Annotated in this window: 192 protein-coding genes, 1 pseudogene and 1 riboswitch (1 of these 194 running past the window's edge); of the genes and pseudogenes, 144 read left to right on the forward strand and 49 right to left on the reverse strand. The window is 43.6% G+C overall.

The genetic code is table 11. From position 1 onward, the window contains the following. The 7 genes from MHH92_RS15290 to MHH92_RS15320 all read left to right on the forward strand — a co-directional run. On the forward strand, positions 1-2,403 hold the 3' portion of the coding sequence (locus tag MHH92_RS15290) for a GH39 family glycosyl hydrolase (RefSeq protein WP_340904673.1). Its footprint begins 57 nt before the window's first position; the window shows 2,403 of its 2,460 coding nt (coding positions 58-2,460); its start codon lies off the left edge, out of view; the stop codon is at positions 2,401-2,403. A 201-nt stretch (positions 2,404-2,604) separates the two neighbouring features. Then, positions 2,605-3,453 carry a PTS transporter subunit EIIC gene (locus MHH92_RS15295; RefSeq protein ID WP_340904674.1) on the forward strand — a complete coding sequence of 283 codons (849 nt, stop codon included), beginning with the start codon at positions 2,605-2,607 and terminating at the stop codon, positions 3,451-3,453. Continuing rightward, the gene (locus tag MHH92_RS15300; protein ID WP_340904675.1) at positions 3,444-3,836 is read left to right on the forward strand and encodes a PTS transporter subunit EIIC; all 393 of its coding nucleotides are present in this window, start codon (positions 3,444-3,446) and stop codon (positions 3,834-3,836) included. The genes MHH92_RS15295 and MHH92_RS15300 overlap by 10 nt, the downstream gene beginning before the upstream one ends. Before the next feature lie 19 nt (positions 3,837-3,855). Beyond that, a complete protein-coding gene (locus tag MHH92_RS15305) occupies positions 3,856-6,129 on the forward strand; it encodes a beta-glucosidase (protein ID WP_340904676.1) in 2,274 nt (757 codons plus the stop codon). Positions 6,130-6,319: 190 nt separating this feature from the next. Beyond that, on the forward strand, positions 6,320-7,402 hold the full coding sequence (locus tag MHH92_RS15310) for an ABC transporter substrate-binding protein (protein ID WP_340904677.1): 1,083 nt from the start codon (positions 6,320-6,322) through the stop codon (positions 7,400-7,402). A gap of 212 nt (positions 7,403-7,614) precedes the next feature. Next, positions 7,615-8,274: a TetR/AcrR family transcriptional regulator gene (locus tag MHH92_RS15315; protein ID WP_340904678.1), complete on the forward strand. Its 660-nt coding sequence runs from the start codon at positions 7,615-7,617 to the stop codon at positions 8,272-8,274. Further along, positions 8,271-9,407, forward strand: coding sequence for an alpha/beta hydrolase (locus tag MHH92_RS15320; protein WP_340904679.1), 1,137 nt, complete (start codon positions 8,271-8,273; stop codon positions 9,405-9,407). The genes MHH92_RS15315 and MHH92_RS15320 overlap by 4 nt, the downstream gene beginning before the upstream one ends. Positions 9,408-9,538: 131 nt before the next feature. On the opposite strand, the gene MHH92_RS15325 is transcribed toward MHH92_RS15320, so the two are convergent. Together MHH92_RS15325 and MHH92_RS15330 are read right to left on the reverse strand one after the other, a co-directional pair. Beyond that, positions 9,539-9,877: a cupin domain-containing protein gene (locus tag MHH92_RS15325; protein WP_047843047.1), complete on the reverse strand. Its 339-nt coding sequence runs from the start codon at positions 9,875-9,877 to the stop codon at positions 9,539-9,541. A 79-nt stretch (positions 9,878-9,956) separates the two neighbouring features. Next, a complete protein-coding gene (locus MHH92_RS15330; protein ID WP_340904680.1) occupies positions 9,957-10,784 on the reverse strand; it encodes a helix-turn-helix transcriptional regulator in 828 nt (275 codons plus the stop codon). Positions 10,785-10,988: 204 nt separating this feature from the next. Between MHH92_RS15330 and MHH92_RS15335 the strand changes: the two genes are divergently transcribed. The 6 genes from MHH92_RS15335 to MHH92_RS15360 all read left to right on the forward strand — a co-directional run bounded on the left by MHH92_RS15335 (position 10,989) and on the right by MHH92_RS15360 (position 18,400). After that, positions 10,989-12,458, forward strand: coding sequence for a sensor histidine kinase (locus tag MHH92_RS15335; RefSeq protein WP_340904682.1), 1,470 nt, complete (start codon positions 10,989-10,991; stop codon positions 12,456-12,458). Positions 12,459-12,464: 6 nt separating this feature from the next. Then, the gene (locus MHH92_RS15340) at positions 12,465-13,157 is read left to right on the forward strand and encodes a response regulator transcription factor (RefSeq protein WP_237175289.1); all 693 of its coding nucleotides are present in this window, start codon (positions 12,465-12,467) and stop codon (positions 13,155-13,157) included. A gap of 119 nt (positions 13,158-13,276) precedes the next feature. Further along, complete coding sequence (locus tag MHH92_RS15345) at positions 13,277-14,785, forward strand: S-layer homology domain-containing protein (protein ID WP_340904684.1); 1,509 nt, start codon at positions 13,277-13,279, stop codon at positions 14,783-14,785. 10 nt (positions 14,786-14,795) lie between these two features. Beyond that, a complete protein-coding gene (locus tag MHH92_RS15350) occupies positions 14,796-15,500 on the forward strand; it encodes an ankyrin repeat domain-containing protein (RefSeq protein ID WP_340904685.1) in 705 nt (234 codons plus the stop codon). Positions 15,501-15,812: 312 nt separating this feature from the next. Beyond that, positions 15,813-16,526 carry a beta-glucanase gene (gene bglS, locus MHH92_RS15355; protein ID WP_036615630.1) on the forward strand — a complete coding sequence of 238 codons (714 nt, stop codon included), beginning with the start codon at positions 15,813-15,815 and terminating at the stop codon, positions 16,524-16,526. A 227-nt stretch (positions 16,527-16,753) separates the two neighbouring features. Beyond that, on the forward strand, positions 16,754-18,400 hold the full coding sequence (locus tag MHH92_RS15360; protein ID WP_051447411.1) for an extracellular solute-binding protein: 1,647 nt from the start codon (positions 16,754-16,756) through the stop codon (positions 18,398-18,400). A gap of 153 nt (positions 18,401-18,553) precedes the next feature. Here the strand turns inward: MHH92_RS15360 and MHH92_RS15365 are convergent, their stop codons facing one another. Next, positions 18,554-20,194: a response regulator gene (locus tag MHH92_RS15365; RefSeq protein ID WP_017688357.1), complete on the reverse strand. Its 1,641-nt coding sequence runs from the start codon at positions 20,192-20,194 to the stop codon at positions 18,554-18,556. 11 nt (positions 20,195-20,205) lie between these two features. Continuing rightward, entirely contained in the window at positions 20,206-21,915 is a 1,710-nt protein-coding gene (locus tag MHH92_RS15370; RefSeq protein ID WP_340904688.1) for a sensor histidine kinase, read from the reverse strand. Positions 21,916-22,061: 146 nt separating this feature from the next. Between MHH92_RS15370 and MHH92_RS15375 the strand changes: the two genes are divergently transcribed. The 9 genes from MHH92_RS15375 to MHH92_RS15415 all read left to right on the forward strand — a co-directional run bounded on the left by MHH92_RS15375 (position 22,062) and on the right by MHH92_RS15415 (position 34,050). Continuing rightward, positions 22,062-23,012: an ABC transporter permease gene (locus MHH92_RS15375; RefSeq protein WP_445744671.1), complete on the forward strand. Its 951-nt coding sequence runs from the start codon at positions 22,062-22,064 to the stop codon at positions 23,010-23,012. Positions 23,013-23,027: 15 nt separating this feature from the next. Next, entirely contained in the window at positions 23,028-23,906 is an 879-nt protein-coding gene (locus MHH92_RS15380) for a carbohydrate ABC transporter permease (protein ID WP_017688354.1), read from the forward strand. Between the two features lie 43 nt (positions 23,907-23,949). Continuing rightward, positions 23,950-28,407: a carbohydrate binding domain-containing protein gene (locus tag MHH92_RS15385; protein ID WP_340904691.1), complete on the forward strand. Its 4,458-nt coding sequence runs from the start codon at positions 23,950-23,952 to the stop codon at positions 28,405-28,407. A gap of 135 nt (positions 28,408-28,542) precedes the next feature. After that, on the forward strand, positions 28,543-28,671 hold the full coding sequence (locus tag MHH92_RS15390; protein WP_219845137.1) for a DUF6254 family protein: 129 nt from the start codon (positions 28,543-28,545) through the stop codon (positions 28,669-28,671). A gap of 364 nt (positions 28,672-29,035) precedes the next feature. Continuing rightward, complete coding sequence (locus MHH92_RS15395) at positions 29,036-30,334, forward strand: NCS2 family permease (protein WP_017688352.1); 1,299 nt, start codon at positions 29,036-29,038, stop codon at positions 30,332-30,334. 165 nt (positions 30,335-30,499) lie between these two features. Next, entirely contained in the window at positions 30,500-31,477 is a 978-nt protein-coding gene (locus MHH92_RS15400) for an alpha/beta hydrolase (protein ID WP_340904696.1), read from the forward strand. Between the two features lie 142 nt (positions 31,478-31,619). Next, positions 31,620-32,384 (forward strand): MerR family transcriptional regulator, encoded by a 765-nt coding sequence (locus tag MHH92_RS15405; protein ID WP_340904697.1) that lies wholly within the window; start codon positions 31,620-31,622, stop codon positions 32,382-32,384. Between the two features lie 12 nt (positions 32,385-32,396). Beyond that, positions 32,397-33,041, forward strand: a complete 645-nt coding sequence (locus MHH92_RS15410) for a GNAT family N-acetyltransferase (protein WP_338706052.1) — start codon at positions 32,397-32,399, stop codon at positions 33,039-33,041. Continuing rightward, on the forward strand, positions 33,034-34,050 hold the full coding sequence (locus MHH92_RS15415; RefSeq protein ID WP_339187190.1) for an alpha/beta hydrolase family protein: 1,017 nt from the start codon (positions 33,034-33,036) through the stop codon (positions 34,048-34,050). Before MHH92_RS15410 ends, MHH92_RS15415 begins: the two co-directional genes overlap by 8 nt. Positions 34,051-34,160: 110 nt before the next feature. Here the strand turns inward: MHH92_RS15415 and MHH92_RS15420 are convergent, their stop codons facing one another. Beyond that, positions 34,161-35,513, reverse strand: coding sequence for an MATE family efflux transporter (locus MHH92_RS15420; protein WP_036615611.1), 1,353 nt, complete (start codon positions 35,511-35,513; stop codon positions 34,161-34,163). 136 nt (positions 35,514-35,649) lie between these two features. Here MHH92_RS15420 and MHH92_RS15425 point away from each other — a divergent pair, with 136 nt between their 5' ends. Further along, positions 35,650-36,333, forward strand: a complete 684-nt coding sequence (locus tag MHH92_RS15425; protein WP_340904700.1) for a TetR/AcrR family transcriptional regulator C-terminal domain-containing protein — start codon at positions 35,650-35,652, stop codon at positions 36,331-36,333. A gap of 46 nt (positions 36,334-36,379) precedes the next feature. Here MHH92_RS15425 and MHH92_RS15430 read toward each other — a convergent pair whose 3' ends face one another. After that, complete coding sequence (locus MHH92_RS15430) at positions 36,380-37,267, reverse strand: LysR family transcriptional regulator (RefSeq protein WP_036615607.1); 888 nt, start codon at positions 37,265-37,267, stop codon at positions 36,380-36,382. 157 nt (positions 37,268-37,424) lie between these two features. On the opposite strand from MHH92_RS15430, the gene MHH92_RS15435 reads away from it, so the two are divergent. After that, positions 37,425-37,775, forward strand: a complete 351-nt coding sequence (locus tag MHH92_RS15435; protein ID WP_340904702.1) for an SDR family NAD(P)-dependent oxidoreductase — start codon at positions 37,425-37,427, stop codon at positions 37,773-37,775. Further along, positions 37,765-38,943: an MFS transporter gene (locus tag MHH92_RS15440; RefSeq protein WP_340904704.1), complete on the forward strand. Its 1,179-nt coding sequence runs from the start codon at positions 37,765-37,767 to the stop codon at positions 38,941-38,943. The genes MHH92_RS15435 and MHH92_RS15440 overlap by 11 nt, the downstream gene beginning before the upstream one ends. A gap of 29 nt (positions 38,944-38,972) precedes the next feature. Here MHH92_RS15440 and MHH92_RS15445 read toward each other — a convergent pair whose 3' ends face one another. Next, the gene (locus MHH92_RS15445) at positions 38,973-39,374 is read right to left on the reverse strand and encodes a VOC family protein (protein WP_340904707.1); all 402 of its coding nucleotides are present in this window, start codon (positions 39,372-39,374) and stop codon (positions 38,973-38,975) included. Positions 39,375-39,574: 200 nt separating this feature from the next. Continuing rightward, entirely contained in the window at positions 39,575-40,234 is a 660-nt protein-coding gene (locus MHH92_RS15450; protein ID WP_076317830.1) for a helix-turn-helix transcriptional regulator, read from the reverse strand. Between the two features lie 165 nt (positions 40,235-40,399). Between MHH92_RS15450 and MHH92_RS15455 the strand changes: the two genes are divergently transcribed. From MHH92_RS15455 to MHH92_RS15480, 7 genes are all read left to right on the forward strand, one after another. Continuing rightward, positions 40,400-41,758 carry an MFS transporter gene (locus tag MHH92_RS15455; RefSeq protein WP_076253134.1) on the forward strand — a complete coding sequence of 453 codons (1,359 nt, stop codon included), beginning with the start codon at positions 40,400-40,402 and terminating at the stop codon, positions 41,756-41,758. 12 nt (positions 41,759-41,770) lie between these two features. Further along, a complete protein-coding gene (locus MHH92_RS30590) occupies positions 41,771-42,118 on the forward strand; it encodes a winged helix-turn-helix transcriptional regulator (protein ID WP_354437414.1) in 348 nt (115 codons plus the stop codon). Then, the gene (locus tag MHH92_RS15460) at positions 42,108-42,467 is read left to right on the forward strand and encodes a HesB/IscA family protein (RefSeq protein ID WP_017688344.1); all 360 of its coding nucleotides are present in this window, start codon (positions 42,108-42,110) and stop codon (positions 42,465-42,467) included. The genes MHH92_RS30590 and MHH92_RS15460 overlap by 11 nt, the downstream gene beginning before the upstream one ends. A gap of 21 nt (positions 42,468-42,488) precedes the next feature. Continuing rightward, positions 42,489-42,776 carry a HesB/YadR/YfhF family protein gene (locus MHH92_RS15465; RefSeq protein WP_339176703.1) on the forward strand — a complete coding sequence of 96 codons (288 nt, stop codon included), beginning with the start codon at positions 42,489-42,491 and terminating at the stop codon, positions 42,774-42,776. Between the two features lie 198 nt (positions 42,777-42,974). Continuing rightward, the gene (locus MHH92_RS15470) at positions 42,975-44,339 is read left to right on the forward strand and encodes an MFS transporter (protein ID WP_340904711.1); all 1,365 of its coding nucleotides are present in this window, start codon (positions 42,975-42,977) and stop codon (positions 44,337-44,339) included. 70 nt (positions 44,340-44,409) lie between these two features. Further along, positions 44,410-45,633, forward strand: a complete 1,224-nt coding sequence (locus MHH92_RS15475; protein ID WP_036671332.1) for a macrolide family glycosyltransferase — start codon at positions 44,410-44,412, stop codon at positions 45,631-45,633. Between the two features lie 138 nt (positions 45,634-45,771). Next, entirely contained in the window at positions 45,772-47,001 is a 1,230-nt protein-coding gene (locus MHH92_RS15480) for a multidrug effflux MFS transporter (RefSeq protein WP_076253136.1), read from the forward strand. Positions 47,002-47,168: 167 nt separating this feature from the next. Here the strand turns inward: MHH92_RS15480 and MHH92_RS15485 are convergent, their stop codons facing one another. Beyond that, positions 47,169-48,143 carry a helix-turn-helix transcriptional regulator gene (locus tag MHH92_RS15485; RefSeq protein WP_340904714.1) on the reverse strand — a complete coding sequence of 325 codons (975 nt, stop codon included), beginning with the start codon at positions 48,141-48,143 and terminating at the stop codon, positions 47,169-47,171. 106 nt (positions 48,144-48,249) lie between these two features. Here MHH92_RS15485 and MHH92_RS15490 point away from each other — a divergent pair, with 106 nt between their 5' ends. Both MHH92_RS15490 and cls read left to right on the forward strand, forming a co-directional pair. Next, positions 48,250-48,729 carry a GyrI-like domain-containing protein gene (locus MHH92_RS15490; RefSeq protein ID WP_127548714.1) on the forward strand — a complete coding sequence of 160 codons (480 nt, stop codon included), beginning with the start codon at positions 48,250-48,252 and terminating at the stop codon, positions 48,727-48,729. Positions 48,730-48,944: 215 nt separating this feature from the next. Next, on the forward strand, positions 48,945-50,384 hold the full coding sequence (gene cls / locus MHH92_RS15495; RefSeq protein ID WP_340904717.1) for a cardiolipin synthase: 1,440 nt from the start codon (positions 48,945-48,947) through the stop codon (positions 50,382-50,384). A gap of 164 nt (positions 50,385-50,548) precedes the next feature. Here the strand turns inward: cls and MHH92_RS15500 are convergent, their stop codons facing one another. The 3 genes from MHH92_RS15500 to MHH92_RS15510 are packed head-to-tail and all read right to left on the reverse strand — an operon-like array spanning position 50,549 to position 54,211. Further along, complete coding sequence (locus tag MHH92_RS15500) at positions 50,549-51,670, reverse strand: Ger(x)C family spore germination protein (protein WP_036671338.1); 1,122 nt, start codon at positions 51,668-51,670, stop codon at positions 50,549-50,551. After that, complete coding sequence (locus tag MHH92_RS15505; RefSeq protein WP_127548720.1) at positions 51,667-52,755, reverse strand: GerAB/ArcD/ProY family transporter; 1,089 nt, start codon at positions 52,753-52,755, stop codon at positions 51,667-51,669. Before MHH92_RS15505 ends, MHH92_RS15500 begins: the two co-directional genes overlap by 4 nt. After that, positions 52,748-54,211: a spore germination protein gene (locus MHH92_RS15510; RefSeq protein ID WP_047843073.1), complete on the reverse strand. Its 1,464-nt coding sequence runs from the start codon at positions 54,209-54,211 to the stop codon at positions 52,748-52,750. The genes MHH92_RS15505 and MHH92_RS15510 overlap by 8 nt, the downstream gene beginning before the upstream one ends. Positions 54,212-54,443: 232 nt before the next feature. On the opposite strand from MHH92_RS15510, the gene MHH92_RS15515 reads away from it, so the two are divergent. The 12 genes from MHH92_RS15515 to MHH92_RS15570 all read left to right on the forward strand — a co-directional run bounded on the left by MHH92_RS15515 (position 54,444) and on the right by MHH92_RS15570 (position 77,110). Then, positions 54,444-56,741 carry a copper amine oxidase N-terminal domain-containing protein gene (locus MHH92_RS15515; protein ID WP_340904720.1) on the forward strand — a complete coding sequence of 766 codons (2,298 nt, stop codon included), beginning with the start codon at positions 54,444-54,446 and terminating at the stop codon, positions 56,739-56,741. Positions 56,742-56,857: 116 nt separating this feature from the next. Continuing rightward, entirely contained in the window at positions 56,858-59,143 is a 2,286-nt protein-coding gene (locus MHH92_RS15520) for a preprotein translocase subunit SecA (protein WP_340904721.1), read from the forward strand. 20 nt (positions 59,144-59,163) lie between these two features. Beyond that, the gene (locus MHH92_RS15525; protein ID WP_340904722.1) at positions 59,164-59,919 is read left to right on the forward strand and encodes a class I SAM-dependent methyltransferase; all 756 of its coding nucleotides are present in this window, start codon (positions 59,164-59,166) and stop codon (positions 59,917-59,919) included. Positions 59,920-60,118: 199 nt separating this feature from the next. Then, complete coding sequence (locus tag MHH92_RS15530) at positions 60,119-61,066, forward strand: ABC transporter permease (protein ID WP_340904723.1); 948 nt, start codon at positions 60,119-60,121, stop codon at positions 61,064-61,066. A gap of 13 nt (positions 61,067-61,079) precedes the next feature. Then, complete coding sequence (locus MHH92_RS15535) at positions 61,080-61,949, forward strand: carbohydrate ABC transporter permease (protein WP_036615551.1); 870 nt, start codon at positions 61,080-61,082, stop codon at positions 61,947-61,949. Between the two features lie 65 nt (positions 61,950-62,014). Beyond that, the gene (locus tag MHH92_RS15540; RefSeq protein ID WP_340904724.1) at positions 62,015-63,592 is read left to right on the forward strand and encodes an extracellular solute-binding protein; all 1,578 of its coding nucleotides are present in this window, start codon (positions 62,015-62,017) and stop codon (positions 63,590-63,592) included. A 93-nt stretch (positions 63,593-63,685) separates the two neighbouring features. Continuing rightward, complete coding sequence (locus tag MHH92_RS15545) at positions 63,686-65,425, forward strand: sensor histidine kinase (RefSeq protein ID WP_340904726.1); 1,740 nt, start codon at positions 63,686-63,688, stop codon at positions 65,423-65,425. After that, the gene (locus MHH92_RS15550) at positions 65,425-67,035 is read left to right on the forward strand and encodes a response regulator (RefSeq protein WP_340904727.1); all 1,611 of its coding nucleotides are present in this window, start codon (positions 65,425-65,427) and stop codon (positions 67,033-67,035) included. Before MHH92_RS15545 ends, MHH92_RS15550 begins: the two co-directional genes overlap by 1 nt. A 97-nt stretch (positions 67,036-67,132) precedes the next feature. Beyond that, positions 67,133-69,364: an FAD-dependent oxidoreductase gene (locus MHH92_RS15555; RefSeq protein ID WP_340904729.1), complete on the forward strand. Its 2,232-nt coding sequence runs from the start codon at positions 67,133-67,135 to the stop codon at positions 69,362-69,364. Between the two features lie 17 nt (positions 69,365-69,381). Continuing rightward, positions 69,382-70,590: a GDSL-type esterase/lipase family protein gene (locus tag MHH92_RS15560; protein ID WP_340904730.1), complete on the forward strand. Its 1,209-nt coding sequence runs from the start codon at positions 69,382-69,384 to the stop codon at positions 70,588-70,590. Between the two features lie 230 nt (positions 70,591-70,820). Beyond that, on the forward strand, positions 70,821-75,884 hold the full coding sequence (locus MHH92_RS15565; RefSeq protein ID WP_340904731.1) for a golvesin C-terminal-like domain-containing protein: 5,064 nt from the start codon (positions 70,821-70,823) through the stop codon (positions 75,882-75,884). Between the two features lie 338 nt (positions 75,885-76,222). Beyond that, positions 76,223-77,110: a cation diffusion facilitator family transporter gene (locus MHH92_RS15570; RefSeq protein ID WP_340904732.1), complete on the forward strand. Its 888-nt coding sequence runs from the start codon at positions 76,223-76,225 to the stop codon at positions 77,108-77,110. Between the two features lie 128 nt (positions 77,111-77,238). Here the strand turns inward: MHH92_RS15570 and MHH92_RS15575 are convergent, their stop codons facing one another. The 3 genes from MHH92_RS15575 to MHH92_RS15585 form a co-directional block, all read right to left on the reverse strand. Then, positions 77,239-77,709, reverse strand: a complete 471-nt coding sequence (locus MHH92_RS15575) for a ferritin-like domain-containing protein (RefSeq protein ID WP_036671366.1) — start codon at positions 77,707-77,709, stop codon at positions 77,239-77,241. A gap of 106 nt (positions 77,710-77,815) precedes the next feature. Further along, positions 77,816-78,256 (reverse strand): CBO0543 family protein, encoded by a 441-nt coding sequence (locus MHH92_RS15580; RefSeq protein ID WP_339187150.1) that lies wholly within the window; start codon positions 78,254-78,256, stop codon positions 77,816-77,818. Between the two features lie 336 nt (positions 78,257-78,592). Then, positions 78,593-79,954, reverse strand: coding sequence for an alkaline phosphatase (locus MHH92_RS15585; protein WP_340907689.1), 1,362 nt, complete (start codon positions 79,952-79,954; stop codon positions 78,593-78,595). Positions 79,955-80,310: 356 nt separating this feature from the next. On the opposite strand from MHH92_RS15585, the gene MHH92_RS15590 reads away from it, so the two are divergent. The 8 genes from MHH92_RS15590 to MHH92_RS15625 all read left to right on the forward strand — a co-directional run bounded on the left by MHH92_RS15590 (position 80,311) and on the right by MHH92_RS15625 (position 89,700). Then, positions 80,311-82,125, forward strand: coding sequence for a family 43 glycosylhydrolase (locus tag MHH92_RS15590; protein WP_340904735.1), 1,815 nt, complete (start codon positions 80,311-80,313; stop codon positions 82,123-82,125). A 232-nt stretch (positions 82,126-82,357) separates the two neighbouring features. Beyond that, positions 82,358-82,672: an ArsR/SmtB family transcription factor gene (locus MHH92_RS15595; protein ID WP_036615511.1), complete on the forward strand. Its 315-nt coding sequence runs from the start codon at positions 82,358-82,360 to the stop codon at positions 82,670-82,672. Next, positions 82,669-85,137, forward strand: a complete 2,469-nt coding sequence (locus MHH92_RS15600; protein ID WP_340904738.1) for an FAD-dependent oxidoreductase — start codon at positions 82,669-82,671, stop codon at positions 85,135-85,137. Before MHH92_RS15595 ends, MHH92_RS15600 begins: the two co-directional genes overlap by 4 nt. A 142-nt stretch (positions 85,138-85,279) precedes the next feature. Then, the gene (locus MHH92_RS15605) at positions 85,280-85,606 is read left to right on the forward strand and encodes an ArsR/SmtB family transcription factor (RefSeq protein WP_253508665.1); all 327 of its coding nucleotides are present in this window, start codon (positions 85,280-85,282) and stop codon (positions 85,604-85,606) included. A gap of 67 nt (positions 85,607-85,673) precedes the next feature. Then, positions 85,674-86,975: an arsenic transporter gene (locus tag MHH92_RS15610; protein WP_340904741.1), complete on the forward strand. Its 1,302-nt coding sequence runs from the start codon at positions 85,674-85,676 to the stop codon at positions 86,973-86,975. A 38-nt stretch (positions 86,976-87,013) separates the two neighbouring features. Further along, positions 87,014-87,433, forward strand: a complete 420-nt coding sequence (gene arsC / locus MHH92_RS15615; RefSeq protein ID WP_047843093.1) for an arsenate reductase (thioredoxin) — start codon at positions 87,014-87,016, stop codon at positions 87,431-87,433. A gap of 251 nt (positions 87,434-87,684) precedes the next feature. Continuing rightward, positions 87,685-88,503 (forward strand): MerR family transcriptional regulator, encoded by an 819-nt coding sequence (locus tag MHH92_RS15620; RefSeq protein WP_339199987.1) that lies wholly within the window; start codon positions 87,685-87,687, stop codon positions 88,501-88,503. Between the two features lie 24 nt (positions 88,504-88,527). Then, complete coding sequence (locus MHH92_RS15625; protein WP_340904743.1) at positions 88,528-89,700, forward strand: MFS transporter; 1,173 nt, start codon at positions 88,528-88,530, stop codon at positions 89,698-89,700. A 314-nt stretch (positions 89,701-90,014) separates the two neighbouring features. Here MHH92_RS15625 and MHH92_RS15630 read toward each other — a convergent pair whose 3' ends face one another. Continuing rightward, complete coding sequence (locus MHH92_RS15630) at positions 90,015-90,824, reverse strand: helix-turn-helix transcriptional regulator (protein WP_340029367.1); 810 nt, start codon at positions 90,822-90,824, stop codon at positions 90,015-90,017. Between the two features lie 135 nt (positions 90,825-90,959). Between MHH92_RS15630 and MHH92_RS15635 the strand changes: the two genes are divergently transcribed. After that, on the forward strand, positions 90,960-92,381 hold the full coding sequence (locus tag MHH92_RS15635; RefSeq protein WP_340904745.1) for a family 43 glycosylhydrolase: 1,422 nt from the start codon (positions 90,960-90,962) through the stop codon (positions 92,379-92,381). 122 nt (positions 92,382-92,503) lie between these two features. Here MHH92_RS15635 and MHH92_RS15640 read toward each other — a convergent pair whose 3' ends face one another. After that, complete coding sequence (locus MHH92_RS15640) at positions 92,504-93,418, reverse strand: AraC family transcriptional regulator (protein ID WP_340904747.1); 915 nt, start codon at positions 93,416-93,418, stop codon at positions 92,504-92,506. Between the two features lie 216 nt (positions 93,419-93,634). Between MHH92_RS15640 and MHH92_RS15645 the strand changes: the two genes are divergently transcribed. The 5 genes from MHH92_RS15645 (at position 93,635) to MHH92_RS15665 (ending at position 100,244) form a co-directional block, all read left to right on the forward strand. Next, on the forward strand, positions 93,635-94,510 hold the full coding sequence (locus tag MHH92_RS15645) for a fumarylacetoacetate hydrolase family protein (RefSeq protein ID WP_340904748.1): 876 nt from the start codon (positions 93,635-93,637) through the stop codon (positions 94,508-94,510). A 21-nt stretch (positions 94,511-94,531) separates the two neighbouring features. After that, positions 94,532-95,998: an alpha-ketoglutaric semialdehyde dehydrogenase GucD gene (gene gucD, locus MHH92_RS15650; protein ID WP_340904749.1), complete on the forward strand. Its 1,467-nt coding sequence runs from the start codon at positions 94,532-94,534 to the stop codon at positions 95,996-95,998. A 16-nt stretch (positions 95,999-96,014) separates the two neighbouring features. Further along, on the forward strand, positions 96,015-97,991 hold the full coding sequence (locus tag MHH92_RS15655; protein ID WP_340904750.1) for a YjhG/YagF family D-xylonate dehydratase: 1,977 nt from the start codon (positions 96,015-96,017) through the stop codon (positions 97,989-97,991). A 62-nt stretch (positions 97,992-98,053) separates the two neighbouring features. Continuing rightward, positions 98,054-99,703 carry a glycoside hydrolase family 43 protein gene (locus tag MHH92_RS15660; RefSeq protein WP_340904752.1) on the forward strand — a complete coding sequence of 550 codons (1,650 nt, stop codon included), beginning with the start codon at positions 98,054-98,056 and terminating at the stop codon, positions 99,701-99,703. A gap of 187 nt (positions 99,704-99,890) precedes the next feature. Then, positions 99,891-100,244 carry an SH3 domain-containing protein gene (locus MHH92_RS15665; protein WP_340904754.1) on the forward strand — a complete coding sequence of 118 codons (354 nt, stop codon included), beginning with the start codon at positions 99,891-99,893 and terminating at the stop codon, positions 100,242-100,244. A gap of 285 nt (positions 100,245-100,529) precedes the next feature. Here the strand turns inward: MHH92_RS15665 and MHH92_RS15670 are convergent, their stop codons facing one another. Then, complete coding sequence (locus MHH92_RS15670; protein ID WP_036671432.1) at positions 100,530-101,144, reverse strand: TetR/AcrR family transcriptional regulator; 615 nt, start codon at positions 101,142-101,144, stop codon at positions 100,530-100,532. A gap of 176 nt (positions 101,145-101,320) precedes the next feature. Here MHH92_RS15670 and MHH92_RS15675 point away from each other — a divergent pair, with 176 nt between their 5' ends. Continuing rightward, positions 101,321-102,058: an SDR family NAD(P)-dependent oxidoreductase gene (locus MHH92_RS15675; RefSeq protein WP_076210575.1), complete on the forward strand. Its 738-nt coding sequence runs from the start codon at positions 101,321-101,323 to the stop codon at positions 102,056-102,058. Positions 102,059-102,186: 128 nt separating this feature from the next. Here MHH92_RS15675 and MHH92_RS15680 read toward each other — a convergent pair whose 3' ends face one another. Then, positions 102,187-103,059: a helix-turn-helix transcriptional regulator gene (locus tag MHH92_RS15680; RefSeq protein WP_036671442.1), complete on the reverse strand. Its 873-nt coding sequence runs from the start codon at positions 103,057-103,059 to the stop codon at positions 102,187-102,189. Between the two features lie 208 nt (positions 103,060-103,267). Between MHH92_RS15680 and MHH92_RS15685 the strand changes: the two genes are divergently transcribed. The 8 genes from MHH92_RS15685 (at position 103,268) to MHH92_RS15720 (ending at position 120,293) form a co-directional block, all read left to right on the forward strand. Further along, the gene (locus MHH92_RS15685) at positions 103,268-109,651 is read left to right on the forward strand and encodes a rhamnogalacturonan lyase family protein (protein ID WP_340904758.1); all 6,384 of its coding nucleotides are present in this window, start codon (positions 103,268-103,270) and stop codon (positions 109,649-109,651) included. Between the two features lie 284 nt (positions 109,652-109,935). Then, positions 109,936-111,648, forward strand: coding sequence for a sensor histidine kinase (locus MHH92_RS15690; protein WP_340904760.1), 1,713 nt, complete (start codon positions 109,936-109,938; stop codon positions 111,646-111,648). Further along, positions 111,645-113,051 carry a response regulator transcription factor gene (locus tag MHH92_RS15695; RefSeq protein ID WP_340904761.1) on the forward strand — a complete coding sequence of 469 codons (1,407 nt, stop codon included), beginning with the start codon at positions 111,645-111,647 and terminating at the stop codon, positions 113,049-113,051. Before MHH92_RS15690 ends, MHH92_RS15695 begins: the two co-directional genes overlap by 4 nt. Positions 113,052-113,302: 251 nt before the next feature. Then, on the forward strand, positions 113,303-115,039 hold the full coding sequence (locus MHH92_RS15700; protein ID WP_340904762.1) for a sugar ABC transporter substrate-binding protein: 1,737 nt from the start codon (positions 113,303-113,305) through the stop codon (positions 115,037-115,039). 61 nt (positions 115,040-115,100) lie between these two features. Further along, positions 115,101-116,015, forward strand: a complete 915-nt coding sequence (locus MHH92_RS15705) for an ABC transporter permease (RefSeq protein ID WP_047843154.1) — start codon at positions 115,101-115,103, stop codon at positions 116,013-116,015. Between the two features lie 13 nt (positions 116,016-116,028). Continuing rightward, on the forward strand, positions 116,029-116,922 hold the full coding sequence (locus tag MHH92_RS15710; RefSeq protein ID WP_340904764.1) for a carbohydrate ABC transporter permease: 894 nt from the start codon (positions 116,029-116,031) through the stop codon (positions 116,920-116,922). 22 nt (positions 116,923-116,944) lie between these two features. Then, positions 116,945-118,573: a glycoside hydrolase family 13 protein gene (locus MHH92_RS15715; protein ID WP_340904765.1), complete on the forward strand. Its 1,629-nt coding sequence runs from the start codon at positions 116,945-116,947 to the stop codon at positions 118,571-118,573. 52 nt (positions 118,574-118,625) lie between these two features. Further along, on the forward strand, positions 118,626-120,293 hold the full coding sequence (locus tag MHH92_RS15720) for a glycoside hydrolase family 13 protein (RefSeq protein ID WP_340904768.1): 1,668 nt from the start codon (positions 118,626-118,628) through the stop codon (positions 120,291-120,293). A 103-nt stretch (positions 120,294-120,396) separates the two neighbouring features. Here MHH92_RS15720 and MHH92_RS15725 read toward each other — a convergent pair whose 3' ends face one another. From MHH92_RS15725 to MHH92_RS15740, 4 genes are all read right to left on the reverse strand, one after another. Next, positions 120,397-120,678 (reverse strand): GNAT family N-acetyltransferase, encoded by a 282-nt coding sequence (locus tag MHH92_RS15725; RefSeq protein WP_036615433.1) that lies wholly within the window; start codon positions 120,676-120,678, stop codon positions 120,397-120,399. After that, positions 120,671-120,922: a (4Fe-4S)-binding protein gene (locus tag MHH92_RS15730; protein WP_036616061.1), complete on the reverse strand. Its 252-nt coding sequence runs from the start codon at positions 120,920-120,922 to the stop codon at positions 120,671-120,673. Before MHH92_RS15730 ends, MHH92_RS15725 begins: the two co-directional genes overlap by 8 nt. A gap of 268 nt (positions 120,923-121,190) precedes the next feature. Next, on the reverse strand, positions 121,191-122,945 hold the full coding sequence (locus MHH92_RS15735) for a methyl-accepting chemotaxis protein (RefSeq protein WP_340904772.1): 1,755 nt from the start codon (positions 122,943-122,945) through the stop codon (positions 121,191-121,193). 241 nt (positions 122,946-123,186) lie between these two features. Continuing rightward, a complete protein-coding gene (locus MHH92_RS15740) occupies positions 123,187-124,026 on the reverse strand; it encodes an alpha/beta fold hydrolase (RefSeq protein WP_340904773.1) in 840 nt (279 codons plus the stop codon). 151 nt (positions 124,027-124,177) lie between these two features. Between MHH92_RS15740 and MHH92_RS15745 the strand changes: the two genes are divergently transcribed. Further along, entirely contained in the window at positions 124,178-125,041 is an 864-nt protein-coding gene (locus MHH92_RS15745) for a LysR family transcriptional regulator (protein WP_083657022.1), read from the forward strand. Between the two features lie 16 nt (positions 125,042-125,057). On the opposite strand, the gene MHH92_RS15750 is transcribed toward MHH92_RS15745, so the two are convergent. Then, a complete protein-coding gene (locus MHH92_RS15750) occupies positions 125,058-125,462 on the reverse strand; it encodes a VOC family protein (protein ID WP_340904776.1) in 405 nt (134 codons plus the stop codon). Between the two features lie 306 nt (positions 125,463-125,768). Between MHH92_RS15750 and MHH92_RS15755 the strand changes: the two genes are divergently transcribed. Then, positions 125,769-127,508, forward strand: a complete 1,740-nt coding sequence (locus MHH92_RS15755) for an ABC-F family ATP-binding cassette domain-containing protein (protein WP_340904779.1) — start codon at positions 125,769-125,771, stop codon at positions 127,506-127,508. 70 nt (positions 127,509-127,578) lie between these two features. On the opposite strand, the gene MHH92_RS15760 is transcribed toward MHH92_RS15755, so the two are convergent. Then, positions 127,579-127,962: a transporter gene (locus tag MHH92_RS15760; RefSeq protein WP_076327506.1), complete on the reverse strand. Its 384-nt coding sequence runs from the start codon at positions 127,960-127,962 to the stop codon at positions 127,579-127,581. A 240-nt stretch (positions 127,963-128,202) separates the two neighbouring features. On the opposite strand from MHH92_RS15760, the gene MHH92_RS15765 reads away from it, so the two are divergent. Then, positions 128,203-130,875, forward strand: a complete 2,673-nt coding sequence (locus MHH92_RS15765) for an endo-1,4-beta-xylanase (protein ID WP_340904780.1) — start codon at positions 128,203-128,205, stop codon at positions 130,873-130,875. Between the two features lie 206 nt (positions 130,876-131,081). Next, a riboswitch (TPP riboswitch) is annotated at positions 131,082-131,179 on the forward strand. A gap of 114 nt (positions 131,180-131,293) precedes the next feature. Continuing rightward, positions 131,294-131,956, forward strand: coding sequence for a thiaminase II (gene tenA / locus MHH92_RS15770; protein ID WP_340904782.1), 663 nt, complete (start codon positions 131,294-131,296; stop codon positions 131,954-131,956). A 202-nt stretch (positions 131,957-132,158) separates the two neighbouring features. Here the strand turns inward: tenA and MHH92_RS15775 are convergent, their stop codons facing one another. The 5 genes from MHH92_RS15775 to MHH92_RS15795 are packed head-to-tail and all read right to left on the reverse strand — an operon-like array spanning position 132,159 to position 134,471. After that, positions 132,159-132,455, reverse strand: coding sequence for a spore coat protein (locus MHH92_RS15775; protein ID WP_047843175.1), 297 nt, complete (start codon positions 132,453-132,455; stop codon positions 132,159-132,161). Between the two features lie 10 nt (positions 132,456-132,465). Then, the gene (locus MHH92_RS15780; RefSeq protein WP_076253188.1) at positions 132,466-132,666 is read right to left on the reverse strand and encodes a hypothetical protein; all 201 of its coding nucleotides are present in this window, start codon (positions 132,664-132,666) and stop codon (positions 132,466-132,468) included. 31 nt (positions 132,667-132,697) lie between these two features. After that, positions 132,698-133,834, reverse strand: a complete 1,137-nt coding sequence (locus tag MHH92_RS15785) for a zinc-dependent alcohol dehydrogenase (protein WP_340904786.1) — start codon at positions 133,832-133,834, stop codon at positions 132,698-132,700. Continuing rightward, entirely contained in the window at positions 133,831-134,217 is a 387-nt protein-coding gene (locus tag MHH92_RS15790; RefSeq protein ID WP_047843178.1) for a spore coat protein, read from the reverse strand. Before MHH92_RS15790 ends, MHH92_RS15785 begins: the two co-directional genes overlap by 4 nt. 11 nt (positions 134,218-134,228) lie before the next feature. Then, positions 134,229-134,471, reverse strand: a complete 243-nt coding sequence (locus MHH92_RS15795) for a hypothetical protein (protein ID WP_036615405.1) — start codon at positions 134,469-134,471, stop codon at positions 134,229-134,231. Between the two features lie 187 nt (positions 134,472-134,658). Between MHH92_RS15795 and MHH92_RS15800 the strand changes: the two genes are divergently transcribed. The 5 genes from MHH92_RS15800 (at position 134,659) to MHH92_RS15820 (ending at position 140,297) form a co-directional block, all read left to right on the forward strand. After that, complete coding sequence (locus tag MHH92_RS15800; RefSeq protein WP_076210511.1) at positions 134,659-134,943, forward strand: hypothetical protein; 285 nt, start codon at positions 134,659-134,661, stop codon at positions 134,941-134,943. A gap of 252 nt (positions 134,944-135,195) precedes the next feature. Continuing rightward, positions 135,196-136,281 carry an L-dopachrome tautomerase-related protein gene (locus MHH92_RS15805; RefSeq protein ID WP_340904789.1) on the forward strand — a complete coding sequence of 362 codons (1,086 nt, stop codon included), beginning with the start codon at positions 135,196-135,198 and terminating at the stop codon, positions 136,279-136,281. A gap of 346 nt (positions 136,282-136,627) precedes the next feature. After that, positions 136,628-138,088 (forward strand): spore germination protein, encoded by a 1,461-nt coding sequence (locus MHH92_RS15810; RefSeq protein ID WP_076253193.1) that lies wholly within the window; start codon positions 136,628-136,630, stop codon positions 138,086-138,088. Continuing rightward, entirely contained in the window at positions 138,085-139,200 is a 1,116-nt protein-coding gene (locus MHH92_RS15815) for a GerAB/ArcD/ProY family transporter (RefSeq protein WP_076253194.1), read from the forward strand. Before MHH92_RS15810 ends, MHH92_RS15815 begins: the two co-directional genes overlap by 4 nt. Positions 139,201-139,202: 2 nt before the next feature. Next, positions 139,203-140,297, forward strand: coding sequence for a Ger(x)C family spore germination protein (locus tag MHH92_RS15820; protein WP_076253195.1), 1,095 nt, complete (start codon positions 139,203-139,205; stop codon positions 140,295-140,297). A gap of 118 nt (positions 140,298-140,415) precedes the next feature. Here MHH92_RS15820 and MHH92_RS15825 read toward each other — a convergent pair whose 3' ends face one another. Both MHH92_RS15825 and MHH92_RS15830 read right to left on the reverse strand, forming a co-directional pair. Next, positions 140,416-140,757 carry a nuclear transport factor 2 family protein gene (locus tag MHH92_RS15825; protein ID WP_340904790.1) on the reverse strand — a complete coding sequence of 114 codons (342 nt, stop codon included), beginning with the start codon at positions 140,755-140,757 and terminating at the stop codon, positions 140,416-140,418. Positions 140,758-140,785: 28 nt separating this feature from the next. Further along, a complete protein-coding gene (locus tag MHH92_RS15830) occupies positions 140,786-141,580 on the reverse strand; it encodes an SDR family oxidoreductase (RefSeq protein ID WP_036615385.1) in 795 nt (264 codons plus the stop codon). 176 nt (positions 141,581-141,756) lie between these two features. Between MHH92_RS15830 and MHH92_RS15835 the strand changes: the two genes are divergently transcribed. From MHH92_RS15835 to MHH92_RS15850, 4 genes are all read left to right on the forward strand, one after another. Then, positions 141,757-142,638, forward strand: a complete 882-nt coding sequence (locus MHH92_RS15835; protein WP_076253196.1) for a LysR family transcriptional regulator — start codon at positions 141,757-141,759, stop codon at positions 142,636-142,638. Between the two features lie 228 nt (positions 142,639-142,866). Then, positions 142,867-143,016, forward strand: coding sequence for a hypothetical protein (locus MHH92_RS15840; protein ID WP_164783315.1), 150 nt, complete (start codon positions 142,867-142,869; stop codon positions 143,014-143,016). 397 nt (positions 143,017-143,413) lie between these two features. Continuing rightward, on the forward strand, positions 143,414-145,006 hold the full coding sequence (locus MHH92_RS15845; RefSeq protein WP_340904793.1) for a glycoside hydrolase family 32 protein: 1,593 nt from the start codon (positions 143,414-143,416) through the stop codon (positions 145,004-145,006). Between the two features lie 66 nt (positions 145,007-145,072). Beyond that, positions 145,073-148,876, forward strand: a complete 3,804-nt coding sequence (locus MHH92_RS15850) for a GH32 C-terminal domain-containing protein (RefSeq protein WP_340904794.1) — start codon at positions 145,073-145,075, stop codon at positions 148,874-148,876. A 104-nt stretch (positions 148,877-148,980) separates the two neighbouring features. Here the strand turns inward: MHH92_RS15850 and MHH92_RS15855 are convergent, their stop codons facing one another. Then, entirely contained in the window at positions 148,981-150,642 is a 1,662-nt protein-coding gene (locus MHH92_RS15855; RefSeq protein ID WP_340904796.1) for a PucR family transcriptional regulator, read from the reverse strand. 202 nt (positions 150,643-150,844) lie between these two features. On the opposite strand from MHH92_RS15855, the gene MHH92_RS15860 reads away from it, so the two are divergent. From MHH92_RS15860 to MHH92_RS15885, 6 genes are all read left to right on the forward strand, one after another. Next, on the forward strand, positions 150,845-152,104 hold the full coding sequence (locus MHH92_RS15860; protein ID WP_340904798.1) for an amidohydrolase family protein: 1,260 nt from the start codon (positions 150,845-150,847) through the stop codon (positions 152,102-152,104). 23 nt (positions 152,105-152,127) lie between these two features. After that, positions 152,128-153,348, forward strand: a complete 1,221-nt coding sequence (locus MHH92_RS15865) for an amidohydrolase family protein (protein ID WP_340904799.1) — start codon at positions 152,128-152,130, stop codon at positions 153,346-153,348. Between the two features lie 333 nt (positions 153,349-153,681). Then, positions 153,682-154,614 carry an ABC transporter permease gene (locus MHH92_RS15870; protein WP_340904800.1) on the forward strand — a complete coding sequence of 311 codons (933 nt, stop codon included), beginning with the start codon at positions 153,682-153,684 and terminating at the stop codon, positions 154,612-154,614. 17 nt (positions 154,615-154,631) lie between these two features. Beyond that, the gene (locus MHH92_RS15875) at positions 154,632-155,513 is read left to right on the forward strand and encodes a carbohydrate ABC transporter permease (protein ID WP_100527567.1); all 882 of its coding nucleotides are present in this window, start codon (positions 154,632-154,634) and stop codon (positions 155,511-155,513) included. Positions 155,514-155,569: 56 nt separating this feature from the next. Further along, complete coding sequence (locus MHH92_RS15880) at positions 155,570-157,063, forward strand: ABC transporter substrate-binding protein (RefSeq protein WP_340904806.1); 1,494 nt, start codon at positions 155,570-155,572, stop codon at positions 157,061-157,063. A gap of 16 nt (positions 157,064-157,079) precedes the next feature. Further along, on the forward strand, positions 157,080-158,042 hold the full coding sequence (locus tag MHH92_RS15885; protein ID WP_036615371.1) for an amidohydrolase family protein: 963 nt from the start codon (positions 157,080-157,082) through the stop codon (positions 158,040-158,042). Between the two features lie 84 nt (positions 158,043-158,126). On the opposite strand, the gene arr is transcribed toward MHH92_RS15885, so the two are convergent. After that, a complete protein-coding gene (arr, locus tag MHH92_RS15890; protein ID WP_340904809.1) occupies positions 158,127-158,528 on the reverse strand; it encodes an NAD(+)--rifampin ADP-ribosyltransferase in 402 nt (133 codons plus the stop codon). 399 nt (positions 158,529-158,927) lie between these two features. Here arr and MHH92_RS15895 point away from each other — a divergent pair, with 399 nt between their 5' ends. From MHH92_RS15895 to MHH92_RS15910, 4 genes are all read left to right on the forward strand, one after another. Continuing rightward, entirely contained in the window at positions 158,928-159,410 is a 483-nt protein-coding gene (locus tag MHH92_RS15895) for a MarR family transcriptional regulator (RefSeq protein WP_340904810.1), read from the forward strand. 20 nt (positions 159,411-159,430) lie between these two features. Further along, on the forward strand, positions 159,431-160,006 hold the full coding sequence (locus tag MHH92_RS15900) for a nitroreductase family protein (RefSeq protein ID WP_340904811.1): 576 nt from the start codon (positions 159,431-159,433) through the stop codon (positions 160,004-160,006). Positions 160,007-160,023: 17 nt separating this feature from the next. After that, positions 160,024-160,509 carry a nitroreductase family protein gene (locus tag MHH92_RS15905; protein WP_340904812.1) on the forward strand — a complete coding sequence of 162 codons (486 nt, stop codon included), beginning with the start codon at positions 160,024-160,026 and terminating at the stop codon, positions 160,507-160,509. 185 nt (positions 160,510-160,694) lie between these two features. Then, the gene (locus MHH92_RS15910) at positions 160,695-160,841 is read left to right on the forward strand and encodes a hypothetical protein (protein ID WP_179087923.1); all 147 of its coding nucleotides are present in this window, start codon (positions 160,695-160,697) and stop codon (positions 160,839-160,841) included. A 622-nt stretch (positions 160,842-161,463) separates the two neighbouring features. Here the strand turns inward: MHH92_RS15910 and MHH92_RS15915 are convergent. Then, positions 161,464-162,408 carry an NAD(P)-dependent oxidoreductase gene (locus MHH92_RS15915; protein WP_340904813.1) on the reverse strand — a complete coding sequence of 315 codons (945 nt, stop codon included), beginning with the start codon at positions 162,406-162,408 and terminating at the stop codon, positions 161,464-161,466. Between the two features lie 180 nt (positions 162,409-162,588). On the opposite strand from MHH92_RS15915, the gene MHH92_RS15920 reads away from it, so the two are divergent. Next, complete coding sequence (locus MHH92_RS15920) at positions 162,589-163,149, forward strand: helix-turn-helix domain-containing protein (RefSeq protein WP_340904814.1); 561 nt, start codon at positions 162,589-162,591, stop codon at positions 163,147-163,149. A gap of 217 nt (positions 163,150-163,366) precedes the next feature. After that, complete coding sequence (locus MHH92_RS15925) at positions 163,367-164,575, forward strand: CynX/NimT family MFS transporter (RefSeq protein ID WP_340904815.1); 1,209 nt, start codon at positions 163,367-163,369, stop codon at positions 164,573-164,575. A 52-nt stretch (positions 164,576-164,627) separates the two neighbouring features. On the opposite strand, the gene MHH92_RS15930 is transcribed toward MHH92_RS15925, so the two are convergent. From MHH92_RS15930 to MHH92_RS15940, 3 genes are all read right to left on the reverse strand, one after another. After that, the gene (locus tag MHH92_RS15930; protein ID WP_076253202.1) at positions 164,628-166,184 is read right to left on the reverse strand and encodes a glycine betaine uptake BCCT transporter; all 1,557 of its coding nucleotides are present in this window, start codon (positions 166,182-166,184) and stop codon (positions 164,628-164,630) included. A gap of 261 nt (positions 166,185-166,445) precedes the next feature. After that, positions 166,446-166,871: a MarR family winged helix-turn-helix transcriptional regulator gene (locus MHH92_RS15935; RefSeq protein WP_036615356.1), complete on the reverse strand. Its 426-nt coding sequence runs from the start codon at positions 166,869-166,871 to the stop codon at positions 166,446-166,448. 132 nt (positions 166,872-167,003) lie between these two features. Further along, complete coding sequence (locus MHH92_RS15940; protein ID WP_036615355.1) at positions 167,004-167,642, reverse strand: nitroreductase family protein; 639 nt, start codon at positions 167,640-167,642, stop codon at positions 167,004-167,006. Positions 167,643-167,929: 287 nt separating this feature from the next. On the opposite strand from MHH92_RS15940, the gene MHH92_RS15945 reads away from it, so the two are divergent. The 8 genes from MHH92_RS15945 to MHH92_RS15980 all read left to right on the forward strand — a co-directional run bounded on the left by MHH92_RS15945 (position 167,930) and on the right by MHH92_RS15980 (position 175,873). Beyond that, on the forward strand, positions 167,930-168,865 hold the full coding sequence (locus tag MHH92_RS15945; RefSeq protein WP_340904816.1) for an NADP-dependent oxidoreductase: 936 nt from the start codon (positions 167,930-167,932) through the stop codon (positions 168,863-168,865). A gap of 424 nt (positions 168,866-169,289) precedes the next feature. Beyond that, positions 169,290-169,415 carry a hypothetical protein gene (locus tag MHH92_RS15950; RefSeq protein WP_340904817.1) on the forward strand — a complete coding sequence of 42 codons (126 nt, stop codon included), beginning with the start codon at positions 169,290-169,292 and terminating at the stop codon, positions 169,413-169,415. Further along, complete coding sequence (locus tag MHH92_RS15955; protein WP_340904818.1) at positions 169,408-169,941, forward strand: DUF1572 family protein; 534 nt, start codon at positions 169,408-169,410, stop codon at positions 169,939-169,941. Before MHH92_RS15950 ends, MHH92_RS15955 begins: the two co-directional genes overlap by 8 nt. Then, complete coding sequence (locus MHH92_RS15960) at positions 169,919-170,221, forward strand: ATP-binding protein (RefSeq protein WP_340904819.1); 303 nt, start codon at positions 169,919-169,921, stop codon at positions 170,219-170,221. The genes MHH92_RS15955 and MHH92_RS15960 overlap by 23 nt, the downstream gene beginning before the upstream one ends. A gap of 180 nt (positions 170,222-170,401) precedes the next feature. Continuing rightward, positions 170,402-172,399, forward strand: a complete 1,998-nt coding sequence (locus MHH92_RS15965; RefSeq protein ID WP_340904820.1) for a beta strand repeat-containing protein — start codon at positions 170,402-170,404, stop codon at positions 172,397-172,399. Between the two features lie 108 nt (positions 172,400-172,507). Beyond that, complete coding sequence (locus MHH92_RS15970) at positions 172,508-174,202, forward strand: collagen-like triple helix repeat-containing protein (protein WP_340904821.1); 1,695 nt, start codon at positions 172,508-172,510, stop codon at positions 174,200-174,202. A gap of 57 nt (positions 174,203-174,259) precedes the next feature. Beyond that, positions 174,260-175,468, forward strand: a complete 1,209-nt coding sequence (locus MHH92_RS15975; protein ID WP_340904822.1) for a hypothetical protein — start codon at positions 174,260-174,262, stop codon at positions 175,466-175,468. A 51-nt stretch (positions 175,469-175,519) separates the two neighbouring features. Next, positions 175,520-175,873, forward strand: a complete 354-nt coding sequence (locus MHH92_RS15980; RefSeq protein WP_340904823.1) for a hypothetical protein — start codon at positions 175,520-175,522, stop codon at positions 175,871-175,873. A 269-nt stretch (positions 175,874-176,142) separates the two neighbouring features. On the opposite strand, the gene MHH92_RS15985 is transcribed toward MHH92_RS15980, so the two are convergent. After that, complete coding sequence (locus MHH92_RS15985; RefSeq protein WP_024630063.1) at positions 176,143-176,400, reverse strand: GlsB/YeaQ/YmgE family stress response membrane protein; 258 nt, start codon at positions 176,398-176,400, stop codon at positions 176,143-176,145. 157 nt (positions 176,401-176,557) lie between these two features. Between MHH92_RS15985 and MHH92_RS15990 the strand changes: the two genes are divergently transcribed. The 3 genes from MHH92_RS15990 to MHH92_RS16000 all read left to right on the forward strand — a co-directional run bounded on the left by MHH92_RS15990 (position 176,558) and on the right by MHH92_RS16000 (position 179,507). Beyond that, positions 176,558-177,265, forward strand: a complete 708-nt coding sequence (locus tag MHH92_RS15990; protein ID WP_253508798.1) for a response regulator transcription factor — start codon at positions 176,558-176,560, stop codon at positions 177,263-177,265. A gap of 71 nt (positions 177,266-177,336) precedes the next feature. After that, complete coding sequence (locus MHH92_RS15995; RefSeq protein WP_340904831.1) at positions 177,337-178,701, forward strand: sensor histidine kinase; 1,365 nt, start codon at positions 177,337-177,339, stop codon at positions 178,699-178,701. 101 nt (positions 178,702-178,802) lie between these two features. Next, positions 178,803-179,507, forward strand: a complete 705-nt coding sequence (locus MHH92_RS16000; RefSeq protein ID WP_340904833.1) for a hypothetical protein — start codon at positions 178,803-178,805, stop codon at positions 179,505-179,507. 123 nt (positions 179,508-179,630) lie between these two features. Here the strand turns inward: MHH92_RS16000 and MHH92_RS16005 are convergent, their stop codons facing one another. From MHH92_RS16005 to MHH92_RS16020, 4 genes are all read right to left on the reverse strand, one after another. Further along, positions 179,631-180,938 carry a sensor histidine kinase gene (locus MHH92_RS16005; protein ID WP_340904835.1) on the reverse strand — a complete coding sequence of 436 codons (1,308 nt, stop codon included), beginning with the start codon at positions 180,936-180,938 and terminating at the stop codon, positions 179,631-179,633. Next, positions 180,913-181,611, reverse strand: a complete 699-nt coding sequence (locus MHH92_RS16010) for a response regulator transcription factor (RefSeq protein ID WP_036613934.1) — start codon at positions 181,609-181,611, stop codon at positions 180,913-180,915. The genes MHH92_RS16005 and MHH92_RS16010 overlap by 26 nt, the downstream gene beginning before the upstream one ends. Next, complete coding sequence (locus MHH92_RS16015) at positions 181,598-182,560, reverse strand: phosphatidylinositol-specific phospholipase C/glycerophosphodiester phosphodiesterase family protein (RefSeq protein WP_340904837.1); 963 nt, start codon at positions 182,558-182,560, stop codon at positions 181,598-181,600. The genes MHH92_RS16010 and MHH92_RS16015 overlap by 14 nt, the downstream gene beginning before the upstream one ends. Before the next feature lie 891 nt (positions 182,561-183,451). Further along, positions 183,452-184,537, reverse strand: a complete 1,086-nt coding sequence (locus tag MHH92_RS16020) for a DUF1648 domain-containing protein (RefSeq protein ID WP_340904840.1) — start codon at positions 184,535-184,537, stop codon at positions 183,452-183,454. Positions 184,538-184,975: 438 nt separating this feature from the next. Between MHH92_RS16020 and MHH92_RS16025 the strand changes: the two genes are divergently transcribed. The 5 genes from MHH92_RS16025 to MHH92_RS16045 all read left to right on the forward strand — a co-directional run bounded on the left by MHH92_RS16025 (position 184,976) and on the right by MHH92_RS16045 (position 189,028). Beyond that, positions 184,976-185,326, forward strand: a complete 351-nt coding sequence (locus MHH92_RS16025) for a hypothetical protein (RefSeq protein WP_340904842.1) — start codon at positions 184,976-184,978, stop codon at positions 185,324-185,326. A 507-nt stretch (positions 185,327-185,833) separates the two neighbouring features. Beyond that, positions 185,834-186,079: a hypothetical protein gene (locus tag MHH92_RS16030; protein WP_076327461.1), complete on the forward strand. Its 246-nt coding sequence runs from the start codon at positions 185,834-185,836 to the stop codon at positions 186,077-186,079. A 381-nt stretch (positions 186,080-186,460) separates the two neighbouring features. Next, on the forward strand, positions 186,461-187,024 hold the full coding sequence (locus MHH92_RS16035; protein ID WP_047843200.1) for a GNAT family N-acetyltransferase: 564 nt from the start codon (positions 186,461-186,463) through the stop codon (positions 187,022-187,024). A 182-nt stretch (positions 187,025-187,206) separates the two neighbouring features. After that, positions 187,207-187,782, forward strand: a complete 576-nt coding sequence (locus MHH92_RS16040) for a TetR/AcrR family transcriptional regulator (RefSeq protein WP_340904845.1) — start codon at positions 187,207-187,209, stop codon at positions 187,780-187,782. 205 nt (positions 187,783-187,987) lie between these two features. Continuing rightward, a complete protein-coding gene (locus MHH92_RS16045; protein WP_340904846.1) occupies positions 187,988-189,028 on the forward strand; it encodes an NADH:flavin oxidoreductase in 1,041 nt (346 codons plus the stop codon). Positions 189,029-189,320: 292 nt separating this feature from the next. On the opposite strand, the gene MHH92_RS16050 is transcribed toward MHH92_RS16045, so the two are convergent. Further along, on the reverse strand, positions 189,321-190,340 hold the full coding sequence (locus MHH92_RS16050) for an alpha/beta fold hydrolase (RefSeq protein WP_340904848.1): 1,020 nt from the start codon (positions 190,338-190,340) through the stop codon (positions 189,321-189,323). Positions 190,341-190,485: 145 nt separating this feature from the next. Between MHH92_RS16050 and MHH92_RS16055 the strand changes: the two genes are divergently transcribed. The 18 genes from MHH92_RS16055 to MHH92_RS16140 all read left to right on the forward strand — a co-directional run bounded on the left by MHH92_RS16055 (position 190,486) and on the right by MHH92_RS16140 (position 209,092). Continuing rightward, positions 190,486-191,394 (forward strand): LysR family transcriptional regulator, encoded by a 909-nt coding sequence (locus MHH92_RS16055; protein WP_340904849.1) that lies wholly within the window; start codon positions 190,486-190,488, stop codon positions 191,392-191,394. 66 nt (positions 191,395-191,460) lie between these two features. After that, positions 191,461-192,177 carry a class I SAM-dependent methyltransferase gene (locus MHH92_RS16060; RefSeq protein ID WP_340904850.1) on the forward strand — a complete coding sequence of 239 codons (717 nt, stop codon included), beginning with the start codon at positions 191,461-191,463 and terminating at the stop codon, positions 192,175-192,177. 255 nt (positions 192,178-192,432) lie between these two features. Next, complete coding sequence (locus MHH92_RS16065) at positions 192,433-194,364, forward strand: fructose-bisphosphatase class III (protein ID WP_047843205.1); 1,932 nt, start codon at positions 192,433-192,435, stop codon at positions 194,362-194,364. Between the two features lie 192 nt (positions 194,365-194,556). Next, complete coding sequence (locus MHH92_RS16070; RefSeq protein WP_340904851.1) at positions 194,557-195,444, forward strand: RCC1 domain-containing protein; 888 nt, start codon at positions 194,557-194,559, stop codon at positions 195,442-195,444. A gap of 354 nt (positions 195,445-195,798) precedes the next feature. Then, entirely contained in the window at positions 195,799-195,999 is a 201-nt protein-coding gene (locus MHH92_RS16075; protein WP_047843207.1) for a cation transporter, read from the forward strand. 80 nt (positions 196,000-196,079) lie between these two features. Continuing rightward, positions 196,080-198,467, forward strand: coding sequence for a heavy metal translocating P-type ATPase (locus MHH92_RS16080; protein ID WP_445744708.1), 2,388 nt, complete (start codon positions 196,080-196,082; stop codon positions 198,465-198,467). Between the two features lie 27 nt (positions 198,468-198,494). Next, entirely contained in the window at positions 198,495-199,373 is an 879-nt protein-coding gene (locus tag MHH92_RS16085; protein WP_340904855.1) for a hypothetical protein, read from the forward strand. 16 nt (positions 199,374-199,389) lie between these two features. Next, the gene (locus tag MHH92_RS16090) at positions 199,390-200,019 is read left to right on the forward strand and encodes a nitrite reductase (RefSeq protein WP_282321244.1); all 630 of its coding nucleotides are present in this window, start codon (positions 199,390-199,392) and stop codon (positions 200,017-200,019) included. Positions 200,020-200,024: 5 nt separating this feature from the next. Beyond that, entirely contained in the window at positions 200,025-200,228 is a 204-nt protein-coding gene (locus tag MHH92_RS16095; RefSeq protein WP_047843210.1) for a heavy-metal-associated domain-containing protein, read from the forward strand. Positions 200,229-200,261: 33 nt separating this feature from the next. Further along, a complete protein-coding gene (locus MHH92_RS16100; RefSeq protein ID WP_047843211.1) occupies positions 200,262-200,501 on the forward strand; it encodes a glutaredoxin family protein in 240 nt (79 codons plus the stop codon). 239 nt (positions 200,502-200,740) lie between these two features. Next, the gene (locus tag MHH92_RS16105) at positions 200,741-201,070 is read left to right on the forward strand and encodes a metal-sensitive transcriptional regulator (RefSeq protein WP_047843212.1); all 330 of its coding nucleotides are present in this window, start codon (positions 200,741-200,743) and stop codon (positions 201,068-201,070) included. A gap of 259 nt (positions 201,071-201,329) precedes the next feature. After that, complete coding sequence (licT, locus tag MHH92_RS16110; RefSeq protein WP_076250546.1) at positions 201,330-202,169, forward strand: BglG family transcription antiterminator LicT; 840 nt, start codon at positions 201,330-201,332, stop codon at positions 202,167-202,169. 146 nt (positions 202,170-202,315) lie between these two features. Further along, positions 202,316-204,181 carry a beta-glucoside-specific PTS transporter subunit IIABC gene (locus MHH92_RS16115; protein WP_340904865.1) on the forward strand — a complete coding sequence of 622 codons (1,866 nt, stop codon included), beginning with the start codon at positions 202,316-202,318 and terminating at the stop codon, positions 204,179-204,181. Positions 204,182-204,194: 13 nt separating this feature from the next. Next, a complete protein-coding gene (locus MHH92_RS16120; protein ID WP_340386413.1) occupies positions 204,195-205,655 on the forward strand; it encodes a glycoside hydrolase family 1 protein in 1,461 nt (486 codons plus the stop codon). Positions 205,656-205,962: 307 nt separating this feature from the next. Continuing rightward, complete coding sequence (locus MHH92_RS16125) at positions 205,963-207,180, forward strand: DNA polymerase IV (RefSeq protein WP_435303316.1); 1,218 nt, start codon at positions 205,963-205,965, stop codon at positions 207,178-207,180. Next, entirely contained in the window at positions 207,177-207,524 is a 348-nt protein-coding gene (locus MHH92_RS16130; protein WP_339187004.1) for a YolD-like family protein, read from the forward strand. The genes MHH92_RS16125 and MHH92_RS16130 overlap by 4 nt, the downstream gene beginning before the upstream one ends. 1 nt (position 207,525) lies before the next feature. Then, complete coding sequence (locus tag MHH92_RS16135; RefSeq protein ID WP_036613922.1) at positions 207,526-207,894, forward strand: hypothetical protein; 369 nt, start codon at positions 207,526-207,528, stop codon at positions 207,892-207,894. A gap of 364 nt (positions 207,895-208,258) precedes the next feature. Next, entirely contained in the window at positions 208,259-209,092 is an 834-nt protein-coding gene (locus tag MHH92_RS16140; protein ID WP_076250537.1) for an SPL family radical SAM protein, read from the forward strand. Between the two features lie 196 nt (positions 209,093-209,288). On the opposite strand, the gene MHH92_RS16145 is transcribed toward MHH92_RS16140, so the two are convergent. Further along, a complete protein-coding gene (locus MHH92_RS16145; RefSeq protein ID WP_340386417.1) occupies positions 209,289-209,645 on the reverse strand; it encodes a winged helix-turn-helix transcriptional regulator in 357 nt (118 codons plus the stop codon). A gap of 157 nt (positions 209,646-209,802) precedes the next feature. Here MHH92_RS16145 and MHH92_RS16150 point away from each other — a divergent pair. Further along, positions 209,803-210,194: pseudogene (locus MHH92_RS16150) on the forward strand (ester cyclase). An 83-nt stretch (positions 210,195-210,277) separates the two neighbouring features. Here the strand turns inward: MHH92_RS16150 and MHH92_RS16155 are convergent. Next, entirely contained in the window at positions 210,278-211,588 is a 1,311-nt protein-coding gene (locus MHH92_RS16155; protein ID WP_340907690.1) for an amidohydrolase family protein, read from the reverse strand. Positions 211,589-211,754: 166 nt separating this feature from the next. On the opposite strand from MHH92_RS16155, the gene MHH92_RS16160 reads away from it, so the two are divergent. The 3 genes from MHH92_RS16160 to MHH92_RS16170 all read left to right on the forward strand — a co-directional run bounded on the left by MHH92_RS16160 (position 211,755) and on the right by MHH92_RS16170 (position 213,991). Beyond that, positions 211,755-212,183: a MarR family winged helix-turn-helix transcriptional regulator gene (locus MHH92_RS16160; protein WP_036613915.1), complete on the forward strand. Its 429-nt coding sequence runs from the start codon at positions 211,755-211,757 to the stop codon at positions 212,181-212,183. 163 nt (positions 212,184-212,346) lie between these two features. Beyond that, positions 212,347-212,793 carry a GNAT family N-acetyltransferase gene (locus MHH92_RS16165; RefSeq protein ID WP_036673639.1) on the forward strand — a complete coding sequence of 149 codons (447 nt, stop codon included), beginning with the start codon at positions 212,347-212,349 and terminating at the stop codon, positions 212,791-212,793. A gap of 406 nt (positions 212,794-213,199) precedes the next feature. Continuing rightward, entirely contained in the window at positions 213,200-213,991 is a 792-nt protein-coding gene (locus MHH92_RS16170) for an SDR family oxidoreductase (protein ID WP_340904878.1), read from the forward strand. Positions 213,992-214,150: 159 nt separating this feature from the next. On the opposite strand, the gene MHH92_RS16175 is transcribed toward MHH92_RS16170, so the two are convergent. Then, positions 214,151-214,408 (reverse strand): GlsB/YeaQ/YmgE family stress response membrane protein, encoded by a 258-nt coding sequence (locus MHH92_RS16175; RefSeq protein WP_036613911.1) that lies wholly within the window; start codon positions 214,406-214,408, stop codon positions 214,151-214,153. A gap of 198 nt (positions 214,409-214,606) precedes the next feature. On the opposite strand from MHH92_RS16175, the gene MHH92_RS16180 reads away from it, so the two are divergent. From MHH92_RS16180 to MHH92_RS16220, 9 genes are all read left to right on the forward strand, one after another. Then, positions 214,607-216,259 carry an extracellular solute-binding protein gene (locus MHH92_RS16180; protein ID WP_340907692.1) on the forward strand — a complete coding sequence of 551 codons (1,653 nt, stop codon included), beginning with the start codon at positions 214,607-214,609 and terminating at the stop codon, positions 216,257-216,259. Positions 216,260-216,332: 73 nt separating this feature from the next. After that, positions 216,333-218,171, forward strand: a complete 1,839-nt coding sequence (locus MHH92_RS16185; protein ID WP_340904880.1) for a sensor histidine kinase — start codon at positions 216,333-216,335, stop codon at positions 218,169-218,171. Between the two features lie 3 nt (positions 218,172-218,174). Beyond that, positions 218,175-219,716 carry a response regulator gene (locus MHH92_RS16190; RefSeq protein WP_340904882.1) on the forward strand — a complete coding sequence of 514 codons (1,542 nt, stop codon included), beginning with the start codon at positions 218,175-218,177 and terminating at the stop codon, positions 219,714-219,716. Between the two features lie 153 nt (positions 219,717-219,869). Next, positions 219,870-221,918: a glycoside hydrolase family 16 protein gene (locus MHH92_RS16195; protein WP_340904883.1), complete on the forward strand. Its 2,049-nt coding sequence runs from the start codon at positions 219,870-219,872 to the stop codon at positions 221,916-221,918. Between the two features lie 199 nt (positions 221,919-222,117). Next, entirely contained in the window at positions 222,118-222,492 is a 375-nt protein-coding gene (locus tag MHH92_RS16200; protein WP_127549260.1) for a DUF2750 domain-containing protein, read from the forward strand. Positions 222,493-222,524: 32 nt separating this feature from the next. Continuing rightward, entirely contained in the window at positions 222,525-222,962 is a 438-nt protein-coding gene (locus MHH92_RS16205) for an Imm26 family immunity protein (RefSeq protein ID WP_253508844.1), read from the forward strand. Positions 222,963-223,285: 323 nt separating this feature from the next. Beyond that, on the forward strand, positions 223,286-223,492 hold the full coding sequence (locus MHH92_RS16210; RefSeq protein WP_036613900.1) for a helix-turn-helix transcriptional regulator: 207 nt from the start codon (positions 223,286-223,288) through the stop codon (positions 223,490-223,492). Beyond that, on the forward strand, positions 223,493-223,933 hold the full coding sequence (locus MHH92_RS16215; RefSeq protein ID WP_340904891.1) for a hypothetical protein: 441 nt from the start codon (positions 223,493-223,495) through the stop codon (positions 223,931-223,933). A 188-nt stretch (positions 223,934-224,121) separates the two neighbouring features. Then, complete coding sequence (locus tag MHH92_RS16220) at positions 224,122-224,874, forward strand: AAA family ATPase (protein WP_445254866.1); 753 nt, start codon at positions 224,122-224,124, stop codon at positions 224,872-224,874. Positions 224,875-225,547: 673 nt separating this feature from the next. Here MHH92_RS16220 and MHH92_RS16225 read toward each other — a convergent pair. After that, on the reverse strand, positions 225,548-225,748 hold the full coding sequence (locus tag MHH92_RS16225; protein ID WP_237175103.1) for a hypothetical protein: 201 nt from the start codon (positions 225,746-225,748) through the stop codon (positions 225,548-225,550). Positions 225,749-226,049: 301 nt separating this feature from the next. On the opposite strand from MHH92_RS16225, the gene MHH92_RS16230 reads away from it, so the two are divergent. Next, positions 226,050-227,240 carry a glycine C-acetyltransferase gene (locus tag MHH92_RS16230; RefSeq protein WP_340029291.1) on the forward strand — a complete coding sequence of 397 codons (1,191 nt, stop codon included), beginning with the start codon at positions 226,050-226,052 and terminating at the stop codon, positions 227,238-227,240. A 36-nt stretch (positions 227,241-227,276) separates the two neighbouring features. Continuing rightward, positions 227,277-228,236 (forward strand): L-threonine 3-dehydrogenase, encoded by a 960-nt coding sequence (locus MHH92_RS16235; protein WP_340904896.1) that lies wholly within the window; start codon positions 227,277-227,279, stop codon positions 228,234-228,236. A 667-nt stretch (positions 228,237-228,903) separates the two neighbouring features. Here the strand turns inward: MHH92_RS16235 and MHH92_RS16240 are convergent. Continuing rightward, positions 228,904-229,488 carry a TetR/AcrR family transcriptional regulator gene (locus tag MHH92_RS16240; RefSeq protein WP_051447337.1) on the reverse strand — a complete coding sequence of 195 codons (585 nt, stop codon included), beginning with the start codon at positions 229,486-229,488 and terminating at the stop codon, positions 228,904-228,906. Positions 229,489-229,645: 157 nt separating this feature from the next. On the opposite strand from MHH92_RS16240, the gene MHH92_RS16245 reads away from it, so the two are divergent. Further along, on the forward strand, positions 229,646-230,335 hold the full coding sequence (locus MHH92_RS16245; RefSeq protein WP_338706170.1) for an SDR family NAD(P)-dependent oxidoreductase: 690 nt from the start codon (positions 229,646-229,648) through the stop codon (positions 230,333-230,335). The last annotated feature ends 351 nt before the right edge of the window (positions 230,336-230,686 follow it).

Below are 230,686 nucleotides of genomic sequence, written 5' to 3' on the forward strand. Positions count from 1 at the left end.
GAAGTTGTATATGTTCTCCACGGTTCAATCATCATGTATCTGGACCAGCAGCAATATACACTGCATGAAGATGATGTGATCGTGGTTAACAGTATGTCCGTCCACAAGATCGAACGAACCAATCAGGACAATGTGTTATTAACATTGCAGTTCGGTCCCGAGTTGATGAACAATAATGCGTTTATCTCCTGTAACTCTGCTATGAACGTGGAACAAAACGCTCCTCGCCTGCAAAGTATTAAACAATATCTTGCGCAGATGGTATGGGAGATCAACAAAAAAACGCCGGGTTATCAAAATTTCACCATGGGCAGATTACAGATGTTATGCGGATGCCTGCAGAGGTATTTTTCCAGTGGAACGAATTTCGCATTGGAAGACGGTAGCAGGGATTATGACTATAAAAGACTGAACAGGGTCCTCACATATATTGATTTACACTACAATGAGAAGATTACACTGCAGGATATGGCGGATTCCGAACATTTAAGTTTGCATTATTTCTCCCACTTCTTCACCGACAAAATCGGGATACCTTTCCAAAAGTATTTGACGCTCATTCGCTTGGAGAAGGCTCAGGCTCAGCTGGCAGCAAACGATAAAAATATTTCGGAGATCGCGCTGGATTGCGGATTTGCCAATGTGAAGCTGTTTAACAAATACTTCAAGGAAAAGTACGGCTGTACGCCCGGTTCCTATCGGGAAGCTTCTCGTACACCGGAACTCCATCAGTTGAATGTGAACCGCAAACCCAAAACATATGAGGAGTCTTCAAGCGGAGATTATTACGAGATGGAAACGCTGAATGCGATTGGTTTACTGTATCGATATCTGGATGTTAAGGTTAACGCCGATCAGGACACACTTCCTGTACCGTCTGTACATCTGTCAGACCAAACTTATATTGAAATTCGTGCGGATCAGACGTCGTCTGTCTACGAAAAGCACTGGAATATGACCATGACGGCAGGGAGAGCCATTGAAGGTTTGCGTGAAGATTGGCGGAAGCAGCTCTCCGCGCTGAAAGGAAAAGTGCCTTTTCAATATATTCGATTTCACGGCATCTTTAATGACGAGATGATGGTGTACAGCGAGAATGAGCAGGGCACTCCCCTCTATAATTGGTCTTATGTGGACAAATTATATGATTTCCTGCTGGATCAGGGCGTTCGGCCATTTGTGGAATTAAGTTTTATGCCGAGCCAGCTGGCGAGATCCAAAGAAACGCTGTTTTGGTGGAGGGGGAATATTAGCCCGCCATCCGACCCTGCCAAGTGGCAGGCGCTTTGTGGCGAATTCGTTCGCCATTGTTTGAATCGTTATGGTGCGGAAGAAGTTAGGCAGTGGTATTTCGAAGTATGGAACGAGCCTGACCTGGCTGGTGTTTGTTGGGCAGGAAGCAAGGAAGAATACTTTGCGTTTTACGAATCGACCGTTCATGCCATCAAATCGATTATGCCAGAACTGAAGGTGGGGGGGCCAGCTATGGGTTACGGGTCTCTCTGGAACGATACCTGGGCTGAGGAATTTTTGTCTTATTGCCGCAAGCGGGAAGTGGCTCTCGACTTTTATTCGTTTCACATCTATTCGGAGTATCCCAAGCTAAAAGTTGAAGACGATCGTTTAACACAAATCATGCCGCCTGCTTTCTATAAAGAGAGTATTGCGCTTATGCGGCAAAAAATGAATACGTCATCGTACGGTCATGTTGAACTTCATGTCACCGAGTGGAACTTTTCGCTGTATGACCGGAACTTACTGCACGATACCATGTTCATGGCTCCGTTTGTCATTTACCACACCATGAACACACTTGGTGACGTGAAAGCGATGGCTTTCTGGTCCTTTACCGATGTATTCGAAGAAAGTATCGTTCCCGCTTCTCCTTTCTACGGAGGTTTTGGCCTGATTAACCGCGATGGGCTGAAGAAACCCAGCTATTATGCATTTGAGCTTATGCAAAAGCTTGGGGATGAGCTGATGGTCAAGGGAGACGGTTATGTCGGAACCCGAAAAAGGGATGGAAACATGCAATTTTTGTTCTATCACTATGTTCACGTAGACCAGCTGTTTGCAAGTGGAGATTGGTCGGAATTATCCAGCTCAACCCGCTATGATGTATTTGAGGAAAAAGGCAGCAAAGCTTATGAACTTACCCTGAGGAATCTCGAGGGACCTTATAAATGCACCAGTTATCAACTGGATCGGGAGCATGGCTCGGTATTTGATGAGTGGACCCGCATGGGATCGCCCTATTCCCTGACGGAAGAAGAAATCGCCTATCTAAACGGCAGGAGTGGACCCGTGATGGGGACAGAGATGGTAAGAGATGAAAGTTGGCGCAGAGAGATTTTGCTTCCACCACATGGGGTAATGCTGCTCATTTTGGATAGACAATATTAAAAAAAGTGCTCTTAAGACATCCCTTCAGTTTGAAGGGATGTTTTTTGTTGTTTATTTCTTGTTCAGGCTGGCAAGCTAGAACTATAGCGATGGATTGGGCAAAAAACGAACCATGATGCGGCAAGTTCCAACAAGAAAGCGTTAACACAAATCGATATACTATGGTTGTGGCAGCTTAGAGGAAGACAGGGGGAGTTTTGGATGAAGCGTTTCATGAAATGGATGACAGATTCGTTTGCGCCAAGATTGGAGGCGTTTACGAATAATATTTGGGTTTCTTCGATTCAAGAAGCCATCATGGTCGCCATTCCGATGATTTTCATCGGTTCGATTATTACATTGATTTCGATTTTGCAGGATTTCATTCCGGGAATGCCGGACCTGACACCTATCACGACATTCAGTTTCGGTTTGCTGGGGTTGTTTATTGCTTTTCTGACACCTTATGTCGTGATGGAAAAAAGAGAACGACACAAAATCAAGTTGCTGGCGGGAATGACGGGGATATCTCTGTTCGTCATGCTGCTTAACCCGACGGTAAACGAAGACGGTACCATTCAGTTTATCCTTGAACGATTTGGACCCTCGGGGATGATAACAGCACTCCTGGTAGGTGTATTTGTCGCTCTTGTAATGATCATGTGTAACAAATTTTCGTTTTTCAAAAAGGGGTCTTCACTTCCCGAATTCATTATGGACTGGTTCGATTTCCTTGTCCCGATCGCCCTGGTATTAACAACAGGATGGTTACTTGTATATCAGCTTCATTTTGATATTTTTGGACTGATCGTAAACGTATTTGAGCCGATCAATGCCGTAGGGCAGAGTTTGACCGGATTTTTATTGTTCAATTTCATTGGTGTTGTACTGTATTCTTTCGGCGTAAGCCCGTGGGTCATGACACCGATCTGGTACGCGATCTGGATACCTGCAATCGAAGAAAATGCAGCTCTTGTGGCAGCGGGACAAGATCCCGTCAATATCAACACGTTTGAAACTTTTTCTCCGGATGGCTGGGTATTGGCGGTATGGGTGCGACCTTGCCGTTAGTTGTTTGGTTCCTGATGGCACGTTCGAAAAAGCTCAAATCTGTCGGCAAGGCGACTATTATCCCGTCCTTGTTCAACATTAATGAACCTGTCGTGTACGGAGCACCGATTGCCTTTAATCCGTTACTCATGGTGCCGATGTGGATTAACTCACTTATCACGCCGGTGATTGTGTATTTGGCTCTCGACTGGGGTTGGGTGCGGATTCCGAGCCAGATCTTCCAGCTATGGTACACACCGATCGGCCTGTCCACCTATATTATGTCCGGACTCAATGGGCTTATCTTGCTGGCAGTCGTCCTGGTGATTGTATTTATTGTCTGGTTTCCGTTTTTCAAACTGTATGATGCACAGGAACTGAAGAAAGAACAGGAACAAAATTGATATCAGAAGGGTGAGTACTATGGATAAATCAATCAATGAATTGTTGTCGGCACTAACGCTGGCCGAGAAAGCTTCACTCTGCGCAGGATTGAATATGTGGATGACAAAAGGAATCGAGCGGTTAAACATTCCGCCAGTTCATATGTACGATGGGACAAACGGCATCCGTAAAACAAACAGCGATGAAGAAATGGGGATTACAACGGAAAATGTACCCGCAACTTGTTACCCTACGGGTTCAGCCATCGGTTCTTCGTGGAATACGGAATTGTTGTATGAAGTCGGTGTGGCACTGGGACGTGAATCAAAAACCATGGACGTTGAGCTGCTGCTTGGACCGGGTGTCAATATGAAAAGAACACCGCTTGGCGGAAGAAACTTCGAATACTACTCGGAAGACCCATACTTGACGGGGGAACTTGGGGCGGCGTTTATAAACGGGATTCAAAGCGAAGGCGTGGGCGCTTCTGTCAAACACTTTGCAGGAAATAACCAGGAGTTTGAAAAGATGGTAACCAGTTCGGAAATCGACGAGCGAACGCTTCGCGAGATTTACCTGAGCGCCTTTGAACGTATTATTAAGAAATCCGACCCTTGGACGGTTATGTGTTCTTATAATTTATTGAATGGAACGTATACGAGTGAAAACGAACATTTGCTGTATGACATTTTGAGAGAAGAGTGGGGTTATGAAGGTGTTGTTCTATCCGACTGGACAGCTGTTAATGATCGCATACGCGGTCTGAAGGCTGGGCTTGATCTGGAGATGCCGGGTCCCGCCAATTACAATGCCAAAGCGATCATTGAAGCGGTTCAGAACGGAAGCCTTTCCGAAGAACAGTTGGATCGCAGCGTGGGTCGTATTTTGAAGCTGGTTGAGCGGGTAACGGGCAAGAAAGACATGGATTCTTCTACAGATTCGGACTATCATGCACTCGCACGTAAAGCGGCGGCCGAAAGTATTGTGCTTCTGAAAAATGAGAACGCGATTCTCCCGCTAGTGCAGGAGTCCATTTCGTCGATTGCCGTGATCGGACGGTTTGCCAAAAAACCGAGAATTCAGGGAGCGGGCAGTGCGAAGGTAACGCCTACTAATGTCGATATTCCATGGGATGAGATAAAAAATCTGGCTGGCGATGCCATGACCATGAATTATGCAGAAGGCTACCCGGAGGATGACTCCATCAATGATGAACTAATCAAGGAAAGCGTCTCATTAGCGATGAATTCCGATGTTGCTGTATTGTTTGTTGGCCAACCGGAATATGCGGAATCGGAGATGCATGATTTGCAAGGCATTGATCTTCCCGAGCATCAAGTGAAATTGATTCTCGCGGTAGCCGCAGTTCAACCCAAGTGTATTGTTGTAACGAGTAGCGGCTCCGCACTGGCGATGCGCCCATGGGTACAGCATGTACCTGGTGTGATTCATTCTTGGTTGTCGGGTCAAGGCATGGGTAAAGTGATTGCAGATGTATTATTCGGACAGACGAATCCTTCGGGCAAACTGTCTGAGACATTCCCTGTCAAACTGTCGGACAACCCTTCACATATGCGAATTCGCGGAGAGAACGGCAAGCTGTATTATCGCGAAGGCCTATTCGTGGGTTATCGATATTATGACCGGAAAGAACTGGCACCTCAATTCCCGTTTGGACACGGATTGTCTTACACATCGTTCTCCTATACGGATCTGGAAGTGTCTCAGACCCACACCGGTGTTACGGTGTCCTTCCAATTGAAAAATACCGGAAAGCGCACGGGGAAAGAAGTTGTTCAATTGTATGTTCACGATGAAGAGTGCACATGGACCCGTCCTGAGAAAGAATTAAAAGCTTTTGCCAAAGTTGAACTGGAGCCGGGTGAAGAACGCAAGATTACTTTTGAACTGGAAGAGAGAGATTTTTCATACTACAACACCAAGTATAACCGTTGGGTGGCAGAGACCGGGTTTTTCCAAATTTCACTTGGCAGCTCGTCCAAAGATCTCCGAATTACGGAACGTCTGCATTGTGACTTTGGTAAGGAAGAAATCACGTTCCAAAAATTCAGTCTGCTCAGTGAGTGGATGAGTGATCCTGCAGCGAAAAAGGAATTGGAGCATTGCCTGAATGAAATGAACGAGCACGTTACGGACAAGGTATATCTTAACGAGGAGTTTGTAGGATTCTGGGCAGATTTCCCGATGATCAAAGTATTCCAAATGTTCGGTCAACAATGGATGAATGAGCGGTCACCTGATGAAATTATTAATGAACTTATCGCCAAGGTTAATCAGGCACGTAATGAATAGTTAAGTAAAAGAGGAACCAAGTTCAATCCCGTACAGGGGAGATGAACTTGGTTTCTTTTTATTCATCAGACGAATGATATTGATTATTGTTCTCATTTACACGCTTCGACATTTACTGTATACTGACAATAGTTATTTTACATATTGGCATAAAAGACAAGAGAGAATTGAAAAGGGAGAGATTATTTACATGTTGGTATCCGTTAAAAAAGGAATTTTTCTTTGTTTGATTACTGCAATGATCCTGGTGCTCGCAGCGTGTTCAAGCAGCAATGGTGGCAGCGAAGATGCAAATGGCAGTTCACAGCAAGCTGCGGAGAGCAGCACCACGAATGCAACAACAAATGGGGAACAAACCGACGCTGACGCTTCAGCACCTGCCGAAACAACTTACCCGGTAACCGTTTCAAACTATACAACAGAGAACGGCACATGGGTGAAGAAGGATCAAACGTTTGACAAGGCACCTGAACGAGTAGTTGCCAATACCCAAGGTGCAGCCGAGCTGATGATTCGCCTTGGTTTGACAGACAAACTTGTAGGTGTAGCTGCGTTGTTTGGTAGTGTACCTGAAGATATTGCGGACGAGTTTAAACAAATTCCTGTGCTAGCTGAAGGCTATGTAGGCAAGGAAGTGACAATAGGGGCTACGCCTGACCTGGTTGTTGGTCGTGGTGGATTGTTTGAGGATGCGGACTGGGGTGTTGGTACAGTAAGCAGCTTGAATGATATGGGGATCAAAACATATGTACAAAGCACCAGTGTTCCTGACGCATCGTTAGATAGTCTGTATCAGGATATTACTGAATTAGGTGAGATATTCAACGTACAAGCCAATGCAGCGGCATATATTGAGACGCTTAAAGCACGCGAGAATGCCTTGTCGGCCCGAGCTAGCGCTGAGACGATCAATTATGCATCATTTTCGGATAATGGTGATGGAACCATTGGAATTTACAACGGAAATGGAGATACGTTTATTGAAAGTGCAATGTCATTAATCAATATGCATAATATGCTGATTAATGAAACTGGCACACTCAGTCTGGAGAAGTTAATCGAGATTAATCCAGATGCAATGATTATTTCGAGGTATGCAGGTGGTATTGATCCTGAGCAGACGATTGAAAAGCTGCTTGCCAACAAACAGGTACAAAACATTAACGCAGTTAAAAACAAAAAAATCTACATTATTGATTTCAACAACTTCTGGGGTTACGGGGATTCCATCTTCACAGGTGTTGAAGGACTCGCTGATGATCTCGAGTTGTAATGAAGCCAAGGACAAAAACATAGTACCATTAAAAGTCGCTATTTTAGCGGCTTTTTTTGTTATCAGGGACCAAATTCCTGTCTAAAGCTGTTCCCGGTCAGCCTGAATGATAGCGAGAATGGAGTGAACACTCTATTTTAATACGATTTGACTTGTGAATGTATTATCGGTATAGTGTGAATCAGTTCACAGTTCAAATTAAGGAGTAATCTATGCCAAAAAATACTTTCTTTCGTTTAGACGAAGCAAGGCGCGAGGAAATATCGAATAGCGCTATGCATCTTTTTGTTGATAATCTTTACGAGGATATAACTATGAAGATGGTTTTGGATAGTTTGTCCATGCACCCTGGAACATTTTATCGGTATTTTGAAGACAAAGATGACCTTTATTGTCACTTAATACGTAATGTGACCCAGAAAAGAGCTGCATACTTCAGTAACAGTAATGAAGATTCCCTTTACAGCTATTTCCTTACTGGCTTATTTGGTAACGTTAATGGCATGGTGACCGAGCCACTGAATGAGTTGGAAATCAAACTGACTAAAACATTTTCATATATTCCTGAGGACATTTTGCTGAAAGTATATGTGAATGTGTTAAAGGGCGAGTCATTCCCCATGATCAAGGACATTTTACGCCGAATGAGGGTTGATGGATATCTCCGACCGGATGTTGACGACGACCTGATTTCTTTTATGTTTGAGTCAATGCAGCTTAATTTAATCTTGTTTTTTAGGGAATTCGATATTAAGGACTCTAATCTACAACATAAGATCAGCAAGTACTTTGCTGAATTTATGGGTCATGGGCTGCTTGAAGATCATAAATATTCTGAAATGGTTAGCGATCTTAAGGGGGAAAGAAAATGAAAACCTATGACGTATTTCCAGAACCAATTGGCGGCTATACTGTCGGTCGAACCCAGATGGATTTTGAGTACACGGCATCAGATTACTCCAAAAGAGAACTGACCGCTTTTGTGTACTATCCGTCTGACAGTAGCGAAGGTAAGACTACATCAACGTACATGTTTCCTGAAGTCTACGAGATGTTTAATGAGCAGCCACTTGTCACTGCGTTGAAGGATGTTTTCTCTATAGATATCAAGACCCAGTGTTACGACGACCTTGCTCTCTCCGGAAAGGAAAAGCGCTATCCAGTGTTATTCTATGTGTGCGGTGGAGGCGGTTCTCCAGAATGGGGTACAGTGCTCTGTACAGACTTGGCAAGCATGGGGTATGTTGTGGTAAGCATCGGCCATCAGAATAGCACGATGTATAAACGTAAAGATGGGCGCCTGTTTAATGTATCAAAGGACTTTTCGGATGTCATTACAGCCTTTGGTAAAGATCCGGAGATGCTGGCGTTGGCTGGTAAGATGGAGATGCGGCCTGATGATGAAACTGCCATTGAGATGTGCTGTAACGTGCTTGCACTACCGATACTTTCCAAGATAACAGAGTATAGTGAATCACAGGCAGAAGATGTAAGGTATGTAGCCGATTATCTTTACAAACTGGACTCTGGAGAGCTGAATTCCATCTTTAAGGGCAGATTACTGCTTGACATCGGCATGGGTATAGTCGGACATTCTTATGGAGGGCCTACGACGGCGATGGTTTGCCGGGATGACGACCGGTTCACCTGCGGGATTGGCTTGGATAGCGGTGCGTTTGGCCTTCTTGACAGCGATCTTAAGAAACCCTTCTTGTTCCTGTTTTGTGAACCTAACTATAATATGAATGCGATTATTGGCGCTAACAATAGCATGGAAACCTATTATTTCTCAGTTGATCGTGTTGCACATTTGGATTACTGTGACATCGTGTTTACCAGTGTTAATGAGGAACTCAGAGGTGAACGGGATGTTATGGAGATGCGAAATCTTGTTACAGACTATGCGAAGAACTTTTTTGATCAATACATACTGCAGAAGGCAACAAGTGTGGAAAGTCTGGCATACGATGGTGTGGAATTGATCAAGAAGACCAGCAACAAATGACATAACCGAGAGATTGCTGATTAATGCATGTCAAAAAGCTAGCCGTACAGACGCAGAGCCGATAACCCCTATTACGCGGTTATCGGCTCTCTGATATTACAAATTGACATCCTGGTTCCAATAACTGACGCTTATTCCGCCTTAGTCCCGCCAGTGTTTACTTCGCTTCCAGGCTCCATCAACATGATATGACATTCCTTTTCAGCGGAAGGTTTGATCTCGACTCCTTTAGGCACAATATACATCTCGCCCTTGGAAATCTTCACTTGGCCATCACGAAAATCAATTATCATTTCCCCCTCGAGCACAAAAAATAACTTGTCGGTCTCCTCATGAACATGCCACTCAAAATCTCCAGCAATCTTAACGATCTTAAATTGATAGTCATTCATTTCACCAATAAGTTTCGGAGACCAAAGATCGTTTAATTTCGAAAATTCCTCATTCAATTGAATAGCTTGATAGTGCATCGTCATTCCTCCTGTGTATTAATCCTATATGTTCAGTATACTGATCTAAGCACTGGTATAACATGGATGCCTATTGAAATCAGGATGGATTATTGATGAACTTCAGACGATACTCCGTAGGAGAAATACCATATTGTTTCTTAAACACTCTGCTAAAATAAAAGGGGTCAGCAATGCCAACGGTCTCGGCAATCTGTTGTACAGACGCATCACTTGCCAATAACATTTGTTGTGCCATGTTTATACGATATTTCAATACATATTCTGCTGGACCCATACCTGCATGTCTTCTAAACACGTAGGAAAGTCGATTTCGATTAACATTATTTTGTTCTGCAAGTGATGCGACAGTCAGACTTTGATCATAGTATTCTTGGATATAGGTAGAGACCCGTTCGAATAAAACATCTGATTCACAACTATTTTGCCTATGATCAACACATATTAAAGTCTCATTCAGTACATCGCGAAATAGCATCTCGGTCTGAAACTTTGAAATACCTCCACGCTGGTTATACACATGCCAAAGACGCGTGATTAATTCGATCAGACGTGGAGACTGACCCGTTGATAATTCAAAATGCTGATTGGAAAAGCTTGTCTCTTCGAGGTCCGAACTACATATCCGGTATAAAACGAGGATATATTCCCAGTCCGTTCTATGAAACACGGTTTGATCCAGTTTCATTTTCGCGCCCCCATGTACAACTTTTCCTGGTGAAAAGATATAGGGCGTACCATCAAATTGAAATTGTATTTTTCCTGTAAGAGGAAATACAAATCCAGGAAAAGAATCGGTATAGTCAGCCTGGGGAACCCCTGGATTTCTAGCATATCGATATACGCCTTCTACTTGAAAAGGAATGTGTGCAAAATGCGCTGCTAACTGATTAACGTCTACTTTCACATTACGTACCTCATTTCAAAAGTGTTTGCCGGTCATTCTAAGATAAATCGTTGTGCACCTAACTCCAACATTATTGATAACGATTATCACTGTCAACATATATAATGAAAAAGAAAGCTCTTTTTTTACATATGGGCAATAGAATCCATCTTGTGTTAACATGTGCACTAACTAATCCAATTGTTTGCTTGAGAAGGGGAACCCATGTCAATTCGAATAAAAATGCTGCTGTCCTTCACGGGCATGCTTGTTATAAGTCTACTGTTCATCCTGCTTACGGCAAGTCTGTATACGATTGCGGCTACAGGGGATCTACAGAGTTTCCGTGATATATACAAGGTACATTATCAGATCAACCCCTTGACTGAACAGGGAGAATCGATCTTTCAAGAGATGAAGTTTCTGGCCAAAAATGACCCGGATGACCTGCAGAACAAGGTTTTGCTGCGTGAATATGATATGAAGCTTCGAGCTGAGAAGTCAGGGCTCTACATCAGACGAGAGAATAGTCAGATCTTCGAATCACTGACCTTCAACCAGCCAGAACTGAAGCAAGCACTGCCTGCCTATGATCTTAACAATTATCAGATTCGGAGCACCTTCAATATTGGTGAGCGATTTTATGCGTATGCAAAATTTGATTTTCAATATTCAGATGGGGAACGGGGGAGTATCTTTGTCATTCGCGAGAGAAGCCCCTTTGCGGAGCTTACTCGCAAGTTGCTGCCTGTGATGTCATTCCTGCTTATTGGTGTCCTCATCATTGCAAATCTGCTCTTGTTCCGCTGGATCACGCGCAGCTTCATTAAACCCTTGAATCAACTACGAAGTTCAGCCGAACATATCAAGGATGGTAATCTATCCTTTAAACTTCAGCTAAACTCTAATGACGAGGTTGGTCAACTCAGCGAAGCGTTTGAGAGCATGCGGAATCAATTACAGCTCTCCTATGCGTTACGTCAGCAGGACGAAGTGAACCGCAAAGAGCTTATCTCCAACATTTCGCATGATCTCCGTACGCCGATTACTAATATCAAAGGGTATATTGAGGGTATTCGTGACGGCGTGGCTAATACTCCGGAGAAAATGGAGAGTTATGTTAATATCATTCACTCCAAAGCAGTTAGCATGGATAAGCTGGTGGATGAACTGTTTTTGTATTCCAAGCTCGACTTGAACCAAGAGCCTTTCCTGTTCAAGACAGTTGATCTCGCTGATTTCCTTGAAGATAGCATTGAAGAGCTGAGATATGATCTGGAGGATAAAGGTGTTGCCCTGGATTGGATTAACCAGGTGTCTGGTCCCGCCATGGCTGCTGTGGATCCGGAGAAGTTAAAACGTACCGTTGTCAATGTGGTGGATAATGCACTCAAATACATGGAGAATGAACACAAACGATTCGAGATTACACTTCAAGCTGATGAGAAATGGATTACGATGGGCTTTAAAGATAATGGCAGGGGAATACCTGAAGAGGCACTGCCTTATATATTTGAACGCTTCTATCGTGCAGAACAATCCCGGAATTCCTCAACGGGCGGAAGTGGGCTCGGGCTAGCAATTGCCCGCCAAATCATTGATGGACATGGGGGCTTTATCTGGGCAGAAAGCCAGCCCAATGATGGCACGAGCATATATATCAAGCTGAAACGGCTGAATGAAGAGAGGAACTAATAAGTAATGGCAAACATTTTGATCATTGAAGACGAAACAACGATTGCGGAACTGGAACGGGATTATTTTGAGCTCAACGGATTTTCCGTGGATCTCTGCCATACTGGAGATGAAGGTCTGAAGCAGGCACTGGAGGGGGACTATCATCTGATCATTGTTGATCTGATGCTTCCGGGACTTGACGGATTCGAATGTTGCAGGCGCATTCGCGAGGTAAAAGAGGTTCCTATCCTTGTTGTCTCCGCGAAAAAGGAAGAAATCGATAAGATCAGGACATTTAATCTGGGAGTGGATGATTTTATTACAAAACCGTTCAGCCCAAGTGAATTGGTTGCACGAGCAAAGGCTCATTTGACCCGATACGAGAGACTACTTGGCAAAAACAAACCAGCTGAGCAGGATGAAATCCACATTCGCGGGCTTCACATTGATAAAGGATCACGCCGCGTTTTTGTTAATGGAGAAGAGGTGGCGATTACAACCAAGGAGTTCGAGTTACTTGTATTTCTTGCGAGTCATCCCAACCGTGTATTTAGCAAATCCGATCTGTTCGAGCGGATCTGGGGCATGGATTCCACCGGAGACATTGCAACGGTTACTGTCCATATTCGCAAACTGCGCGGCAAGCTGGAGACAGACCCCAAAAATCCGGAGTATATTGAAACCGTCTGGGGTGCAGGCTACCGGTTTACTGCATAAGTTTCGTGAAAATTTAGAGCCAGTTTATATTTTGTTAATAACTTTAGCCTTGGGAGTTTCTTTTTGTCCTCTATTCTATAGATACAGGCAACTACAACCTATAGAGGAGGAATTCAACCATGAATTCTACAACCCGCAAAATCGCTACATTTCTAACCATAACTGCATTAGGTACAGCAGTGTTCCCGTTAACTGCGAATCAAGTACATGCAGCTACATACGTTACTAACATTGCGGCAACAACCACACAGCTTAACCAACAACAGATTGAAGCTGCTATCAAGGATCTGAATAGCTTGGGGATCATGAACGGATATGCAGATCAATCTATGGGTGAACATCGAGCAATTACCCGTGCGGAGTTAGCTTCATTGGTTTTCAAAACGTTTAATTTGGAGAGCAAGACGGGAGAAACCGTAGAATTAACGGATGTCAATTCCAATGCATGGTATGCGCCATATGCGTCAAAGCTTGTTGAACTTGGCATCATGCAGGCTAACGATGGACAATTCAATCCGCAAACTCAAGTGTCGGATGCTGAACTCGAACAGGTCGTATCCAAAGCGATGCAACGTGATGTAAAGTCCGTTCACCATTGGATGAGCGAGTTCTACTCCGAGAACGGTACAGCAACGCGCGGCGAAACAGCAGTGCTGTTGCAAACTGCACACCAAGCTATTCCTTCGGAGCAAGCTCAAATCAAGAGCGTTAGATCACTGAATGCCATTACGTTAATTGTAACTTTTGACAAGCCGCTGACAGCAGCGAATGAAGCTTTTGCCAAGGCACAAACGGACTTTGCGTTTAGTGGCGGGTTGACGTTAACCAATATGCCCCGTTTGAAAACAGGTTCAATTGCGACTTACATCGTTCCAACGTCCGTACAAGATGATGGTGAAGTGTACAACCTGACTTACAAAGGCCAAGACGCTGGTTCCTTTGAAGGCACTGGTACGAAAATAAACATGACAACGGTTAGTCAAGTAACGAATGATACATTCGAGATTGAAGCATTGCAAGTCAACAGTGTCGTGGATTATGGTTACATCATTTCGGCTTACAGCGGTGGTCGAGGAGCTAATGCATTTGTGCTGAATGATCAAGAGCAAGCAGGAGGCAAAACGTATCAAATCATCTCTTCCATGCAGGCAAGACAAGTTGTAATTACGCCAGAAGGTGGCGAGCCTATCGTTGCCAGATATGTCCCGTTCACGCAATCCACAGATGGTAAACAAGAACCGAAGTTCCGTTTGCCTGAGGGACAAACGCTGAAATCAGGTGTCACATATACGGTTTCTTCGGATTGGGCCAACATCGAAAATGCTTCATTTACGGCGAAATCGTTTGATGCACTAGTGGTTGCAAGTGCTCAAGCAGTGAGTGAAACCTCCATTGAAGTTACACTTGACCAGGAACCTGGGGATGAACTGTTCTCTGGTCGAAGTGTAACGTTAACTTCACCTAGCGGGGATGTTCTGACGGCCACTTATAAATATTCAAGTCGAAAAGGTGCGACGGGTGTATTCGACCTAACAAATGATGGGAAGTTGACTCCGGGTACTACGTATACAATAAACCCAGTTGGAGATTGGAGTATCGCTTCTTCGGTCACCTTGACACTGGAGTAAAGGAGGCAGTATGAGTAAATCTCTGATCATCGTTGTCCTGATAAGCAGTATGTTGATCGTTCAAGGTTGCGTGCCTGAAATGAGAAACGACTCCAACGTGGAGGAAAAGGCCATGACTTCAGCAGATGAACAGCTGTTCAAGGCAGTAGAGGACAGCGATACTGAACGCATCGATCAAATGATTCAAGCAGGTGCCAATATCAATGCTCAAGATCAGAGTGGACGAACCGCTACAATGATTGCAACCTACAATAATGATCCAACATCGGCTAAAGTGTTAATTAAAGCGGGGGCAGATGTGAATATACAGGACGATATGAAAAATACCCCGTTTCTGTATGCTGGCGCTGAAGGATACTTGGATATTTTGAAGCTGACAATCGAGGCGGGAGCGGACCCAGCGATAACGAATCGATATGGAGGGACAGCACTTATTCCAGCTTCGGAGCATGGATATGTGGATGTAGTGCAAGAACTACTGACTCAAACTTCGGTGGATGTGGACCATGTGAATCAATTGGGATGGACAGCACTACTCGAAGCGATCATTCTTAACGATGGCAATGCTCGGCAGCAGGAGACGATACAATTACTCATTGACCACGGAGCAGACGTAAACATATCGGACCGTGATGGGGTGTCACCACTCAGTCATGCGAAGAATAATGGCTTCAAAGAAATTGAAGACATTTTGGTACGAGCTGGTGCGAAATAGAACCCTTTTAGGGTGAATAAAGAAACAAACATGTTGAGATATATGTAAAAATGGTTTTCATGGAGCGCCTGATTCCTTCTAAGCTGAAGGGCAGGCGCTTCATTCAATCCATCTTACGTGTATGAAACTGGCATAGTCTTAACATAACATGATTAGATACAAGAACGAAGATCTTAAAAATTGAATATCTCTGCTTTAAAGTTTGCTATAGTTTACCACCATGCTTCCGGATAAAATGGAAATACCAACCATGTAAGCGCTATCTATTATTGCGCTGATTATACATGTTGGAATCATTCATGGAGGTGTATGATGAAGAGGAAGTCTTGGTATACTTTGGCGGTAACTGGTGTCATCTCTTTGTTTTTTTCGGTAAGCGCTTTCGCGGGTTATGTGTTCTGGGAACCTCTAACCTATTTTAACGCAAGTACGTGGCAAAAAGCGGATGGGTATTCCAATGGGAACATGTTTAACTGTACGTGGAGGGCTAACAATGTTAATTTTACAAGTGACGGCAAGCTTAAGCTTGGTTTGACCAGCTCTGCACAGAACAAGTTTGATTGCGGAGAGTATCGTACCACGAATACGTATGGGTACGGCTTGTATGAAGTCAGTATGAAACCTGCCAAGAACACAGGTGTAGTTTCCTCATTTTTCACATACACAGGCCCTGCACATGGCACCCAATGGGATGAGATTGATATCGAATTTTTAGGAAAAGACACAACCAAAGTGCAGTTCAATTATTATACCAATGGGGTTGGTAATCATGAGAAGATTATCAATCTAGGGTTTGATGCATCCCAGGGCTTCCATACGTACGCATTTGACTGGCAGCCGGGACATATCAAATGGTATGTTGATGGTGTATTGAAACATACGGCAACCAGCAATATTCCTAAAACACCCGGAAAAATCATGATGAACCTGTGGAATGGAACAGGAGTAGATAGCTGGCTCGGTCCTTACAACGGGGCCAATCCGCTCTATGCAGAGTACGATTGGGTCAAATATACGAGTAATTAAGCAGACTGAAGCAGCCGTTAGCGGCTGCTTTTTTCTATATTCTGGCATTGTATTTATTCAATATATGTATTCAATATCCAATATCCTAAATTAATGCAATAAATGTTGCAATATTAGTATGGGCATAAATAACAAAAATTCATTATGATTAACTTGTAAGCAACATTACATAGACTGGGGGAACGAAGTTGGACACAAGTAAAAAGAGACGAGTAGGCAGTTTGGTCATGATCGGTGTATTGGCCCTATCTGCAGCCCTGAGTGGGTGTAGTAACGGGAGCGACAAGAAAACAGAATCGAGTACACCAGCGACAACGTTGGAGCTCAAAAATGGGAAGTACGATCCACCAGTATCCATTACGTATTTACGACCATGGGGTCCAGACGTGAAGTTTAAGTCAGGCGAGGATCAGGATAACAACGTCCATACAAAATGGGCCAAGGAGAAACTCGGAATTGAGTTGAAAAACCAGTGGATATCTCCTTCTACCAATAATGCATTTGAGACGAAACTGCGCCTGTCACTAGCTTCCAATGCGGACATGCCAGACATTATTTCGTATCGCGGCGAATTCAATCTGGTGCGTGAATTGATTGAGTCCGGAAAATTTGTCGATGCGGGCGAGTTGTTTGACAAATATGCCAGCGACACATGGAAAGCAGCCGTAAACGAAGATCCTTCCGTATGGTATCCATACATGCAAGATGGCAAAAAGATCGGTATTCCGATTCTGGACTATTCCTATAATGGTGATCCTGTCATGTGGATCCGTGAAGACTGGATGAAGAAATTCAATCTGGAAGCACCTAAAACTATAGATGATCTTGAAGTCATTATGGAAACGTTTACGAATCAAGATCCGGATGGTAATGGGAAGCAGGACACTTACGGACTCACCATTGGCTTCAAGAACTGGCTGAACACATGGATGTCTGAAGCTGGGTGGGTATTTGGCGCTTATGGTACAATGCCAAACCAATGGAATCTGACGGCAGACGGAAAACTTGAATACGGTTCCGTTACACCTGGTGCAAAACAGGCTTTGGCCAAATTACAGAGCTGGATGAGCAAAGGGTATATCCCGGAAGAAGCCGGCGTGTATGACGAGACAAAAGCAGCTGAAGAATTTACTGCCGGAAAAGCAGGTATTGTGGTTGGTCCTCACTGGATGCCATCCTGGCCGCTGGAGGATGTGAAGAAAAACAATCCTGAGGCTGAATACAAGGCGTATCCAATTCCTTCTGGTCCAAATGGTCAAGCAGGCAGACATGGTACGTCAAACGGAAATGGCGTAGTTCTAATTAACAAAGACATGAAAAATCCGGAAGCCTTTTTCACCTATCAGAACTATCTCTTTGATCACTATGCAAATCCTAAAGAGGGCGATGAGTTTGAGCATGGATTTGCGGAAGGATACGATTGGGTTATGGTAGATGGGAAACCATCAACCGATGCAAGTCTTACGGGTGGTTATGCTCCAGAGAAGTACACCTTAACGTTTGATGGAGCGCGTATTCCAAATCTAAGCATGACAACACTTGCCAAGCTCGCGAGCGGTGAAGAAGCAACTACACCATTTGAGAAGAAAATCAAATCAGGTGTACCAGTACCTATGCTTGATGCAGCCAAGATTGTTTTGGATCAAAAGGATATCGTGTTCAATCAAATGTTTACTGGTGCACCTTCAATGACGATGCAGATGAACAATGACATTTTGACAAAGATGGAGAAAGACACCTTCTCTCAAATTGTGTATGGCAAAACCTCTGTGGACGCGTTCGACTCATTTGTTGAGAAGTGGAAGTCTTCAGGCGGAGATCAGATTACGAAAGAAGTTAACGAGTGGTATGATTCCGTGAAAAGCGGAAAATAGGATGACAAAGGGCTGGCTGAAATGATTCATCCCGGCCACATAAGCACCAAAAAGGCATTGCAGGAGAAAATCTCCGGCAATGCCTTTTTGTAATTGATATAGAGTAGAGGAAACCGGAGAGATTACTAGAACGTCAAGTCTGGCCTGAGTATCTTAAACCGGCAGATTTTCCCGATATTCTTGCGGTGTAAGATCATAAAATTTCTTGAAAACTCGAATGAAATATGCGGTATTGTTGTAACCGACAAGTTCTGCAATCTCAAACACTTTGGCGGTTGATGTTCGCAAATGATAGGCTGCTTTCTCCATTCTTAACCGGTAAACATAGGCAGTAAGTGCTTCACCTGTCTCCGCCTTGTATACCTTGGACAAGTAGACTGGGTGCAGATGCACATGGTCGGCAATTGCAGGCAGTGATACATCTCCAGCCAGATGAAGGTCGACAAAACTTTTGACGCTGCGCACAATGGTGCTGTGATTGTCTCTAAGCTCTTGTTCAGCATCATCTCGTATGTAATGAAGTGTACGCACGGACCAGTCCTGTAGCTGCTGCGCAGTGGAATAGCTGGGAGCTTGAAAGTAACGATAGGACTCTGCTGGTATCAAAGAAGAGATTTGTTTGCCATTTTTATGAATGATGTACGCAAACGCGCCCGCAATAGCAAAATACACCTCAAAAGTTGACTCAGCAATATCATGATGTTCATTGGAATGCAGCAGTTCCTCAAAAATGTGCTCGATTTTCTGTTCCACATCCTCAAAGCGACCAGCTTCGAGCAGGCTAATCAACGTTGGTGGCTGATACAGCGACCTGATCGTATGTAGAGGGTTGGCATCCGTTTCATCGGAAGCGGTGACAAACAAACCTTGCACCTGACCCATCCGTTTACGCATGGACATAACCGTTCGCTCATAGAGTTCTCCAATTTCGTGGGGAAACTTGCCCCAACTGGAGACGGAAATGGAGATTGCACCTTTCAGGTATAACTGAACATTGGTTTGAATCTGGGCAGCATACTGCTCAAGCAATGTCTGAGGCGTCTCACTCCTGCTATAACTCATCGTTGTGGAATGTTTCATGCTTACCAGAACAACAATGTAATCATGAACGTCTCGTGTGTGCCAGATATGAAAATGATTATGCATCACTTCACTTATGATATTACATATCGCATATTCCATTAGGGCCAGGTCGCCGTGTGCCATATCGGATAGATGTTTCTCCATACGGATAATCAACATGCCGAGATCTTCTCCTACGGAGTAGGGAAGCTCCAGCAGATCAAGCTTGTCTGCCAGCGTCTTCTGATCATAGACTTTTCCAGTCAGCAACTCATGCAGCATCGTGGATTGAAGCAATGGCAGATGATCCTGAAAGGCGTGTAAGGCTCTTTGATGAGATGCTGCGGTTTCCCACTTTTCTTTAATTCGATGAACAAGACGTTGCACGGATTCGATCAGATCTTCATCGCTAACAGGTTTCAGCAAGTAATCAAAGCTTTCCTGCGCAATGGCCTGTTTCGCATATTCAAAGTCGGCGTGACCTGATAAAAGAATTGTCTGCACATGAGGCCACTTTTCATGAATCGCTGTAATCAGTGCAATGCCTGACATTTCGGGCATACGTATATCCGTAATTACAATGTCAATGTCGTGGTTGTCCATAATTTCCAGCGCTACTGCACCGGATAAGGCTTCATGAACTGTACCGATCCCGCAGCTTTCCCACGGAATGGTCTCTGCCAGCGTTTCCACGACGGAACGTTCATCGTCAACTAATAATATTTGCAGCATGGGTCGTTCACCTACTTGTCTGTATTGTCGTGCCATGTGATGTTAACTTTAATCCCACCCATTGAAGAATGATCATAAGATAGCCCAGATCCTTCACCGTACAGAAAAGACAAACGCTGATGGACATTCCATGTACCACATCCCATATTCTCATCCAGCGGTTTAAGAAGATTATCTCTCAGATGATCAAGTTGTTTCTCAGACATGCCGAGCCCACTGTCCTCCACGGTAATCGTGTACACATCATCCTCGCAGTCCGCATAGATTTTAATCTCACCATCTACCGATTTGGGCTCCAGACCATGAATAATAGCGTTCTCAATAATAGGCTGGAGGGTTAGTCTGGGAACTGTTTTATCTAAAATATCATGGGGCACGTCGATTGTAAAATGCATTCGTTCCAGACGAAGTGACTGGATTTCCAAATAATTTTTGACCATCGTCAGCTCTTCACGAAGCGTGGCTTGATCCTTTTCGGACCTGGTTATGTATCGGTAATACTCCCCCAGATTCAGTGCCATGGCTACCACGGCCTTTTCATTTTTCATTCGGGCCATGTTCTTGATATAGAACAGACAGTTATATAGAAAATGCGGATTAATCTGCGATTGCAACTGTTTGAGCGTGGCTTCCCGACTTCTTAATTTCTCCTCATATACATTCTCGATTAATTCTTGAATTCGTTGAGCCATGATGTTGAAACGTGCAAATAACAGGCTGAACTCATTGCGTGCAGAATGATGAAGCCGAACGGAAAAGTCCCCGGTGGACAAGCGATTTGTCCCCTTAACCAACTGTAAAAGTGGAAGCTGCACACTTCGGTAGAGTGTATATAATACAACAACGCTCATCACGATCAGAACGGCAATTGAAGCGTAAAAGAGATTCCGGCTGCTCGTAATCGGTTTCAAAATTTGCTGCATAGGCACATAGTCAACATAATACCAGCCGAGGCTCTTGGATTGAATATAAGAGACGTAATATTCCGTTTTGTTCAACGTTGTACTGAATCCACCGCTGGCCTGCAGTTTTGCTTCTTTCAGGGAAGGCAGGATTGCGTTCAAGGTTTCCTTTCCAGAACTATTGCTAATTAATCCATAATCGGGATGGAACATGAACGGGTCACCTTTATTATTTAACTTGTTTTGATTAAGAAGTGCAGTTAAGTGATGAACTGGAAAACTGATTTGGGTAATCAATCTGGCTTTGCCAGGTCTCGCCATCGCTGTCGTTGGATCGGTGGTGTACCAGATAAACTGATTGTCGGCATAGGTCCAGGATTGCGAGAGAGGCTCCTTAAATTCATCATCCATGTACGGAATGTAAGCATAATAATCCGTTGATATCACTTTTTGCATCCTTGGGAAGTATAGTGTGATGGTCGAATGCCATTTGCTTGCTGCGTTGTACAGATTCATTTTCTCCAGAATGGCGCTTCCAACTTTCACACGTTCATAGGGAATGTCCTTGTAGTCGGGACGTTGATATTCCTGAATACTCGAATCTTGCCCAATAGACATCCCATACAATGACAGTTGGTAAATATTGGATTCTACTGAATCAGCAAATGTCGAGAGATGATTCATCGTATTGTTCTGAATCTCGTGTTCGATAACACGCACGCTTTCCCGGTTCGAGTATGTATAGAGAAACAGCACCAGAATAAGCAGCATCACAAACAACAGTGTAATTTTGGTAAAGACATTCAAGCGTGTGAACAAAGTCCAACCTCCTTAATCTTATTAAAATATTGATATCGTTGTTGCAATATTAGGATATAGATCACAAATTTCCATTGCTATAATTTTAATATACAAGTTCACGATGACTTGTAAAATACAAAATTTAGAACATGGGGGATGCAGGAGTGAAGGAACATACGTTAGAAACGCCGCATAAACGGCGCTCCACCAGGGTTAAACAGCGCTGGAATATGCAACGGAACTGGACCTTGCATATGATGCTCATTCCAGCTGTATTGCTGGCACTGGTGTTTCAGTACATACCGATGGGTGGCATTGTAATTGCTTTTCAGGATTTCAAACCATACTTGGGATTTTCTGAATCCAAATGGGTGGGTTGGGACAACTTCCGATATTTATTCTTATATCCGGACGTAGGTCAGGTGATCTGGAATACGCTGGTCATTGCATTTTTCAAAATCATCGCAGGACTGTTCGCTCCATTCCTGTTTGCCATTTTGCTCAATGAAATGCGCTTGACGGCATTCAAGAGAGTAAGTCAAACGCTTGTGTATCTACCGCATTTCCTATCTTGGGTTATTCTCGGTGGTATTCTGCTCGATATCCTGTCTCCTCAGGGCGGCATGGTCAACCAGCTTGTCGTAGCATTTGGAGGAGAACCGATCTTCTTCCTGGGAGACGGTACATGGTTCCGAATAACGCTGATCCTCAGTGATGTGTGGAAAGAATTTGGTTTTGGTACGATCGTATTTCTGGCTTCTCTCTCAGGAATTAATCCTGCACTCTACGAGGCTGCCGAGGTGGATGGGGCCAACCGATTTAAACAGACGCTGCACATTACGATTCCGGCATTAATGCCGATTACAATCGTACTGATGACACTCTCTATCGGCAATATCCTGAACGCCGGTTTTGATCAGGTATTCAACTTGTACAATCCGCTTGTGTATGACAAAGGCGACATCATTGACACCTTTGTATATCGACTCGGGATTCTGAACGGGAAGATGAGTTTTGCCACAGCAGTAGGGTTGTTCAAATCTGTGGTTGCTACCATTTTGATTGTTATATCTTACAGAATGGCTTACAAACTAGCTAATTATCGAGTTTTCTAGAGAGGAGAAAAGGGCTTGTATTATAAAACAAAAGGATACCGCATATTCAGCATTGCCAATTATACTTTTCTTGGGATATTATCGATACTCTGCATTTTACCAATTATTCATATATTGGCTGTTTCATTCAGCAGTATGGCGCCAGCATCATCAAACCTGGTTACCTTCTGGCCCATCGGGTTCACAACCGACGCATATGTAAAAACATTCGGGAATTCAAACTTCATCAACTCCTTGATCGTGTCACTTAAGAGAACTGTAATTGCGACGATCATCGGTATGGTCATCATGCTCTTAACCGCATTTCCGTTGTCGAAGGAAGATATCAGTTTTAAAGGTCGCTCCTTATATACGTGGTTTTTCGTATTTACCATTTTGTTCAGCGGCGGTTTGATTCCAAGTTACATTCTGATCCAGAAGCTTGGCTTGATGAATACAATCTGGGCGCTTATTCTGCCTGGCGCACTGTCCGTGTGGAACGTTATTCTCATGATGAACTTCTTCCGCGGTCTGCCCAAAGAACTTGAGGAAGCAGCTTATTTGGATGGAGCAGGTCATATTAAAACGTTGATTCTGGTCTACGTACCGCTTTCACTTCCAGCTATCGCAACCTTGTCCTTATTTACGATGGTGTATCAGTGGAACTCCTGGTTCGACGGCATGATCTATATGTCTGATATTAAAAATTATCCACTTGCTTCTCTATTACAGACCATTATTGTTCAGCAAGATCTCAGCAAAATCAACGTCGATCCTTCCATGTTGGAGAATATCTCGCAGCGAACCGTACGCGCAGCACAGATCTTTATCGGCGCGCTTCCGATCCTGATGGTATACCCGTTTTTACAACGTTTCTTCGTTAAGGGGATCGTTATTGGAGCAGTTAAGGAATAGGCTATGCAAATGCAAGGATAACTGAGCTGAGGGAGGAAGAAGGATGAGAAAAGGACTGGCATGTATGGTGGCATGGAGTTTAATGGCTTCTCTCGTTTATCCAGCAACTGCTGGAGCAGAAAGTGTACAGGGTCAAGCGGAGGTGGGAAATGTGCAGGCAAAAAGCCTGCACTTCTCTGTTCCCTATACAGACCTGACGGGGCATTGGTCACAATCTGCAGTTACACGGTTGCAAGACTTGAATTTATTGAAAGGTTATACGGACGGTACGTTCAAGCCCAGTCAGGTCATTAGCCGAGCTGAATTCGTCATGATTCTGGATCGGGCCTTTGGTTTCACCAGTAATGCGGCGACTGGTTCATATGCGGATATGACTTCAGACGATTGGTACTATGACGTGATGGTACGAGCGAATGGTTCTGGCATCATCGAAGGGACAGACCGTGAACATCTGTCACCACAACAACCGATTACCCGCCAAGATGCAGCGGTTATGGTAGATCGAGCTTTTCAACTTTCAGCGGTTACAAATGAAGATAGTGAACAATTGAAATTTCAGGATGCAGATGATATTTCTAGTTATGCAAAGAAAGCGCTTACCTATCTGGTGAACGAAAATATTCTTAAAGGTTTCCAAGGCAAATTAAATCCCAAAGCCCCGATTACACGAGCGGAGACGGCAGAGTTACTGTCAGCGATGATTGCAGATGTAAAAAGCACTCCTGGAACATATGAGTCCCGGGTAGATGGCAACTTGATTATTAAATCGACGGATGTCACGTTGAAAAATATGATTGTTAATGGAAATCTGCTGCTGGCAGAAGGCATAGGCGAGGGATCTGTTGTTCTTCAGGGCGTAACAGTTACAGGAAGTGTCATCATTAAAGGCGGAGGCAGTCATTCCATCAACATTAACAACTCCAAGCTGAAGCGAGTAGTCGTTGACAAACGTGGGGAACCCGTCAGAATTGCCATTACGGAAGAAAGCAACATTCAGGAGATGCATGTAAAGCAGAAATCCATTCTGGAGATCTCTTCAAACAGCCTGATTGATTCCATGAATATTCATGCAGAAGCGAGTCAGACTCGAATGGATACCAAAGGTACGATCCAAAAATTGAGTGTAGATGCCGATGATGTTGTGATCAACGGAGAGAAAGTAAAACAAGGATTGCGCACATCCATGGTGGGTGAAGCCCAACAACCTGCTTCATCGCAGCCTGGTGGTTCAACAAGTGTGACAAGTACACCCACACCATCTTCTCCAGACGGGCAATCACCGTCTACACCATCAACACCAAGCAATCCGGCTGGCGAAAAACCGGTTCCAGCAACAACGATTCCGCATGATCAATGGGAGCTGGTCTGGAATGATGAGTTTAACGGGCCTTCGATTGATTCTTCCAAATGGACCGTGCAGGATACAGGACTCGTTTATAACAATGAAATGCAATATTACAGCCCCGATAACACTCGCATTACAAAAGATCAGAATCGAAGCGTGTTGCAGATTGAAGCAAAAAAGGGTCCGAAAAACGGAAAGGATTACAGCTCTGGCAAACTGATCTCCATGGGAAAAGGAGACTGGACCTACGGTAAAGTAGTTGTACGTGCAAAGCTTCCGATTGAAAAAGGCATGTGGCCTGCCATATGGATGATGCCAACAGATGAAGCACATTATGGTGGATGGCCTGCCTCTGGTGAAATCGATATTATGGAGTTAATTGGTGGCAAAGAGAGTAATAACAAGGTATATAGCACATTGCATTATGACAGTGTGAAGCCTGACGGCTCCCATGGACATGATCAGGGAAGTCTTACTCTTCCGAAGGGAGAAACTTTCGCTGACGATTATCATGATTTCCAGGTGGAATGGTTGCCGGGTATGATTCGTTTCTATGTGGATGGAAAGTTGCATCATGAAGTGACCAACTGGCAAACGAAGGCCGCCGGCCAACCCGAGTATTATACGTTCCCTGCACCATTTGATCGTCCATTCTATCTGATTCTGAATCTGGCAGTTGGAGGAGACTGGCCGGGGGCACCTGAAAGCAACTTCACTTCTGAAAAGATGAATGTTGACTTTGTGCGAGTATATTCTTACAAAAATCTAGACTCATGGCCTGATGTAACAACAAATCCCATCGAGCCTGCGCAACAGCGTGACCCACAAACCGATGGCAATCAAATCTACAATGATCGTTTTGCGGAAGGGTCTGCAGACAATGGAGTGCCTCTTCAGTGGAAATTCATCACAAATGCTGATGGAGCTGGCAGTGTCAAAGTTGTAACGGATGAGCAGAAAGGGAAAGCAGCAGAAGTTACCATTGATGCATCGGGTACTGAGAACTACTCGGTTCAACTCACTCAGATGCCGATGTACATCAAGAAAAACAAAAAGTACAAGATACAATTTGATGCGAAAGCATCTGCTAACCGTACAATCATGTCCAAACTGAACCAATTTGAAAAAAGCTGGACCAATTATTCGGGTGATAACACCTTTGCACTCACGACAGATTGGCAATCCTATGATTATACCTTCAATATGCGGGATGGCACGGATAACAGTGCCAGATTCGAATTTAATCTGGGGTTGGATGATACAACCGTTTGGTTTGCCAATGTCAGACTGATCGAGGTGGGTGAAGCTGATCCGTTAACTGTCGAACGAAACGCGCTACCTGATGGCAACTTTATTTACAATGGCACATTCGATCAAGGCAAGGAGCGTCTGGGATTCTGGTCAAGCAGCATTCACGGCAGTGCGGCAGCCAATATAAGTGTAAATAACTTTTCGAAATTCCCAATTATGGAGCGTCAACTGGTTGTTGATGTTACTCAAACGAATAATGACCCACAACAAGTTTCGGTGAACCAACCGGATTTGAAACTGGAAGCGAATACAACGTATGGTTTCTCCTTAGATGCCAAGGCAGACACACCGCGAAGTATCGACATTGATGTTGTCAGCAGTAATGGGCATACGGTACAGGTTCATCAAGGACAAAACCTCTCCTTGAACCAAGAAATGAAAACATTCACCGGAGAAATCATCATTGGAGATGGAGCATCAATCGCACAATCCGAGCTAAAACTGTTATTCGGCAGTTCTAAAGGTAAGGTATATGTGGACAATGTTCGTCTGACGAAACGCGGCAAACCTCTGTCAGTGAATGGCTACGCACATGTTCCTGCAACCGAAGCCTGGATGATGCAGGGCTTACAACTGGAGGACTCCGTAGAAGGAGGAAAACATGTCAGTTACATGGATCAGGGAGATCTGCTGCAATATAAAATCGATGTAGCTCACGACGGAGTATATGTTCTGTCTGCCCGAATGGCCAGTGGAAAAAGTGATTCCAAGGTTCAGTTCAGCATTCAGGATGAACAAGGTACAACCGTTGCACAATCAGACCTGAGTCTCGGAGACACGGGTGGATGGCAAGCATATAAAACTGTGTATTTTCCAGGGGTCAACTTGACAGCAGGCAAACCCTATTATGTGAATTTTGAAGGAGCAGATTATAATACACGTTGGGTGGATATTTCACAAAACAAAATTCAGAACAGTGAGCTAACAGCTGATCTGAATCATTGGGAGCTAACTCCTAATGATCTGACAGCCTCACATGAAGAGGGCGCAGGATTAACGATTAAATTGCCTGGTACAAGTGAACATTGGTGGGATGCTTTGTTGCAACAAGGTCAGATCAAACTGGATGCAAACAAAACGTACCGACTTACCTTCGAGGCATCTGCTTCAAGTCCTAAATCCATGCAAGCGGTTCTTTCTCAGAATGCAGGCGATTTTGTGAAGTATTTTGAAGAAGAAGTGGAATTAACTGCGGATCAAAAGTCGTATACTTACACCTTCACTATGGGGGATACCTCCGATTCGGCAGCCATGCTTGCATTTGGATTAGGATATCCGCTATCTACAGGTGAACACTCGATTCACATCAATAACGTGCAATTATATGAAGTTAATCCGAATGCAGATCAAGGAGGTCAGCCAGCTCATGTTAACCTTATTCCTAATGGAGACTTCTCCAAAGGTAAGGAAGGTTGGTTTACCCACGCGGATGGTAATGCAGCGGACCTTGAGATGCAAGTTAGCAATCAACAGCTTCAAGCCAAGATTGGTCATGCAGGACAGCATCCATGGGATCGTCAAGTCATCAATGAAGGATTCGGCATACAGCAAGGTTTTAAATATAAATTAACGTTTAAAGCGAAAGCGGAGAAGTCCAGGAAATTGGGTTTGGGGATTGGATGGGTCGATGCAACTGCCAACTATGAATGGCATGGTTTTTTTGGGGCACGAGTTGATTTGACTCCAGAAGAACAGGAGTTCACGTTTACTTTTGATGCAACAGAAGACAGCTATGCGAATACTCGAATTTCATTTGATCTGGGTAACATTGATGGTGAGCAAGATGGCAACACAACCGTCTCATTATCCGAGGTCAGCTTGATTAATCTGGGTCCTGCCAATTAACTTCTGAATTCTCTATAATTTGTCTTATATGCTTGCCTAATTCTCTTATTACCTATGCATGCAGAATAAAGTTGTCCAGAAATGACATCATAAAGAAGTAGTATACATCTCAGTTTCCAGAGGAGGATATCTTGTATGGCTGACCAGAAGAAAAGAAAAGAAGCTGCCTGGAAGTCACGAAAGCAAGAACAGCATCCCCATGGCAAAATCAAATCGCTTAAAGAATTATCCAGCGAATATGAAGAGAAACCTACTACGAATTAAGCAAGAGACTGTCAGTGAACATTGCTGGCAGTCTTTTCTTCATATATTGCAGACATTGAGCGATACGTACTTACTCTATTCTAAAAACGAATGAATGCAAGATATAATGCCTGTATAGTTCGTAAATAACTGTGAACAAATCGTTAATTCATTGACATTGCATGTAATTTTAATTAGAATACGAAATGGACTTCAGGTTGAAAACAGATATGAGTATCTTTATGTTTAGTTTAGAGCTTAGCTGTTGAATCTTTAAATCCTAACAACGAATATAGGAGCGACAATATTACAATCCTATATGAAGATTAGGATTTTTTGTTTTTAGCTTTGGAGTATAATTTGAAAGTTGGAGGCTGGCTTTACCATGGACAAATGGTTCAAACTTAAAGAACGAGGCACGACCATCCCCACAGAAATTATCGCAGGGGTTACAACATTTTTCACAATGGTATACATAGTTATCGTAAACCCAGGAATACTCAGCAGCACAGGCATGGACTTTAACGGAGTATTCATAGCAACGGTACTTGCAAGTATTGTGGGAACTCTGATTATGGGAATATGGTCCAATTATCCAATCGTCATTGCGCCGGGTATGGGCCTGAATGCATTCTTTGCCTATAGCGTAGTTGCCGGGTATGGCGTATCTTGGCAGGTTGCACTGGGAGCCGTATTTATAGCAGGGATTTTGTTTATTATTTTATCACTGACTTCATTCCGTTACATGTTGCTAGATGCAATTCCTGCTAGCTTAAAACATGCCATAACCGCAGGGATCGGATTGTTTATTACAACGGTAGGTTTGCAAAATGCCGGGATTATTGCCGATTCAGAATCGAATTTGATTACGATCGGAAACTTGGCTGAGCCAATGGCTTATCTGACCATTATCGGATTGATTATTACCGTTGTGCTGATGGCTTATAATGTGAAAGGTTACCTGTTCATCGGAATGGTGGTAACAGCGATACTTGCCTGGATCATGGGACTATTCCAAATGCCGGAATCGATTGTATCCATGCCGCAAGGCCTCGCGTCAACGGCTTTGCAACTGGATCTGGCAGGTGTATTCTCGAATGGTTTATATACAATCATATTTACCTTCTTGTTGATCACGCTGTTTGATACGACAGGCACGATGCTCGGCGTTGCTGAACAAGCAGGATTGCTTAAGGATGGTAAATTCCCACGCTCGCGTGGCGCATTATTGGCAGATGCCGTAGGAACAACCTCAGGTGCTTTGCTCGGAACAAGTCCAACATCGGCTTACATCGAATCCAGCACAGGGGTAGCTGCAGGAGGAAGAACGGGACTGACAGCGGTAACGGTAAGTGTACTGCTTGCGCTGACCTTGTTCTTCACACCGATCGTAAGTGTAATATCAAGTATTCCGGCGATCACTTCACCGGCACTGATTATTGTTGGGTACTTTATGATTAACGTCATTAGCAAAATCAAATGGGATGATCTCGAAGAAGCATTTCCTGCCTTCCTGATTATCATCCTTACTCCGTTGACGCATAGTATTGCGACAGGAATCGGCGTAGGTTTCATCTTTTATCCGGTACTCAAGCTGCTTCGTGGAAAAGGTAAAGATGTTCATCCAATCTTCTACATTTTTGCGGTATTGTTCTTCATTCAACTTGTGTTCCTGGACCACTAAAACTGTCTTATCCTATGGAGAACTGCTCTCAACAAGCAGCTCTCTTTTTTTATGTAGTTCATACTCCGTTCATATTCCCGTCACGAAGGGGACATCTTTCATGGTTACACTATACCTATGTCGCAAGAGCGGCTCTACAGATATAAACGACAGGAGAAGATGGAAATGGCAGAAGCAGTGGATGTAACAACAACGGGGACTAAGGGCCGTAAAAAACGGTACTTATGGTTGAAAATAATAGGTGGTATTGTCGGCGCGCTGGTGCTGTTCATGGGCATCACGTTTGTCGTTCATACGATAAGTAATGGGGCAGAGAAAAAGAAAATCGAATCGTACGGCCAATATGTCAATGTTGATGGGAAGAATATGAATGTATCCATTCAAGGTAGCGGCGAACAAACCATCGTGTTACTTCCCGGACAAGGAACACCGTCACCAGTACTTGACTTCAAATTGTTAATCGATGAATTAACTTCTGATTACAAAGTTGTGGCGATTGAGCCTTTCGGTTATGGGTTAAGCGACCAAACCGAAAAGGAGAGAACCACCGAGAATATTGTTAGTGAAATTCATGAAGCTGTACAGCAGCTCGGTATAGATCGTTATATTCTGATGGGGCATTCCATCACGGGACTGTACGCGGCGACTTATGTGAACACGTATCCGGATGAAGTCTCTGCTTTTGTCGGGATCGATAGCAGTGTTCCGAATCAACCTGGCATGGATGTTAAATTACCTTTAAACTTAATGAAATTCCTTCAAAAATCAGGCTTAATGAGAGTACTCAATAAAGTGAGTGGTGATTCATATGCATCACTTGACTATGATGAACATACCAAAGAACAGATGAAGTTGATTTCGAATCAAGTCTCGACAAATCCGACATTAGTAAATGAGCTTAAACATCTGGGTTCCAATTTCAAAAATGGAGAAAAACTCACGTATCCTAGTGATCTGCCAGTGCTTCTCTTTGTTCTTTCCAATAACGAGAAAAACCCGCAGTGGATTCCGCTACATGAAGCACAAGCCAAACAATCCGCGCAGGGCAAAATGATCCCAATGGAAGGTTCACATTACCTGCATCATACGAAATATAAAGAAATTGCCGAGGAATTCAAATCTTACATGAAACAAATCCAATAGGATGATTGATTAATAAACTGCGGTACCGAATCTGGTGCCGTGGTTTTTTTGTTATCAGGAGAGGCTAAAATAAAAACTTGACCTTAGGTCAGACCTAAGGTTTATGCTTGTAATATGAAAAACAGCAAAGGTGGTGAATTGGTTGAGTGATGAAATTACGATTAGTGAGCTGGCAAAGCTGATGAAAGTCTCTGTACATCAAATTCGATACTTCGAAGAAAAAGAGGTGTTGGCCCCTGCTTATATTGCAGAAAACCAATACAGGATGTATGGGGTAGATGAAATTTACCGTCTATCTCATATTTTGTTGCTTCGCAAAATGGGACTGTCTGTTCAAATGATCAAGGAATGTTTGAGTAATCTGACAACCGTTCAAATCACATCATTATTTCGCCAAGCGTTGGCAGACACGGAAGCAGCCATCACTCAGCTTCAGCAAACAAAGCACCTTATCAGCAAGTTGTTGCATGAGCAAGAGCATATTCCGCTTGAGGATCAAGTGACTTATTATATTGATACTCGTGAGGAGATTCACTTATCCCTGTGGTTCCATATGGAAGCGCAAGAGTACTTGCAAGCAAGACAACTGATCCAACTTAAAGAAAACATTCCCAATTTATTTGAAGCCGACATCCATTATGCGTACGATGAGACGGACACCGTAGGAATTTATACACAAAAGGAGGGAGCGAACGATTTAGTTTTGCCTAGAGGAAAATACCTTTCTCGTCATGTATATGTACAAATTGAAGCTGAACTCAAAGAACATATCAACGAATTTTATGCTTACGCAGAAGATCAGGGCTATCCCTATCACGGTCCACTTATTATGGTAGAAAAATCTTATTTATCTTTATTCACACCAGAAAAGCTTCATTATGAGCTGTTGTTACAAATGATCGATTAGGGGAGACACACAGTGACAACTTCCATTCAGATAGAACCCGTTTGTCCCCAGTTTCATCAAGCTGTTGCTGAACTCATGGCTTATGGTTTTGGACACAAATTTCAAAAGATCACTTCATTGTCCATAACTGATCTGGCTTACGTATTTGAACAGTTGCTCAATCATCCGCCCATGGAACAAAGTACTCTTCGTATCATTGCTCGTGAAAATGAGGAGATTGTTGGCACCATGTGCTTGAAATGGAAGGAAGCAGATAACAGAGCAGCAATAACAAGCGTTCGTGCCAATCCTCATTGGTGGAGCCACTGCAATAGAGTTGGCATGTGGAAACTGCTTCAGTTAATAACTGGTTTACATCTGCTGAAGCATACTCCTACATTAGGCGAATGTTATGTGGAAGATCTGGTTGTACATCCACAGCACCAAGGCAAGGGAATTGGTACGCAGTTGCTTCAATGGGCACAGAAATATATGTTGCAATCCAAATCAATGTCATCTCTTAGCTTGCATGTGGCAAGTCAGAATCATCAAGCGATACAGTTATATGAACGCTATCAATTTCGCAAGCAGTATAGCACAAACAGCTTTCTGACCGGCCTGCTCTTAGGCGAAAACCAATGGCATTACATGATTTACAAAGGAGATAGTTATGTTTAATTGGAAAAAACGATACATCTCAGTTATTGTGGCAATCTTACTGATGGTTGGTGCAGGACTGTACATAGTCGATCAAAGTGATTTTGACATGGAGGAACAAACCATTGAAATTCAATCTCCACAGGGTAAGTTAACAGGTACGCTCACGTTACCCAGAAACCATTCAGGCAAGTTAGGTCTAGTACTGTTTATTCATGGTGACGGTCCGATAGACTCTACTCATGGTGAGGGATACAAACCGTTATGGGAGCGACTGGCATCGATTGGGTATGCATCCTTGTCGCTAGATAAACGAGGAATTGGGGGTTCAGAGGGAAACTGGCTAGATCAAAGCATGGATGATCGTGTTGTGGAGGCACAACACGCAATTGCATGGGCGAAAGAACAATCCATCATTGATGATTCCAAAATAGGCGTATGGGGTGCCAGCCAAGCAGGCTGGGTGATTCCTAAGCTTGCTGGGAAAGAACATCTCGCCTTCAGTATCTTGGTATCACCAGCGATAAACTGGTTGGAACAGGGAGAATACAACACACGTAGCCAAATGGCGAAAGACGGTCATTCCACGGAGGAGATTCAAAATCAGGTCGATTATGAAAACCAGATTAAAGAGATTTTAAAGAAACATGGCACATATGAAGAGTACACCAAGATTGCTCGAGAGCATGATCTGATTTCCAAAGAACGCTGGAACTTCATAAAGAAAAATTTTGCTTCAGATGCCACGGCGGATTTGCATCATTTCAAAACCCCTGTACTCCTTCTGCTTGGAGAAGATGATGTGAATGTGGACATTGTTGATACAGAGCAAGCATACCGTAAAGGAATTCAGCCATCTTCCTTGCTTCATGTGAAAATCTTCTCTAATACAGAACATTCGATGTTACCAACCTCTATTGCAGGCTCGGAATGGAAACAATTACTACGATTTCTGTTTGCTCCGAGAAGCATTACAGTGGATGGGTATATGGATGAAATAGAACATATGTTGACCGCTTTTTCCTTATAACAGAGGGTTTACGATCTCTTCGTATCACCAGATAGATAATTGTCATTTCGAAATGAAAGAGCAGGGTCAGGGAGCGCCCTTATCCTGCCTTTTTGCGTGTTATACGTTAACTACTGTGCCAAATGTTCCAGATCCGGCTGCAATTTGGTCCGCAAAACATATAACATAATGGCCCCAACTAGGAAAGCCACGGCATCCGCAATAACGAGCGACCAGATCACTCCATGAAAGCCATTCATTTGATTAGCGATATACAATATAGGAATTAGTGTAATCCCTTGAATTATGGACATAACAAACGCGGCGGTTCCTTGGGCTGTTGCTTGGAAGATCCCCATAAACAAAGAAGTCATTCCTGTAATAAACAAGGATAAGAAGGTTACATGCAGAATGTAGCTACCCATTTCAATTAATTGCGGGTCAGTCGTAAATAAACCAATCAAGTGGTCAGAGATTAGATAAACGATAACACCAAACAGGACGGCTAAGCCCAAAATAGCTTTGATCGTGAATCCAATCGTTTGTTTCATACGTAATTTGTTCGCTGTGAATGAGAAGGCAATCAACGGCACAACTCCCTCGCACAAGCCCATCAGAATAAATTCAGGAAATTGCAGTAAACGTGATGATATTCCATACCCCGCAACGGCCTGATCCCCATATTCGACAAGAAAAAGGTTAAGAATAAGCGACATTGCACCCAAGAAGACACTCATAACAAAGACGGGAACACCGATTTTGAACACATTGCTCAGGATGTCCTTGGTCACCTTGAACCATTTCAGGGAGACGGTTAAGAATTGGCTCTTATAACTCATATGGTAAGCGTAAAATGCACTCGCAACCAAGTTGGAGATGACGGTAGCAGATGCAACGCCAATCACACCCCAATGGAAGACAAAAATGAATAATGCATCAAGGATAATATTTATAACAACACTGAGAATCATACCGGTCATAGAAGTCATTGCTGAACCTTCTGAGCGCACGATATTCTCCAGGGTGAAGAATAAGATGACGAAGGGTGAACCCATAAGCATAATCGTGACATACTCTTTCGTAAATCCGAAGGACTCTGGCGTTGCCCCCAGCCCATGAACGATTGGTTCAATCAGCGGGAGCCCAACGGCCATCACAATAATTCCGAGAACTAAACTGCTGTAAAAGGCAAATGAAGATACATGCTTCAGATCATCTACTTTTTTCTCTCCCAGCAAACGGGAGATGAATGTGCCGCTGCCTATACCAATTAAATTACCAAGGGCCATGATAACCGCGAATAAAGGTAAAGTTAATGCGAGTGCGGTTAACATTGCCGTATTACCCAGTGTGCCAAGGAAATAGGCATTCAAGATGGAGTAAATAACACTCATTGACGTGCCTAGCATCATTGGGACAGCAAAATGAGCTACGGCTTTGGCGATTGGTGCTTTTTCAAAGTAATGGAGGTTTTCTGCATCCATGTGGGTCACTACTTTCTTCGTTAATATTGATCTAATCTAACACCGTTAGATTGAACCTTACAGTGTTAGATGTTATCATGAACTTATGAACCTGTAAAGCATAAACTTACACTGTTAGATAAAAGGGCGGATATCGATGAAAAAACAACAGCCTCAGATTTCGGAAGATAAGATTTTGGAAATTTCGTGGGAGCTTCTCGGGGAAGAGGGCATCGAGAAATTCAGCATGAGACGCTTGGCAGACAAGCTGGGGATTCAGGCTCCATCTCTATACTGGTACTTCAAGAGCAAGCAGACGCTCTACCAGCGTCTGGCCAACCAGATATCGAAAATTATTCTGGACGAGTTCCATACTGAAGGGAACTGGAAGGAGCAGATGGAGGGGCTTGCGGTGACGGTACGGAGTGTGCTCAGCAGATACCCGTGCTCCACACAGCTCATGATGATGACGTTGCCCCATGAACCGGACATGATCCGCTTCACCAACCGCATGTTGCTCTGCATGGAATCAACACCGCTAGAGCAAGAGCAGAAATTACAGGCCGTTCTTACACTGGTCAACTATGTATTCTATTTCGTACTCGACGATTATCAGCATCAGCGCAATATCTCTGCTGTTATTAAGGACCAGGAAGCACTTCAGGGTGAAGAGATGATACATCTTCTGGATTCTATGAGTGAGAAGGAAGCTGGACTCTTTAGCAGGATGTATAAGAACGGTCTGTTTGAGGTGATGGGAACCGACGGAGCTTTCGAGTTCGGCTTGAAGCTTATTTTGCTCGGGATTGAACAAGTCATAAAGAAACCCACCGAGAATTAAGCTCCGGTGGGTTTCTTCTTATACTAACGTTAATCCCTTTATCAGTCTAAAATTTAGCCTGAATTTCTTTTAAAAACAAATCCGCAGCAGTCGAAAAGACCTGATGTTTTTTCCAAACGATATTTAACCCAGATTCAAGTCTTGGCTCTAGAGGTCTGAAACAAAGATCGCTTTCACTGGACGTATTCACTATTTTATCAAGTGTTAATGCATAACCAATGCCTTCTTCAACCATAATGGCAGCATTATATGCAAGATTGTATGTAGTAACGACGTTTAATTTGTCAAAATCTTCGCCAAACCAATCCGCAAACTCATTTTTTGAAAATGTCTGCTTCATTGACTGTCGTGAACAGATCAGTGGAACATGTAATAAATCTGTAGATCGAATCGTATCTTTGGAGGCGAGTGGACTTTCTTTTCTCATGACCACTCCCCAAACATCCTTGTCGGAGAAATTGATATAGTTATATTTGGAGACATCCGCTGGCTGGATTAGAATACCGAAGTCAAGGAGCCCCTTGTCGAGCCGCTCAGTTACATCATCTTCGTTGCCGCTGTATAGGTGATAGCGTATATTGGGATATTTATTCTGAACTTCTTTTGCCACTCTTGCAATCTGTTTCATGGCTTCCGTTTCTCCACCGCCTATATAAATATCTCCACTTATGGTTTCTTCCATGGATTCAAATTCTGCCTCTAATTTATCAACCATACCTACAATTTCTTCAGCTCTATTTCTTAAAAGCATACCTTCATCTGTGAGAATAATACTGTAACTACTGCGAATAAATAATTTCTTTCCCAACTCTTGTTCAAGGTCTTTCAATTGTCTGGACAAGGTGGGCTGCGTAACATGCAAGAAATCAGCAGCGCGTGTAATGCTTCCTTCTCTGGCGACCGTAAGAAAATAACGCAATACTCTAATCTCCATCGTAACTCCTCCTTTATCCCTTATATTCTACAATAAACCTTACAGAAATGCCTTTCAAGCATAACTTGTTATAAGATATGAGTATTTGCTATGTGGTGTATAAACGCTAAACTAAAAAGCAAGGCAACTGGAGAAGAAATTGAAAGGAATGAATGATATGGATAAGACAAAAGTATGGTTTATCACTGGCGCTGGTCGAGGTATGGGCACAACTATTGCGAAGGCTGCTTTAACTGCTGGACACAAGGTTGTTGCTACCGGCCGGAATCCCGATGCAGTGGTTCGCGCGATTGGTGATTCCGAGAATGTAATGGTTGTCCCATTAGATGTTTGCGAGAATGCTGATGCACATGCCGCAGTAAAGGCGGCAATTGACGAGGCCCAACCGCCGCAACGCTTTATTGCAGGAGCCGACGCGATAGACATTGCAGAGCAGAAAATTGCCAACCTTCAGACAGAGATCAATGCTTACCGGCATCTCTCTAAATCCATGGCATATGACAACTAAACGCAATCACCTGCTTGTATTCATTCTGACCTTTGGTGTATTCAGTATTTTAAATACGGAGATGGGCGTAATCGGAATCTTGCCTTTGATTGCAGAAAATTACGAGGTCAGTATCTCAACCGCTGGTTTGATCGTGAGTCTTTTTGCGCTTGCGGTTGCTATATCTGGCCCCATTTTGCCCTTATTATTTTCGGGCATGAACCGCAAGCATGTCATGTTGTTTGTACTTGGCATTTTTATTGTGGGCAGCCTGGTCTCCGCCATCACATCAAACTTTACGGTATTGGTCATTGCACGTGTCGTTCCGGCTTTTTTCCATCCTGTCTATTGCTCATTGGCATTTACGGTCGCAGCGGCGTCAGTCCCCAAGGAAGAAGCGCCGAAGGCAGTGGCTAAAGTATTTGTAGGCGTGTCGGCAGGCATGGTACTTGGAGTACCCCTTTCGAGCTTGATTGCCACCAGCACATCGTTGTTCTATGCGATGTTGTTCTTTGCCGCCGTAACAATCGTCGCATTTGTAGCAACACTTCTTTTTGTGCCCTCAATGCCAGTTACTAAAAGAATCTCTATGGGTACTCATCTGTATGTATTGAGAAGATCCGTGATGTGGCTATCCATTGCTGGTGTGATTTTCATGAACGGAGCTGTATTTGGGGTCTATAGTTACCTTGCCGAGTTTCTGAAAACCGTGACAAGATATGACTGGAACACCGTCAGTGTGTTGTTATTTCTATATGGCTTGGCCAATATGGTTGGGAACATGATAGCAGGGAAACTGCTCGCTAATTTCCCTTTAAGAACGATCAAGATGTATCCCATTGCATTAATAACGGTATACATCTTGTTGTTCACCTTCGGACAATTCAGTGTGCCAACAGCCTTCCTTATTTTCATTTGGGGGATCATAGGAGGCATAGGGGGCAATATCACTCAATATTGGGTGGTATCGGCAGCACCAGAGGCACCCGAACTGTCGAATGGGATCTTTCTAACCTCTTCCAACCTGGGAACAACACTTGGTGCTAGTGTATGTGGACTAATCGTAACTGGAATAAGTACACAATATATTGTAGTTGGAGGAATCGTGTTCCTTATCTTTAGTATCGTAACGAATTACTTCAGAATCTCCATGACTAGCCGATTCGAGGGTTCCAAAATTGGAGGATAAGAGGCGGACGTAGTGATAGGCGTTATACATTACCGTTTCGGCATTTTGCTCTCATCCATATACAACAGGTTCCAGCGGTGACCGTCCAGGTCGGCAAATCCTGCGCCGTACATCCAGCCGTCTGTTTCACCCGGCTTGCCAAAGATGGTTCCTCCAGCTAACTCGACTTTTTTAATAAAAGCATCAACTTCTTCTCTGCTGTCAGCACCAATGGAAAATATCACTTCTGCGCTATGGGAAGTATCTGCAGTTTTGGCACCCGTAAATTTCTCAAACGTTGCATCTGGAAACAGTAGAATAGTTGTTGAGCCTATGACAAGCTGGGCTCTCTCGTTGCCAACATTCTCCCCATGGAATCCAATCTCATTGAAAAAGGTAGTGGATTGCACAACATCTTTCACCGGCAGGTTCATCCAGATTTTTTGTGACATGGCAGTAGCCTCCTAGAGTATATTTTCGACACTCTTACTATACTCTACCTCAATTCAAAATTACATAATCGGGTACATACGATTATGAAAGCGTTAGAAATAACCGGTATAATGAAGGATGATTTAGAGAAATCCGAATCGTTCTAATCAGTTCAAAATCCAAACCAAGAGAGCAATCTCCAATGAGGTTGCTCTTTTGGTCATGGCTTATTTTGCCTAACGGTGTATACGCAGTTTCTTCCTCCGGCTAGAATGTATTCTCCCCGTTCAATATGAACATTATCGCCTAGAACTGTTTTAAATAAATGTAACTCATTCTTGCATAACCCGGTACATACCGCGGCCGCTTCACAGATCGGACAATGTTTCTCAATGAGTAGGAGACTACCATCATCCTGCTCCTTAACCTCGGCCATATAACCTTCATTGGTACGAATTTCGGCCAATTTCTCCAATCTTTCTTTAACTCCTGATGAATCACCAAGATGCTGAAGATATTGTTCTTGCATATTTTTATTTCGAACATCCAGCAGCTTGTCCAGCCCTTCAGTACCAAAAGCCTCTTTCATCGAATTGATGAGGCTGACGGATAAATCGGAATATCCACTTGGGAAAAAACGATTAGCCGCGGGAGTTAATATCCATAACTTGGTGGGGCGACCCATGGGACGGGCCTCTTCCATAGTGGTAACCAACCCTTCTCCTTTTAGCGCATTCAGATGTTGACGAATAGCCATTCCGGATAACGAAAACTGAGAGGAGAGAGTGACAACATCCATTCCCCCGCGCTCTTTTAACAGATTAATAATTGCTCTTCGGGTACTGGTCGAGACATCTTTTTTGGTTTGATTTCCGCTCATGGTGCACCTCCTTGTGACGAACTGAATCTACATGACTAACTACATTTTAAACAAAAATGTTGACAAAGTCAAAGCCGAACTGTAGCTTAGACATTATAAACAAAAATGTTTACTAAGTATCCGGATACGATGTATACATACCAATTTTCTTGGAGGTCACATTTCATGTCGTCTAATCATCAAAGTATTTTCAGCCCGCGTTATTTTGCACTAACCATAGGGATTATTTTGTCAGTGATGGCCGTTGGATTCGAAGGTTTATCCGTCACCACCATTGCTCCTTCAATTGCTGGAGACTTGAACGGCCTTAGCCTGTTCGGATGGATATTCAGTACCTATCTGCTTGCGCAGATTATCGGAACGCTGGTCGTCGGTCGAATCATTGATAAAAGAGGACCTGCAGCACCGTTCACTTTTGCACTTCTGTTGTTTATCGTAGGGCTGATCGCTGCCGCAACCGCAGGCGACATGTATACCATGATAGGATCACGGGCTCTACAGGGTTTGGGTGCCGGAGCTATGATGACTTGTGTGTATACAGCTATATCGTTAAGTTACCCGGATGAGTTACGTGCCAAAATTCTTGGAGCATTTGGTACTGCCTATGTTCTTCCGTCCATGCTCGGTCCATATGTAGCAGGAGTTATCGCAGATCAGTGGTCCTGGCGCTTTGTTTTCTGGGGGATCTTACCTGTGCTGGTGGTTTCAGCATTGCTTAGTTTACCTGCCTTTAGGAAATTGAAAGTGCAGAAGACGGGAGGGGATAGCGGATCTTCTTCCACTTGGATGGCGTTACTCTTAACGTTGGGTACAGGGATTTTCCTGGTTGGTCTAAGTAGGCTTCCGAGCATTATGGGATTTGTTTTAGTCGTGATTGGCCTAGTATTGATGATATTTCCTCTCCGTAAATTGCTACCGAAGGGAACACTTACGTTGCGCAGAGGAATGCCAGCAATTCTGGCAACACGTGGATTGTTCTTCGCTGCCTATACTAGTACACAGAATTTCTTGGTATTGGCTCTAATCGATGTGAAAGGAATTACACCTTCTCAGGCCGGATTAATTGTGGCGAGTGCTGCATTAAGTTGGTGTATCATTGCGTATCTGCAAGGACGGTGGGATGCGGCAGATCAGGGTAGTGGACGTCATATGAGAATTATTCTTGGCGTATTGTTACTTGCCATAGGGATTGCCATCGTATTTTGGGTACCTGTTGTGACCGTTACCATTGCAGTTATTGGTCAGATCATTGCAGGAGTTGGTATTGGATTGGCGCATCCGATTAGTGGTGTTGTCGCATTTTCCCAAACGGGGGAAGAAGGCGTGGGCCAAACCTCGGCAAATCTGCAATTTGCAGATTCTTTTACACCTGGTGTAGTGATCGGCATTGGTGGTTCCATTCTTGTCGTGTGTCAGGCTGGCGGTATGTCACTTCAATCCGGCTTAATTGTAGCCATGGGTTTCCATCTCTTGTTGATCGTCACGAGTATCATTGCCAGCACTCGGATCTCACCACGAAGATGAATAAGGAAGTGGGTGTACAGACCATTGCTCACTGAGGATCCGAATAAACTATTTACAGCTTATCGCATCATCGGAACGAAATGGACGATCCATATTTTATGTGCTCTGTCTCAAGGCCCGAAGAGATTCGGTGAAATATTCGATAACATTCCTTCCATTTCCGAAATGATCCTCTCCAGACGTTTAAAGGGTCTTCAAGATGATCATTTGGTCAAAAGAACAATACGGACACGCCCTACACAAATTATTTATGAACTTACGCCAAAAGGAGCTGCTCTTGCAGCATTCATACCCTGTCTAATGGACTGGGATACCAAATTTCAAAATGATACCACCGGGAGGAATAAAGATGATCATTGAGGTCAGTGATACAGCATCGGACAAAATCGTTGAGATCTTATCAAGTGCGGATATCCAAAATGCCTTTCTTAGAGTAGGCGTTGATGAAGGGGGATGCAGTGGTTTGTCTTATACCCTTATCGTGGATGAACAGCAGGCAGAAGAAGACATTGTGTTAAATAAAAAGCAATTTAAAATATTGGTTCACGCAAACAGTATTCCATATATTGATGGTCTTGAGATTGACTATGAAGAGAGCGGAATGTTAGGTGGATTCACCATGAATAATCCAAATGCCAAAGTTTCGTGTGGATGCGGAGCCAGTTTCAGAATGGCCAATTATCGTGGCGAAGTGAAAAAATGTGATTAATGTAGGAAGGAGTGCAGAGCAATGATTTCATTTGTAGTATCTGAACAAGCAATCGATTCATTTAAGAATGAATGGGAATTGGAAGAGGACCAATATGTAAGGATTTACGCAAAATATGTCGGAGGAGGCTCCGATGCTTTTACAATTGGCATAAATGCGAGTGCTACACCGGTCGATCCCGCATTGGTTCAATCCATTGGAGGATTTCATTTCTTTGTTGAAAAAACAGATGCCTGGATCCTGGAGGATGAACTTCTCCAAATTGACTGTAATGAACATGGCATATTTTCAAGCAAAATCTCCTATTGAACATGGGGAACCATATTCTAGACCACAATCTTACTTTTTAAACATTTAACTTTACAAAGTATAACGCTTCATGTATATTCAGGGAGTGAAAAAGGTTTATTTTACCATAATACCCATCAAATTATGGAGGTGTGGAAGACAAACAACAATCAGATTGGGATTTTTGATGCTCAGTACAGGGCGCCTACAATTGGGATTATGCTGGTTCTGGCAACCGTAGCTTTTGAAGGACTGGCTATCACAACGATTGCCGCGAAAATGGCACAAAGTTTAGAGGGTATTCATTTATACGGTTGGATCTTCAGCGCATTTTTGTTATCTCAGCTTATTGGAACTTTGGTTATGGGTCAGCAGATTGACAAGCGCGGCGTTTTTACATCCATGCTGATATCTTTTAGTGTTTTTGTGTTAGGAACTGTGGTCTCCGCTATTTCTTTCGATATGCACATGCTTATTGCCGGAAGAGCCCTTCAAGGTTTTGGAGCGGGGGCCCTGATCACATGTGTTTATACCTGTGTGACGTTACATTATCCAGATACACTTCGTACTCAAATCCTGGCCGCATTCTCTATGGCATTTGTCCTACCAACCTTAATCGGACCTTATGCAGCAGGCCTTATTGCTTCCTACATCTCGTGGCGATATGTTTTCTGGATCGTTTTACCCTTGATTGGAATAGCGTTGAGTCTCACATTCCATTCTTTCCGTAATTTGCAGCTTCAGCAAGATCTGTCAGGTCCAGCGCGAGCAACTGACTCAAAGATTATGTATGCGATTCTGCTTGCGGTTGGAACGGGGCTGTTACTCACAGGACTTGGTATGATAACCGATTGGAAAGGCATAGTACTCACTTTGGGTGGATTAGTCGTCATGATCCAACCAATGCGTAAATTGCTGCCTGTGGGCACTTTTTCGGTAAAAAAAGGATTGCCTGCTACTTTGGTATCGAGGGGTCTATATGTTGCTTGTTATTTTACAACGGAAAGTTTTGTGATCTTGGCACTAACCGAGGTGAAGGGGTTATCAGCTGACCTTGCTGGTCTCATCGTAGCAGCAGGTTCTCTGAGCTGGTCCGCCGCAGCGTGGTTACAAGCCAAGCTTGATGCACGAGATCAAGGTCGTGCCCGAAAGGGTAGGGTTATGACGGGCATTGGGATTATGATCGTTGGAACTGTACTTGTGATCATGGCACTTATTTTGACGGACGGCGGGATTATACTCATCCTTCTCTCACAAATGATTACAGGGTTCGGTGTTGGATTGGCCAACCCTACAACGGCAGCCATTGCTTTACAACATGCCTTGCCCAGGAAAGAGGGCGAAATGTCCGCGAATCTACAATTTGTGGATTCCTTCTATATGGGTGTAAGCATTGGCGTTGGTGGCGCTCTGATTGCCTTGTCCGAAACGTTACAGTGGGGCATATCGACAGGTGTTTTGATCGTGTTAACACTGCAATTATTATGGGTCTTGTTAAGTTTCTTGGCATCACTACGAATTACCAAACTCGTTCATCAAGAACATCATCCAATCAACCAAGTGAAGGACAACATCACCATGTAACGGATGACGACCGGGTCGTTAAATACATCACGAAGAACGGGGGGACTAATTGCATTGGGAGGTGGGTAAGATGGCACGTGTATTAGTAGTCATTACTCCAGCTGAAGGACATGTGAATCCATCGTTAGGGTTAGTTACTCAGTTGATAGACAATGGTGAGGAAGTCATCTATGTGTGCACGGAGGAGTACCGTTCCCGAATTGAACAAACCGGTGCCCAGATCATTACCTATCCGTTTCCACAAGATGCCTTCTCTCATGATCCGGTGTTGAAACCCCAGGAATACAAGCATTCTTATCAGTTCATTTATATGATGGTAAGCGGTATTATCCGGAGGATCATCCCCAATGTGCTACAGGTGATCGAGGATCAAAAGTTCGATTATATGATCTTTGATTCCCTGATGGGATGGGGAGGGACTATTCTTGCAGAAAAACTGGGAATTCCTGCGGTGTGCTCGATTGCGTCCTTTGCTTTTGTGGAGCCTCTGGGATCTAGCTCAGTTCTGAATGAGACGGAGACGAAGGAGCTTTATGAGGCTACGATGAAGATCACAACGGAGTTAGCTGAAGAGCTTCAAGTGAGTATTCCAGCTATGGAAGAGATTCCGGCACATACAGGTCAGTTAAAGCTCGTGTACACCAGCCGTTATTTTCAGCCGCAGGCAGAAAAGCTGGATGATCGTTTTATTTTCACGGGTCCTTCGATCATAACACGCCAAGATGCTCCGACCTTCTCGTTTGAGTTGCTTCGTGAACGGTACCCGCAAACCGTGTACATTGCTATGGGTACGATTTTAAATAAAAATTTGGATTTCTATCAGCTTTGTTTTGAAGCATTAGGGGATCTACCCGTGAATGTTGTTTTATCTTCAGGAAAATACACGGATATGGAGCCGCTGGCTGATCAAATACCACCTAATTTTATCGTCAAGCCATACATTGCCCAGTTGGACATGCTGCAGCATACCGATGTTTTTATTACACACGCTGGAATGAACAGCACAAGTGAGGCGTTATATTATAACGTTCCAATGGTGATGATTCCATTAACATCGGATCAGCCTCTTGTCGCCAATCGGGTACAGGAGCTCGGCGCGGGTATTACTTTAAATAAACATAACCTCAGTGCAACTAATTTGAGAGAGGCATTAACAGAAGTGCTACACAATTCACTTTATAGACGGCAGGCTTACCTCATTGGTGAATCTCTAAGGCAGGCTGGCGGTTACAAGCGAGCTGCCGAAATGATCATGAGTCATATGGGTTCAGGCCGGGGGAGTTACACAATTTAAATAGTTTTCCATTCAAAGTCGCTTAATAAGCGGCTTTTTTTGGTTTTAATAGTCTTAAGACTTGACCTACAGTTAACTCTATGTCTTATACTCGATTAGGCTTGCAAATTATATAAGGAATTGGAGATTTTATTTATTATGGCGAAGAGCACGAATTGGAATGTTTTTGGACTGGCAATACTACTAGGTTTATTTTCTACATTAGGTCCATTTACGATTGATATGTATTTACCGGCTTTTCCGGAGATTGCACAAAATATGAATACAACGGCATCACTTGTACAATTTAGCCTTACTGCTTGTTTATTAGGACTCGGTGTAGGACAACTTGTTATGGGTCCTTTGAGTGACGCGTACGGTAGACGTAGACCATTGTTGATCTGTATGGCAGCCTATATTATTTGTTCCTTGGCATGTGCTTTTGCTCCGAATATCGGACTATTAATTTTGTTTCGTTTCACGCAAGGATTTGCAGCTTCAGCTGGAATTGTCATTTCCCGTGCGATAGCCAGAGATCTATACAGTGGACATGAACTCACTAAATTTTTCTCTTTGCTGTTGCTTGTAGGGAATTTGGGGCCTCTGGCAGCACCAATCGCGGGAAGTGGGGTTCTTTCATTCACAACCTGGATTGGCGTGTTTATCTGCCTTTCATTCTTGGGAATTTTCTTATTAATCATGACAAAGTGGAGCTTAAAAGAAACACACCCTATCGAAAGACGTATAGTTCCTGACTTCAAACAGCAATTGGGTAATTACAGAATGCTTCTGCGTGACCGTAAGTTTGTAGGCTACATGCTGGCACAGGGAATTATGACAGCAGGGGTCTTTGCTTATGTGGCGGGAACACCATTTATTTACCAAAATATATATGGCGTCACACCCACTGTATTTGCTATATTATTTGCTTCGAACGGCATCAGCTTGATCATCGGATCTCAAATCGTGGGTCGACTAGCTAAACGTATCCCTGAGCAGACGCTGCTATTATCGGGACTATGGCTTGCTATAATAGCAAGTGTGGCTGCTTTGGTCGTAACCCTGGCTCATGGTCCACTTTTCGCATTGGTGATTCCATTGTTCTTCTTTGTATGCTCGATCGGCATTACGTCTACAGCGGCATTCCCACTTGCCATGGAGAGTCAAGCTAAGATGGCCGGAAGTGCAGCAGCACTGCTCGGCGTTGTTCCTTTTCTTCTGGGTGCACTGGTTGCTCCTCTGGTCGGCATCGCGGGTGAGGACACTGCCGTCCCGTTAGGACTCACGTTATTAATGACCAGTATCATTGCGATTGTTACTTATTTCCTACTCGTTAAAAACGTCCCGCAGCATACACCTAATCATGCCCAGTCTAATGCTGACTTCTAGTATAGAAGGAACAGCTCGCCAAGCATTGGCGTGAGACATGAATGAATATGATTCCATTACAAGTCGCTAACACAGCGGCTTTTTTTTGGTTTTCCGTACTGAATCCTCAGCCTGAATTCAGGTAAGGCATTGTTAGATAATGGAGAGACTAGGTAGGAGGGGGCTGCTCACTGCTTCATTTGATATAAGCTTAATCTATCTTGTACAGCATTCAGGACTTCTTCCGGAATCTCCTTCACCTTGATATCTTCTCCTAGAAAAAGCAACCAATTGGTGATTTCGGTTAACTCTTCTGAGTTATGAACATTCATAAATGCCTTTAGGAGAGCCGTAGTCTGGTATGGATTTGTATAGGCAATGGAAAACTTTAAAGGATGGTATTTTTTGAATTGCGCAATCGCCTTTGGACCAAGTTCCAGGACAAGGTTGATAACTTCTTCCTGCGTATTTCGTTTGAGTTGTTCTACAATCTTTTTTGTACTCAGTCTTTTTTTCGCCGGGTATGCTTCGACATGGATGAGGTTGTCAACGGATACGATTCGTCTTTTTTCTTCCTCCAAGTCAAAACCTTCAATGATCCAATGGCCTTTTTGATGATGAAGGTGCAAGAGAACGATGGGATAGGACTTTGTTTTCTTCTCTTCTTGCACAGTAACTAACAAATAACGTTCTATAAGAAGAATTTGGATGAGTTTCTCCAAAGTAGGGTGAGGCAGGTCTGATAGATCAAGCAAGTCTGGATTATGGGGATTGGTTCCTTCAAAAAGCAATATTTGATTCAAATGTACAAGGTCATCTTGCTGATTTTCTGAGATAAGGCCCAATAATTTTTCAGCCAAAGATTGACGACTCTTCAGATAAGGAAGCTGTTGATTTCTTGTCGCCATAAAAGCAATGAATAACGCTTTGATTTCATTATCGGTAAACCGTACCGTGGGCAGGAGGGAGTTGTTCATGACAAAATAACCCCCGTCCCGCCCAACTTCAGCGACAAGTGGCATTCCCATGGCTTCAATTTCTCTGATATCTCGAATGGCTGTCGAACGAGAAATATTAAATTCTCGCATGATTTCAGAGATGGTAAAGTGTGCACGGTTATTGGTATACCGCGTGATGGTATTAATGCGTTCAACTTTTTTCATTGGGCCCCCTAAACAGTATCATATTCTGACATGATTTAAGGTTATTATAAACCTATCAAGTGAAAACACAAATCAATTGAAAATTTAAAAGAGGACGGTGTAAACCATGAGTAATTATCATTTCGAAGAAAAAGAGAGCTTTATCGTGTTAGGTATTGGAACGGATCTTAAGAGCGACTATACAGACTATGTTGGCATCAGCAAGGAGAAGGCGGATTTTTGGTCCACGGTGAAAGAGGATGGAAGCCTGGACAAACTAAAGTCTCTGGCAACAAACGACTACATTTTTGCAGTAAACGAAGCAGTAAATAACCAGATGATGCATTATGCTGGTGTCATGACAGCAGAAACTTTGCCAGAAGCAACGAGAGTAATCCAATTTCCTAAGGGAGAATACCTGGTTGTGAAGGGCGAAGCTGAAACGGCTGATGCGCTCAATAATATGCTTACTGGCATTGCCTTTGGTCAAGCCCTCCCCGTAGAAAAAGATTATGCCTATGTTGGCGGTCCAAATACAACAGTTGAAATGGGAGAGAAAAACGGTTTGGTATATGGTGAAATGTGGATTCCTGTTGTAAGGAATTAACTAAAGCATAAATATTCAATGCAAAAGAATCCCTTCTTTTATAGGAAGTGGATTCTTTTTTAGTTCAATGTCTAGTGATTATCATTTAATAGATTTAGTATTCCTCAAGTATGTTATCATATTCTTTGTGATGACGGCTTCATTCGAGAACAGCTAAGTAATAAGCATTTTTTATTATTTACATAAAGTCAATGGAAGGCAGGAGATATAGCAGTATGGTCACGCTGATACTTTCGCTCGTTATGATTATAAACATATTACTCTCAGCGGTATTTTTGTTTTTTGAAAGGAGAGACATTGGTTATACTTGGGCCTGGCTCATGATATTTTACTTCATTCCTATTTTAGGTTTTATCGTTTATCTCTTTTTGGGACGTAACCTCAAAAAGAAAAATTTCTACGGACTTTCAGCTGAAGAGAGAAACTCCCTAAAGTTAATTGTCGAGAACCAGTTAGTGACATTGAAGGAGCAACGTAAGGAAAACAATCCCCTGCTCATGAAATATGCTGACCTGATTCAATTGAATCTCACATCATCCAATGCAATCCTAACCAATGACAATGAGATATTCATCTTCGATGATGGACAAGAGAAATTTGATTCTTTATTTACTGATATCAAGGAAGCCAAGAAAGAGATTAACATCCAATATTACATTATTCAACCGGATTCCTTAGGGAAGAAATTACGAGATGAATTAACCATAAAAGCTAAAGAAGGCGTAAAAGTGCGAGTTCTCTATGACGAAATTGGTTCAAAGAAACTTTCATTGAAGTTTTTCAGAGAACTGATCTCTGCCGGTGGAGAAGTAGAGGTCTTTTTCCCGTCACTGATTAGGCCATTAAATTTCCGTATGAATAATCGAAATCATCGAAAACTTTGTATTATTGATGGGGAGATTGCTTATATTGGCGGATTTAATCTGGGGAATGAGTATCTAGGCATGGATAAAAAGTTTGGATACTGGCGTGATACACATTTTAAAATGCACGGAGATGCCGTTAATCATATTCAAGGCAGGTTTATTTTGGATTGGAAACACGCCAGCAAATCCCATCAAGTAAGTTACGAACAATTCTCCTTCAACACAGCAAGGCTTGATGGTTCAAGTCCAGTTCAGATTGTGTCTAGTGGTCCTAACTCACAGGTGGAACACCTGAAGAATATGTACATCAAGCTTATAGTAAATGCCAAAAAGAGTGTGTATATTCAAACGCCTTACTTTATTCCTGACAGCACTTTTATGGATGCATGTAAAATCGCACTGTTATCCGGGGTGGATCTGCGCATTATGATTCCCAATAAGCCCGATCACCCGTTTGTATATTGGGCGACTTGGGCGTATGCTGGTGAATTATTGGACTATGGAGCCAAGATTCTGTTATATGATAATGGATTCTTACACGCAAAGACCATTGTAGTAGACGAAGAAGTCGCTTCAGTAGGGACGATGAATATTGATTCCCGGAGCTTTAGGTTGAATTTTGAGGTGAATGCAATTGTATATGACGAGCGAGTTGCGAAACAACTTCAAGAATTGTTTCATCAAGATAGCCAGTTAAGTACAGAACTTACTTCTGATCGTTATAGAAACAGGTCCCTTATTATAAAATTTAAAGAAGGAATATCACGTCTTCTTTCACCTATTTTATAGCTCAGCTTCACTGCCGATGTTATACTCAACCAGGCATGATAAAACTTTTCACTGAAGTGCTTCTTAACGACTAGAGGTATTAGCAAATCCTTCTTTTTAAGTCAACAGTCAAAAGCTCTCTCCCAAATGGAAGAGAGCTTTCCCAATTGCACGACAGCATGTTATTAATTTAAAACGCCACTGCCGACTATTGTAACCTTTACTTCCGGGTGAAAACGAACTTGGGCATATTCTTTATTCCAGTTTAGGCTTTTCCATAAGTCCGGGTAATGGGCAATTAAATGTCTGCCAATACCGAAGGAATCACAACCACTTTGCTGAAGTGTCTTGATAATTTGTTCTGCGTCCTGAGTCATGTCATCGGATAACTGGCTGTTCAGACGTTCAATTGTGTCTTTTTCCTGAAGATGATTCATTGCATACTCAACGATCGTTACTGGAAGTTCGATACGGAGGTTCACATCAATTTGGCTATCACTTGCCACCTTTACCGCAAGTTTGCGCTTAATTTGTGCGATATTTGCTTCATATGTGACATAGTTCCGTGGGTTGTTGGAAGGCCCTGGGTGAACTTTTTTGACAAAGCGCGCCGCTTTATTCCATTTACCACTCATAATAATGTATAGGGGAGCCTGTTCGGTATTGAGACTGCCACTGAACCTTTGCCCATGAAACAGGGCGATTCCCCGAGCATCAATCTCCTCTCCATCCTTATATAGATAAGGTAGTGTAAAATCCTGTCCCGGATCCAGCATGGGAGGGAGAAGGGTCTCTAACGTCATTTCCGGAAAAATACATAATTCCTCCAGACTCTTAATTTTTTTGGTAATAAAATCACCAATTAATATGCTGCCAACTTTTTTTTGGTGTAACAGATCTCCGGCATCGCCATCCACAATCGCAATTTTCACATGTGAGGTTGGGTAATCGGGTTCCCGATATAAGACGTCCAGGTAGGGATAGATATCATTTTGTGCGAGTTTGTTGCCGTATAAGATCATCCCATATTTGAAAAACCGGATATCACCAGTCACTTTAGCACGAATTCTATCTGTACTTTGACGGACGGATCTCCCGGTGCCTGAGTGGACTTCATTACCGCTGCTCCCTTGTTGACTCTCAGAATCATCGACAATTTCAAGCGTCTGTTTAATTTCACCCTCTGAGGTGATGTCAAACGCCGAAGCATTAGCCAGTCTTGCATCTTTTAAACTATCCTGATCCCAACATCCCGTCATCACCATGAGCAGGGTCAGCAGGATGAGGATTTTCCCCCGTTTACTCATATCATCTTCTCTTTTCGTTTCATTATATAAGATAGAACCAACAGGAGCAGAGGCAGGATCATGAGAAAAAAGTATGCCGATCTGTTGGCTATCGTACTAATTAACTCAAGTTTTTCCTTCTGTTGTGGCAGATACGCAATTATGCAAGAAGCAAGAACGACATAAGGCACCGCTTTTTTATGGTGTTTTTGTTTGAAGAGATAACTTATACCATAGGATGCCGTATAGTAATAGCCACATATGGCCCCGAAAATTGAAATTAACCAGATAGGGAGGAACAGGAAATCGGCCCGATCCATTGTCCCGAGTGGGATAGAGCGGAGCAGATATATGACCGGTTCAGGCATTAAGTCAAGTTGCTGGGGGCTGAACGCCGTTGAACAAATGAACACGGTGAATGCATACAACACCACGACTACAGCACTTGCTAAAGCAACAGACTTGAGTTTGCCACCGCTGCTACCTTCAACCATAGGAAACACAACGAGAAAAAACTCGAATCCAAACATAGCCATTAATGTTTCCGTTGATCCACTAATGATATTGGGCCATCCTGCTTCGGTTAAAGGCAAAAGATATAACAGATTAACTTCCTTGAGTCCATAACTGATCAATACCATCATGGGCAAGACCAAAAAGGAGATGAGTACCAGTACTCGGGCAATGATTCGTAATTTTTGCCGAACCAAATAGATACTGCTGAACAAGAAGAGGGCTAATATAGCCCACCGAGGCGTATCCTGCAGCATCCAGCGGTTAATCACACTGTAGGCGTTCACCAGAACAGAAGTACCCATTAGCAGGAAATATCCAACGTAGGCAATGATCAGCAACTTGCCAATCCATTTCCCCGTAATCAGCGTTACAATGTCATAAATGGATGAACTCGGGAATCTTCGCATCAAAAGCCAGCACAACAGTATGACAAGTTGGATCAGGAACCCTCCAAGAAAAACAGAAATCCATCCTCCGCCTTTAGAGATAAGGTGTATACGGTAAGGGAGGGACAGAATATCTACACCGATCTCAAATTTCAAAATGAGCAAGAATAGTTGTCCCCGAGTGATTGTTGTTTCCTTATTCACGTTTTTTCCAACTCCTAGAGAACTTCTGCTGATTCAGCCGCTGCGGGCGGGCATCATGAGGACGCCCGCGAAGCGCCCAGATGGGAAATCGAATCCATACATCCTTCATGTCAGCTAATCGGAAAGGGGCCACTGGAGCAAAATAAGGCGATCCGAAGTTTTCCATCTTACAGAGGTGAATGGTTAGAATCACCAGACCAAATGCGATGCCGATATATCCAAAAAGCGCCGCTCCAATCATCATTGGAAAGCGGAGAATACGGACTGCCGAACTCATCTCATGTGAAGGCACCAAAAACGACGAGATAGCGGTTAGTGAAACCACAATAATCATTGTATAGGATACAAGCCCCGCACGAACGATAGCATCTCCGATAACCAAACCGCCAACGATGCCGATGGTCTGGCCCACTCGGCTGGGAAGTCGGACCCCGGCTTCTCTTAATACTTCAAAGATCAGTTCAAGCAACATTGCCTCTACAAGTGCAGGAAAGGGGATGTTCTGCAATGATTTCTTGATTGTGTGTGCCAGTTCGATCGGTAAAATAGCGGAGTGAAAAGAGATGGTTGCAATATAAACAGCAGGTAATGTAAAAGCAATGACAAAACTCATCATGCGAATTAAACGTAAAAAGGAACTGACAATCCAGCGACCATGATAATCATCCGGACTTTGATAAAAAGCAAAAAACGTAACTGGAGCAATAAGAGCTGAAGGACTTCCTTCGGCAAGTATGGCGACACGTCCTTCCATCAAGTTGGCAATAACCCGGTCAGGTCTTTCTGTATTGAGCTGCTGGGGAAACAGAGAGAAGGGGTTATCCTCCATAAACTCTTCAATAAAACCTGGAGCGAGCACCATATCTGAAGATATGGACGTGATTCGCTCTTTTACTTCGTTCACTAACTCCGGATTGGCCAAGTCCTGAAGATATACAACTGCAATTTTGGTATGTGTCTTCTCGCCGACGTTAAAATATCGAACGATTAAGGATGGACTAATAATTTGTCTACGGATCAGATTCAAATTAACCGAAAGCTGCTCTACGAATCCATTGTGCGGCCCTCGAATAACGCCTTCATTCTCCGGTTCGGTTGTGCTTCGGACATACATTTTCTCGGTAGAAAGAATGTAAAACTCCGGGTGCCCGTCGATTATGTAAAGACATTTCCCTTGAATAAGTGAATCTATTCCACGTTGCAGATCCGTATCTTTTCGACTTTCTAAAGTGGTGAACGATGGGTAGATTTCCGAATGAGCTTGGCCATTCAGTGCTGTTAAGACATGTGTTTGAATGATCTCCTGATCTACAAGTGAATCGATATAGAGAAGCACACTCTGAACACCATTAAGTAGAAGCTGTTGTTGTTTCAGATCGTCAGTACAGTAGAGGGACTGTTCCACATAAGAAATATTCATTTTTAATTCAGAAAAAGCCTGATTGGTTGGGGTCATTGATCCACCTCTTTATAAAATGCGACATGGATTATCTTGTGCAAAATCGAGACTATTATGCAATAGGCGCTTCTCATTCAAAGAACTTATAACCAAACATTGAAAAAATAGTTGCACAAAAATCCATAATTTACAATTCAATTAGAAACTTTTCCCTAAATCTAGCGTCTAATACTATGACTTTTTGAGGGGTTATACATTACTAGAGAGTAGAAGGAGCCAAAGACAACACATGAATATGAAGAAGAAATTATCCATTTTTACCGCTTTAGCCGTTTTTCAAGCATTTGCAGTCGGTTCTGTGAGTGCGCAATCAGCACCGCAAGGTGACACCGCGTCAGTAAACACAGCCAATGTAGAATCAGTTGAGGTGTTACAGCAAGAGCAGCCGATTGCAGAGCGTGAAGTGAAGACGGAGAGCAATAACAAATCTATCAATACTCCGCCCACTGAAGCCAAGGACACTCAAACCTCAACCGGCACTGAGGCAACACCCAAAACAGATAGCGAGAAACCTGCATTGGATGGGGGAGAGACCCCTGCAAACGAAACGGGTACAAAACCTGTAGTTCAAGAGGAAACCCCTGAGAAGGTTGAAACGCCAGCTACGCCTGCTCAGATAGAGCAACCATCCATTGATGGAACGTCTCCTGCAGCAGGTGGGAATCTGACGTTGTACATGAATAGCAACAAAATGGAGCAGGATGGAAAAACGTATCTTGCTGGACAGCCAATGGCTGTAAAAAACGGTGTATCCTATGTTGCAATCCGTGCGCTGGTTGACCGTGTGGGATACGGCGTCAAATACGATAACAAAACCAAGGAAACCATCATTATTAGTGGTGAAGATGAACTCCGATTCAAAACTAACAGCAAGGACTATACGGTAAATGGAGAGACCAGAACGATGAAAGGCCCTGCTTATCAGCAAAAAAGTACATTCATGGTGCCGTTAACTTCCATTACTCAAGCTCTGAACATCACCTATAAAGTGAATCAGTCGGCTAAAACGGTTGTGTTGAATCTTAATACAAAACCTGTTGCAAGCTTTATCATTTCCCAAAAGGAAATTTTTGCGGGTGATCAAGTGGACTACGTGACTTCTTCCAGTTCACCTAATGGAATGGATATCGTTGACGAACGCTGGACTGGTCGCCAGGATTCATTTGATCAAGCAGGTACATATACGATTTCATATCAAGTACAGGATTCCAATGGTCAATGGAGCGATCCCTATTCAACTACGATTGAAGTTTTGGCTCCTAATCTTCCTCCTGTAGCCATGTTCGCCACGGATAAAGAAGAGTATAAAATGGGCGAAAAAATAACATACACAGACCAAAGTACAGATGATGAAAATAATATTGTTAAAGCGGCGTGGGAGAACAATTCACTTGCGTTCTTTGAACCGGGTCCAAAAACGGTGACTCTTACGGTAACTGACAATCACGGTGCTACGAACACGTACTCCAAAGTCATCACCATAACCAATGAGACCTTATATTCATTTACCGATTTTAATTTACTCTTCACGCCGGTAGGACAGAAATTCACCTTTAACGGCGGCGAAGTGACTACGATGGAGAAAGTGCCTTATACGTACATGGATGAGCCAAGTTTGCTGATCCGCAGTAACAGTCCGGAAACTGTGAATACGGAAGGCATTGTATATAAAGAATCATCTTTGGGGCAGACCCGTTTCATGATTCACCACGTGAACAATACAGGCAAAAGAGTAAAAATGTATGTGATTGCAACCAATAACAACCCAAATCCGGCAGTATTTGAACAACAGAATATGGGCTTTGCCGGACCTACTCCGTATGCTACCGTAGCTGGGAAATTGTCTATTGATAAATGGTTCAAGTCGATTCAGACTGGAGCGGATCAAAAGAAAGAGTACCTTCAACCTGGAGAAAGCAAACTCATTTTGACAGAACTTAATAAAACGCCGATGAAAGAAGGACAAGTCATCTCTCTCTATTCGGACGCTTATAGCGATTATTCCTTAGACTATAACGTTATCCTGGTGGAAGAAAATAAAGATCCGTTCGAGGCTCTGCCATTGCTACCTGTGCTTGATCGTGACGGAGTGCACAACCGGGGTACGTACCCGAATGCGACTCGCGTTATAAAGTACGATGAGCACGTGGGAATCAAACCTGCCCGTCTGCCACTTGGTGACAATTCAAGCGATCCCAATCTGGTAGGAACAGATCCGATGGCATACACAGACGCATCCAATGCGGGTAATTTTGGCGTATTGTACAAAATCACGCTGACCAATGTTGCACCGCGTACGCTTATCTCCTTTAACCCTCGTGGAGGGAAGTACTCCGGAGTAGCTCTAGTGAACAATCAGTTGGTATCGATTGCCGAAGGTAACGTTGCGGTTGCCAATTCAAGTGAACAAAGCGTGCTTTACCGCACCGGTTCAACTGGAGAGAGCGTGACCATTCTATTCTCTGCCGCACCAGGAAGCAACCTGCCGGTCAATCTGCTCTTTACACCACTCCCATCGGAGAAGTAATGTAGGTTTCTCTTATAACGAATGGTTTGGTGGCACTTTAATCATCGACAAAAAAGACTCCATATGGAGTCTTTTCTTTTCACAACTTATTTCTACTAAGGAGGAATCAAATTCCGATGAATGTAGTCGTCAAGTTGATACGTGAATTCAAAGAGCGAGATAACCGGCGTTTGTTGAAGGATTATCGAGACAAAGTGGAGCTTATCAGGAAACGGAACTTGGAAGTTTGGGATGATCAGCACCTGCAAGCGGAATCTCTTCGGCTACAAGAAGAAGCAAGATCAGGCAAGCCTTTGGATGATCTGCTTGTTGATGCTTATGCTCTAGTCTGCGAGGTTGCGAAGAGAACACTCGGATTACAGCCTTATGATGTCCAGATTATGGCTGCTATCGCTTTGCACGAGAGATTTTTGATCGAGCAGCATACCGGTGAAGGAAAAACACTCTCTGCCGTTATGCCTGTTTATCTCAACGCTTTGACAGGCAAAGGCGTTCATGTGCTTACTTTTAACGACTACTTGGCAAATCGAGATGCGGCGTGGATGGGCCCGATCTATCGCTTCCTCGGGTTAACGGTAAGCTCGGTTCAATCGGGCATGAGCCTATTCGATAAACGGGAAGCTTACGCCAAGGACATAACCTATGTTACAGCTAAAGAAGCAGGGTTCGATTATTTGCGCGACACAATAGCATTCAATGAAGCTGATACCGTGCATCGTCCTTTCCATTACGTCATCGTTGACGAAGCAGATTCGCTGCTTCTTGATGAAGCGCGGGTGCCACTAGTCATTAGTGGCGATTCGAGTGCTTCCAAAAGTGATGGCGTTCTTTTCGCAGAAGTGGCCCGGCAGCTGCAGCCAGGAGAGCATTACGATTTTGACGAGTTCCAGCGGAACGTTTACTTGAATGAAGCGGGTGCTGCAAAAGCAGAGTTGCTGCTGGGATGTGGCAATTTGTACGATAGCCATAACAGTCATTGGTTAACGTCATTGAATTGTGCGCTGCATGTGGAATCGATATTAAAAAAAGACGTTGATTACATCGTCAGGGACGGTGTAATCGAGCTAATCGAAGAACACACCGGACGTGTGGCCGAGGACAGGTATTTGCCGGACGGGCTGCAAGCTGCGCTGGTGGCAAAAGAAGGGTTGCAGTGGAAGGCAGGTGGGAGAATTCTCGGCATGATCACTATTCAACATTTTATTAGCCTGTATTCGGGAATTTGCGGAATGACGGCTACGGCGCATGCTTCAGCAATGGAATTTGAGGATATCTATGCGCTGCAAGTCGTGCAAATACCGCCAAACCAGCCAAACATACGGATCGACCACAAGCACCGAATTTACACCCATAAAGAAGCCAAATATAAGGCGCTTGTACAAGAAATCTCTTCCGTCCATAGGGTAGGACGCCCCATTCTTATTGGTACGTCAAGCGTCGAGGAATCTGATATGCTGGCGGAGGCGCTCGCCGCTGCTAGCGTACCTTGTCAGGTTCTGAATGCCAAAAACGATGCAAAAGAAGCCGAAATCATCGCTAAAGCGGGAGAAATAGGCGCGGTAACGGTATCTACGAATATGGCAGGGCGCGGCGTCGACATTCGTCTCGGTGGCGGTAATCCCGCACAAGCAGAAGTGGTTGCCAAACTGGGCGGATTATACGTGATAGGTACATATGTGAACGAAAGCATGCGGATTGACGACCAGTTGCGCGGACGTTGCGGCCGCCAAGGTGACCCTGGGTCTTCCGTATTTTATATTAGCCTGGAGGACGAGTTGATGCTTCGCTTTGGCATTCATAGACTGTTTCGCGCCCCAAATCAGGACGAGGTTCTTGATGATCCGGCGCTCCGTAGCAAAATCGAGCATATTCAGCGCGTTATTATAGGTCAAAACTTCGATATTCAGCGGGAATTGAACTGTTATTCGGATATGGTGGAGGATCAGAGGCGAATTCTATATGAAGAACGGTTCGGAATTTTGAAAGCTGAGAGACTGATGAGTCCATCGGAGCGGCGTGTACGGCTTTTTTATATCGACGAGTTCTGGGCTGACCATCTGGCATACGTTTCTTACATTCGTGAAAGCATTCATCTCGAGAGCATTACCAGTCGTAACCCAATCGACGAGTTTCATACGCAAATCACCCAAGCATTCGAGCAAATTCCGGCTAAAATAGATCATGAGTCGGCAAATATGCTTAGAAAACTTGGAAGTTCGAATGATCCCGAGAAATGGGAACAGTTCGGTCTGAAGAGTCCTATTTCGACTCGAACCTATATGATCAACGATCAATACAGCCAAGATAAGCGCAGCTCATGGACCGGAACGACGGTATTTGCTTTTTGGGGCAGTAAGATTTTGAAGCTATTACTGAAGCCAGTATATAGGATGTCAAAATAGTGATGGGAGCGTGACGATCGATGAACAATAGAGAACGGTTTTCGAGCCGGGTCGATTCGTATTTGAAATACCGCCCGAGTTATCCAAAAGAGGCTATTGACTATTTGTACGACGTCGTTGGTTTACATGTGAACAGTAATATAGCAGACATCGGTTCAGGTACTGGCATCATCTCAAAACTACTTCTGGAACGCGGAAGCTATGTAATCGCGGTGGAGCCAAATCAGGCAATGCGGGAAGCCGCCGAGCAAATGTTAGAAAGTAATCCGAAATTTCAGAGTACATCAGGTTCTGCAGAATCTACAGGATTACCTGATCAGTCGGTTGATTTTATTGTCTGCGCTCAGGCATTTCACTGGTTTGATCGCTCCGCAGCCCAAATCGAGTTTCGCAGAATTCTACAGCCGGGTGGGAAAGTAATACTCATCTGGAATTCACGTCTTACTAACGGTACTCCATTTCGTGAAGAGTACAATCAACTGCTCCATACATATGGAACCGACTACGGAAAAGTTAATCATAAAAATATTTCTCAGGCGATATTGCTCTCTTTTTTCAAGGAAGGTTCAATGAATGAAATGCGATTCAAAATGAGTCAGGAGTTCGATTTCGAGGGATTGAAAGGCCGGTTGTTATCATCTTCTTACAGCCCTGTACCCGGGCATGCAAATTACGATCCAATGATGACAGAACTACGGAATTTATTTGATAAAAATAATCAAGAGGGTATTGTTGAATTCGATTATGAAACTGAGATTTTTTGGGGAGAAGTATAAATACGCCATTTGAAAGTCGCTATTATAGCGGCTTTTTTTTATTTTAGTAGAACAAGTTCTTGTCTCACCTGCCGGGATTAGCTGTTGGAACGAGCCAGGCACACTTCCTTAAAATCTTATAAGAAATTCTTGATATTTCAGAAATTTATCCGATAGGTGGGTGCTATTATACAAATACAAACAAAGACGAGGTGATGAAATGCAAGCAAAGTTGGCAGCGGACGCCATTCCCATCTCCAAAAAGCGAAAGACATGGATAAGGACGATACAAAAGCACAAAGTGATGTATGCTCTCTTATTACCAGCCTTAATTTACTTTGCGGTATTCAAATACATTCCTATGGCGGGAATTATAATTGCTTTTAAAAACTACAACCTGGCTTTGGGACTATGGGACAGCCCATGGGTGGGATTCAAAAATTTTACCGATTTTATGAACGGCGTTTATTTCTGGGACATCATGAAAAATACGATTGTTATATCTCTGTATAAGCTATTGTTCGGTTTCTCCGCGCCCATTGTACTTGCTTTACTCCTCAATGAAGTGTACAGCCAATGGTTTAAGAAAATCGTACAGACGATCACTTATTTGCCTCATTTTCTATCATGGGTCATTGTGTATGGAATTATGGTAGCCTTACTAGCCCCAGGCGACGGTCTCTTTAACATGATTTTGAAAGATTTTGGTGTTGAACCCATCTCGTTTCTAACGGAACCTGCCTGGGGCAGAATGCTGATCATCTTATCTGAAGTATGGAAGGATATTGGATGGGGGGCGATTTTGTACCTTGCCGCCTTGGCAGGAATCGATCCAAGCTTATATGAAGCGGCTCGAATGGATGGCGCATCCAAATGGAGACAGCTCTGGCATATCACGTTACCCGGTATTCGAGGAGTCATTATTCTGATGCTGATTCTTAAATTAAGCCATATTCTGGATGCGGGTTTTGACCAAATATTCATGTTTGCCAACACCTTTAACCAGGAGAAGATCGATATTATCGACACATGGGTATACCGGGAAGGGTTGGAGCGTCTTAAGATTGGCTTGGCTACTGCTGTAGGATTGTTTAAAGCTGTCATCGGATTTGCTTTAGTGTTGGCAGCGAATAAGCTCGCCAAAAAATTCGATGGGCAAATCTGGTGAGGTGGTCTTTAGAATGATCCATATGACAATCGGGGAAAAAGTCTGGCAAACCGTCGTTTATGTAGTTCTTATTATATTATCCCTACTGTGCGTGCTGCCCTTTCTATATGTGGTTGCTGTCTCCGTAACACCAGAATCGGAAGTATTAAGAAGAGGGATTGTGATTATACCAGAATCCTTTACCTTTCTGGCCTATAAAGAAGTATTCATTTCTCATGGGATCTGGCAGGCGTATAAAATTACGTTGTTCCGAACGATTGTAGGGACTGCGTTAAACGTGTTTTTTACGGTAATCGCGGCCTACCCGTTATCCAAAAAATATTTGCCCGGAAGAAGTCCATTTTTACTCTTCATTGTGTTTACCATGATGTTCAGTGGGGGATTAATTCCGACTTATTTACTAATCCGCTCTTTGGGATTGTTAAACAGTCCTTGGGTATTGATCATTCCAAATCTCATTAGTGCATTTAATCTGGTGATCATCAAAGGTTTTTTTGAACAATTACCTGGTGAAATTGAGGAATCAGCGAGGGTAGACGGTGCCAGTGAACTTCAGACGTTATGGCGGATCATTTTACCCCTGTCCTTACCCGTCCTGTCCACCATTTCCTTATTTTACGCAGTCGGGCATTGGAACAGTTATTTTGATGCTATTGTATATATCAATGATTCCAACTACATGCCACTTCAAGTGATTTTGCGCAACATTCTGCTTAACGTTGCAACTCAAAGCGCTGATTCGCTCGCCAATTCCGGGGCTGTCAGTACGTTCGCTGTGCAGATGGCTACAGTTGTTGTAACTACAGTCCCGATATTGATCGTTTATCCATTTTTGCAAAAGCATTTTACCAAAGGTGTACTCCTGGGATCCGTTAAAGGATAAAAGGTGTTCCAACCTAACTTATTACGGGGAAACCGTGATAATATACAAGCAAAGGAGAGGTCAATATGCAGCGTAAAAAGATTTCATTTGCTATTCTATCGGCAATCTTAGGACTTGGAACGCTTTTATCAGGATGTGGGGGGAATGAAGAAGTTACATCGACAACTTCGAGTAATTCGCAAGGCCAGTTTGCAACCAAAATGAAAATCTCAATGTTTAACCAAGGCACTTTTAATGCTGCTGCTCCGGTACCTCCACGTGATGAAGATATTCAACGCCAAATGTTGGAAAAAGAGATGAACATCGACTTGGAGATGATGATTCCTCAGGCTGGGCAAGCAACAACCAAACTGAATACACTCATTGCAGGCGGGGATATTCCAGACTTGATCTTCTTGAAAAGTCGTGCTGATCTTGCGCAATATTACGACCAAGGAGTTCTTGCGGATTTAACACCGTATATGGACCAATTCCCTGAACTACAGAAACGGTTTGGCACCGACTCATGGGAGGCAATGTCCTATCAAGGAAAAACCATTGGAGTTCCAGGCTACGATAATGTAAACGGTATCAGTCGAAGCTTCTTTATCCGTAACGATTGGCTGAAAAAGCTGAATATGGAGGTACCAACGACACCTGATGAGTTGTTCGAAGTTATGAAAGCCTTTACAGAGAAAGACCCGGACGGGAATGGCAAAAACGATACGTACGGATTCATCGGCGGTATGAATAAAGAAGGTAATCTGCAAACCTATGGCTTTGATAGCTTGATGTGGATGTTTGGCGTCAACCCTCCTTCAGCCGTTGAGATAAAAGATAATGAACCGGTATTTCTGTTTATCGATCCCAAAATGAAAGAGGCGCTTGCTTACATTAATAAAATGATGGCAGCCAAGGTAGTTGACCCAGACTGGGTGACGATGAATTCGCCTGATCTGTTGGACCAAAAGATGTTTAAGGGTAAAGTTGGCTTCATGATCAGAGATGCTCGTAGACTGGAACCGGATTATCAACAGAAAATGAAAGAAATTAGTGGCGAGGTGCCGGAATGGATCGTTATTCCTCCAATGAAAGGTCCTTACGGGGATCAAATTGTAGAGAGAAAATCATTCCAAGGCAATTCATGGGCCATATCCGCAAAAGCGGACGAGGACAAAATCATTCGGATCTTATCCATGCTGAATTATCTCTTTACGGATGAGGATGCCTATCCGAACTTTGCATACGGAATCAAAGGGATTCATTGGGATGTCGTAGACGGCAAGATCAAAAATAAAACCTCCGAGTTATCGAAGGAAATGAAAGAGAAGTACCTATGGGTCGATCATTATAGAATGCCGCGCCGTGGTGATGATGCGGAGTACTTCAGTTTCCAGAATCCGAAGACAGCGGAAGCTTTCAAGGACAATCAGCAATATGTGGGGCCAACGTTGCCCGGAAATTTATTGACCCCAGACCCTAGCGATACCTTGGATGCTGACCGCACTCGTTTCATTAATGAAAGCTTGGTTAAATTTATGACGGGCAAAGAGCCTCTTTCCAACTGGGACAATTTCCTCCAGACGCTGGATACCAAGTTTGACATGCAGAAATATAAGGAAACAGCAATTCAGCAATTTAAAGAAGCCGGCCTTATCAAGTAAAAATAAACGAAGAGAGAGTGGCTATTCGTAGCCCCTCTCTTTATTAGCATATGCTATTCTTAGTTTAAAACGGAACTAAAAGGAAGATGATGGATGCGAAGAAGAATCAGCTTGCCTTTAAAATTATTTTTTATCGTATTTGCCTTTGTATTAGGCTGCATCATCTTGATAAGCCAATTGTCTTATCGTTATGTCCAAAAGGAAATAAGAACCAATGACATTTTTTACACCAATCAAATATTAGACAAGGTTGACCAGTATTTTACCGTTAATTTTTCCTCCTTCCAGACAATTCTCTTCTCAGTTGAAACATCAGTGAAAGCCAACATTAACAATACCGAAGTGATTAAAAAGCAATTAAGAGAGCTGTATGAACTCAACAGTATTTATGTCAGTAATATTTATTTGATCAAAAGTGATTTATCCATTCTGGGCGGAAGTACACCTACTCGGATATTCGATGAACCTTTATCTGAAAGAGCACCTTTATTTGATGCGGCTGACAAGAATAGAAGGACTACCTTTGTTAGTGAACCTTACAAATCGAAGTATTCCGGCTGGACCGTTACGATGGTTCGATATCTGAACGGTGCTCCGTTTCCTATGGCCATTGCGGTTGATTTGGATCTAAATGCCATTGAAGAAACCTTGTTCAAGATTAATAAACAGGAACAAATGAATCTGGCTCTGATCACTGCTTCAGGTAAGATCATTGCCGGATTTTCTGAAAATAAAGGACCTCTGAATATTCAAGATCATTCTTTTTCGATTGGGGAGACGTCAGCGGAAGAAATTCTGGATACAACAGAAACAAACCTTCAACTGTATACCAACGATGGTATTCCGGTCTCCCTTTTGAAAAAACCAACGGAGAAGTTCAACTGGACCATCATCTCGATCAACGATGAATCACGCTTAAAAGCAGCGTTGTCCAGATTAGAAACCTATTACCTCGAGCTTCTCGCTGCCGGTCTTATTTTAAGTTTGTTCATTTCTTTTTTGGTTGCCAAATATATAAGAAAACCACTTTATACGCTCAAAACAAAAATGAAGCAGGTGGAACAAGGCATCCTCACAACAACAGTAACGATTAATCGAAACGATGAGTTTGGCGATCTTTCACGAGCATTCGATCGTATGCTGCAACAAATTGTGGAACTGATTCGCCGGGCCGAGCTTCATAATGAACTTGAGCGGAAGCTGGAAATCCAGGTGTTACAGTCTCAAATAAACCCACATTTTCTGTATAACACACTTGGTTCAATCAGCAATGTGATACGTCTCGGACAAATAGAGAAAGTAGATGTGGTGATCGGGTCACTAATTTCATTATTGGAGTATGGGATAGACGATGCATCTGAGAAGGTTTCCCTACGGCAGGAATTACGCAATGTTGCGGACTATATCGAGATCCAGAACATTCGGTATAACCGAAACTTCAACTTGATTGAAATTATCGAAGCAGGACTGATGGATTTTCCAGTTTTTCGAATGCTGCTGCAGCCCCTTGTGGAGAATAGCATCTTCCATGGTTATAACGGAGGGGGAATTGAGGGACCTATTACGATTCATGCGTACAGGGAGGACAGTATCGTTATCATCGAAGTTGTTGATCAAGGCGAGGGAATTCCAGCTGATAAAATAAAGCATATTTTAATCTCAGAACCGAGTGAAGAGGAAGTAAAAAGAAAACGAATCGGGCTGAACAATATTCATGGTCGAATAAGACTCCACTACGGAGATCAATTCGGACTGCAAATCATAAGCATACCTAAGGAAATAACCCGTATACGCGCTGTATTCCCGGCAGAATTGCCAAAAGGAGATGCATAATGGGGAGAGACTATACCTGCTTCATTGTTGACGATGAAGACCTGATCATTCAACGATTGGAATTGTTTTTTAATGAACTCTCTCATAGGGATCGACGATTTGTTCTGGTGGGCAAAGCGAATAATGGGCTGAATGGGATCGAGGAGATCATAAAACTTAAACCGGATATCGTCATATCCGATATTGTAATGCCGCGTATGGATGGCATCTCCATGATTGAGGAGCTCAAGGCAGAGCTCCCCCATACCCAATACATACTTCTGACCGCCTATTCATCCTTCGAATACGCTCAGCGGGCGATTCAAGCCAACGTATTGGAGTACATTGTAAAGGTTCCGCTGCGGGAAGCCGATTTGAATCGAGCGTTGGATAAGGCAGCCGGAATTTTAAATGAGTTTGAGAAAAAAGAGGCGGAGTTTCACTCATTAAACGTATCCGTGCTTGAAAATAAATACAGAGTCCGCAAGCAATTTTTTAACGAATTGATCCGAGGTGAAATTCCTTCTCATCGGGCATCGGATTTTGCCAATCGCATGCAGTTTCATTTCTTTCAAGCCAACTATTGCTGTTTCATCGTTGAAATGAATACATATGAAAGTTTCCGAAACGAATACGCGGCCGCAGATCAAAACATCTTGAAGTATGCGATTACAAATATCATCGAAGAAACGGTGATGAATGGTAGCAGTGGCGTAGCTGCGGATCTGTCGGATAATCGTTTTATTGGCTTTTTATCTTGGGAAAATAACCGCAGTGATATGGAAACGGAATATGCTTGCCTATCTTTGGGAGGGCAGATCATCTCTCATTTGCATCAATATTTGAATAAAAGGGTATCTGTCGCTTTTGGAAGTCCGCATCGAGGCTGGGAATCGATCAAACAGGCGTACACGGAAGCTAAAAATGTGAGTGAGGATTTCTATTATCATACCGAAAAAGTCGTAAAAACACCGATGCATCGGTTCCAATACCATAATGACAAAAAAGCAGATTTTCAACAGAAGCTGGCTGATTTTCTTATACGCCTGAAGAGGAAGATTTCCAAGGAAGAGCTGGAAAATGCACTTGCCGATCTGTCGCAATTTGTTACGGACCATAAAATTCACAAGTCTATCATGGCGCCAATGATTAGAGATTTGTACAGAGACATTACCGTGAAATTTAAATCGGGGAATAAGATGGCCACGGAAGTTCCAGACTTCCCCATGGAATTTATGGCTTTTCAGGAGCAACTCGCCTATATTGGCGACTTCACATTCGAATACGTGCATGCGGGCCAACTATTACATCGTGCAGAAATTATGAGTGCAATGCATTATATAGAGACAAACCTGAAACAACGTTTAACGTTGGAGGCAATTGCCGAGGAAGTGAATTTAGCACCATCGTATTTTAGTAGCTTATTCAAAAAAACAATGAACGAAGGCGTGATCAGCTACATTAACCGTAAAAAAATCCATCTCGCCCTCGAGTTGTTAAACGTTCGAGATTATTCATTATTGGAATTGTGCGAGGAAGTAGGCATCGTCAATGAAGGGTACTTTTGCAAACTTTTTAAAGAATATACGGGGGATACACCTAAGCAATATCGGATAAAAATGACACGGTAGGAATTCAAATAAGGATACAAAAAAATGTATGATTTTTTCGCAAAATCCTGTAAAAAAAAAGGGGTCAAAACCATTACCATGATAGGAGCATCTAATCATGGAGGTTATCAAAATGGAGCTTATGAAATCAGATGTAACCGTCATAGGTGGAGGAATTGCCGGGATATGCGCTGCCATTGCTGCCGCACGCCAAGGGTTGCTGGTTTCACTTATCAATGATCGGCCAGTTCTGGGTGGAAATGCGAGCAGCGAGGTCAGAGTTCACATTAACGGGTCGGCATATCTCGGAAACAGTCCATCCTATTATGCTCGCGAAGGCGGGTTGGTGGAAGAACTCAAACTGAAGATCTTTCATTATAATCCGTTATACAACAAAAAACTTATGCTTTCACTTTCGGATACGGTCTTGCTTGACATGGTGTATGATGAACCCAACATTTCTCTATTTCTGAATACATGTGTGCATGAAACGGGCTTGGAGAACGGCAGAATTCAATGGGTGGAGGGCCTTCAATTGGCTTCAGAGAGAAAATTTCGTTTTGAAAGCCCGACCTATATCGATTGCTCCGGCGATGGAATTGTTGGATATCAATCAGGTGCTCACTTCCGATGGGGAAGAGAGGCGAAGCATGAATACCAGGAGGAGCTCGCTCCAGAAGTGGCGGATCATTACACGATGGGTGATACGATTCTGTTTCAAGCCCGTGACGTAAACTATTCCGTTCCTTACAAAAGGCCAGGCTTTGCGTATGATATTACGAAGCTGGAGTTTTTTGATAGTATCAGAAAAGGATTAAACCATCGGTCTTTTCCAAGGAAAATCAACGGGCTTGGCGGATTGTGGTGGCTGGAATACGGCGGACATATGGATATTATCAAGAATAATGAAGACATTGCATTAGAACTGCGGAAATTGGTTTATGGGATATGGGATTATATCAAAAATAGCGGTGAGTTTGATGATGTAGACAATCTTATCCTGGATTATGTATGCCCGATTCCGGGAAAGCGGGAGTCGAGGCGGTTTATAGGGGAACACATGCTGTCTCAGAACGATCTTACAACAAAGACTCATTTCGAAGATGCTGTGTCCGTCGGAGGCTGGTATATGGATCTGCATGCAAATAAAGGCATCTACGATGAGGGGCCGGCTACCGCGTGGAACTTTGTGCCGGGATTGTATAATATCCCGTTTCGCAGCTTATTTTCACGCAATATTCCTAATCTCATGTTCGCTGGGCGAAATATAAGCGCTACCCATGTGGCTTTTGGGTCTACAAGGGTGATGGCAACTTGTGGTTGTATGGGGCAGGCGGTAGGAACGGCTGCTGCGTTATGCGTAAAATATGATACAGACCCCGCGGCCATCGTCAAAGCCCATATGGGTGAGCTTCAGGCGCAGCTGCTTCGAGACGGGCAAACAATTGTAGGGCTTCAAGAGCCGTTGGATCCTTATTTCGCTGACGGATTAACGATTCGTGCCTCGTCTCAGCGAAGCTATGAACATCTTCATCCAACCGAAGAAATCTCCTTGGAGAACGCGTTATGTTTGGTTTTGCCGATCCAAACATCTCTGGTTGAAAGCGTGCAGATCAAAATTAAAAATAGATCCGAGCATTCGGAAACGTTGCAAGTGAAGCTTTTTGGCGGGGATCGGAAGGAAAACTATATTCCCACCAGCGAGCTGAAAGGCTACAACTTGGTGATTTCAGCGGGTCACGATGACTGGATTACACTGGACCTCAGCTGCAAGAAGCCAGAAGACGACAAAATCTATATCGTATTGGAAGGTACGGCGGACCTCACTGTACACAGCAATGAAGAGAAATTGACAGGAGCGGTGAGCTTCCTTTACAAGCCGGAAGAGCCGTCCAGACTGAAGAAGCTTAATAAGAGCATTTGTTTCAAGGATCTGCTACCATCCCAGGATATGTATAATCCCGCCAATGTCGTCAACGGCTTCTCCAGACCCTATGGTCTGCCTAACGGCTGGATTTCTGAACGTTCGGAAGGACAGGAATGGTTGGAATTTGGTTTTGCTAGCCCCAAAAATCTGGATGAAATCCATCTTGTTTTCAATTCGCAGCTGAATTTGGAACATTTCGACGATCCGATCGAGCCACTGATCCAAGATTATGATGTGACTCTAACCTTGGAAGATGGAACTGAGAGTGCAATTAAAGTCCGTGGGAATTATCTTTCGTTGAACAAACATCAGGTGCTTGCAAAAGGTGTAACTCAAATCCGGTTTGATTTCTGTGCAACGTATGGTTCGCCATATTATGAAGTGTTTGCTGTAAAACTTTTTGCTCCTAAAAACGCTAAGTGAGAGCAGGTGAAGTCACGATGAAGGAATTTTTCCCACGAAGAGGGCTGCCTAATGTCATTCAAAAGTTGGAAAATGGGGAAACAGTAACAATCGTCTATTTGGGCGGCAGTAATACACGTTCGAAAGGATATAGGGTCATGACGGCAGATTGGCTGCGAGGGCAATATCCCCATGCCGATATCCGGACTGTGAACGCAGGCATTGATGGAACAGGATCGGACCTCGGCTGCGCCCGTTTGGAGACAGATGTGCTTCGTCATCAGCCTGATCTCGTGTTTGTTGAATTTGTTGGAAACGATGGGGGAGTACCCGAATCCAAAGCGCGGATCGAAGGCATTGTCCGACAGATTCGCAAGCGGAGCCGGTTTACCGATATCCTGTTTGTATATACGGTTAAGGAGCGGGATGTGGCCTTATTTCAATCCGGCGAATACCAGAAGGGCGCTCTTATGCAAGAGGAAGTCGCCGACTATTACGGCATTCCTTCCATTCATCTGGGCGTAGCGGTCAGTCAACTGGTTTCGGATGGAAAGCTCATTTTCACCTCAAGGGCAGACGTGGCCATTCCCGGAGCCGTTATTTTCACGCATGATTCGATCCATCCAACGATTCCCGAAGGACATCAGATTTACACAGATACAATCACCCAGTCATTTGAGAAAATGAGCGAACTTCAAGATCACCCGGGAAAAGTGGAACATCATTTGCCACAAGACACTTTGGTACCAGCCAATCCTTGGGAGTATGCAACCATGCTGCCACTGGATCAACTTACTCATTTTTCACCAGGATGGTCTTACATGACCTCTGATGATTTTCCTTTAGTGCGTGAGTATGATTGGTTGTTCCCCGGTCTATGGCGAGCAGTTGATCCCGGAGAGGCGATCACAGTGGAGTTTGAGGGAACCCACATCGGCTTATTTGATATCGGGGGGCCGGATTCTGGCCGATTGAAGGTGTCGGTGGATGGAGGGGAACCCTTCCTTGTTGATCGATTCACGCCCTACAACGATCATAATCGAAATCAATATGTTTTCTTGCCGGAGCTACCAAATGGGAAACATACAGTTCGCTTCGAGATCGATCACGAGAAAACTGACAAAGCGGCCGTGTTTGAGGCAAGTGGCAATAAACGAAGTATGGAACATATTCGGCAGCATCCAGCTTGGTATGATCAAACGGTCATTCAGCTTGGAAAGTTGTTATTGGTGCAGCCGCCTTTATAATTGATAAGTCCTCTTGGAACACTTGAAAGACCTATATTCTATCTGACTGCAACTGAGCAATCAATTAGGATGTAGGTTTCTTTTTTTACTTAAAATCGTATAAGAAATTCTTAAAATGAAAGAAATTTCACCGTCATGTAACATGCTAAGATAAAAACGACAGAGCGGGATTAGGCAGAAGTAACTTATTTTTGGAAGCGTTATCATTATGAGGAGAGGCTGTGAATTGTATGGTCAAAAGGAAGCTGTTTTTTTTCATCGTTTTCATGTTGACGGTCGTAGTTCCTTCCAGCCTGATCGGAATAAGGGCCGCTGATGCGGAGACCTTACCTTATCAGACGATTATCATCGATGACGGGAGTATCAAGATCAATGATGTTGTGACACCTGATGCGGGTAACGAGAACAATGGATATGTGGCTCCAAATTGGACTACAAGCACAGGGGCGAAGGGGTATGATCTTTCCAGCACCAAATATACGAGTACAGCAGGCAGAACGATAACATGGAATCCACGCTTGGAAGCAGGAACCGCGAAAATATCGTTCTATAAGCTGGATTGGGCGGATAAGGCTGATAGCAATGTAAAAATCGAAATTGTTCATAATGGAACAACGGATGTAGTCTTTATGGATCTAAGACCCTCATCTGGCGCTCCAGCAGGGTGGGTTGATTTGGGAGAGTACTATTTTTCTGGAGTTGGTGAAGAATTCGTTCAATTGACCCGGTCTACCGGCACCACAAACACGATCCTTACACGCGCGGATGCGGTCAAGTTCGAAGGGAATATAACGCAGAAAGAGCCACATAAGACAATCATCATTGATGATGGGAGCCTCACAATTGATCATGTCGTTACGGTTGATTCCGGCAACGCTAATAACGGATTCTCCGCTCCATATTGGAGCACAAGCGCGGGAGTGAAGGGATACAATAATTCCAGTTCCAAATTTACAGACGCTGTAGGTAGAAGCATCACCTGGAATCCACGCTTGGAAGCAGGGACGGCGAGAATATCGTTCTATAAGCTGGATTGGGCGGATAAAGCAGATAGTAATGTGAAGATTGAGATTGTTCATAACGGGATTACGGATGTTAAGTTTATGGATCTAAGACCTTCGTCAGGTCCATCGGTTGGATGGGTGGATCTGGGGGAGTATGAGTTTAGTGGTAATGATAGCGAATTTGTCAGGCTGACTCGAACACAGCCTTCTACGGGTACAATTATTACGCGGGCCGATGCAGTCAAGTTCGAGGGGAATATCCGTCAACAGGCACCACCATTGCCCCCGCTGCGGAGCCGCACATTAACGAATCTCAGTTACACAGAGAAAGGCAGCATCGAAAACGCAAACTACAAGGCAACCTTCTATGAGGCAACATGGGGCGAAGGTAAATCCATCGTGCGTGACATGTTCTACAAAAACACGGAGACAGGGAACTGGGTTCCAATCAATAATGAATCGGAAAGACTTGAGGAACAATGGGTTTTATTGGACGGGAATGCGGGGAGCCGAACCAATTACTACGATACGATGAACAAACGCTGGATTACATTCGACGGGGTCCATTTTCCCGACAGCCAGACGGCGGTATTAACCGATTCTACGCATGGCAGTGATTACGATTTTGAAGTGAACTGGTCCATGGCAGGGGATAAACCAGATGTTTCTTTTGCCTTTACGCCTCGCCGCGACGGCAATTATGTGATTGGATATCAGTCCTTCACAACAGAGACAGTCTCGGGCATCAATGAAGTGTTAAATGGATTCAGGTCACATGCCAAAATGGTAGGTACGGTGGAATCAACAAGTTTAAGAGAGCTGAGCGCTCCGATGAGCCTGGTTGAGAAAAAAGATGGTTCAGGAAATCCATTGACGTATGGCGTATTTGTACCTTCGGCAGAGCTTCCGGTTGAATTTGAACCGACGGGAGGTGTTACGAAACAACGGCTTGGCATGAGCCTGGTTAACAACGAAGGCAGCGTGCAGCCAATCCTGTATGCGCCTCAATTAGGGACTTATTCGCAAATGACCGCAGAAAACACCTATCAATTTCATATGGGGCTAATCGCTCAAAAAAGCAATCTATATGAGTCCTACGTGGATATTCTTCGCAATGAGTACGATTATTCGGCATACCGGAAAAATGTGTCAGATCAGTCGCTTACTGACGCGATGTTTAATATGATTGATCTCCTTAAAATTGAGCCGCAAGGAGACGACTCTGTTAATTATGTCCCATCACCCAGCGGGTGGTGGAGCCGTGCCAAGGGTTTTATTGATATCGAAAACGAGGACAGCGTTCGAACAAGCTCGAATGCAGTTCTTTTGGGGGCTTATTATCTAACTGGAGATGACCAGCTATACGATACGAGAGCACTGCCGTCCGTCCAGTATGGCGTATCGCGAAATGGTATCGGTTGGTCGCCAACGCAAAAGAAAGTATACGGTGTGCCTTCGTTATGGAAAATGGCTACTCTGCCGTTTGATGTTTCAAGCGTAGCCGCTGTCAATCAGATGATGGGCACTTCGGCAGGCATTGGGGCGCTGGCACAGGAAGAATACCTCGTACGAGACCCGGATCAGAAAGACCGCGGGCCTGTTATTCAACCCCTGATGATGTATCGGATGACGGGAGATGCGCAGTATTTGCAGGCTGCGAAGGATGCAGCCGACAGTTATATCACGCAACATATCGATACGCCTGCATCTGTCGATGTGAGTAAAAATGAGTTCATTTATTATTATAGCAAGCTGTGGATGGAGATCTTGGAGCTATATGAGGAAACTCAGGATCCCAAATACTTGGATGCCGCCTATAAGGAAGCCAAACGGTATGCAACCATGTTTGTTGCTCGTCCAGTTCCTGAAGGTAACGTTACGATTCCGCAGCCGGAGACATATAATTACGCGGAGTCGTTCCATTGGCCGGAAAGTGGTAAATTTCAATATCCTAGACTCAAGCTCCCAGAAGATATTGCCGGAGGTGTTCAAGCGGAGCGTTGGCTTGTTTCACCAAGCGGATTGACGTTTGAAGCAGGTAGTACAACCGGTTATTATCGGATGAATGCTCAGGAAGCTCCATTCATGTTGAGATTGTCGCTTTATACAGGGGATAAACTACTGCAAGATATTGCTCATAATGCGGTTATTGGCCGATATTCCAGTTATCCAGGTTATTACTATAAGGGTTTCGCCGTTAGTCAACTTGAACCAGACTTTCCTCTGGAAGGCCCCAGCGGGGCTACATCCATCTATTATCACCATATCCCTGGGCAACTCGGGCAAACGATGGATTATTTGATCAGCGAACAATCATTGAAATCAAACGGGAGCATTACGTTTCCTTCCGTATTTGAAACGAATTTTTTATGGTTCAAATATCACCTCTATGGGAATAAACCAGGTCAATTTTATGGTAATTCGGACGTTTGGCTCTGGATGCCTAAGGGGATTATTAAGACCAACCATCCTCAATTGAATTGGATAACGGGTGAGAGCGGGGTTAAATTTTACATCGGATTAAGCAATGCATCTTCAGAAGAAGTTCAGACTCCGATTGAATTGAATGAACATATCATTGGATTCAACCCGGCACAGGATTATAACGTAACGATCATCCGCGACAATGGTACACCAGAACAAGCAGTTATGAGTGGTGGAATCATTCAAGCCACGGTTTCAGGCAAGGGCATCACCGCGATCATTGTAGAGGGACTTGATATTGATGTACCGCTGCATCAGGTCAGAACGGCAGATACATCGGATGCAAGTTATTACTTTGATACTCACAGTCCAATTGATGCGGTTAAAGGCATGCTGATCGTTAAGCCCGACGAAACGGCCTACGATGCTTATGTGCAGGCCAAAACAACGAAACCAGCGACAATCCATTATTCCCTGGATGGCGGGGCAACGTACACGACCATCCCAGATACGATCTATCCGATGGAATGGTCGATACGAGTGAATGATCTATCCCAAACTTTCACGTATTACGTGGAATCGGAGGGGAAACAGACCCGCAAGCGGACACTTTATCTGCCAGATCAGGTAACGGAAACTCCAGTCCAACCCGATGGGCAGGATAGTTCAACCATCATTGTGGATAATACAGAGGCGGAGACAGAAGGCGTCTGGATAAGGGATACGACGGCTAACGATTATTATTATGATAACTATGTGTATGCCAAATCTACGACCGGCACAGCGACAAGCAAAATGAGATGGCGGCCTGAGCTGCCAGAAAGTGTCACTTACAGTGTGTATTACAAGATTCCGCAAATCACTGTTGCGAGTGAAAATTGGGCAACAAATGCCTCATTTACCGTTTATTATAGCGGAGGCTCCGAGACGGTGACAGTTGATGAGACAACAGCGAATGGTACTTGGGTGCACCTGGGGGATTATCCTTTTGCTGAAGGCGATAGCGGGTACGTAGAACTAACCAATAAGGCCAACAAGTCCAGAGTCGTTGCCGATTCAATCATGTGGGTGGACCCAAACAGGATACCGCAATTGGAGTCTGCTGTGATCCTATCCGATCGGAACGAGCTACAGATGACTCAAACCGCACAACTGAGCGTAACAGGTTATTTGGATAACGGTTTGGTCGGTGATCTTACACAGGCCGATGTGCAGTATTTCGTTGATCGTACGGATCTTGCCGAAGTGAATAACAGTGGGGTGTTGACCCTTCTTAATCTTGATGGGAACACGGATCACATTGAGGTATGGGCTACTGTTACGATTGACGGAGTGACCTTAACCACACCACCTTTGAACATCAAGATCAGGGACCTAACGGTTATCGTCGATAGTACAAATACAACGGGGTTATACACGACAGAAGGGTCTTGGAGCCAAAGCAATTTAGCAGGATACAAAATTGGGGTTAAATCCCGCTATTCAACAGTTCAAGGCTCATCAGCAACGTGGAAAGGCCAGTTCCCAGAGGGGAAATATACGGTCTCGATCTACAAACTCGTCCATACGACGGCAAACGATAACAATGTCAAAGTGGAAGTGAAACATAAAACGGGTACCGAGGTCACCTATATCGATGCAACGGCCGGCTCATCGGGTTGGGTTAATCTGGGAACGTTCGACTTTACGGGTGACGGTAGCGAGTATGTCCGGTTAACCAGAGTTTCGCCTACCACGGTAGACCCGCCAACGCTTCCTGCGGATATGATCTATACGAGGGTTGACGCAGTTATGTTCGAACGGCATTCCGATGATTCGGAGCCGCTTGCCAATGAGGCGCCAGTTGAATCGACACTTTCTGAATAAGGGCAGTGATTTATGAATGGAAGTGGAACAACGGTACGTGATGTTATACAAATGATTGTAAAATAACGCTAAGAGCCGAGTGGATCAGAACGATCCATTTGGCTCTTTGTGTCTAAGTGTAAGAAAGTGTGGTTACAAGGGAAGGCAGTCGGCCACCTTCCTCTTACCACCCATTAATCACTTAAGTTTGCCAAATCCAACTTTTTTGGATGCTCGTAAAAAAATTGCCGCGTTCAGATTATGTTTCGTCACACTCAAAACGTTTCTCTAGACCCACACAAATCTTCAATGGTACCATCATACACGTGCTTGAATTGAAGATTGCAGGAGGATATCATGTGGATCAACTTAAATACGATAATCTAAAGCTGGGGGAGCGCGGAGCTATCATCAGCATTATCGCCTACATATGTTTGACCGTATTAAAACTGATCGTTGGCAATATGGCCGGATCAGAAGCGCTCAAGGCGGATGGATTAAACAATGCCACCGATATTGTGGCCTCAATAGCTGTACTGATCGGTTTGAAGCTTGCCCAACGCCCAGCCGACACAGATCATACATATGGTCACTGGAGAGCAGAGACCGTTGCGTCACTAGTTGCTTCTTTCATTATGATGGCAGTAGGTTTACAAGTACTGTTTGAAGCCATTAGTTCTGTGTTCCGGGGTACACATGAATCTCCGGATATCATCGCTGGGTACACAGGCATTTTCTGCGCAGTTATCATGTATCTGGTCTATCGCTATAACAAGAGACTTGCTACTCGTATTAAAAGTCAGGCAGTCATGGCTGCGGCTCGTGATAACATTTCCGATGCCTGGGTGAGCACCGGTACGGTCATTGGGATCGTGGGTTCCCAGTTCGGCCTCCCATGGCTGGACCCTGTAACGGCTGTCATCGTAGGTTTCCTGATCTGCAAGACCGCTTGGGACATTTTCAAGGAAGCCACACATCATCTGACGGACGGTTTTGATGTTGAACTGATTCAGGAGTACAAAAAAACGATTGCCGGAATTGACAGCGTAGAGACAGTTAAAGACGTGAGAGCGCGGAACTATGGCAATAACGTTGTAGTGGATGTTGTCATAACAGTTGATGCTGAGCTGGATCTTCAACAAGCACACGATATCTGTACAGACGTAGAGAACGAGTTAATGGAGGAACATGACGTATACACCGTTCACGTTCATGTAGAACCTGATATGTTGGAAGAGTGCATTTAAACTCAGGATTATAAAAGAGCGACTCGGCAAAGCAAAAAAACCAGTGAGCTTTAATTATTCACTGGTTTTTTACTGCTTTCAATTGTTCATTTTTAAAAGAATACGCGCGTTTTTCATCCCATACATGACTATCTCGGCAAATTGTAGGTAATCAGATTGTTATATTTATCCGCATGTTTCTGTTCGTCCAGGATGATTCCCCACACCGTGTCTTTATATATGCCATAAGGGAGACCAAACCATATTTTTCTATACTTTTCCACGGCCGCCAATTCACCCTGAAACGCCTTTTGCAGTCCGGCAAGATATGAGGTGACCGTCTCAACCGGCTCACTGCTTATGCCCGTAATCTCCTGACCTGTCAGATCCTTGTACATTTGGCGGAACATTTGATTATGTCCGCGTTCATCATTGCGGATGCTCGTGATGATGGCAGCCTGATTGGCATCGGGTGACAACTGAATCAGTGAATCATAGAACACCTCATCGTTTCGTTCTCCTTGCACAGCCGTTTTGATTAATTCAAGTGCTTCGGCTGATGATGTTGCCCATACCGGAGTAAAAGTGTACCTGTAACCATAAGGATATGCCACATACATTACGAATCCCTCCAAGACGAATATGAGTTAAGATATGCACATATGCCCATCAGCGTTAACCCATATCATCTGTCCTGCCTTATTAGTGGAAAGCTTCAGTAAAACTTCACTTGGTATACCTCAATAATTTGCTGTAACCATAAGCAAGAACAAATGGCAGGAGGTATGACAAAAAGGTCCAAAGAATGTTCCATCCATTAAAATAAATGACATGCCCCATCATTTTGGCAACCCATTCGATTAATGTCATCGACAATGATGCAACAAGAATCGCCAACCATGGCTTGGCACCTTTGACGATAATGGCATACATCATCAAGCAGCCGGCGATCGGATAGACTCCAAGATCCATTGGAAGAGCAGCCAAGGATTGATTATGAGTATTCGGCAGAATATTCCAGAAGTAATTAAATCCGATATTGTTGATGGATGCTGAAATAGCCACACCAAGTGGATAATATAGAATAAGGATTGTAAAGTTCCGACGCAGAATCCATACACCCAATATAATGGGAATGACCATACCCAACAGAATGTTTCCTAACATGCCATTTTCCTCCAAAGCTTTGTTACTTCTGTAGTTTCACTATAAGCCGCATCAGCATTTATCGGATTTCTCTCACTTCAATACAAGTGGTGTTGTATAAGTTAACCAACTCCATGGGATATAATGCATATTAGCAAATTCGAAATAGGCATACGCCTTACTCGAAGTGAATGGACAAGTTTCGGTCATGAAAAAAGCCAAGTATAGAACGGCTACGGTTGAGGATGTTCATAAAAAGGTAGAGTGGCATATCAATAAGGATTTTATGAAAAAAATCCCTTCTCTTCGGATGAAAGAAGAGAAGGGATGATCGTAAACTACTGAATTATTGTCGAATTACTGGTGCTTGCTGAGAATATCAAATATGATCTTGGCATTATCTGTGTTGTCGATCAAACCAGCGAAGCGATGACTTGCCGGGCCGTAGGCATAGACCGGAACATCTTCACCTGTATGTCCACCTGTTGTCCAGCCGGTATATGAACGGTTATCAATAATCGCTTCAATAGCATTATCAATCTTTGTTACATCCGCACTTTTGGCTGCTTCGTTCACCGATTGAATCTCTTCAGGTTTCAACTCCAGTTTGAGATAACTTTTCAGTGTTTCTTCAACCGAAGCACCTTTTGCAATTTGTGCTGCCATGAAGTCAGGTGTGCGCAGTGCAGCTTTGATTGGGTCTACGAAGAAGTTGTATTCTCCGTCTTTTCCAAGCGTAAGTCCGCCCGTGGAGTGGTCGGCAGTAGCTACGACAAGTGTTTCACCGTCTTTTTTGGCAAAATCAATAGCTGCCTGAAATGCTGCTGCGAAATCATCCATTTCACTCATCGCGCCAACGATATCATTATCATGTCCTGCCCAGTCGATCTGGCTGCCTTCGACCATTAAAAAGAATCCTTTGTCGTTCGAACTGAGGCGATCAATCGCTGTATTGGTCATCTCAGCTAATGATGGAGTTGCAGCACTACGATCAATCAACTTGTCCAGCCCTCCGTCCGCAAACAGTCCAAGAACTTGTTGATTCTTATCAGCAAGGAGAGAGGAACGATCCGTCACATAGCTGAAACCGGCCTTCTGGAACTCCTTCGTCATGTCACGACCCTCACGTACAAAATTGGATTTCCCTCCACCCAGAAGTACATCCATCTTATGCTTGCCATTAATCAACTCATCATAATAATCGTCCGCAATAGCATCCATATTTTTTCGACTGATATCATGGGCACCAAATGCAGCTGGTGTGGCATGAGTGATCTCCGATGTAGCCACGAGTCCGGTGGCTTTCCCGTTTTCTTTGGCCTGCTCAAGTACGGTTTTGACTTCCTTCTGCTCAGGGTCAACCGCAATGGCCGCATTGTATGTTTTCACGCCCGCGGACATGGCCGTTGCCGCGGAAGCGGAATCCGTTACATTTTGTTTATCATCATCCGGATAGGTCATTTGTGCTCCAACCAGATAAGGGTCGAATACGGTTTTATCCATGCCCTTCGTCGAAGGATCATCTTTCATATAACGGTAGGCGGAAGTATAAGAGGTCCCCATGCCATCCCCAATGAGGAAGATGATGTTCTTGATTTGTTTTTTCTCCACACTTACAGCTTGAACGGCACTTGCTTGTCCGCCGGACAAGAGAGTAGAAGCCGATACAGCCAGAGTCAGCGCTACCGCTGGTAATACTCTTTTGGATAATTTCACAATGATTCCTCCTCGTAATATCTCAACAACAAAAATGAATGCATGAATCTATATTCATTTGTTCATCATTAAGAAGATTAGCATTTATATGTAAATGAACACCAAGAACTTTGTATACCTGAGGTAAAATAAACAAAATAAAGGCGATGTGATAATTCTTTGCATGAGGAGCAAGTCAAACATTCCAATCAGGGCAATATATTTCCTGCGATAGATTCACATGATCTTCTACATACGAGATTACAAAAATATACTCATTCCGCTGTTTTTGAAGTATGATACAACATAAGTAGAACGCTTTCATTTTTTATATTACTGTTAGTATACAATCAATTTCATTTTCAGGAGGCTCTTTACCATTGACCAAAACAACTCCAAATTATGATGGGTATCTCTTTGTACATTTTATTGGCGAACAACCAGACGGAGAGCAGGTTTATTTCTCCTATAGCGAGGATGGTCTTCACTGGAAGGACCTTAATGGCGGATCACCTGTGCTGTTTTCCGACCTTGGAGAAAAGGGGGTACGGGACCCTTTTCTGGTTCGTTCAGTCAAGGATAATAAATTTTATCTGATTGCTACGGATCTCTGCATCGCAAGCGGCAAAGGATGGACTCATGCCGTTAATGCCGGGAGCCGTGACGTAATTATATGGGAATCCAGCAATCTCGTGAACTGGTCATCCCCATGGAACGTTACACTAGGTGTTGAGGGCGCTGGATGTGTCTGGGCACCAGAAGCTGTGTATGATGAAATGGCAGATGAGTTTCTTGTATTCTGGGCTTCTGCGACGCAGGAACCTCAGGAGCAAGAACGAAAACAAAAAATATACAGCGCTCGTACAAAAGACTTTCGTACGTTTTCTGCATCGGAAAAATACATTGAGCGGGATAATCATATTATTGATACAACGATTCTTCCTGCGGATGGCTCTTATTATCGATACTCCAAGGATGAAACAACCAAAAACATACGGGTAGAAAAAGGAGACTCTCTCGACAATGGGGCATTTGTTACACTTCAAGCTCCGGTACTGGAGGCTATGGCAGGTGTGGAGGGACCTCAAATCTTTAAATTCAATGACCGGGAGGAATGGTGTCTGATCGTTGATCGATTTGCTGAAGGCAAGGGTTATCTTCCTCTGCTGACTACAGATCTGGGAAGTGGAGAATTCCGAATCGTCCCTGATGGTGAATTCGATATGGGAACGACTCAAAAGCGGCATGGAAGTGTCCTGCCAATCACAGCTGAGGAGTGCAGCCGGCTTCTCGCGGCTTTTGGGGATGGTCATCAGGTGCTTCCCGGACAATATGCCGATCCTGATGTCGCACAGTTTGGGGATCGCTACTATATGTATCCAACAACAGATGGCTTCGAGGGGTGGTCGGGGACACAGTTCAAAGTGTTTTCTTCTTCAGACCTGAAGCATTGGCAAGACGAAGGCGTGATCCTTGATCTGGGAACAGAGGATGTCGCCTGGGCAACCGGTAATGCCTGGGCACCGGCAATTGCCAGCCGTAACGAAAAGTTCTATTTTTATTTCTGTGGCAAAATGCGGAACGGCGACAGTGCCATTGGCGTTGCTGTAGCGGATACACCGATTGGTCCATTTCTGGCCGAGTCGCAGCCTTTAATCACAATGGAGCAGTTGAAACGTCTGGGTATTACTATGGGCCAAGCTATTGATCCCTCCATCTATGTCGAAGATGATGGAAGACCGTATCTGCTATTTGGCAATGGACATGGTGCCATTGTGGAGCTTGGTGAAGACATGATAAGTGTCGTTGAGGACACAATGAGCAATTTGGCAGGCTTGCATGATTTTCGTGAGGCGGTAACCGTGTTGAAGCAGGGTGGACTATACCATTTTACGTGGTCCTGTGATGACACAGGCAGTGAAGACTATCATGTGAATTACGGTACGGCAGAGCAGTTATACGGTCCAATTACCTATCGATACCCAATCCTGAGCAAAAATGTGGAGAAGGGCATGCTGGGCACAGGTCATCACTGTATATTTAATGATTCCGAAACGGGTCAATACCAGATTGCCTATCACCGTTTTGTCACCCCACTATCCAGATTTTCCTCTGGAAAGGGGTATCACCGCGAAATATGTATGGACCCGCTTCTGTTTGGTAAGGACGGACTGATTCAGCCTGTTATACTCTAATAAAAGACGTTCAGTTAAATCGCTATTTTATGAAGACCTGATACAGCATGATTGCCTGTCAAATGTCGCTTTTAGCGGTTTTGGCAGGCATTTTTATCATCCACCTGGAACAAGCCAAAACAGTAGGGTTGAGCGGGTATGGAACTTATTAAACGCATTAACTCCAGAATACATTTGACAGGAGATTCAATAAATCGTATTATTACGATATAACGATTTAGGAGGAATACTTTTGAACACTCCCGCTTTTGACAGCAATAACATTAAACAGTTCGATGAACCAGCTAATCTGCTGAAAGCTTTGTCTCACCCCATTCGTTTATGCATTGTGCGGGGACTGATGATGAAAAAAAAATGTAATGTTTCTTATATGCAGGAATGTCTGGATCTTCCCCAATCAACAGTCTCACAACACCTCCAGAAACTTCGTAGTGCAGGTATTGTTGCTACGGAGCGGAATGGTCTTGAAGTGAACTATGTGCTTGCCGATCAACGGGTTGAACAGATTATCAAAACTTTATTTGAAAAGGATGATTGTGAATCATGAGCAAAAAAGTACTCATTGTTGGCGGTGTAGCTGGAGGTGCATCTGCAGCTGCACGTCTTCGCCGTCTGGATGAACATGCCGAAATTATTATCTTTGAGAAAGGGCCCTACATTTCATTCGCCAATTGTGGTTTGCCTTATTATATAGGTGGCTCCATCGATGATCGAGAGCGTCTGCTGGTGCAAACGCCAAAAGGGATGGCAGATCGCTTTTGTATCGATGTGCGTACAAGAAGTGAGGTTGTAGCTATCGATTCGCAGAAGCGAGTGGTTAAGATACAGTCTCAGGAGCGCGGTGCATATGAAGAAAGCTATGACGAGTTGATATTATCACCAGGTGCAAAACCGATCATTCCCGATCTGCCGGGTAAGGACAATCCGCTAATTTATACCGTACGAAGTATTCCAGATATTGATCGGATCAAAGACCGGGTAAATTCTTCTAACAACCAGTCTTCGATCGTCATAGGCGGTGGGTTTATAGGCGTGGAAATGGCTGAGAATTTAAAGGAAGCTGGTCTGGATGTAACGCTGATTGAGGGGAACGCACAAGTACTCACACCCTATGATACCGAGTTAGCAGCCGCATTAGCACAGGAAATGGAGAATCATGGTGTAAACCTGCTGTTTTCCAAACGTGTTCAGGGATTTCATTCCCTAGAGCAGGGCATAGGGGTTGAACTTGCCGATGGTCATGTGTTGACAGCTGACATGGTTATTCTTGCGATAGGCGTAATGCCGGACACCTATTTTTTGAAAGATAGCGGCGTTTCGCTGGGTGCACGTGGACATATTATCGTAAATGAAGCCTTGGAAAGTAGTGTGCCACATATTTATGCTGTTGGGGATGCCATCGAAGTAACGGAAACTATTCATGGTACGAAGGCAACGATACCACTTGCCGGACCTGCCAACAAACAAGGCCGTATTGTTGCCGACCGTATCGCAGGGCTTCAATCTACCTACAAAGGAACACAAGGTACGTCCATTATCAAAGTATTTGGAATGACCGCAGCTACGACAGGCAGTAATGAAAAAACACTACAGCGCCTGGGCGTGGACTATCAAACCGTTATCGTACACCCTGCTTCTCATGCATCGTATTATCCAGGTTCAAGCGCAATTACTCTTAAGCTGCTGTTTACTCCGGAAGGTAAAATTTTGGGCGCACAAGCAGTCGGTTATGATGGAGTGGATAAACGAATTGATGATATTGCTGTAGCCATTCATTTTGGAGGACATGTACGGGATTTAACAGAGCTTGAACTGAGTTACGCACCACCTTATTCTTCTGCCAAAGATCCCGTAAATATGGTTGGATATGCAGCAGAGAATATGATCACTGGACGTGTTCAGACGTTCACCTATAATCAACTGGCTGATCGTCAGCCGGGGCAGTCGATACTTCTGGATGTTCGCAGTGAAATTGAGCATCAAAATGGTCATATTCCGGACTCAATCTCTATTCCAGTTGATGAGCTTCGTCAACGTTTAGATGAATTAGACCCATCCAAAGAAATCTGGCTATACTGTCAAGTCGGCTTACGTGGTTACACTGCTTCGCAAATTTTGCGCCAGCATGGTTTTAGTGTAAAAAACTTGAGTGGTGGTTATAAAACATACCGTCAAGCCCAGTTTAAGCCTGCTACATTTACTGCTGCAAAAAAAGACCGTCCTGAACCTGTGATAGACGCTAAGGAAAAGGAGTCTTTTCCCGCTGCCTCAACACAGCCGCAACGTATTGATCATGAGTTGAACGTATGTGGATTAAGTTGTCCTGGTCCGCTAATTCAGGTTAAGCAGAAAATGGATCAACTCTCGAACGGGGAAACACTTCGCGTGAAAGCTTCCGATCCAGGATTCTATGAAGATGTCAAAGCATGGGCCACAATGTCGGGTTCCACAATCTTGCAGTTGGAAAGACTGAAAGGCGGTACAATTGAGTCTGTCATTGCCAAAAATACAGCACAACCCGTATCCAATGCCCCAATCAGCGATCCTGCCAGCACGATGGTTGTTTTCAGTGGTGATCTGGACAAAGCGATCGCTTCACTCATTATTGCAAATGGGGCAGCAGCCAGTGGACGGAAAGTAACCCTATTTTTCACGTTTTGGGGATTGAGTATTATTCGCAAGCAGCAACCGCAGAAGTTATCCAAAACTATGATCGGCCGTATGTTTGATATGATGTTACCTCGCGGGAGCCAGAGGCTTGGCATGTCCAAAATGAATATGCTCGGAGCAGGCCCGAAGATGATCCGTGGTTTGATGAAAAAACATCATGTGCCTTCGTTGGAAGAATTGATAGAGAGCGCAATTGCACAAGGAGTAGAGATCGTTGCCTGCCAAATGTCTATGGATTTAATGGGAATTCAGCGTGAAGAATTAATAGACCAAGTCAAAATTGGTGGTGTAGGTTACTATCTTGGACAAGCATCACAAGCCAATCATAATCTGTTTATTTAAAAAATTATCACAAACTCCAAAAAGCGTTGATTCGAATTCGAACCAACGCTTTTTGGACTTAATCATCAAGTAAACATTGACTTCATTTTTTTGATATTATAATATAAGCATACACTTATATGTGATTAAAGGAGGAAGTGCTATGGATTCTATGCAAGAGGTAGCGGATAAGCTTAAATTGCTGGGTGATAAAACACGCCTTACGATCCTTACACTCCTCAAAGAACGTGAATGGTGCGTGTGTGAATTTGTAGAGATTTTAGACATGTCACAACCTGGAATTAGTCAACATTTGCGCAAACTGAAGGATCAAGGCTTGGTTAAAGAAAATAAACGTGGTCAGTGGGTATACTACTCTTTAAATGTAGAGAATACACCCTATATTACATCTGTCCTGGAATTGATGCCGGATACAGCAACTATTCTTAAATCGTTAAATAAAGAAAACTTTACTTCAGGGTGTAATTAATTTTTGTTCAATATATAAGCATATCATTATATACAAATATAAAAAAAGATGAACTGAAAGGGGGTGTATGGTTTTGTTTTCTACGCTGTTAGCCTGCATTATCTTTTTGATTACACTTGTACTCGTTATTTGGCAGCCTAAAAACCTGTCCATTGGTTGGTCTGCTTGCGGAGGAGCAATCCTTGCTTTACTTGTGGGTGTGGTCAATTTGGAAGATGTATGGGATGTGACACAAATCGTATGGAATGCCACGCTTGCTTTTGTCGCAATCATTCTGATCTCATTAATTCTGGATCGTATCGGCTTTTTTGAATGGGCTGCCTTACATATGGCCAAAGCCGCTCATGGCAATGGTGTAAGAATGTTTGTTTACGTCTCCATCCTGGGAGCGGTGGTTTCTGCTTTCTTTGCCAATGATGGAGGCGCACTGATTCTAACGCCGATTGTTCTAGCCATGGTACGTGCACTGAATTTCGATGAGAAAAAAGTATTTCCATTCATTATCGCCAGCGGATTTATTGCGGATACAACTTCCTTGCCTCTGGTTGTAAGTAACCTGGTCAACATTGTGTCTGCCGATTTCTTTGGTATTACGTTTATGGAATACGCAGGAAGGATGTTTGTTCCAAATCTGTTCTCACTGGCGGCGAGTATCAGCGTACTGTATCTCTTTTTCCGCAAGAGTATTCCCAAACGATTTGATGCAAGTGAATTGAAACCTCCGGTAACTGCCATTAAGGATATGAAGATGTTTCGGTTGTCGTGGGTGGTGTTAGGGGTTCTGCTTATTGGATACTTTACCAGTGAATATATCGGAATTCCCGTATCTTTTGTGGCAGGTATTGTCGCGATATTCTTCCTGATCATGGCTTCCCGCAGTTCTGCTGTACCGACTACATTGGTTGTCAAAGAAGCGCCGTGGGCCATCGTATTTTTCTCCATCGGTATGTATGTCGTGATTTATGGTCTACGTAACGTAGGTTTGACCGATCTGTTGGCCGTAGTCATTCAGGCTGTGGCGGATCAAGGATTGTTCGCTGCAACAATGGGTATGGGCTTTATCGCGGCAATCATCTCATCCCTGATGAACAATATGCCTACCGTGTTGATTGATGCGCTTGCCATTGATGCAACCACAGCTACAGGGACTGTTCGGGAGGCGCTTATCTATGCCAATATTATTGGATCAGACCTGGGTCCCAAGATTACCCCGATTGGTTCACTCGCGACCCTGCTTTGGCTTCATGTGCTGAGCACCAAAGGTGTCAAAATCTCATGGGGCACTTACTTCAAGACAGGTATCATTATCACCATTCCGACTCTGCTTATTACGCTAGTGGGTCTGTATCTGTGGTTAAGCATTCTATAAAAGCAATCTATAATTCAAATAACGAGGAGACGATGAACATGAGTAAAAAAACACTGTACTTCCTGTGCACAGGTAACTCTTGCCGGAGTCAAATGGCCGAAGGCTGGGCCAAGAAATATCTGAGTGAGGACTGGAATATCTATAGCGCAGGAATTGAGGCCCACGGTCTGAATCCAAAAGCGGTTGAAGCCATGAACGAAGTTGATCTGGACATTTCAACTCAAACCTCGGACATCATTGATTCAGAGTTGTTGAACAACGCTGATTTCGTAGTCACGTTGTGTGGGGATGCAGCAGATAAATGTCCAATGACGCCTCCACATGTGAAGCGAGAACACTGGGGATTTGATGATCCTGCCAAAGCGCAAGGTACAGATGAAGAGAAATGGGCCGTATTCCAAAGGGTTCGTGACCAGATCGGGGAACGCATTAAAACATTTGCTGAAACCGGAAAATAATACAAACCTGCCTGAGCAGGATAATTGAATGCGTACCAATAGAATGCCACGATGAGTGGCATTTTTTTGTTCAAAAAAAATGAACGTTTCATTCAGAAACGGTTCTTTGACTTACATTTAACAGCAACATAGAGTGATGACAAGGACGGTGGTTGATTTAGCTAGGCAAATGAGAAGCATATATACCCTTGACTTTCCCCTGTACGGGAAACTATATACTCGCATTATGTTAAAAGATTGGAGATGATATGTTGTTCAAAATCAGTGCGTTTTCCAAGCTAAGTAGGGTCTCATTAAAAACACTGCGTTATTATGACCAGATTGGCATACTTAAGCCGAGAAAGGTAGATCACGATACGGGTTACCGTTACTATTCCGCAGATCAGCTTCTCGAGCTCAACCGAATCTTCATTTATAAAGAATTGGGGTTCACGTTGCCACAAATCACACAGCTGTTACAGGAGCATATTACATTGGAGAATATTCAAGGCATGTTTAAGCTAAAAAGAAGCGAAATTCAGCAGATTATCGATACGGAACAAGCCAAACTCGTCCGGATTGAGGAACGCATGCAGCTTATAGAGGAAGAGGGGCACGTCGAAACTGGACAAGAAATTCGAATCAAAGAGGAGGGTGCTCGGCAGTTTCTTTTTCAGACAGGGTGCGGGAGGGAAGAGGATATCCCGAGTTTATTTCATCAGTTTGATCAATCATTAACAAAAGAAATGCGCCAACTGATCGACGGACCTCAGGTTGTTTTGTGGAAAGAAATCGCAGGACAAGAGGAAGAGTTCGAGTTTGAAATAGGTTACTTCTTAACCTGTGAGCTGCGATCACCTCCCGACCCATTTCAACAGCGGACTCTTCCTGCCGAGCCCATGATGGCCACCATAGCTTATCGTTCCAATGCCACCTTTGCCTGTAAAGCCTGTGTTCATCTAGCTACATGGATTGAGAATAATAACTATCAGATCAAGGAGAACGGAGCTGGTAGGGAATTATATTTACCCTTATCTCAAGAACAAGATGTACAGTTTATAGAAATACAAATTCCAATACTAAATAGATAACTAGAGAAGACGGAGTGGATTAAAGTGAAAAATAAATGGATTATATATATCTTGGCATTGGCTGTTTTTCTGATCGGAACCCTTGAATACATTATTACAGGAGTCATTGAAATGATCGCCTCAGACTTGAGCGTATCTACTTCCGAAGTGGGTTTACTGGTGACTGTATTTGCTCTGGCAGCGGCCATTATCGCTCCGATTCTCATTGCAATTACAATAAATATGGATCGCAAGAAGTTACTGTTGTCCGCCCTCAGTGTGTTTATTGCCAGCAACGGACTTATGCTTGTTGACCTTTCTTATGAAACTTTACTATGGGTGCGAATTATTCAAGGGGCTAGCGGAGGAGTGGCTACCGTAGTAGCGATGGCCGTATCGACACGACTGGTTGAAAAAGAAAAAAGGGGCAATGCCATCGGCATCATTTTGATGGGGCTAAGCAGTTCGCTAGTGCTCGGTGTCCCATTGGGCACATTTTTTAGTGAAATGTTTGGATGGAGAGTTCTATTTATATTCATTGGATTGTTAAGTGTTCTTCCATTACTTATTATCTACAAAAAGGTTCCGGCAATCAAAGAGGAAGAAAAGATCACCCTCAGAATGCAGCTCTCCATTTTAAAAAATCCACTCATTCTGACTGCCTTGCTTATTACATTATTGTATATCGGCGGCTATTCGACACTGTTCACGTATATTACGCCTTTCTTGCAAGCTACATCCACTCTTACTATGACCGAGATAAGCGGTGTTCTGTTTCTCGCGGGAATTTGCAGCTTTGTCGGATCAAAAGTGGGCGGACAATTGGCAGATGCAAAGGGATCAAAGTTTACAATTTGTCTAGGCCTTCTGTTACAAGGCATAACTCTTCTTTTGTTTGCTCTAGCTGGAGTTAATCTTATGATGTTAATCTTGGTTTTAATGATTTTTATGTTAGCAACGTGGAGCATATCTCCGGCCCAGCAACTATATCTGGTTACACTGGCACCTCGTAATCCTGACATTGCCCTTAGCGTAAATACGTCGTTTATCCAGTTTGGTTTTGCACTGGGATCTGGATTAGGTGGGATTGTGATCAGTCGTACATCTGTCCTGTATTTGAATTGGTTGGGTTTTGGAGCTGTAGGAATTGCTTTACTTCTTGCCATACTGCTATTTAAGAAATCGAGAAGCAGAACTGGAACTCCAGATCCAGTGTAATTTCAATGATGGGTAATTCTTGCTTATGAGTAAAATAAAAAGAGGATCTCTTCAGCATTCACTGCTCAAGAGATCTTTTTGGCCTATAACAAAGTTATAACAAGAATCACGTGTGTTTTGCGTATCACAATATGATAATTGATCAATCATGCTTGAGAATATGTCATTGCATCATACAGTCTAAAACCTTAACTTAAAATGACAGCAGAGAACGCTAACAACCTCGATGACGTTTATACCGATTAAATGGCTAAAGTATGTAAACGCCCATTGGACAGAGTGGGAATTTTTCCATTGATCTAAATACATCCCCCTTAAAAGTGAGATTTATATCCCAACTCTGTTAAGTCAGCCGGGACACCTTCATGTCGTTTATGAAACTGTTTAGGCGAGGAACCGGTCATTTGTTTGAACTGCCTGCAAAAATGCTCGACATTACGGTAACCGCATCGATCGGCAATCTCTGCAACCGTATACAAATGATGTCTGAGATATTCTTTGGCCAAACGTATTCTGCTATGAATAACATCCTCCATACACGAGAGGCCAAACGATTTCTTGTACATCAACTGCAAGTACCCCGGACTGACGTTTATGATCTTCGCCATTTCTGATATTGTCCAAGGATGGCTGGGATGGTTATGAATTGCCGTTCGAAGCTTCAACAGAGGATAGTGCTGAGGACTAATATCCTCTTGGACACAAGACTCAAGCAATTTATTGAACAAGGTTCGCAGCAGGCAATTGATGGATGATTCCCGGTAATCGTTCTGAAAAGAATGCTCTGCAACAAGCAATTGGAACAGCTTATGACAGTATTCCGGATCATCCAGTGGGAAAGGTGTGCCTGGCGGAAGGGAGGTATCGGTTACAAACGGTTCATCACTTTCAAAACGAATCCAATCATTTATATAGCGCTCTGAACAAGCCCGATAATATATTTTTTGATACGGTTTGAAAAGTACAGCACAATGAGCCGGGTATTCCTTAAGTTGTCCATCAACCCAAAACTGGGCAGGGGTCTGTGTAATGACTAATAACCAGGCATCATGCCCTTCAGGGATATCAAAAACAAAATGATTCTGATGTACCGCGTCACATTCAACGTAAAAAATAGATGTCATGGTTCTTCCCCTTTATCTTTAAGTTGTAGAAAAGAATAACCCATACACTACTTAAGCTATTTTCTATTATACGAGAGTTATCTTTATTTCATAGAACGAATGTACTATTACAATTATATGAGGAGTGTAGCTGGAATGAACAAGCAGGGGTTCAACCCATATCTTCCATCCTGGGAGTACGTACCTGATAGTGAGCCTTATGTATTCAATGAAAGAGTGTATGTGTATGGTTCACATGACCGTTTTAACGGACATGCCTTCTGTCTGAACGATTATGTATGCTGGTCTGCACCGGTGAATGACCTGGGGAATTGGAGAAATGAAGGGGTGATCTACCGAAAAACAGATGACCCGTTGAATCCGAATGGCCATATGTGCTTGTATGCGCCAGATGTTACGCTGGGTCCTGATGGGCGGTATTATCTGTATTATGTGCTCGATAAGGTACCCGTTGTTTCGGTGGCTGTATGTGATGCACCTGCTGGCAAATATGAATTCTATGGTTATGTACAATATGGCGACGGCACTCGTCTGGGCGAAAGAGAAGGGGACGAGCCCCAGTTCGATCCCGGCGTGATGACTGAAGGACAGCACACTTATCTGTATACCGGCTTCTGTGCGGCCGGAGACCAATCAAGACATGGCGCGATGGCCACGATGCTAGGTCCGGATATGCTGACGATTGTAGAAGAACCCATATTCGTAGCACCGAGCGAGCCTTACAGTGAGGGCAGCGGTTATGAGGGCCATGAATTTTTTGAGGCGCCTTCCATTCGGAAGAGAGGTGATACCTACTATCTGGTGTATTCCTCCATCGTTATGCATGAATTATGTTATGCCACCAGTCGATTTCCAAATAAAGGATTTACATATCAGGGCGTCATCGTAAGCAACTGTGATCTCCATATCAACTCCTACAAACCTGCTGACAAACCCATGTATTATGGAGGCAATAACCATGGCAGCATTGTGGAGATCAACGGAGACTGGTATGTCTTCTATCACCGTCATACCAATGGGGACGCATTCAACCGGCAGGGCTGTATTGAGAAGATATCTTTTGCAGAGGACGGCAGCATTCCTCAGGTGGAAATGACCTCCTCTGGTCCAAGTGGGAGACCGCTTGAAGGAAAAGGCGAGTACCCCGCATATCTTGCATGTAATCTTTTGACCAAAGATGATCAGAAGTACACTGGAGGTTTTGGGGCAGGAGCCTGGCTGGACAGCCGCTTTCCAAAGATCACCCAGGATGGTAGAGACGGTGATGAAGAAGTCGGATATATCGCCAATATGGTTGAATCCGCAACGGCAGGTTTTAAATACTTTGATTGCCGAGGAATTCGCCAGGTCTCGATCAAGGTACGGGGATATTGTCACGGGGTATTTGAGGTCAAAACCGCATGGGACGGTCCTGTCCTGGGTACAATCCCGGTACATTTCACCAATCATTGGAAACCCTATTCAGTCGAGATGACCATTCCGGATGGTATACAAGCTTTGTATTTTACGTACAGAGGTTCTGGAAGTGCAAGCCTTGCATCATTTATTTTAGCGTAATCCTCAAACACATGATCTAAGCAATCCAGACAAAACAAAGCAGCTGCTGGTCATCCAGTAGCTGTTTTGTTGACCGATCAGCCTATGCGGCTCAGATAGTTGGTTTTTTTATGATTAAACTTTTAGTCATCCGCATCGTTGGCTTCTCCGGCCTGTTGCGAATGGCTGCGATATTCGCTTGGCGCGATGCCTGTCCACCGCTTGAACTGGCGGCTGAAATGCGCATTGGTCTTATAACCCAGCATCATCGCAATATGGTCTATGTTCAAGTCGGTTTGCTTTAACAGCCGCTGCGCTTCGTTCAGAAGGGTTTCGGATAGAAACTTGCGTGGAGCGATGCCGTATACCTCCCGAAAAATACGATTAACCTGTGACGGGCTTATGCTCAGCGATTTGGCAATGTCCTGAATCCAGGTTCGATCGCTCTCCTGAATTTCCCCGTGAAGATGGATATACCTTACCGAATCCTCAATGTGCTCAGCAATCTGATGGGCAATGGTTTCTTTTCTCGACAACGTAACGGAGGCTTGCTGAGATAACTGACCGACCAGGGAACCGAGCAGTTCAAACACGGCGGCGTGTACCTTCATTTGTTTGGAGGAAGATAGCGAGCTAGACAAATGCTCTGTAGCCAAACTATACAAGGTAGACAGGGAAGGTGAGAGCCCCAGAGCCAAATTCGAATTTGCCGGATAATAGATGTCTTTGCAACGGTTAAGTTCTCTGCAAAAGGATGTATCGTGTATGCTGAAATGCACGGAAAAATAAGTGAACCCCTCCGGTCCGGCTCCGGTGCAAGAGTGGGTCATACCAGGCCGGATGAACAGAAGGTCACCAACCGACTGACGATAAGACTGCCCGTTGACAACCATGTTCATCTGCCCGTCCATCATCCAGTGCACTTCATACATTGAATGTTCATGAGACGGATAAGTCCAGCTTGAATCTACTTTTCTTGCATGCAGCCCCAATAATTGAAAAGACATGCGAACATCGGGTAGACGACCTAAATACACAGCATCCGAAAGCTTGGTCACAGCAAACCAACCCCCTTGTACTATTCTATATACCAACATCCTGTCATCGGATTGTCCTCGTAAATTATCTTTAGTTTAATGGATCTAACCTCATCTTAACAGAAAAAAATGCGTGAAAAGGGTAAATCGTCGGAGTGATTAGAACATCGTCATGAACCATAGCGGGTGCTATGGTAGTATTATCAACCCGATGGGGAAAAATGGAGGCAAGCTTGAATGAGAATTATTCGATTTCTGGACGGACAACAGAAGTGGCTGGCAGCCGTTACGGATGATGAACAAGCGTATCGTTTGCCACAAGCAGATTTTATGACTTTGATCTATCAAGCAAGAAAGCAGGGGATTTCTCCAGTTCAACTTGTTGAAAGCGCTTTTAAACCATTAAACAAGTTAACTGACGATTGGACTTCCTTACATCTAATCACTCCATTGGAAGCTCCGGAAGTATGGGCGGCGGGTGTGACTTATCAGCGTAGCCGGGAAGCGCGAAATTATGAAGCAACGGAAGGCAAGCTAGATGCAAAGACCTTTTACGATAAAGTTTACGATGCCGAAAGACCGGAGATCTTTTTTAAATCTACAGCAGCCCGCACCGTCGGGCCCAATGAGGCTGTCACACTTCGCAGCGATTCCAATTGGCAGATCCCTGAGCCGGAGCTGGGGTTGGTGCTTGCCGGGGATGGCAGCATTGTGGGATACATCGTTGGCAATGACATGAGTTGCCGCGATATTGAAGGGGAGAATCCGCTGTATCTACCGCAAGCAAAAATGTGGCGCAATTCCTGCTCGATAGGGCCAGCCATTCGTCTAGCGGAAACGGTGCAGAATCCATATGCGTTCAGCATCGTCTGCGAAATATATCGCGAAGGTGAAATAGTTGTCAAAAGCGAGGCAAGCACAAGTGAGTTAAACCGAAAACTCGATGAGCTGGTCTCTTTTCTGGCCAGAGATAACGATCTCTTTGACGGTACGGTGTTATTAACAGGCACAAGCATTGTGCCCCCTAATGATTTTACACTTGCACCAGGGGACCGCATTGAAATATCCATTAGCGATATCGGGACACTTATTAATCCAGTCATTTCAAACTAATGTACAAGGAGGATGAATGCAATGACCACATTTCAGGTAGAGCAGACATACAGCAATTACATTAACGGAGAATGGGTGAAGGCGACATCCGGTGAAACCGAACCGAGCATCAACCCGGCGAATCGGAAGGAGGTAGTTGGCTACGTACCCACCTCAGGCGTAGAGGATCTGAACCGGGCTGTTGCAGCCGCGAAGGAAGCAGCAAAAGATTGGCGGAGGTTATCGGGCGCGGAACGCGGAAACTATCTATTTCAAGCAGCCAATGTGCTGGAACGCCGGGCCGATGAAGTTGCAGAGGCGATGACCAGGGAAATGGGCAAAACACTCCCAGAAGCTAAAGGAGAGACACTGCGCGGTGTAGCAATCTTAAGGTATTACGCCGGAGAAGGCATGCGAAAAACTGGGGATGTCATTCCATCAACGGACAGCGAAGCACTGATGTTTACGACTCGCGTACCCCTTGGCGTTGTTGGGGTTATTGCTCCTTGGAATTTCCCGGTAGCCATTCCGATTTGGAAAACGGCTCCGGCCTTGATTTACGGCAATACGGTTGTGTTGAAGCCTGCTCAGGAAACTGCGGTCACTGCAGCTAAAGTAATGGAATGTTTTGAAGAGGCGGACATTCCGGCAGGCGTTCTTAATCTGGTATGCGGCAGGGGCTCAGTGATCGGGTCTGCACTTGCTGAGCATCCGGATGTGGGCGGAATAACGTTCACAGGTTCCAATGAAGTGGGCAAACGGGTCGGCGGCGCAGCACTGGCACGTGGGGCCAAGTATCAACTTGAAATGGGTGGGAAAAACCCGATTATTATCGCGGCTGACGCCGACCTGGATTTGGCTGTGGAAGCCACGATCAGCGGTGGGTTGAAATCGACCGGGCAAAAATGTACGGCCACCAGCAAGGTCATTATTGAACGAAAAGTATACGATGCCTTCAAAGAAAAGCTGCTCTCGCAAATCCAGGAAATTCGGCTGGGTGACGGCATGTCTTCTGGAAGCTGGATGGGTCCATGTGCAAGCGAAGGACAGCTCAATACCGTGCTGAGTTATATTCAAAAAGGCCAAGATGAAGGTGCCGTTCTGCTCACTGGTGGAAAAAGAGGGGACGGTCCGGGATTAGAAGAGGGATTCTATGTGCAGCCGACCGTATTTGAAGGGGTCGAATCCCATATGTCCATCGCCCGGGAAGAAATCTTTGGCCCAGTTCTGGCCTTGTTTGCGGTAGATTCCCTGGAGGAAGCCATCGAAGCGGCTAATGATAGCGATTATGGCTTGAGTGCTTCCATCTATACACAGAACGTCGGAGCCATGTTGTCTTTCATCCGGGACATGGATGCAGGACTGGTCAGAATTAATGCAGAAACAGCCGGCGTAGAGCTGCAGGCTCCGTTTGGCGGAATGAAGATGTCAAGTTCACACTCCAGAGAACAGGGGCAAGCGGCTATCGAGTTTTTCACGGCCATCAAAACGGTCTTTGTGAAGTCATAAACTGTGGGAGGCAACCATGTACGAACAGATTACGTCGATTATGGGAGAGACCGCGTCCAACTGCTTCGATATCATAGCACATGCTCCAGGGGCTGCCGGACGTCTGCCTTTAACGGATGATTTGCTGCGGAATGCTCCAAGCGGCGACTTGTTTGGCATGTCCCAGAATGTTGGAATGGGCTGGAAGCCCGGGGAATTGAACGGAAAACAATTTCTGATCTTGAGTACACAAGGTGGCATACGCAATGAAGACGGCAGCCCGGCAGCACTCGGTTACCATACCGGCCACTGGGAGGTCGGCCTGCTGATGAAGGCTGCCGCAGAAGAACTGTCACGCCGGGGAGGAATCCCGTTTGCTGGATATGTCAGCGATCCGTGTGACGGCAGATCACAGGGGACGACCGGCATGTTTGACTCGCTTCCGTACCGGAACGATGCCGCTATGGTATTTCGCAGACTGATTCGCTCGCTGCCAACTCGTAAAGGCGTGCTTGGTGTCGCCACTTGTGACAAAGGTCTTCCAGCGATGATGCTCGCACTTGCCGGCATGCCGCAATTGCCTGGTGTAATCGTTCCCGGTGGCGTCACACTTCCACCTACCGATGGAGAGGATGCCGGTAAAATTCAGACCATCGGTGCACGGTACGTCAACGGGGAACTTTCTCTGGAAATGGCTTCGGATTTAGGATGTCGAGCTTGTGCTACACCGGGAGGAGGCTGTCAGTTTCTAGGTACCGCGGCTACGGCCCAGGTTGTAGCAGAGGCACTGGGTATGACAGTGCCACATGCCGCGCTTGCACCTTCCGGGCAGCCCATCTGGTTTGAAATGGCGCGCCAATCGTCACGTGCACTCATCCATATGGAGTCACTGGGGATGCGGATGGCAGACATTGTCACCGATGCATCCATTCGCAATGCGATGACCGTTCATGCCGCGTTTGGCGGATCGACCAATCTGCTTCTTCACATACCGGCGATTGCCCATGCCGCCGGTTTAACCATACCCGCGGTACAGGACTGGATACAGGTCAACAAAAATGTTCCAAGGCTGGTTAGCGCCCTACCAAACGGACCGATCTTTTATCCGACCATACGTGTCTTTCAGGCAGGAGGTGTACCGGAGGTCATGCTACACCTCAGACAGCTTGGTCTGTTGGATGAGTCTGTACCAACGGTTACAGGTACTTCATTGGGTCAGGTACTGGACTGGTGGGAATCGTCGGAACGCCGTCATCTCATGCGGAAGCAGTTAAAAGAGCAGGACGGCATCGATCCAGACAGTGTCATCATGAGTGTAGAACACGCTCAGCGGCTTGGAATCTCATCGACCGTAACATTTCCAACCGGGAATATCGCTCCGGAAGGTTCAGTCATCAAATCCACCTCTATTGATCCTGCTGTATTGGATGAACATGGCGTATATCGTCATCGTGGAAGAGCAAAGGTTTTTACCACTGAACGTGAGGCGATCCATGCGATTAAGACCGGAGGTATTCTGGCTGGAGACGTTGTTGTGCTTCTTGGGCGAGGTCCATCGGGAACCGGAATGGAGGAGACGTACCAGCTTACATCTGCGCTTAAACATTTGCCTTTTGGCAAATACGTGTCACTGATTACGGATGCCCGGTTCTCCGGTGTTTCCACCGGAGCGTGTATTGGTCATGTTGGCCCCGAAGCGCTGGCAGGCGGACCGATTGGCAAGTTGCGGAACGGAGACCTGATTGACATCACGGTTGATCGTAATACGCTGGAGGGTAGCATTAACTTTGTCGGAGAAGGCGATCTGGAGTTTTCGCCGGAAGAAGGTGCTCTCATCCTGGCACAAAGGCCCTTTCATCCAGATATGAGACCTGATGAAGCTTTGCCGGATGATACAAAGCTCTGGGCTGCATTGCAATCGGTCAGCGGTGGTACTTGGAGAGGAAATGTATATGATGTAGAGCGGATCGTAACCGCCCTGGAAGCCGGCAAAAAAGCTCTGGGCTGGTACTGATATCCACCTTTTGTGTATCTGTTGTTGTACAGATCATTACTTTCATACCGGAGGTTTCTTCCATGAATAAGATCAAGAAAATGATCACCAATCCCATCCTTCCCGGTTTCCATCCCGATCCGTCCATCTGCCGAGCAGGGGAGGATTATTATATCGCTACTTCCACCTTTGAATGGTTCCCTGGTGTACGGATTCACCATTCCCGGGATCTGGTTCATTGGCGGCCCATCGCTTCTCCGCTGACTCGTGTAACGCAGTTGAACATGGAGGGCAACATTAATTCCGGAGGCGTATGGGCACCCTGTCTTAGTTACGACAACGGTGTGTTTTACCTGATCTACACCGATGTCAAAAGCCGGGTAGGCGCTTTTAAAGATACCCACAATTACCTTGTGACAGCAACGGATATCAAGGGTCCTTGGTCCGATCCGGTGTATCTGAACAGCAGCGGTTTTGATCCTTCCCTGTTTCATGATGAAGACGGGCGTAAGTGGCTGGTCAATATGATATGGGATCACCGTAAGGGCAAAAATCGGTTTGCAGGCATCGTTCTTCAGGAATATTCCGTCCAGGAACATAAGCTGATCGGACCGGCCATGAACATATTTAAGGGAACAGAATTAGGCCTGACCGAAGCACCCCACCTGTATAAACACAAGGACTATTATTATCTCATTACGGCTGAAGGTGGAACCGGTTATGAGCATGCGGTTACCTCAGCACGTTCCCGTACGTTACAAGGTCCTTATGAGGTCGATCCTGCCAATCCGATCCTCACTTCATACGGCAGACCGGATTTAGCTCTGCAAAAGGCAGGCCACGGTAGTCTGGTCGAAACGCATACCGGCGAATGGTACATGGCTCATCTGGTCGGACGACCCGTTCAGCACAAATATTGCATTCTTGGACGTGAGACCGCACTTCAGCCATGTACGTGGAGTGAGGACGGCTGGCTGAGACTTGCGAGCGGTGACCGATATCCGGAGGTTCAGGTGCCTGCACCGATGAACCAGTCCCATCCGTTTGAGCCGATTGTTGAAATGGATCATTTCGATCACTTTGAGCTTCGGCATGATTGGAATACACTTCGCATTCCACCCGATTCAACTTGGCTCAGCTTGACGGAACGTCCCGGTTACTTACGCTTGCACGGCATGGAGTCAATGAGTTCAACTCACAGGCAAAGCATGATCGCACGGAGACTTCAGGCCTTGGAGTGTGAAGCCGAGACGTGTCTGGAATTTGCGCCGGACCATCCACAGCAAATGGCCGGATTGATTTTGTACTACGATACCCAGGACTATCTCTATTTACGTGTAACTTATCATGAAGAGAAAGGGCTCTGCCTGGGGATTATTCAGTCCAAATACGGGGTATACGACGAACTGCTGGAGGATATTCCGCTAGAGTTGGTGAGCACGCTCCGTTTAAAGGCTGTGGTGGATCAAGATCGCACCCGCTTTTATTATGCGTTAAATAGTGATTCATCCTGGAATACAGCAGGCGAGTGGGTTGATATCACACATCTGTCCGATGAATCTCCGGAGTATATCCGGTTTACGGGAACCTATATCGGTCTTTGTGTGCAGGATCTAGGTGGAACCCGAAAACATGCCGATTTTGATTACTTTATGTATAAAGAAACAAAGCATGCAGTGAATGCATTAGGCCATATAGATTCTGCGGATGGTGTGTCTGGAGAGTTATCATGAAATTTATAATATTGTGTCATATTATCCAAATATTATAATATGAACTCGTGCTAAAATATTTCTATTCGGATAAAGCAGCGCCCCCTTGTGAAGGGGGCTGCTTTATTAAGTAGGGATGAATAACTATATAATAATATGATATTATGTTTGTCGGTAACAGGTCGAATATAATAGTTGGAGGCATATTATGAAATTATATAAAGTTGTTCAACCCCATAATTCAAACTATCCTGATCCCATCGTTTTAGCTAAAGGAGATACGATCCTATATGGGAGAGAAGATACTGAATTCCCCAACTGGATTTTCTGTGAATCCTTGCATTCTAAAAAATGCGGCTGGGTACCAAAGCAAATTTTAAGCACTCCCAATGAAGAACAGATCGCGACTGCATTATCAGATTATTCTGCACACGAATTAACCGTAAAACCCGGCATCATCGTTACAAAAGAATTTGAACTAAATGAATGGAGTTTTGTTCATACCGCAGAGGGTGAGAGGGGCTGGTTACCAAATAAGGTATTGACTCCATCGGAATTATAATCGAAGGCATAGAGAAACTTACTCTGCATCATAATTGGATTGTTTCGCAGTTGTAATGGTCTCGTTCGTAATTAGGCATGCATGTACCTTGAGGATTTTATTCCTCTCGTGTAAATGCATGCCTGTTTTTTTATTTGTGCTTTAAATCCCCTTGTGATTTTGCGTCCTGTTGGTGTCTGGGCATGTCCCTGAGTAATCAGGAGCATCTGCTCCATCTGCAACTAGCCTGTTATCTAAAGCAGACATATCGTTCATTGTGATGTTCACAAATCAACTTACTTGAGATCAAGATTCAAACGTGTTACCGACATAATGAAAAGAGTGAATATGCGTTTTGGTGAGATCAATCACGTTTTTGATAAATGCCTCACGTGATTCACGATATCCGCTTAATATCCAATTATTTAATAGTCCAAAAAAACCGTAGGCGGTATAGTACTTGAAATAGTCCATATTAACTGGGGAGTTGTTGATCGTCTCAAAGACAAATTGCTCCTGATAGATTTTGAGTATGGTTTGCGGAAAGCCTGTATGTAGACCGGGTAACGTATCATCGTATTGAATCAGTTCGAAGAAATCACGGTGCTCGTAGATATAATCCACGATTTGAAAAGATTCGGCATCCAGCTTGTTTGTTGAAACCTTTTGACCGTGCCAATAGGGTTTGCCTACTGCGCCCCTCAATCCTTCGAGTGTCAAAATCAACAACTCTTCGGCGAGAATATATTTATCCTGATAGTGTAAATAAAACGTGCTGCGATTATAACCCGCCTGATCAACGATGTCTTTGACAGAAACACCATGGAATCCTTTTTTCTTAATGAGCTGAATCAGAGCAGTTTTTAGGTGCTCCTTGGTTCGATTACGATGTTGAGATGTCACAATAAGTTCATTATTCATTCAAAAAAACTCCTATAAATATAGACATAGTTTTATAAAGTGTCTACGAGTTAGACACTTGGTCACATCTTAATGATTGGATTGTTACAATTTTAAGCATAGAATTAGTTTTGTAAACATCATATAGCACTATTTATATAGGCGCTATTCAAAATATTATACTGGGGGATTTATTCATGGGCAAACTTCAAGATAAAGTTGCAGTCATCACAGGAGGAGCATCCGGGATTGGTGCAGCGACAGCTCGCTTATTCGTTTCCGAAGGAGCTAAAGTGGTCTTGGTGGATCTAAATGAAGAAAAAGGCAAGGCGTTTGAGCAGGAACTGAAAGCGCTTAAAGCAGAGGCTCTCTTTATTAAAGCAAACATAACAAGTGAAGAAGAGGTTTCTGAGATTTTCAAACAAACTGTAGAAGCATTTGGTCAAGTGGATATTGTATTCAACAATGCGGGAATCGGACGTGTTCATCCTACGCATGAGCTTGATTATGCCGAATGGCGCAATACAGTCAATGTTGACCTGGACGGCGTATTCTTGGTTGCTCGTGAATCGATTCGCGAAATGCTCAAAATTGGTGGAGGTACAATCGTCAACACGGCTTCCATGTACGGATGGGTTGGTTCGCCTGGCTCTGCAGCCTACAATGCAGCTAAAGGCGGCGTTGTAAACCTGACTCGTTCGCTCGCACTGGAGTATGCTGAGCAGAATATTCGGGTAAACTCCCTTTGCCCAGGTTTTATCGATACACCGATTATCCCGGAAGAGAGCAAACAAGCACTTTCAGCGGCAACACCAATGAAACGTTTGGGTCAAGCAGAAGAGATGGCGAAAGCCGTTCTGTTCCTGGCTAGCGACGATTCTTCATATATGACAGGAAATAGTCTCATCATAGACGGAGGATACACCGCTCAATAAGTACAGCAATTATCGAAGCACACAAAGAACATAATTCCATTAAAAGTCGCTATTTTAGCGGCTTTTTTTATTGTATTGGTATAAGAGCAGTTCCCAATCCAAGGACAACTAGCAAAAAGCGAGTTTAGCTACTCATAATAGATGGCCTCATAAGGAAACTCTAACTTATTCAAGCGATATTCTTTGGGAGACATGGACATATATTGCCGAAAAACTTTGCCGAAATAGCTGGGACTCTCAAACCCGCATTGTTGACCAATTTGAGAAATCGGAAGTTCCGTTGTGCGGAGTAGTCGAATTGCAACCTCGATGCGTCTGTCTTTGAGATAGGCTAGTGGTGATGTTTTCTCGGATTTCTGAAATAACCTGCACAAGTAGTGTTTATTGATATCGCAATGGCTGGCTAGAAGATCCAACGTCAATGGAGATGCATAATTCTCTCGGATGAACTTTTTACATTTCTCAATCGTTGTTATGGATAGGGCTCCGATATCCTTCTCCGCATCCCGACTCGTCTGTACCAGGATAAGCAACCACCGATAGATTTGCATGGACAAGCGATACTTGTCCGTAACCTTCTCTTGATGAATCAAATGGATAATTTGCCATAACTCTTGAATCAAGGGAGAGTCCGCGTTTCGTCGAATGACATGTCCCTCATTATCATGCATCATATCCCAAATTCGGTTAGCTTCATCCCCGCGAATGTTGATCCATATAAATTCCCATGGTTCGTTGTTCTCTTGTTTATAGTAATAACAATGTTCTCCTGCAATTTTGACAAGTAGGGCATGTCCCTTCGGTAAAGGGAGCGTTTGATTGTCAATATCCAGATAACCCTGGCCATTAAGTGTGTATTGAAAAACGACATGCCCCGGGTCCGGTCTATCATCACTTGGACAACGATATTCCTCGCTAGAGACGATCTGCCATCCAATAGAGTCCAGTGTCATGATTGATGTATCGTCATTACGAAAAGCATAAGAAACCGTATGAACCATCGTTTCATCTCCTTCCTAAAAAAGTCAATTATCTTATATAATACGTCACATTTTTTAGATTGTCTGTCTTTTTTTAGACCTGTAAGATAAATGTAAGCGGTAACATAAAGAGGAGGTGGCTGTAAATTGTGTTCATATGACAAGAAGCTGGGCAGGATCGAACTGATGATTCTAAAAATGAATTTTTAGATAAGGGGGAGTTAATCGAATGATCCGAAGAACTGTTTCCATCCAAAAATCGATGTTTGTATCTTTTTTAGCACTCCTTATGGTTATTTCACTGGCTGTCCCTCCGGCGCCGATACGTGCAGAGTCATCAAGCAGCCAGCCGGGTCGCCAAGCTGAGTATCTTAACCGGGGTTTGGTTGCGGTTCTTGTAGACAACGGCGTTTTTTTAAGCTGGAGGTATTTAAACAACGATCCAGATGATATCGCTTTTAATATATATAAAAACGGAACCAAAGTGAACGCATCGCCCATAAGCGATGTGACCAACTATGTGGACACCACTGGTTTCGACAGTTCGCAATATCAGATCTCCACCGTTATTGCAGGCAAAGAGCAAATGCAACCGGAAGTTGTATCGGTCTGGCATAACGATTATCTACCTATCCCGCTCGATAAACCGGCCGATGGCCGGACTAAGGATGGTGGAACCTACTCCTATTATGCAGGTGACGCTTCCGTAGCTGACTTGGACGGGGATGGCGAATATGAAATTGTTTTCCTGTGGAGTCCGAGCAATTCCAAGGACAATTCGCAGGCAGGTTATACCGGCAATGTGTATATCGATGCCATCAAACTGGACGGCACCAAGCTGTGGAGGATTGACCTGGGAGTCAACATCCGCGCCGGAGCGCATTATACGCAGTTAATGGTGTATGACCTGGATGGCAACGGAAAGGCCGAGGTTGTTGTCAAGACGGCGGACGGCACGAAGGATGGCCAAGGCACGGTCATTGGTGACGGCACGAAAGATTATCGCAACGACGGCGGATACATACTGTCAGGGCCGGAATATCTCACACTGTTTAACGGTGAGACTGGCGCGGCTGTGTCTACTGTGAATTATGATCCACCAAGAGGCAACGTCAACGATTGGGGTGACGGCTATGGCAACCGTGTAGACCGGTTCCTTGGCGCCATCGCTTATCTGGACGGTACGAAGCCAAGTGTCGTGATGAGCCGGGGTTATTATACCCGCACAGTGCTTGTTGCTTATGATTATGTTGGCGGGGAACTCGTCAAGCGCTGGACGTTCGACACGAATGAAGCAGGATCACAATATCAATCACAGGGTAACCATAATCTAAGTGTGCTGGATGTCGACAAGGACGGCAAGGACGAAATTATGTTTGGCGCGTTGGCCATTGATGATGATGGCAGCTTGCTGTACAGCACTGGACTCGGCCACGGTGATGCCATGCACGCCGGCCAGCTCGATCCAAATCGAGAGGGGTACCAGGTCGTAAGCGTGCATGAACATTCAGATGCGGCATACGGATTGGAGATGCGCAATGCGGCAACAGGTGAAATCCTCTGGGGTGAGAAAACAGGTTTTGACACCGGTCGCGGGATGTCGGCGGACATTGATCCGAACTATCCAGGTTACGAATCATGGGCAACGACCGTTACCAACGGGCAAAGTGTACCTGTAACCAATACCTATTCAGCAGCCGGAGAGGCTATCTACATTGTGGAGGAAGGGCCCAAAACCGCCAATTTCGCCATCTGGTGGGATGGAGATCTTCAGCGGGAGCTGTTGGACCATGAGTGGGATAATAGCACAGCCAAAGGAATTCCGCTCATCTATAAGTGGGATTACCAAAACAAAAAGCTGAATGAAATCTTCCGGGCAACCGGTACGTTAACGAACAACCATACCAAAGGCAATCCGGCCCTCCAGGCGGACATTCTGGGCGACTGGCGTGAGGAGCTTCTGCTGCGGAGCGAAGATAGTTCGGAGTATCGCCTCTACACAACGACCATTCCTTCAGACTATCGCATCCCTACGCTGATGCAGGATCCTGTGTATCGACTTGGCGTAGCCTGGCAAAATGTAGCCTACAACCAGCCGCCTCATACCGGCTTTTATCTTGGAGCGGAAGCTACAGCATTCCCTAAAGCCGACTTGGCGCTGACTCGCGAAGCTGAAATGCTGGAGCCGGTCTACCGCTTTAATTTCGGTACAGAGACTGCGTCAGGAAGTACGAACATACAGGATACGCTCTACGCACAAGATCCGGGATACGGCTTCAAGGATACAAGTGGTGTTACGGTAGGGGCAAACCAGGTTTCGGTTGCGACAGGTACGACATTTGCTGTTGACCTGCCCAATGCAAACTATAAGGTGACGCTGCGATTAGGCGATGATGCAAATGACTCGAACGTTGGAGTCAAATCTGAATTCGTTCAGAAGCTCGCCGTAACCAATGTGACAGCTGGAGCACCACTGGAGTATTCCTATGATATTGCTGTGGTGGATGGACAGCTCGATCTTCTCTTCACGGGTACAGCCATAGACATCCAAGACGTCATCATCGAGAAATATCCAGAGAAAGCGGCTGGTGCGGCAACAACGATCTATATGGCTGGTGATTCAACCATGCAATCTTACAGTGAAGCGCAGGCTCCTCAAGAAGGATGGGGCCAGCAGTTCGGACGTTATTTCTCCAATGGGGCAGTGATCGTGAACGATGCGATCGGCGGTCGAAGCAGCAAATCGTTTATGGTAGACGGTCGTCTCGATACAATCCTGCAACGAATTAAGCCGGGGGACTTCTTCTTCATTTCCTTTGGTCATAACGACGCGAGTGCAGGGATACCGGACCGTTACGCATCACCGGAGGACTATAAGATTTATATGGCTCGTTATGTAAACGGTGCCAAACAGCGGGGCGCTACCCCGGTATTGCTCACTCCGGTTGGACGCAGAGATTTCAACACGGTGACTCAAGAATTCAACGTCAGTTTCCCTGCCTATGTGCAGGCTGCCAAAGAAGTGGCGGAGGAGCAGGACGTGCCGCTGATTGATCTCAGCAAGTTGAGTATTGCTTACTACGACAAAATTGGAAATACAGCTACGGAAAAAGTGTTCCTATATGCTAATCCGGGTGAATATCCAAAATACCCGAATGGGATCAACGATAATACGCATTTCAGCAGCTATGGTGCACAGAAAATTGCCGGACTCGTTGCTGGTGCAGTCAAAGACATGGAGCTGAGCATTTCATCACTGGTCATCGACCCGGATATTTCCGAGCCAGAACCAGAACCGGAAGCCCAGCTATATGAGGAGGACTTTGAAGGCGACGCTGCCAACTACCAGTATGCGATGGTCAATGCCACGGGTATTGCAGGAACCATGACGGGAACCGTTGTTGAACAGTCTGGAAATAAGGTACTGTCCGTCGCGGGTTCCGGATCGGGCAATCGGGCCAAGGTATTCCGTCTGTTCGATGCCGTAAACGGCGATCAGGTGAACGTGAACTTTGACTGGCAATCCGGTAATGTGACTGCCTATCCATCAGAAGGTCATCTCACAATACAGGATTCTAACGAAAATGCCCTGTTCACGCTGTATACCAAAACTGGAAGCACCAAAATTCATTATTTTGTTGGTGCATATAACCCAGACTACGGCACAGGGGATACAGCCATACCCGAAGGGGGAACGGCTACAAATATTTCCAAGAACCAGTGGGTCAATGTGGATGCAACCGTTAATTTTGCCGAGAAAACATTGGATCTGACATTAACGAACCTAGCCGATCCGAGAGTTACCCAAACGATTGCAGATATCTCGCTGAGTTCCGGTGCATATGCGGACAACGTCAGATCCATGCGGTTCCTGGGAACAAGAAAAGGCGGTGGAGGCACGTTGAACTGGACTACCCAGATCGACAACGTGCGGATTGAAGGCACTCAGCTCTCTTCGGAGAGTGGCGATCAGACGGCCTTAATCGCTCTGTACGATGAGATCAAAGCAATTGATCTGTCGGAATATACAGATGCATCGAAGGCCGTGGTGAACCGGGCTTTGGTAGCTGCGGAAGCTATATTTAATACGGAAGCCACGCAGGCTAAAGTTGACCATACGTTTAACATGTTAACTGTGGCGAAGGATTCATTGACAAGTGAACCAAGCGAAGAGATAAGTGAATACAAATTTGACTTTGGTTCTGGCGACGCAGCCGACGGATACATCAAGGTGGATGCCAAAAGAGCGTACATTGAAGGCAATGGGTACGGCTTTGCTGATACTGCGCTGACCAAAGATGAGAACCGGGAAACCGGAGATTGGCTCAAGGAGGATTTCACACGGGTAAACGGCACCTCCTTCCTGACGGAAATGGAGCCGGCGAATTACCGGGTAACGATGACCATTGGGGATGCGGAGGAATTGACCAGCGCAAATGTCGTTGTAGAGCAGATGACAAAGCTGCCGCTTACAAGCATTGCCAAGGGCGAATTCAAAGAAATCACGTATGACGTTGCCCTGATCGATGGGGTCTTTAACTTCAACTTTACCGGAAATGCACCGAAGATCAATGCGCTGAAGCTGGAGCGTCTGCCAGATCACAGTGCAAGCGATAAACCTGTTATTTATTTGGCCAGCGATTCCACTGTGGCCAATTACGCGGAGAACTACCGTCCGCAAGCGGGCTGGGGAGAAACGTTAGGTGGATTTTTTGATCCAAATGAAGTCAGTATTGATAACCGGGCAGTTGGAGGTTTGAGTAGTAAAACCTTCCTGGTCGGTGGATATCTCAACGATATTTTACTCGACATTCAAGAAGGCGATTATCTATTCATGCAGTGGTCTCATAACGATTCCACACCTTCACGTCCAGAGCGTTATCTTACACCAGAGCAATTTAAGGTATATCTGAAAGAATACATTAACGGTGCTCTGCAGAGAGGTGCGATTCCGGTTCTGGTCACACCAGTGAACCGTCGTGATTTTACCGGAGAGGTGCTGAACAAAAGCTTCCCGGAATACGTACAGGCGATGAAAGAAACGGCGCAGGAAACGGAAACGCTTATCATCGATCTGAACCAAGCCAGTTGGGAGCATTTCCAGGAGCTTGGCACAGAAGGAACCAAATCGATATTCATGTGGGTAGGCACAACGGAAGACAATACACATTTGCAAATGAACGGTGCAATCAAGGTGTCTGAACTCGTAGCACGCCTTGTGAAGGAATTCAATATACCTTTATCTGATTTTGTTACGTTGGAAGGAGAATCTCCGGAGCAGGAGGCCCCGCATACTACGGCAACTGTGGAAGGAGAATTGCAGAACGGCTGGTATACTTCTCCGGCACAAGTAACCTTCACAGCAAGCGATGAAGATTCCGATATTGAAGGGACCTATTATCAAATTAATGGTGGCGAAACGGTAAGTGGTACACAGTTGACTCTAACTGAAGAAGGTACACATACCATCACCTACTGGAGTGTCGATGTCGACGGTAACAAAGAGAGTGAACAGTCTTTGTCCATATCCATTGATCTCGTACCTCCAACCATTGAAATTCATGGTCAAACCGAGTACACCATTGATCAGCAGGTGGAAATTGGCTATACAGCCTCCGATTCGGTATCCGGTGTAGAAGAACCAGAGGGTGTGCTTCTCGACACTCCTGCGTATACATTGGAACCCGGACTGAACCAGGTTACGGCAACCGTCTCCGATTTGGCTGGGTGGGAACAGACGGTAGAATATAGTTTTGCAGTTATTACTACATTCGACAGCCTGATTAATCTGACCAACACCTTTGCTGATGAATCGATCGATCCTAATGCCAGCATTCTTGCTGATCAGCTCACAAACACGTTACAGCAGGCCAAACAGGCAGCAAACGATCGTGAAGGAGCAAAAGCGCGTCAATTGCTTGCAGCCTACGCTAATGACGTTCAAGCAGTTAGAGGAACCGTATTTACGGATGAGCAGACAAGTGTGCTGATTAAGTGGGAGGAATGGCTCCATCAGACAACGCCACTTGCAAACGGTGCCCCAGGCACTCCGGTGTTATCTGATAATAATGGTTACGACACGGGGCTCAAAGACGGAGACTATACAATCACTATGAATCTGTGGTGGGGGAATAACGGCAATCAGTTCAAGCTGTATGAGAATGGTGAATTGATTAAAGAAATTTCTCTGGTCGATCAATCCCCGTCCGCCCAATCTGTTCAAGTTGATATTACTGGAAAGAAAAATGGCACCTATATCTATACTGGAGAATTGATCAATGCACTGGGTTCAACCATGAGTGTTCCACTGACAGTCATCGTCACGGATGCTTCCCCGGGGCAAGCTGTTCTGTCGAACGACAACTGGGATGGTGACGGCAACTATAATGTCACCATGAATCTGTGGTGGGGAACAAACGCAACCGAATACGAACTTTACGAAAATGGAGTATTGATTGACACACAATCGCTGCAATCTCATTCTCCTGTTGCACAGTCTGCGGTTACCTCAATCTCTGGAAGGGTACCTGGAATCTACGAGTATGAAGCTGTACTTCGTAATTCTTCAGGGGAAACCAGATCACACAAATTAAATGTGACGGTACGAGAGTAGACTGAAATGTTCGAGCATTCCATTAACAAGAAGTGATACAACTGAAGTAAGGTACGCATACAAAAGTGCTATTCCTCATCATTTTGAGGAGTAGCACTTTTTATATGCGCACAGTATGAAAGCGTTTGACTTATTTGAATATCAATCTATAATGATGAAAGGAAATTGGACTTGGACGAGGCCTATGGAGAAAACGATAACCGGCATAGCTGTATGTATATCCACAGCAAGCTTCCATACGCAGGAGGCTTGCTGTTTCATTTTCAGAAGGAGAATAGGTTCCCATGACACTTAAAAAAAGAATATTTTTACTGTTCTTTCTCAGTGCGTTTATCCCCTTTATCAGTATATTTGCGATTTCTTATTATACGATCGACTCCATTTTCGCAAATAAGATCGATGATGGTATCCGTAGCAATTTACAGCAGGTGACATCCTCATTGGAGAATTCCATCACCAATCTGAATCATGTGACGCAACAATTATCTTACAGGGGTACTTTAGGCAAAAGAATGGATGAATTCTTGAATCCGTCCTCCGATATCTTCGAACTGATTGAGGCCAGGGACGAATTAAAAAACGAGTTAAGTGTTGTGACCTTCACCAATCCTAATATCGGATTGACCCTATATTACCTTCAAAAAGAAGGTACTACTCAGTTCGGCAACTTTCCGATTAAGGATCGTTTCTCTCCTGAGTCTCTGCCTATGCTCTTCCAAACCTATGGCATTAAGTACTATGGCCCCCATATGAGTATGAACCGATTTGATGATCAACTCGTTCTGTCTGCTATGCGCAAAGTGCAACTATCCGAGAGGAACGACGTTTTCATTTACGTAGAATCAGGCTTTCGCCTCACTCAAGATATCTTGGGCTACAATCAATACAACGGCGCATTATCTCATCTCATCCTGGATGGTGAAGGCAACATTGTGTACAGCGAAATACCGGAAGCCATGAAGGTAGGGGAGAATTTCACCAGCTTAACGGTCGATCCTGCCAAGGACGGAATATCCCGCGGGTATCACTGGTTCAAGGAGGATTCCTCACAGAAATGGAGTGTCGTATCGGTCATTTCGCAGTCTAAATATCAACAGGAGAAAAACCAGTGGTTGCTTCAAATTTTGCTGGTCGCTTTATTTTTCCTCGGCTTTACCGTGTTTCTCGCTTGGCTTCTGTGGAAGATGGTCTACAAACCACTCGGTCTGTTTCATTCGGAGATCAATGGAATGTCCAAGAATCCACAAACAAAAGGGAGCCGAGCTCGCACTCAGATTCCCGAATTTGATTTTCTGTTGCGTGAATTTTCGAATATGCAGCATCAGATTGGTGACCTCTTCAAGGAAGTTCAGCAGAAAGAGAAGATTCGTGCAGACCTGGAAGTGGAAAAACTGCTCTATCAGATCAACCCGCACTTTCTGATGAATACGCTGGATACGGTTCACTGGCTGGCCGTCATGAACGGACAAGGGGAGATCGACAAGCTGGTGCAGTCATTGAATAAGCTGCTCTATTACAATCTAGGCAAATTAGGGCAAGTATCCACCATGGAAGAGGAGATTGATGCCCTAAGACAGTATCTAATTTTGCAGCAAATTCGCTATGACTTTGAATTTGACGTCCGCATTACTGCAGATGAACAAGTGCTTCAAATTCCTGTGCCCCGCTTTATTCTGCAACCGCTGGTTGAAAATTCGTTATATCATGGATTGAGTGACGAAGGTTTTATTCAGATTGAAGTGACATGCACAGCAACGTTGAACATTATGATACAAGATAATGGCGCAGGTATGACTGAGGAAACCATTCATAATCTGCTGAACAATCGTGAGGCTGAACAACAAAAAGTAGGGATGGGCATCGGACTCAATTATGTTCACCGCATGTTAAAGGCACAGTACGGGGACCAAGCACAACTGGTGATCGAGAGTGAATTGGGAACAGGGACAAGCATACTGCTCGTATTGCCTATTAAAGGAGAAGATATCTCGGCATGATTAAGGTATTGATTGTAGATGATGATAAGCTGGTACGCAAAGGTATTAGCTCTGCGATGCCATGGGACGAGTTCGACATGGAGGTTGTAGGAGAAGCAAGCAACGGGTTGAAAGCACTGGATTTTCTGAAAACCCAACCGGTCGATCTGATGCTAACGGATCTTGCGATGCCCGTCATGTCAGGGATCGAACTGATGCGAGCTGCAAGGCAGCTCTATCCTGAACTTCATATCGTTGTGTTAACACTGCATCAGGATTTCGATTATATCCAGGAAGCGCTAAGACTCGGAGCCATCGATTATATAGCCAAAGTGCAGCTGGAGAAAGAGCAATTCGAACATGTTCTGCAACGGATTCATACCCGAATTAACGGGTTGACAAGCACGATAAGAAAGATGCCTGCACAGAATGAAATCAATTTCCATTATCGAAATGTGTATGCTCTTGTTTCACAAGATCGGAAATCAGAGCATAAATGGCCAATGGAGCTAACTGCGCATGAAGATGAGATAAGATGGGAGGTTGAGCGTCATAGCTGCATGTGGGCTGCACCCCCGTCCGAAGAGGATCAACTATTTCATCAATTGAGAGAATCCCTGCATCAAGTTCCCCAGTGTACGTTGTTGGTTTTGTCTGATGTACAAGAGCGAACATGGTCGCAAATCAAAAACTGGATTATGAATTATACAGAGACGTCTTTATTCTATGTTTACAACCCCAATAACCAAGTCATTGCCGTTTCGATGAATGAGGAAGATACATGTTCAAAAGAACCGCAGGATGAGGACCTTGACCGGATTAAACAAAGTTGGTTCCAAACCCCATGGACCCACCACGACAGTTACTATAACCAACTCATTGACCAGTTTATATCCTTACGATTACATAAAGGTCAGTTGATGGGATTGCTGTACTCGATCTTGATGGAGTGGAACCGTATTTTTGCCCAAACTACGCTTGGAAGAATCTCGATGATCCATTCTTTCGAGTCTTGGTACGAGGTTGAAGAATGGATCAAACAGACTGCTGCAAGCATTCGAAAGGCTGATGAACAGACTTCGTACTCACAGGAAATCATCGATGCCGTGAAAAAAGCGGTGATGATCGTGCAGCAGGATTTGGAACAGGCCTATACAGCTTCAGGTCTCTCCCAACAACTCAATATCAGCCGAAGTTATTTCAGTCAATGCTTCAAAGATCTGATGGGGAAAACCTTTAATGAGTACTCCCGCTTCATCAGGGTAGAGAAATCCAAAGAGTACTTGCTCAATACGAATAATACGATTTTCTGGATTGCGGAGCGAGTGGGTTATACGGATGAAAAATATTTCAGCCGGATTTTCCGCGAACTGACAGGTCTTCTGCCAAGCGAATATCGGCAGCTAGGTAGAGGAAATAAATAGCCGACAGCTTCCTGTTTTAGGAGCTGCCGGCTTTTGTTTTGATCGAGAAGAGGGGTAGATAGACAAATGTTAGTCAGTAGGTAGGGTAAATGATCACAAGTTAACCATACTTCATCATACGGACTGAAAACTGTAACCATTTCTCTATCCAAACGGACGTGTAATCCCTATCTCGATTGGCCTTCACTTCAATTTATAATGAAAGCGTAAACAAATATGTTGAACATCAGAATAAAGGGGAATCGAACTAGATGAGAACAAAATGGTCTATGAAAAGCAAACGGGTGACAAAGCGTCTGGCCGTGCTGTCCATGTCCGCCTTGATGGTTGCAGCCCTAGCGGCATGTGGAGGCACTTCCAATCCTCCTACTGCAGAGGAAGCAGGCAAATATGAGGTAACGCCTGGAGATCCGTTCAGTGCCTATAAAGACGAAATCACCGTAACCATGGGACGGGTAACCACAGCCAACCCAAAACTGCCGGCTGGTGATACCTATGAGAACAACGCATATACTCGGCTGGTCAAAGACACGTTTAACGCTCAGATTACAGATCAATTTGAAGCCAATGGTGAAGATTATAGTCGTCAAGTATCGCTTGCCATCGCATCCGGGGAATTGCCTGACATGATGCGTGTTGATTCCAAAGACGAACTGAAAGAGCTGGTGGATAACGACCTGATTGAGGATCTGACATCCATTTACGATCAATATGCCACGGATAATATCAAGCAAATGTACGATTCCTACGACGGCCGAGCATTAGACAATGCAACGATTGATGGACGTTTGATGGGACTTCCGGCGACTTCCCTGGATTCCGCACCAACGATGGTTTGGGTTCGTCAAGATTGGCTGGATCTGCTGGGGATTCAACTGGATGCAGACGGAGACGGTGCCCTTTCACTGGATGAAGTGGAGAAAACAGCGCTGGAATTCCTGAAAAGAGATCCTGGCCAATCCGGGAACCCGGTAGGTATTCCATTTGTGAACACGATGAATTCAACAGATTATAATGGCTCTGCTTATACGATGCTGGGTGTGGCCTCAACCGAGGGAGCCTTCCCGCAATATTGGATGAATGGTGAAGATGGCAAAATCGTGTATGGTTCCACGACAGAAGAAACGAAGAAAATGCTGGGCACCATGGCGGATTGGTTCAAGAATGGCATCATTGACCCGCAATTCGGAACCCGTACGTTTGATGATATTACCGCACTCTACGCCAATGGCCAAAGCGGTATCGCCTTTGGACCGTGGCATATCCCTGACTGGGGACTGATCAGTGCAAAACAGATGGATAAAAATGCGAAATTTTCGGCTTATACGCTGGAGGATGCAAACGGCAAGGTCAACGTGGCGCATGCCAATCCATCCAATCAGTTTATCGTGGTGAGAAAAGGTTATGAGCACCCTGAACTGGCCGTTAAAATTGTAAACCTGTTCTACGATAAACTGGCAAATGATAAAAATGCCGCAGCAACCATGCCGGAAGCTGCCAAGTATCAGGAGACCGGGGTAGACGGTTCAACGAGACCGTTTAATATCGAAGTCAATTCGGCTACATCGCTACTGGATGATTACTCTGACGTTGTTCGCGGGATTAAAGGAGAGATCAGCCTGGATGAGGTTCGCACAACCGAATCGAAGAACAATATCGGAAGCATCAAAACCTATTTGAGCGACATGGATACGGATGATGTGACTGCTTGGTCCAAATATCATTCGCGGATCAACGGAGTAGGACTAATCGACAAACTGACACAAGAAAACAAATTTGTATGGATGACACCTGCTTTCTCTGGCACTACACCAAGCATGAAACAGACGTGGGCCAATCTGACAAAGCTGGAGCAGGAGTCGTTTATCAAAATCGTAACGGGTTCAGAACCGCTCGATTATTTCGAAACATTCGTGAGTAACTGGAAGAAACAGGGTGGTGATCAAGTCATTCAGGAAATTGAAGACGAGATCGCATCGAAAAAATAAACATCCATGAACAGTAGCAGGGCTGCGATACGCAGCCTTTCTTCAGAAAAGGGGTTCATCCATGAAACAGGGGAATTGGAAAGCGCGAGGGCGGCTCGGCCCAGGTGCCATGTACCATATGATGATGCTTCCGGGCATTTTGTTTTTGCTTGTATTCAGCTATGTTCCAATGGTCGGTATCATTACGGCGTTTCAGGACTATATACCGGCCAAGGGCATGTTTGGCTCCGAATTTGTAGGCCTGAAGCATTTTATGTATATGTTCAAGCTTCCGGATATCGCGCAGGTCGTCAGCAATACGTTGGTGATTGCAATTGGCAAGATTCTGCTCGGAACGATGATGGCCATCATTTTTTCTGTTTTATTAAATGAAATTCGTATCAAATACGTTAAAAAATCCGTACAGACGATTGTTTATCTGCCACACTTTCTATCCTGGGTTGTACTGGCATCCGTCGTTGTCAACATGTTCAGTTTGGATGGCATTGTGAATCAAATGTTGGCGTTTTTTGGCCTCGAAAATATTAATTTCCTTGGCAGCAACACCTGGTTCCAGCCACTGATTATTGGTACAGACGTATGGAAAGAGTTTGGCTACAGTTCTATCGTCTATCTGGCTGCCATTACGTCGATTGATCCTGGGTTGTATGAAGCAGCAGGAATGGATGGAGCCAGTTGGTGGAGAAAAGTATGGCATATTACATTGCCAGGCATGCTGCCTATTATTCTGCTCATGGGTGTAATGAGCTTGACCAACATTTTGAGCGCCGGTTTCGATCAAGTCTATAATCTGTATAACCCGGTTGTCTATGAGTCAGGCGACATTCTGGATACTTATGTCTATCGGATCGGTCTCGTTGGACGACAGTATAGCTTCGGTACGGCAGTTGGCTTGTTCAAGTCCGTCATCGGTATTGTTTTGCTCATGTCTGCCAACCAGTTGGCCAAAAAATATACGGACCGAAAAATATTCTAAGGAGGCCAAACCTGTGTCCTATTCTGCAAACTTAAAAGATCGAATTGGCCGGTTTGCCATCTATGCCATCGTCATCATGCTGGCATTGGTCTGCCTTCTTCCGTTATGGAATATCGTCGCCATTTCATTCAGCAGCAGCGAGGCAGTATCCGCGAACGCAGTAGGTCTCGTTCCAGTTAATTTCACAACAGCAGCGTATACCAAAATTATCGAAGATACACAGTTCTGGCGCTCCTTTGGTATATCCGTTCTACGTGTTGCGCTAGCTCTTGTACTCAACATGATTCTGATTATTTTAATGGCGTATCCGCTATCCAAATCAAAAAGAGATTTTAAAGGCAGAAACATTTATATGAATATCATGATTTTTGCCATGTTGTTCAGTGGAGGCATGATTCCGAGTTACCTGCTGATCAAAAACCTGGATATGCTGAATACGATCTGGGCACTTGTTCTGCCAGGCGCTGTCCCGATATTCAGTGTCATTCTCGTGATGAATTTCTTCTCCGCTGTACCTAAAGCGCTTGAAGAAGCAGCATTCATCGATGGGGCCAATCCGCTCCAGGTCTTGTTCAAAGTGTATGTTCCCGTATCCATTCCTGCACTGGCGACAGTCGCCTTGTTCAGTATCGTGGGTACGTGGAATGACTTTTTCGGCGGGTTGATCTATATGACCAAAGTGAGTAATTATCCGCTAATGACCTATATTCAGTCCCTTAATGTGAATATTGCTGATTTGCTTCAAGCGGGCACAAATTCCAGCGAACTCAGTAACCTGACTGAAATATCGAACAAAAACCTGAATGCAGCCAAAATCGTAGTTGCTGTTATCCCGCTATTGCTGATTTATCCGCTGCTGCAAAAATACTTTGTGACGGGCATTGTCGTAGGATCGGTCAAAGAATAACATTAGAGAGGTTGAATGGAACATGGAAAATAAAAAATGGTGGAAAGAAACCGTTGTATATCAGATATATCCACGCAGCTTTCAAGATCGAAACGGGGATGGCATCGGAGACTTGAAGGGCATTGTGTCACGATTGGATTATTTGCAGCAACTCGGCATCGGTGCGATCTGGCTATCACCCGTTTGCAAGTCTCCTCAAGATGATTACGGCTATGATATTTCAGATTATCAGGACATCGATCCGATGTTTGGGTCTTTGGAAGATATGGAAACTTTAATTCAGGAGGCTGGGAAACGAGACATTCGAATCATTATGGACTTGGTGTTGAACCATACATCGGATGAACACCCTTGGTTTCAAGAAGCCAAAAAAGGCAAAGACAATCCGTACCATTACTACTACGTCTGGAGAGATGGCGTGGAAGGAACACCTCCGAACGACCTGGGGTCCACCTTTGGTGGTTCAGCCTGGAAATGGGTGCCTGAGATCGGGCAATATTATTTACATCTATTTTCCGTAAAACAGCCTGATCTCAACTGGGAAAACCCCAAAGTCCGGCAGGAAATATACAACATGATCAACTGGTGGATCGACAAGGGTGTGGGTGGTTTTCGCCTTGACGTGATCGACTTAATCGGTAAAGAACCGGATTTGAAGATTACGGGAAACGGACCTAATTTGCATCAATATATCAGGGAACTGAGCAAGGAGACGTTTCAAAAAGCAGAAGACTTGCTAACGGTTGGAGAAACATGGGGCGCCACTCCGGAGATCGCCAAACTGTACAGCAACCCGGACGGCAGTGAATTTTCAATGGTATTCCAGTTTGAACACATCAGTTTGGATGAACAAGAAGGCAAAGGAAAGTGGGATCTTAAACCTTTGGATGTGATGGCATTAAAAAAAGTGCTGTCCAAATGGCAGACAGAGCTCAAGGGTGACGCCTGGAACAGTCTGTTCTGGAACAACCATGACTTGCCTCGAATCGTGTCACGTTGGGGAAATGATGGAGAATTCAGAGTTGAATCGGCTAAAATGTTGGCTACCCTTCTTCATGGCATGCAAGGTACGCCTTACATATATCAGGGTGAAGAATTGGGTATGACGAATGTTCAATATGCGATCGAGGATTATCGGGATATTGAATTGCTCAACTTTTATAAGGAAAGAATGGAGAAAGGTTATCCTGAACAAAGCGTGATGGAGTCGATCTACGCCAAGGGACGTGATAATGCACGCACACCTATGCAATGGGATACTTCCGATAACTCGGGTTTTACACAAGGGGAACCTTGGATTAAGGTGAATCCAAATTATAAGCATATCCATGCCGAGGAAAGTTTGAATAACCCTGAATCCATATTCCATTATTACCGGAAGTTAATCCAACTCAGAAAAGATCATGAAGTCATTGTATATGGTGATTATGAGCTGATCTTTCCAGAGAACCCAGACGTGTTTGCTTATACCCGAACGTTAAATGGTACGACAATTCTTGTGGTATGCAATTTCCAAGGATATCCGACTGAACTTCCGCTTCAGGAGCAATTGACAGGGGCCCATCAGCTTTTGATATCCAATTATACAAGTGAACTGTCGGAGAGTGAATTACGTCCATATGAAGCCAGAATGTACCTTATCCATGATTAAAGCAAAATACGTTATATAATGTTCAGTTCTCAAGAAAGAAGGATTATATTCAATGAAAAGAGTATGGTGGAAAGAAGCAGTAGCTTATCAAATCTATCCGAGAAGTTTTATGGATTCCAACGGAGATGGGGTTGGTGACATCAAGGGGATCATATCTAAACTGGATTATATTCAAGATCTCGGTATTGATCTGATATGGATCTGTCCGATGTATAAGTCACCTAACGATGATAATGGTTATGACATCAGTGATTACTGTTCCATTATGGATGAATTCGGCACGATGGCGGACTTTGATCAATTACTGCATGAAGTGCATCACCGCGGCATGAAACTCATTATGGACTTGGTGATCAATCATACAAGTGACGAACACCCGTGGTTTATTGAATCCAGAGCTTCACTGAATAATCCCAAACGAGATTGGTACATCTGGAGAGATGGGAAGAACGAAGAAGAACCGAACAACTGGGAGAGCATCTTTGGCGGTTCTGCTTGGGAATATGATGAAGCCTCCGGACAGTACTATCTCCATCTGTTCTCCAAAAAACAACCGGATTTGAATTGGGCAAATCAGGAAGTTCGGAAATCCATTTATGAAATGATGAATTGGTGGCTGGATAAAGGTATTGATGGTTTCCGTGTGGATGCAATCAGCCATATTCACAAAGAAGAGGGCCTCTTGGATATGCCAATCCGAGAAGGTGTCAAATACGTCTCTTCTTTTGAAAAGCATATGAATGTGAAGGGAATCCAGAGTTATCTGCAAGAAATGAAAGAGAACACATTATCCAGATATGACGTCGTGACTGTTGGGGAAGCAAATGGAGTTAAGGTTGAGGACCAAGAAGATCTGCTGGATTGGATCTGTGAAGTCAGAGGGAAATTTAATATGGTCTTTCAATTTGAACACCTGGACCTTTGGAAAAACAGTACAGACAGGCAACTGGATGTTCCCAAACTGAAAAACGTCTTGACCAAGTGGCAAAAATCACTGGAAGGCGTCGGTTGGAATGCTTTGTTTATTGAAAATCATGATCAGCCTCGCAAAGTCTCATCTTGGGGAAATGATACGGAGTGTTGGTATGAAAGTGCCACAGCACTTGGAGCCATGTACTTTTTCATGCAAGGCACACCTTTCATATATCAGGGGCAAGAGATAGGCATGACAAACGTGGCTTACCCTTCGATAGAGGATTATAACGACATAGCCGATCGGAATTTATATCAGATCAAACGCGAAGAGGGCATGTCGCATGAGGAGATCATGAACATCATCTGGGCTTCGAGTCGCGATAACTCCAGAACACCGATGCAGTGGTCTTCGGCCAAAGAGGCCGGGTTTACCAGTGGTACACCATGGCTGAAGGTGAATGACAATTACATCCATATTAATGTAGAGAAACAACTCCAGGAACCACGTTCTATTCTTCAATTTTATAAACAAATGATTCAGCTGCGAAAAGAGCACGATACGCTGACTTATGGGATCTATGAGCTCCTTATGCCGGATCATCCGAGTGTATATGCATATACACGTACACTGGCAGACCAACAGGTGCTGGTAGTAATCAATCTTTCTGAACACATGGTGGAGCTCGAGGAAGATGAGCTTGGCCTCGACTTCTCAGAGATCTGGCTTACCAACTATGAGAATGGCATGCTGCCACTGATGTTGCGACCGTTTGAAACCATTGTTGGATTAAGCGTTAAAGTTTAAGTAGGATACGTAAAAGGAAAAAGGCGTCTATATCATTCAGAAAATGATATAGACGCCTTTTATTGCTGTGTAACCACATGAAAATTAGCTGCGAATATTCGTTTTATTGATGGAGAACATCCGCGTATTCAGAGATACGTTCGAAACGTCCCTTGGCAAACGGGCATAGAGGTAAAATCTTAATACCGTTTTCCCGCGCGTATTCCACCATCGCTTTGATAAGTTCATCGCCAAGCCCTTGTCCTCGGTAAGCATTTTCCACCAAAGTGTGATCAATGATGTATAGCTCTGGACTCGAGATTACATAGGTCATCACCGCAGCAATATCACCGTTATCTTGAATAAGGAATCTTTTATTGGCAGGTTCATGTTCTACGTTATGCATGTTCATCCTCTTTCTTTGTTGAATATTCACCGTCCAGAAGCTTATACGTCAATGCTCCGCTTGGACATGTGTCAATATGCCGGGCAATGGCCTCCGAAGTGTCACCATCAGGATCAACCCAAGGACGCTTGCTTAAATCAAAAACAGCAGGGAGGCCCTTTACGCATATACCGGAATGAATGCAGACATCCGAATTAAACATAACCTCGATATCTTTACCATAATATAATTTCTCTTTAACCATAATGCATTCACATCTTTCACTGTTGAGTTTGAGTTTGTTTACAGATCGATATCCCAGGCATCCATGGTAAGTCATGTCTGGCAGGCACTTAATGTTCGAATTATAAATGAGGAATCGTTAATAAGTCAACGTGACATAGGACAAGAACACGGTCATTCTATGTGCTGATCATAACCCTGAGTCCTCCGAAAAATTAACGCTCCAAGAAAGTTATATTTCCGGCGATTCTAAGTTGTCATCTAACAACACCTTTAGCAAGATTGGGAACTTATTTAGTGACTTCGATCTGAAATTGATCGGAATATGATTTTAGGTTGCCTGCAAGACCAGCGAGTTCCCCGGAGATGTTCGACAGTTCGTTTGCCGATCGCTGCTGCTCCACAGCACTAGCCGTGACTTCTTCGGCCATGGCTGAAGTTTCCTCGGTTGCGGAAGCAATATAACTGAGATTCTGTTCCAACTCCTGACGAATAGAGTGCATGTCCATCGTCCGGCTGTCTAAACTCTGAGCCAACTCATGCACTTCGGTCGATAAGCGGCTAACCTGTCCAAATGCCTGGAGACAATCAGCGATCTGTTTCTCCTGTTCCTTAACAGCTACCATATTTGCATCAAAATGACTGCCCATCCGATGTATCTCTTGAACAAATGAACCCAGGATCTCATCAATCTCCTGGATCGAACGTTCGGATTGTTGAGCGAGCTGTCCCATTTCACCTGCAACGACTGCAAAGCCTTTACCCGCTTCTCCAGCTCGGGCAGCTTCAATTGAAGCATTCAGGGATAGAATTTGAGTTTGTTTTAAAATGTTGTGAATTTGACCGCTAATAGAGGAAGCGAGTTCGGATTGAGTCGTCAGAGACCTGGAAATATCCTGTTGATGCTCAACACGCTTGGCATTCTCTCGGCCCTTCTCAAGTAGAACCTTATGTTCACGTGTAACTTGAACTTGAACAGAAGATAGCTGCTCTGAAGTATGAGCAAACTGTTTCACATATGAACCTACTTCATCCATTATTTTGCCTAGATTCTCTGAATGCTGGACGGAGTGTTCTGTCTCTTCAGCCTGTTTCATTGAACCTATGGCAATCTCCTCAATTGCTCTGGAAAGTTCTTCGCTCTGACGTTGGTTTGTCTGAGCGGTTTCCGAAATATCTTTTGATGACTGCTGTAATGTATTTGATCCTTGCTGTATTCCCATCAGAATGTTCGTCAATTGGGCAACCATGATGTTAATCAAATCACTGATGTCACCGAGTTGATCATTGGACATATGTGTGGATACGACTTTGAGATTCCCATCAGCAACCTGCTCAAGGCTTGACTTAATATCACGTACTTGTCTAAGAATACCTCGTACTACGAATAGCATCATGACCAAAGAAAGAATCAGTACAACCACAAAAATCGGGATAATGGTCTGATAAGCATTATTCACGGATGTCGCGGAGACTTGATTCACTGCTCCTGCAGAAATATCAATGCCCAGATAGCCAATGACAGTACCTTGTGAATCCTTGATTGGTGTAAAGGAGGACAATAGCTGGCCCCAGGTTGGATCGTCTACAATGCCTGTTGTGATGACTTCACCGCGTAATAAGCGTTCCTGAATCTGGGGATTGAATTCCATTGCAGTGCCGTAAGGGCTATATTCCGTATCGTCCCAATTCGCTCCATCTACGGTGTAGATCCACCCGTCCGAAGTTTTGTTATACATATAAACATACAAGGCTCCTGATTGAAGCCTAACTTTAACGAGTTCGTCCCTAAGACTTTTATATTCGTTGCTCTCCTCTGAAGCAGTAGAAGATAATGTCTTAATTAATTCCGATTCCTGACCTAGTTGAGAGGCGGTATTCACAGCCAGCTGCTGATTGTTATGCTGCATGGTCATTAAAGATGCATTTTCACTGGAGTCGATGGTGCTCCATATGATTAGACCGCCCATGGCCAGTAGCGGAACCAGAATAATCAAATACAGTTTGAACCTTAAATCCATCTTTTTTTTGCGAGTCTGTCTCACGTACGGTTCCCCCTTGGATGTAATAAAGTAAATATGGTTATTCGTATAACCCATACTATTTATCGTAATATTGAAGGGGGAAATGAAGACTAATCCTAAATTTGTATATACATATACGCAGATTATAAACTAACAGTACGCAAGGACACCTTGCCATTAACCAAAAAAAGGCTCCACCAGCTTTATGCCAGTGGAGCGCTTAATTTTTCTCTTAGAGATTCTGTTCAATATACAAACCTACTCACGGATGTTTATTGCAGAAACGGTCGATATAATCAGAACATTGCCCCGGCTCATCTTCCATTACGAAATGACCAGCTTTGGGAATGACATGTAGGCAGGCATGGGGAATATCCTGGACAAGCCTCTTTGCGTACATAAGGGGCTGCCATTCGTCTTCTTCCCCCCATAAAATTTGAACGGGAACTTTCAGCTTGGGTAAATCTGTTCCATAGGATTCAGTATATTTTGCATTGAAATGAGCTACCTGATGGGAGAAAAAAGAGGCTTTCCCTAATGAACCTGCATGGGGTTCCAGATATGCATCCAGTGTATCTCCAGTCATGAGCTCTTTATTATACACTGCCATGGGTAATTGTTTCTTTAGCATAGTATCAAAATCAGCACGGGGCATTTGTTCAACCTGTTCAAGCTGTTCTTCAATAATTTTCTTCCAGGTTGGTGAGGGCCACGAATCATAGCTGGGCATGTTGAGTAACGTAAGCGATTGTACACGCTCAGGCTGTTCCAAGGCTAGTTGGACTCCAACAATTCCACCTAGATCGTGGGCTGCGACATGTAACCGATCCATTCCGAGTACGTCTAAAAGCTGACTAAACAGCGTATATTGTGCTGCCACAGAAGTATCTGCTTCGAGTGGTCTTTCGGATGCTCCATATCCCAGAAGGTCATGAACATAGACTTTATATCCTTTTTGAACCAGAGAGGGTATTACTTTTCTCCATTCATAGCTATAAGACGGTGTTCCATGAAGGAGCCATATAGGAGAGCCTTCTCCGTATTGCTCATAAGCAATTCGATATCCATTAATCAAGATGGATGACGTTGCTACTGTTTGCATAGTGATTACTCCCTTCCATAAACAATTGAGATTAAAAATGAAATGGGCTCTTAATGAGCTACATTGAATATAAACGATTGCTTTCCATTAGTGAAATTGATAGTTTATATGTAAACGATCAGTTTTAATGAAGTTAAAAAGAAGGGAGCCAATGATGGAAATACGTCATTTGGTCACATTTATTACAATTGTGGAACACGAGGGATTTACCAAAGCTGCTGAGCATCTAGGATACGCGCAATCTACAATTACATTGCATATTAAGGCGTTGGAAGAGGAGATTAACTACCCTTTATTTGATCGGATTGGTAAGCGGGTTATTTTAACGGAGACCGGAAAAAAATTGTTGCCACATGCACAGAAAATGCTTGAGCTGTATCATATGATTAAGGAAGTGACTGCTGCACAAGGGGAATTAACAGGTAATATCGTGATCAGTATTGGGGAAACGTTGTTGATCTATCGTTTTCCACCTATTATTGAAGAGTTCAAAAAATTGCATCCTCATGTCAATATCGAGTGGCACCAATTAGATTCCGTACATTATAAAGAGAATTTGATGCAAGGTAAAAGTGATATTTCCTTCATGTTGGGGACAGAGGTGCATGATCCCAATCTGTACAGTGAGAAATTGGCTGAGGAGCCCATGATGCTGTTGTACCCCAATTCATTTGAGCTACAACGCGACATCGTACGAAGCAATTTACTTTTTACCGAAAGAGGTTGCGGTTATCGCACATTATTTGAACAATGCATTGAAGAGTATCAGATTGGGATTACTTCCAATATTGAATTCTGGAGTATTGAAGCTGTGAAACAGTCGATATTGAGCGGTATGGGTATATCCTTGTTACCTCGAATTACGGTAGAGAAGGAGCTGAAGGAGGAAAAACTTTCAGGTCAGCAGTACAAACAAAATCTAGCTACACAGTTGCTGTATCCCAAAAACAAGTGGATCTCTCCCCAAGTAGAAGCATTTATTGAGATCGTTAGAAAGCATGCCTCCCTATGGTAGCTCATTTCAACTGTCCTTAACGCCTACCACTGAACCGTTGGATTGCTTCCTCGGTCACCGGCGTGAAGAGATTAACCAGATTACCGTCAGGATCGCGAAACAGCACAGCACGATTCCCCCACGGCATTGTGGTAGGTTCCTTTACCCACTCATCGACAAACGGCTTCAAGCGCTCGTATTCGGCATCGACATCGTGGACGTGGAACTCAATAATGACAGTACGATTGTTGGCCGCCACAGCGGAACCAGCGCCAAACAGTTGCACCGTCTGGGAGTGGCCGATCGCTAGAGTGCACGATGGCATAACGAGTTCGGCAAAGACAGGTGCAGGGCGTTCCGCCGCAACACCCGTAATTTTCTCATAGAACTCGACAAGACGATCCACGTCATCAGTAATGATACGCACAGAAGCAAAATTCACGAGATATCATCCTTCCTATAATAAGTAATACATTTTGGATCAAAACACTTCGCATTTACTTTTACTCCTTTACAATTGCTTACTCCAACTATACAAATACACTACTGACAACAGTATGTCAGTAGTGTTTTACGAAGAAACCACCGTCCACTAGCCATCATTCTATAGAACGTATTAGAGTTTCAAAGTGAGGGTAAGTGCTAAAAATCGATTGTACTTGGTGGTAAACAGTGTTACTCTAAAAGTCTGTGTTCGACAATATATTTAATATTAGCCACCAATTTAGTTGTAAAGAAAGGTAACACTATGATAAAAGTTAAAAACCTATCCTTCTCATTTCCACAAAAGGAACTATATAAAAACATTTCATTTACGTTTGAAGAGGCACAACATTGTGCTTTTATCGGAACAAGCGGCAGTGGAAAAAGTACATTGATCGATATCCTGATGGATCCGGAACGATATTTGTTCGAGGGCAAGTTAGAGATAGACCCCGATTGCAAAATCGGGTATGTGAGTCAGTTTTTGCAAGTAGATAAAACAAAAGAAATGACCGTTTTTGAATATATCGCAGAAGAATTCATCAAGATACAAGATGAAATTACAGCGATTTATGCGGAGATGGCCACCACATCGGATATGGATTCCCTGATGGAAAAGCTTCAATTGGCTTTGGACGCCTTCGAAGCGATGGATGGGGATAATTTCGAAAAAAACATCAATAAACAGTTAAACCTTGCCAATCTCATGAAGCTCAAAGATCTTAGTATATCCGCCATAAGCGGTGGGGAATTCAAACTTATTCAAGTGATGAAGGAAATGCTGAATCGTCCAGACTTCATGATAATGGACGAACCTGATGTATTTTTAGACTTTGAAAACCTGAACGCGCTTAAAAAATTGATTAACACACACAAGGGAATGTTGCTGGTCGTTACGCACAACCGATATCTGTTGAACCATTGTTTCAACAAAATCATACACCTTGAAAATACAGAGCTCCAAGAGTTTGACGGGCGCTATATCGATTATAACTTCTCACTGCTTCAGTCTAAGATCGAACTGCAAGAAATCGCAGTTGCTGAAGCTGAGGAAATTGAGAGATACGATCACATCATCGACAATCTTAGAGAGATCGCCACATATAATTCCGAAGCCTCCAGAGGCAGAGCGTTAAAAGCCAGAGTCAAGTTTCAAGAGAGATTGGAAGCACGTCGAATAAAAGAGCCATTTGTCGATATCAAACAGCCGAATATCCGTTTTGGAATCGATAAGGAAATGGAAGACACCGTTGTGGTTAACGTCAATAACTATAACGTTTCCTTTGACGAGTTGCTTTTGGAAAATGTGAACTTTGAGATCAAATCAACAGATAAAGTAGCCCTGATCGGTCCTAACGGTACCGGGAAAACGACTTTACTCCGAGAAATCTTTAAAAACAATCAGGATTCCATTGAAATAAATACCGATGTTAAAGTGGCCTATTTATCTCAGGTTCAAGGCGAAATGTTAAAAGATTCGAATACCATCCTAAATGAATTCATTGATTCCGGCTTTCAAACGTATGATGAAATTAGATCGTATCTTCCAAACTATGGCTTTGAAGGAGAAATCCTTGATCAAAAGATTGAATCGTTATCTGGCGGAGAAAAAAACATGCTTCAATTGGCTAAAGTTTCTGCCAGTCAGGCCAACGTATTGCTCCTGGATGAACCGACAAGCCATTTAGACATCTATACACAAATCGCATTGGAGAAAGCCATTGAGGACTACAAAGGTGCGATTATCATGATTTCTCATGATTTCTATTCGGTTGTCAATGGTATGGATTATGTTTTAATTATCGAGGACAAAACGATTAGTAAAATGAGTATAGAAGAATTCAGACAGATGATTTATACGAGTCATTTTGATGAAAACTATCTAGAAAATGAACAAAAGAAAAAGTCTGTTGAAATGAAAATCGAATTGGCTTTAAAAGATACTAATTTTGAACTTGCAAAAAGTTTGGTTGATGAGCTAGAAAAGCTGATTAAGTTGCTTTAGACAAGGTGAATATTCCATAAATCTAAATCCCCCTGTATGTGGATTAATCCGCATACAGGGGGATTTACTTCTAGAAACAGCTAAACGAGCTGATTCGCTGCAGATCAATGCCGGTGTATAGCCAGAAGAAGCCATTCCAACGGAAGCCAGCCACCGAATTTCTACCTACAAATACCGGGTACATCCAGAAGCCGGGACCACGATCCGGCCAAATATATGTGTAGCGAAACAGACAGCCGGATATGGCTCTTGGATCTACCGCATATAACGAAGCGGGTTGCTGTGGAATGAATGATGGTGGCGGCCCTGTAGGTGCCTGCACGCCTTGTGGTCCGCCGCCTCCACCCCCGGGGAACGATGGCGAACCAGGAAATCCGCCGGGTCCTCCTGGTCCTCCGGGACCCCCAGGTCCGCCAAACCCTCCACCAGGTCCAAAAGGAGGTAAAAATGTCATATCACATCACTCCTGTTCATTAGTCTAATGTATTGTATGTAGGCAATTGAGAAGGGGAATGGGTGGAAGCCTATAGAAGGCCGCTAATAATCAAGTCGAATTGAGATTACCAAATGATAACTTTTTATTGTAATTATTGTAAATTTATTATATGTAAGCGCTATCCAAAGAACTATAATCTATTTATCTGGATGTTAATCCGTTCAGAAATACTTAGACCAAATCATGAGGAGGAATTGTATGAAACGGTTAGGTCAATGGAATATAACAGCCTTGGTTCTTGTGCTGGTACTCGCCATGCTTCCATTTTCGAATGTCTCACATGCAGCCAAGGCAGTTACAGAAGTGGAGGAAAGTCATTTAAGCACAAACTTTGAAGACGGTACACTTCAAGGATGGACTCCACGTGTCGGTAGTGAAAATCTGACAGTGACACAGCAGGAAGCACACGAAGGCCAGTCTAGTATGCTAGTTTCCAACCGTGATCGTTCCTACCATGGACCGATGTTATCCATGAAGAACCTGCTTGAGCGTAACCAAGAGTATGAAATTACGGCATATGTAAGACTTACCCAGGAGCCCACCACGGATCAAACACTACAGCTCACCACATATAAAAAAACAACGGCCGAAAGCTGGAACCCGATCGGTAGCGTGAAGATTGCCAAAACAGAATGGAACACATGGCACAAGATCACCGGAAAATTTCAGTATAGCGATGATCCCACTGAATTGAATTTGTTCATCGAAACACCCTACATCTCTGAAGATAGCGTAGATACGTTATCGTTCTATGTGGATGATGTATCATTTACTCTGGCCGAGCAACTGGAGATTGAAGCAGGGATTCTGTCTCTGGAGGACCTGTATCAAGATGATTTCCCCATTGGTGCAGCGGTGTATCGCTGGCAGTTGGAAGGCGCATACGGACAACTGCTCACAAAGCATTTTAACAGCTTGACCGCAACCTATGAGATGAAACCGAAGTACATGTCTCCTTCCGAAGGTGTTTATGAGTTCGAGGCAGCCGATCAATATGTTCAGTTCGCTGAGGAGCATGGTATGGGCGTACGCGCACATGCGTTGTTGTGGCATATTGATGCTGCAGAGTGGATGTTCAAGGATCCTCAGGGTAACCCTGCGAGTCGAGAATTACTGCTTGCCCGGATTCAGGATTATGTCGAAACCGTCATGACCCGATACAAAGGTAAGATCTATGCCTGGGATGTGGTAAACGAGGCGATTGCGGATAGCAATGGTGATGCCAACGGTTTACGTAAAAGTCCCTTTTATGAACTAATCGGTCCGGATTACATTGAGAAAACTTATGAATTCGCTCGTGCAGCCGATCCGAATGCCAAATTATATTACAACGAATACTTCACGGAAATCCCTGAGAAAAGAGAGCATATGTATCAGTTGGTCAAACGACTGAAAGAGAAAGGGCTCATCGATGGTGTGGGTTTGCAATCCCACTATAACCTGGAATCCCCGCCCATCAAGGAAATTGAAAAAACGATCAACATGTTCGCCGAACTTGGATTGGATATTCAGATCACGGAACTGGATGTGGATAGCGGAATTCCATTTGGTGAAGAGATGTCCGATGAAGTTGCGGTAAAGCAGGCGTATCGATATAAGGAACTGTTGGATTTGTACAAAAAACACAAAGATCACATTTCTTCAGTTACCTTATGGGGACTCCAAGATGAGAAATCTTACAACAACCAGGCTATGCTGTTTGATTCAGCCCTGAAGGCCAAAAAAGCATACTGGGGACTCGTGGATGAATCCAGCTTGCCTGTGTTGACACAGAGAGCCGTCTCACTTTCGGGTAAACCGGATATCAAAAAACAGTCACAAGATCCACTCTGGAACAAAGCGGTGTCTACTCCACTGAAGGGTGACTCTTCGGGATCAGCCAGTTTCCGCACCTTATGGGATCATAGTAACCTGTATATCCTTGTGGATGTTCAGGATGCAAAGACAGATGTGAATGACAGAGTAGATATCTTTGTTGACCTCAATAATGGCAAGACCACTTCATATGAAGCAGATGACCGACACGTAATCATTAAGCGGTCGGGCAAAGCTGAGGGCGTGGAGAAGCGTTCATATCATGTACGCGAGACCAAAGCCGGATATCAGGTTGAATTGTCCATTCCGTGGGGTGGTATCCAAGTCCGATCAGAATATGAAGCCGGATTGGATATCCGTGTGACTGATGGCGGTTCAAGTGGGACACAACCTTATAATCCACTGTACTGGAATGATCGAACACAATCTCAGGAACAGGATACAAGCAAATACGGCGTGATTCAGCTTGCCCCTATGCCCAAATCTGCACAAGCTGTACAAGGGATTGTTCAGATTGATGGGAAGAAAGACACATCATGGAATAAGGCTGCACCGTTTGAAGTAAACCGGTTGAACCAAAGCGAAGGTGCAGAGGCAGTGGCTCGCGCAATGTGGTCAGGTGAATATCTATACCTGCTGATCGACGTCACTGATCCAAACATCATCACAGATAGCATCAACCCATGGGATCAGGATTCGGTTGAGATTTTCCTGGACGAGAATCACCAGCGCACACCGTATTTTCAATATGATGATGCCCAGTTCAGAATCAGTGCAGACAATGTGGGAACCTTTGCAGGGGGTGCCTCACCTGGACGCCTTGTAAGTGCTGTGAAGAAAACAAATAAAGGATATCTCGTAGAAGCCAGAATTCATTTACAATCATTGACGCCCAAAGCAGGAAATGTTCTCGGTTTCGAGCTCCAAATTAACGACAACCAGGGCGGAGGTAAGCAGAGCGTAGCCAAGTGGAATGATACGACCAATGAGAGCTGGAGAAATACTTCCCAGTACGGAATACTCACTTTTGTCGGAAAGAACAAACTCGGGCATTAAACCATCGGCAGTAGTTGCAAGAATAGAAACCATCATAACAGTGGCTGAAACTCAACCATTGTTGTGATGGTTTTCATCGTTTACATACGTCACCAAAGGTGATGAGGGGCGATACAATCTGCCTTGACTATATTTAACAGCCCTTGATATACTAAATGGATGTTATTTTATCTTTTATGGGAATAAGATAGTAATCAACTACATACAACCGTTTGCGAGGGAGCCTTAACCGGCTGAGAGGGTGTTAAACCGACCTTACCTGATTTGGATAATGCCAACGTAGGGATGCAACGATGAAACACTGTACTTGGGTAGCTCATGCGAACCCCCTTGTTTTAGTGTATTTGTCTGCGAAACATCCTATGGATGTTTCGTTTTTTTTGTTTTTAAATACGTACATTATGAATTGGAGGAACACATGTTGACTATTTCAGAGAGACTATATCAGGCAGCACAGCCCGTGTGGAAAGAATGTCTCGAGCATCCCTTTGTTAAAGGAATCGGAGATGGTTCCTTACCGGTCGAACAATTTCGTTATTATTTGCTGCAAGACTACTTGTATCTGTTCGATTATGCCCGTGTATTTGCACTAGGTATCGTCAAGTCGCACGACCCCAAATTGATGCAGTTTTTTAGTAAAAACGTAGATAACATCCTGAATGGTGAAATGAAAATCCATCGTTCTTATATGGAGCGATTAGGAATTACAGAGGATCATGTTTTTCAGGTAAAACCTGCACTGAAAAATGCAGCCTATACTAACTATATGCTCTCTGTTTCCCATACGGGTGGCATAGCAGAAGTACTTGTTTCCATTCTGGCCTGCTCATGGAGCTATGCAGAGATTGGTCAAGTCCTTGCCCAAAAGCCAGGCGCAGCTGATCATCCTTTTTACGGAGAGTGGATCACAGGATATGCTTCCTCTGAATACAACAGCAGCAATCAATCCCTAGTGACGTTAACGGATAAGCTATTAGAAGGCTGTAGCGAGGGAACGTACCAACGGATGGAAGATATTTTCGTGATGTGCAGTCGCTTTGAGCTTGATTTTTGGGAGATGTCATGGAGGCTGGAGCCTTAAGTTTACTGGTAGTTCATTCAATTAGAGAGCAGCGGCCATAAACAGTCTCAGGATGGAAATTAAGTAAAGGAACGCTTGTATAAGCGTGTTTCGTGATGATACCGAAAAAAGGGCGGAGTGTATCCGCCTTTTATTATTGTTGAAATTCTTGACACAGGGACATTTTGTTCTCTGAAGTCTCTGGCTAAAATCAAAAAGGGTGTCAGGACGGAATGTTCATAGCAGTCTGAATATTTTTCAGATCGAGCTGAATTTGCTCTGCAATATGGTAAGGGTGGTATAAGCCATGCTGCACCATGTAATTTGATATCTTTTCATGAGAATCTATGGCTTCATCGAGCTGTTTCATCAAAATTTGTTTGATTTCGGGGGTGGCACATTCGGTCACAGCCATGGCGTAGTTTCTGACGCTGCTCTTGGCGTTCATCAAAAAATCCATTGCGATTACGTCATCGGTCAGCGTATTAAGACCAGTCATATGTTCTAATATTGGGTTCATTTTTTATCTCCTATACAGTCGCTTTAGACAGCACTCCACCGAGCTCCTGAAGCTGCTGTTGTGATAATGTCGCATCTTGTTGCAAAATTTGCTTGAGCTCCGGGTCGGTTACCAGAGCTTGCATGGTCTTGGATTTAGTCATACAAACCGTCTTGAACGCAGCTATTTCATGCACCTCGAGCATCTCATGCAAAGCGTAAGTGGAATCCATTCAGATTGTCCTCCCATGTATCTATTCATATTTAAGGCTTTAAGATGACTTTAATGCAATCGTCCGTTTTTGTATCGAACACTTCATAGCCCCGTTTGGCCTCGTTGAGCGGAATGACGTGCGTAACAATGTCGCCAGGGTCCACTTTGCCAGACGTAACCAACTCGTACATGTATGGCATGTAGTGAATGACCGGAGCTTGTCCGGAACGGATATTCACGTTTCGCTGCATGATATCACCGAGCGGGAATCCGTTATAACGTCCGCCGTATACCCCAGTGACTTGAATGGTGCCACCTTTGCGAACAGCCTGAGATGCAATGATAAATGCGCTCATGGTGCCGCCTTGCAGTTTCATACCGCTGGCTAGAAATTCAAGATCGCTCATCTTGCCGTCCATTCCTACCGCATCAATGACAACATCGGCGCCGCCTTTGGTCATTTCCTTGAGAGTGTTCCCAATATTCTTATCCTGTTCGAAGTTTACGATTTCCACATTGTTTGTTCGCTTCGCATGCTTTAAGCGGTAATCGACATAGTCGACGGCTATGACCCGCTTAGCTCCTTTCAGCCAGCAGAACTTCTGGGCCAGGAGTCCGACCGGGCCGCAGCCGAGCACAATGACCGTATCTCCATTTTTAACGCCGGCGTTATCTACGCTCCAGAATGCCGTCGTCATGGCATCGGCGATCAAGCTTAGCTTTTCGTCCGGTTGTTCGCAGTTTTCAGGGATCTTAAAGTGGGTAAAATTAGCAAATGGGACCCGTAAATACTCCGCTTGCCCGCCGGGATATCCGCCGGTCGTTCCGGAGTAGCCGAAATATGCGCCCATATCCCCGTGCTCGTTGGAATTGTCACATTGGCTTTCCAGCTGATTTTTGCAAAAAAAGCATTCTCCGCATGCGATGTTAAACGGGATGATTACGCGGTCGCCTTTTTTTACCTTGGTCACGCCAGGGCCCACTTCTTCTACGATCCCCATCGGCTCATGTCCGATGACATAGTTTTCCTGAAGGTTAGGGATCATCCCGTGAATAAGATGAAGGTCAGAACCGCAAATCGCGGTACTGGTGATCTTTACGATCATATCGTCCGGTTTCACAATCTTCGCATCCGGCACCTCTTTGACCACGACATTTTTAACCCCTTGATACGTTACCGCCTTCATGCTTTATGTCCTCCAATATGTTCATCTGGGGTCCGATCAAACATCCCTTTACGTGACGTATCACCCGGGAACAGATTCATCTGCCCGATCATCACCGTATTTTTCGCCGAAAGCTGATCGAGTTGGTACTGTTCGTTCAGCTCATAAGGATGAAACCATTTTTTGCGAATCATGAGCTCCGAGATTTCTTGGTGCATTGCAATTCCCTGCTTCAGATGAGTATGCAACAGGGCTCTTACATCCGGTGAAGCCGTTTCCGTCAGGGCGATGGACAAATTACGTACACCCTCCTTGGCACGAAGAAGGAAGTCCATGGCAAAAGTCATATCTGCCATTTCCGGCATATTCAATGAATTAATCGGATCTAAATAATCGGTATTCATCTGAGTTCCCCTTAATGTGTTATAGGTGTCGGATTATTCGGAACGGGTGCTTGAAAAGGAGCTCTTGCGTAGATTGCTTGCAGCTCAGCGATCTGTTGTATGGATTGAATTACGTCTTTCTGCATTAATGCTTTTAGCTCTTGGTCAAAGACCAGGCCTTGCATAAGTTTCGACTTAGCGATGCAGAGCGTTTTGAAGTTTAACGCTTCATGCAGTTCCATCGATTCGTGCGGCGCTAGCGTTGGATTAGCCATTCAGAAATGATCCCTCCTTTTTCATCAAGATTAGATTTTCCAATGCATCGGATCTTATACTAATATGGATCACCGGAGAGATAAGATCCGAATATTCCCATACAGTCGCAGGGATATAAACAAAATCTCAATCCCATACTTATTTCTGTTTAAATGAATGATTTTACTGAAGGAAGGAGGAGTCACGGTGCCCAATAAAAACAAAATTGATCTAGCAACCGAAAACGCAAGAAAACCGGCAGAAGATGCACTTAACTCGAGTGGTAGTAATACGCTGGAGCAGCATGCATCTAACGCGGTTTCTGAGGTGCAGACGGCTTTAAATCAGGCAATAAGCTCGTTAAGTGAATCTAATGCGGCAACAAATTCACAAGCGTTGGAGATTGCCAGGCAGCAATTGACCCGAGCAGAGGAATTTTTAGATCAAGCGATAACTTCAGCCAATGCATTAGGTTTACCGGACCAACAATAAAACGGTTTTGGTACTGATAAGCTTGGCAAAGTTTTGCGTTGACGATCGGAGGAAGCATTTTTCCTAGAACACATATAGTTACCGTCAACATGCTTCGGCTTACGCCGAAGTTTTTTGTATTTTTAGATCTATCGGACAATTTCAAAATGAAGGTTGAAAAAGAATGATTAAGGGAGAGGCATTAGAATAAGTCTTGAACATAATTATAGGTAATATCTATTCAACCTTGTTGAGGAGGACATCATACTGCCTATGTTACCTATGGAAGAATATTTTGGTAAGTTAGAACTCGTTCATTCCTTTTACGGGGCTATGCCTACAGGCGTTAGTGTATCCGAAACCGGGCGTATCTTCATTTGCTTTCCAAAATGGGGAGATGACGTAAGATTTACGGTAGCGGAAATTGTTGAGGGTGAGATGCAACCTTATCCTAATGTAGAAACGAATTTGATCAACCCATTGAATATCGTTATGTCCTTCATCAGTGTCCAAAGTGTTGTTGCAGATGGAAGGGGAACCTTGTGGGTACTGGACACAGCTGCACCAAATTTTTCTGAGCCAATTAAAGGAGGAGCAAAATTAGTCGCGGTAGATTTAGAAACAAATACAATAAGAAAAGTATATACATTTGCAGATGATGTAGTCTTGCCAACAACGTATCTGAATGATGTCCGATTTGACTTTCGTGTAGGAAAAGCAGGTTACGCATATATAACGGATTCTTCTTCCAATGGGCCAGGCGCTATTATCGTCGTAAATTTAGAAAACGGAAATGCGTATAGACGGTTGCATGGAGCAAGCTCGACCTCACCCGATCCGTATTTTGTGCCGAAAGTGGAAGGTGAAATTTTGATGAATCGAAACGCGGATGGTTCGACATCTCCGTTTCGATTGGCCTCTGATGGTATAGCGATTTCCCCTGATGGAAAAATGTTATTCTATTGTCCATTAACCAGTCGCCAGTTATTCTCTATCTCAACAGAATCGTTAAGAGACAGAACGATACCGGATTTTAAGTTAAGTGATCTTGTGCAGTATTGGGGAGAGAAGGGTGCATCTGATGGGATGATCACAGACGCTAAAGGAAACGTTTATGCTGGAGATTACGAAAACGATAGTATTCGAAAGATATTGCCAAATGGAATCATGGAAACCATCGCCCATGATCCCCGAATTTTATGGCCGGATACTTTTTCTATTGGTCCGGATCAATACTTATATGTGATTGTGAACCAATTACATAGGCAGGCGAGATTTCATTATGGAAGAGACCTGCGACAAAAACCGTACATTTTACTACGTTTGAAAATTGATGAATTACCTGCTCCTACCTTTTGATATACATCCCACTTTTCAAAGCAGATTTTAATAGCAGATTATTCAGTTCATTTTGCGGGACCGTAGGCCCTTTATCTAAGGGCAATATAGTAATTCTAATGAACTTAAGATAGGGACAGGTATCAGTTGATGCCTGTCTTTTTGTTTTTTGTCGCCCAAGAGGAAAGCCGGAGACAGATACAAAGGGTAGGGTACCATAATACACTCATTCGATTAAGATTAATCTGGTAGCATGTTGTTCCCGATATTGCTGTTAAACTACAAATTGCCGGTCGTATGATTTTTCGATTACAGGACAAGATATTAACCTTATCACCATTTTATTACTTTGATAAAGGAGACGACCATGGTTGAAAAACACGAGCCTCAAATGAAAAATCATCAAAAGTCTACATGGCTTGATGATTTAAAACAGATATTAAACCATATGGAAGATGCCGAAATCATTGAGCACAAAATAGGTACGAGTGCTTCAGTCCATCTTTTATTTATAAAAACGTTAATAGATCAAGAGCGTTTAAACGAGGCGATTATTCAGCCACTTCATCAATCAGGCGGAAATTCGCTTTCTTCATGCATAATCAATTCTGATGTTTCAGAAGTTATATCGATCGAAGATGCTGGGCAAAAAATAATGCAAGGATATATTCTTCTATACGATTCAGTCAACGATCAATGGCTAGGCATACAGTTGGAAAATCCTCTTGGCCGGGCAATTGAACCTTCCCAAACGGAAACGGTTATATATGGAGCGAAAGATAGCTTCAGCGAACAAATCGATAATAACATTACAATGTTGCGCAGACGTTTGCCTATAACGACATTAAAAACGGAAAGCTTCACTATAGGATCACTGAGTAAAACAAAAGTTGTGTTAATGTACATAGACGGAATAATTAATCCGGAATTTGTTTCCCTTGCAAGAGAGAAAATTGAAAGTGTGGATTTCGATCAGTTTTTAGACTCCGCACAGCTTGCAGCTTTTATTGAAGATCATAACCATACGGTCTTTCCCCAGTTTCTACAAACGGATCGGCCGGATGCCTGCGCCTTCGCCTTAGGTGAGGGTAAGCTGACTTTATTAGTCTCCAATTCACCGTTTGCTTTAATTTGTCCCATTACATTATTCCATCTATTCCAATCGCCAGAAGACTACTTCCTTCGTTGGCCGGTAGCCAGTTTTTTACGTTTAATGAGGTATGGAAGTTTTATTATTTCTTTGACGATGATTCCTTTTTATGTTGCGTTAACGACATTTCATTACCAAATGGTTCCGCTGCCGATTCTCTTCGTATTATTGGAATCGAGAAGCAAATTGCCCTTTACTCCGTTTGTGGAAGGAATTTTCATGATCGTAACGCTGGAAATCATCAAAGAAGCAAGTTTGCGAATGCCGACCAAAACCAGTCAAACTCTAGGGGTTATCGGTGGTATTGTCATTGGACAAGCGGCTGTAGAGGCAGGCTTTGCAAGTAAAGTATTAATTGTTTTGATGGGTATATCCGCTATTGCTTTCTTTTTAGTTCCCAATTATCAAATGACAAAATCCATGGTTCTGTTGCAATTGCTTCTTCTTATCCTTGCATCGTTTCTTGGGCTGCCAGGAATCGTGGTCGGGATAATCGGCATTCTTGCGCATCTCCATGCATTAACGTCATTAGGTCAACCTTATTTAGCGCCGCTTTCACCTTTTTATGGGAAGGATTGGATTGACCTCTTTATTCGCGGGCCTTTGATTTGGATGAAAACGCGTCCGCATAATCTAAAACCACTACAGAAATGGCGACAGGAGAAGATGAAGAAATGAAGACTTTATCCCTATTCAATCAAACTTCCACCCTTGGCGGCATCCATTTCCTTTTATTAGTTAATCGAACGCAAATGCATTATTTTATTTTAATCATGCCGGTTTATTTGGTTCATTCCTATATGGTTTGGGGAATTGTCGCCTTGGGGCTACTGTCCCAACTTAATTTGATGATGCTATCCAAATGGTTTACTTCCAGTTATGCATCGAAAGGCTATCAAGGATTTGTACAGCTTTTTGGGAAACGGGCGGTTCAAGTTTTCGCAATACTTGGTTTTGTAATAATACTGTTAAAAATTTCAATCATCACACTGGGTTACGTTGAAATGCTCCATAATTTTATATATCCATCAATGAATAAAAAGTGGCTGATCCTAGTTATTCTTTCGATCAGTTTATTTGTGGCTTCACATGGCATGGAAAAAACATTGCGTTTTGTCGTTATCGCCTTTCTTTGCGGGGCGTGGATCTTAATCATGTTTATTCCCTTTTTCTTTCCAACGATTGCAAATTACCGCGATTTGTATCCTCTAATCCCCACCGAATGGTCAGGACATTCATGGCAGGGCTTGTTGTTTATTTGGTCGGCATTTTCCGGTCCAGTATATTTGGCCTTTATGGTTCCATGGTTAAGCTCCAATAAAAAAATATCAAAATATCTTGTCATTGGAAACATGCTGACGATTATGGAATATTCATTATTGTTCATTGCTTCGGTATTGTTTTACGGTTCAAACTTTTTAAGCAAGATCAACTTTCCGGTAGTATATATGGGAAGTTACATTCAAATGAGTGGTTTAGAACGAATCGATTACATCCTTATCTCTTTCCATATGTTTAATTATGTATTTGACATTTCAATTCTTTTGTTGTGTTTATATGGAGCTGGAAGAGTCTTTATGAAGAAAATGAACAAAAGCACAACTCGGATCGGATTATTGTCGAGTTGGTTTGTCATTTTGATAAGTATTATCATAATGGATCAATGGTTATGGCAAACGGTTCCGGGTCAAAAGATGTTACTGAACATTCAAATCTGGCTTGGTGCATTCATTTATTTACTTGTTCCTACGATCCTTTTCACTATGGTTAAACGAAAGGAGAGTGTGTAGGCATGATACCATACAAGCATTATGGTTTATTGGCGATTGTAAGCCTTATGTGGATGACCGGTTGCTCTTCTCCATATGCCGAGAACAATATGATCGAAGAGATCGCTCCGGTAGTTTTCTGGTCGGTTGACAAGGGAACGGAGGGAAAGTTTAAAATCAGCACTTTAGTACCACCACTCATCAAAGAAAAAAAACGATTTCTCTCCAAGGAAGTTGATCTGTTAAAGCAGGGAGGCAAGGAGTTTAATTTAATTTATTATCGGGAATTAAAACAGGGGCAGCTGCGAATGTTATTAATCAATGAGGAACTGGCCAAAAAAGAAGGCATTGAAAAGCTGATCAATACGATATTGGTTGATCCCGATATTTCAATGCGTGTCTATTTATTGATTGTCAGAGGAGATTTTGATGAATACATAAAAAATCAATTGACGAAGCAAGAAAACCAAGATTATTTTCTTTATCGGATGTTAAAGCATTACGAGGAACATAACCAAGGTGAAATGAGCATTGTCAATATTCATCAATTCATGAAGATGTTATATTCCCCTCTTAAGGATCCGATCCTGCCGGTATTTCATGCGGATAAGAACAATTTCAATTACGTAGGAACGGCCTTCTTCCGAAATGATAAAGAAGTAATGGTTACTCAAGACGTAAGTGATGAAATTTTTCAACTTCTGGATAACGATCATTTCTTAAAAGTCTTGGCCATTCCAAAGTTATCTATCAGTTTAGGACGTGTTCGATCCAATATTCGCATGAATCTATCGAGTGATTATTCATCCTTGTCTTTACGTGTGGGATTGAAAGGAAGAATTGAGGAATACCAGGGAGAAAAGAATATTCAAAGCGAGGAACAATTGGAACATTTAATTCATGAGATTGAGGTATACCTTGAGGAACAAACATCAGAATTATTAAAAAGTATGCAACGGTTGAAAGTGGATCCCTTAGAGGTCGGAACACATTCACTTAAGCCGTTTTCTAAAGAACTAACGGAAGAGCAATGGTTAAAATATTGGGACAATATGAAAATTAATGTTGACTTCGATATCAAAATACAGCCTTTGATTAATGTTGAACGGCTGTCGTGATTTAAAAGATGCCCCCTACATGATCAAATACATCATTGTGGGGGCATCTTTTTGTTCAAATCATGTACAAAGAGAGCTTATTACTGCAGCCCGTGGCGGACAAGCCATTTGGATATCTTTAGAAAATGGAAAGTCTAATGATCTTATCGTCAACAATAACAAAATGATAATCCAATAATAGCGGATCGGGTAGACCCGTCTTATCGTAGGTACCATCCAGCTTGCATGTTAACACAATTTCATCACCTATTTTTTTGGCTTTTGTTGGCTCTAACGTTACATTCGCCGCGAAATGGTTTTGATCACTCCATTTCCGAATCGCCTGTTTGCCATTTCGCTTTTTTCCTTCATCCATCACAACGGCATTTTCTGAAAAAAAATCTACAAATACTACTGGGTCTGGCTTGTTAGATGCAGTAATGTATTTGGCAATTACAGACGGTAAATGATTGAGATCCATATTGTTCTCTCCCTTTATTAATTAATTATTAGACGGTAGGGATAGTTCCCCCATCTATGACATATTCACTACCTGTAATAGATGCTGCTCGGTCTGAGACCAGAAATGCGACCAGCTCAGCGACTTCTTCAGGAAATCCTGGCCGACCAATTGGAATACCTCCGAGTGAAGTCATAAGTTGTTCAAGGGCACTTTCTCGACTTCCGGTTTCAGTTGCGATCCGATCAATTAATGCGTCAGCTGCTTCTGTCTGAATAAACCCAGGAGACAACGTATTTATGCGAATTCCTTGTGGGGAAAATTCATTTGATAATCCCTTGCTATAATTAGCCAGCGCGGCTTTGGCAGACGCATAAGCCAATGTAGTTTCATATAAAGGCAAACGTCTCTGGATGGAAGTGAAATGAAGAATAACGCCTGAATTATTTTCTAACATAAGTGGAATTAAGCCACGATCAAGTCGAACTGCTGCGAGTAAATTCCAATTTAATGTATGAAGCCAATCCTCATCACTCAATGCAAGTGCGCCTCCTGGTGGTGTCGTTGATCCACCTACGCAATGGACGATAATATCGATACCTCCAAGTTGCTCTTTTACTGCTGTAATTATTTGCTCTACACCTTCAGGTGTGGCGACATCTGCTTGCACAAATTTGACCGAATTTGGCAAGTCAGCAGATAGGGAACGGGCAGTAGTAAGAACTGTAGCTCCGCCGTTTGCAAGTCTTTTCACAACTGCTTGCCCCATTCCCTTTGTTCCTCCGGTTACAAGCACCCTTTTACCTTTAAATTCTGATACAGAGAACTCAAATTCTTTATGCATAACTATTCCTCCTAGTGATGGTATTCGATGATTAATTTGAAATTGCTCTGTCTCTAAACCTTAATGTGTTGTTCGAGAGGAGCTAGAACTAATACTACACTTGCTACTTTCATAACGTCCAATTTATTATAATAATAGAAATGATGAATATTATTAATATATGGAGGGTTGTTTTAATGGAACTTACACAATTGGAATACTTTATGACCGTTGCACAGCTTGAACATATGACCTTAGCCTCCAAAAAACTCGGTATTACTCAGCCAGCGTTAAGTCATGCAATTGCCAAGCTTGAAAACGAGATAGGAGCTCCTTTATTTGAGCGAAATGGACGAAATATTAAGCTGAACCGAAACGGTACTATGTTCTCTAAATGGATTGGTAGAGCCCTACATAATATTGAAAATGGTCTAAGAGAAATCGAAGAGTGGTCCAATCCGGATACTGGTGTGATTACGTTGTCTTATCTAAATATTCTCGGTGTTGAATTGATCCCTAGCCTAATTCGAAGTTATCAATTGAAGTATCCCAAAGTTCGGTTCGAATTGACACAAGGGAACTTAGGAGATATTGATGAACATCTGGAGCAAGGATTCTCGGATATTATGATTACATCGAGGGAATCTACTTTGAATAATCATCACTGGAAGACGATTAAAAATGTTCCTTTATACATTGTTGTTCCCTCCCAACATCGTTATGCAGCTTGTAGCGCTCTTAGTTTGGCAGAGCTGTCTGGCGAGCCATTTATTGGATTGAAAAACAATTGTGGATTAAAAGCAACGATCATATCCCGGTTCCGACATACCGGATTTTTTCTTGCTTCGGCTTATGAAGCGGAGGACCTGATCACTGTAGCCGGTTTTATAAAGTCGGGTCTAGGTGTATCAGTACTACCTAAGACGTTGGGGTTGATGTTAGATGAATTGGTCTGGATCCCTATTATTGATGAAGGATGGTACTGGGAAATAGGATTAAAGTGGAGAGATGATCATAATATTTCCCCAGCAGCGAAAAGGTTTATTGAATATGTGGATACTTTACATCAAGGAGAATGACCGTCAAATTTTTTAGTTTTGAAAAGAAATTCTGAGAAAACAATCATACTTTATTGTATTTGAACACAAGGAAAAAATCCTTTTACAATCATTGGCAGTACGTTATAATACAATCACCAGGTAGATTGCCCAACAAAAAAGTGAAATATTGTAATATCTAGTCACACCCGGCTCATCATAGTTCTTTGAGCCGCATAACACAACATAATAGATATCGGAGGAATGGTTATGGTCAAGAAGAAAATTTCCACAGCCCTCAGCGCAGCTTTAATTGTTTCTATGCTGGCTACTGGCCTAATAGTCACTATCCAAGGTAACACAACGTTAGAGGTAGCGAAGTCAGCAGGGGATAAAAAGGTTGAAGTTGTTAAAGCATAAGCGAGCCGTTAATTTATTTAGAACATGTTAAGAGACAAGAGCATATTCCTATTGAAGTCGCTATTTTAGCGGCTTTTTTTGTTTTATCGGTAATATTAGGTTTAATACTAACGATATTTTGCTGAACAAGTAAAGAGAAGTTTAGATACAACCTTTTTTTACATTTGTAAACCAATGGGTTTGAAATAATAAAGAAATGATTAGATCAACTTAACTAAAAAATTGTTATTTTCTATAATCAGCCATAAATTGTGCAAATGTAAACCAAAACATATATATACATAAAAAATAATGTTCATTTATACAAAAATACTTTGACAAATGAAAACAGGTGGCTTATTTTGTTAATAAGGAATGCATATTACTTCTTTGAGATTTTAAATAGCCTTAAGGGAGCGTGAATAAAATTAAAAAAGTACATCTATCAGGTGAAAATAATATCAGCAAAGGTCCAGAAAACTTTATTTATAAAAATGAATATAGACCGCAAATACATTATTCCCCTAAGGAAAATTGGATTAACGATCCTAACGGAATGGTTTATTACGAAGGAGAATATCACCTTTTCTACCAATATACTCCCCATGATACGCAGCCTGACTTCGGCAGAATGCATTGGGGGCATGCAGTAAGTAATGATTTAGTACATTGGGATGAACTTCCACCAGCCATCTCGCCCGGGGTAGATGGAGCGATCTTTTCGGGAAGTGCGGTAGTCGATAAGAACAATACAAGCGGATTCTTCAACGAAGCAGGATCAGGATTGGTTGCAATTTATACTAATAATGATAACAGCACTCAACCCGGTAAACCGCAGGTTCAAAGCATCGCTTACAGCAAGGACAAAGGTAGAACCTGGACAAAATATGAAGGTAACCCTGTTTTATTCCCCACGGAGACGCTAGACTTTCGAGACCCAAAGGTATTCTGGCATGAAGAATCTTCAAACTGGATAATGGTTCTTGCTGTTAGCGACCGTGTAGAATTTTACACATCTTCGAATCTTAAGGATTGGTCTTATGCAAGCGGTTTCGGTTCTGATATTCCGGGCATCCATCGTGGAATTTTTGAATGTCCTGATGTTTTTAAACTCCAAGTGGATGAGGACCCTAATACCACTAAATGGATTCTGACACTAAGTGTCGGAGATAGAAATGGCGTAAATCCAAACGATTCAGAACCACCCGCAGGCGGTTCTGGCATGATGTATTTTATAGGTCACTTTGATGGTAAGGCTTTTACACTAGATGAAACATTGGAATCATTCGATACAATCCAATGGATAGATTACGGATCTGACTTTTACGCGGCCGTGACCTGGGACGGTATCCCGAATGAGGATGGGCGAAAGATTTGGGTCGGCTGGATGAATAATTGGCGTTATGCTTCCACTCTTCCTTCTAAAGAATGGCGTGGTCATATGTCCATCCCACGTGAGATTCAGCTCAGGACGTATTCGGAAGGACTTCGCTTAATTCAAGCACCCATAACTGAGTTAAATCAACTCAGAAAATCAATTCTGTCTCTACAAGACATTACGATTAAACCAGATATGAACGTTTTGTCTGCTGTTTCTGCTGCAAAGATGGAAATTATTGCGGAATTCGAAATTGGTAATGCAATAGAATTTGGGTTCAAGGTGCGAAAGTCTTCCTCTTCCAACCAGGAGACAGTCATCGGATATAATGTCTTGGATGAGGAGTTGTTTGTCGATCGAACGAAGTCAAACGCTGTTGATTTCCATCCTGATTTTGCTGCAAAACACAATGCCCCTATGAAGCCAGAGCATAAACGGTTACAGTTGAGCATCTATGTTGATTGGTCAAGTGTAGAGATCTTTGGCAACAATGGGACAACTATCATTTCAGACACGATTTTCCCCGACTCGGGAAGTAGAGGACTGGAACTCTATGCCATTGGCGGAGAACTAAAGGTCGTGTCGCTTCAAATCAATGATCTCGTAAGCATTTGGGAAAATCAACCGAACTGAACTGGTTGTCCAAAACCAATTAAATTTGAACCAACTTCACAATATTATTAGAAAAGAGGGTATGGAATGAAAGATAAATCTAAATTCGCAATATGTCTTCTGATGGCAACGGGATTAACTCTGACTTCAAACGGGATTTTTACATCTAAATCATTTGCGGCTAGTGCTGTACTTGCTGATCAGGAAACAAATAAACAGGCAAAGGAGGAGCTTGATATTTTTGAAAGCGCATCCAAATCAAATACCAATCTGATAGGCTGGCAAGTGAAAGGAAAAGGTGGATTAGAGGATACTTCAGAAGGAATCTTGCTGACTTCACAGCCTAAAGAAAATGTAATGGCCATCTCAGAGACAGTGTCCGATGATTTTATCTATGAAGCTGATGTCATGATCAGGGATACGAAGGCAGATGCAACATTGTTGTTTCGATCTAATGAGGATGGCTTTAGCTCGTACATGCTGCAAATCGTTCCGGAAGCAGGTCTGATTCGATTAAGAGATGCAAGAAATGGAGATGGGAAATTAAAGGAGGAGCGTAAAGTTTCTGTTGAAATGGGGCAAATCTATCATCTCAAAGTGAAGGCAGTGGGTTCCTCGCTAAAAGTATATTGGGGCAATCAATATAAACCATTGATTGATGTTCAAGACATTTCGTATCAAAGCGGAAAGCTTGGACTCCATGTATGGGATGGATCCGCCTTGTTTTCGAACATCGTTGTGAGCGATCTGAAAGGTAATTTGGGGACGGTGATTTCTAGCAAGGGAAAATGGCAGCCTGATATCAACGGCAAAAGAGGGACAGTAGAACAGGGGAGCAAAGCACAGCAAATCTATAATAAAAATGCGACTGATATGGTGTATGAAGGGAATATTACCCTTCGTCCTGATTCTATTGCAGCTCTCGCATTTCGATCTTCAAGCGATGGAGCTGAAGGATATGAAGCTACTCTTACGAAGGAAGGAGATCAGGTCCGTGTAAGTTTGACGGATACAAAAGGAACAGTAATTGCAAGTTCGCAACGTACTTATCCAAGTCAGATGGGAGCCAAACATCATGTGGAAATCAAGGCAAAGGGAGATCGAATTCAGGTCTTCCTGGACGGATACACTACGGCCGCGATTGACGTGAAAGATTCAACCTACAGGAGTGGAAGTACTGGAATCCTCGTAAAAAAGGGGACGGCTTACTTCCAGGATACTTATGTGACGGAACTGAGCCAATATTACAATGAGATATATCGTCCACAATATCACTACACGCCAATACGTGGTTCAGCGAGTGATCCGAATGGACTTGTCTACTTCGAAGGAGAATATCATCTCTTTCATCAGGATGGAGGAACATGGGCGCATGCGGTAAGTAAAGATATGCTGAACTGGAAACGGCTTCCGATTGCACTTCCCTGGAATGATCACGGACATGTCTGGTCTGGGTCGGCTGTTGCGGATATGACAAATGCATCTGGTTTATTCGGAGATTCAGGAGGCAAGGGCCTTATTGCATACTATACTTCCTTTAATCCGGATAGCCCGAATGGAAACCAGCGTATAGGTCTGGCTTACAGTAAAGACCAAGGTCGTACTTGGGAGTATTCGAAGGAACGCCCGATTGTGATCGAGAACCCGGGTAAGAGCGGAAATGAAGCTGGGAATTGGGATTTCCGCGATCCGAAAGTGATCCGTGATGATGAGAATAACCGCTGGGTTATGGTTGTGTCCGGAGGAGATCATATTCGTTTCTACACGTCAACGAACTTACTTGACTGGACATTGACAGATAATTGGGGATATGGGGATTACGTCCGCGGAGGCGTATGGGAATGCCCTGATTTGTTCCAGCTTCCGGTAGACGGAACATCACAGAAGAAGTGGGTTATGATGATCAGTACAGGAGCGAATCCCAAAACAGGCGGATCAGATGCCGAGTATTTTATCGGTCATTTAACAGCTGATGGTAAATTCGTGAACGATAATCCGGCAGGTAAGGTGTTAAGAACAGATTTTGGTAAAGAATTTTACGCTTCGATGTCTTTCGCTAATATGCCTGATCATCGCACAGTGATGATGGCGTGGATGACGAATTGGGACTATCCGTTCGCTTTCCCAACGTCCAATTGGAAAGGTGAACTAACCATTCCGAGAGAAGTATCATTGGTAACAACCAAAGATGGAATTCGGATGGCGCAAAGTCCAATCAAAGAATTGGAATCACTGCGTAAACCGTTGTACTCTGCTTCTAACAAGTCGGTGAGTCCTTCTTCCGGGAATCTGCTAAAAGGTATTATTTCAGGTGCTTACGAAATTGAAGCTGAAATTGAAATCCCTGAAACCATTACAGCGACCGAGTTTGGCTTTAACATTCGTGAGGGTGCAAATCAGAAGACAGTCGTGGGTTATAAGGCAAGTGATAGTCGTATGTTTGTGGACCGAACTGCATCCGGTGAAACGGATTTTTCTAATCTTTTCAGTAAGAAACATGAAGCGCCTGCGCAAATGGAGAATAACCGGATCAAGATGCGTATTCTTGTGGATGAGTCTTCTGTTGAAGCCTTTGGTAACGACGGCAAAGTCGTCTTTTCAGATGTAATATTTCCGGATCCTGCTAGTAGAGCGATGAGTTTTTACGTGAAAGGTGGGAATGTGAACGTTGTTTCCTTGAAAGTGCATCAACTTCAATCTGTCTGGAATGAGGACATTCCTTCAAAAGCTCAAATAAAGATGGATACGAGCGTTCGGGAACTGGGGGTAGGCGAGTCGGATACACTGCAAGCGATGGTCGAGTATGGACCAGGTTTAGGCGTTCAACCGCTTAAGTGGAATTCCAGTAATAACGACGTAATAGCCATAGACTTGGTAGACAATTCACACGCAGTTATTAAGGCGAAAAAAGAAGGGGAGTCCACAGTCACTGTATCTACTCCGAATGGTAAAACTTCCAGTAGTGTGCTTGTTAAAGTCTCAGGTGGCGAGTTCCGGACAAACCTGAGTGGATGGACTAAAGATCTGTCTGCTGCTTCATGGTTAGTTAGCGCACATGGGATTCGTGGTAAATATTTTAGCGATGCGAATTATATTGCCAAAGAGAAGGCTGGGAATTTTACGTATGAAGCAGACATGATGCTTGGTGAAACAGGAGGGGCAGGTTCTATTTTGTTCAGGGCTAGCGAGGATGGTCGCAGTGGTTATTATCTGAATCTAGACCCTAACATGAAAGCAATCCGTCTGTTCTACAAAATCAATGGAGCATTTGAAGAACGGCAGGTTCTTGCAAAAGTACCAACGTTCATTCAGCCAGGTCATACGTATAAGGTGAAAATAGAAGCGAATGGTCCGCATATTGTCGTTCACGTGGACAGTCAAAAAGTCATAGATATCATGGATGGGACTTTTGCAGAAGGCCACTTTGGACTGAATGTATTTGGCGGCTCCGCATCTTATCAGAACGTCAATGTGAGCAACGGTGAACCTGCAAACATCACCAAGTCCAGCCTTGTAAATACCGCAACACAGAAATCCATTTATACCGTGAACCTTGTCAACGGGGAGCCGGTTACCCTGCAGGATGCAAGTGCAGCTTCCGTCCAGCAGTGGGTATTTGTTCCGACAGGCGACAAAGCAGGTTCGTATTCAATTCGTACTACGACCGGGCAGACGCTTGATCTGGATATAGGGCAAAACAAACTTCAGCTATATCATTATTTAGGGTACAATAACCAGCGTTGGGTCCTTCACGAGAACAAAGACGGATCAGTTCATATTACTTCAGCTCATCATCAAAAAGCATTAGAAGTATCGGAGGATGGGACCGAACTCTTCCTAAGTGAACTGAATCCATCACTTGATCGACAAAAATGGATATTAACGAAATAATAAATTTATTCCATGATGGCGTATCTCATAGATATTCCAATAAAGAAGTGTCGCGGGACGGGAACATGTTCAATTCAAGTCGCTATTATAGCGGCTTTTTTCTTTTAATCTTGTCCTAGCAGAGGTTCGATGGCTAGCGCTATGCGGATTCGTAAGCTTTCAGTTGGATCTTTGAGTTTCACACCCAGGATTTTTTCACACTTTTCCAGTCGATACACCACCGTATTTCGATGAACGAAAAGTTGCTTGGATGTTTCGACAAGCTGGCATTGTGTATCGTAAAAAGCGTTTAAGGTGCGCAGCAACTCTTTTTTTTCATGTTCGTCTGCAATCTGCAGCAGTCCGTTTAAGGTCGCGTCGTAAAATTGTTTCAGTTCGTTGTGGGGAAGCATGTGGAATAAATATCCGATGTCCTTGGCTTGGTAAGATTGGACGAATTGCTTTCGTTTTAGCCAGTAGCCGAATTGCAATGCATTAATCGCTTCTGTATAAGAATGACGAACGCCGAGTACATTTGTTGCAGGTTTGCCAATGCCGATAGACAGACTCAGTCCTGTCTCAACATGCAGCTCTTTAAGCATTCCTGACAACTGCTCGGTGATTTTTGCCTCATCCCACCCCGACTCAGGGATAGATAGAAGAAGACAGTAGGTATCATGTTTGGTAAACATGACGAAGGAATGATCTAACCCACCAAAAACACGTTTGATGTGCTCGTACTGCTCCTCTTGCTCCGTGATATTATCTCCTTTCGGAGGCGCCGAACCTTCGTAATTAGGAAATCTTTGATGCATGTGATGCACCTCGTCATTACGCATGGTCAGCACGACGCTTGCACGCCCCTTGATAAGCCCACATCTCTTGCCGCGGTTCAGCGCCTCCTGCTCAGACGTGATATATCCCTCAATCAGATCGGAGAAGAATTCGTTTTTGTGCCTGCGGGAGCGCTCTTTGACAGCCTGTGATTTAGTCAACTCCATTCCAATGACGTTGGAGGCCTGCTCAAGCGTCAGACCGAAAAGCCCAGTCCATTGATCCGGTGAATGAAATGATAACAAATAGCCTTCGTGGCGGTAAGTTTTTACTGGATATACCAGCATGCAGCAACGCTCTCGGACTGATGGGTTGATGAAGCACAACGAAGTGGGACTAGAAATATCGGACAAGTCTTGAAGTGTATTTACAGCGGCTGCAGTGAGTTCAGCAACACTTGTATTCTGGCTGGAAGCAGAGATAGTTTGCCATTTGTAGTTTAATAGAACGACTGGGGATGAGAACAGTTTGGACAGAGAATCGATAATGCTGGAAATTCCTTTGCCGCGCATGATCATCTCGGAGAATTTTTTGTGGATGCTGAGTGCATATTGCAGTTCGTCACTCTTGTTATTCAGAATCACACTGGTCGATCGCTGCAAAATTTCGCCAAGGGATAGACGGACATCGGAAATTTCGATGATGGGAAATTCGTTCTGATCCGCTTCCCAAAGTATTTCATCAGGGATTGGTAGTTCAAAGCGCTTGGTTTTGATGGCCAACCCCGAGCACTGAAGACGCTGCATGTCCCTGATTAGTTGAATAAACATCTCTGGCTGCTGTTTCATGAAAAAGCCGTTGGTCAGCAAGAGCTCATTCGGCCTTAAAAAGCGAATGATATCCGGACAGTCCATAATGTTGACCGTTTGAACCTCACGTACTAGCCCCTTATGCCCCGTAATCACTCTAGCATCATCGTAAATGCCGTTTTTCAGCAAATCTGTCAGCAGCACATCGACCCATCCCTTTCTGGAACAAGTTATTTTATTGTTAAGTAATATAACACTACGATCATGTGGAGTAAATATCTTTGGTTTGATCATCCAATATTGCTAATTATTTTTATCCTTTTCATCCAATGATTTCTCAGAAGGAGTGAATTATGCTTAAAGTGTTTCTTGCGTGTAATAAAAGCGTACATGAACGGAGGATGTAATGATTGATCTACTTATCACAGATACGGTGATTTCCGGGGATGAAAGGCGAATGGATGTCGGGATATCCTCAGGCAAGATTGCATTTGTCACGCCATGCGGGGAAAGGAAAACCGAAGCTTCTCGTGTAGTGCAAGGCAAAGGGGGCTTATTGCTACCCGGATTCGTCGAGCCGCATATTCATTTGGAAAAAGCATATTTGCTGGATTCCATGGATCGGGAGGCGGAGTCTCTCCAGGACGCGATTCAGATAACATCCAAACTGAAAAGTTCGTTCACAAGGGAGGACATGTATCGTCGCTCGCTGGTTGTCATTCGGGAAGCCGTCAGGAATGGTGTAACCCATATGCGTTGCCAAGCAGAGGTCGATCCGGTTCTTGGACTCAGAGCTGTCGAATCTGCTCTTCGTCTCAAACAATCCTTAAAACATCAACTGGATTTACAGGTAGTTGCCTTTCCGCAAGAAGGGGTGTTCAAGAGTCCGGGGACTGTTGAGCTGATGGAAGAGGCCGTTCGTATGGGAGCCGATGTGATTGGAGGAATCACTTATCAGGATGCAGACCTGGGGGAGCACTTGGATTTTGCATTTGGTCTGGCAGGGAAGTACGGAAAACCGTTGGATTTTCACGCGGATTTCTCGGTCGATTCCAACGACCGTGCCGTTGTGGAAATTGCAAAAAGGACCATTGCTGCAGGCATGCAGGGGCATGTAGCCGCCGGACATGTAACCTCGCTCGGTTCCCTCCCTGAACACGAAGCTTCGGCTATCGGGGAGCTTCTGTGTCTTGCCGGAATCAGCGTCATTACGCTACCGATGACGGACCTCTTTTTGAATGGAAGAGAAGGTCCAGAAGGTTATCATAGAGGTCTGACTCCTGTGAAACTGCTCCAGGATTGTGGAGTGAATGTGGCAATTGGCGTCAATAATGTGCGCAACCCATTCACGCCGTTTGGCAAAACAGACCCAATTGAGGCTGCCTGGCTATTGGCGATTACTTCGTACATGGGTGGCAAACGGGATGCGCTCATCTTGACCAACATGCTGACGCATAACGCAGCACAGGCGTTAGGCATTGATAATTATGGCGTTAAGGTTGGCGCTCCGGCTGATATGGTATTGTTCCGAGAGCGGTCGGAAAGGGAAGTTCTGCTTAATAAACCGGAGGCCCGCACGGTTTGGAAATCGGGATTACAGGTAGCTTGTACTGACTCAAAACTTTTGGAATTACCGTGGTTGTCGGATGGGATGGAAACAATCTAATTATGAAGTAAGGGGATGGAGTTATGGAGAAAGGCTTAACACTCGTGAAAAATGTCAAATGGTCGGAAAACCTGTTTGATCTAACGATTGATCAAGCAACTGGACTTATTGTCAGCATTGAGACTGCCGGAACGGATGCGGATCTCACATCTGTAAATATTGCCGGTAGGGCGACAACCGTGATTGACGCGGATGGGCTGCACTATGTACCGCCAATGACAGATATGCATACCCATCTGGACAAGCATTTTATTGGTGAGCCGTGGAAATCTTTGCAGCCGTTTGTCACGCTTCCCGGCCAGTTGGAATTTGAGAAAAGTATGTTGGGGGAACTACCGACCGGGGCGGGAGAACGTGCGAAACGAATGTTGGATTTAATGCTAGCCCAAGGTACAACGGCAATCCGCACACACGTTGACGTGGATCCGCAAATTGGCCTTTCTCATCTTGAGGAGGTCTTGGAAGTGCGTGAGATGTACCAGGGACGCATCGATATGGAAATTGTGGCGTTTCCCCAGCAAGGCCTGCTTCGATCCGACTCCGTTTCCGTCATGCGGCAAGCGCTTCGTGCTGGAGCCAACTATGTTGGTGGTGTGGATCCGGCCGGACTGGACCGCCGAGTGGATGCCAGTCTGGAAGCCATGTTTGAACTTGCGACAGAATTCTCTGCGGGCATCGACTTGCATCTGCATGACCCGAGTCATCTCGGAATATACACGACCAGCCGCTTCGCCGAACTGACAGAACAAGCCAGTATGTCCGGCCGTACCGCGGTAAGCCATGCCTACTGTTTGGGCCAGGTTGGGGAAACAGAGGTGCGCTCACTCGCAGAAAGGTTGTGTGCGACCGGCGTAGCCATCATGACGAGTGTGCCCATTGACAGGCCTATGCCCCCCATCAAACTGTTGATGGAAACGGGAGTGTCCGTGCATATCGGTTCCGATAACATTTTGGATTCGTGGAGCCCATTCGGAAATGGCGATATGCTCTCCCGTGGGTCACGTCTCGCTGAAGCATCCGGTTGGGTAGAAGACTTCTGGTTGCTAGAAACGTACAAACTTATATCCAATGCGCCATTAACTCCAAAAGTGGGTGAACGAGGCACTTTCTCGTTGGTAAATGCCATAAATGCGATGCATGCGTTGGCGGCGGCTCCTCTACGCGAAGCTGTATTTTCGGGTGGGGTGCTTGTTGGTGGTCGAATGTTTCCCAACAGCAGACAGATGGCAGCCATCCATTCGTAACAATCTTTAATTATACATGAAGCAGCGCATCCTTTTTCAGGTGCGTTGCTTTTTGACATGAAAAGGCTGATCACAGGGCTTATAATACGTTGCTTAATGCAGTGAATGTGATAATACATAACATTAAAATTTAGACAGGCTTTTCTTTTGGTGTAATAATCCAAATGAAATCATTTTTTTTAGTGAATCACACCAATGACTGAGGCTTACTTACATCGTATTATTCATATAAGAACAATTTTGAGTCACATAAACTGACATTCATAGAATAGGAGGGATGTTGGAGGAGTTACACAAACCAAACATCATTGTTACGAACAGGGGGAGAGAGACATGCGTCGAGGTTTCCATGCAAACCGCATCCAAAACATCAGAAAGCATGGGCTGTTATTGGTCATGATTTTGCCAGGCATCGTCTATCTGTTCATCAACAATTACTTGCCCATGTTCGGCATTGTGATTGCGTTCAAAGATATCAATTTTGCAAAAGGAATCTGGGGAAGTGACTGGGTAGGCTTCAATAATTTCGCCTATCTGTTCCAAACGCAGGATGCTTGGGTGATTACCCGAAACACGCTACTATACAACGGCGCATTTATCGTGCTTGGAACAGTGCTCTCCATAGCTGTGGCCGTATTGTTGAACGAGGTAAAAAAGCGATTTGCCTCCCGGCTGTACCAAAGCATCATTTTGCTGCCCTATCTGATCTCGATGGTCATTGTCGCTTACTTGGTTCTGGCATTGCTAAACGAGGAAAACGGATTCGTCAACCACTACGTGCTCCCTTTGCTGGGGATTGACCCCGTGTCGTGGTATGCGGATTCCGGTAAGTGGCCCTTTATATTAAGTGTCGTATATCTATGGAAAAACGTTGGTTATACATGCATTGTTTATCTGGCCTCAATTGTAGGCATCAGCCAAGAATATTATGAATCCGCTACGCTGGACGGGGCATCCAAGTGGAGGCAAGTCTGGAGCATTACCCTTCCTCTGCTTAAACCCACGATGGTCATTATGGTGCTTCTTGCAGTGGGACGCATCTTCAATTCCGATTTCGGATTGTTCTATCAGGTTCCGCTGAATTCGGGTGCACTGCAAACGACTACCGATGTCATTGACACATACGTTTATCGTGGATTGATGACTTTTGGGGATTTCGGAATGTCATCCGCTGCCGGACTGTACCAGTCCATTGTCGGTTTTCTGTTAGTATTAACGACCAATGCGATCGTTCGTCGCAAAAACCGGGATTTGGCGCTGTTTTAGCTAAGGGGGAGAACAACATGTATTCAAATAGGATATATCAAATGGCTGTTCACCTCGTGCTCATCATGATGGGAATCGCTGCAGTGTTTCCGTTTATACTTCTGATATCCGCTTCCCTAACCGAGGAACAAGCCATTATCAGGGATGGTTATCGTTTGTTACCGGCTCAATTCAGCTTCGATGCTTATATGTATCTGTTTAATCAGTATTCGTTGATTCTGCGGTCGTATGGAATTACGACGTTCATCACGGTCGTGGGCACGATCGTTGGGTTGTTGATCACAACCCTGGTCGCTTATCCGCTATCCAGAAACGTGCTTCCATTTCGTTCGTTCCTGTCATTCTTCGTATTTTTCACCCTGCTTTTCAATGGGGGGCTGGTGCCGATGTACCTGGTTTATACGGACCTCTTCCATTTGAAAGATACCATCTGGTCGCTAATCATCCCGAATTTACTGACCAACGGGTTCTACATTTTGTTGATGCGCAGTTTCTTTTCCACATCAATTCCCGGCGAAGTCGTGGAGTCAGCCTATGTGGATGGAGCCAACGAATGGGTTATTTATTGCAAAATCGTTCTCCCGCTTGCTCTCCCAAGCCTGGCAACCATTGGTCTGATGCTCATGATCTCGTATTGGAACGATTGGTTTAACGGTCTGATCTTCATCAATGACGGAAGCCTCTACAGCATTCAAAACCTGCTTAATCGAATGTTGTCTGATGTCCAGTACTTGCAGCAAAGCAGTTTGTCTGGTCAGACAGCAGTTGTCTCATCCGTACCTCTCGGCAGTGTGAGAATGGCTATTGCCGTAATCGGCGTGTTGCCGCTGATCGCAGCGTATCCGTTTTTCCAGAAGTTCTTCGTCAAGGGATTGACTATTGGTGCCGTAAAAGGTTAGTTATGCTTCGTATCCAAGATGTCTTATCCAAAAGCAAACATGGGGAGTGAATGAAAATGTTCAGAAAAAGATTGCCTGTGGGTTTCATAAAGGTAATGTCCTTAATTTGTGCGGCCCCTCTATTGTTGACGGCATGCGGAAACCCAGACAGTAAGGAGGGGGCAGAACTTGGAAAAGCTTCAGCAACAGACATGTATGAAGTGGTCATGACGTATCCAGCTTTTGGGGATGTAACAGATGTTAAGGAAATTCAGGAAGCCATCAGTGATATTACAGCGGAAAAGGTAGGCGCCACCGTGAAGCTCTTGCCTGTTAATGGATCGAACTATGCCAATCAAATGAACTTGATGCTGGCGGGCAGCGAGAAACTGGATCTGGTGTATACCAGCGTATGGTTCGGCCTTGAATCCCAAATCGGCAGGGGGCAGTTACTGCCCATGGACGAATCGTTGAATGAATTTGGTAAAAAGATACTGGAGGCTGTTCCGGAGGAAGCCGCAGAAGCCGGGAAGATGAATGGCGAAACATATGGCGTTCCCAGCATTAAAGCTTGGGCACTTTCCCCCAGTTTTGTGATGGACAAAGAGCTTGCCGATAAACATGCTATTGACCTTAGCGCCATAAAAACCTGGAATGATATCTCTGCTGTATTGCAGCTTATCAAGGGCAAGGAGCCGGGTGTCACGCCGATTGTCAGCTATAACTCACAGGAAACACCCGGACAAGCCATGCTGAATTTTGATCCATTGGGAACAGCACCTGGCGTACTGGATTTTGGCGGGGAGGACTTCACCGTGCAGAACCTTTTTGCGACTTCGCGGTTCTCCACAATGGCTGACCTGATGCGTGATTGGTATCAAAAAGGTTATTTCAGCAAAGACGTCGCAACGTCACAGGAAACGGGGTCCAATCTGATCAAGGTAGGCAAAGCCTTCTCGTATATCCGGAATATCAATGAGTGTTACTCGGAATCGCTTGCGGCTGGGACTGAGCTTGTATGCGTCCCCCTTGAGGACTCATATATGACGCGTAATAGCGTAGCTTCCAACATGATGTCTTTGGCAAGGAACAGTGAGCAGCCGGATAAGGCGATTCAAGTATTGGAACTGTTTTACTCGGACGAAGCAGTCATTAATCTGTTTACCAACGGAATTGAGGGCAAGCATTACGTTAAGCGGGATAATGACCTGATCGGCAAGCCGGAAGGTGTTACTGCAACAGGATACGATTCAAATCAATATGCGGTGGGGAACAATTTCCTGTCCTATATATGGGAAGGGAACGATCCTGACATGTGGGAGCACTTGAGGGGCGAAAACGAGAGTGCCGTAAAATCAAGGGCGATGGGTTTCAGCTTCGACATCAATCCGGTTAAAACACAAATCACCTCGGTGACCAACGTCCAAAACCAGTATGATGCAGGCTTTCAGACAGGAACTTTTGACCCGTCAGAACTGGGTGCTTATACCGACAAACTAAAGAATGCAGGCGTAGAGAAAATATTGACGGAAAAGCAAAACCAGTTAAACCAATGGCTTGAAAATAAATAGAAGGAGCTGATCACGCATGTTTAATCCTGTCATTGATGTTCACCACCATATCATCTCTAAAGAAATGCAACGAAAGCAGCGGGAGCTGGGAATGGAGATTCCAAGTTTTATGCCAAAGTGGACGCCCGAGATCGGGATGCAAAAAATGGATGTATGTGACATCTCGTTTTCATTCCTTTCAGCCCCGTCAGACCTGACATTCATCGACCAATCTTCTGCCAACGCATTGGCACGTAAAATGAATGAAGAGCTCGCATCGTATGCTCAACTTCATCCTGAGCGGTATGGGGCATTTGCAACGCTTCCACTCCCGGATCCCGCAGCAGCCATGGAAGAAACCTTGTATGCACTTGATGTTCTCGGGATGGATGGTGTTGCAATGCTGACAAGTTATCAGGGGAAATATTTAAGCCATCCGGATTACACCGAATTGTTAACCGAATTGGATCGACGCAGTGCTGTTGTGTTTCTGCATCCCATCCTTATACCGCAAAAAATCGCTGGGCTCAGTCCTGCACTGCTTGAGGGCACCTTTGATACGACGCGTGCTGTCACTACGATGGCTGTTCATCGCATTTTCGACCAATATCCATCCATTACGTTCATTCTTCCCCATACAGGGGGCATGGTGCCGTATATTAAATGGAGAATTGCGCTTGCCGCCATCGGGCAAGATTCGATTCAGGTTGAAACAACACCGGAACAATTTCAAGCTGAAATAGCCAAACTGGACCACCTTTATTATGATTCCACGTTGAATCTCGGCACGATCCAAAAGTTGATTGCACCTGATCGGATTCTGTTCGGAGCGGACATACCTTGGCCAGCGGACAGCGTCCTTCGGATACAGCGGGAGTCGGTATTCCATGAAGCACAGCAGATCAGCGAAGAAAACGCGAAGGCGATCGCTTATGGCAATGCCTTTCGTCTATTCCCCCGCATTTCTAAGCTTTTTGATATAGAGAAAAAGTTAATTTAAAGTGAGAGGAAAAGTTAACTCAATAATATTAAGAAAGCAGCTGATCCAAGTGATCGGCTGCTTTTATTCAGCTAACGAGAGGAATCAATCATATATTATATTTTTTCCTTCTTCACTTAGTTTTCTCAAAGAGGTAATCATGTGATTAATCTCTTCTTCAGAGTGTCTTTCCCATGAAGCTAATTCAGCTACTATTTTAAGTGGCGATTTAGATCGATATGAACGTGTTGGATTTCCAGGAAATTTTTTATCAGTTACGTTAGGATCACTTTCAAAATCTCCTAATGGTTCTACAATGTATATTCTTTCTTTTGCATTAGATCTTGCCAATTCAGCACCCCATTTGGCAGCATTTAATGTTGCAGTAAAGTATATATGGTTAGAATTTTTTTCTTGGTAATTTGATAAAAATTGTGGTTCTAATAAATCACCAATTTGCAGTCCTGCTTTTGTACCATGAAAAAAAGGACCTTGGTCTATGATCACTTTTTGTCATCCATACGGATCCACCTCGTTTTTAGTTTTGTATTTAGCAGTATAGTGTAGGAATCTCAAAAAAAACAGTCTATAAAAAAATAAAAAATAACGGTATAATTTAAGTAGAGAGAACGATACTGAGTCCAATAACCCAAGTTTAAGAAAGCAGCCGATCAGCGTGATCGGCTGCTTTTGTTTAACTAACGAGCAGATTAAAAGATAATCCGTTCAAGGCAGGTCTCTGTCCTGGATTATAGAGTAATGTTGTAATGTCAGAGAATATAGTTGATAAGCATTATCATTCATGATATATTGTTAACCAGTAAACTAAATATAAGAATTCATTTAGAATAACTCTATTTTTTAAAGAATATTTTTGTTTACAAGTAAATAAGGAGCGATCAAAGAATGATCTCAAAAGATCGAACAAAACAGTTGCTTTATGACCAATTTATCCGTTTTTTACATGTGTATGAGAACCACAAGGATACAGAAATCGATCATTTCCTAAGTATCGCCCAGCGTGAAAGCATCGAGAAAATCCCTCAGCATTTGACCGCGGTTCATATGATAGATTGCATAGGCAAGCATGAGCCCATTAACAACACGGGTATTGCCGAGGCGATGAACTTGTCCAAAGCAAGTATCACCAAAATTGGCAACAAACTGCTAGAGGAAGGATTCGTCAAACGTACGAAAATGAACGACAACAAAAAGGAGAGCTATTTCCGGTTGTCACCGCAAGGCAAAAAAATCTTTGAATTACATGAACGTCTGCATATACATGAGGCTGAGCGCTTTTATCGTACTCTCGACAAATATTCAGAAACGGAGCTAAAAGTAATCCATCAATTTCTTCAAGACAGCAGTATAAATATTGAATCCAGATAGAACAAAGGAGAGTGAAGCATATGAGTCTGGCGGAATTGATCAGGGAGCGCAGGAGTATTCGTAAATGTAACTCTACGCCGGTGGACCAGGAGTTAATTGTAGAATTACTGCGTAAGGCTACAAGGCTTCAACCATTTGTTGAGTCTGGCTCATGGCGTGTAGTATATGCCGGAACTCCAGAAGCACGCAAACGGTTGGTGGACTGCATGCTGGAACAGATGTCACAAAGCAAGCTCGGCAAGCTGATTCCAGGGAAACTTCTGGATGTTTTTAAAAAGAGATTTACCGATATTCCTGCGCACGTCATTGTTATGTCGACTGTAGGACCGGATCGTCTGACCAATGACCGCAATTATGCGGCTGCCTGCGGGGTGATGCAGAGCTTCCAACTGCTGGGCTGGGAACGAGGGTTAGGAATGTTGTGGGATACAGAGTCCATGATTCAACATGAAGGGTTCTTCAATGGAATTGGCTTACGTGAGGATGAAAGATTTGTTGGTATTCTTCATATAGGATATTACAACAAAGCGCCAAGAAGTCGGAAAAGAACACCAGCCGAGCAGAAATGGACCGTATTGCGAGGACAGTCTACATAGAAGAGGAGGATATGAAAATGAAATTGTCAGATTTGGAAGGAGACATGGGCGGTCCGAGTGAGTTTTTGGATCAACCGGTATCGCAGGATCTAATCCTTGAGTTGCTCAATCATGCCGTATGGGCGCCAAATGATGGCCTCCGAGAGCCGTGGCGATTTATCTTTGCTGATAACCAGTATGGGGACATCATGCAGGGATTACAGGAGCCTGCCCCTGCATATCTTCTGGTCTTGGTGAAGGAAGAGGCGGATCAATATAAGCGGGAAGAGGACTTTGCAGCTGTCTGCTGCCTAATTCAGAATTTCCGCTTGCTGGCTCATGAGCAAAGTCTGGGTGTGCGCTGTACCTTGCATAACTGGATGTACGACCCGAGCCGTACTGAAATGTTTGGTGTACTGAGTAACGAGCGCATTGCTGCGGTTCTGGAATTGGGATACAGTGCGAATCAGTGGAAAGGAAATACGGAGTTACATGAGACTCAACTTCATTTTGAACTGCTGTAGGGGTGGAGACGATGGGATGAGACTCCAAATGGAAAAAATTGTTTTACAATCATTGTCAGTACGTTATACTACAATCATTAGGTGAATTACTCAATAAAAAAATGAAATATTGTAATTGATTAGTCACCCTCGGCTCGTCATCGTCTTGAGCCGCTTATTACATAATAAATATAGGAGGTATGATTATGGTCAAGAAGAAAATGTCCACAGCACTCAGTGCAGCTTTAATCGTTTCTATGCTGGCTACTGGCGTGATAGTCGCTATTCAGGGTACAACAACGTTAGAAGTAGCGAAGTCAGCAGGGGATAAAAAGGTTGAAGTTATTAAATAAAGCATACGTGAGAGACCTGCTAGAAAGTTAAAAGAACCTCATCTCGGTTAACCCGGCTGAGGTTTTTTTCTGTATCATTAGGCATTGAAAAAATGCAGACCTAAGTCCGTGAACGCTTGACCACCATTTACCATGACGCAAAGTCCAATCTAATGTACACGGAACTGGAAATGACCAACCAGGAAAAAGGGCAATCCAAGTCACAGTTAGTTGCTTACTACAAAACACCAGATAACGAGTATTAACAGCTCAACATTACGAGAGGTGAGGGAACGCTTAGCGCAGGGAAAGATATGCTTAATATCGTTATTTATTATGATCTCTTAAGGAATGGAGATTATGAGACAGGTTCTACTGACCATAAACTCATTATGGAAGTCATTGACCCGAGCGGGAAATCCATAGAGAAGATATTAACACTTGGTACCGATTTAACCGTTGGCAATAATAGATCAAACTTCATGAACTTGAATACCAACTTAAGCAAAATCATAAATAGTGGGACAGTTCGAATCACTCTGTATGATGGACCTCTGTCAAGAAAGTGGTCACTTACTCTACGGATTTTCCGGTAAATTGCTGTGCAAAACGGGCAGGGGAAAGGTACCCCTGCACCAAAACATCATAACTGATTGAGCTTGCTTTCAGGCTCTTCACCATTTTCTACACGTCTTATATTCTTTATAAAGAAATCATATCTTGTTTTATGAAATTTCCGACCATCAGGCATTCCTGCTGTATGGGGAGTAAGTATCACATTACCCAGATTCCGGAGTTCACTGTCAATAGGAAGCGGTTCAGATTCAAACACATCCAGGCATGCGCCTGAAATATCCCCGTTTTTTAATGCATCAATCAAGTCTCTTTCGTTGACAATGCCGCCGCGGGCTGTATTGATAAAAAGAGTGGTATTTTTCATTTTTTTGAATGCCGCTTTGTTGATTAGCTGTTTGGTTTGCTGATTCAAGGGTACATGTACACTGACTATGTCCGATGTTCTTACAAGAGTATCGAAGTCCGTCATTTTCACAAAACCATCAGATTGTACAGTGGCATTTCTCGCATACGCCAGCACATTCATGTCAAAGACCCTGCAAAACGCAGCTACTTTTTTTCCAATAGCACCCAAACCGATAATTCCAATCGTTTTTCCTTTTAACTCACTCCCTGTATAGTCCAATTGATTTTCATCCATCTTGTTTTTCATGAAAGTATCAAGAAACGGTATGTTTTTATAATAAGACAATATCAGTGCCATGACGTGCTCGGCCACTGCCTGTGCATTCACTCCTCCAGCATTGGCCACCCAAATGCCGCGCTGTGTACAGGCAGGGACATCCACATTATCAAATCCTGCACCTGTCTGTACCAATTTTAATTTTTTTGCGTTAGAAAGCAGGCTGTGGTCCACTTTAATATGTTCAGGAATGATTACTTGGCAATCTTCAATATGATCCAGCATTTCTTTTCCGGGAGGAATAATTACAACGTTCCAGTCTTGCGGGAAACACCTTACAATATTGGATTTTGAGGTCTCGGTAAAATAGCCAACGATGAGAATTTTCATTGCTAAACCACCTTTCATAAGTTATACCATTCTTCAAATAAAACCGTTGATGCTCGTCATTTTATCCTTTTAATACAATTTTATCAAGAAAATCTCATTACGTTCTATTGAACGGGAATGGAAAAGAATCTAGATAAACAATATACTAGCTATATAGTTTTTTATTGAGGTGAATATCAAATGGATGAAATCGATGAGTCAAAACAAATTGTACTACAAATCGGCGGTGCATTAAAAAAGTATAGAAAAGAAAAAAACATGACCTTAGACGACTTATCAGAATTAACGGGCGTAAGCAAACTTACTCTAGGGAATATCGAACGTGGCGAGACAAATCCAACTTTGGCCATCATATGGAAAATTTCAAAAGGAATATCTTTACCGCTATTGGCTTTGTTCACCACAGAGAAACCTGTTAGTTTGTATCGAGCAGGGGAGGGACTGTGGTTTTCTAATGATGAGAAAAATTGGATCATTGAACCCGTCTTTAAAAGCAACGATATTGAAATGTGTCGGGCATACTTACAGCCAAATAGCTCGTATTATCCTGAAGGTCATCATGTGAATACAACTGAAATTGCGACAGTAATGACGGGTTCCATTGAGTTACAAGTCAATGGAGAGATTTACACATTGAATCAATATGATACAATCAGTTTTCGTGCAGATTATCCTCACGCTTATACCAATCATACGAATAATGAAACAGTGCTCCATATATCCTTAAAATATGGTTTCTAATATTCGAAAATCCACTTATTAAATGCAACTCCGAATTCCATTACGGGAATTCAGAGTTGTATTTTTTTAATCCAATTAAGTATATTATAAAATAATTATTGTTTATAAAAGTATATTATAATATACTTTTAGTATTCGCGCGGATGTTATAGCAAAGTTTTTCAGCCAACAAGAAGCAAATATAATACGTAAGAAATTCAGGAAGGAGAAATGAAGAATGCCGAATAAACAAAATAATAAATTCGTGCCATCCTCTGTAGCGCTGCTCATTCTCGGCATTATTGTTATTGCAGCTAATTTACGTACTCCCTTAACCTCAGTTGGTCCTTTAGTGGGTTTTATAAGGGATGACGTTCATATTTCAAATACATTAGCAGGCCTGATCACAACCGTACCCTTGCTTGCCTTTGCTTTATTATCACCTCTTGTACCAAAATTAGGACGGAGGTATGGGGTTGAGCGTATCATTTTGATTGCCCTCATCTTTCTGACTGTTGGTATTGTAATACGATCTTTATCTGGCGCAGTTAATCTATTTATTGGAACAGCAGTTCTTGGATTCGCCATTTCCATATGTAATGTATTATTACCAAGTATAATCAAAAGGGATTTTCCACATAAAATTGGCTCCATGACAGGAGTTTACTCCATTTCAATGAATTTATGTGGAGCAATCGCATCGGGAATCAGTGTACCGCTAGCCATGAACGCAGGGCTAAAATGGCAGGGAGCATTGGGAATATGGGGGATTCTAAGCTTTGTATCAATCCTCTGTTGGTTACCCCAATTAAGAAATCAAACAAAACAAACCGCCACGACGAGTCAACAAATGGCAAGCAACGATGTGAATGTTTGGCGATCCCCGCTTGCTTGGCAAGTAACCTTATTCATGGGTATACAGTCTATGGTTTTCTATGTATTGATCGCATGGTTGCCTGAAATTTTAAAGCAGCAAGGAATTGACTCCAACCAATCTGGATGGTACCTCTCGATCATGCAGTTAGCGATGCTTCCATTTACCTTTATTGTCCCTGTTATTGCTGGGCGTATGTCTAACCAACGTTTGTTAGTAATCATCACAACCATTCTGCTTTTGACGGGGACGCTCGGACTTCTTTACGGAAGTTCTAATGTCATTCTTTTGTGGATCGTCATACTCGGAATTGGTGGAGGCTTCGCCTTTAGTTTAGCCATGATGTTTTTCGGATTACGCACTGAAAATGCACATCAAGCAGCGGAACTATCTGGCATGGCCCAATCGATCGGATATTTTCTTGCCGCGATCGGTCCAGCCCTTATAGGATATCTGCACGATGCAACAAATAGTTGGAACCTGCCACTTTTCATTCTTCTTGGGGCTTCAGTGTTACTCTTTTTAGTTGGTATCGGAGCAGCAAGTAATCAAAAAATCAATACCATGAAATAATAAAAAGCCCGCAAGGACGCGGGCTTTTGTTAGTTTTAACATCAAGTATACATTACCTGCCGGAAATTTCATTCAGCGAGATTTCCTGTTCCTCCAGCAGTCGTTTCAGCTTTTGGCGCTGCCGTTTTTCCTTCTGACGGCGCTCTTTGTCCTCAGCCTTTAGAGCCTTGAGCAGGGAGAAACACATACCGATAAGGACAATAGCGAACGGCAATGCGGTTACAATGGATGCCGTCTGGAGGCCAGTTAACCCCCCGCTAATTAGCAGTACTACCGCGATGGAGGACTGCATGATTCCCCAGGTTAATTTCACTCTTGTACTTGGGTCCAGTTTGCCATCTGAAGTGAGCATGCCCAGTACAAAGGTAGCTGAATCAGCCGACGTAATGAAGAAGATCATGATCAGCATTGTGGCGATGAATGCCACGATCGTGCCCAAAGGCAGCTGCTCCAGCATAAGGAATAAAGCGGTTGTCGTATCTTCCTTGACAGCCTCCGCCAGATGAGCGGCATTGAACAATTCCATGTGAAGTCCTGTTCCGCCAAAAACGGAGAACCAGATAAATCCGAAAAGACTTGGAATAACCATGACGTAAATTACAAATTCCTTTATGGTTCTTCCTCTGGATACCCTTGCGATAAAAGTGCCGACAAAAGGAGCCCACGAGATCCACCATGCCCAGTAAAATAACGTCCATGCTCCAATCCAGGTTTCTCTTGAGAACGGCGTCAGTCTCAAACTCATGTTAATAATATTCTGCATGTAACTGCCCAGGGTTGTTGTGAATGTGTCAAATATAAAAGAAGTCGGTCCAGTCACCAATACAAACAACATCAATAACAAAGCTATAACGAGGTTGACGTTGCTCAGAATCTTAATACCTTTATCCAGACCGGAGGTTGCCGAGATTAAAAACAGTACGGTTACAACTATGATAATGACAACCTGAGACAGAGTCGAGTTAGGAATACCGAATAAGTGATTCAGACCCCCGCCGATCTGAAGAGCACCCAATCCAAGCGAGGTCGCAACACCAAAGATGGTGGATATGACCGCCAGAATATCAATAACCTTACCAAGCCAGCCAGCAGCAAGACGCTCACCGATCAGAGGAATAAAGGTGGAACTGATCAGCCCTTTGTATCCTTTCCGGAACTGGAAGTAAGCAAGCGCTAAACCGATGACGGTATAGATAGCCCAAGGATGCAGCCCCCAGTGGAAAAAGGAATAACGCATTGAAAGTATGGCTGCTTGCGTTGTTTCGGGTACCGCCCCCTCAGGTGCAGATAAATAGTGGGATAGCGGTTCAGCAACTCCCCAGAAAACCAGCCCAATGCCCATACCCGCGCTAAACAGCATGGACAGCCAGGAAATCGTAGAATACTCCGGCTCATCATCGTCATCCCCAAGCCTAATACCCCCAAACCGGCTGAACGCCAGATAGAAAGCAAAGATCAGGAAGAACAGTGTCGCTAGCAAATAAAACCAGCCAAAATTCTGAATAGAGAAGTTGTAGGCAACATTAGCCACATCCGCTAGCTGATCAGGAGCGACGGCTCCCCATATTGCAAACAGTGCAACGATGATAATTGTGATTGTAAATACCATGATGAGACCTCCATTATGTAAGCTTCAGCCAACTGTTTCCTTAGTATGTGCTAGTCCAACTTGTAATATTTCGAAAAGCTAGCTGTTGATAAATTAAAACAAACCGCCATGTAATGAAACACTCAGCGGTTTGTTTTGATCTTGCCTGAATAATATATGGCCTATAATCTCTTGTTAATCAGAGATATTGTATCATCTCATCTAACTAGTTTTATTCATTTATGAAAAGAAATCTGTAGAAGGCTGACTGTCATCGTAAATTTACAGATCCTTCAGATTATATTGCATGCGAGTAAGCATGTCGGTCATCATTGCAACTTCTTCTTCACTGAAATCCAGTATCATCTGATGAAGAAACTGGTTTCGATCCTGTTTGAAATTGGCGATATGCGTTAGCCCTTGTTCTGTTAACCGGACGAAGGTTTCCCGATGATCGTCGGGGTTTCTTCTTCGTGACACCAAACCGTCTGCTTCCAGTTGCTTCAAATGGCGTGTAACAGCGGCACTGTCAATATGAATGGCCTTCTGCAAATGGCTTTGTGTAACTTCTTCATGAAGATAGAGATGATACAGCAGAACGTATCGTGAGGAACTGATCCCCGTACAACGTTCAAATTTAGGTTTCAACTGATTGCTTATATTTTTAAGTAATATTAATAAGGTTTCTTGTTCCAGCGAACAATTCATGTTTGCCCCTCCTTGAATGGTGCAGAATGTCTTGAAAAGCTTCAGGTAACAAGGGCAGATTCCTTCCAAGACATTCAGCAACTAAAGGCAACTATATCACAATGTGGAGACTACTCACACTATCGCTTTGAATCATGCCCAAAACGTGGTCTCTTCGGCTGGCATACGGTAGGAGGTGTATCCCTCGCTTGCAGCTTTTCCAATTGTCAGTAGCATGACTGGTACATAACGTTCTTTATCCAAGCCAAACACTTCGGCAATTTGATCTTTTTCATAACCGCCGACTGGATTGGTATCATACCCATGTGCACGGGCAACCAGCATCAATTGCATGGAAACCAGACCGGCGTCAAGCATAATGACATCGTTCATTTCAGCATCGGACATGTTGTTATAGATCGGTTTGAATGCCTTCAACTGAAAGTCCTTAACATCTTGTGGCATTAAGCCATGCTCAACAGCTTTTCCATAGATGTTTTCTGCATAATCGAAGTTGTTTTTGTCTGCAAACACAGCAATGACAGCAGAAGCTTGAGCGACTTTTTCTTTGTTAAAGCGGGACAGTGGGACGAGTTTTTCTTTTCCCTCTGGAGTATCCACCACAAGGAAGCGCCAAGGCTGCATGTTGATGGAGGAAGGGGCAGTGCTAGCTTCATTGATGATTTGAGTCATTTCTTCCCTGCTGATTTTTACCGATGAATCGTATGTCTTAATGGAGCGGCGTCCATAAATAATTTCGTTAAAATCGTTTGTTTGTTGGTATGGTTTCATAATAGTTACTCTCCCTTTATATTTAGTTGAGCTATCAATGTTTGACTAATCAATTGTTGATAAGTCAAATATAAGCGAAAACTAAGTCCGTTTCAATAGTTTTTTTATGTAAAATTATAACAATAAAAGCAACATTTATAACGATTCTAACTTAACTTTTGCATAATTTTATCCTGGTTGTTTAAAAATGAGTAAGGATAATATGCATGAACGCTCAGTGACTAGATACAAATAAATAATCAGGAATAGCACGTAAAAGGCCATTAGCTTAGAGGAGTGATACAGAAATGAAAGCAGTTGTGATTAATCAATATGGAAGTAAAGAAGAGTTAGTTGAGCAGGAAGTGAATAAACCGAGGGCAGAAGCCAATCAAGTGGTTGTAAAATTAGAGGCTACATCCATTAATCCAATCGATTGGAAATTAAGAGAGGGTTACTTAAAAGAAATGTATGACTGGGAATTCCCTATTATCTTAGGGTGGGATGTAGCCGGGGTCATAACTGAAATTGGTTCAAACGTTACCAAATGGAAAGTTGGAGATCGAGTATTCAGTCGTCCTGATACAACACGTTTCGGTTCGTATGCTGAATATACAGCAGTTGATGAGCACCTACTGGCAAAACTACCTGATTCAATCTCATATGAGGAGGCTGCAGCTGTACCTTTAGCTGGTTTAACAGCATGGCAGGTACTGTTTACTCATGGCGATCTAAAAGAAGGTGAAACCGTACTTATTCACGCTGGAGCTGGTGGTGTAGGTATGTATGCCATTCAATTAGCAAAACATGCCGGCGCTCATGTTATTACAACAGCAAGTGAAAAAAATCATGAACTTCTTTATTCGTTAGGTGCTGATCAGGTCATTGATTACAAAAAGGAAAACTTTGAAGAGATTCTAAAAGATATAGATTTAGTGTTTGACACGATGGGTGGAGAAGTAGCTGAGAATAGCTATAAGGTGCTTAAGCCAAATACCGGAAGACTGATTACCATTGTTGGTGAACCCAATCATGATACTGCTAAGTCTCACAATGTATTAGCAAAGGGGATATGGCTACAGCCAGATGGTGATCAATTGCAGAGAATGGGAGATCTGATGGAAGAGAACAAGATAAAGTCAATTGTAGGGGCAACATTCCCGTTTAGTAGACAGGGGATTTATGATGCACATGCTTTGAGTGAAACTCACCACGCTGTAGGTAAGATTGTCATTACATTTTAAAAAAGAAGACTGGGAAAAACCGCTAAACGTTAAAATAGGCAACTGTCGAGGGACAAAAACATATTCCTATTAAGTCGCTATCTTAGCGGCTTTTTTATATTATCAGTACAAGTTCGTGTCCCGAGCCAAGGACAAGAACTTGTACCGATTACGATTTAAGAGATTTATGTAAGCAAACTTTGCGTCTCTTTAATAAAAGCGGCGATAGCAGGAGAGATCGCTTCCAGGGAGGGGACTGCTAATCCTATGACACGGTTAATAGAAGGAGTTAACGGTTTTACCAGGATATTAGCTGGCACAGCCGGTAGTATCATCGAAGGCAATCGTATGGCTAACGCCCGATTGGCTGGTATTTTTCATTTTACACTCGAAGGGCAAATCATTATCATGGATTCTATAGAGCAGATAGAGTTGGGTCACGACGATGATAAATTTGCGAGTCGTTCATTTTATACTGACAGGTTTCTCCATTCAAGTTGGAGAATTCGCGCATGTAACCCGTGAAGATTATTTGCGCCTGACCGAGAATTGGGAGGATGTTCATGATTGAACTGATCAGACACGTTATGGAAGACATGAACAAGCAGCTTGACCGTATCGAGAAGAGTTTGAACTTGCTGAATGATGAACTCATTTGGATAAGAATAAAGGGCTCCATGAATAGCGTCGGTAATCTTTGTTTGCATTTGGCAGGTAACGAATATCAGAATTTCGTTAGCGCGATCGGCAACAGACCGTTCATCCGGACGCGAACCCTTGAATTCACGAAGGACGGGGGAATATCGAGAGAAAAGCTGATTCTTCTTCTTCGGGAAACCAGAAAGGAATCGGAAAATGTTGTAGCTGCGTTATCGAACGACGATTTGTCCCGAGAGGTTATCATTCGCTATGACCGTGAGGATTGGAACCGAATGCACCGAACGAATAGGTGTACTGAAGAAACCTACGATACAAGAGTAATCGGTCGTCTGCTTATCCAGGTATCGGCACACTACGGATATCACGCAGGACAGATCGTTGTGCTTGCCAAGATGCTGCAAGATACGCAAGAACATGTCACGGGTCAGTACCATTGAGGAGGGTATTGATGGTCATGATCAGACCGTTCAAACTATCCCGATTCGGTCCCATGCGATCGCCAACCTTGTGGACAATGCCATCAAATATTCAGGCAGTCCATCGCTAATCGAATTGAAGTTAGAACATACGACAAGCGAGATAGTTATACGGATACGTGATCAAGGTATCGGTATCAAGGGCGATGAGCTGGAGAGAGTGCAGGAACGTTTTTACCGGGCGAAAAATGCAAGCACAGCGAACGGTTCAGGTCGATGTAAAAGAACGAATACCCTTTAAAGTCGCTATTTTAGCGGCTTTTTTTGTTGTAAAGAAAAGGTACAAGTGCTTTCGTGGCACAGAGAAGTGGATGACCAAGCCTCTGAAATTGTCGGTCTATAGGAGTTAGAAAAGGATTAGGATATAAGGAATGCAGATTTCTCACCTGTTCCTGAAAACGTAAAGAAAGGGGGGGAATAATTGGCCATTTTATCAACTGGACCGATTGAGAATAATCCGGTCAGTGGTGTAAGACCAACACAACAGCTGACCATTAATATTGATAATAGAAATTTGGTTACGAATGCAATTGTTTTGATTCAGGGTTATTACCTAAACGGAACCAGAACGGAATATATACTCGAATTAATTAGCGTAAATCCAAACCAAGCCATTAAAAAAGATTATTTTGCAAACCTAGACGTATTTGAATTTGTCTTTACAACGAGTGGTTTAGCAGAACAACAAGTGGAAATTTCAGTTTGGGGAAAAAATTCCATGGGACAGCTCGTAACGCCTCACCGTATCGTATCTTCAGAATTGTTGGAAGCCAATGGAGCTACGGGCATCACTGGCGCAACTGGGGAGACAGGGGCAACCGGCGTAAGCGGGGCTACGGGGATCTCAGGTTCAACCGGTGCGACAGGTGCAACCGGGGTAACAGGAGCTACAGGGAATACAGGCCCCGATGGAGGTGCAACTGGAGCCACGGGCGTAACCGGAGCTACGGGCATCTCAGGTGCAACCGGCCAGACAGGCGCAACGGGTGTAACCGGAGCCACAGGTATCACGGGTGCTACCGGCGTAACCGGAGCCACGGGGATCTCAGGTGCAACTGGCGAGACAGGGGCTACGGGGGCAACCGGAGCCACGGGCATCACGGGCGTAACCGGCGAGACTGGTACAACGGGGGTAACGGGAGCCACGGGCATCACGGGTGCAACCGGCGAGACTGGTGCAACGGGGGTAACGGGAGCCACGGGCATCACGGGCGTAACCGGCGAGACTGGTGCAACGGGTGTAACCGGAGCCACAGGCATCACGGGCGTAACCGGCGAGACTGGTGCAACGGGTGTAACGGGAGCCACGGGCATCACGGGCGTAACCGGCGAGACTGGTACAACCGGCGTAACGGGAGCTACGGGGATCTCAGGTGCAACTGGCGAGACAGGCATCACGGGGGCAACCGGGGAGACTGGTGCAACGGGCGTAACCGGAGCCACGGGCATCACGGGCGTAACCGGCGAGACTGGTGCAACGGGTGTAACCGGAGCCACAGGCATCACGGGCGTAACCGGCGAGACTGGTACAACCGGCGTAACGGGAGCCACAGGCATCACGGGTGCAACCGGCGAGACTGGTACAACCGGCGAGACTGGTGCAACGGGAGCCACGGGCATCACGGGCGTAACCGGCGAGACTGGTGCAACGGGTGCAACCGGAGCCACAGGCATCACGGGTGCAACCGGGGAGACTGGTGCAACGGGGGTAACGGGAGCCACGGGCATCACGGGCGTAACCGGCGAGACTGGTGCAACGGGTGCAACCGGAGCCACAGGCATCACGGGCGTAACCGGCGAGACTGGTGCAACGGGTGTAACCGGAGCCACGGGCATCTCAGGCGCAACCGGAGGGACAGGGGCCACGGGTGTAACCGGAGCCACAGGTATCTCAGGCGCAACGGGCGTATCTGGGGCCACGGGGATCTCAGGTGCGACTGGGCAAACAGGCACAAGTGGGGCAACAGGTGCAACGGGCTCAACTGGGGCCACAGGGAGCACAGGTGCAACCGGGGCAAATGCCACAATACAAAATGGATTATTTAATGTTAGCGTACCTTCTGTTGCAAATGCGACAGCTATTTCGTATACGACTGTATTTATTAATGGCACTAACATATTGCATCCTACAAGTACAACCTTTGTACTGGCAATAGGCCACATTTATTTGGTTTCGTATACGTTTAGAGCAACGAGTTCTGTAGTTGGGAACGTTACGGTCACACCAAGAACTAACCTCGTATTTCAAAGTCGGTTTTCAGGGAGAGCAGTTACAGGAACTTTAGATGCGAATGTAAGTGTATCGGGTACGTTTTTAGCTGATGCTACTTCAACTGCGCTTACAATCGATTTTCTTTATAATGGATCGGCAACAGCTACACTTACAGATGGTTCTGTTTCGATTATTCAGGTTCAGTAACGGAGTGGAAGATTAGAGCCTAAATTTTGTTAGTTTAAAACCAAAGGGGTGGAGGTGGATGAATATTTCTGCCTCTAATCATTTGGAAAAAAAGGAGAATAAAATTTTATGGCTATTTTATCAACCGGACCGATTGAGAATAATCCGGTCAGTGGTGTAAGGCCAACGCAGCAACTGACAATTAAAATGGATAATCGAGATTTAATAAATAGTGCCGATATCTTGATTCAAGGATATTATCTAGACGGAGCCCGAATGTTGTACGTACACGAACTCATTAATGTGAATCCAAATGAAGTGATAACGAAGAATTATGATGGGAACTTTAATGCTTTTGAATTTGTCTTTACAACGAGCGGTTTAGCAGAAGATCAGACGGGAATCTCGGTTTGGGGAAAAAATGTAGAAGGGCAACTTGTAATTCCCCATCGCATTGTATCTTCAGAATTGCTAGGCGCAAATGAAGTAACAGGACCCCCAGGAACAACGGGAGCTACAGGAGCCATAGGAGCCATAGGAGCCACTGGGGCTACAGGATTTACAGGACCCACTGGGGCTACAGGAGTCACAGGAGCGACGGGAGCCCCAGGTACGATTGAGCCTAATGCGACCATCGTGGGAGTAGGACCCAATGTTAGCTCTCAATTTAACGAATTAAGAACCAACGAAAAAACGCCGATTATTGAGTTGACTTCTGTATATGGCTTATCCAACCTAAGAGACATTGTTTTAACATTGGGCGATGCTACAGTCGGAAGTAATAATACGGAATTTCAATTAACTACAACTATATCCGGATCTGACATTGCTATCCTTCAAAGCTCGGAGAGAGGAAGGTATGAATCAGGCTTAGCGGGAGAAATAGGAATTGGTACTCGTTTACCAGCTCCACCGACAGGGACCCAAGTGGTCAGATGGGGCGCTTTTGACGATCAGAACGGCTTATTCTTTGGACAGAGCGTAGCGAATGGAATATTTGTAGCGATCAGAAGAGCAAGTGTTGATACTATTATTCCTCAAACATCTTGGAATGTGGATAAATTAGATGGAACAGGTCCGAGTGGCGCGACGCTTAGTTTATCTAAAGGGAATATATTTCAAATCGTATTTACATGGTATGGGTATGGAGTAATCGAATTTAGAGTTGTCATCCCTGATCCTTCAACTTTAGCACAAGAAGTAATTATCGTTCATCGCTTTTCCCCCAATGGGCAAACCAGTCTGGCCGATCCCAATCTTCCTCTACGTGCGGAAATCTTTAATAATGGCACAGAATCAGAACTCAATTTATTCGTTGGAGGAAGACAATACAGTGTATTGGGTAAATATAATCCCGTTTTCAGGGTTACCTCCGAAAGGAGAACAGTAACTGCAACAGGGTCACTCACACCAATTTTGTCTTTCCAGAGAAAGACATCCTTCCCGCCAGGTTCAGGTAGGGCAAATTCAGTGAGTGTCAAATTAGAAAGTATTGATCTTATAACTACAGATGATATTTATTATCAGATCATATTAGGCGGAACGATTAATGGAGGCTTCGTAAACTTTCCAACAGCAACGACTAATATTCCAACTTCGGAAACAGCTCTTCTAATTAACAACACACTAACGACAATAGCGGATGGTCAAGTCCTATTACAAGGCTTAGTAGCCGGAGTTGCGGGAAGTGTCAGAATAGCAGCTTCTTCTTCATTATTGGATTTCCAATTACCTGACTCTGAAATTGTGACTTTAGCCGTAGCGAATTTAAGCGGGGGGACTAATCCTGTTACCGCCACCTTCAGTCTTACTGAAGAATGGTAAAAAGTAATAGGAGAAGGAGGGGATTCACTTTTCCCTTCCTGCGAAGGAGGAACTATCTTGTCGGATATTATAATCTCAAATGTGTGTCCCAATATAAGTTCGCAATTCGATGAGCTGATTGTATCGAAAAAAACCCCAATTGTGGAGTTAACATCTGCATATGGTCTATCCATTCTAAGAGATTCCGTTACAACCACTGCGGATGGTGCGGTTACCAATGATGCAACGGAATTTAATCTAAGCATTACCACTAACGGAACGGATTCGGCCATTCTAGAAAGTGTATTACGAGGTAGATACGAACCAGGATTTGCTGGCGAAGCTGGTATTGGCGTTCGAATACCTTTACTGCCGATAGGCAATCAGATTGGAAGATGGGGATTCTTTGACGATCAAAACGGGGCTTTTTTTGGAGTGAATAGCACAAATGTATTCGTGGTCATACGGCGAGGAGGCTCCGATACAACCATTCCTCAAAGTTCATGGAATGTAGACCGATTGGATGGTACTGGATCAAGCGGGGCGGCACTTAATCTATCTAAAGGGAATATATTTCAAATCGTATTTACTTGGTATGGATATGGAGTAATCGAATTTAGAGTGGTCATTCCTAATCCGTCGACTTTAGCGCAAGAGGTAATTACCGTCCACCGATTCTCCCCAACAGGTCAAACGAGTTTTATTGACCCCAATCTTCCCATAAGAGCACAAATTGATAATAACGGAACTGCCGAAACCTATACCCTTTTTGTTGGAGGAAGACAATATAGTATTATCGGAAAATATGATCCTACCTTTAGAGTCACTTCGGAGAGGAGAAGAATTACTAGTCTTACATCAACACTAACGCCCGTCCTTTCATTTACAAGAAAAACAATCTTCCCTTCGGGATCCGCTAGAACAAATTCTGTTCAGGTGGATCTAGAAGAAATAAACATTATTTCATCGGTAGATCTTAACTATCAAGTGCTTGTAGGCGGAACTTTAAATGGATCATTTGTTAATTACCCCACAGCTACAACAATCATTCCCGATAGCGAAACAGCTTTGTTGGTAAACAACTCTTCTACGACGATTACTGGGGGTGAAGTGGTTTTTCAAGGAGTTACAGGAGGTGGAACAGGCGGTACCAGGATATTAGCTTCTTCACAACTATTAGATTTCACGCTTCCTGAAAATCAGGTCGTAACATTAGCTGTATCAAATATTGGTGGGGCAGGCTCGAATATAGTTGATGTGGTATTTAGTGTCGCTGAGAGCTGGTAAAACCTCAGGTCATAATGATACACAATAGATGTTGGGAAGGGGTAAGAGAGAATGATTTTATCCACCGGACCGATAGAAAATAATCCTGCAGATAATGTAAGACCGACACAACAGTTGACGATCAAAATAGATAATCGCAACTTAGTCGATGGCTCGAATATCCTGATTCAAGGTTATTATTTGAATGGAACAAGAACACTATATGTACTTGAGTTAGTTTCTATAAATCCTAATCAAGTTCTAACCAAAAATTATTATGCAGACTTTAATTCTTTTGAATTCGTCTTTACAACAAGCGGTTTAGCAGAACAACAAGTTCAAATTTCAGTTTGGGGTAAGGATGCCGCTGGACAACTTGTCTCAGCGCATCGCTTAGTATCTTCTGAACAACATGACGAAACATAAGAAGCAAGATAAACGGCGGGCTTGAATTAAATAAAACAAACTCGTCAAAGCACTTTAGAAGAGAAATGAAGAGGATGGTGGATGTGTCTTTTGGCTCAGGGGATGATAACTGCCAAAAACCAATCTTCCGAAAAACACGACAATGGATAAAATCAGTACAAAAATAAAAAAAGGACCGTAAGTGTTCATCTTCCATCGATGAATGCTTTCGGTCCTTCTATGTTTATCCTGCACTAATGAATGACGGGATCGGTTTCCGCCTCTCTATGTTAACGTCTTCGGAAGGCTCCGCCGCGTGCCAGAGCGAAAAAGATGAGCAGGGCAATAATCGAGCCAACAATGGCGGGAATAATATGAAATCCGCCAATCACCGGCCCCCTTGGTCCCAGCAATTCCGTTCCTAACCAGGAACCGATAAAACCCGCGATAATGTTCCCAAGTACACCGCCCGGTACGTCCCGCCCAATTAAGTTGCCGCTTAACCAGCCAATAAGTCCACCAACAATGAGTACCCAGAGCAGATCCATGGATTGTTCTCCTTTCTTCGGGTTTATTACAAGTTATGTTGGGTTCGTTGGAATATACCTTATCTTCCTGATGGTGGAGGAATCTAAAGCGCCTGTGCTAAGATGGGTTAATAATTGATTAAAGCTGGTGAAAACAAGGCTAGATAGGGGTGTACAGTTGAAGAAAATCCTAGTCATTGATGATGAAATTGCAATTCGAGATTTAATTGAGCTGGTGCTAAGGCGAGAGAACTACGATGTGCAGACTGCAGAGGACGGCAGAAAGGGCTTGCAGCTGCTCGACTCTTTTCAACCCGATTTAGTCGTACTTGATCTGATGCTGCCAGACTGCTCCGGATATGACTTGTGTAAGGAAATTACCGGAAAGCGTGCCATTCCTGTGATCATGCTCTCTGCCAAAAATGAGGTGATCGACAAGGTGTTGGGACTAGAGCTAGGGGCGGAAGATTACATGACCAAACCCTTTGACAATCGTGAATTGCTCGCTCGGATCAAGGTCATTCTGAGAAGAAACGAGAGCAAGGAAGAATCAAGTGAAGGAACAGAAGTGAAATCTACACGCATCATTCATGAAGAACTGACATTTGATCTGGAAAGCCGCAGGGTGCTAAAAAACGATGTACCCGTGTCTTTAACGGCCAAAGAGTTTAAAATTCTGGAAACGTTACTCAAAAGGCCAGACAAGATCTTTACTCGGGATGAGCTGCTGCAGATCGGATGGGGATATGACTTTATGGGAGACAGTCGCAGTGTGGATATGACCATCATGCGGTTACGGAAGAAGCTGGAGGATAACGCGGACGAACCGAAGTATGTCCGGACGATCTATGGATTTGGCTATCAACTTGGAGGTGGCGAGGCCTGAAGTATGCAACCCGGTTACTGCTGAATTATTTATTTTTCTCCGTGCTGTCCTTTGGCATCATCATTTTTGCGGTGAATAAAGCCATCGATTACTACAGCTTCATTACCATTGAGAAACAGATGATGGAGAAGGCGGATCTGTCCGAGTTGTCCTTCCGTGAGGTGTTATCACAGCATAGGTCATCCTCAGGAGAGCCCCAGACCAAGGAAATTGTCAGACTTGCTCTAGAGAAGCTGAAAGCTTCAGGCAAAGAAGTACGTATCTATGACAGCTCCAAGCAGTTGCTAGGCTTAGCTGTGGATGGCATCATCATTAATGATGGCAAACCGCTTATTTTCGAAAAAAATATTGAGAAAGCCCTGAGCGGCAGTTATGCCTACACCGTAACGGAAGATCAGCTGCTTTATTTTGCGACGCCCATTCAGGATCAATTCTACGAAAACGCTTATGTGTATGAGTTCGTGGAGGACATTTCCTACTTTTATGCGATCATGGATCAAATCCGTTATATCCTGTTTGTCGGTGCAGGCGGATTTATTGTGCTGATTACGTTATCCAGCCTGTGGATTGCCCGCAACACAACCAAGCCGATTAAGCAGTTGCTTGGCGCTGCGCAAAGTTTCTCCAGACAGGAGTTTCGGAGAGTTCATCTCAATCGGAAGGATGAGTTGGGCATGCTGGCAGATGGGCTGGATTCCATGGGGCGGCAGCTTCATGATTACATTCAGTACCAGAAACAATTTGTCTCCAACGTATCTCACGAGTTAAAAACACCCTTGGCAGCCATTCGTGGTTTCTCTCAATACTTGGTTGAAGGGGAGACTGAGAACAAGGAGCTGCAAAAAATATATGCTCATCTGCTGCAGGAATCGGATCGGCTGACACGTTTGATTAATGAACTGTTGTTGTTATCCCGATTCGACAAGGCTGGTTCTAACGAACTGGAACTTGAGAAGACGGAAATGAACGAACTGATTCAGCAAGTCGTAATGAATATGGGAGCCAAGGCTAAGGATAAAGAGATCGAGATCAGAGTCAGTCAAGCGGAGGAAGAACCGGATGATGAGGGTACGACAAGAGTTTACGCCAACGTAAATCCAATGCTGATGTCTCATGCGATTGCCAATCTTGTGGATAATGCCATCAAATATTCCGGCAGTCCATCGCTGATCGAATTGAATTTGGAATATACGCCAAGCGAGGTAGTTATACGGATACGTGATCAAGGTATCGGCATCTCGGGCGAGGAGCTGGAACGAGTGCAGGAACGCTTTTACCGAGCGAGAAATGCTAGCACAGCAAACGGCTCAGGTCTTGGGCTTTCCATTTGCAAAGAGATTGTAGAGCGGTTTAATGGATATATCGACATCGAAAGTCAAATCGGGGAAGGAACGACCGTTACCATTGTGTTGCCCCGTGCGGAAACACAATGGTAAATAATTAACGTTACAAGATTGGTACATTTCTGTTATGAGACTAACAAATGTTTTATTTATAATCACTTCATAAGAACAAATCACACATTTATGGAGGGATCATGATGAAATTGATAAACAAAGCAACAGGTGTTATCGTACTAGGTGCTCTACTAACGGTGGCATTAGCGGGCTGTCAGTCCAATGATGCTACGCCCCCAGCAACCGGACAGAACACAGCGAATGAACAGAGCAAAGGCGAAGGAGCAACAAATGCTAATGCGCCTGCTTCCGAAACTTCTGAAGAAAAGGGTAGTGAAGCTATTAAGGAAGGTTCGATGGAGAAGGAAGGCAATGTGGTGCTGAAGGAACTTGCTTTTGTCTATAATGAGCACACTATTGCGATTTCGGATACAACGAATGAAGATCAGATGGAACAGATGCTGGGCAAACCGGATAATCTGAAATCTCATACGTACAGCGCCGACGATGGAACAAACATGGATACGTTAATCGGTTTTACAGAAAAGGTCTATACGTATCCTGGTCTGGAGATTAAAACAATCAGTATACCAGAGGGAAAACAAGACTCCATCTTTCATATCGAAATCACAGATCCCAAGTACGCGACAGTGCGAAACATTAAAGCAGGAGATAGTCTGGATACACTCAAAAACGCCTACCCTGAGGGGAAACTACTTGGTGATGGAGCCCCTGATGAGGAAGATGACTTCCGTTACGAGCCATCCAATTATGTGGATGTGATGTCGTTCCATATCAAGGATGGCAAGGTGGAGAGCATTCAGATCTACAGCCTTCTGGACTAATATTTAGGAATCGATGTTGGTAAGCCATTCATACGATTCACCTTTTATACCTGAATAAAAATGAAAAGTTAACCCTCATACTCCTGAAAAGGAGCATTGAGGGTTAACGTAGTTTTAGGACTTTTAAATTAAGCGCTGCTTGGGCAAATGCAGAATAACGTTGAATTGATCACCATGAATTTCGATTTTGATCTCCCCGCCGTGCAGCTCAACGATACTTTTCACAATGGACAGCCCTAGGCCGGAGCCTTCTGTCTGGCGGGATTCATCTGCTCTTTTGAAACGCTCGAACAACTCTTCCGCAGCAAAATCAATCTCATAAGCAGCAGTATTTTGAATTTTGAATAGCACCAGATCATCAGACTCATCCAAATAAATATAGATTCTGGTTCCCGGAAGCGAATATTTCTGCGCGTTTCCAATTAAATTTTCGAATACACGCCAAATTTTATTGCCGTCCAAATGTGCATGGATCGGGAATTTCGCAATCCTCTCCCGAATCACAAGCGACGCTTGTCCCATACTGGTGTTGGACTCGGCAATTGCCTGTGTCAACAATGTCGCGACATCGACGTACTCAATATCCAGCTCTACTGTACCGCTGGCCATCTTTGAGATTTCGAACAGGTCTTCAATCAACAGCTTCATCCGTAGCGCCTTCCGGTCCAAGGTTTCAATATAGGATCGGGTGGTCTCTGTAGACAGATCTTCTTTTTTTAATAAATCAACATAGTTGATAATAGAAGTAAGTGGGGTCTTCAAATCATGTGATACGTTGGTAATCAGCTCTGTTTTTAACCGTTCGCTCTTCATCTGATTCTCCAGCGCGCTTTGATACCCGGCTTTCATATTGTTAATATAGCCAGCAAGCTTGGATAGATCATCCTTGCCGGTATCCTGAATTGTGTTCTGAATGTTCCCTTCGGCAATCTCTTTGCTCCCGTTGATAATGGCGATGAATCTTCTAAGCTTGGAAAGTATATATGGAACCAAGAACAACACGTAGAGTAACAAATAAAGTAGAAGCCACCCCTGTCCGTAATATGTGACTGCCTGCCAAATACAAATGCCGGCTATCGCGGTTAGCAAAAGCATCATGATGAGGCCAAACGTTAGTCTCCCGTTTTGTAAACTGGCTCTAAGACCGGTTCTCCAAATATGAAAGTAATCCATCAGCAGACTGCCATGCCAGAAGGAACGACTACTATGGGGTGCCTTAAAATAAAGAAACAGTCTGCTTGCCAGCAGGCAAAGAATAATAATGGCAAGCAGTGCCTGGATGTAACTTGAAGTTGAATAGCTCAGACTCAACCCCGTGTATGAATACCTGTTTATGAGTACGAGGCTCCATAAAATCGCGGCGACAATGATGACAATAAGGTCAATTGGAACCTTCCGATCGGCTTTATTTTTTCTCGATTTTGTATCCAATTCCCCATACCACCTTTAAATATTTTGGGTCTTTGGGATTGATTTCAATTTTTTCACGAATGTTTCTCACATGTACGGCAACCGTATTCTCTGAAGTGAAGATCAGTTCATTCCACACGCGCTCATAAATCTCTTCGATTGAGAAAACCCTACCCTTGTTCTCCATCAGCAGCTCCAAAATTTTGTATTCTTTCGGGGTCAATCTGACGTCCTCTCCATCTATCTCAACAGTCTTCGAGCTTTTGTTCAGCACGAGTCCTCTTACTTGAATGAGCTCATCCCCGTTTGACTGGAAGGAACCTAAATTCGTAAACCGGCGCAGCTGAGATCGGACTCTAGCGATCAGCTCTAGAGGATTGAACGGCTTCGTAATATAGTCATCAGCCCCAACGTTGAGTCCCAAAATCTTGTCGCTATCTTCTGACTTGGCGGAAAGCATAATGATCGGTATATTTTTGTTTTCACGAATTTTAAATGTCGTTTTAATTCCATCGAGCTGTGGCATCATGTTGTCCATGATAATAAGATGAATGGTTTCTTGTTCAAGAATTTCCAGCGCCTCCAATCCGTTAGAGGCAGTTAATACATCCACATCTTCGCTTTTCAAATAAATAACGAGCGCTTCTCGAATTTCCGGTTCATCGTCTACAACAAGAATGTTATTTATAGCCATTAATTCTCACCTTCATCACGATATTTCTTATATTTACTAATCCGGAACACATGTATTCCGAAAATTCAACATGGCCGGTGGGAGCGTCTGCAAGCATCAGCTCCTCTGGTGATTTTTCCTGATCCGTGTAAAATCCATGCACCCCGAACCTGGACAGAATCTGCATAACCGGTCTGCTGTTGACGGTGTGAACATAGCTTTTTACCCCAAACTTATGTAGTGTTGGAACTAAATTGGGGTTTAGATACACACGGTATACAGGCATGGCGACCGCTGTCAGTTGTTTGTCCCTTACGAATTCTACAATACTTTCGGCGGAGGCGCCAGTTTTGTAAAGTGAATATATTTTGTTTGGAAAGGGGTGGATTCCCATAACCGTGTCATACATTTCCGGGCTGAAAATTTCAGGTATAATCCGGTTGAGCAGTGCAGGATCCGTACGTCGAACCTCATTGACTAGATGCGCAAACTGCTGCTGAATTTGCTCTTTGCTGCCTGCTTTCGTATCCACAATTAAGTCAAAATCAGGATATTGCTTCATCATCTGCAGTATGTCCGGCAGGGTAAGAGGGCGGAATCTTCCCATAATAAGCGAGTTTGCAAACTGAAGCTTTGTTACGTTTCGTCCGCGATGAGTGGCCAAATCCGGCTGTAGCTTCTGCGACCAATCATGTCTGGCTACAAGTTTCCCGTCCGTCGTCTGCACAAGATCAACCTCGAACAAACGGTACCCTCTATTGTAATTGGTTATAAATGCCTCATAAGAATTGGTGTAGCTAGCACCGTTAACTCCACCAAATGCATGTGCAATAAGCCTATTTTCCTGCCAGCCGCTGGTGCCAGCTGTAGATTCCAGCTGATTCTGACCTGTCCTAACAAGCCCCCAGTTGCACCAGATCATTCCTGCCGTAATGACTATGAGTAAGGTTAACATCATCGTTTTCTTCATTCGTTGTGCTCCTTCGTTATCCCGATGTAAGACATACTACAGGACGCAAATGAAGAAGGAGTGGTATAAAAACGAAGGAATTTATGAAGTTTGTATACATTGAAATCCATATAAAAAGAATCCCCGTATATGTAAAGTGTCGTTAGACAAAAACATAGTCCCATTGTAGTCGCTATTATAGCGGATTTTTCACACGCAGTATTGGGTATGAAACGTGAGAGGAAATAGGAACAATATATTTTTAACATGGCGAGTACGAGACTAAGATACTTCTTAGCATGCAATGGGACCAGTTGTAGCTGTTGAAACGGGGGAAATTGTGGTATCTATCATTTCGAAAGACCAGCTTTATTAAGTTTAGTCCTTATTTATACTAAAACCTCCACTGTAGTGGAGGTTGAGTGATCACACATGAATTTTTGTTTAGGTTAATTCGTCCCCATTGGTTTCGATTACTTTTTTATACCAGTTAAACTTTTCTTTCTTGTTCTATTCAATGTTCCTTTTCCTTCGTTATTCCGATCATCGTTGGAAGGAAGCTTCCTGAGTAGTCGTATAATAACCCAATGAAAGTAGGTCCAACTGCACCAAAGTTTGATGTGATGGGAGTAAGTTCGCAGCGAATGAAGCCGTAGACACGATCTCGTCAAGCTTACAGACGGTTTCCGCATACATTATGCTCGGAGCTGACTTAACATTCCAAAGAGCATTAGAACGTATTGAATATAAATGTCCTTACCAGAATAAAAGTTGTCGTGGGACAAGAACTTGTACCGATTGACGGAATGGATAATAACATAGTCCCATCACCCGGCATAACATCAAAGTCAAATCACGCCACAGGTCTGCCCTAGCTAGAATACTCCGGCGAGTACTAACCTCCAAGCCTGGTTACACCACAACTAACAGTACGATAATTCCGAGAAAAATCAGCCAGCATACTGGGTGACCGAAATTTAATCCCCAGCCGACTCCAAACCTTTTCTCGACGATTAGGTTTGAATCCTTGCGATTGAAATAAATCATACCTAATAGCCATTTATCATCATCATGGACAGGTCTAGAATTGGAGCGATCTGCCGATTGCTCCAATCGGCTTCCGGCCTGACCAGCCCAGAACGATAAGGCTAAGGCGTATAGGATGATAAAGGCTATTATGATTAGGACAATGGGAATAGCGAAATTGATGTTAAGCAGAGATATCATATTTAGTTGCACGACGGACAACAGGATAACTACTAAGAAGCTTGCTGTAATCATAAAACCTGACCAAGTACGGCGGAAAGTTATGTCTTGTCTGATGGAACGGTTCGGATCAGTGGGTTGAACCTGCTGCTTCACTCTGCGAATACTCCAATTCTCAAATATGAACACAAGTATTAAGAACACTTGCATTATCGTAGGCATAAACACAGAACTATAAGATTTAGCTGCATAGCCGTCTACGTTCCAACTGCTGTTGTAATGGATCGGAATCTGGTCAGGAATTAGTTCGTAGTTGAGTAGCACAGTTACAATACCAACAACAATAATGAAAACATGGATGAGGAACCACTTACTAGACAAGCTAATGTTTCTTTTCCGAAAACCAGTGTCCACTGCTATGATCGATAGTTCCAGAGCAATTGGCAGCATAGGTAGTAAACTTTTCATTTTGAAATGATAGCTAATGTTTATGACTAGGGAGATTACGGCCATGGCGAGTGAATAAGCGACAATGATCCAACTTTGTTGCTTGGAATGTTCATCACCGTATATTAGGCAGATGATACAAACAATGAATAGGATGGTATGCAACGTAGCACTAATCCTAGCATATGACTTCCGCATCTGGCGCAGAGGTTCGCTGTGAAATTGTACAGCGCTGACGGTGACCCCAAAACTAATCGTCTCTCTTGTTAAATAAGGCATGCTTACCATGAGTACAATGGTAGGTACAAATACCAAGATCATTACTATAACAGGCAATATCGTCATATCTTTCGCCTCCTCTTATACATAAGTATGTATTCGAAAACTCTATATCCTTTAGAGCATATGCGATGCATCACAATGTCTTTTTGCGTATGTTTATCGTTTTAACTTAGGGTGGGTAATCGACTTAATATAAATTAATTATAATTGATTTTATTGACTACATGGGTGAAATTAACATTTGTCAGACCTTTTTGCTACGCAGCGATACTCATCTGACAACTGAATTATGGCAAGTCCATCTGTTTGAAATGCTGTGTAGGTAAAGGGCAGTAAAGTTTAGTTATAATCAACTTTTATCACCATAAGATAAAGTTCACTTGGTAAAATTGTGAATTCAAACTCACATTAACTGGAGTGGATACTATGCTTTCTGAAGAAGATTATGCGAAGGTGGCGAAAGAAGCTTTACATCAATACCCAATCTAATGGGAAAAACTTGTGTATCTCGGAAAGAGTGATAATGTTACATTTCAAGTTCAGACCAACAATAATCTTCAAAAGTTTCTTATCAAAATCCATATCTCAACAATTTCCATTCAATCAAAAGGGAATATCACATCAGAGCTTATTTGGCTTGAAGCTTTGGTTAAAGATACAAATCTCGTCGTACCTGTACCTGTTAGAAACCTTCAAGGTGATCTGGTAACAGAAATCTCAACTGATCTTAGCGAAAATACAATCATGGTGACTATTCATCATTGGATTCATGGAAGCGTACTTCAAAGAGAGCCAACAAGTAATGAAAATGAAAATTTAGCTCTCTTAATGGCGGCTCACTTAATCAATTAAAACGGTTAGTAAATTTAGAGCTTATCTCAAGTGAAGTGTTTGTTCATGTGGAAGAGTCAGCACATAAAATAGCAAATGTGATACAAAATCATAAACGTTTGCCAAGTAACTGGGGAATTATTCATTCTGACCTTCATGAGAGTAACTATGTTTTTTATGAGGATACTCCTCAACCTATAGATTTTTCGAATTGTGGCTATGGCTTTTATTTATTTTATTTCATCGTATAGCAAAGTAAATCAACTGGAAGAGAATTATGTCTAGTTATTAGAAGCATTTTTTAATTAGGACTTTCGCATTCCATTCTCTAAATCCAAATGAACAACAATCCTTAGCGGCAAATTTTCCAACAGTTATTGAAAACTATTTTAGGATATTTTAGGAAATATCTTAAAGGAGAAATTTTTTTGTTAAACTAAGGAGTAGGTTAGTGTAATTTCCCGTTTTAGATAACGTTATAATATAAACAGAGTTCAAGACATGAATACAATAAATGGAGGGGTAGGATTGAACAAGTATGTGTTACATATAGTTGCAAGTGTAGTTTGCATATTGTTACCTGCTGTTGGTCTCTTATATGTTTTGTGGGATAGCCACCAACCCAAAATAGGACCTGTAGGAGACGGAAAACCAAATTATCCTTCAATATCTCAATGGATATCTATTAGCTCTTCTTTTATTCTTGGAGTAGTTAATTTACCTCTTTCCATAATTCGATATAGACAAAAGGCTAAAGAAGATATTAAAAGTTAATGCTTTATTGAGCTAACGTAGAAACTATAATTGAATAAACGACGAAAATGAAGCTGCCTGTGTTAGACCGGCTGCTTCATTACGTTAACGAGCAGGATAGATGAATTTTGTGAATATACGCCAGGTATGCGAACGATAAATAAATAAGTTTAACTTTTAAGATTAAAGACATGCTACAGTCTTCAGAATCGCAGAATTCGTCAAAGGAAGTAAGATCGCAGAAAAAAGAGGTCGAACCCGCCCGGATTTTATGGCTATCAGCCCTTCGATGGTGAAGTGCCTTCATGCACAAGATACGATCATAATCCATTAAACCGGAAGGAATATCTCTTACATGTCTTGAATCACGATAAATCTGAATTAAAGCTGGAGGCGAATGAGATGCTGGAATTAGAGTTTACGACTATAGAGGAGTGGGATGAAGCATTGTGGGCGCGGATGGAGCGCATCTATCATGAGGCTTTTCAAAGCGGCGCTAAGACAAAAGCGATTCTGCGCAGTATGCTGGACCGGAAGATTGGTTATTTACACACGGGCGTGCATCATGGAGAAGTGGTTGCGATGGCTGTTACTGGACTGGAGGGAAAGGTTGCGGACCGCATCCTGATCATCGATTACCTCGCGGTTGAACAGAAGATGCGTGGGTGGGGCATAGGGACCTGGATGCTTGAGCAGCTCAGAGCCTGGGCGTTAAGGGAACACCGGATTAAAGGTATGATTATCGAGGCGGAGTTCGGGACAACAGAGGCTCATCAGGAACGCATACAGTTCTGGCAACGCAACGGGTTCATCCTGACCTCCTATGTCCATCAATATAGAATGGTGCCAGAGCCGTATCAGGCAATGATGCTGCCACTGGATACAAGTACGCATGTGCCTGATGATGGTGAAGCACTGTTTCGTTATATTAATGCTTTTCACAAGGTTGCTTACCGGAAGAGTTAGACCGCATTCAATGGAGTTGTGGAAATGAATGGGGATAAACATTCTCTTTTGTGTTTAGTTTAATGTAAGGACTATTAAAAACGGACATATGAAGAACCAGTCTTCACACTTTTGGGAGGATCGGTGCTGATGTAAAATGATCAATTCTTGACTGCATGGTCAATAACTGATACATTAATCCCATGAGCAGACCAAGAGAATTTGATGTCGATCGTGTATTACACCAGTCTATGGAAGTGTTCTGGAATCAAGGCTTCAAAGCAACTTCTTATGAGGACCTTACGCGTACTACAGGAGTCAAAAAGCAAAGTTTGTACTGTGTTTTTAAAGACAAGCGATCGTTGTTCCTGAAGGCGCTGGCACTTTACCGTGAACAGGTTATAGCGAAACTGAAAGAGATTGAAGCCCTGGATTCGTCTCCCGTTGATAAACTGGATACCTTACGATATTCCCTTTTAGACGATGAAACTAGCTGCCAAGGGTGTCTAATTGTGAATGCATCACTCGAATTCGGAACAGATGACGAGCAGGTCACACGCGAAACTGAGCTCATGGCTGAAGAGATTCAACTGGTATTAGAGAAGATCATAAGTAGTGGCCAGAATCAACAGTTAATTTCCAACCGGTATACGAGTATAGAGCTTGCATCTTATCTAAATAACACCATTCTTGGTGTGAGAGTTATGGAGAAATCAGGTTCATCCCGTGCACAGATCGAGACGGTTCTGCGTACTTCATTTGGCATGATCATGTCTTGATCTTTTTTTTGTGGAATTCTTGACTACGAAGTCAAAAATAATTGAAGGCGGATTAATACACCACGAAACCTTGAAGGAGGTGGGGCTTTTCGTTAAAAATCGTGTATTGATTCATTTGGAAATAACGTCTAGCTGTTAACCAGGCTGGTTGCTGTTTAACATCTCCTAGGTCAATTTATATAAAACGAAATATGTGGAGGTTATTATGAATTATTCTCAATCCGTAGAAGCATTGTTCCAACCTATAGAGTTAGGTCACTTGAAGTTATCCAATCGAATCGTGATGGCGCCGATGACGCGTCAATTTTCTCCAGACGGTATCCCGGGTTCGAATGTTGCGGGCTATTACCGCCGCAGAGCAGAGAACGCAGTGGGGCTTATAGTGACAGAAGGGACAATAATTAATCATCCGGATGCATCCAATCAAGCCAATGTGCCGCACTTTTATGGCGAAGCTGCAATGAATGGTTGGGCACATGTTGTATCCGAAGTACATGAAGCTGGCGGTCGAATTATTCCACAGATCTGGCATATGGGAGCCAAAGGTCATGTTAATGATTATTCGGAAGCTGAGATTGCTACAATCGTTCAGGAATTCGCACAAGCAGCCTCAGAAGCGAAACGCGTTGGGTTCGATGGTGTTGAAATCCATGGAGCACACGGCTATCTGATCGACCAATTCCTGTATGAGAAAACCAACTCTCGTACGGATCGTTATGGTGGAGATATGATGGCTCGCACACGTTTTGCAGTTGAAGTGATTGAGGCTTGCCGTAAAGTAGTGGGATCGGAATTCCCTATTGTACTGCGGTTGTCTCAGTGGAAGACAGATGATTATCAGGCTAAATTAGCTGAAACACCGGAATTACTGGAGCAGCTTCTCGCACCGTTGGTTCAAGCTGGAGTCGATATCTTCCACTGTTCCACACGCCGTTTCTGGGAGCCGGAATTCGAAGGGTCTGATCTGAATTTTGCTGGTTGGACCAAAAAACTGACTGGTAAACCGACAATCACCGTTGGATCGATTGGTCTTGATGGTGACTTTACAAGTCTGTTCACAGAAGGTACAGGCGCAAGTAACGTCGGTATCGAGGGATTGGTACAACGACTTCAGAATGATGAGTTTGATCTGGTTGCTGTAGGCCGTGCTCTTCTAGTCGACCCTGAATGGGTTAAGAAAATTCAAGAAGGACGTACTGATGATCTGGTTCCATTCACAAGAGAGGCGATGACTGTACTTACTTAATTGTAGTTATAATCATTAGGAATATGTTTTAATCAAACACACCTTCAAGATCATCTTGGAGGTGTGTTTGTAATGGCAACCAGAGTGAGTTATCCGGTGGAATTAAAGATGAAAGACATAGAGATGAGACTGGCAGAGGATGCAAAAGAAACATCGGAATAAGATCCTCAACTTCATTATTGCTGGTTCCTTAATTTCTACATCATCACTCAACAACACCACTGCTTGGGGGGAGCTCTCCCTCCGAAAGATCAACGCTTCTCTTCACTGAATTCCCAATGCAAGTGACGATCTATTCATTAGTGCTAAGTGACAACAAGTGTTTTAGATTGTCATCTATAAATTGATTATCGGCACTGTTGATTCCACGACCGGCAAAATGGCCCCAGATCGATTGGATTGGTTTCAAGACAGCATTAGGTATACGCTTAGCTTCATATTCATTATCGGCCGCTGTGCAGAAGAGATCCGTGCTTCCCGGCATGATACAAGCATAAGCTTTTATGCTCTGAAGTGCTTTATCAAAGTCTCCGTTATAGGAGGGGTTTGCACTGATATCTGCATGTTGTCCTGTCCATAACATGGCCAGAACATTATGCGGATCCATATTCATAAAGCTATTTTCCCAAACACCAGCTACAAAATCCTCCAATGTGTCAAATCCCATCTTACGGTAAAGCTCTTCTCTATAAAATGCATGTGATAGTCCCCATCCCGCATACACCCGACCAACGGCACGCATGTCTGTAGAACTTAGTTGGTTTAATTTACTTGAGTCGAAGCCGACTGCGGATAGCAGTGAAGCTTTCACGCCTTCCAGGACCACAAATGTGTGAGGCCAAGGTTTGGCGATGCCTCCGAAAGGTGCGATTCGTTCAACCATCTCCGGGTAACTTGCCCCCCATTGAAATGCCTGAATGCCGCCCATCGACCACCCGACGACGAGAGCAATCTTTTCAATACCAAATTTTTCGGTCAGCAGTTGGTGCTGGAAACGTACGTTGTCATAGATGGTTACCTGTGGAAAGTTAGCGCGATCGAATGGAGGAGGCGTGTTACTGGGAGAGGAAGAGAGTCCATTGCCCAGCAAATTGGGAACGATAATAAAATATTTCTCTGGATCCAGTGCCATCCCGCTGCCAATGAGCCATTCATTCTGAACATGCTGATCTCCAAAAGCCGTTGGATAGACAATAACATTATCTTTCTGTTCATTTAATTTTCCGTAAGTTTGATAAGCGAGATAAGCGTTTGGTAACGTCACTCCTGATTGTAAGAGTACATCACCCAAATTAAAAATTTCATAATCCATCGTATAATTGCTCCCTTCAAAATGAAAAACCACATGTTCACTGTGATCTCTTGTACTCAGTATAGAGCTGTGATACTCTCAATAAAAGTGAATAGAATTCAAGATAGTATTCAATAAAATTGAAAGATGAAGGAGGGATCATTGGATGGAATTGCGTCAACTGAATACGTTTTGTACGGTTGCAAAAACATTGAATTTCACGCGGGCAGCAGAAGTGCTGAGCTACGTTCCTTCCAACGTCACGATGCAAATTAAAGCATTGGAAGATGAGCTAGGTGTTCGCCTCTTTGATCGGTTGGGCAAGCAACTCGCGCTCACAACTGCGGGTAAACGCTTTTTAACACACGCCCAAGGCGTTCTCGAAAAAATGGACGAGGCTCGTAGTGCTGTCCATGATAATGAAAAACTAAGTGGTACCTTAACGATAAGTGCGAATGAGGTTATTTGCTCCTATCGGCTTCCACCTGTCTTCCAACGGTTTCGTTCGCAGCATCCGGGAGTTCGCTTAATTTTCCGCTCAGTTCCGAATCAAGAGCTCAAGCAAACGCTCTTTGAGGGAACCACGGATATTGTTTATATGTTGGATGAACCCATTCGCTCGAGTGGACTTTCCGTGGAACCTTTGCTGGAAGAACATTTCCGATTGTTAGCTGCTCCAGATCATCCACTCGCCAAACGAACTGTGCTGCAATTGGAAGATTTTCATGATGAAGTGTTCCTGACAAATGAGAAGGGTTGTCCATATCGAACGATGTTTGATCGGTCATTTGAGAAAGAGGGCATTGATAGCATTACATATTTAGAGTTTCAAAGTGCTGAAGCCATTAAACAATGTGCAATTTCAGGAATCGGTATTGCCTTTCTTCCTGAGATCGTCGCGGAATCTGAAGTTGAACGTGGAGAACTTGTTGTCCTCCCCTGGAAAATTCCGGACTTGCAGGTATATACACAGATGTTGTGGCATAAAGACAAGTGGCTTTCACCAATGATGTTATCTTTTATAGAAGCAACCAGGGTAGTGTTTGGTTCACAGAGTGAGAATAAAACAGGATAACTTATGTACGAGACATCAAACTGTTGAGCACAGTAAAATGCTGTTGAAAGTGAGGAGACATTATTTATGATTCCATTAGTATATGACCAGATTAACCATTGGGGAAAAGACGATGAATTTTTCCTTTCATTATTAAAGAGATTACAAGTAGAATCTATAGCTGACCTGGGCTGTGGAACAGGAAGATGGACTACTCATCTTGTTCAGTGCGGTTATAAAATTACCGCTATAGATCCCAATGAAGAAGCGATTGAAATAGCGAAAAGTAAAGATAATTCTGAAAGTGTGGAATGGATTATAGGTGATAGTGCGGATTTACAAACCAATACCTATGATGCGGTAATTATGACAGCGAATGTTGCACAGGTATTTCTTACAGATGACAGCTGGAAACGAGTAATCTCAGACGTATTCCGATCCCTAAAAATCGGGGGTCACTTTATTTTTGATACAAGAAACCCTTTGGTAAAAGTATGGAAAGAATGGGAGAAGGACAAAACTCCTGACTTAGCTAAAGATAGACTAAGCGGAGATCCTTTAGAAATTTATACAGAATATGAAGGGTTTGAGGGAGATATTTACACTTTCTATGAAATTGTAAAAAATACTAAAACAGACAAAGTGTTAGTTCATGAAAAAATGCAGCTGAGGTTTCGAAATCAAGAAGAATTCAATGAGTCGCTGAAACAAATCGGTTTTTCAAAAATTAAAACATATGGTGATTGGGAATTTAAACAAGCAAATTCTGAGAATAGATCGTTTATTTTTCATTGTGTAAAATAGCAGTTAGTAAAAAAATGTCGATGGACCAGAACAGATTGAACACAATTCTTTTTCTAAAATAACTACAAACATTGTTTCATTCAAATCCATTCAATGAAATTTGTTCATATATGATGAACTGGAGTATGATGGGGGAAGGCGATGCTGATAATTACCATATAATCAATGCCAAGTATAGAGTGTAATTTGATATCGGTCTAAAGCTTTTGGACCCGGCTATACAACACCATACTTCCTTGAAGGGGGACATCTGTTTTGGATGAGCAGTTTCTAGATTTATTGGCCGAGAAATATGATACGGAAGAAAAAATTATAACAGAGATCATCAACCTTGAAGCGATCTCCAATCTCCCGAAGGGAACCGAGCATTTTGTCAGTGATTTGCATGGGGAGTTCCAGGCTTTTCAGCATGTACTACGAAACGGTTCGGGTACCGTCAAAGAGAAAATCAAAGAATTATTCCGAGAGGTTTGGACGGATCAAGAAATCAATGATTTTGCGGCGTTAGTTTATTACCCGGAAGAAAAAATACAGCTGGTTATAGGGGAACTGAGCAATAAACAGGCTTTGAACCAGTGGTATAGACTAACAATTGAACACATGCTTAAGCTTATTTCTTATGCCTCTTCCAAGTATACACGCTCAAAATTGCGTAAAGCGCTGCCAGAGCAATATGTATATATTGTAGAAGAGCTTTTATACAAGACGGATTCGACCAACAATAAGGATCCTTATTACGAGGAAATATATCGGCAAATTATATCCTTGGGCCAGGCGGACAATCTCATTATCGGCCTTGCTTATACGACACAGCGCCTGGTGGTTGACCATCTTCATGTGGTTGGAGATATCTATGACCGGGGGCCGTACCCCGATAAAATTATGGATACGCTGATCAACTACCATTCTGTAGACATACAGTGGGGGAACCATGATGTCCTCTGGATCGGAGCCTACGCAGGTTCTCTGGTCTGCCTTGCGAATATTATTCGAATCTGCGCCAGATACGATAATCTGGACATCATTGAAGATGTATACGGAATCAATCTGCGCCCACTGCTAAACCTGGCGGAGAAATATTACGAAGACAATCCGTCCTTCAGACCTAAGTTACAGGCTGGACATAATGTATCGGAGCAGGAAATTCTGCAGATCACCAAAATTCACCAAGCCATTGCCATGATTCAGTTTAAACTTGAAAGCCCGATTATCAAGAGACGCCCATACTTTAATATGTCTGAAAGACTTTTGCTGGAGCAGATTGATTACGACAACAATGAAATCAACATCTGCGGTAAAACGTACCTGCTGGAAAACACCTGTTTTGCAACCGTAAATCCGCAGAAACCTGAACAATTGCTGGAGGAAGAACGCCAGGTGATGGAAAAGCTGCTGTTCTCCGTTCAGCATTCCGAAAAGATGGCCAGACATATGAATTTTCTCATGAAAAAGGGCAGCCTTTATTTAAAATACAACGGGAATTTGTTAATCCACGGCTGTATTCCTTTGGATGAAGAAGGAAATATGGAAGAAATGCAGATTGAAGACAAGACATATGCGGGCCGTCAATTGCTTGATGTTTTTGAAGATTATTTACGTTACGCCTTTGCGCATCCGGAAGAGACAGAAGATCTGGCGACGGATATGGTATGGTACATCTGGACAGGAGAATGTTCCTCGCTCTTTGGAAAGAGAGAAATGACCACTTTTGAACGGTATTTTATCCAAGATAAAGAAGCACATAAAGAGAGAAAGAATCCTTACTACCATTTACGTGAAAATGAAGATATCTGTCGAATAATCTTGCAGGAGTTTGATTTGAATCCAGATCATGGACATGTCATTAACGGGCACACGCCAGTCAAAGAAATTAGTGGAGAGAGCCCTGTTAAAGCAAACGGAAAAATGATCGTGATTGACGGCGGTTTTTCCAAAGCCTATCAATCCACAACGGGCATTGCCGGATATACCTTGTTGTACAATTCCTTTGGCATGCAGCTCGTCGCCCACAAGAAATTTAATTCAAAAGAAGATGTGTTATGTAACGGAACGGACGTGTTATCTCTAAAAAGATTGGTGGACAAAGAACTGGCGCGGAAGCTGGTGAGGGAAACCAATGTCGGAGAAAAGCTGTTGCAGAAAATTTCAAATTTGAAGGATCTATTAGACTATCGCTACATGAAATGAAACGATTGCTAAAAGTACACATTCGGATCAACCGTTTGAGTGCAATATGACATAGACGCTCGTATTGGGCAGGGAAGTAATAATACCCTGCCTGTGCGAGCCTTTCTTTTGTAACATGCGATTTAACAACAAACTTTATGACTTAACAGTTGAACTAACGGCGGATTTTCAATTGGTGGAGAGGAGGAAGATATGGACTACAATTCACGGAAGGAAGCGGTTTTTGAGACGAAACGGTTCCGTAACTGTACCATAGCGGCAGGTCGTCGTCATACCGTTGCTCTTAAATCTGACGGAACAGTAATAGCTGTGGGTGATAATAAATATGGTCAATGTAAGGTAAGCGATTGGTGCCATATCGTCGCAGTTGCAGCGGGTAATGTTCATATGGCTACGAACACCGGTAATGCACATACCGTTGGTCTTAAATCTGATGGTACGGTAACTGCTATAGGTTGGAATAAGCATGACCAATGCAATGTAAGCGAATGGCGCGATATTGTAACCGTTTCGGCAGGTTGGTGCCGTACGGTTGGGGTTAAATCAGATGGCACCGTGGTTGCGGTGGGGCGAAATAATGAAGGGGAATGCAACGTGAGCAACTGGCGCGATATTGTATCGGTCACGACGGGTGACTGGCATACAGTCGGTTTAAAAATAGACGGAACGGTAACAGCAGTTGGTAACAATAAGTATAACCAATGTAACGTAAACGACTGGGGCGACATATTGGCTGTTTCGGCGGGGTATCTTCATACAGTTGGGCTCAAATCAGATGGCACGGTATTGGCTGTGGGTAGAAATAATAATGGCGAATGCGACGTAAGCGGATGGCGCGATATTGTAGCAGTTGCAGCGGGGAGTTATCATACTGTTGGTCTTAAGTCCGACGCTACAATGGTTGCTGCGGGTTCGAATAAACATCACCAATGTGATGTACGTGGCTGGCACGGAATTAGAGCTGTTTCGGCGGGGTGTGCCCATACGATTGGACTGAAATCGGATGGTACGATGGTTGCTGTGGGTGATAATGATTATGGACAATGTGATGTAAGCGGATGGAGTAACATTCAACCATAAATAAAGGAATTTTATATCGAGGGACAAGATCATGGTCCAATTGAAGTCGCTATTTTAGCGGCTTTTTTGTTTTATCAGGTACAAGTTTTATTCCCAAGTCAAGGACAAGAACATGGTCCGATTACCAATCAGCGTATAAATAATCGATTCTTCTCTCCATAAATTCATTGATCTAACGAGAGAGATAGTCCATATAGGGTAGGGGGGTATAAAAATATGTTGACTAATATAGGGTAGGGGGGTATTGTATTGTACAAGAGCTTGATGAGACCTGAAAAACTGGCCTCGAGAGTTTAGCCCATCGTTTAGGTCAAACTAAACCAAAAAATCACCCACAAGAAGGGACGAAATAAGATGAAAAACATTGTTTTGAATGTACAAGGTATGAGCTGCCAACATTGTGTAAACTCCATCGAAGGTGCTCTGAAAGAAATTGGAGTGAGTGGCAAGGTGAACCTCAGTGATGATTCGGTTGAAGCGACGTATGATGAAAATCAAGTCTCCTTAGAGCAAATTAAAGAAGTTATTGAAGAGCAAGGCTACGAAGTAGCGTAAGTAATGGACGATGAGGGGAGTGAGTTATTGTGGCAACAGCAGCGGCTCAGACAAAACAGTCGAGTATACAAATTACAGGTATGACCTGTGCAGCTTGTGCAAACAAAATTGAAAAAGGCCTCGGTAAGATGGACGGGGTCACATCAGCAAATGTTAACTTTGCTTTGGAAAAGGCGAGTGTAACGTATGATCCCACGAAAGTGGAAATGAAAGAACTTGAGGAAAAAATCAAAAAACTTGGATATGGTTCCGTATCAGAGGTTGCGCAATTCAATCTTGAAGGCATGACCTGTGCAGCATGTGCGAACAAAATTGAAAAGGGCCTGAACAAATTGCCCGGCGTGACTAACGCTTCAGTAAACTTCGCCATGGAAACGGCTCGAGTTGAATTTTCTCCTGGTGAAGTTTCCATCGAAGACATGAAAGACAAGGTAAGAAAACTCGGTTATACAGCGATCAGCAAAGCAGACGGTTCCAGTGGTGGTGCAAGTGAGCATCGTGCTAAAGAACTGAGCAAACAAAAACGGAAATTACTGATTTCGGCAATTCTTTCCTTGCCGTTGTTGTGGACTATGGTAGGTCACTTCTCGTTCACTTCATGGATCTATGTACCGGAATTGTTTATGAATCCGTGGTTCCAACTAATTCTGGCTACACCAGTACAATTTTATATTGGTAGACAGTTCTATGTGGGTGCGTATAAGGCTCTCCGGAATGGGAGTGCGAATATGGATGTGTTGGTATCACTTGGCACCTCTGCAGCGTACTTCTACAGTTTATATTTGACCATTCAATGGTCAAGTATGGCTGACGGGATGCATCATGGTCCATCCCTGTATTATGAAACGAGTGCGGTCCTTATTACTTTGGTTCTTATGGGTAAATTGTTTGAATCACTTGCGAAAGGCCGAACATCAGAGGCAATTAAATCACTGATGAGTCTGCAGGCGAAGACGGCATTAGTGGTTCGGGATGGCAAAGAACTTACCATTCCAGTGGATGAAGTCATTGTAGGAGATGTTGTCCTTATTCGCCCAGGAGATAAAGTTCCTGTAGACGGAGAGGTGCTGGAAGGGATCTCATCTGTAGATGAATCCATGCTTACGGGTGAAAGCCTTCCAGTAGAGAAAAAAGTCGGAGATGCTGTGATTGGAGCTACGATTAATAAAAACGGTATTCTTCGGATCAAAGCAACGAAAGTAGGTAAAGAAACCGCTCTTGCACAAATTATTAAGGTTGTTGAAGAAGCTCAGGGATCAAAAGCACCAATTCAGCGGGTAGCCGATGTGATCTCGGGCATATTCGTCCCGATCGTTGTAGGAATTGCAATAGTTGCTTTCGTGGTTTGGTACTTCTGGGTTACACCAGGCGATTTTGCAGGTTCGTTAGAAAAAGCAATTGCGATTCTTGTTATCGCATGTCCTTGTGCACTTGGACTTGCCACCCCAACATCCATTATGGCGGGGTCTGGTCGTTCGGCTGAACTAGGGGTGTTGTTCAAAGGCGGAGAGCATCTGGAGCAGACGCATAAAATTGATGCGATCCTTCTGGATAAAACCGGTACTGTTACAAAAGGTAAACCTGAATTGACTGACGTCGTCGCTCTTGGCAATGAAAATGAATTCCTGAAACTTGTTGGAGCTGCAGAGAAAAATTCTGAGCATCCACTTGCAGAAGCCATCGTTGTAGGCATCCAGGAACGAAATATCGAACTACCAGGAACACAATCCTTTGAAGCATTTCCGGGTTTCGGAATCCAGGCAATGGTTCAAGGTAAACAACTACTCGTGGGTACACGTCGACTGATGGAAAAGTATAATATCGATGCAAAAGCAGCTTATCATTCGATGTCACGTTTGGAAGAAGCGGGGAAAACTGCGATGCTGGTTGCCATTGATGGTCAATATGCAGGTATGGTCGCTGTAGCGGACACGATTAAAGAAACTTCGAAAGCTGCAGTGAGCCGTCTGAAAGAAATGGGCATTCAGGTCATTATGATTACAGGTGACAATGAACGGACGGCAAAAGCCATCGCTGCTCAAGTAGGTATTGACCACGTTCGTGCAGAGGTCTTGCCGGAAGGAAAAGCGGAAGAAGTGAAAAAACTGCAATCTCAAGGTAAAAAAGTGGCCATGGTTGGCGATGGTATCAACGATGCACCGGCTTTGGCAACTGCAGATATTGGTATGGCGATTGGTACGGGGACAGATGTAGCGATGGAAGCAGGTGATGTAACACTCATGCGCGGCGATCTATCCAGTATTCCTGATGCTATCTACATGAGTCGTAAGACCATGAACAACATTAAGCAAAACTTGTTCTGGGCACTTGGTTACAACACTTTAGGCATCCCTATTGCAGCTATCGGTCTGTTAGCACCATGGGTTGCAGGCGCAGCGATGGCCTTGAGTTCGGTATCCGTCGTTCTGAACGCCCTGCGATTGCAACGCGTAAAAGTACGTCACTAGTCAAAGTACTAAATAGGAGCGAACATAATGATGATGAGGAGTAAAAAAATCATGCTAATGTTAACCGGTGTTTTAGCTTTCGGTGTGTTGTCTGCTTGCGGAACCCCTAAAGAAAGTGCACATACAGATGGACATGGTGGTATGAATCATACTGAGATGAATTCTGAAACTGAAGGTGCGAGTCATGATCACGCAGGGCCTCATGCTGATTCAACAGCAAGTGCCCTTGAAACCTCGTTCTCCTTTGCATCAGATGTGAAGGCCAATGAAAATTCGCATCTGACAATCCAAATCACGGACGTCGATGGTAATCCGGTTAATGAATTTGAAATGGGTCACGAAAAACGAATGCACCTTATCGTGGTGAGTAAAGATCTTTCTTACTTTAATCACATTCATCCAGATTTTAAAAGCGATGGAAAGTTTGTGATTGAAACTTCATTTCCAGCTGGTGGAGAATACAAAATTCTTGCCGACTTTGTTCCAAAAGGTGGAGCGAGTACTACACCCAGTGAATGGGTGAACGTTGGGGGTCCAGAAAAAGCCCAAGAGCCTGTTCAAGCGGATTCCAACCTTATAAAAGAAGTGGATGGTAAAAAAATCGAACTTTCATTGAGTACCAAAAAGACCAACGAAGACGTAAATCTGACCTTTAATATCATGGATGCGAAAACGGACGAAGGGATCAATAATCTGGAACAATACCTCGGTGCTGTAGGTCATGTTGTTATCCTTTCTGAGGATGCAGAGCAATATCTGCATGTTCATCCAACAGAGGAAAAGGCAACAGGTCCAAAAGCGGAGTTTATGACCTCCTTCCCGCATAGCGGAATCTATAAAATCTGGGGCCAATTCCAACATGATGGGGAAGTCTTTACAGTACCTTTCGTAGTAGATATAAAGTGAGTAAAGAGGTATGAGCATGGGAGATCAAATTAAAATAGCGATTAGTCCAGCAATCCAACTTGGTGGAAGCTTATTCACTCCGGAGCAACTAGTTAAAATTGGCGAGATTATTGGTCCAGATTCAAAAGTGGAGATGACACCCTTTAAGCAACTCTACACAGAAGTATCGATTGAACAACGAGATCAGATCACAAATGAACTTGAGGATCACGGTCTTGAAATAAACCCTGCAGGATTTGTAACCAAAAGTCTGATCGCATGCAACTTTTGTAGAGGTGCAGAAGAAGCAGGCATGGAAACAGCCAAAAATTTAAATCAGGCCATTTCCGGTATCGATACGCCTACACCACTCAAGATTGGATATGCTGGATGCGCCTTAGGCACAAGTGAACCGTTGATTAAGGATATTGGGATCGTAAAGATGCGCGATAAGTTCGATGTTTATGTTGGTGGCGAGTCGAAGGGGCTTAAACCCTCCTTCGCCAAGCTTCTACACTCCGGATTAATGGAGGATCAGCTTATTCCTTTCGTTACCGCAATTATTGATTATTATAAGATGCATGCAAAAGGCAAAGAAAAGTTCAGCAAATTCGTTAATCGAATGACACTGGAAAACTTGAAGTCTATGACGCTTGAAAGGGGGTGAAAACAGTGAAAGAAGCAACTGTAAAAATTCAAGGTATGTCTTGCCGTTCTTGTGTATCTAAAATTGAAAGTGCAATTAGCGCTCTTGGCGCTGAAGGCCACGTTAATTTTGAACAGGGAACAGTAGAAGTTCGATTTGACGATTCTAAATTTCAAATCGCTGAAATTGAAGAAGCGATCCGTAAAAAAGGATATAACGTCGGAGCGTAATATATATTGAAATACAAGGGAGAGTAATTGGGCATGACGGAATCCATTCAGATTTATTCAATCCCAACCTGCAGCGATTGCAATTATGCTAAACGTTACTTTAAAGAGCGTGAGCTTCCCTATACGGATTACAATTGTGAAGAAGATGCCAAGTACGCTGAGGAAGTCTGGAAGTTGACTGGAAAACAGGTTGTTCCAACCATTGTCATTAGAGATAAGGTGTTTGTAGGCTTTGCCGAAAATCTCACTGAAATCAGTGAGTTAGTTAAGTAACTGTTATGACCCCGGTCAACTTCCGACTGGGGTTATTCTTAATAAAAAATACCTTTGACTGATATATCTTTGTAGGAGTGGAGGGTATAATATGCTTACAAGATGCAGTAGATGGTTGCCCAACCGATTCAATCTTGGTTGATGACAAGCCGTTCTCTTAGCACGTACCATGATACTTCTTGCTCCCTTTACATAGGGTAGGGGGGGATGGTAATGTGTTAATAAAGGAGTTGATCTACATGGATGATACGATACTTGAGGCCGCCTCATGTGACCATACATCTTCAAACGAGCGGAAAAGCCATCATTCGGAGAGTACAAAGCGAAAATTAATTAGCCGGTTGAATCGGATTGAAGGGCAAGTGCGTGGAGTAAAAGGAATGATTGAGAAGGATACGTATTGTGATGACGTGTTGCACCAAATTGCCTCCATTCAATCCGCATTGAATGGCGTAGGAAAGCAGCTTTTGGAACATCATATGAAAAGCTGTGTCATTGAACGCATTTCAGAAGGCGATCACAAAGTTTTGGATGAACTGATGATCACTGTAAATAAGTTAATTAAGTAAGCTAGGATAGGGGAGATATCCTCTTGTTTTATTCAGGCAAATGCCCCATCAGTACTTCAAATGACCATATTGACAAATCTAACGCCTTCCACTAAGATAATCGTACAAGTAAATAATGAATATAATCAGGATTGTTACTGATCAGCAGGCAAGACCGATTAATATGCAAACATGTAGAGTTTAATACCATGGGTGCACTATTAATGGTCTTTTTTATTTGCTAAATTCTGTTAACGTTTCATTTTAAAAGGAGATTCGTATGAAAATCACGCGAATTATTAATAATAATGTCGTCTGCGCTGTAAATGAAAGACGCCAGGAGATGATGCTTCTAGGAAGTGGCATTGGTTTTCAGAAGAAAAAAGGAGACGATGTGGACACAGAGAAGATTGAGAAAGAATTTTTCCTGAAGTCCAAAAATGTAACTGGCAAATTATATGCCCTGCTCGCGCAGATTCCGATGGAGTACATCCGTGTGTCCGATAGTATTATTCAATATGCCAAGCAGTCCTTGGATAAAGAGCTGAATGAAAATATATATTTGACGCTAACAGACCATATTAACTTCGCCGTATCACGCTATAAACAGGGAATGAACTTCAACAATGCGTTATTGTCTGAAATTAAAGCATTCTACGCCAATGAGTATCGAGTGGCTTTGAAGGCTTTGGATATGATTAATCAAGAATTCAACATTACGTTGCCTGAAGATGAGGCTGGATTTATTGCGCTTCATATTGTCAATGCAGAGCTCGGATCTGAAATGGAAGATACCATGAAGATGACACAATTGATTCAAAAGGTTTTAAATATTATTCGTTATCAGTTCAAAATTCACTTTAACGAAAGCTCCCTTCACTACTCCAGACTGATCACGCATCTAAAGTTTTTTGCCTATCGTCTGTTTAACAATACGGTGATGAAAAGTAATGATAACGATTTCCTCAATATTATTAAAGAAAAATATAAGCTAGAGTACCAATGTAGTCTAAGAATTGCGCAGTTGATTCGGGTAGACTATGGGAAAGAATTAACCGAAGACGAATTGGTGTATTTAACTGTTCATATCAAAAGGGTGACTGATGAAGAAAGGGATTGACCCATCATCGCTCCATAATGACTATACTAGGATTGTTACTGGTGATGCAGGCAAGACCTAGAGTTCCATCGTGTATAGAGCATATCTATATTCGATAGAACTCTAGGTCTTTTTTTGTAAAATAATACATTGAAGGGGGAACAAAAATGAAACATGAACAAACGGCTACCGACATTCTAAAACTTGTTGGTGGTGAAAAAAACATTGAAAGTGTTACACACTGTGCTACCAGGCTGCGCTTTAACTTAAAAGACGAGTCGATTGCGAACAACGAAGCACTGAAAAACGTACAAGGAGTTGTGGGCGTTGCCAGTAGTGGAGGTCAGTATCAGGTCATTATTGGTAATGAGGTCAACAACGTCTATAAAGCCCTTGCGCAGCTAGGGAACTTTACAAGCAAGAATGATGCTCCAACTGTGAAAAAAGGAAAAGTCTCTACTGTTCTGGACACGATTTCCGGAATCTTTACACCCATCCTACCGGCGATGATCGGTTGTGCCATGATTAAGGCAGTTCTTCTTATTTTGAAAACCTTTGATCTCGTTGACCTTGACGGTCAATTTAATACGATTATGACTTTCGTCGGGGATGCGGCTTATTACTTCTTGCCAATGCTACTCGCCTGGAGTGCTGCTGTTAAACTTAAAGCTAATGTGGGCTTTGCTTTAACCATTGCGGGTATCTTGTTACATCCTAGCTTTTCGGCGTTAATGTCTGCAGGTGAGCCTGTTACGTTCTTTGGTCTGCCTGTCACACAAGCGACGTATTCTTCTTCCGTTATTCCAATTATTCTAGCCGTATGGATCCTGTCATATGTGGAACGATTTGCTGAAAAGTATTCTCCTTCCGTGATCAAATCCATTTTGAAACCTTTAGTTGTAATCCTTGTTATGGCGCCTCTAACATTAATTATTCTAGGACCATTGGGTGCAATTGCCGGTAACTATCTTGCTTCTGCTGTATCCTATGTCAATACACACGCAGGATGGTTAGTGTCTGGTATTATTGGCGGCGCATTCCCTTTCCTGATTCTGACGGGGATGCACTATAGTTTGGGACCCGTTGTCCTCACTGCTTATGCACAAACAAAAACCGATGGCATTGTTGGCCCAGGTATGCTCGTACACAATATTGCTCAAGGTGCAGCTGCGCTCGCGGTCGCATTAAGAACCAAAAATAAAGCGTTTAAACAAGTTGCTTACTCTACTAGCGTAACTGCGCTGTTAGGAATTAGCGAACCTGCATTGTTTGGTGTAAATCTACGGTTAAAAAAACCACTGATCGCTGTTGTCATTGGTGGTATTGTAGGCGGAATATACGTTGGCTTGTTCGGTGTAGCTCGATCTGCTCTAGGCATTGCCGGCTTGGCTACGTTACCAGCATTTATCACAGATAATCCATGGAACCTAATCCATGCAGCAATTGGTCTGGTCATTGGCTTTGTTGTTACCTTCTTGATGACGCTTATTTTAGGATTTGAAGATGTTCCTGAGGATGGAGAGGATCAACGAACACCAGCCAATTCATCTTCAACAAACCGTGTGCCTGTTGTTAGTGTTTCTGAACATGTGCTCATAGCACCAATGACTGGTCGAGTTCTAGAGTTATCAACAATAAAGGATGAAGCCTTTGCAACTGGAGCTATGGGAAAAGGGATCGCCATTGAACCTACAGTTGGAAAGCTTGTTTCACCAGCCGATGGTGTAATATCCGCGGTATTCCCTACCTTCCACGCAATGGGTATTAGCTCGAATAATGGCGCTGAACTCCTCGTGCATATTGGCATGAACACGGTGAAGCTGAAAGGTGAACATTTCAAGGTACATGTGCAAGAAGGTGATGAAGTAAAAGCTGGGGATTTACTTATCGAATTCGATACAGATGCAATAGCCGCCAAAGGTTATGATCTGACTACACCTATTATTGTTACGAATTCAGATGACTTTACAGATGTAATTGCTATAGACAAACCATCGATTACGATCGGGGAAAAACTAATTAAGATCATATAAGGAGGAATTTCCAATGAAGAACACAACCGTATTCCCAGACTCTTTTATGTGGGGCGGCGCAACAGCGGCGAATCAATACGAGGGTGCCTGGAACATTGATGGTAAAAAGGCAAGTACAGCAGATATGATGACGGGTGGAACGCATACTATTCCAAGACGGATCACTAAACACATTGAGGAGGGTGTAAACTATCCTTCCCATGAGGCAGTAGACTTTTACCATCATTACAAAGAAGATATCCGTCTGTTTGCAGAGATGGGCTTTCGATGCTTCAGAATGTCCATTGCTTGGTCCAGAATATTCCCTAACGGGGACGATGTAACGCCAAATGAAGCAGGACTTCAATTTTACGACAAGGTGTTCAGTGAACTGAAAAAGTATAATATTGAACCTATCGTTACAATCTCACATTACGAAGCTCCGTTTGCCCTAACTGAGAAATTCAATGCCTGGGCTTCCAGAGAAATGATCGATTGCTACGTACGGTATTGTGAGACCATTTTCACCCGTTACAAGGATGTCGTGAAGTACTGGATTACATTTAATGAGATCAATAGTTTAATTGTTCCAGCAGGTGCATATATAGCAGGGGCATTATTAGTTGATGATAGTGGTGTATTTAACAATACGGTTGTGGATAGTACGCAATTAAGATTCCAGGCTTTACATCATCAATTTATAGCAAGTGCAAAAGCTGTCAAACTTGCTCATGAGATTAATCCGGCGTTCCAAATCGGTTGTATGATTAATTATAGTCATGGTTACGGAAGTACATGTAAACCGGAAGATATGTTGAAGGCTCTGAGAATGGATCAGATTAACAATATGCTGAGCAGCGACGTGCAAGTTAGAGGGGAATACCCTGACTTTGCCAAGAGATATTTTAATGAGAACAATATTCAGATTGAGATGGCAGAAGAAGACGTAGAAGTGCTAAAACAAGGCTGTGTTGATTTCTATAGCTTCAGCTACTACAAGTCTCATGTAGTGGGTACCCGTCCAGAAGGTGATGAGACCCAGGGGAATGTCTTTGGTGGATTCAAAAATCCTTATTTGAAGGCAAATGATTGGGGATGGCAAATCGATCCAGTTGGACTTCGTTACGTCCTCAATCATGTGTACGATCGGTATAGAATCCCTATAATGATCGTTGAAAATGGTCTGGGAGCGGTTGATGTCATCAAAGAGGATGGCTCTATCCATGATACGTATAGGATCAATTTCCTGCGAGATCATATCGAACAAATGAGAGAAGCTATCCTCGATGGCGTTAATCTTATCGGCTACACGGCTTGGGGTTGCATCGACATCGTTAGTGCCTCAACTGGCGAAATGGAGAAACGCTACGGATTCATTTATGTAGATAAGGATAACGAGGGCAGAGGTACCCTGAAAAGAAGTAAAAAGGACAGTTTCCACTGGTATAAAAAGGTGATTGAATCCAACGGGGAAAGATTGGATTTGGAAATATAATTTGCAATCGAACGAAAGATGATCCAATCTTTAAATCCTATCAAATAGACCAAGTACTTATCACTTTGTGAGACAAGTACTTGGTTTTTTGTGCATCAATAATAAAACTAAAAATTAATTATTTGGATGGCTACAGTGGCTGACAATATCCAGTCTACAGTTCATTATGGTGTCCAAGGGTTTTCAAAAGCTAATTATAAATATTTACCTCTTGCATAAAGAACGTGTGTTCGGTCTATAATATATACAAACATACGTTCTCAAAAGTACAGGAGTGATTACAGTGTTGACTAAGCAACGAACCATTATGCTCATTGATATGCAGAGCTTTTATGCTTCAGTCGAAAAGGCAAAAATGCCTCAATACAAAAATAGACCATTAGCTGTTGCGGGAGACCCCGCAAGACGCTCTGGAATTATCCTAGCCGCTTGTCCACTAGCCAAAGCGAAGGGTGTGTCTACCGCGGAACCACTCTGGCAGTCTCTTCAGAAGTGCCCTGAACTGATCATTGTGAGACCACACATGCAAGAATATATCGAAGTATCCACTCAAATCATGTCCATTATTGAAGAGTTCACCGATCTGGTCGAACCGTACAGTATAGACGAATTATTCGCTGATTTTACAGGGTCTATGCATCTATTCGGTAATGATCCAGTCGATTTGGCCAAGCAAATTCAAGACAAAATCTATAATGAAACAGGCGTTTACGCGAGAGCTGGCATTGGTGAAAACAAAATCATCAGTAAATTATGCTGTGATATGATCGCTAAAAAAGCAGAGGGGGGTATTTTCCACTTAAAAAAGGAGGAGTTACACCTCCATATTGGAGATAAGCCCATCCGCGATATGTGGGGGATCGGCTCAAGAATGGAAAAACATCTGTGGAAGATGGGCATCCGAACCATTAGAGACCTGGCGAATACGCCTCTTTCCAAATTAAGAAGTAAGTGGGGTGTTAATGGAGAAGTCATCTGGCGAGTCGCAAATGGACTCGACAATTCGCCGGTAACCGTTAACACGCACAGTACACAAAAAGATATCGGAAACGGAATGACCCTGCCTAGAGATTTCACAGAGGCTTGGGAGATCGAAGTGGTTATTCTCGATATCTGCACAGAAGTATGCAGAAGAGCCCGCAAAAAGGGACTGATGAGCAGTGTCGTATCCGTAAGTGTATCTGGAGCGGATTTTGACCACCCCACTGGTTTTCACAGGCAGGTTAAACTGTCTGATCCTACAAACATAACCGTTGATGTATGCAAGATAGCCAAACGCATATTTCATCAACACTGGGATGGGCAACCTGTGCGCCGTGTAGGCGTATCCCTGTCTCAATTATCCAACGCGGATACATATCAACTTTCTTTTTTTGATGATCAAGAGCAGAAACGGGCCATTGATCAGGTTATGGACGACATTAAGGATCGATTTGGCGACATTGCCATTCTACGAGCGAGCTCCATTACGGCTGCGGGTCAAGCGATCGATCGAGCATCTAAAATTGGGGGGCATTATAAATGAGCAAAAAACTGGAGGCCAATGGATTATGGGAATCGAGCCGCATGATGCTTCCTCAACATAAAGAACGAATTATACAGCATCGTACTCAAATTCATTATCAAGCGAAGCCGCTGATCCATGAAGATGAGTGGGAGATTATTACACAAAATATAGATATGTCGCTCAATTATACATTGCAAGCCACCTTTGAAATATTTACTGAGTCAGGCAATCGGGATATACACGGGATCGTCACTTCAGTCAGTACCTTTGGAAAGAAAATCAAAATTGAAATGGAGAATGGATTTGAATGGGTCGATTTTGATCAATTGGTCGCTGTGAAACTTGAAGAAGGAGGCGTATAAAGTGCGACAGACTTTCGAGGAACTTTCACTCGTGAAGAGGGTGGTAGAGCTCCCTTATCTGTTAGGTGCTCTGGAGGTAGATAAGCATAAAATATACGCTTCAAACTTTAAGATGAAATCTGTGTATGTTGACTACTTGGACGGTACCCAAAAGAAAATTGCTTTAGAAATGTACAAATCGAAACAAAGGCTAAAGGAACATCATATTAAAATCATAGATGAAGTGAGATCCGAACTGAGTCTAACGGTAGATTATTCGGTGAGAGGTTACATTCATAAAATGACATTATTATGGAGCAAAGTGAAAGTGGATGTAACCTTAATGCTTACCGAACATATGAACGTTGATATTACTGAATTGCCCACATGAACATGGAAAATAAGAGTCTAACTTATGGGTGCGGCAACAAATACGAGCAGATCTTTCGGTAAACCGGGAATCACAAAAAAGATAAATAAAGAGGCAGAGTAAACTATGTTTGGATGTCAAAGATAAAAAACTTCATTATTATAAATCTGCCCCTGTATTCAGTAAGGACATTCAAAAGAAAAGCCACGAAGGAGGAGGAATAGCAGCAGGTTTAAGACAGTCGAGAAATCAGTAGGATGCCCAATTTCCCGGTTCGCTTGCGGGACGTAATTTTCAAGTCGTCATTTCAAGTAGCATGAGAAATTTTAAGATAAAACTCAAGAGGAGAAGTGGGCGTAAAAGTAATTGAGGGGATGGTAGCGTCATGCCAATTGAAATCAAAGACATTGTGTCTAAGAAAATATTAAGTGAAGTAAAAGGTTATCTAGATATTGGTTTTACTCATTCACTAAATCCCTATACGGGTTGTGCATTTGCTTGCGAATACTGTTACGTCAGAGAAATGCCTATTCAAAAGTTTAAGGATATTCCTTGGGGATCGTGGGTGGATGTCAAGAAAAATGCAGCAGAAAACTATCTAAAGGAAGTCTCTCTTCTAAGACGTAAAAATAAACCCATAAGTATATTCATGTCATCAGCCACAGATCCTTATCAACCTGTAGAGCAGAAGGCAAACATTACAAGAAGCCTGTTGGAAGAAATGGATAAAAACCCACCAGATTCACTTCAAATTCAAACTAGAAGCCCGCTGGTTGCCAGAGATCTTGATATACTGCTGAAATTAAAGGAAAAATGTAGAATTATGGTTTCAATGACAATCGAGACAGATCGCGAAGACGTGAAACGAATTTTTTCGCCCTATGCTCCTGGAATAGATTTACGAGTTAAAGCCTTGAAAAAGATAAATGATGCAGGGATACATACACAAGTATCTATTTCCCCTGTGCTACCTTTTTCACCTAATTTCGCTAACATGTTACAAGGCATAACTGATCGAATTTGGATTGATACGCTATTGATTGGTGATGGTCAAATGGGGATGAGATCTAAGCGGTTAGGGATGCCACAATTATTTGAGGCGAACGGCTGGGAGAAATGGTACGAGAAAAGAATTCATCTGAAAGTCGAAAAATATTTTAAGGCAAGGTTTCCATCTGAAATTATTCATGTATCCAAAAACAGTGCATATCCATTTTGATTTTAAATAGCCATTCATTTAATGAGGATCTTGCCCGTTTTTTCTTCATGCAATAGAATTATTGCAGAAACTGGTGTTCGAAGATCAACTCTCTCATACGAGTCAATGGAGGACGTATGAGTCCTCCATTGATTTAACTTGAAGATGTAGAGGGATTCATTTTATTTTGAAATGACCGTGGAGTAACAATTTGACATCATTCACTCTGATGAATATCGTTTGGAAGTTCATCATTGAGTTTCTGGTACCCGAGCCCCCATGTTTCCATAGAGAATATAATTGGCTTCAGTGAATTTCCTAAATCACTTAAGCTGTATTCGGCTCTCGGAGGGACTTCTGCAAAAACAGTACGAATGACAATTCCATCCTCTTCCATTGAACGCAAATTTTCAGTGAGAACCTTTTGACTGATCTCAGGTATACTTTTACGAAGTTCTCCGAATCGATGAGTTCCCTTCAAAAGATCCCTCATAATCAATAACTTCCACTTGTTACCTATCAATCCAACTGTCGTTGCGACGGGACACAACGGCAACTCTTTTTTTGAAATCACTACATTATCGCCTCCAATAGTTACTATTAGTATCCTATATAACAAAAAGGTGCCTACTTACCAATTATCTAAAGTAGCGATAAAATTTAAGTGAAGGCATATGCTCACGAAAATAGAAAGGGGTTTAAATATGACGATTACAGAAAACAAACAATTGATGTATCGTTTCACGAACTTCATTAATACGGCAAGCAAGGAACTTGCTGAAGAATTGATTGCTCCAGATGCTGTTTTTTATGTACCTATGCAAAAAGAACCAATGAATGGTCCAAGTGGTTATCTCTCCATAATTCATATGATGAGATCTGGTTTTTCCGATATACAATGGACTGTTAAGGAGCTGGTAGCAGAAGAGGATCTAGTAGCAGCTCATTTTGTCATGAAGGGCACACAAGACGGAGAGTTTCTCGGGTTTCACCAACGAGCAAAAAAATCGAAGTAAATGCAATGAATTTTTATCGGATCTCTAATGGCCAAATTATTGAAGAGTATGGTCAACCCGATATGCTTGGCTTGCTTCAACAAATAGGGGCAATTCCAAAAGCATAATTAGATTAAAGTCGAAGAGGGACTGCATTTTTGCAATCCCTCTTCTTAGTGATTTTACAATTAGGAAATATAAACTACTAGTTTTAGCCTAGTTTTTGCGAACCATTGAACCACACGGATTTGATTGACAAAGTATCTGAAATATTAGTGATCGGATCACCGTTTATGAGAATAAGATCAGCACGTGCACCTTCGGTAATCCGGCCACGATCTTGTAGACCAAAGCAACGGGCCGGTTTGGAAGTAGCCGACTGAAGAGCTTCAATCGGAGTGAACCCAGCCTTCACCAGCAGCTGCATTTCGTGGTGAACACTGGCCCCATGAGCAAGGCCACCAAGGTTCGGAACGGGAACCGGTGCGACATCCGTCCCTACAAGAATATCAACTCCGGCACGGTGAAGATCCATCACATTTTTGAAGCTGTTCTCCATATTGCCTTGTGGGAATGTATTGAAGCTTGAGTTCAAGATATCGATCCAATCCGGACTTAATTTGGAATGAACTCGTGGATCATTAGCCAATTCTGATGCCGGATTACCTATAATCGATGAATTCAACACCAAGCACGGTGTAACAAAAACTCCAGAATCAGCTATGGATTTAACCAATTCGGACGTGTACTCGGGTCTGTCGATAAACAAGTGACCCAAACCGTCGACTCCAAAATCGATGGCTGCTTTCGATGAAAGAGCCGTCAAGACGTGGGCAATGACCAACTTATCGAACTTGTGGGCTTCAGTAACAGCTGTTTTTAGAATCTCATCACTTAGAACAGGCAGGCCAGGTGCACCCATAACCGTTCCCTCTTCAATCATGATCTTAATATAGTCGGATCCATTCTCCACTTGGGTATGCACATGTTTGATCGCTTCATCAACCGTCGTCACTTGAGGTATTTCGTCGTGATCGTGAGCGTAGGCGGCCAACATTGCTTCCCGGTCTTCCTCCGACAACTTCTCTAGTTCCTTTAATACGAATTCAGGTATTTCATCTCCATCAGGCAGTAATTCATCTGGGTGCCCACCAGGAGCGGTAATCGCTGTCCCAGCAGATCGAACGTCTGCGATGTCATCCACATTTTTTAGCTGAATTTCGCGCCCTCTTTTCGTAAAATCGCCGTTCATTTCAAGTTCTGTTGTAACACCGAATTTTAAGGCATCTCGTAATCCACCAATGGAGGTATGGACATGTGCATCAATCAGACCAGGTATTAATGTCGCATTTTCTCCATCAATAATTGTTGCATCGCTTGGGATGTCTCCGCCCACTGAAATAATGGAAACCCCTTTAATGACAATATGTCTGGGAGCAATAATCTGATATCCATCAAAGATTCGTACATTTGTAATCGCCGTAATTTCTTCTAACCCAGCATTCTGATTTAATTTCTCCATCATAACTCCTCCTAATGTGTTTGTGTTTCAACACTTCGGAGTATAACTGTTAGATATCTAACAGTCAATAGTCTAATTATTATTTGACAAGCCTACTGGGATCACTGTATATTTTAGCTACTTACAATTAGATTCCTAACAATTACAGAGGGGACGATGGACGGTCATGCCTTCCCGAGAAGATACGCCTTATATGGAGTTGTTTCAAATTATCGGTCTTAAGTTAAAGAAAAGAGCGGATGAGAGTATAAAAGAACTAGGATTAAGTTCTCAACAAGGAAAAGTAATCGATTATATTTATGAGAATCAAGATAATCATATTATTCAAAAGGATCTTGCAGATCGGTTTCATCTGCGTGGGGCAAGCGTTACAAGCATGCTTCAAGGTCTAGAGCAAAAAGGTTTCATCGAACGTAAAATCCCGGCCAATAATGAACGGCAAAAAAATATTTATGTATTACCAAAAGCGGTTGACTTGATTGAAGACTTCAATAACTCATTTCAAAAAGTGGAGGATGAAATCGTTCAAGCCCTTAATGACGAGGAGAAGCAAATCTTAAAGAAATTACTGATCAGAATTAATGAACGCATATAATAGACTGGCAGGCAGAGGTAACTGGTGGTCATAGAACACTGATGACATTGATTTCTCATCAGGAATTATTACTTACAATGGAACGGAAATCTTGGATCAAGAAGATATTTTTCAAGTCAATACTGCATCGTTTGAAAATCTTTCTATTTAAGGCGGTATATTAATGAACAAACTTGAAATTAAAGTATCTAACTATAATCCCAAGTATGCTGAACATACAGTGAAAATGTGGAGAGATAGTAAGGAACGGGCAATTGGTCAGGCTGAAACCCATAGCTTCGAAAACCATCTATATTTTTTAAATCATATACTATCTAAACAGTATCAAATAGATTTAGCGTTAATTGATGAAAAAGTAGTTGGAATGATTGCCTATAGTGAAACTGAGATAAGCCAACTTTATATTCATATTGATTATCAAGGGAATGGAATAGGGCGAACCTTGCTTAATAAAGCAAAAGCACAAGCAAATGGAAAATTAACTTTATATACATTTGAAGTGAATAAAAATGCCCAAAGATTTTATGAGAATAATGGATTTGAAATTACTGGTAGAGGACAAGAAAATGAAGAGAATTTACCTGATATACGATATGAATTGAAGTTGTAAAAATCAAACATAAAGTTACATTCAAAAAAGTGAACAGTCTGCAGGTTAGCAGGATGCTTGACCACCCAACCATTTTCACTGGAAATGTAATCCCATGTATTTGTCTTGACAGTAATTGAGTCTGACTCGTAATATTTAAAGTGGAGATGTAGGAAAGGGGACTCGCCGGACCATGTGGACTTCCTTGTAATGGTTATCTAAACTGGATCGCTCGACTTGGTGTTTTGGTTATAACCACACGCCTGGTTTGTGATGCCGATCCGCAATCATTCAAGGGACGCGAGGAACCGTTTGAATCAAACCCGGGCGCGGATACTTGATGTATCCGCTTTTTGTTATACCTAGGATAATTCCATCTCCAATGAAAAATGGTTTTCTCCCTCTCTTATTAAACGGAGGTAATAAAATGACCAAACTATACGGAAAAACCGCTATTGTGACAGGCACAAGCCGCCCCGGAGGTATTGGAACCGCTGTCTGCCGCACGTTGGCACAAGAAGGCGCTAATGTGTTCTATACCCATCTGTACGATTACGATAAAACAGAGAATCCGGGGGATGCCGACAAAAACTGGCCGGATCTCTTTGCCGAAGAACTTCGCTCCTATGGCGTTAAGGCAGCGCATATGGAGGTCGATCTTACCGATCCCAATTCTCCAGCGCAACTGCTTGATGCATGCCGATCGGCTCTCGGGCTGCCGACCATTCTCGTCAACAACGCTACCTACAGTGTAGCAGCTGATTTCCGTCAATTAAATGCATCATTGATCGATGCGCACTGTGCCATGAACATTCGAGGTACATTCATGCTATCGGCTGAATTTGCGCGTATGCTGGAGGTTGAACTGGCCGTCCATCAGGACCTTTGCGGCGGCCGGATCATCAACCTCACGTCCGGTCAAGGTAAGGGGCCGATGCCTGGCAATCTCGCTTATGCCGCAACAAAAGGCGCTGTCTCCACCTTTACCGAATGTCTATCTGCTGAGCTGGCTCCGTTTCACATTACTGTGAATGCGGTTGATCCCGGGCCTACTGATACGGGTTGGATGTCAGAAGAAGTGAAACAAGCTTTGCTACCGGAATTTCCGATGGGCAGGATCGGTCTTCCTGAAGATGTATCCCGTCTGATTGCTTTTCTGGCAAGCGACGATTCCCAATGGATCACCGGACAAATCATTCATTCTAGAGGTGGTTTCTAATTTCCATAAAACCAAAGGAGGCCGCCGATCAACAGGATCGGCGGCTTTATTCGACTAGCGGGTGGATACTATGCTTTGTGAAGAAGATGATGCAAAGGTGGCGAAAGAAGCTTTACGTCAATACCCAATCAATTGGGTAAAACTTGTCGTCTCCGCCTGTTAACGTCTTCGAAACGCTCCAGCGCGCGCCAGAGCATAGAAAATCAAGAGAGCAATGATCGACCCGACGATCGCGGGTATGATATGAAATCCACCCACCACCGGCCCCCTCGGTCCCAACAGTTCATACCCTAACCACGATCCAACAAAGCCAGCAATGATATTTCCAAGTACGCCTCCCGGCACGTCCCGTCCAATCAGATTTCCGCTTAACCAGCCAATTAGCCCACCGACAATAAGTATCCAGATTAAATACACGAATTGGTCTCCCTTCCATTGATTTATTACAAGTTATGTTTCGTTAGGGGGAATGTTGCGGATCATCTGCGAATCGACCACTAAACCATTTCCATTTTAATCCAAGGGTAGTAAAATCGGTTGTACCACCACTAGTATGAATGCTGTTGCAGATGGGGAAGGAGATGGCCAGTATAGAAAGGAGGCGCTCAGGTGTTTATGTTTCGAAGTCCTTTTATTACAGCCTTGTTGATGATGTTTCTGATGTCAGGCTTGACTGCTTGTTCTGAGTCAGAGCAAGCGGAAGATAAGGGTGCTTCGACAAAGGCTGACTTCACGGAGCAGATACAGAGCCTTAATCTGAATCTGGAAGAACCGTCATGGAAGCTGGATACCACCCCCGTGAATCTAACGTGGTTCGTTGGAGCTGAATGGTACGGGCAAACTTGGGGTGAGAGCCTGACTTCCAAATATGTCACCCAAAAAACAGGGGTCAATATCGAATTTGAAGTATCAACTGGTGAACCAAGCGAGATGTTATCACGGATGTTGACGACCGGTAGTCTGCCGGATCTGATAACCATCGGCTCCTGGGAGAGTGCGGTTAACAAACTTCGGGAGAGTAATCTCATCTATGCCCTGGATGAGCTAGCCAACAAGTATGATCCTTACTTTTACAAGGTAGCAGGTGATGATGCTCTGCAATGGTATCGGCAGGAAGACGGCCATACCTATGTCATCCCCAATGATGCGTACAGTCCCGAACAGATGCGTTCAACCAGCTTGACGGGAGCGAACCAAACCTTTCTCGTACGTAAAGATCTGTATGAGTCGATGGGCAAACCGGACCTTACCACACCGAAAGGTTTTCTAAATGCATTGCAATTGCTGAAGAATCAATATTCTGTTTATAAAGGTCAGCTGATCAGTCCGTTTTGGGCACAGGGGAATGCATCCTATGGGTTGACCGAATACTTGCAAAATCTGCTTGCGATCCCCCATGAACAGAACGGTAAAGTATACGACCGAATGACAGATCCCGATTATATGGAGTGGCTGAAAACATTTCGTACCGCTTACGAGCAGGGCCTGATTAATGTTGATTTTCTGGTCGACTCCAGTGCGCAGGTGCAGGAAAAAACCAACCATGCCCAATATTTTATGATGATTCGGGAATGGACAGACATATCGGACCTCAATTCGAAATTGGAAGTCCTTACGAATCAGAGTTCATACTATATTGCTGTAGATGGACCCCGGAGTAGCAGGGGGGAATCCGCCAAACTGTTTCCCGGCAGCATGGATGGCTGGATGGTTACGATGATTAGCAAATCCACGGAAAACCCTGAACGGGCCATTCGATTTTTGACCTATCTGGCCAGTGAAGAAGGCCAAAGGGATTTATTTTTAGGCAAAGAAGGTGAAACCTGGGAGATTAAGAACGGCAAACCGCAGTTGACGGCGGCAATGGTTCAGTTGCATGACACGGATAGGCAGCGGCTGGAAAAGGAATATGGCATTATGGATACCTACTGGATGCTGCGAAACCCTGCTTTCGTTAACAAGTGGAGACCAGAGAATGCCCCATCCATTAAGCAAATGGAGGAGTTCGCCAACCAACAGGCCGATCTGGACAGCGGCATCTATAAGGGACTAGATCCTATAGGGGATTCCGATATAGCGTTAGCCTGGTCACGTATTTCTCAGAATTGGGAAGAAGTGCTGCCAGAACTGATTACAGCGAAGGATGAAGCTGCCTTTGACAAGATTTTTGAGAATTTTCTGATACGTCGTGTGAACTACGGCTTTAACCAGGTGATGGAATATCGCCAATCTGAACTGGAACTGCGGAAAGCCAAGATAGCCAGATAACCATTCCTACTACATTGTTAACGATCACCTAACTAGTAATATATGGTATAAAGAAGGTGGTGAATACATCAGAATGAAATACCTACTAACGAGATTGAGGAAGCTTTATCGCAATGCCCGTATATCCCAAAAGCTGTTTCTGGCATTTAGCCTGATGATTGCCATACCTGTTATCTTGATATCCTTTGTGTATATCCGCATGCAAGAAACCCAGCTATATAAGGATGCTATGGCAACGGGCAACAGCCACGTTTCATGGCTGAATGAACAATTGCGCAGACGAATGGACATGATTGAGAACGTTTCCAATACAGCCCTTACTCAAAAGTCATTTGTGGATTTTATTCATTCCAATATGCTTGTGGATGGACTGCGTCTGGTGAAGTTTAAGCAGAACCAGTTTGAGCAAATGCTTAATATCATTCAAAGCAATGCGATGATCAGTGAGCTTAGCTTTTACGTTGATAACCCAAACTTGTATGAAATTTGGCCTGAAATCTATCATTATAAGAAATTTTGGCCACAGGATTACTGGGTAAAGCTTCGGGACGAAGGTGGTGCGGCTTACCGTTTATTTTCTTTTAGGGATGGTGAACACACATTATCCTACTATCGTCTGGTTCGCCTTCAAGGACAGGAACAAAAACGCCCTAGTATTATGGAAGTGCGAGTCCCGCACAGCATGTTTTTCAGCGACCTGCTCCAAGAGAGCAAGGGGGACTTCTTTTCGGTGTTGATGAACGCAAGTGATCCTCCCCAGTATGTTTACAATCCCCAGCATGAGTTTTCTGAGAAGTACGGGCAGGGGATGGAGGAGATCCTTGGCAGTATTCATCACCAGCTGGATATAGTGCCGCAGGAAAGCCCGCTTCAGGTTAAGGTGGGAGATCAGAGCTTCTATGCATTGTATCGATACATCGCTCCGTTGAACACTTATGTGGTCGAGATTGCTTCCCATCAGGCATTGATGAAGGGGCCGCGCAGTTGGTATACATTTGTGGTAGCGATTACATTATGTGTATTGCTACTGATTATGTTACTCGTATCCCAAACGACGCGGCGTATTTTCCGGCGGTTGGACAGCGTACTGGTATCCATGCGTCAGGTAGGGAAAGGCGAGCTGGATGCAATGATTGATATAGGCCTTGATGAGAACGAAAGAGGGGATGAAATCGATGAGGTGGCGGTGAATTACAATAAAATGTTACATGAGGTCAAACGTCTAATGACACAGGTCGTGGATAAGCAGTTAATTGCCAAAAACGCACAGTTGCACTCCCTGCATTCGCAGATTAATTCTCATTTTTTATATAACGCCCTGGAATCGATCCGTATGGAGGCAGAGGTACAGAGGCAGCCTGCTATAGCTAATTCATTGGTGTCGTTGGGCTCCCAGCTACGTTACAGCATGCAGTGGCGCAGCGATACCGTTGCTTTTCGTGAGGAGCTTGCCAATATCCAAAGTTATATTGAATTTATCAACTTTATGGAAGGCGGCAGTATCGTTATGACGGCGGATCTTCCTCCGGAGATACTTCGCTACGCCATTCCCAAGATGTGTATGCAGCCTATCGTTGAAAATGTAGTTCATCACGGGGCACCTTCAGGCGGCAGGGTAACTATAGAGATTACCTTTTCTGTGGAGAATGACAGTCTGCTTTTCATTAACATAAGAGATGACGGAAAGGGGTTAGAGCCTGAAATGTTACACCGTCTTCAGGCATTACTGCGGAGCGAATCGGATACACCGATGGTTACTAGCAGGAGCGGACTTGGTTTGGAAAACGTGAATAAGCGATTGCAGCTTCATTATGGCAAGAATTGCGGTCTTTGGATTGATAGTGTGCAAGGTGCATATACCTGCGTAACGATACGCTTGCCTTGGGAAAATGTAAATCTTGGAGGGTGGTAGAGCATGATTAATATCCTGATTGTGGACGATCAAAAACACATTCGTGACGGCCTGCAGGCCATGCTGCATCAATTTCCTCTGGAGCTGAACAACATATACTGTGCCGCGAGTGGGATTGAGGCGCTGTCCCTATTGCGGCAGCATTGCATTCACATCGTTATTACCGATATTATGATGCCCGATATGGATGGGTTGACGCTCATGGCTCAAACCAAAGAGGACTACATGGATGTGGAATACCTCATTATCAGCGGTTATAGTGATTTTACATATGCCCAAAAAGCGATCGGGCTTGGTGCAAAGGGTTACTTGCTCAAACCTTTGAAGCGAGAGGATCTGCAACACTCCCTGGAGCATGTATGGCAAGAGATCCAGACACGGCAGGCACTTACGCATAATATGCAGCGTGTATCCCGCCTCGCCCAAGAGACCGATCGTAAAGAATTAAGAATGTTTATGCAAGGTGCGTTAAGTGATGACGCATGGATCCTTCAGATTGAGGAACAACATGATGCGTTATGGGGTAATTATCGTCTAGCCCTGCTGCGGGAAGAAGTTTGCATGAACCAGCCCGGAGCCAGCAGCGCCCATAGCATGGAAGCCATTGCTTATCGTGTGTTTGGCAGACAAGGTTGTATTTGCCTGCAACATCGCCCCTACCTGATCCTTGCGGCGGATGCGTCCATAGATCCAAGTGTTTTGCCTGCAGCGCTCAAGGAAGCAAAGATCAATGCCATAACGGCCATGACTAACCCGATGCAGGGGTTAAAAGAACTACCCGACAGCTATACCCAAGTGCTTGAGCTCTATCGCCACAGTTACCTGTTTCCTGATCAGTACAGTATCTTCCCAGCACATATTGAGCATATGGAACAGCAGTGGCAACTTCCCTATGAAGACTTATATGAACTGTTCCAGTCGATTGGAACAGATAACAGCGGAACAATTACTCAGGGTATTTCTGCAATATTTCACAAAAAGGTGCTGCAACGCTATCCTATTCGCTATACCCAACAGCTCTGCGCCGCCACCGTTCAGATGATGGAGGAATACGAACGAGTTATCCACCCTTATATGGGGGAAGAAGTGCTGGATCTTGAATCATTGCGTAATCTCTTTGATTATCAAGGGATGCGTGAGTATATACAAGCACTGCAACAGCAGCTGCTTCGGTTGAATCAGTTATATTATGACTATAAGTGCAGCTATCGCCATTCGCAGGATCTAAATGAAGCTATTCGTTTTATACACGAGAGTTACCACAAACCGCTGGACCTCGCGATGGTATCCAATCATGTATCGCTTAATTATGCTTATTTTTCAAATCTGTTTAAGAAGAATATTGGTAAAGGTTTTGCTGAATACCTACGAGATGTGCGTCTGGATAAAGCGCGGCGGCTTCTCGCCGAAACCGATCATAAAATTGTGGAGGTGGCTGCTATGGTTGGCTATGAAAGCTATAAAAGCTTTACACGCGCGTTCCGACTTGCGATGCAGATCCAACCCACAGAGTACCGACAGATGATGCGGCAGAAGGCAGAATGAATCAAAAGCCAAAAAAATGGGATACCACAAAAACAATTGTACCTTTTCAGCAAATGAACCTATTCGATAGAATAAAGATACTCCCACTTGTAAGCGATTTCCTTAATGCGCATGGATTGGGAGAAGCTATTATTCTATTAAAGGAGGGTAATTATGAAACCATCTCACTTTACGGCGAAACGGTTTATGAAAAAGGTACTCGGTATGTTCCTTGTGGTTGTGATGCTGGCTAGTATTGGCATACTGCCAGCTTCAAAGGTTCAGGCAGCGGGAACTACCGTAACCTCAATGGAGTACTTCTCACCAGCAGACGGGCCTGTTATTTCTAAATCTGGGGTTGGCAAGGCCAGCTACGGATTTGTTATGCCTAAGTTCAATGGAGGCTCTGCGACATGGAATGATGTTCACAGTGATGTGGGCGTGAATGTAAAAGTGGGCAACAACTGGGTTGATATCGACCAGGCAGGCGGTTATATCTATAACCAAAACTGGGGGCACTGGAGCGATGGCGGTTTCAACGGCTATTGGTTCACCCTCTCCGCAACAACCGAGATTCAGCTGTACTCCAAAGCGAATGGTGTTAAGCTGGAGTATCAACTTGTATTCCAAAATATTAACAAAACAACCATCACCGCGATGAATCCAACACAAGGTCCACAAATCACGGCAAGTTTCACAGGCGGTGCAGGCTTTACATATCCAACGTTCAACAATAATCCTGCGGTCACTTATGAAGCTGTTGCGGATGATTTGAAGGTGTATGTCAAACCTGTAAACAGTAGCACCTGGATTGATATTGACAATAATGCAGCCAGCGGCTGGATCTACGATCACAACTTTGGCCAATTCACAGACGGTGGAGGAGGTTACTGGTTTAACGTAACGGAATCGATCAATGTCAAATTGGAATCAAAGACTTCTTCGGCTAATCTTGTTTATACCATTACGTTTAATGAACCTACAAGAAATTCATATGTTATTACGCCATACGAAGGAACAACCTTCACAGCAGATGCGAATGGTTCCATCGGGGTTCCGCTTCCCAAAATTGATGGGGGGGCGCCAATCGCCAAGGAACTAGGCAACTTCGTATACCAGATTAACATGAATGGGCAATGGGTGGATTTGAGTAACTCCAGCCAGAGCAAATTTGCATACTCCGCTAATGGGTATAACAATATGTCCGATGCCAACCAGTGGGGTTACTGGGCCGATTATATCTATGGTCTTTGGTTCCAGCCAATCCAAGAAAATATGCAGATCCGTATTGGATATCCGCTGAACGGACAGGCGGGTGGAAATATTGGCAACAACTTCGTCAACTATACCTTCATCGGCAATCCAAATGCCCCGCGTCCTGATGTATCTGATCAAGAGGATATCTCAATCGGAACGCCAACCGACCCGGCAATCGCGGGCATGAACCTCATTTGGCAGGATGAATTCAACGGAACTACGCTGGATACAAATAAATGGAACTATGAAACAGGATATTATCTCAATAACGATCCCGGTACTTGGGGATGGGGAAATGCAGAACTGCAGCACTACACAAACAGCACTCAAAATGTTTATGTACAGGACGGGAAGCTGAATATCAAAGCCATGAACGACAGCAAATCTTTCCCACAAGACCCGAATCGGTATGCACAGTATTCTTCGGGAAAGATTAACACCAAGGATAAGCTGTCCTTGAAATACGGCAGAGTCGATTTTCGTGCCAAGCTTCCTACAGGTGATGGTGTATGGCCAGCACTGTGGATGCTTCCAAAAGATTCAGTATACGGCACTTGGGCTGCATCAGGTGAAATTGATGTTATGGAAGCGAGAGGCCGTCTGCCTGGATCAGTAAGCGGTACCATACACTTTGGTGGACAATGGCCCGGGAACCAGTATTCGGGCGGCGATTACCACTTCCCGGCGGGGCAAACTTTTGCCAATGATTATCATGTATACTCGGTAGTCTGGGGAGAGGACAATATTAAATGGTATGTGGACGGCAAGTTTTTCTATAAAGTCACTAATGAGCAGTGGTATTCCGCAGCTGCACCGAATAATCCGAATGCACCTTTCGATGAGCCGTTCTACCTCATTATGAACTTGGCAGTCGGCGGAAACTTTGACGGCGGCCGTACCCCGAACGCCTCCGATATCCCGGCGACGATGCAAGTGGATTATGTGCGCGTGTATAAAGAACAGTGATTTGCGATTTCGGATAGAGCGAATGAAGATCAGATGGAACAGATGCTGGGCAAACCGGACCTGAAATCTCATACTCTAAAATAGGCTTACGACCGATTCCCAATATTTCTACCTGGGAATCGGTCGTTTAAATTTAGACTTGATACTGTAGTTCATCGGCTGCAACTCTTGTCGAAGGACAACATCATTAGGAGGAAATATGAATCAGAAAGAATTTGAATCAGTCATCAATCTCCCTGCAAATATTCGTTATGAATACTTCATCAAAAAAGTAGTGGATTCAGAAGAAGTGTGGGGGCTTTATGAGAATGCTTGGTCAGTTACTGAAGATGATAAAGGTAATAAATTACTTCCATTTTGGCCTAAAAAAGAATTCGCGGAATACTGTGCAACTGATGGTTGGGAAATTTACTCAAGTAAAAGTATGGATTTGTACGAGTTCATAGACGATTTTCTACCCAATTTAAAAAAAGAGGGTTTTAAACCTTCAATATTCTTAAATAATGCTGATTCTGCTGTATTAGAAGTCGATATACTAATTGAGGATTTAAAGACAGAACTTGAAAAATACTAACTTAAAACCTCAACGAAGGAGTTTGGAAAACCATGAAAAATACGAGACGTAAACGAATAAAATTGGGTGATATCTACGCTATACCTCTGCCTAACGCTAAGTTTGCCTTTGGGAGAAGGCTTAAAGATGCCAGCATTGCAATCTATAATGTGATAAGTGACACGATAGAAGAGATACCTCAAGAAGAGGAATACCAATTTATCGTGGGTGTATATGATGATGTACTGAAATCAGGTGATTGGCCGGTCGTTGAAAATCGTCCATTCCCGGATGAAAAAGAGGCTTGGCCCCCACCTGCCTGTATCATTGATAAGATATCAGGAGGGTATGAAATATATCATCTGGGAGAGATTAGACCTTCTACTCGCGAAGAATGCGAAGGATTAGAGATTGCGGCTGTTTGGGAAGCCCATCATATTGTTGATAGAATAATGGGAGATGATAAGTGGCACCGAGACCCGAATAAATAGTGTACGAGTATACCATCTGTGGTTCCAGAAATCAGGTGTAGCGGTTTAAACCGCTTTTTCACTTTCCAATACAAACATTAAGTCACGGCCTACACACGTTTCTATAGGGGTAACACCAAGCGCTTCAACCATTTGCTCTGTTAAAGTACACTCTTCTGGCATCTTATATAAACAAAATCAACCGAGCCAAGCCCTCCTTTTACAAAGAGGGGCTTGGCTTGTTTTGCATTCAGATGTAAGTAATAATGCAAAGTGAACTTGACACATAATGCAAAGTGAACTATGCTAAAAATGCAAAGTAAACATTGCAAGGACGTGATCACTTGAAGACAAGAATTGCAGAACTGCGTAAGCAGCATAAGCTGTCACAGGAAGAGCTGGGACGAATTGTTGGTGTTACCCGGCAAACCATCACCTCTCTTGAAAGGGGAAAATATACGGCTTCCCTTATTCTTGCTTACAAAATTGCCAATTTTTTTGGACTCGCCATTGAAGATGTTTTTGATTTCAGCGAAGTGGAGGAAATGTAAATGGACAAGTACAAGATTAAAATAAAAACTCGCAAAAACGTACTGTCACTGGTAGCCGCTGCTACCCTATTGATCTATGTAGGACTTATATTTTACCGAGGTGGACTACCCGATTTACCTGGTTTTATAAAGGGATTTCACACAGGCGCTTTTATCGGGGTTGAAGTGGCCGTCGCTTTTTTCCTCGTCAGGTATATAAAAGCCAGTAATAATGAAGCCGAGCTGAAGAAGCAGTATATTGAGGAGAATGACGAGCGGAGTGTAATGATACTCCAGAGAGCGGGCACACTCAGCACAGCAATCATTCTCATTGGTATGGGCATTGCCTCCGTGATCGCCGGTTTCTTTAATCCCTTGATATTCTATACCTTACTAACTTGCTTATTATTTGTTTTAATCGTATTTTTTGCACTGTGGATGTTTTATGCGAGAAAAATTTAAGGGTTAAATCAAAGCAGTGGAGAGAGGTGAATGTTTACCGGATATTGATTTACGGACAGGTTATTTTCGGTATATGGTATTATTTGTTTGATGGAGTAAAATAAAGGGTGAGACTAACATGAGTCAGCGTTTCCCAATAAAGGTAAGCATAACGATCAAAGTCTTAAAAGGGAGTGAACTATATTAAAATACAGCATCCCTATTTACGACAAATTCAGCTTAAGCGGCAACAAGTACCCACCTATAATCGTTACCCCTTTGATTTGGCGGTCATTCGAAACCTAAATACTCTTGATTTCCACCCCAAGGTAACCTATATCGTAGGTGAAAATGGAATGGGCAAATCAACACTGATGGAGTCCATTGCTGTCGCATGGGGATTTAACCCGGAGGGTGGGACGATCAACTTTTCCTTCTCAACCCAGGCTACTCACTCGAGCTTATATGAATATATACAATTGATCAGAGGTCCGCGACGCCCGAGGGATGGCTTCTTCTTCCGGGCAGAGAGTTATTATAATTTAGCCACAACGATCGATGAGTTGGACAGTCAACCTTCATTCGGTCGCCCTATTCGCCCTATTAAAGATTCGTACGGTGGCAAGTCCTTGCATGAGCAATCGCACGGAGAGTCGTTCTTTTCTACTTTCATTCATCGGTTCGGAGAGAATGGATTATATATACTGGATGAGCCTGAGGCTGCACTGTCTCCCCTTCGCCAAATGGCGATGCTGACACGAATCCATGAACTTGTTTTGCAAAACTCTCAATTTATAATTGCGACCCATTCCCCAATCCTTATGGCATATCCAGATTCGATTATTTACAATCTAAAGCCAGATGGTATCGAAGTCCAAGTATTGGAAGAAACCGACCATTATATGATTATGAAAGAGTTTGTAAATAACAAGGATAGGATGCTTAGAGAGTTATTCGAGTAAGCTAAGGATTAATTCCACTGTTATCCTATAGAATCTAAAAGCTTAAGAGAGATCGTTACAAAGAAAGCGATCTATTGTCGAGATTAAGCTAACGAGAAACGTTAGCTTAATCAAACTTAATAAGGCATCAAATTGATCATCTGCTGATTTCAACTAGCGGACTGACAACAGGGATCGTTGCAGAAATGCTAACGATCCTTTTTTGTATATGTTTACGTATGAGTATTTAAATCACGAAAAAGGGCTCCTCCGTAGACTAGGACGCCCCAAGTTCAGGTCAGCGATCACGTACTTGATATAAAGGGAAAACAGTGGGTGTTGCCCGGCAAAGTGATGTTTTTATTTTTCACAGTCCGATCGATAATTTTGGTGATGCTGAGTAGCTTACATGCTGTAAGCTTAGTAGAAGTGACTTTGTAGAACCATTCAAACGCTCTACACAGAGAAACAACGGATCGAACAGGAAGAACGGTACAACTATATTGGACTGTTATGGAAAAATAAGGTATAGAAAGCCACTGCTTCTATATATTTTAAAACAGAAGATTCTATTTTCTGGCATGGGTGCTTGTAGGGGGGAATGCATGTTTCATTATTTTCTGAAGATAAGCAGAAACATTGTTAGGATTGCTACTGCGAAGCATTCGTCCTAAATCGAGGAAGTATAAATATACTACTCACTATTTTCATCATCTAATCGCCGACGAAATATCAAAGCCGAAACAGCAAATATAATAAAAGATAATGTTGAAGCAGCAGTAACCATCTTCAACACACTTCCTATTGGAGGGTTAAACAACAGAGCAATTGAGATGATTAAAACAGCACCTGTTAAACCCATTCCCAAAATCGAGATCGCTAAAATCTTGTTCATCAAATCACCTCACAGGTTGAAATAGAGTTTCTCATTGCATAATAATAGTTTAATACATGATGAATTAGTATAGAATGTAACAAAAAGTATAGCAAAGATTTAGTAGCGATTGCTTCCGGGAATGGGGGAAGCAATCGCTATGTTTTTTTGCGGATATTTTTATTTTTTTGTCCGCCACATGTGTACAAAAAAATAAAAATATGATACATTAAAATCAATCTAACCCTTTTTATAACAGGTTTTTCCCGGAGAATTATGTGTCTCCTGTACGAGGACATACGTATATCGAGGAGGGAATGGAATGTCAAGTCAAGCATTGGACCAATTTTTAAGTTCGAACATCGAAGATCTAAAGACTAAAGGTCTATATAACGTCATCGATACGCTGCAGGGTGCAAATGGTCCTGTTATTCGTATCGACGGAAAGTCCTTAATCAATTTGTCTTCCAATAACTATTTGGGACTGGCAACAGATCACCGCCTGATTGATGCTTCAGTTAAGGCGTCGCAGACTTACGGGGCAGGCGCAGGGGCTGTGAGAACAATTAATGGTACGATGGATCTTCATATTGAGCTTGAAGAAAAACTGGCCCGTTTCAAAAAAACGGAAGCCGTTATCGTGTATCAATCGGGATTTAACTGCAATATGGCTGCTATATCCGCGGTAATGGACCAGCATGATGCGATTTTATCAGATGAGCTGAACCACGCTTCGATTATTGATGGCTGCCGCCTGTCGAGAGCCAAGGTGATTCGCTTTAAGCATTCGGATATGAATGATTTAAGACAGCAGGCGAAAGATGCGAAGGAATCCGGTCAGTACCATAAAATTATGGTCATCACCGACGGGGTTTTCTCCATGGATGGTGATATAGCAAAGCTGCCTGAAATCGTGAAAATAGCAGAAGAATTCGATCTGATTACTTATGTGGATGATGCCCACGGTTCTGGCGTTCTCGGAGCAGGTGCGGGAACCGTGAAGCATTTTGGATTGTCCGACCACATTGACTTTCAAATTGGTACTCTTTCCAAGGCGATTGGCGTTGTCGGCGGTTATGTAGCGGGTAAAAAACAACTGATCGAATGGTTGAAGCTGAGAAGCCGTCCGTTTCTGTTCTCGACATCGCTACCTCCGGCTGCAATCGCTTCTTGCAGCGCTTCTGTCGACATTCTGATGAATGACAAAGAGCTGATCGAGAAGCTGTGGGAGAACGGCAATGATTTGAAAAATGGCTTGAGCCGGCTTGGATATGATGTAGGCCAAAGCGAAACTCCGATCACACCTTGTATCATTGGCGATGAAGTAACCACCCAACAGTTCAGCAAACGGCTTTATGAAGAAGGCGTTTACGCCAAGGCAATCCTGTTTCCGACGGTTCCGAAAGGAACCGGAAGAATACGCAACATGCCGACAGCTGCCCATACCAAGGAGATGCTCGACCAGGTGATCTCCGTTTATGAGAAAGTTGGCAAGGAAATGAAGCTGATTTAGCTCATTCGCGGGAGTACATTTCGGGAGGAATGTCTTATGAACAAGATTTTGGTGACCGGAGCACTGGGCCAAATCGGTTCTGAGTTAGTTGTTAAATTACGTGAAATTTATGGTGCGGATCACGTCGTTGCTACGGATCTCAGGTCATCAGCCCACGAAATTACCCGATCGGGGCCATTCGAGCTGCTGGACGTGACGAATGATAAGGCGATGTTCGAAATCGCCAAGCGGTACGAAGTTGATACCTTCATCCATTTGGCTGCACTGCTGTCGGCTACCGCAGAGGAGAAACCGCTGCTTGCCTGGAATTTGAATATGGGCGGATTGATGAATGCGCTTGAAATATCCAGGGAGCTCGGCTGCCAATTTTTCACTCCAAGCTCCATTGGATCTTTTGGTCCTTTGACTCCGAAAGACAATACCCCTCAGGATACGATCCAGAGGCCCAATACGATGTACGGCGTGAACAAAGTGTCCGGCGAACTGCTTTGTGATTATTATTTTCACAAATACGGTCTGGATACTAGGGGACTGCGATTCCCGGGTTTGATATCTTATATGACGCCTCCCGGCGGAGGAACGACGGATTACGCCGTGGAAATTTATTACGCAGCCGTGACGGCTGGCCGGTATACATCTTATATCGCCAAGGACTCAAACATGGACATGATGTATATGCCGGATGCCCTGAACGCAATCATCGATTTGATGGAAGCGGATTCTTCCCGGTTGATACACCGAAATTCATTTAATGTCACCGCAATGAGCGTGGATCCGGAGGCGATCGCTGCAGCGATTCGGGATGAGCTTCCCGGCTTTATCCTCGATTATGACGTTGATCCGAAGAGACAGGCGATTGCCGATAGCTGGCCGCATTCCATTGATGCAACGGCAGCGAAAACAGAATGGGGATTTCATGCTCGCTACGACTTGAAGGCCATGACGAAGGATATGCTTTCACATCTAAGCGAGAGACAAATGCTTCGCAAGGCTTAAAGTTATTATGAATTCGATCGAAGAGTGACATCGCTAAAAAAAGCAAGAAAGGGGAATTTATAAAAAAACTGTCGAGGGACAAGAACATTGTGTCATTACGGATTAGGTATCTATCTAAATAGCATCATGATGAAGATCATGTGGCAAGAAAAAAGCACATGAATTTAAGAATTCGCGTGGAATAACGTTTTTTTAAAAATAAGTTTTTTTCTGGTAAAGGCCAATCAATCTGCGCCAACATCGGGACGCGAATATGTGCTTAGGGGTTCCACCTAAGATCGTGAATGCAAATTTCATAAGTACAAAAAGACACTTGCTGCATTCAAGCTCAACATCATAAAGGAAGCAACCGATTATTTGCTATTTTGGATTAAGATTAATTTTACAAAATATGGATTATAAATAATCTTCGGTTTAATGAAATCAATTGTATGTAAGTGAGAATTTATACTTAACGGGGATATTCTGCTTTGTAGTGGTGGTAATTACCCATTAAGCAAGTTGATTCAAAGTATGGTGAAACAGGCGGGCCATCCTACCAACCTGAACTCTCTCGGCTACAAACATTATTCTATGCCTGCCTAGTTCTGACAAATCTAAGCAGGGAGTCGAGCCAGATCAGATTCGGCAAGAATAGCCTTTCTGTTCAGATCATACTAGTTTATTATCAAGTATCCTTCAGCAAGTCAACCATGTTAGAATAGTGAATTTCACTCAGTTGCTCGATAAAGTTATCTACCCTGTAGTTCTCCGGTTCAACTATCCAGAGACAAATTACTCCTACCAATCCAGATATCATGTATTCGATGCCAATTTTTATCTTCTCATCGTGGCGATGATCGCCGATTCCCGAAAAAATGATCGTTTTAAAAGCCTCTTTCAAGTATACGGAGAAGTTTGGATAAATATTTTGAGTGATCATTGTCTTAAAAAATATCATATTGGCTTCAATATCGTCGAAAATCGTTTTTAACATGGTAGCAAACATATCTTTATCCATCTCATGAATTGAACTCACTTCCAGGCTTAAGCAAGCATTTAAACTCTCCACGTTTTCCTGAAATAACTTCTCCATGAATTGAGGTTTATCTACATAGTGCAAATAAAATGTGTTGCGATTTATCATCGCTTCTTTGGCAATGTCCTGCACAGTAATTCGTTCATAGCCTTTGGTTTGTACTAATCTCAGAAACGCTTCTTTAATGGCTTTCCGCGTTTTGAGAATGCGCAGATCGACTTTATCTTTACCCAATTCGTGCTTCCCCTCCATAAATAATAGTCAAATTTATCAAAAGTGATGTTTATTTAACATATTGAATTATATCGACCATTGAGTCTTTTAATTGTACGTTTTACAATTACAACTGTCAATTGAACTCACTAACTCATTCATAAAAGGAGAATCATAAATGAAAACACTGGCGATTGTTGGTGCAGGTAAGGGATTAGGATTATCTATTGCGAAGAGCTTTGGCAAGCGCGGCTTCCAAGTGGCATTAGTTGCAAGAAATGCTGCAAAACTGCAAGATATGGTGGATGAACTGAAAGCGGATGGTATCGAGGCATCTTATTTCGTAGCAGATATTTTTAACAAGGAACAGATTGAACAGGCTATGACCAACATGAAAGAAAAGTATGGTCAGATTGATGTGTTGGAATTCAGTCCAACAGCAGGCAATTATCCTCCCACTTCTGTATTGGAGTTAACGGCGGAGAACGCCAGGGATGCATTTGAGGCGAATGTGGTTAGTGCCATCCATGTCGTCAATGCTGTTCTCCCTGATATGCTCGCTAGGAAAGAGGGAGCCTTGCTCTTTACCTCAGGATTATCCGCCATGTACCCTGTGTCCATGATGGGGAATATCGGTATTGCTCTTGCAGGGTTACGCAATTATGTTGCTAATCTTCATACTTCATTGTCTGCTCAAGGGATTTTTGTGGGCCACCGCTCATTAGGTTTATTGATCAAGGAGTCAGGTACCGGCGCAATTAATGATCCGGATGTAATTGCAGAGATGTGGTACCAGGCCTATGTAGAGAAAAACGTATGGGAAGAAGAGTATCCTGAGGGGGTTACCCCCGATACCATTCTGTTTTAACATTGGTGATGATTTCAGCAGGTCATAACATACAGTTGTAACCAAGTAGATGAGCTTGAGAACTAGGCATATATTTTGTGCTAAGAAACGCTTGAAAGAGATGAAGAAGCCGCTAATTTAGCGGCTTTTTTGTTTTTCGGTACAATTTCTTGTCCCGAGCCAAAGACAAGAACTTGTACCGATGACAAGACAACGCAAAAAACATCACTTCATTGTAGAATATAAGAATTATGAGATGGGCGGGAATTGTACATTTTTTCGGGGGAAGATCTTTATTATGTGTACTAGGAAAGAATAAGCGGGGCTTATACAATAACATTAGAGGTTGTAAACGCTTGCTTTTAATTCTGA

It is taken from the genome of Paenibacillus sp. FSL M7-1414, from assembly GCF_038003195.1.
In the GTDB taxonomy this organism is placed as follows: domain Bacteria; phylum Bacillota; class Bacilli; order Paenibacillales; family Paenibacillaceae; genus Paenibacillus; species Paenibacillus amylolyticus.

Coding starts and splice junctions, on each gene's coding strand:
- MHH92_RS15295 (WP_340904674.1), top strand. CDS start 2,605: ATGAAGCGTTTCATGAAATGGATGACAGATTCGTTTGCGCCAAGATTG.
- MHH92_RS15305 (WP_340904676.1), top strand. CDS start 3,856: ATGGATAAATCAATCAATGAATTGTTGTCGGCACTAACGCTGGCCGAG.
- MHH92_RS15310 (WP_340904677.1), top strand. CDS start 6,320: ATGTTGGTATCCGTTAAAAAAGGAATTTTTCTTTGTTTGATTACTGCA.
- MHH92_RS15315 (WP_340904678.1), top strand. CDS start 7,615: ATGCCAAAAAATACTTTCTTTCGTTTAGACGAAGCAAGGCGCGAGGAA.
- MHH92_RS15320 (WP_340904679.1), top strand. CDS start 8,271: ATGAAAACCTATGACGTATTTCCAGAACCAATTGGCGGCTATACTGTC.
- MHH92_RS15325 (WP_047843047.1), bottom strand. CDS start 9,877: ATGCACTATCAAGCTATTCAATTGAATGAGGAATTTTCGAAATTAAAC.
- MHH92_RS15335 (WP_340904682.1), top strand. CDS start 10,989: ATGTCAATTCGAATAAAAATGCTGCTGTCCTTCACGGGCATGCTTGTT.
- MHH92_RS15340 (WP_237175289.1), top strand. CDS start 12,465: ATGGCAAACATTTTGATCATTGAAGACGAAACAACGATTGCGGAACTG.
- MHH92_RS15345 (WP_340904684.1), top strand. CDS start 13,277: ATGAATTCTACAACCCGCAAAATCGCTACATTTCTAACCATAACTGCA.
- MHH92_RS15350 (WP_340904685.1), top strand. CDS start 14,796: ATGAGTAAATCTCTGATCATCGTTGTCCTGATAAGCAGTATGTTGATC.
- bglS (WP_036615630.1), top strand. CDS start 15,813: ATGAAGAGGAAGTCTTGGTATACTTTGGCGGTAACTGGTGTCATCTCT.
- MHH92_RS15360 (WP_051447411.1), top strand. CDS start 16,754: ATGATCGGTGTATTGGCCCTATCTGCAGCCCTGAGTGGGTGTAGTAAC.
- MHH92_RS15365 (WP_017688357.1), bottom strand. CDS start 20,194: ATGCTGCAAATATTATTAGTTGACGATGAACGTTCCGTCGTGGAAACG.
- MHH92_RS15385 (WP_340904691.1), top strand. CDS start 23,950: ATGAGAAAAGGACTGGCATGTATGGTGGCATGGAGTTTAATGGCTTCT.
- MHH92_RS15390 (WP_219845137.1), top strand. CDS start 28,543: ATGGCTGACCAGAAGAAAAGAAAAGAAGCTGCCTGGAAGTCACGAAAG.
- MHH92_RS15395 (WP_017688352.1), top strand. CDS start 29,036: ATGGACAAATGGTTCAAACTTAAAGAACGAGGCACGACCATCCCCACA.
- MHH92_RS15400 (WP_340904696.1), top strand. CDS start 30,500: ATGGCAGAAGCAGTGGATGTAACAACAACGGGGACTAAGGGCCGTAAA.
- MHH92_RS15415 (WP_339187190.1), top strand. CDS start 33,034: ATGTTTAATTGGAAAAAACGATACATCTCAGTTATTGTGGCAATCTTA.
- MHH92_RS15420 (WP_036615611.1), bottom strand. CDS start 35,513: ATGGATGCAGAAAACCTCCATTACTTTGAAAAAGCACCAATCGCCAAA.
- MHH92_RS15425 (WP_340904700.1), top strand. CDS start 35,650: ATGAAAAAACAACAGCCTCAGATTTCGGAAGATAAGATTTTGGAAATT.
- MHH92_RS15430 (WP_036615607.1), bottom strand. CDS start 37,267: ATGGAGATTAGAGTATTGCGTTATTTTCTTACGGTCGCCAGAGAAGGA.
- MHH92_RS15435 (WP_340904702.1), top strand. CDS start 37,425: ATGGATAAGACAAAAGTATGGTTTATCACTGGCGCTGGTCGAGGTATG.
- MHH92_RS15440 (WP_340904704.1), top strand. CDS start 37,765: ATGACAACTAAACGCAATCACCTGCTTGTATTCATTCTGACCTTTGGT.
- MHH92_RS15445 (WP_340904707.1), bottom strand. CDS start 39,374: ATGTCACAAAAAATCTGGATGAACCTGCCGGTGAAAGATGTTGTGCAA.
- MHH92_RS15450 (WP_076317830.1), bottom strand. CDS start 40,234: ATGAGCGGAAATCAAACCAAAAAAGATGTCTCGACCAGTACCCGAAGA.
- MHH92_RS15455 (WP_076253134.1), top strand. CDS start 40,400: ATGTCGTCTAATCATCAAAGTATTTTCAGCCCGCGTTATTTTGCACTA.
- MHH92_RS15460 (WP_017688344.1), top strand. CDS start 42,108: ATGATCATTGAGGTCAGTGATACAGCATCGGACAAAATCGTTGAGATC.
- MHH92_RS15465 (WP_339176703.1), top strand. CDS start 42,489: ATGATTTCATTTGTAGTATCTGAACAAGCAATCGATTCATTTAAGAAT.
- MHH92_RS15470 (WP_340904711.1), top strand. CDS start 42,975: ATGCTGGTTCTGGCAACCGTAGCTTTTGAAGGACTGGCTATCACAACG.
- MHH92_RS15475 (WP_036671332.1), top strand. CDS start 44,410: ATGGCACGTGTATTAGTAGTCATTACTCCAGCTGAAGGACATGTGAAT.
- MHH92_RS15480 (WP_076253136.1), top strand. CDS start 45,772: ATGGCGAAGAGCACGAATTGGAATGTTTTTGGACTGGCAATACTACTA.
- MHH92_RS15485 (WP_340904714.1), bottom strand. CDS start 48,143: ATGAAAAAAGTTGAACGCATTAATACCATCACGCGGTATACCAATAAC.
- MHH92_RS15490 (WP_127548714.1), top strand. CDS start 48,250: ATGAGTAATTATCATTTCGAAGAAAAAGAGAGCTTTATCGTGTTAGGT.
- cls (WP_340904717.1), top strand. CDS start 48,945: ATGGTCACGCTGATACTTTCGCTCGTTATGATTATAAACATATTACTC.
- MHH92_RS15500 (WP_036671338.1), bottom strand. CDS start 51,670: ATGAGTAAACGGGGGAAAATCCTCATCCTGCTGACCCTGCTCATGGTG.
- MHH92_RS15510 (WP_047843073.1), bottom strand. CDS start 54,211: ATGACCCCAACCAATCAGGCTTTTTCTGAATTAAAAATGAATATTTCT.
- MHH92_RS15515 (WP_340904720.1), top strand. CDS start 54,444: ATGAATATGAAGAAGAAATTATCCATTTTTACCGCTTTAGCCGTTTTT.
- MHH92_RS15520 (WP_340904721.1), top strand. CDS start 56,858: ATGAATGTAGTCGTCAAGTTGATACGTGAATTCAAAGAGCGAGATAAC.
- MHH92_RS15525 (WP_340904722.1), top strand. CDS start 59,164: ATGAACAATAGAGAACGGTTTTCGAGCCGGGTCGATTCGTATTTGAAA.
- MHH92_RS15530 (WP_340904723.1), top strand. CDS start 60,119: ATGCAAGCAAAGTTGGCAGCGGACGCCATTCCCATCTCCAAAAAGCGA.
- MHH92_RS15535 (WP_036615551.1), top strand. CDS start 61,080: ATGATCCATATGACAATCGGGGAAAAAGTCTGGCAAACCGTCGTTTAT.
- MHH92_RS15540 (WP_340904724.1), top strand. CDS start 62,015: ATGCAGCGTAAAAAGATTTCATTTGCTATTCTATCGGCAATCTTAGGA.
- MHH92_RS15545 (WP_340904726.1), top strand. CDS start 63,686: ATGCGAAGAAGAATCAGCTTGCCTTTAAAATTATTTTTTATCGTATTT.
- MHH92_RS15550 (WP_340904727.1), top strand. CDS start 65,425: ATGGGGAGAGACTATACCTGCTTCATTGTTGACGATGAAGACCTGATC.
- MHH92_RS15555 (WP_340904729.1), top strand. CDS start 67,133: ATGGAGGTTATCAAAATGGAGCTTATGAAATCAGATGTAACCGTCATA.
- MHH92_RS15560 (WP_340904730.1), top strand. CDS start 69,382: ATGAAGGAATTTTTCCCACGAAGAGGGCTGCCTAATGTCATTCAAAAG.
- MHH92_RS15565 (WP_340904731.1), top strand. CDS start 70,821: ATGGTCAAAAGGAAGCTGTTTTTTTTCATCGTTTTCATGTTGACGGTC.
- MHH92_RS15575 (WP_036671366.1), bottom strand. CDS start 77,709: ATGTATGTGGCATATCCTTATGGTTACAGGTACACTTTTACTCCGGTA.
- MHH92_RS15580 (WP_339187150.1), bottom strand. CDS start 78,256: ATGTTAGGAAACATTCTGTTGGGTATGGTCATTCCCATTATATTGGGT.
- MHH92_RS15600 (WP_340904738.1), top strand. CDS start 82,669: ATGAGCAAAAAAGTACTCATTGTTGGCGGTGTAGCTGGAGGTGCATCT.
- MHH92_RS15605 (WP_253508665.1), top strand. CDS start 85,280: ATGGATTCTATGCAAGAGGTAGCGGATAAGCTTAAATTGCTGGGTGAT.
- MHH92_RS15610 (WP_340904741.1), top strand. CDS start 85,674: ATGGTTTTGTTTTCTACGCTGTTAGCCTGCATTATCTTTTTGATTACA.
- arsC (WP_047843093.1), top strand. CDS start 87,014: ATGAGTAAAAAAACACTGTACTTCCTGTGCACAGGTAACTCTTGCCGG.
- MHH92_RS15630 (WP_340029367.1), bottom strand. CDS start 90,824: ATGACATCTATTTTTTACGTTGAATGTGACGCGGTACATCAGAATCAT.
- MHH92_RS15635 (WP_340904745.1), top strand. CDS start 90,960: ATGAACAAGCAGGGGTTCAACCCATATCTTCCATCCTGGGAGTACGTA.
- MHH92_RS15645 (WP_340904748.1), top strand. CDS start 93,635: ATGAGAATTATTCGATTTCTGGACGGACAACAGAAGTGGCTGGCAGCC.
- gucD (WP_340904749.1), top strand. CDS start 94,532: ATGACCACATTTCAGGTAGAGCAGACATACAGCAATTACATTAACGGA.
- MHH92_RS15655 (WP_340904750.1), top strand. CDS start 96,015: ATGTACGAACAGATTACGTCGATTATGGGAGAGACCGCGTCCAACTGC.
- MHH92_RS15660 (WP_340904752.1), top strand. CDS start 98,054: ATGAATAAGATCAAGAAAATGATCACCAATCCCATCCTTCCCGGTTTC.
- MHH92_RS15665 (WP_340904754.1), top strand. CDS start 99,891: ATGAAATTATATAAAGTTGTTCAACCCCATAATTCAAACTATCCTGAT.
- MHH92_RS15670 (WP_036671432.1), bottom strand. CDS start 101,144: ATGAATAATGAACTTATTGTGACATCTCAACATCGTAATCGAACCAAG.
- MHH92_RS15675 (WP_076210575.1), top strand. CDS start 101,321: ATGGGCAAACTTCAAGATAAAGTTGCAGTCATCACAGGAGGAGCATCC.
- MHH92_RS15680 (WP_036671442.1), bottom strand. CDS start 103,059: ATGGTTCATACGGTTTCTTATGCTTTTCGTAATGACGATACATCAATC.
- MHH92_RS15685 (WP_340904758.1), top strand. CDS start 103,268: ATGATCCGAAGAACTGTTTCCATCCAAAAATCGATGTTTGTATCTTTT.
- MHH92_RS15690 (WP_340904760.1), top strand. CDS start 109,936: ATGACACTTAAAAAAAGAATATTTTTACTGTTCTTTCTCAGTGCGTTT.
- MHH92_RS15695 (WP_340904761.1), top strand. CDS start 111,645: ATGATTAAGGTATTGATTGTAGATGATGATAAGCTGGTACGCAAAGGT.
- MHH92_RS15700 (WP_340904762.1), top strand. CDS start 113,303: ATGAGAACAAAATGGTCTATGAAAAGCAAACGGGTGACAAAGCGTCTG.
- MHH92_RS15705 (WP_047843154.1), top strand. CDS start 115,101: ATGAAACAGGGGAATTGGAAAGCGCGAGGGCGGCTCGGCCCAGGTGCC.
- MHH92_RS15715 (WP_340904765.1), top strand. CDS start 116,945: ATGGAAAATAAAAAATGGTGGAAAGAAACCGTTGTATATCAGATATAT.
- MHH92_RS15720 (WP_340904768.1), top strand. CDS start 118,626: ATGAAAAGAGTATGGTGGAAAGAAGCAGTAGCTTATCAAATCTATCCG.
- MHH92_RS15725 (WP_036615433.1), bottom strand. CDS start 120,678: ATGCATAACGTAGAACATGAACCTGCCAATAAAAGATTCCTTATTCAA.
- MHH92_RS15730 (WP_036616061.1), bottom strand. CDS start 120,922: ATGGTTAAAGAGAAATTATATTATGGTAAAGATATCGAGGTTATGTTT.
- MHH92_RS15740 (WP_340904773.1), bottom strand. CDS start 124,026: ATGCAAACAGTAGCAACGTCATCCATCTTGATTAATGGATATCGAATT.
- MHH92_RS15745 (WP_083657022.1), top strand. CDS start 124,178: ATGATGGAAATACGTCATTTGGTCACATTTATTACAATTGTGGAACAC.
- MHH92_RS15755 (WP_340904779.1), top strand. CDS start 125,769: ATGATAAAAGTTAAAAACCTATCCTTCTCATTTCCACAAAAGGAACTA.
- MHH92_RS15760 (WP_076327506.1), bottom strand. CDS start 127,962: ATGACATTTTTACCTCCTTTTGGACCTGGTGGAGGGTTTGGCGGACCT.
- MHH92_RS15765 (WP_340904780.1), top strand. CDS start 128,203: ATGAAACGGTTAGGTCAATGGAATATAACAGCCTTGGTTCTTGTGCTG.
- tenA (WP_340904782.1), top strand. CDS start 131,294: ATGTTGACTATTTCAGAGAGACTATATCAGGCAGCACAGCCCGTGTGG.
- MHH92_RS15775 (WP_047843175.1), bottom strand. CDS start 132,455: ATGAACCCAATATTAGAACATATGACTGGTCTTAATACGCTGACCGAT.
- MHH92_RS15780 (WP_076253188.1), bottom strand. CDS start 132,666: ATGGATTCCACTTACGCTTTGCATGAGATGCTCGAGGTGCATGAAATA.
- MHH92_RS15785 (WP_340904786.1), bottom strand. CDS start 133,834: ATGAAGGCGGTAACGTATCAAGGGGTTAAAAATGTCGTGGTCAAAGAG.
- MHH92_RS15790 (WP_047843178.1), bottom strand. CDS start 134,217: ATGAATACCGATTATTTAGATCCGATTAATTCATTGAATATGCCGGAA.
- MHH92_RS15795 (WP_036615405.1), bottom strand. CDS start 134,471: ATGGCTAATCCAACGCTAGCGCCGCACGAATCGATGGAACTGCATGAA.
- MHH92_RS15805 (WP_340904789.1), top strand. CDS start 135,196: ATGTTACCTATGGAAGAATATTTTGGTAAGTTAGAACTCGTTCATTCC.
- MHH92_RS15810 (WP_076253193.1), top strand. CDS start 136,628: ATGGTTGAAAAACACGAGCCTCAAATGAAAAATCATCAAAAGTCTACA.
- MHH92_RS15815 (WP_076253194.1), top strand. CDS start 138,085: ATGAAGACTTTATCCCTATTCAATCAAACTTCCACCCTTGGCGGCATC.
- MHH92_RS15820 (WP_076253195.1), top strand. CDS start 139,203: ATGATACCATACAAGCATTATGGTTTATTGGCGATTGTAAGCCTTATG.
- MHH92_RS15825 (WP_340904790.1), bottom strand. CDS start 140,757: ATGGATCTCAATCATTTACCGTCTGTAATTGCCAAATACATTACTGCA.
- MHH92_RS15830 (WP_036615385.1), bottom strand. CDS start 141,580: ATGCATAAAGAATTTGAGTTCTCTGTATCAGAATTTAAAGGTAAAAGG.
- MHH92_RS15835 (WP_076253196.1), top strand. CDS start 141,757: ATGGAACTTACACAATTGGAATACTTTATGACCGTTGCACAGCTTGAA.
- MHH92_RS15840 (WP_164783315.1), top strand. CDS start 142,867: ATGGTCAAGAAGAAAATTTCCACAGCCCTCAGCGCAGCTTTAATTGTT.
- MHH92_RS15850 (WP_340904794.1), top strand. CDS start 145,073: ATGAAAGATAAATCTAAATTCGCAATATGTCTTCTGATGGCAACGGGA.
- MHH92_RS15860 (WP_340904798.1), top strand. CDS start 150,845: ATGATTGATCTACTTATCACAGATACGGTGATTTCCGGGGATGAAAGG.
- MHH92_RS15865 (WP_340904799.1), top strand. CDS start 152,128: ATGGAGAAAGGCTTAACACTCGTGAAAAATGTCAAATGGTCGGAAAAC.
- MHH92_RS15870 (WP_340904800.1), top strand. CDS start 153,682: ATGCGTCGAGGTTTCCATGCAAACCGCATCCAAAACATCAGAAAGCAT.
- MHH92_RS15875 (WP_100527567.1), top strand. CDS start 154,632: ATGTATTCAAATAGGATATATCAAATGGCTGTTCACCTCGTGCTCATC.
- MHH92_RS15880 (WP_340904806.1), top strand. CDS start 155,570: ATGTTCAGAAAAAGATTGCCTGTGGGTTTCATAAAGGTAATGTCCTTA.
- MHH92_RS15885 (WP_036615371.1), top strand. CDS start 157,080: ATGTTTAATCCTGTCATTGATGTTCACCACCATATCATCTCTAAAGAA.
- MHH92_RS15895 (WP_340904810.1), top strand. CDS start 158,928: ATGATCTCAAAAGATCGAACAAAACAGTTGCTTTATGACCAATTTATC.
- MHH92_RS15900 (WP_340904811.1), top strand. CDS start 159,431: ATGAGTCTGGCGGAATTGATCAGGGAGCGCAGGAGTATTCGTAAATGT.
- MHH92_RS15905 (WP_340904812.1), top strand. CDS start 160,024: ATGAAATTGTCAGATTTGGAAGGAGACATGGGCGGTCCGAGTGAGTTT.
- MHH92_RS15910 (WP_179087923.1), top strand. CDS start 160,695: ATGGTCAAGAAGAAAATGTCCACAGCACTCAGTGCAGCTTTAATCGTT.
- MHH92_RS15915 (WP_340904813.1), bottom strand. CDS start 162,408: ATGAAAATTCTCATCGTTGGCTATTTTACCGAGACCTCAAAATCCAAT.
- MHH92_RS15920 (WP_340904814.1), top strand. CDS start 162,589: ATGGATGAAATCGATGAGTCAAAACAAATTGTACTACAAATCGGCGGT.
- MHH92_RS15925 (WP_340904815.1), top strand. CDS start 163,367: ATGCCGAATAAACAAAATAATAAATTCGTGCCATCCTCTGTAGCGCTG.
- MHH92_RS15930 (WP_076253202.1), bottom strand. CDS start 166,184: ATGGTATTTACAATCACAATTATCATCGTTGCACTGTTTGCAATATGG.
- MHH92_RS15935 (WP_036615356.1), bottom strand. CDS start 166,871: ATGAATTGTTCGCTGGAACAAGAAACCTTATTAATATTACTTAAAAAT.
- MHH92_RS15940 (WP_036615355.1), bottom strand. CDS start 167,642: ATGAAACCATACCAACAAACAAACGATTTTAACGAAATTATTTATGGA.
- MHH92_RS15945 (WP_340904816.1), top strand. CDS start 167,930: ATGAAAGCAGTTGTGATTAATCAATATGGAAGTAAAGAAGAGTTAGTT.
- MHH92_RS15950 (WP_340904817.1), top strand. CDS start 169,290: ATGATAAATTTGCGAGTCGTTCATTTTATACTGACAGGTTTCTCCATT.
- MHH92_RS15955 (WP_340904818.1), top strand. CDS start 169,408: ATGATTGAACTGATCAGACACGTTATGGAAGACATGAACAAGCAGCTT.
- MHH92_RS15960 (WP_340904819.1), top strand. CDS start 169,919: ATGTCACGGGTCAGTACCATTGAGGAGGGTATTGATGGTCATGATCAG.
- MHH92_RS15970 (WP_340904821.1), top strand. CDS start 172,508: ATGGCTATTTTATCAACCGGACCGATTGAGAATAATCCGGTCAGTGGT.
- MHH92_RS15980 (WP_340904823.1), top strand. CDS start 175,520: ATGATTTTATCCACCGGACCGATAGAAAATAATCCTGCAGATAATGTA.
- MHH92_RS15985 (WP_024630063.1), bottom strand. CDS start 176,400: ATGGATCTGCTCTGGGTACTCATTGTTGGTGGACTTATTGGCTGGTTA.
- MHH92_RS16000 (WP_340904833.1), top strand. CDS start 178,803: ATGATGAAATTGATAAACAAAGCAACAGGTGTTATCGTACTAGGTGCT.
- MHH92_RS16010 (WP_036613934.1), bottom strand. CDS start 181,611: ATGGCTATAAATAACATTCTTGTTGTAGACGATGAACCGGAAATTCGA.
- MHH92_RS16015 (WP_340904837.1), bottom strand. CDS start 182,560: ATGAAGAAAACGATGATGTTAACCTTACTCATAGTCATTACGGCAGGA.
- MHH92_RS16020 (WP_340904840.1), bottom strand. CDS start 184,537: ATGACGATATTGCCTGTTATAGTAATGATCTTGGTATTTGTACCTACC.
- MHH92_RS16035 (WP_047843200.1), top strand. CDS start 186,461: ATGCTGGAATTAGAGTTTACGACTATAGAGGAGTGGGATGAAGCATTG.
- MHH92_RS16040 (WP_340904845.1), top strand. CDS start 187,207: ATGAGCAGACCAAGAGAATTTGATGTCGATCGTGTATTACACCAGTCT.
- MHH92_RS16045 (WP_340904846.1), top strand. CDS start 187,988: ATGAATTATTCTCAATCCGTAGAAGCATTGTTCCAACCTATAGAGTTA.
- MHH92_RS16050 (WP_340904848.1), bottom strand. CDS start 190,340: ATGGATTATGAAATTTTTAATTTGGGTGATGTACTCTTACAATCAGGA.
- MHH92_RS16055 (WP_340904849.1), top strand. CDS start 190,486: ATGGAATTGCGTCAACTGAATACGTTTTGTACGGTTGCAAAAACATTG.
- MHH92_RS16060 (WP_340904850.1), top strand. CDS start 191,461: ATGATTCCATTAGTATATGACCAGATTAACCATTGGGGAAAAGACGAT.
- MHH92_RS16070 (WP_340904851.1), top strand. CDS start 194,557: ATGGACTACAATTCACGGAAGGAAGCGGTTTTTGAGACGAAACGGTTC.
- MHH92_RS16075 (WP_047843207.1), top strand. CDS start 195,799: ATGAAAAACATTGTTTTGAATGTACAAGGTATGAGCTGCCAACATTGT.
- MHH92_RS16080 (WP_445744708.1), top strand. CDS start 196,080: ATGACCTGTGCAGCTTGTGCAAACAAAATTGAAAAAGGCCTCGGTAAG.
- MHH92_RS16085 (WP_340904855.1), top strand. CDS start 198,495: ATGATGATGAGGAGTAAAAAAATCATGCTAATGTTAACCGGTGTTTTA.
- MHH92_RS16090 (WP_282321244.1), top strand. CDS start 199,390: ATGGGAGATCAAATTAAAATAGCGATTAGTCCAGCAATCCAACTTGGT.
- MHH92_RS16100 (WP_047843211.1), top strand. CDS start 200,262: ATGACGGAATCCATTCAGATTTATTCAATCCCAACCTGCAGCGATTGC.
- MHH92_RS16105 (WP_047843212.1), top strand. CDS start 200,741: ATGGATGATACGATACTTGAGGCCGCCTCATGTGACCATACATCTTCA.
- licT (WP_076250546.1), top strand. CDS start 201,330: ATGAAAATCACGCGAATTATTAATAATAATGTCGTCTGCGCTGTAAAT.
- MHH92_RS16115 (WP_340904865.1), top strand. CDS start 202,316: ATGAAACATGAACAAACGGCTACCGACATTCTAAAACTTGTTGGTGGT.
- MHH92_RS16120 (WP_340386413.1), top strand. CDS start 204,195: ATGAAGAACACAACCGTATTCCCAGACTCTTTTATGTGGGGCGGCGCA.
- MHH92_RS16125 (WP_435303316.1), top strand. CDS start 205,963: ATGCTCATTGATATGCAGAGCTTTTATGCTTCAGTCGAAAAGGCAAAA.
- MHH92_RS16130 (WP_339187004.1), top strand. CDS start 207,177: ATGAGCAAAAAACTGGAGGCCAATGGATTATGGGAATCGAGCCGCATG.
- MHH92_RS16140 (WP_076250537.1), top strand. CDS start 208,259: ATGCCAATTGAAATCAAAGACATTGTGTCTAAGAAAATATTAAGTGAA.
- MHH92_RS16155 (WP_340907690.1), bottom strand. CDS start 211,588: ATGGAGAAATTAAATCAGAATGCTGGGTTAGAAGAAATTACGGCGATT.
- MHH92_RS16160 (WP_036613915.1), top strand. CDS start 211,755: ATGCCTTCCCGAGAAGATACGCCTTATATGGAGTTGTTTCAAATTATC.
- MHH92_RS16165 (WP_036673639.1), top strand. CDS start 212,347: ATGAACAAACTTGAAATTAAAGTATCTAACTATAATCCCAAGTATGCT.
- MHH92_RS16170 (WP_340904878.1), top strand. CDS start 213,200: ATGACCAAACTATACGGAAAAACCGCTATTGTGACAGGCACAAGCCGC.
- MHH92_RS16180 (WP_340907692.1), top strand. CDS start 214,607: ATGTTTCGAAGTCCTTTTATTACAGCCTTGTTGATGATGTTTCTGATG.
- MHH92_RS16185 (WP_340904880.1), top strand. CDS start 216,333: ATGAAATACCTACTAACGAGATTGAGGAAGCTTTATCGCAATGCCCGT.
- MHH92_RS16190 (WP_340904882.1), top strand. CDS start 218,175: ATGATTAATATCCTGATTGTGGACGATCAAAAACACATTCGTGACGGC.
- MHH92_RS16195 (WP_340904883.1), top strand. CDS start 219,870: ATGAAACCATCTCACTTTACGGCGAAACGGTTTATGAAAAAGGTACTC.
- MHH92_RS16200 (WP_127549260.1), top strand. CDS start 222,118: ATGAATCAGAAAGAATTTGAATCAGTCATCAATCTCCCTGCAAATATT.
- MHH92_RS16205 (WP_253508844.1), top strand. CDS start 222,525: ATGAAAAATACGAGACGTAAACGAATAAAATTGGGTGATATCTACGCT.
- MHH92_RS16215 (WP_340904891.1), top strand. CDS start 223,493: ATGGACAAGTACAAGATTAAAATAAAAACTCGCAAAAACGTACTGTCA.
- MHH92_RS16225 (WP_237175103.1), bottom strand. CDS start 225,748: ATGAACAAGATTTTAGCGATCTCGATTTTGGGAATGGGTTTAACAGGT.
- MHH92_RS16230 (WP_340029291.1), top strand. CDS start 226,050: ATGTCAAGTCAAGCATTGGACCAATTTTTAAGTTCGAACATCGAAGAT.
- MHH92_RS16235 (WP_340904896.1), top strand. CDS start 227,277: ATGAACAAGATTTTGGTGACCGGAGCACTGGGCCAAATCGGTTCTGAG.
- MHH92_RS16245 (WP_338706170.1), top strand. CDS start 229,646: ATGAAAACACTGGCGATTGTTGGTGCAGGTAAGGGATTAGGATTATCT.